The organism is Acaryochloris marina MBIC11017 (assembly GCF_000018105.1).
GTDB classification, from domain to species: domain Bacteria; phylum Cyanobacteriota; class Cyanobacteriia; order Thermosynechococcales; family Thermosynechococcaceae; genus Acaryochloris; species Acaryochloris marina.
In genome coordinates, this window is record NC_009925.1 from 3,286,852 (window position 1) to 3,517,537 (window position 230,686).

197 protein-coding genes and 3 pseudogenes (1 of these 200 cut by a window edge) are annotated in these 230,686 nt (G+C 47.9%); 93 read left to right on the forward strand and 107 right to left on the reverse strand.

What is annotated here, in order from left to right:
- Positions 1–186, forward strand: the 3' portion of a protein-coding gene (locus tag AM1_RS14780) for a tetratricopeptide repeat protein (RefSeq protein WP_012163658.1). 528 nt of this gene lie to the left of the window's left edge; only the last 186 of its 714 coding nucleotides appear in the window; the start codon falls outside the window, past its left edge; it ends in the stop codon at positions 184–186.
- 166 nt (positions 187–352) lie between these two features.
- On the opposite strand, the gene AM1_RS14785 is transcribed toward AM1_RS14780, so the two are convergent.
- The 3 genes from AM1_RS14785 to AM1_RS14795 form a co-directional block, all read right to left on the reverse strand.
- Positions 353–1,768 carry an ATP-binding protein gene (locus tag AM1_RS14785; protein WP_012163659.1) on the reverse strand — a complete coding sequence of 472 codons (1,416 nt, stop codon included), beginning with the start codon at positions 1,766–1,768 and terminating at the stop codon, positions 353–355.
- A gap of 29 nt (positions 1,769–1,797) precedes the next feature.
- The gene (locus AM1_RS14790) at positions 1,798–3,462 is read right to left on the reverse strand and encodes a response regulator (protein WP_012163660.1); all 1,665 of its coding nucleotides are present in this window, start codon (positions 3,460–3,462) and stop codon (positions 1,798–1,800) included.
- A gap of 398 nt (positions 3,463–3,860) precedes the next feature.
- A complete protein-coding gene (locus AM1_RS14795) occupies positions 3,861–4,328 on the reverse strand; it encodes an SDR family oxidoreductase (protein WP_012163661.1) in 468 nt (155 codons plus the stop codon).
- 560 nt (positions 4,329–4,888) lie between these two features.
- Here AM1_RS14795 and AM1_RS43970 point away from each other — a divergent pair.
- The gene (locus AM1_RS43970; protein WP_012163663.1) at positions 4,889–5,014 is read left to right on the forward strand and encodes a hypothetical protein; all 126 of its coding nucleotides are present in this window, start codon (positions 4,889–4,891) and stop codon (positions 5,012–5,014) included.
- 19 nt (positions 5,015–5,033) lie between these two features.
- Here AM1_RS43970 and AM1_RS14800 read toward each other — a convergent pair whose 3' ends face one another.
- Positions 5,034–8,600 carry a WD40 domain-containing protein gene (locus AM1_RS14800; RefSeq protein WP_012163664.1) on the reverse strand — a complete coding sequence of 1,189 codons (3,567 nt, stop codon included), beginning with the start codon at positions 8,598–8,600 and terminating at the stop codon, positions 5,034–5,036.
- A gap of 561 nt (positions 8,601–9,161) precedes the next feature.
- Here AM1_RS14800 and AM1_RS14805 point away from each other — a divergent pair.
- Complete coding sequence (locus AM1_RS14805; RefSeq protein WP_049783834.1) at positions 9,162–9,614, forward strand: DUF4347 domain-containing protein; 453 nt, start codon at positions 9,162–9,164, stop codon at positions 9,612–9,614.
- A 23-nt stretch (positions 9,615–9,637) separates the two neighbouring features.
- Here AM1_RS14805 and AM1_RS14810 read toward each other — a convergent pair whose 3' ends face one another.
- The 6 genes from AM1_RS14810 to AM1_RS14835 all read right to left on the reverse strand — a co-directional run bounded on the left by AM1_RS14810 (position 9,638) and on the right by AM1_RS14835 (position 20,025).
- The gene (locus AM1_RS14810; RefSeq protein WP_012163668.1) at positions 9,638–10,198 is read right to left on the reverse strand and encodes a YdeI/OmpD-associated family protein; all 561 of its coding nucleotides are present in this window, start codon (positions 10,196–10,198) and stop codon (positions 9,638–9,640) included.
- 219 nt (positions 10,199–10,417) lie between these two features.
- Positions 10,418–11,242: an FkbM family methyltransferase gene (locus tag AM1_RS14815; RefSeq protein ID WP_012163669.1), complete on the reverse strand. Its 825-nt coding sequence runs from the start codon at positions 11,240–11,242 to the stop codon at positions 10,418–10,420.
- A 124-nt stretch (positions 11,243–11,366) separates the two neighbouring features.
- Positions 11,367–11,921: a DUF4269 domain-containing protein gene (locus AM1_RS14820; RefSeq protein WP_012163670.1), complete on the reverse strand. Its 555-nt coding sequence runs from the start codon at positions 11,919–11,921 to the stop codon at positions 11,367–11,369.
- A 276-nt stretch (positions 11,922–12,197) separates the two neighbouring features.
- Positions 12,198–13,874 (reverse strand): ShlB/FhaC/HecB family hemolysin secretion/activation protein, encoded by a 1,677-nt coding sequence (locus AM1_RS14825; protein WP_012163671.1) that lies wholly within the window; start codon positions 13,872–13,874, stop codon positions 12,198–12,200.
- A gap of 190 nt (positions 13,875–14,064) precedes the next feature.
- Positions 14,065–17,910, reverse strand: a complete 3,846-nt coding sequence (locus AM1_RS14830; RefSeq protein ID WP_238548950.1) for a DUF4347 domain-containing protein — start codon at positions 17,908–17,910, stop codon at positions 14,065–14,067.
- Between the two features lie 765 nt (positions 17,911–18,675).
- Positions 18,676–20,025: a tetratricopeptide repeat-containing S1 family peptidase gene (locus AM1_RS14835; RefSeq protein WP_012163674.1), complete on the reverse strand. Its 1,350-nt coding sequence runs from the start codon at positions 20,023–20,025 to the stop codon at positions 18,676–18,678.
- 161 nt (positions 20,026–20,186) lie between these two features.
- Between AM1_RS14835 and AM1_RS14840 the strand changes: the two are divergent.
- The 3 genes and pseudogenes from AM1_RS14840 to AM1_RS14850 all read left to right on the forward strand — a co-directional run.
- Positions 20,187–20,918: pseudogene (locus tag AM1_RS14840) on the forward strand (IS256-like element ISAcma7 family transposase); the annotation flags it as partial.
- 59 nt (positions 20,919–20,977) lie between these two features.
- Positions 20,978–22,228, forward strand: coding sequence for an IS256-like element ISAcma7 family transposase (locus tag AM1_RS14845; RefSeq protein ID WP_012160773.1), 1,251 nt, complete (start codon positions 20,978–20,980; stop codon positions 22,226–22,228).
- Positions 22,229–22,265: 37 nt separating this feature from the next.
- A pseudogene (locus AM1_RS14850) lies at positions 22,266–22,790 on the forward strand (IS256-like element ISAcma7 family transposase); the annotation flags it as partial.
- Positions 22,791–22,825: 35 nt separating this feature from the next.
- Here AM1_RS14850 and AM1_RS38715 read toward each other — a convergent pair.
- The 7 genes from AM1_RS38715 to AM1_RS14885 form a co-directional block, all read right to left on the reverse strand.
- On the reverse strand, positions 22,826–22,888 hold the full coding sequence (locus AM1_RS38715) for a hypothetical protein (protein WP_238549290.1): 63 nt from the start codon (positions 22,886–22,888) through the stop codon (positions 22,826–22,828).
- Positions 22,885–23,220 carry a hypothetical protein gene (locus AM1_RS14855; protein ID WP_041659880.1) on the reverse strand — a complete coding sequence of 112 codons (336 nt, stop codon included), beginning with the start codon at positions 23,218–23,220 and terminating at the stop codon, positions 22,885–22,887. The genes AM1_RS38715 and AM1_RS14855 overlap by 4 nt, the downstream gene beginning before the upstream one ends.
- A 58-nt stretch (positions 23,221–23,278) precedes the next feature.
- Positions 23,279–24,043: an ankyrin repeat domain-containing protein gene (locus tag AM1_RS14860; RefSeq protein WP_083776717.1), complete on the reverse strand. Its 765-nt coding sequence runs from the start codon at positions 24,041–24,043 to the stop codon at positions 23,279–23,281.
- A 169-nt stretch (positions 24,044–24,212) separates the two neighbouring features.
- Positions 24,213–24,710: a hypothetical protein gene (locus tag AM1_RS14865; RefSeq protein WP_012163677.1), complete on the reverse strand. Its 498-nt coding sequence runs from the start codon at positions 24,708–24,710 to the stop codon at positions 24,213–24,215.
- A gap of 175 nt (positions 24,711–24,885) precedes the next feature.
- Entirely contained in the window at positions 24,886–25,338 is a 453-nt protein-coding gene (locus AM1_RS14870; protein ID WP_012163678.1) for a DUF6714 family protein, read from the reverse strand.
- 134 nt (positions 25,339–25,472) lie between these two features.
- Entirely contained in the window at positions 25,473–25,691 is a 219-nt protein-coding gene (locus AM1_RS14875; protein ID WP_012163679.1) for a hypothetical protein, read from the reverse strand.
- A 289-nt stretch (positions 25,692–25,980) separates the two neighbouring features.
- The gene (locus AM1_RS14885) at positions 25,981–26,280 is read right to left on the reverse strand and encodes a DUF6958 family protein (RefSeq protein WP_012163681.1); all 300 of its coding nucleotides are present in this window, start codon (positions 26,278–26,280) and stop codon (positions 25,981–25,983) included.
- A 430-nt stretch (positions 26,281–26,710) separates the two neighbouring features.
- Here AM1_RS14885 and AM1_RS14890 point away from each other — a divergent pair, with 430 nt between their 5' ends.
- From AM1_RS14890 to AM1_RS14915, 6 genes are all read left to right on the forward strand, one after another.
- Positions 26,711–27,037 carry a carbon dioxide-concentrating mechanism protein CcmK gene (locus AM1_RS14890; protein WP_012163682.1) on the forward strand — a complete coding sequence of 109 codons (327 nt, stop codon included), beginning with the start codon at positions 26,711–26,713 and terminating at the stop codon, positions 27,035–27,037.
- Positions 27,038–27,241: 204 nt separating this feature from the next.
- Entirely contained in the window at positions 27,242–27,529 is a 288-nt protein-coding gene (locus AM1_RS14895; protein ID WP_041659881.1) for a hypothetical protein, read from the forward strand.
- A 424-nt stretch (positions 27,530–27,953) separates the two neighbouring features.
- On the forward strand, positions 27,954–28,529 hold the full coding sequence (locus AM1_RS14900) for an FIST N-terminal domain-containing protein (protein ID WP_012163684.1): 576 nt from the start codon (positions 27,954–27,956) through the stop codon (positions 28,527–28,529).
- A gap of 30 nt (positions 28,530–28,559) precedes the next feature.
- Positions 28,560–29,489, forward strand: coding sequence for an IS5-like element ISAcma6 family transposase (locus AM1_RS14905; protein WP_012160769.1), 930 nt, complete (start codon positions 28,560–28,562; stop codon positions 29,487–29,489).
- 42 nt (positions 29,490–29,531) lie between these two features.
- Complete coding sequence (locus tag AM1_RS14910; RefSeq protein WP_012163685.1) at positions 29,532–30,191, forward strand: FIST signal transduction protein; 660 nt, start codon at positions 29,532–29,534, stop codon at positions 30,189–30,191.
- A gap of 9 nt (positions 30,192–30,200) precedes the next feature.
- On the forward strand, positions 30,201–31,886 hold the full coding sequence (locus AM1_RS14915; RefSeq protein ID WP_041659882.1) for a putative bifunctional diguanylate cyclase/phosphodiesterase: 1,686 nt from the start codon (positions 30,201–30,203) through the stop codon (positions 31,884–31,886).
- A 63-nt stretch (positions 31,887–31,949) separates the two neighbouring features.
- On the opposite strand, the gene AM1_RS14920 is transcribed toward AM1_RS14915, so the two are convergent.
- From AM1_RS14920 to AM1_RS14945, 6 genes are all read right to left on the reverse strand, one after another.
- Positions 31,950–32,345, reverse strand: a complete 396-nt coding sequence (locus AM1_RS14920; RefSeq protein WP_012163687.1) for a DOPA 4,5-dioxygenase family protein — start codon at positions 32,343–32,345, stop codon at positions 31,950–31,952.
- An 80-nt stretch (positions 32,346–32,425) separates the two neighbouring features.
- Positions 32,426–33,022, reverse strand: coding sequence for a DUF6151 family protein (locus tag AM1_RS14925; protein WP_012163688.1), 597 nt, complete (start codon positions 33,020–33,022; stop codon positions 32,426–32,428).
- A 99-nt stretch (positions 33,023–33,121) separates the two neighbouring features.
- A complete protein-coding gene (locus AM1_RS14930) occupies positions 33,122–33,496 on the reverse strand; it encodes a VOC family protein (RefSeq protein ID WP_012163689.1) in 375 nt (124 codons plus the stop codon).
- A gap of 103 nt (positions 33,497–33,599) precedes the next feature.
- The gene (locus AM1_RS14935) at positions 33,600–34,109 is read right to left on the reverse strand and encodes a DUF1993 domain-containing protein (RefSeq protein WP_012163690.1); all 510 of its coding nucleotides are present in this window, start codon (positions 34,107–34,109) and stop codon (positions 33,600–33,602) included.
- Positions 34,110–34,309: 200 nt separating this feature from the next.
- Complete coding sequence (locus AM1_RS14940; RefSeq protein WP_041659883.1) at positions 34,310–34,759, reverse strand: hypothetical protein; 450 nt, start codon at positions 34,757–34,759, stop codon at positions 34,310–34,312.
- A gap of 39 nt (positions 34,760–34,798) precedes the next feature.
- Positions 34,799–35,980, reverse strand: a complete 1,182-nt coding sequence (locus AM1_RS14945) for an aminotransferase class V-fold PLP-dependent enzyme (protein WP_012163692.1) — start codon at positions 35,978–35,980, stop codon at positions 34,799–34,801.
- A 782-nt stretch (positions 35,981–36,762) separates the two neighbouring features.
- On the opposite strand from AM1_RS14945, the gene AM1_RS14950 reads away from it, so the two are divergent.
- The 10 genes from AM1_RS14950 to AM1_RS14990 all read left to right on the forward strand — a co-directional run bounded on the left by AM1_RS14950 (position 36,763) and on the right by AM1_RS14990 (position 50,127).
- Positions 36,763–37,563: a hypothetical protein gene (locus tag AM1_RS14950; protein ID WP_049783738.1), complete on the forward strand. Its 801-nt coding sequence runs from the start codon at positions 36,763–36,765 to the stop codon at positions 37,561–37,563.
- A gap of 179 nt (positions 37,564–37,742) precedes the next feature.
- Positions 37,743–38,477, forward strand: a complete 735-nt coding sequence (locus AM1_RS14955; RefSeq protein WP_012163696.1) for a SpoIIAA family protein — start codon at positions 37,743–37,745, stop codon at positions 38,475–38,477.
- A 187-nt stretch (positions 38,478–38,664) separates the two neighbouring features.
- Positions 38,665–39,108: a DUF4952 domain-containing protein gene (locus AM1_RS14960; protein WP_238548968.1), complete on the forward strand. Its 444-nt coding sequence runs from the start codon at positions 38,665–38,667 to the stop codon at positions 39,106–39,108.
- A 42-nt stretch (positions 39,109–39,150) separates the two neighbouring features.
- Positions 39,151–39,564, forward strand: coding sequence for a hypothetical protein (locus AM1_RS42870; RefSeq protein ID WP_012163698.1), 414 nt, complete (start codon positions 39,151–39,153; stop codon positions 39,562–39,564).
- Positions 39,539–39,835, forward strand: coding sequence for a hypothetical protein (locus AM1_RS42875; RefSeq protein WP_012163699.1), 297 nt, complete (start codon positions 39,539–39,541; stop codon positions 39,833–39,835). The genes AM1_RS42870 and AM1_RS42875 overlap by 26 nt, the downstream gene beginning before the upstream one ends.
- A 94-nt stretch (positions 39,836–39,929) precedes the next feature.
- The gene (locus AM1_RS14970) at positions 39,930–40,319 is read left to right on the forward strand and encodes a RidA family protein (protein WP_012163700.1); all 390 of its coding nucleotides are present in this window, start codon (positions 39,930–39,932) and stop codon (positions 40,317–40,319) included.
- 70 nt (positions 40,320–40,389) lie between these two features.
- The gene (locus AM1_RS14975) at positions 40,390–42,063 is read left to right on the forward strand and encodes a hypothetical protein (RefSeq protein WP_012163701.1); all 1,674 of its coding nucleotides are present in this window, start codon (positions 40,390–40,392) and stop codon (positions 42,061–42,063) included.
- A gap of 640 nt (positions 42,064–42,703) precedes the next feature.
- The gene (locus tag AM1_RS14980; RefSeq protein ID WP_012163702.1) at positions 42,704–47,704 is read left to right on the forward strand and encodes an inverse autotransporter beta-barrel domain-containing protein; all 5,001 of its coding nucleotides are present in this window, start codon (positions 42,704–42,706) and stop codon (positions 47,702–47,704) included.
- A gap of 300 nt (positions 47,705–48,004) precedes the next feature.
- Positions 48,005–48,901, forward strand: coding sequence for a tRNA (5-methylaminomethyl-2-thiouridine)(34)-methyltransferase MnmD (locus tag AM1_RS14985; protein WP_012163703.1), 897 nt, complete (start codon positions 48,005–48,007; stop codon positions 48,899–48,901).
- 206 nt (positions 48,902–49,107) lie between these two features.
- Positions 49,108–50,127: a pentapeptide repeat-containing protein gene (locus AM1_RS14990; RefSeq protein WP_012163704.1), complete on the forward strand. Its 1,020-nt coding sequence runs from the start codon at positions 49,108–49,110 to the stop codon at positions 50,125–50,127.
- Between the two features lie 32 nt (positions 50,128–50,159).
- Here AM1_RS14990 and AM1_RS14995 read toward each other — a convergent pair whose 3' ends face one another.
- The gene (locus tag AM1_RS14995; RefSeq protein ID WP_041659885.1) at positions 50,160–50,906 is read right to left on the reverse strand and encodes a creatininase family protein; all 747 of its coding nucleotides are present in this window, start codon (positions 50,904–50,906) and stop codon (positions 50,160–50,162) included.
- Between the two features lie 45 nt (positions 50,907–50,951).
- Positions 50,952–52,151 (reverse strand): FAD-dependent oxidoreductase, encoded by a 1,200-nt coding sequence (locus tag AM1_RS15000; protein ID WP_012163706.1) that lies wholly within the window; start codon positions 52,149–52,151, stop codon positions 50,952–50,954.
- Between the two features lie 400 nt (positions 52,152–52,551).
- Between AM1_RS15000 and AM1_RS15005 the strand changes: the two genes are divergently transcribed.
- Positions 52,552–52,773: a hypothetical protein gene (locus AM1_RS15005; protein ID WP_012163707.1), complete on the forward strand. Its 222-nt coding sequence runs from the start codon at positions 52,552–52,554 to the stop codon at positions 52,771–52,773.
- A gap of 103 nt (positions 52,774–52,876) precedes the next feature.
- Here AM1_RS15005 and AM1_RS15010 read toward each other — a convergent pair whose 3' ends face one another.
- Positions 52,877–53,635 (reverse strand): flavodoxin family protein, encoded by a 759-nt coding sequence (locus tag AM1_RS15010; protein ID WP_012163708.1) that lies wholly within the window; start codon positions 53,633–53,635, stop codon positions 52,877–52,879.
- Positions 53,636–53,697: 62 nt separating this feature from the next.
- Complete coding sequence (locus AM1_RS15015) at positions 53,698–55,650, reverse strand: thiamine pyrophosphate-binding protein (RefSeq protein WP_012163709.1); 1,953 nt, start codon at positions 55,648–55,650, stop codon at positions 53,698–53,700.
- A gap of 297 nt (positions 55,651–55,947) precedes the next feature.
- Between AM1_RS15015 and AM1_RS41030 the strand changes: the two genes are divergently transcribed.
- On the forward strand, positions 55,948–56,106 hold the full coding sequence (locus AM1_RS41030) for a hypothetical protein (protein WP_187152885.1): 159 nt from the start codon (positions 55,948–55,950) through the stop codon (positions 56,104–56,106).
- Positions 56,107–56,141: 35 nt separating this feature from the next.
- On the opposite strand, the gene AM1_RS15020 is transcribed toward AM1_RS41030, so the two are convergent.
- From AM1_RS15020 to pyk, 5 genes are all read right to left on the reverse strand, one after another.
- Positions 56,142–56,846: a lysophospholipid acyltransferase family protein gene (locus tag AM1_RS15020; RefSeq protein WP_012163711.1), complete on the reverse strand. Its 705-nt coding sequence runs from the start codon at positions 56,844–56,846 to the stop codon at positions 56,142–56,144.
- The gene (locus AM1_RS15025; protein WP_012163712.1) at positions 56,843–58,015 is read right to left on the reverse strand and encodes a VWA domain-containing protein; all 1,173 of its coding nucleotides are present in this window, start codon (positions 58,013–58,015) and stop codon (positions 56,843–56,845) included. Before AM1_RS15025 ends, AM1_RS15020 begins: the two co-directional genes overlap by 4 nt.
- A 27-nt stretch (positions 58,016–58,042) precedes the next feature.
- Complete coding sequence (locus AM1_RS15030; RefSeq protein WP_012163713.1) at positions 58,043–59,011, reverse strand: TIGR04168 family protein; 969 nt, start codon at positions 59,009–59,011, stop codon at positions 58,043–58,045.
- A 9-nt stretch (positions 59,012–59,020) separates the two neighbouring features.
- On the reverse strand, positions 59,021–59,404 hold the full coding sequence (locus tag AM1_RS15035; RefSeq protein WP_010471269.1) for a DUF4346 domain-containing protein: 384 nt from the start codon (positions 59,402–59,404) through the stop codon (positions 59,021–59,023).
- Positions 59,405–59,485: 81 nt separating this feature from the next.
- Entirely contained in the window at positions 59,486–61,261 is a 1,776-nt protein-coding gene (gene pyk, locus AM1_RS15040; RefSeq protein WP_012163714.1) for a pyruvate kinase, read from the reverse strand.
- A gap of 140 nt (positions 61,262–61,401) precedes the next feature.
- Here pyk and AM1_RS15045 point away from each other — a divergent pair, with 140 nt between their 5' ends.
- Entirely contained in the window at positions 61,402–61,845 is a 444-nt protein-coding gene (locus AM1_RS15045) for an Rrf2 family transcriptional regulator (protein ID WP_012163715.1), read from the forward strand.
- 57 nt (positions 61,846–61,902) lie between these two features.
- On the opposite strand, the gene AM1_RS15050 is transcribed toward AM1_RS15045, so the two are convergent.
- From AM1_RS15050 to AM1_RS15065, 4 genes are all read right to left on the reverse strand, one after another.
- Positions 61,903–63,153, reverse strand: a complete 1,251-nt coding sequence (locus tag AM1_RS15050; RefSeq protein WP_012163716.1) for a PulJ/GspJ family protein — start codon at positions 63,151–63,153, stop codon at positions 61,903–61,905.
- Between the two features lie 249 nt (positions 63,154–63,402).
- Positions 63,403–63,936, reverse strand: coding sequence for a pilus assembly FimT family protein (locus tag AM1_RS15055; protein WP_012163717.1), 534 nt, complete (start codon positions 63,934–63,936; stop codon positions 63,403–63,405).
- Positions 63,937–63,971: 35 nt separating this feature from the next.
- Complete coding sequence (locus AM1_RS15060; protein WP_238548983.1) at positions 63,972–64,496, reverse strand: hypothetical protein; 525 nt, start codon at positions 64,494–64,496, stop codon at positions 63,972–63,974.
- Between the two features lie 93 nt (positions 64,497–64,589).
- A complete protein-coding gene (locus tag AM1_RS15065) occupies positions 64,590–65,930 on the reverse strand; it encodes a hypothetical protein (protein WP_012163719.1) in 1,341 nt (446 codons plus the stop codon).
- Positions 65,931–66,851: 921 nt separating this feature from the next.
- Here AM1_RS15065 and AM1_RS15070 point away from each other — a divergent pair.
- The 5 genes from AM1_RS15070 (at position 66,852) to cbiB (ending at position 72,794) form a co-directional block, all read left to right on the forward strand.
- Complete coding sequence (locus AM1_RS15070) at positions 66,852–67,430, forward strand: GspH/FimT family pseudopilin (RefSeq protein WP_012163720.1); 579 nt, start codon at positions 66,852–66,854, stop codon at positions 67,428–67,430.
- A 91-nt stretch (positions 67,431–67,521) separates the two neighbouring features.
- Complete coding sequence (locus AM1_RS41035) at positions 67,522–67,917, forward strand: type IV pilus modification PilV family protein (protein WP_187152886.1); 396 nt, start codon at positions 67,522–67,524, stop codon at positions 67,915–67,917.
- Positions 67,868–68,920, forward strand: coding sequence for a PilW family protein (locus AM1_RS15075; RefSeq protein WP_041659887.1), 1,053 nt, complete (start codon positions 67,868–67,870; stop codon positions 68,918–68,920). The genes AM1_RS41035 and AM1_RS15075 overlap by 50 nt, the downstream gene beginning before the upstream one ends.
- Positions 68,921–68,988: 68 nt before the next feature.
- Positions 68,989–71,493, forward strand: a complete 2,505-nt coding sequence (locus AM1_RS15080) for a hypothetical protein (protein WP_012163723.1) — start codon at positions 68,989–68,991, stop codon at positions 71,491–71,493.
- Positions 71,494–71,774: 281 nt separating this feature from the next.
- Positions 71,775–72,794 carry an adenosylcobinamide-phosphate synthase CbiB gene (gene cbiB, locus AM1_RS15085; RefSeq protein WP_012163725.1) on the forward strand — a complete coding sequence of 340 codons (1,020 nt, stop codon included), beginning with the start codon at positions 71,775–71,777 and terminating at the stop codon, positions 72,792–72,794.
- Positions 72,795–72,799: 5 nt separating this feature from the next.
- Here the strand turns inward: cbiB and mltA are convergent, their stop codons facing one another.
- Positions 72,800–73,978, reverse strand: a complete 1,179-nt coding sequence (mltA, locus tag AM1_RS15090) for a murein transglycosylase A (protein WP_012163726.1) — start codon at positions 73,976–73,978, stop codon at positions 72,800–72,802.
- Positions 73,979–73,997: 19 nt separating this feature from the next.
- Entirely contained in the window at positions 73,998–74,249 is a 252-nt protein-coding gene (locus AM1_RS15095; RefSeq protein WP_010471234.1) for a hypothetical protein, read from the reverse strand.
- A 629-nt stretch (positions 74,250–74,878) separates the two neighbouring features.
- Between AM1_RS15095 and AM1_RS15100 the strand changes: the two genes are divergently transcribed.
- Entirely contained in the window at positions 74,879–77,689 is a 2,811-nt protein-coding gene (locus AM1_RS15100) for an EAL domain-containing protein (RefSeq protein ID WP_238548984.1), read from the forward strand.
- Here the strand turns inward: AM1_RS15100 and AM1_RS15105 are convergent.
- Both AM1_RS15105 and AM1_RS15110 read right to left on the reverse strand, forming a co-directional pair.
- A complete protein-coding gene (locus AM1_RS15105; protein WP_012163728.1) occupies positions 77,682–78,449 on the reverse strand; it encodes an HAD family hydrolase in 768 nt (255 codons plus the stop codon). The two genes, AM1_RS15100 and AM1_RS15105, sit on opposite strands and share 8 nt — an antisense overlap.
- Before the next feature lie 91 nt (positions 78,450–78,540).
- Positions 78,541–79,164, reverse strand: a complete 624-nt coding sequence (locus AM1_RS15110) for a CAP domain-containing protein (RefSeq protein WP_012163729.1) — start codon at positions 79,162–79,164, stop codon at positions 78,541–78,543.
- Between the two features lie 623 nt (positions 79,165–79,787).
- On the opposite strand from AM1_RS15110, the gene gatC reads away from it, so the two are divergent.
- The 4 genes from gatC to AM1_RS15130 all read left to right on the forward strand — a co-directional run bounded on the left by gatC (position 79,788) and on the right by AM1_RS15130 (position 83,759).
- Positions 79,788–80,078, forward strand: a complete 291-nt coding sequence (gatC, locus tag AM1_RS15115; protein WP_012163730.1) for an Asp-tRNA(Asn)/Glu-tRNA(Gln) amidotransferase subunit GatC — start codon at positions 79,788–79,790, stop codon at positions 80,076–80,078.
- Positions 80,079–80,271: 193 nt separating this feature from the next.
- Positions 80,272–81,456 (forward strand): NAD(P)H-quinone oxidoreductase subunit H, encoded by a 1,185-nt coding sequence (locus AM1_RS15120; protein ID WP_010472570.1) that lies wholly within the window; start codon positions 80,272–80,274, stop codon positions 81,454–81,456.
- A 57-nt stretch (positions 81,457–81,513) separates the two neighbouring features.
- A complete protein-coding gene (locus AM1_RS15125) occupies positions 81,514–82,182 on the forward strand; it encodes a class I SAM-dependent methyltransferase (protein ID WP_012163731.1) in 669 nt (222 codons plus the stop codon).
- 749 nt (positions 82,183–82,931) lie between these two features.
- Positions 82,932–83,759 (forward strand): sulfotransferase domain-containing protein, encoded by an 828-nt coding sequence (locus AM1_RS15130; protein WP_012163733.1) that lies wholly within the window; start codon positions 82,932–82,934, stop codon positions 83,757–83,759.
- Between the two features lie 158 nt (positions 83,760–83,917).
- Here the strand turns inward: AM1_RS15130 and AM1_RS39840 are convergent, their stop codons facing one another.
- The 8 genes from AM1_RS39840 to AM1_RS15170 all read right to left on the reverse strand — a co-directional run bounded on the left by AM1_RS39840 (position 83,918) and on the right by AM1_RS15170 (position 92,533).
- Complete coding sequence (locus tag AM1_RS39840) at positions 83,918–85,537, reverse strand: protein kinase domain-containing protein (protein ID WP_012163734.1); 1,620 nt, start codon at positions 85,535–85,537, stop codon at positions 83,918–83,920.
- A gap of 4 nt (positions 85,538–85,541) precedes the next feature.
- The gene (locus tag AM1_RS15140) at positions 85,542–86,462 is read right to left on the reverse strand and encodes a cobalamin-binding protein (RefSeq protein ID WP_012163735.1); all 921 of its coding nucleotides are present in this window, start codon (positions 86,460–86,462) and stop codon (positions 85,542–85,544) included.
- Positions 86,463–86,472: 10 nt separating this feature from the next.
- Positions 86,473–86,691: a hypothetical protein gene (locus AM1_RS15145; protein ID WP_012163736.1), complete on the reverse strand. Its 219-nt coding sequence runs from the start codon at positions 86,689–86,691 to the stop codon at positions 86,473–86,475.
- 79 nt (positions 86,692–86,770) lie between these two features.
- A complete protein-coding gene (locus AM1_RS41040; protein WP_012163737.1) occupies positions 86,771–87,127 on the reverse strand; it encodes a hypothetical protein in 357 nt (118 codons plus the stop codon).
- Between the two features lie 321 nt (positions 87,128–87,448).
- Entirely contained in the window at positions 87,449–88,891 is a 1,443-nt protein-coding gene (locus tag AM1_RS15155) for an MFS transporter (RefSeq protein ID WP_012163738.1), read from the reverse strand.
- A 122-nt stretch (positions 88,892–89,013) separates the two neighbouring features.
- Positions 89,014–89,268 carry an exodeoxyribonuclease VII small subunit gene (xseB, locus tag AM1_RS15160; RefSeq protein ID WP_012163739.1) on the reverse strand — a complete coding sequence of 85 codons (255 nt, stop codon included), beginning with the start codon at positions 89,266–89,268 and terminating at the stop codon, positions 89,014–89,016.
- The gene (xseA, locus tag AM1_RS15165; protein ID WP_012163740.1) at positions 89,258–90,514 is read right to left on the reverse strand and encodes an exodeoxyribonuclease VII large subunit; all 1,257 of its coding nucleotides are present in this window, start codon (positions 90,512–90,514) and stop codon (positions 89,258–89,260) included. Before xseA ends, xseB begins: the two co-directional genes overlap by 11 nt.
- 84 nt (positions 90,515–90,598) lie before the next feature.
- Positions 90,599–92,533, reverse strand: a complete 1,935-nt coding sequence (locus tag AM1_RS15170) for a transglycosylase domain-containing protein (protein WP_012163741.1) — start codon at positions 92,531–92,533, stop codon at positions 90,599–90,601.
- A 372-nt stretch (positions 92,534–92,905) separates the two neighbouring features.
- Here AM1_RS15170 and tyrS point away from each other — a divergent pair, with 372 nt between their 5' ends.
- Positions 92,906–94,120 (forward strand): tyrosine--tRNA ligase, encoded by a 1,215-nt coding sequence (tyrS, locus tag AM1_RS15175; RefSeq protein WP_012163743.1) that lies wholly within the window; start codon positions 92,906–92,908, stop codon positions 94,118–94,120.
- 128 nt (positions 94,121–94,248) lie between these two features.
- Here tyrS and AM1_RS15180 read toward each other — a convergent pair whose 3' ends face one another.
- Genes AM1_RS15180 through AM1_RS15190 form a run of 3 tightly spaced genes read right to left on the reverse strand, consistent with a single transcriptional unit; the run spans position 94,249 to position 97,144 of the window.
- Positions 94,249–95,082: an ABC transporter ATP-binding protein gene (locus tag AM1_RS15180; protein ID WP_012163744.1), complete on the reverse strand. Its 834-nt coding sequence runs from the start codon at positions 95,080–95,082 to the stop codon at positions 94,249–94,251.
- Positions 95,079–96,122, reverse strand: coding sequence for a FecCD family ABC transporter permease (locus tag AM1_RS15185; protein WP_012163745.1), 1,044 nt, complete (start codon positions 96,120–96,122; stop codon positions 95,079–95,081). The genes AM1_RS15180 and AM1_RS15185 overlap by 4 nt, the downstream gene beginning before the upstream one ends.
- The gene (locus AM1_RS15190; RefSeq protein WP_012163746.1) at positions 96,119–97,144 is read right to left on the reverse strand and encodes a FecCD family ABC transporter permease; all 1,026 of its coding nucleotides are present in this window, start codon (positions 97,142–97,144) and stop codon (positions 96,119–96,121) included. Before AM1_RS15190 ends, AM1_RS15185 begins: the two co-directional genes overlap by 4 nt.
- Positions 97,145–97,462: 318 nt before the next feature.
- On the opposite strand from AM1_RS15190, the gene AM1_RS15195 reads away from it, so the two are divergent.
- Positions 97,463–98,785 carry an MFS transporter gene (locus tag AM1_RS15195; RefSeq protein WP_012163747.1) on the forward strand — a complete coding sequence of 441 codons (1,323 nt, stop codon included), beginning with the start codon at positions 97,463–97,465 and terminating at the stop codon, positions 98,783–98,785.
- 694 nt (positions 98,786–99,479) lie between these two features.
- Here AM1_RS15195 and AM1_RS15200 read toward each other — a convergent pair.
- Positions 99,480–100,436 (reverse strand): NAD(P)/FAD-dependent oxidoreductase, encoded by a 957-nt coding sequence (locus AM1_RS15200; RefSeq protein ID WP_012163748.1) that lies wholly within the window; start codon positions 100,434–100,436, stop codon positions 99,480–99,482.
- A gap of 5 nt (positions 100,437–100,441) precedes the next feature.
- Positions 100,442–101,233, reverse strand: coding sequence for an alpha/beta fold hydrolase (locus AM1_RS15205; RefSeq protein WP_012163749.1), 792 nt, complete (start codon positions 101,231–101,233; stop codon positions 100,442–100,444).
- Positions 101,234–102,386: 1,153 nt separating this feature from the next.
- On the opposite strand from AM1_RS15205, the gene AM1_RS15210 reads away from it, so the two are divergent.
- Positions 102,387–103,091, forward strand: coding sequence for a hypothetical protein (locus tag AM1_RS15210; RefSeq protein ID WP_041659890.1), 705 nt, complete (start codon positions 102,387–102,389; stop codon positions 103,089–103,091).
- Between the two features lie 20 nt (positions 103,092–103,111).
- On the opposite strand, the gene AM1_RS15215 is transcribed toward AM1_RS15210, so the two are convergent.
- From AM1_RS15215 to AM1_RS15230, 4 genes are all read right to left on the reverse strand, one after another.
- A complete protein-coding gene (locus AM1_RS15215; RefSeq protein ID WP_012163753.1) occupies positions 103,112–104,146 on the reverse strand; it encodes an ABC transporter substrate-binding protein in 1,035 nt (344 codons plus the stop codon).
- A gap of 58 nt (positions 104,147–104,204) precedes the next feature.
- Positions 104,205–106,898, reverse strand: coding sequence for a TonB-dependent receptor domain-containing protein (locus AM1_RS15220; protein ID WP_012163754.1), 2,694 nt, complete (start codon positions 106,896–106,898; stop codon positions 104,205–104,207).
- A gap of 245 nt (positions 106,899–107,143) precedes the next feature.
- Positions 107,144–108,127 (reverse strand): helix-turn-helix transcriptional regulator, encoded by a 984-nt coding sequence (locus tag AM1_RS15225; protein WP_012163756.1) that lies wholly within the window; start codon positions 108,125–108,127, stop codon positions 107,144–107,146.
- Positions 108,128–108,235: 108 nt separating this feature from the next.
- Complete coding sequence (locus AM1_RS15230; protein ID WP_012163757.1) at positions 108,236–109,327, reverse strand: sucrase ferredoxin; 1,092 nt, start codon at positions 109,325–109,327, stop codon at positions 108,236–108,238.
- A 463-nt stretch (positions 109,328–109,790) separates the two neighbouring features.
- Here AM1_RS15230 and AM1_RS15235 point away from each other — a divergent pair, with 463 nt between their 5' ends.
- The 3 genes from AM1_RS15235 (at position 109,791) to AM1_RS15245 (ending at position 113,625) form a co-directional block, all read left to right on the forward strand.
- Positions 109,791–110,837, forward strand: coding sequence for a chlorophyll a/b binding light-harvesting protein (locus tag AM1_RS15235; protein WP_012163758.1), 1,047 nt, complete (start codon positions 109,791–109,793; stop codon positions 110,835–110,837).
- A 267-nt stretch (positions 110,838–111,104) separates the two neighbouring features.
- Entirely contained in the window at positions 111,105–112,166 is a 1,062-nt protein-coding gene (locus AM1_RS15240; protein ID WP_049783739.1) for a high light inducible protein, read from the forward strand.
- Positions 112,167–112,401: 235 nt separating this feature from the next.
- Positions 112,402–113,625, forward strand: a complete 1,224-nt coding sequence (locus tag AM1_RS15245; RefSeq protein WP_012163761.1) for a chlorophyll a/b binding light-harvesting protein — start codon at positions 112,402–112,404, stop codon at positions 113,623–113,625.
- A 168-nt stretch (positions 113,626–113,793) separates the two neighbouring features.
- Here the strand turns inward: AM1_RS15245 and AM1_RS15250 are convergent, their stop codons facing one another.
- The 4 genes from AM1_RS15250 to AM1_RS15265 all read right to left on the reverse strand — a co-directional run bounded on the left by AM1_RS15250 (position 113,794) and on the right by AM1_RS15265 (position 115,946).
- Complete coding sequence (locus tag AM1_RS15250; RefSeq protein WP_012163763.1) at positions 113,794–114,405, reverse strand: hypothetical protein; 612 nt, start codon at positions 114,403–114,405, stop codon at positions 113,794–113,796.
- A 394-nt stretch (positions 114,406–114,799) separates the two neighbouring features.
- The gene (gene petE / locus AM1_RS15255) at positions 114,800–115,201 is read right to left on the reverse strand and encodes a plastocyanin (RefSeq protein WP_012163765.1); all 402 of its coding nucleotides are present in this window, start codon (positions 115,199–115,201) and stop codon (positions 114,800–114,802) included.
- Positions 115,202–115,295: 94 nt separating this feature from the next.
- Entirely contained in the window at positions 115,296–115,484 is a 189-nt protein-coding gene (locus AM1_RS15260; RefSeq protein ID WP_012163766.1) for a hypothetical protein, read from the reverse strand.
- Positions 115,485–115,499: 15 nt separating this feature from the next.
- The gene (locus tag AM1_RS15265; RefSeq protein ID WP_012163767.1) at positions 115,500–115,946 is read right to left on the reverse strand and encodes a hypothetical protein; all 447 of its coding nucleotides are present in this window, start codon (positions 115,944–115,946) and stop codon (positions 115,500–115,502) included.
- 278 nt (positions 115,947–116,224) lie between these two features.
- Here AM1_RS15265 and AM1_RS15270 point away from each other — a divergent pair, with 278 nt between their 5' ends.
- The 3 genes from AM1_RS15270 (at position 116,225) to AM1_RS15280 (ending at position 119,119) form a co-directional block, all read left to right on the forward strand.
- Entirely contained in the window at positions 116,225–117,265 is a 1,041-nt protein-coding gene (locus AM1_RS15270) for a class I fructose-bisphosphate aldolase (protein ID WP_012163768.1), read from the forward strand.
- Between the two features lie 144 nt (positions 117,266–117,409).
- Positions 117,410–117,883: a hypothetical protein gene (locus AM1_RS15275; RefSeq protein WP_012163769.1), complete on the forward strand. Its 474-nt coding sequence runs from the start codon at positions 117,410–117,412 to the stop codon at positions 117,881–117,883.
- A gap of 369 nt (positions 117,884–118,252) precedes the next feature.
- The gene (locus AM1_RS15280) at positions 118,253–119,119 is read left to right on the forward strand and encodes a class I SAM-dependent methyltransferase (RefSeq protein ID WP_012163770.1); all 867 of its coding nucleotides are present in this window, start codon (positions 118,253–118,255) and stop codon (positions 119,117–119,119) included.
- A gap of 86 nt (positions 119,120–119,205) precedes the next feature.
- On the opposite strand, the gene AM1_RS39850 is transcribed toward AM1_RS15280, so the two are convergent.
- Positions 119,206–120,203 (reverse strand): IS630-like element ISAcma34 family transposase gene (locus AM1_RS39850; RefSeq protein ID WP_148215715.1). Its coding sequence is split into 2 segments (ribosomal slippage): positions 119,206–119,750 and positions 119,750–120,203, totalling 999 coding nucleotides; the frame shifts between segments, so codons are not numbered across the junction.
- A gap of 121 nt (positions 120,204–120,324) precedes the next feature.
- On the opposite strand from AM1_RS39850, the gene AM1_RS15295 reads away from it, so the two are divergent.
- The 3 genes from AM1_RS15295 (at position 120,325) to AM1_RS15305 (ending at position 122,627) form a co-directional block, all read left to right on the forward strand.
- The gene (locus AM1_RS15295; RefSeq protein WP_041659892.1) at positions 120,325–121,086 is read left to right on the forward strand and encodes a class I SAM-dependent methyltransferase; all 762 of its coding nucleotides are present in this window, start codon (positions 120,325–120,327) and stop codon (positions 121,084–121,086) included.
- Between the two features lie 142 nt (positions 121,087–121,228).
- Complete coding sequence (locus AM1_RS15300) at positions 121,229–121,687, forward strand: GNAT family N-acetyltransferase (protein ID WP_041659893.1); 459 nt, start codon at positions 121,229–121,231, stop codon at positions 121,685–121,687.
- A 196-nt stretch (positions 121,688–121,883) separates the two neighbouring features.
- Positions 121,884–122,627, forward strand: a complete 744-nt coding sequence (locus tag AM1_RS15305; RefSeq protein ID WP_012163774.1) for a histidine phosphatase family protein — start codon at positions 121,884–121,886, stop codon at positions 122,625–122,627.
- Here the strand turns inward: AM1_RS15305 and AM1_RS15310 are convergent.
- On the reverse strand, positions 122,624–122,803 hold the full coding sequence (locus AM1_RS15310; RefSeq protein ID WP_012163775.1) for a hypothetical protein: 180 nt from the start codon (positions 122,801–122,803) through the stop codon (positions 122,624–122,626). The two genes, AM1_RS15305 and AM1_RS15310, sit on opposite strands and share 4 nt — an antisense overlap.
- A 68-nt stretch (positions 122,804–122,871) precedes the next feature.
- Between AM1_RS15310 and AM1_RS15315 the strand changes: the two genes are divergently transcribed.
- The 5 genes from AM1_RS15315 to AM1_RS15340 all read left to right on the forward strand — a co-directional run bounded on the left by AM1_RS15315 (position 122,872) and on the right by AM1_RS15340 (position 129,778).
- Entirely contained in the window at positions 122,872–123,897 is a 1,026-nt protein-coding gene (locus tag AM1_RS15315) for a helix-turn-helix transcriptional regulator (RefSeq protein ID WP_012163776.1), read from the forward strand.
- Between the two features lie 122 nt (positions 123,898–124,019).
- Positions 124,020–126,569: a TonB-dependent receptor domain-containing protein gene (locus AM1_RS15320; protein WP_012163777.1), complete on the forward strand. Its 2,550-nt coding sequence runs from the start codon at positions 124,020–124,022 to the stop codon at positions 126,567–126,569.
- A 145-nt stretch (positions 126,570–126,714) separates the two neighbouring features.
- The gene (locus AM1_RS15325; protein ID WP_012163778.1) at positions 126,715–127,269 is read left to right on the forward strand and encodes a PepSY domain-containing protein; all 555 of its coding nucleotides are present in this window, start codon (positions 126,715–126,717) and stop codon (positions 127,267–127,269) included.
- Positions 127,270–127,366: 97 nt separating this feature from the next.
- Positions 127,367–128,053, forward strand: coding sequence for an O-methyltransferase (locus AM1_RS15330; RefSeq protein ID WP_012163779.1), 687 nt, complete (start codon positions 127,367–127,369; stop codon positions 128,051–128,053).
- Positions 128,054–128,386: 333 nt separating this feature from the next.
- The gene (locus tag AM1_RS15340; RefSeq protein WP_012163781.1) at positions 128,387–129,778 is read left to right on the forward strand and encodes an FAD-dependent oxidoreductase; all 1,392 of its coding nucleotides are present in this window, start codon (positions 128,387–128,389) and stop codon (positions 129,776–129,778) included.
- 122 nt (positions 129,779–129,900) lie between these two features.
- Here AM1_RS15340 and AM1_RS43975 read toward each other — a convergent pair whose 3' ends face one another.
- The 6 genes from AM1_RS43975 to AM1_RS15365 form a co-directional block, all read right to left on the reverse strand.
- Positions 129,901–130,023, reverse strand: a complete 123-nt coding sequence (locus AM1_RS43975; RefSeq protein ID WP_010472634.1) for a hypothetical protein — start codon at positions 130,021–130,023, stop codon at positions 129,901–129,903.
- A 120-nt stretch (positions 130,024–130,143) separates the two neighbouring features.
- A complete protein-coding gene (locus AM1_RS15345) occupies positions 130,144–130,632 on the reverse strand; it encodes a hypothetical protein (RefSeq protein ID WP_012163782.1) in 489 nt (162 codons plus the stop codon).
- A 381-nt stretch (positions 130,633–131,013) separates the two neighbouring features.
- Positions 131,014–132,288 (reverse strand): MFS transporter, encoded by a 1,275-nt coding sequence (locus AM1_RS15350; RefSeq protein ID WP_012163783.1) that lies wholly within the window; start codon positions 132,286–132,288, stop codon positions 131,014–131,016.
- A 190-nt stretch (positions 132,289–132,478) separates the two neighbouring features.
- On the reverse strand, positions 132,479–133,153 hold the full coding sequence (locus AM1_RS15355; protein ID WP_012163784.1) for an O-methyltransferase: 675 nt from the start codon (positions 133,151–133,153) through the stop codon (positions 132,479–132,481).
- Complete coding sequence (locus AM1_RS15360) at positions 133,131–134,189, reverse strand: ABC transporter substrate-binding protein (protein WP_012163785.1); 1,059 nt, start codon at positions 134,187–134,189, stop codon at positions 133,131–133,133. The genes AM1_RS15355 and AM1_RS15360 overlap by 23 nt, the downstream gene beginning before the upstream one ends.
- Positions 134,189–136,732: a TonB-dependent siderophore receptor gene (locus tag AM1_RS15365; RefSeq protein ID WP_012163786.1), complete on the reverse strand. Its 2,544-nt coding sequence runs from the start codon at positions 136,730–136,732 to the stop codon at positions 134,189–134,191. Before AM1_RS15365 ends, AM1_RS15360 begins: the two co-directional genes overlap by 1 nt.
- Before the next feature lie 185 nt (positions 136,733–136,917).
- Here AM1_RS15365 and AM1_RS15370 point away from each other — a divergent pair, with 185 nt between their 5' ends.
- Positions 136,918–137,526: a class I SAM-dependent methyltransferase gene (locus AM1_RS15370; RefSeq protein WP_012163788.1), complete on the forward strand. Its 609-nt coding sequence runs from the start codon at positions 136,918–136,920 to the stop codon at positions 137,524–137,526.
- A gap of 72 nt (positions 137,527–137,598) precedes the next feature.
- On the opposite strand, the gene AM1_RS15375 is transcribed toward AM1_RS15370, so the two are convergent.
- From AM1_RS15375 to AM1_RS15410, 8 genes are all read right to left on the reverse strand, one after another.
- Positions 137,599–138,606 carry a helix-turn-helix transcriptional regulator gene (locus AM1_RS15375; protein WP_012163789.1) on the reverse strand — a complete coding sequence of 336 codons (1,008 nt, stop codon included), beginning with the start codon at positions 138,604–138,606 and terminating at the stop codon, positions 137,599–137,601.
- A 139-nt stretch (positions 138,607–138,745) separates the two neighbouring features.
- The gene (locus tag AM1_RS15380; RefSeq protein ID WP_202947622.1) at positions 138,746–139,876 is read right to left on the reverse strand and encodes an ABC transporter substrate-binding protein; all 1,131 of its coding nucleotides are present in this window, start codon (positions 139,874–139,876) and stop codon (positions 138,746–138,748) included.
- A complete protein-coding gene (locus AM1_RS15385; RefSeq protein WP_012163791.1) occupies positions 139,818–142,331 on the reverse strand; it encodes a TonB-dependent siderophore receptor in 2,514 nt (837 codons plus the stop codon). The genes AM1_RS15380 and AM1_RS15385 overlap by 59 nt, the downstream gene beginning before the upstream one ends.
- Positions 142,332–142,467: 136 nt before the next feature.
- Positions 142,468–143,562, reverse strand: coding sequence for a helix-turn-helix transcriptional regulator (locus AM1_RS37630; protein WP_049783740.1), 1,095 nt, complete (start codon positions 143,560–143,562; stop codon positions 142,468–142,470).
- A gap of 252 nt (positions 143,563–143,814) precedes the next feature.
- The gene (locus AM1_RS15395) at positions 143,815–145,080 is read right to left on the reverse strand and encodes an MFS transporter (protein ID WP_012163793.1); all 1,266 of its coding nucleotides are present in this window, start codon (positions 145,078–145,080) and stop codon (positions 143,815–143,817) included.
- A gap of 230 nt (positions 145,081–145,310) precedes the next feature.
- Positions 145,311–146,372, reverse strand: coding sequence for an ABC transporter substrate-binding protein (locus AM1_RS15400; protein ID WP_012163794.1), 1,062 nt, complete (start codon positions 146,370–146,372; stop codon positions 145,311–145,313).
- Between the two features lie 28 nt (positions 146,373–146,400).
- A complete protein-coding gene (locus AM1_RS15405; RefSeq protein ID WP_012163795.1) occupies positions 146,401–147,441 on the reverse strand; it encodes an ABC transporter substrate-binding protein in 1,041 nt (346 codons plus the stop codon).
- Positions 147,441–150,035 carry a TonB-dependent siderophore receptor gene (locus AM1_RS15410; RefSeq protein WP_012163796.1) on the reverse strand — a complete coding sequence of 865 codons (2,595 nt, stop codon included), beginning with the start codon at positions 150,033–150,035 and terminating at the stop codon, positions 147,441–147,443. Before AM1_RS15410 ends, AM1_RS15405 begins: the two co-directional genes overlap by 1 nt.
- A gap of 243 nt (positions 150,036–150,278) precedes the next feature.
- Here AM1_RS15410 and AM1_RS15415 point away from each other — a divergent pair, with 243 nt between their 5' ends.
- Both AM1_RS15415 and AM1_RS15420 read left to right on the forward strand, forming a co-directional pair.
- Positions 150,279–150,512, forward strand: coding sequence for a hypothetical protein (locus AM1_RS15415; RefSeq protein ID WP_012163797.1), 234 nt, complete (start codon positions 150,279–150,281; stop codon positions 150,510–150,512).
- The gene (locus AM1_RS15420; protein WP_012163798.1) at positions 150,509–150,931 is read left to right on the forward strand and encodes a type II toxin-antitoxin system VapC family toxin; all 423 of its coding nucleotides are present in this window, start codon (positions 150,509–150,511) and stop codon (positions 150,929–150,931) included. The genes AM1_RS15415 and AM1_RS15420 overlap by 4 nt, the downstream gene beginning before the upstream one ends.
- Positions 150,932–150,985: 54 nt before the next feature.
- Here the strand turns inward: AM1_RS15420 and AM1_RS15425 are convergent, their stop codons facing one another.
- Complete coding sequence (locus AM1_RS15425; protein WP_012163799.1) at positions 150,986–151,984, reverse strand: helix-turn-helix transcriptional regulator; 999 nt, start codon at positions 151,982–151,984, stop codon at positions 150,986–150,988.
- A gap of 4 nt (positions 151,985–151,988) precedes the next feature.
- Positions 151,989–154,550, reverse strand: a complete 2,562-nt coding sequence (locus AM1_RS15430; RefSeq protein ID WP_063710526.1) for a TonB-dependent hemoglobin/transferrin/lactoferrin family receptor — start codon at positions 154,548–154,550, stop codon at positions 151,989–151,991.
- Between the two features lie 160 nt (positions 154,551–154,710).
- Between AM1_RS15430 and AM1_RS15435 the strand changes: the two genes are divergently transcribed.
- On the forward strand, positions 154,711–155,238 hold the full coding sequence (locus AM1_RS15435; protein WP_012163802.1) for a DNA starvation/stress protection protein DpsA: 528 nt from the start codon (positions 154,711–154,713) through the stop codon (positions 155,236–155,238).
- Between the two features lie 11 nt (positions 155,239–155,249).
- Here the strand turns inward: AM1_RS15435 and AM1_RS15440 are convergent, their stop codons facing one another.
- Positions 155,250–155,654, reverse strand: coding sequence for an ExbD/TolR family protein (locus AM1_RS15440; protein WP_012163803.1), 405 nt, complete (start codon positions 155,652–155,654; stop codon positions 155,250–155,252).
- The gene (locus AM1_RS15445; RefSeq protein ID WP_012163804.1) at positions 155,638–156,291 is read right to left on the reverse strand and encodes a MotA/TolQ/ExbB proton channel family protein; all 654 of its coding nucleotides are present in this window, start codon (positions 156,289–156,291) and stop codon (positions 155,638–155,640) included. Before AM1_RS15445 ends, AM1_RS15440 begins: the two co-directional genes overlap by 17 nt.
- 408 nt (positions 156,292–156,699) lie before the next feature.
- On the opposite strand from AM1_RS15445, the gene AM1_RS15450 reads away from it, so the two are divergent.
- From AM1_RS15450 to AM1_RS15485, 8 genes are all read left to right on the forward strand, one after another.
- Positions 156,700–158,325 carry a hypothetical protein gene (locus tag AM1_RS15450; protein WP_012163806.1) on the forward strand — a complete coding sequence of 542 codons (1,626 nt, stop codon included), beginning with the start codon at positions 156,700–156,702 and terminating at the stop codon, positions 158,323–158,325.
- Positions 158,326–158,404: 79 nt separating this feature from the next.
- On the forward strand, positions 158,405–159,367 hold the full coding sequence (locus tag AM1_RS15455) for a FecCD family ABC transporter permease (RefSeq protein WP_041659895.1): 963 nt from the start codon (positions 158,405–158,407) through the stop codon (positions 159,365–159,367).
- 2 nt (positions 159,368–159,369) lie between these two features.
- Positions 159,370–160,182: an ABC transporter ATP-binding protein gene (locus AM1_RS15460; RefSeq protein ID WP_012163808.1), complete on the forward strand. Its 813-nt coding sequence runs from the start codon at positions 159,370–159,372 to the stop codon at positions 160,180–160,182.
- Entirely contained in the window at positions 160,175–161,053 is an 879-nt protein-coding gene (locus AM1_RS15465; RefSeq protein WP_012163809.1) for an ABC transporter substrate-binding protein, read from the forward strand. Before AM1_RS15460 ends, AM1_RS15465 begins: the two co-directional genes overlap by 8 nt.
- Before the next feature lie 338 nt (positions 161,054–161,391).
- The gene (locus AM1_RS15470; RefSeq protein WP_012163810.1) at positions 161,392–162,609 is read left to right on the forward strand and encodes an imelysin family protein; all 1,218 of its coding nucleotides are present in this window, start codon (positions 161,392–161,394) and stop codon (positions 162,607–162,609) included.
- Positions 162,606–164,024, forward strand: a complete 1,419-nt coding sequence (locus AM1_RS15475) for a di-heme oxidoreductase family protein (RefSeq protein ID WP_012163811.1) — start codon at positions 162,606–162,608, stop codon at positions 164,022–164,024. Before AM1_RS15470 ends, AM1_RS15475 begins: the two co-directional genes overlap by 4 nt.
- Positions 164,025–164,349: 325 nt before the next feature.
- Positions 164,350–164,934: a Crp/Fnr family transcriptional regulator gene (locus AM1_RS15480; RefSeq protein WP_012163812.1), complete on the forward strand. Its 585-nt coding sequence runs from the start codon at positions 164,350–164,352 to the stop codon at positions 164,932–164,934.
- A gap of 113 nt (positions 164,935–165,047) precedes the next feature.
- Positions 165,048–165,320, forward strand: coding sequence for a hypothetical protein (locus AM1_RS15485; RefSeq protein ID WP_012163813.1), 273 nt, complete (start codon positions 165,048–165,050; stop codon positions 165,318–165,320).
- A 36-nt stretch (positions 165,321–165,356) separates the two neighbouring features.
- Here AM1_RS15485 and AM1_RS15490 read toward each other — a convergent pair whose 3' ends face one another.
- Positions 165,357–166,190, reverse strand: a complete 834-nt coding sequence (locus AM1_RS15490; RefSeq protein WP_049783741.1) for a S1 family peptidase — start codon at positions 166,188–166,190, stop codon at positions 165,357–165,359.
- A gap of 298 nt (positions 166,191–166,488) precedes the next feature.
- Positions 166,489–167,094 (reverse strand): COP23 domain-containing protein, encoded by a 606-nt coding sequence (locus AM1_RS15495; RefSeq protein ID WP_041659896.1) that lies wholly within the window; start codon positions 167,092–167,094, stop codon positions 166,489–166,491.
- A gap of 293 nt (positions 167,095–167,387) precedes the next feature.
- Between AM1_RS15495 and AM1_RS15500 the strand changes: the two genes are divergently transcribed.
- Positions 167,388–168,350: an MDR/zinc-dependent alcohol dehydrogenase-like family protein gene (locus AM1_RS15500; RefSeq protein WP_012163817.1), complete on the forward strand. Its 963-nt coding sequence runs from the start codon at positions 167,388–167,390 to the stop codon at positions 168,348–168,350.
- A gap of 52 nt (positions 168,351–168,402) precedes the next feature.
- On the opposite strand, the gene AM1_RS15505 is transcribed toward AM1_RS15500, so the two are convergent.
- The 4 genes from AM1_RS15505 to rpsB all read right to left on the reverse strand — a co-directional run bounded on the left by AM1_RS15505 (position 168,403) and on the right by rpsB (position 172,413).
- Complete coding sequence (locus AM1_RS15505; RefSeq protein ID WP_238548986.1) at positions 168,403–169,569, reverse strand: SH3 domain-containing protein; 1,167 nt, start codon at positions 169,567–169,569, stop codon at positions 168,403–168,405.
- A gap of 129 nt (positions 169,570–169,698) precedes the next feature.
- Positions 169,699–170,514, reverse strand: a complete 816-nt coding sequence (locus tag AM1_RS15510) for a hypothetical protein (RefSeq protein ID WP_012163819.1) — start codon at positions 170,512–170,514, stop codon at positions 169,699–169,701.
- Positions 170,515–170,693: 179 nt separating this feature from the next.
- On the reverse strand, positions 170,694–171,413 hold the full coding sequence (gene tsf / locus AM1_RS15515; RefSeq protein WP_012163820.1) for a translation elongation factor Ts: 720 nt from the start codon (positions 171,411–171,413) through the stop codon (positions 170,694–170,696).
- Between the two features lie 103 nt (positions 171,414–171,516).
- On the reverse strand, positions 171,517–172,413 hold the full coding sequence (gene rpsB / locus AM1_RS15520; RefSeq protein WP_012163821.1) for a 30S ribosomal protein S2: 897 nt from the start codon (positions 172,411–172,413) through the stop codon (positions 171,517–171,519).
- A gap of 371 nt (positions 172,414–172,784) precedes the next feature.
- Here rpsB and AM1_RS15525 point away from each other — a divergent pair, with 371 nt between their 5' ends.
- Genes AM1_RS15525 through AM1_RS15535 form a run of 3 tightly spaced genes read left to right on the forward strand, consistent with a single transcriptional unit; the run spans position 172,785 to position 175,272 of the window.
- Entirely contained in the window at positions 172,785–173,576 is a 792-nt protein-coding gene (locus tag AM1_RS15525; protein ID WP_012163822.1) for a 16S rRNA (uracil(1498)-N(3))-methyltransferase, read from the forward strand.
- Complete coding sequence (locus tag AM1_RS15530; protein ID WP_012163823.1) at positions 173,555–174,619, forward strand: hypothetical protein; 1,065 nt, start codon at positions 173,555–173,557, stop codon at positions 174,617–174,619. The genes AM1_RS15525 and AM1_RS15530 overlap by 22 nt, the downstream gene beginning before the upstream one ends.
- Positions 174,620–174,660: 41 nt before the next feature.
- Positions 174,661–175,272 (forward strand): DNA topoisomerase IV subunit B family protein, encoded by a 612-nt coding sequence (locus tag AM1_RS15535; protein WP_041659898.1) that lies wholly within the window; start codon positions 174,661–174,663, stop codon positions 175,270–175,272.
- Positions 175,273–175,334: 62 nt separating this feature from the next.
- On the opposite strand, the gene AM1_RS41050 is transcribed toward AM1_RS15535, so the two are convergent.
- The gene (locus AM1_RS41050; protein ID WP_148215752.1) at positions 175,335–175,655 is read right to left on the reverse strand and encodes a hypothetical protein; all 321 of its coding nucleotides are present in this window, start codon (positions 175,653–175,655) and stop codon (positions 175,335–175,337) included.
- 399 nt (positions 175,656–176,054) lie between these two features.
- Here AM1_RS41050 and AM1_RS15545 point away from each other — a divergent pair, with 399 nt between their 5' ends.
- Entirely contained in the window at positions 176,055–176,561 is a 507-nt protein-coding gene (locus AM1_RS15545) for a CGLD27 family protein (protein WP_012163827.1), read from the forward strand.
- A 61-nt stretch (positions 176,562–176,622) separates the two neighbouring features.
- Positions 176,623–177,576, forward strand: a complete 954-nt coding sequence (locus AM1_RS15550) for an asparaginase (protein WP_012163828.1) — start codon at positions 176,623–176,625, stop codon at positions 177,574–177,576.
- On the opposite strand, the gene glmM is transcribed toward AM1_RS15550, so the two are convergent.
- Complete coding sequence (gene glmM / locus AM1_RS15555) at positions 177,573–179,024, reverse strand: phosphoglucosamine mutase (protein WP_041659899.1); 1,452 nt, start codon at positions 179,022–179,024, stop codon at positions 177,573–177,575. The genes AM1_RS15550 and glmM overlap by 4 nt on opposite strands.
- Before the next feature lie 276 nt (positions 179,025–179,300).
- Here glmM and mrdA point away from each other — a divergent pair, with 276 nt between their 5' ends.
- The 4 genes from mrdA (at position 179,301) to AM1_RS15570 (ending at position 183,428) form a co-directional block, all read left to right on the forward strand.
- Complete coding sequence (mrdA, locus tag AM1_RS15560) at positions 179,301–181,070, forward strand: penicillin-binding protein 2 (RefSeq protein WP_012163830.1); 1,770 nt, start codon at positions 179,301–179,303, stop codon at positions 181,068–181,070.
- 81 nt (positions 181,071–181,151) lie between these two features.
- Positions 181,152–182,867, forward strand: a complete 1,716-nt coding sequence (gene hflX / locus AM1_RS15565; protein WP_012163831.1) for a GTPase HflX — start codon at positions 181,152–181,154, stop codon at positions 182,865–182,867.
- A 129-nt stretch (positions 182,868–182,996) separates the two neighbouring features.
- On the forward strand, positions 182,997–183,161 hold the full coding sequence (locus AM1_RS42190; RefSeq protein ID WP_012163832.1) for a hypothetical protein: 165 nt from the start codon (positions 182,997–182,999) through the stop codon (positions 183,159–183,161).
- Positions 183,162–183,236: 75 nt separating this feature from the next.
- Positions 183,237–183,428 (forward strand): heavy-metal-associated domain-containing protein, encoded by a 192-nt coding sequence (locus AM1_RS15570; protein WP_012163833.1) that lies wholly within the window; start codon positions 183,237–183,239, stop codon positions 183,426–183,428.
- On the opposite strand, the gene AM1_RS15575 is transcribed toward AM1_RS15570, so the two are convergent.
- Positions 183,425–184,117, reverse strand: a complete 693-nt coding sequence (locus tag AM1_RS15575) for a DUF938 domain-containing protein (RefSeq protein WP_012163834.1) — start codon at positions 184,115–184,117, stop codon at positions 183,425–183,427. The genes AM1_RS15570 and AM1_RS15575 overlap by 4 nt on opposite strands.
- A 226-nt stretch (positions 184,118–184,343) precedes the next feature.
- Between AM1_RS15575 and AM1_RS15580 the strand changes: the two genes are divergently transcribed.
- Positions 184,344–184,913, forward strand: coding sequence for a DUF2808 domain-containing protein (locus AM1_RS15580; protein ID WP_012163835.1), 570 nt, complete (start codon positions 184,344–184,346; stop codon positions 184,911–184,913).
- Between the two features lie 251 nt (positions 184,914–185,164).
- Entirely contained in the window at positions 185,165–185,878 is a 714-nt protein-coding gene (locus tag AM1_RS15585; protein ID WP_012163836.1) for a lysophospholipid acyltransferase family protein, read from the forward strand.
- Between the two features lie 57 nt (positions 185,879–185,935).
- Here the strand turns inward: AM1_RS15585 and AM1_RS15590 are convergent, their stop codons facing one another.
- From AM1_RS15590 to AM1_RS15600, 3 genes are all read right to left on the reverse strand, one after another.
- Positions 185,936–187,684: a ribonuclease J gene (locus AM1_RS15590; protein ID WP_012163837.1), complete on the reverse strand. Its 1,749-nt coding sequence runs from the start codon at positions 187,682–187,684 to the stop codon at positions 185,936–185,938.
- Between the two features lie 119 nt (positions 187,685–187,803).
- Positions 187,804–188,688 carry a 4-hydroxy-tetrahydrodipicolinate synthase gene (dapA, locus tag AM1_RS15595; protein ID WP_012163839.1) on the reverse strand — a complete coding sequence of 295 codons (885 nt, stop codon included), beginning with the start codon at positions 188,686–188,688 and terminating at the stop codon, positions 187,804–187,806.
- A gap of 226 nt (positions 188,689–188,914) precedes the next feature.
- Entirely contained in the window at positions 188,915–189,955 is a 1,041-nt protein-coding gene (locus tag AM1_RS15600) for an aspartate-semialdehyde dehydrogenase (RefSeq protein ID WP_012163840.1), read from the reverse strand.
- 534 nt (positions 189,956–190,489) lie between these two features.
- Between AM1_RS15600 and tig the strand changes: the two genes are divergently transcribed.
- The 6 genes from tig (at position 190,490) to AM1_RS15630 (ending at position 198,350) form a co-directional block, all read left to right on the forward strand.
- Positions 190,490–192,136: a trigger factor gene (gene tig / locus AM1_RS15605; RefSeq protein WP_012163841.1), complete on the forward strand. Its 1,647-nt coding sequence runs from the start codon at positions 190,490–190,492 to the stop codon at positions 192,134–192,136.
- A gap of 153 nt (positions 192,137–192,289) precedes the next feature.
- A complete protein-coding gene (gene clpP / locus AM1_RS15610; RefSeq protein ID WP_010476616.1) occupies positions 192,290–193,006 on the forward strand; it encodes an ATP-dependent Clp endopeptidase proteolytic subunit ClpP in 717 nt (238 codons plus the stop codon).
- A 9-nt stretch (positions 193,007–193,015) separates the two neighbouring features.
- Positions 193,016–194,359, forward strand: coding sequence for an ATP-dependent protease ATP-binding subunit ClpX (gene clpX, locus AM1_RS15615; RefSeq protein ID WP_012163842.1), 1,344 nt, complete (start codon positions 193,016–193,018; stop codon positions 194,357–194,359).
- A 24-nt stretch (positions 194,360–194,383) separates the two neighbouring features.
- Positions 194,384–195,241, forward strand: a complete 858-nt coding sequence (locus AM1_RS15620; protein ID WP_012163843.1) for an alpha/beta fold hydrolase — start codon at positions 194,384–194,386, stop codon at positions 195,239–195,241.
- A gap of 1 nt (position 195,242) precedes the next feature.
- Complete coding sequence (gene mutL / locus AM1_RS15625; RefSeq protein ID WP_012163844.1) at positions 195,243–196,964, forward strand: DNA mismatch repair endonuclease MutL; 1,722 nt, start codon at positions 195,243–195,245, stop codon at positions 196,962–196,964.
- Positions 196,965–196,970: 6 nt separating this feature from the next.
- On the forward strand, positions 196,971–198,350 hold the full coding sequence (locus AM1_RS15630) for an NYN domain-containing protein (protein ID WP_012163845.1): 1,380 nt from the start codon (positions 196,971–196,973) through the stop codon (positions 198,348–198,350).
- Between the two features lie 28 nt (positions 198,351–198,378).
- On the opposite strand, the gene AM1_RS15635 is transcribed toward AM1_RS15630, so the two are convergent.
- From AM1_RS15635 to AM1_RS15665, 7 genes and pseudogenes are all read right to left on the reverse strand, one after another.
- Positions 198,379–202,596, reverse strand: coding sequence for a PAS domain S-box protein (locus AM1_RS15635; RefSeq protein WP_012163846.1), 4,218 nt, complete (start codon positions 202,594–202,596; stop codon positions 198,379–198,381).
- 172 nt (positions 202,597–202,768) lie between these two features.
- Positions 202,769–205,153 (reverse strand): endonuclease MutS2, encoded by a 2,385-nt coding sequence (locus AM1_RS15640; RefSeq protein ID WP_012163847.1) that lies wholly within the window; start codon positions 205,151–205,153, stop codon positions 202,769–202,771.
- A 143-nt stretch (positions 205,154–205,296) separates the two neighbouring features.
- A complete protein-coding gene (locus AM1_RS15645) occupies positions 205,297–206,061 on the reverse strand; it encodes a hypothetical protein (protein ID WP_012163849.1) in 765 nt (254 codons plus the stop codon).
- An 84-nt stretch (positions 206,062–206,145) separates the two neighbouring features.
- Positions 206,146–207,684 carry a hypothetical protein gene (locus AM1_RS15650; RefSeq protein ID WP_012163850.1) on the reverse strand — a complete coding sequence of 513 codons (1,539 nt, stop codon included), beginning with the start codon at positions 207,682–207,684 and terminating at the stop codon, positions 206,146–206,148.
- Between the two features lie 161 nt (positions 207,685–207,845).
- A pseudogene (rppB, locus tag AM1_RS15655) lies at positions 207,846–209,185 on the reverse strand (two-component system sensor histidine kinase RppB).
- Positions 209,178–209,873: a two-component system response regulator RppA gene (gene rppA / locus AM1_RS15660; RefSeq protein ID WP_012163851.1), complete on the reverse strand. Its 696-nt coding sequence runs from the start codon at positions 209,871–209,873 to the stop codon at positions 209,178–209,180. Before rppA ends, rppB begins: the two are co-directional and overlap by 8 nt.
- Positions 209,874–209,878: 5 nt before the next feature.
- Entirely contained in the window at positions 209,879–210,295 is a 417-nt protein-coding gene (locus tag AM1_RS15665) for a heavy metal-responsive transcriptional regulator (protein WP_012163852.1), read from the reverse strand.
- Positions 210,296–210,450: 155 nt separating this feature from the next.
- Between AM1_RS15665 and AM1_RS15670 the strand changes: the two genes are divergently transcribed.
- Together AM1_RS15670 and AM1_RS15675 are read left to right on the forward strand one after the other, a co-directional pair.
- Positions 210,451–211,248, forward strand: a complete 798-nt coding sequence (locus tag AM1_RS15670) for a glutaredoxin (protein WP_012163853.1) — start codon at positions 210,451–210,453, stop codon at positions 211,246–211,248.
- A gap of 169 nt (positions 211,249–211,417) precedes the next feature.
- A complete protein-coding gene (locus AM1_RS15675; protein ID WP_012163854.1) occupies positions 211,418–212,380 on the forward strand; it encodes a metallophosphoesterase in 963 nt (320 codons plus the stop codon).
- 24 nt (positions 212,381–212,404) lie between these two features.
- On the opposite strand, the gene AM1_RS15680 is transcribed toward AM1_RS15675, so the two are convergent.
- The 6 genes from AM1_RS15680 to AM1_RS15705 form a co-directional block, all read right to left on the reverse strand.
- Positions 212,405–213,640 (reverse strand): sensor histidine kinase, encoded by a 1,236-nt coding sequence (locus tag AM1_RS15680; protein ID WP_041659901.1) that lies wholly within the window; start codon positions 213,638–213,640, stop codon positions 212,405–212,407.
- Positions 213,641–213,650: 10 nt separating this feature from the next.
- Positions 213,651–214,334 (reverse strand): response regulator transcription factor, encoded by a 684-nt coding sequence (locus AM1_RS15685; protein WP_012163856.1) that lies wholly within the window; start codon positions 214,332–214,334, stop codon positions 213,651–213,653.
- A 34-nt stretch (positions 214,335–214,368) separates the two neighbouring features.
- Entirely contained in the window at positions 214,369–215,274 is a 906-nt protein-coding gene (locus tag AM1_RS15690) for a class I SAM-dependent methyltransferase (protein WP_012163857.1), read from the reverse strand.
- 102 nt (positions 215,275–215,376) lie between these two features.
- A complete protein-coding gene (locus AM1_RS15695) occupies positions 215,377–217,323 on the reverse strand; it encodes an amylosucrase (protein WP_012163858.1) in 1,947 nt (648 codons plus the stop codon).
- A gap of 353 nt (positions 217,324–217,676) precedes the next feature.
- Positions 217,677–218,111, reverse strand: coding sequence for a ferritin-like domain-containing protein (locus tag AM1_RS15700; protein WP_010476640.1), 435 nt, complete (start codon positions 218,109–218,111; stop codon positions 217,677–217,679).
- A 202-nt stretch (positions 218,112–218,313) separates the two neighbouring features.
- Positions 218,314–219,282, reverse strand: a complete 969-nt coding sequence (locus AM1_RS15705; protein WP_012163859.1) for a carbonic anhydrase — start codon at positions 219,280–219,282, stop codon at positions 218,314–218,316.
- Positions 219,283–219,497: 215 nt separating this feature from the next.
- Between AM1_RS15705 and AM1_RS15710 the strand changes: the two genes are divergently transcribed.
- The 4 genes from AM1_RS15710 (at position 219,498) to AM1_RS15725 (ending at position 223,604) form a co-directional block, all read left to right on the forward strand.
- Positions 219,498–220,373, forward strand: a complete 876-nt coding sequence (locus tag AM1_RS15710) for an aminoglycoside phosphotransferase family protein (RefSeq protein WP_063710549.1) — start codon at positions 219,498–219,500, stop codon at positions 220,371–220,373.
- Between the two features lie 494 nt (positions 220,374–220,867).
- Entirely contained in the window at positions 220,868–222,343 is a 1,476-nt protein-coding gene (locus tag AM1_RS15715) for a sodium:solute symporter family transporter (RefSeq protein WP_012163861.1), read from the forward strand.
- A 230-nt stretch (positions 222,344–222,573) separates the two neighbouring features.
- Positions 222,574–223,116 carry a CARDB domain-containing protein gene (locus tag AM1_RS15720; protein ID WP_012163862.1) on the forward strand — a complete coding sequence of 181 codons (543 nt, stop codon included), beginning with the start codon at positions 222,574–222,576 and terminating at the stop codon, positions 223,114–223,116.
- Between the two features lie 275 nt (positions 223,117–223,391).
- Entirely contained in the window at positions 223,392–223,604 is a 213-nt protein-coding gene (locus AM1_RS15725; protein WP_012163863.1) for a hypothetical protein, read from the forward strand.
- A gap of 9 nt (positions 223,605–223,613) precedes the next feature.
- Here the strand turns inward: AM1_RS15725 and AM1_RS15730 are convergent, their stop codons facing one another.
- Positions 223,614–224,303 (reverse strand): IS1-like element ISAcma4 family transposase, encoded by a 690-nt coding sequence (locus tag AM1_RS15730; RefSeq protein WP_012163864.1) that lies wholly within the window; start codon positions 224,301–224,303, stop codon positions 223,614–223,616.
- A 132-nt stretch (positions 224,304–224,435) separates the two neighbouring features.
- On the opposite strand from AM1_RS15730, the gene AM1_RS15735 reads away from it, so the two are divergent.
- The 5 genes from AM1_RS15735 (at position 224,436) to AM1_RS15755 (ending at position 230,650) form a co-directional block, all read left to right on the forward strand.
- On the forward strand, positions 224,436–224,645 hold the full coding sequence (locus tag AM1_RS15735) for a hypothetical protein (RefSeq protein WP_012163865.1): 210 nt from the start codon (positions 224,436–224,438) through the stop codon (positions 224,643–224,645).
- A 143-nt stretch (positions 224,646–224,788) separates the two neighbouring features.
- Positions 224,789–225,235: a hypothetical protein gene (locus AM1_RS15740; protein WP_012163866.1), complete on the forward strand. Its 447-nt coding sequence runs from the start codon at positions 224,789–224,791 to the stop codon at positions 225,233–225,235.
- Positions 225,232–227,646, forward strand: coding sequence for a response regulator (locus tag AM1_RS15745; RefSeq protein WP_049783742.1), 2,415 nt, complete (start codon positions 225,232–225,234; stop codon positions 227,644–227,646). Before AM1_RS15740 ends, AM1_RS15745 begins: the two co-directional genes overlap by 4 nt.
- Positions 227,639–230,254, forward strand: coding sequence for a PAS domain S-box protein (locus AM1_RS37635; RefSeq protein WP_049783743.1), 2,616 nt, complete (start codon positions 227,639–227,641; stop codon positions 230,252–230,254). Before AM1_RS15745 ends, AM1_RS37635 begins: the two co-directional genes overlap by 8 nt.
- A 15-nt stretch (positions 230,255–230,269) precedes the next feature.
- Complete coding sequence (locus tag AM1_RS15755) at positions 230,270–230,650, forward strand: response regulator (protein WP_010476652.1); 381 nt, start codon at positions 230,270–230,272, stop codon at positions 230,648–230,650.
- Positions 230,651–230,686: the final 36 nt, after the last annotated feature.

Genomic DNA, 230,686 nt, shown 5'->3' on the forward strand with positions numbered 1-230,686 from the left:
GGAGACATGCTACTCGATCTAGGCCAATATGAAGAAGCAATTACGAGCTTTGAGCATGCTCTAGATATAAAGCCAAAAGATTTTGAAATCTGGTTCCTCCGGGGAATTGCTTTACGGAAGTTAGGTCGTTATGTAAGAGCAATTATAAGTTGCAGTAGGGCGCTCTTCCTGAAAGTAAAAACCTAGAAAAACCAAATAGAGTAATGCTTCCAGGCTCCCAGATACTTGAGCCCCTAGAGCAAGATACGGAGTCGATGGCTAACAAGATTCGCGCAAGACCTTCGGTGTTATCCCCACAGACCGCCGAAAGTGCTTTATCAAATGACTCTGATCCGCAAAACCGCCTTTCACCTTATGATCGAGAAAGCGGCAGCGTGATCGCAAAGCACGTCTTTCCCGGTGCAGACTCTACCATTAGGCTGCCACCATGACGATTTTCAACGATCCGACGGACGACATCCAGTCCCAATCCTGATCCTTTGCCCATGGGTTTGGTGGTAAAAAACGGTTCCAAAATGCGAGTTGTAATCTCAGGCGGGATGCCCGGACCATTATCCTCCACTTCAACTCGGATACAGCTGTTCTTTTGACAAGTCCGAATCGTAATTTTAGGTGGTTCGGAAGTGGGAGGGCTTTCCCCTAAAGCGTCGATGGCGTTATCCAATAGATTGGTCCACACCTGGTTCAGCTCACTGCCAAAAGCCATCATTTTAGGGAGGTCTTGGTCATAGTGACGGTCAACCTTGATGCCATGCTTGAGCTTGAATGCAAACAAGCGCAGTGTATCTTCAATACCATCATGGATATCCACCTCTTGCTGCGCGGCCCGATCCATATAGGAATAGGACTTCATGGACTGCACTAGCGTCGAGATTCGCTCAGCCCCATCTAAACCTCTGAAGATCATCCCCATGACGTCAAAGGAGAGCGCCAACCACCTCAGGCCCATATCCCGTAGTTCAGTATCACTATTGCGCCAGCGGTCCATGAGTTGCTCGAGGGTTTCAGGCTCTACTTCCCCTGCAGCGAGTGGTTCAGCCAACTTCCAAGCTTCGTCAACCCCATAGTCCTCTAGCCAGTCAGTCAGGGCATCTTCTCGATCTCCCAAGACTAGGGGATCATTTTGGGGATGGGCAATGGCATTAAAACCGTGATCTCTTAGCGCCAACCATTGCTGAGTATGCTCATCATCTACTTGGTGTTGACCATACACCAAATTCATCCGCTGCAATTCCAGAATGGCGGGTTTCACGTCTTTGAGTACCCGTACTAAAGCGGCTGCCGGGTTGTTGAGCTCATGGGCCAATCCTGCTGAAAGTGTGCCTAACGCAGCCATTTTTTCCCGACTTTGAATAAAAAATTCTAGGCCGCGTAACCGCTTCTCCATGGTGCGAAAGATATTTTTTTCAAAGTCACGGCAGCTATGGAGCACCTCTAAAAAGTCGGGACAATTGAGTCGATAGAGGTCGGTATTCGTATCAGCCGTTAAGGTAACCGGAACTAAATCTTCCGTCAGGCATTGAATTTCTCCAAAGAAAGATGGACTCACATGGCGACCCACGGGCATATCTGCCCCATTGCTGCTGCGGCTGACAGTAATTTGACCGCTGACTTGAATAAAAAAGCCCAGTGGGGGCTCGCCTTCCCGGACGAGAATTTCACCTGGGGTTAAGTGGATATGTTGTGTGCGATCGCAGATCCAATCCAGGCGTTCTGGAGGCAGTGTGCGAAAGACTTCTATCTGGGTCAAAGCGTCTGGACAAAGCATGGATTAATTGCCTATAAATTGGGGATACGCTACAGGTTGGCTAAATGGCGATGAACAAACTGGACGCAAATAGAGCCTTCACCCACGCCAGAGGCCACCCGTTTGATCGAGTTATGGCGCACATCACCCACCGCAAAAATGCCAGGTACGTTGGTTTCCAACAAGAAGCGATCGCGCTCCAGGGGCCAGCCTAACGATGTATCCACATCTGGCCCCGTACAAATAAAGCCCCGTTGATCGCGATATACCTGGTCACCTAACCAATCCGTACTGGGGGTTGCTCCGATAAAGATAAACAGGGAATTGGTCTCAAACGTTTTCATCTCATCGGTCTGGGAATCCTTGACCAGAATCCGCTCCAGCTTCTCGCTCCCCTGAGCTTCCACCACACTATGAAACGGCAACACTTCAATGTTGTCTGTGCCATCGATTTGGTCAATCAGATATTGGGACATGCTTTTAGTGAGAGACTCGCCCCGCACCAATATGCGCACTGTCTTGGCAAACTTAGAAAAGTACATAGCTGCTTGGCCCGCTGAGTTGGCACCACCTACCACGTAGACCTCTTCGTTTGTGCAGGCGGCGGCTTCCGTTTGGGCTGCGCCGTAGTACACGCCTGCCCCCGTAAACTGTTCAATGCCAGGCATGTTTAGCCTACGCCAGGAGACCCCCAGGGCCAGGATTAAGGCATGACTGCTGATTTCGCTACCATCAGACAGCGTCAAAAAATGGTAATTGTTCTCGGTACGCAGGCTTTGGCCAGCTTGGGGCGTGAGAATTTCAACACCGAAGCGCTTGGCCTGGGTAACGGCGCGGCGGGCCAGGTCACTGCCGCTTAAACCAACCGGAAAGCCCAAATAGTTTTCAATGCGAGAGCTGGTGCCTGCTTGGCCGCCAGGCGCTTCGCGCTCAATCATCACCGTGCGCAGTCCCTCAGAGGCACCATAAACAGCAGCAGCCAACCCCGCTGGGCCACCCCCCACAATCACTAAATCGTAGAACGGCTTCGCCGCTTCGGTCGTTTGCCCCAGAGCTTGGGCCAGTTCTGTGACGCTGGGGCTCGTCAGTTTAGAGCCATCTGCTTGGATCACGAGGGGAAGGCAAGGATGATCGGCCTGGCTCACTTTTTCACCGGACAGACTGATCAACTGTTGGGCTTCAGGATCGCTTTCGATATCCAGCCAGCGGTAGGGAATTTGGTTGCGGGAGAGAAAATCGCGCAGGGCATGGGAGTCCGGGGACCAGCGATCGCTAATCACTTTCACTCCCTTAAACTCTGGTTTAAAGCTCGCTTTCCAGTCGGCGATTAAGTCATCCAGAACGGGATACAACTTCTCTTCTGGCGGATCCCAAGGTTTGAGCAAATAGTAGTCCAGGTTGGCATCATTGATGGCAGATATCGCCGCATCGGTATCGGCATAGGCCGTCAGCAGCGCTCGCTTCGCAGTGGGGAAAATAGGGCTGGCCTGTTCCAGAAATTCCACTCCGCTCATATTGGGCATCCGCTGATCTGCCAGGAAGAGGGCCACGGTATCGCCGCGCAGTTTGAGCTTCTGAGTCGCATCCAGGGCACTGGTCCCAGAGTCAGCCCGCATAATGCGGAAACGACCGCCATATTGCTTGCGCAGGTCACGGGCGATCGCTTGGAGCACGGCTGGATCATCGTCGATGGTTAGAATGACGGGCTTATCCATTGTGATTAACTCCTACTGAAGGGTGATAGTTCGTACCACTGTAAAGTCTTTGTCAAAGGCATAGTGCAAAACCTCAGTACAACCTGAAACTAATGAAGGGTTGAATGTGGACAAGCTGATAGTCCATTCGTTTGAGATTGGGCCTTAAGATCTAAAGTATCTGAAGTACCTCTAAATAACCTCCAAATGTTCTCTGAACACGCGCTTGGTTGGGTCGTAGTGCTGAGTTGTTTTGCGCTTTTCTAGGTCAGCAATCATCAGATTTTGGTTCATGGCCTTATGTCCAAATTTCCTGTAGCTCAAGAGAAAGTGGATTAGCTATGGATCAGCGCTTTGCTTCACGCAATAGAGATACGATTGCAGATGCGATGTCACTGGGCTGAGTTGTGAGTCGTATTTTAAAGGTAATCCGCAACGTCAAAAGCCTGACCGAATTCACTGATTTCTACGGCGTACTTATAAGCTTTAGCCGTATCTGTTGCTGAGATCCCGCTTGAACTATCCATACCCATTTTTTCCATAGTTTCTTTTACAAATCGAGGACTAACGGTGTTCACTCTTAGGCTTGAACCTAATTCGAACGCAGCTGCTTTCGCGAACGCATCTAGAGCGGCATTAACGAGGCTGATCGCTGCTCCCCCCTCCATTGGGTGTTGTGCCAAATAGCCTGATGATAAGGTAATGCTTCCTCCTTCGCGCACATATTTGTTGCCTACCTGAAATAGATTGACCTGCCCCAACAACTTACTGTCAACGGATGATTTGATCTGTTCAAAAGGGCCGGTCAAATCGGATCTCGATTGCCCCTCTTGTGCCAAAACCTCCCAGTTATCAGTATTGGGGAGATTCCTAATGGCTGCTGTCATTACAAATGACTTCGAAAATGCTCTTAAAACCGATGTACCATCGGCTGTTGGCCAGCCGCCTCAGTGCAAACTGTCCACCAAAACAGGGTTTCAATCAGGCTACACGCATTTTTTGCAACCATAGTGCAGGACGTTGCGGGACAGCATCATCCTTCGAGCTACCTCATTTCTTGCATTGCCATGTCAGTTGTGGGAAGAATGCCGAAAGTAGCCACCACTACACATGAATTATTGGTAAGACGGCAAGAGCAAATGGCAGTTTATTTTGAAACCGAACTGTAAAAAGGGATGTTGCCTTCTACGTTCAATGTTTCCGTTGCAGTGTCGCTCATCCAGGATCTAATGATCTCGATGGGGTTTCGGGGTCGAATGGGCACTTCTCTTGCGGAACTGGAAGAGCTTGCAGCTTGGAATGCCGAACTGGTCATACTAAGTGGTACTATAGGAGGTTAGTCTGAGGCGCTGCATTTGCGTTGTTAGGGGTACTGTGGCATCGAAACCTGTAAAAACGTTATGGCGACTACGATAGTGATTTAGGCAAAAAAACAGCGAATTTATGGGTGGGGCGAGTTTTAGCCCTAGGTGGCTATTCTAGTTGCGGTGGTGCGATCGCAAGTCGCAGCTTATCCTTCTTGCGAATGGCAAACCTCACATCAGGCATTATTGCTGAAGTGGTCATCCAATAAGGATCGTGAGTGGCAGAGGTCAGGCTTCATGAAGACTGTGATCCTCAATTGCCCCTAACGCTTTCAGCGTCGCTTTTTGAGCATGAGTGACACCTGTTATACCCGTGATATTTATACCTTCATAGGGGCCTGGTAAGTACACCGTTCTTAAGCATTCCCCTGTATGAATATTCCAGAATTTGATGGTTTCATCACTCCCTCCACTGACGACCATTTGACCGCAGGGACTAAAGACGACCGACCATACAGAGCTGGTATGCCCGCGACAGATTTGGAGACACTGACTGGTCTGAATGTCCCAAATTCGAATGGTCTGATCAAAGCTACAGCTTGCTAAGAGGGTTCCATCCTTAGAAAAGTCAATGGCACTGATCAAATTTAGATGTCCAGTTAACTTATGGCGGCACTGTAAATCACTCAACGGTTGGAGGATCACTACTGGCTCGCCAGCAGAAAAACTGGCTAGGAGATCACCCTGGGGTGAAAAGGCTAATTCGCCAACCCAGCCTGAATATTCAAAGACTTCACAACAGCTGCCATTCTCAACTTGCCAGAGTCGTAATGTTTGGTCCATGCCGCCACTGGCGAGTAAACAGCCATCGGGCGAGAATGCAACGGACCAAATCGCATTGCTGTGCCCTTGTAAACGTTGAGTACAGAGGCCAGCATTGACATCCCAGAGTTGTAAGTCACCCAGGTCACTGGTGCAGGCGAGCAGATTACCGTCAGGGCTAAAGGTGATCGCTCGCGTGACATCAAAAGAAACGGGCAAGTTGGAATGCAAGCGGTCGTTGTCTAAGTCCCATATTTTGAGCTTGTTGTCTTGAGCATATCCACCACTGGCCAGCAGATGTCCGTCTGGGCTAATAGCGACAGTCGACACAAAACCTTCTTGTTGATGGGCTTGTAGGCAATCGCCCCTCTGGGTGTCCCAAAAGCGAATCCATCCGTCTTGAGATCCACTAATGAGCCGATTCCCCTCTGGCGTAAAGACTAAAGACCAGACGGTATTGGTAAATCCCGAGAACGTCCTGAAACACTTACCCTTCGCAATATTCCAAAGACGAACGGATCGATCTTGACTGCCACTAGCCAATAGATTGCTGGAGTGAGCAAAAGAGACCGACCAGACCCAACTCGTATGATCTGTGAAGCAAGCGACACAATGACCGGAAGAGGTATCCCATAGTCGGATCGTGTTGTCTTGACTGCCACTCGCGAGGGTTTGTCCATCGGCTGAGAAATCAACAGAGACGATTGCATTGCTATGGCCGGATAAACACATCAAGCACTGGCCAGACTGGAGATCCCATAGACGCATGGTTTTATCGTTGCTGCCACTGGCGAGATAGGGGCTTGTAGGCGAAAAGGCAACCGACCACACCGTTTCGTTATGTCCTTGGAAAGTGTTGATGCACTCACCCGTCTCCAAATCCCAGAGCTTGACAGTGGAGTCCGCACTACTGCTGGCCAGATAAGAATTCTGAGGCGAAAAGGCAACCGAATGAACTGGCGCATCATGCCCCTGCAGAACATTGAGGCAGCGACCCTCAGCAAGATTCCATAAACGAATCGTTTGGTCTGAGCTGCAGCTGGCCAGAACATCACCCTCTCTGGAAAATGCAACGGACCAAATGGCATCCTGATGCCCTGCCAAGGTATTAAGGCACTGTCCTGTATCGATGTCCCAGATGCGAAGAGTGTGATCAAAACTACCACTTGCAAGGCGATCGCCATTGGGAGAGAAGGCGATGGAGGAAATCCAGGCCGTATGCCCTTTTAGGGCTAACAGTTGTTGACCATTCGAGATTTGCCATAGATAAATATTGCCGTTGGCATCGGCAGCAGCCACGAGAGATTGAGCAGGGTTTAACGCGACGGCAAAGACCGCACCGAAGGTATGGGTGAACAGTGATTGAGATAAATCTGACCCTGTGAAATTGACATGATGGAGCGAAATATCCTGTAGGTTGGCTTGCCAAATAGGGAGATGGGACAAATCATACCCACTGAGATCTGTGCCGATCTGGCGCAGTAAATTGATAATGTTGCCCGGTGTATAGCCTGCTTGCACGATGGGCTGATGTCGAAGGTGGTCTAGCAGTTTTGTGAGGTGATCGGCAATGGCTTGTGTATTGCCCAAGGTGATCAGCAGTTGGTCTAAGACGGGCTGCAAAATGAGACCGGTTTGGATATCTCGTAGATAATCTTTGGCTTGAGCTTTGACAATCGCGAGTTGACTGCATAAGGACACGTCTTGGCTGAGCAGCTCATAACTAATCTGCTGGGTGAGTTTGCGAATGACAAACTCCATCACCACAGGCTGTTGAGTATATTGACCCCGTCGCGATTCAATTAAACACCGGGATACGAGGGATTCTAGTGCCTCTAAGAGATGGGCGGTGGTTATGGTGGGTATGAGGTCTGTTTTTAGGTCTAGGGTGGTGGTCCATTCTCGGTTGATGGCGAGCCAGTACATTAAAAGTCTTTCTAATGGAGAAAGTCGCTCAAACTGTTGATTCAGTAAACGTCGGACTCCGCTGAAAATAATGGTTTCTTCGGCTAGGAACTGGGCAATATCACTGTCAAATAGGTCATGAATGGAGCTGGCAGTAATCTTCAAGGCTAAGGGACTACAGCCATAAGATTCACATAGGGTTTGTTTCTCCTCAGCCGTTCCCTTTAACTGCTGATTCTTGACTAACGCCAGGGCCATATCTAAAGCCCCACCAATGGTTAGGGACCGGACCGGTAGCTCGACGCCTTCGAACATTGCGATCTCAGCTGGCTTTTCTCGACTCGTGAGTAGCACACAACTTTGGTGCTGGGATTCACCCACAACCCGGAATAGCTCTGCGTAGTCTTCATAGCCGGGGCGATAGTACCCCGTTTGTTGCTCTGGCTGCAAAATGGTTTCGATATTGTCCAGAACGACTAAACAGCGAGCAGTTTGCAGACATTGCAACAGTAGTCTTATATCTGTTTCTAGGGGCTGCTGATGGGAGAGAAAAGGCACCAGTTCTCCCAGTAGGGAGGCTAAAGATGGGGCGTTACGCAGGGACCGCCAAATGATAAAGTCGAATTCTTGTTGCAGTTGCTGAGCTAATTTGACCGTTAGCGCTGTCTTGCCAATGCCGCCCATGCCCAGAATGCAAAGGAGCCGACAATGGTCTGTTCTAACCCACTGGCCCAAGGTGGCTAATTCTTCAACTCGGCCATGAAAGATGGAGACGTCCATGGCTTCCCCCCAATCTTGCTGAGGTCTTGAAATTTTTGTCGGGAGTGGTGTTTGATCCGCTGTTGGTTTAGGGGAGGGTGAAGTATAGTCTGATGATGTTAGATCAAGTCCAAAAGTATTGAAGTAAGCTTTCAGGGTTTTACGATCGACGGCATGTTTGCAGGCTCGAACTTTGCTGAGGGTGTTCGGGCTGAGCTGAGTCAGCTCTGTCAAATCTTCGATGGTGTAAGGTAATCCATTATTGTTGGCGGCTTCGAATTGGTTCTGGGCCTCTTGGAGTCGCTGCCAGCCCTGGGGAGAAAGAACCATACCTCGCTTACGTTGCGAACGGCTTTTGGCCCTAGACATCGGCGATATCTCCCTTGCTAGCCATGTGCCTTCCTATGAGTGGCCGCTGATAGCACCATTTTAGGTGAAATCTGTGTTTGAATTCCTAAAGTTCACAGCCGCTGAAAAGCTTTCGCTAATTCAATTTCACCAGCTTTTATTAAAGTTGAGGCTTAAGTTGGGGGCTTAACTTGTTATCTTGCATGGACGAGCGGTTGATTGTGCTGCACTGTATCAGTATTGGTGATATCAGGATTGGTTGGTATTTGCGACCGGAAGCCTCTTTCAAGAGATTGATGCAGACCGAAAGCAACTGACCCAAAAAATTTATTATCCAAGTGACTCCCTTGAATGAATGGTCTCTCCCCATTCATTTACCCAGTGAAGTGAATCACCTAAATTGAGGAAAAAAATATGGTTTTAGTTCTAGAAACCCTGAATTAGCGATCTCATAAATCAACGGTTTGGTTCGCGTTGATCGGGGTAAAAGCGGTTTGGGATTTACATATTGGCTCTATGTAGGACAGCGGTAGCCAAATATAGGTTTCTTTTTTGCATATTTTTTTAAGTCGGAGAATGATCATGCCACACACTGCATTGCCCCTTAATGTATTGCCTGGACTGACTGTTGCGTCTACGCAGTCTTCTGACCCGTCTTCGATCGTGATCATTGATGCCGCGGTAGATCAGTACCGTTATTTGTTGATGAGCCCGCTTGACGGTATGGCAGTACATATTCTTAATGGGCAGGAAGATGGTATTGCCCAAATTGTATCTCTGTTGAAGCAGCATCAACGGTTGTCGAGACTGTTCTTATTCTGTCAGGGAGCGTCTAGCCAGCTTATTTTGGGTAAGACTGCTTTAAGTGATACCAATCTGTGGATGTATGCAGATGCCATTAGAGAATGGCGCCACTATTTTGCTCAAGATGCTGAAATTTTAATTCATGGATGTAACCTGAATACGAATCGAATGGGTCAAGCTTTGATCTCGTGGTTAGGCTTGCTGGCAAGGGTCTGTGTACAGGTTGTCTAACGTCTGCTCGTTGATCGGGGGCTTCACCCTAATCGACCTCCATCATTCCATTGGCCAAAGCGCTTGCCTGCAGCGGTCTTGGAAATAAAATTTTTCAGGCGTTTATCAAAGTTTTCTGGCCGCTTTCGCATTTCTTCGATATATCCGATGCGTACTCTGATGTAAAGATCGGGGAAGGTCTTGAAGTGGGTCAATGCCTTGGGCTCTGCCTGGATGGCCGCGATGATGTCCTCGGCAATATCAAACGGTAATGAGAGATCAGGCAGCTTGTTTTGTCCGGCTGAGGTCATCAACCCCAATTTAATCAGCCGTCGAGCCCGTTCTTTGTTAAGTTCAGTCCAGTGGCTGCGGGGGCGACGGGGGGTAAATCGCTGGGCTTTTTCAACGCTAGAAATGCGTTTGGCAATACCGTCGATCCAGCCAAAACAAATAGCTTCTTCAACAGAGTCGAGGTAAGAAACCGTCGGGACTGCAGGTCGATCGTCCGAGAGCAACCAAATCTCAGATGCGGATTGATGATGTTGGGTGAGCCAATCTCGCCACTCTTTTCGGCTGGTGGCTTTGAAGGTTACCGTTACCTGCATAAATAAACGGCCAATGTTGTTACATTACGGTTCACCATGGAGCCAGCGGTTGATGACTGTTGCTAGAAGTGTATAGCCTGCAAACTACTATAGCGTTCTGTCTACCAGTGCTGAGATTCCAGCCTAAACTGATACTTGTCGCTTCAGTGTAATCCTGGCAAGATATGGATTCCTTGCAAGCGTCTAGGCAGGTTTCGTGATGTTCCTAGAACTAACAGGTTAGATGATGGATTCAACACTAATCCCTAAGACTCGACGGGCCTTATCCCTAATCTCTTGGCGGCGATCTTTATGTACTGCAAAATAGTTGGTTGTGCGGCGTGGATAGAGATGACTCTCAAGGAAGCCTGCTTCTGTTAGCCCATGGTCGTTGTGGGCCAGACGATTGGGCACCAAGATAGCGTAGTGGCGCTGATTGAAATACCCAAACAAGTCTTTCTTGGCGTCATTGAAATCTGATGGGATCGGCGCACTTTCAAACATGACTGTCGGACTGCTGCGTGAAAGAATGCCGATGGCTCCACGAAGCGCTCCCAGTTCGGCTCCCTCGATGTCCATCTTGATCACGTCAACTTCGGTGTTACTGGCGATTAAATTATCCAAGCGCTTGATCGGCACCTGAATTTCTCGGATCTGGTTACTGTTGGGGTGATGAATGGAACTGTAGCCGGTTTGCTTTAGGTCGATAAAAAACTCAATTTCGCCTTCTTTTTCTCCTACGGCACAGGCATGTACCACAACTTTTGGAAACTTGCGGCGTAGCTGTTCTGCTTTTTCAGGTATGGCTTCTACGGCAATGATATTCACCGTTGAATCGTATCGTTGAACGGCTGAGGTGATGCTGCCAATATGGGCACCAATATCGAGAAATGTTTTGTTGGGGTCGCAGATGGCGCAAACCAAGCGCCCGGCTAGCTGATCATTGGCAATGGTGCCTACTGCTTCTGACTGTGTAATTGCTGTCCGTAATAAATCAAGTTTCTCTCTGGAGAACATTGCGAGGTCGCCGAAACGGTTGCCAAGAAGTATCTGCTTCAAATTCATAGGGGTTTACCCATTGGGTTCGATTGCGACCTGCGGACAATTATAGGGATGGCGCGGATCCTACACACCAGGCCAGTTTGACACCTGGAATACTGCGTTATGATACCCAGACTGAAATCCCTTGTCATAAAGAATTAGGAAGATGGGTGCTGATGAGCTGTTGTAAGTTGAGATGGCAACAGGCCGGTTGGAAACCATCGCAAATCTGTTCCAGTTCCAATAAGGCAATATAAGGATCGCCTTCTAACCCAAGAATTTTGGCAAAAGCAGGTTCGGTTTTAATGCCCCTGTGCTTGAGCTGCTGTACTGCAATTCTAAGACTTGGCTCCAATTCAAGCAGGCGTTGCTCTATTCTGAAATGGCGAACCCCCCACTGTTGTTCGGTGGGGATGGTTTGACAGAATAATTCGATATCCCATCCCAACGCATGGAATTGAACCATCACTGCAGGTAAATTCTGAGCGGTAGAGTCATAACACTGATAGCCATTCAGCTTGCCAAAGTTTTGGTGGGAATAGTGGCGGAAGTGAGATAGATCTTCAGCCGAGCACGCGATATCGATATCACTCAGGTCAACGTCAAGATTCAGGGGCGGTGTCCCAATCACACAAGGCTTAAATGGGTGAAGAACTCTAAGCAAGCTGAGTTCGTCAACGACATGGTTAAAGTCTGGTTTCATGGATGCTGCCTTGATTTTAAGTATTGAGCAGAGCAGCTATCAGCGCCATTAGAAGGCTAAAGTAGTGAGTCAGTCAGTGACCTAGGATTAAAAAAGCTACACCGATGATCGGATGATACCAAAGCAGTCTTAAGGGTTGACTGGAGTCTCTGACTGAATTTGTATGACTCTATCAATGCTTATAAAAGGCAAGCCAGCATTACGTAAAGCGTTGATGAGTGAGTCTGAATGGTCAATTCTCCTCTTCAATAGGGCTACTCAAGACTGACAGATTCCCTAGTAGCTGTATCTAACACTAAAGTGAAAGCCTTCATCTTGAACATTGTTGCCTCGGTCACTCAAATCTACAAATGGCACAGCATAATCAAGACGAATATTGAGTCCAGAAACAGGCTCCAAAAGCAGACCTAAGCCTGAGCTAATCAAAAATTGCTCCCCAAAGATGAGATTAGGATTATTGTTGGAGTTAAAAACGTAACCCAGATCTAAGAAGGGGGCAATCTGAATGACTGGACTTTCTTTTTTATTGCGAACAAGGGTAATGCGATCTTCAATGGAAAACCGCAAGCCATTATCCCCAGAACGGACATTTTGACGGAAGCCTCTCACGGATTGCCCACCCCCGATGACGAACTGTTCTGAAGCCAACAAACTATCAGGACTAAACTGGGCACTTCCTTGCATAATCAACAAATTGTTCTTGCCTAAGCGCTGCACCCGCTGAGCCTGTCCTAACCAGCTAAAGAATTGGCCATCTGGAATAGCCCCAGTGTTATTCGTTGCATTGAACAACCCAGTACCTAAACTAAATTGTGACTGTAAAGCCCAAGCTCCAGTAGAATCGCGTTTAATATAGTCTTGACCAAATTTGAAGACGCTGGTGCGGCTGATGCCATTGGCATCAGGGCCAATACCGAAAGGGAAGGGAGAATTAAACAAAAAGGTCTGCCCATCTCGGTAGGCAAACGCAAGGGAGAGGGCAAATTCTTCTCTGGGATTACGAATCAGCGGTTGCCGGAAGCTAATTTCATAGAATTCAGAATTGCCATCAAAATCTAAGGTCGTTTGGGTTTGAGAACTATCGGTAATCAAAGCCCGAAGCTGTAAGGTGCCATCTTTAGCATTGAGGGGAATGCGGTAACCCACATCGTAAAGATTCGATCCACCCGTGGTAGATCGACTATAGCTGAGGCTGAGTTGATCACCCCAACCCGTCGCATTGCGATAGCTAACCCCAACACCCGTGCGGACTCCTCCCACACTTGGGGGTGAATAATTGTCAACAGAGACGTCAAAATTGAAAGGTTTGGATTCTTTAACAACCACAGAGAGAATGCTTTCCCCAGCATTTTCACCCGGGGCAAGAGTGCCATTAACGGTTTCAAATAGGGGATCGAGCTGCAACAGTCGGAGCTGGTCTTCAATGGCTCCTAGTTGAGCAGGGGTGCTAGTACCCAGAGCGAGTCGCTTTTTTAAGTAGCCTGTTTTGGTTTGTGTATTACCCTCAATGCGGATATCGCTAATAGTCCCTTCTATGACCTGGATTTGGACTGTGCCATCAGTAATCTCTTGTTCAGAAAGGACTGCACGAGAAGTGAGATAGCCTTGATCGAAATAAAGCTGAGTAATGGCTTCAGTCAGGGCTTGTAGCTCATTGATAGAAACGTCTCGGCCTTCGAGAGGCGTCACGAGAGGTTCAAAGTCAGTTGGAGTGAAAACAGTACTGCCAATGATGTCGATTTGGGTGACAGAAAGGGTTGTCTGACCGTCGGGGGTCTTCACTGCCGGAGGAGCCGGGGCAGGCGTAATCGGATCGTCAGTCTCTGCTGGCAAGGCATCTTCAGGATTGGGCAAAGGTTGAGGAATTCGGTCTTGGTTTGGATCGGGGCGTTGGGCCAAGGCAGGAGAGGCGAGGAAAAGGAGAAGAAGGGCCGTTGAGGAAAAAAGTTGCATAAGAAAATGCGTCAATAGGAACGAAGGATTGAATACGGGATTCGATTAAACCTGAAACCTGAAAACTAAAACCGACGTTGTATAGATAGGGAATGGTGTGGGCTCATGCCATTCCGAATTCAATATCTGTATGGATGAAGGGCAGCTGAGTCACTGACAAAACAACATGCACTCAAAGAATTCGGATTAATCAGGGACAGTCAGCCCCTAACGCTTCTTGACTTTCTTCTGGAGGAGGGGTTTGACCTTGAACATCAGGAATATCAATATCTACCTCCAAATTCACTGTAGGAACTGCTCCGCAGGCAACATCAGATGTCTTTGACAACTCCTGTAGATCAGTCCAAAATCCTAAGAATTCCGTTGCAGGGATATCAGGGGTGGTTGGCGCAATGGGTGAGTTTGTCAGGGTAAAATTACCTGCCGTAACGCCAACACCAGTAGCAGTAACTGTAAAGGTACCCGCCGTATCATTAGCTGTGGCGCTCACACTGGCTACCCCATTATTGTCGGTGGTGGCGGTGGTCGCGCTGAGGGTGCTAGAGGCTCCAGTGCTCGGTGCACTGTAGTTCAGGGTCGTGTTGGGGACCAGATTGCCAAACTGGTCAGTGACGGTAACATCTAACGTATTCGCAAAGGCGGTGTTGACGGTGGTTGATTGGTTGTTCCCCCCACTGATGGTTAACAAAGCCGGAACATCGGGAGTATTGGTGAGGTTGAAGCTGACTGGGGCAAGGGTGCCAGAGCTGCTAGAGATCACATAGCTGCCAGCCACGGTATTGCCAGTGGCACTCACTCTGGCTACCCCATTACTATCAGTGGTGGCGGTGGTCGCGCTGAGGGTGCTGGAGGCTCCGGTGCTCGGTGCGCTGTAGTTCAGGGTCGTGTTGGGGACTAGATTGCCAAACTGATCCGTGACGGTCACATCTAACGTATTCGCAAAGGCGGTGTTGACGGTGGTTGATTGGTCATTCCCCCCACTGATGGTTAACAAAGCCGGAACATCGGGGGTATTGGTGAGGTTGAAGCTGGCCGGGGTAAGGGTGCCAGAGCTGCTAGAGATTACATAGCTGCCAGCCACGGTATTGGCAGTCAAAGTGGGAGCTGTGGCCACCCCTGTGGCATTGGTGACTACAGTGGTGGTCGGGTTGCCATTGAAACTCCCCGTTGCCCCCGTGGGTGAAGGGGTAGCCGTAAAGGTAACATTGAGCCCCGATACTGGAAGGGGTGAATTAGCAAAGTTTTCTGTGACTTGAGCTTCTAGAGCTGTGGTGAAGGCCGTATTCACAGTCGTTGTTTGATTATTGCCCGCAGTCACCGCCAAGCTATACCCTTGGGACTCAACAGCCCCAATATCTACTGTGCCGTTGAAACGATTGGCTCCTCGTTGGTCCGTGGTCAGCGTGGCGGCCATGGCAAGGGCATCACTTCCTGCATTGAGAGCAGGGCTATCCAGGAAAAAGGCGTGAGTTTGGGTGGGGCCGCCATAGTCGCCGAGGGGGAGCAGCATCGGATCGAGAGGGGTAGCCACACTGCCGACCAGGGTACTGGTGGTGAAAATCCCCTGGTTATCAACGCCAATCAGGTTATTACCCGCGTCGATAATCGGGGAATTGGTGGCACTTGCTCGTCTTACATCTGGAAATACCGTAGCTGTATTCAGGGCAATGATACTGTTAGCCACGGTTACCCGCGCAGTATTAGCACCGCCCAAAAAATTAAGATTGAGAATGCCACCTGAGCTGCTCCCTGGATTGGTCACTTCATTCTGGACAATGGTGCTATTGGTGATGGTGATGGTCGCGCCCAAGAGGGAAGTTTGTCCCCGGTTGTAGATGCCACCGCCCCCGAAGACCACTGTATTCCCAGAAATGGTGCTGTTGTTGACGATCACCACTGCACTGTTGTTAGCATTTTGTCCCAATTGGGCAATGCCACCGCCCACATTGGCATTATTGCCAGTAATCGTGCTGTTGTTGACGGTCATCACCGTACTATTGGGGCCGGCCCCCGTAAAGGAAGTGTTGGACAGGGCACCGCCATTACCCATGGCCGTATTCCCAGAAATGGTGCTGTTGTTGATGGTCACCGTCACAGCATTGGCAGTAGTATTAAAGCTGGAAATAGCACCCCCATCATCTGCGGCTGTATTGCCAGTAATGATGCTGTTGTTGACCGTTAGCGTTCCTCTGTTGTGGATGGCCCCACCATCGTCTCCTTGACCACCAGAATTGGCTATCCCACCCGTCAGGGTGATATCGTTGACCTCTAACTCGGCACCTAGGGCTACATGTATCAACCGAAAGTCAGGGGCAGTAGTATCCCGCGCAAGGGTATTGCCCATGCCATTAATCGTCAACTTTTCGGGTGCCGTAATGGAGGGCAAACCATTCGCTCCGTTAGTCGCGTTATCTACCGCTGCCAGGGTGATATTATTCGCCAGATTAATCGTATCTGTCTCTGTATTGCCATTCGCCAGATTGATCGCGGCAATCAAGCTCGCGGCATCCGTTGCGGTAAAGACCTGTAATAGTCCCTTATAGTCTGCTAGGGTGGTGGCCTCAAAAGCGCTACCCGTTTCAATGCTGCCAATCGACTGCTCCAGTATCCAGTTACCGCCTCGGGCTGTATCTCCGGTTAGATCTGTACTACCTGCCACATCCGCATGGGTCAATTCGGCAATTTTATTCAGCAGCGCCAGCCCCTCGGGTCCACGGGCTGTCAAACAGGCATAGATTAAAATATCTGCTTCAGTACTGAGTAAGCCTCCCCATTGCTGAAAATGGGCTTTGTATTTGTCTAAGGTTTCATTGCTCACATAGGCATTGCCCAGCCAAAACTCGCCCTCATCTCCCTCTGAAACGATATGGACGGCATCAACAGCTCCCACCTGTTGTAAGACGCTGGTGACTCGTTCGATGCCATTTTCGCTCACGGGGATGGCGACCGTTGTCGTCCCGGCTTCAGTTCCAAACAACAGCCTTTGGTAGTCCGGTACTGTAGTGTCGAGAAAGACTAACTCGTTGGCGTTAGTGCCATCTGCATTAAATCGCGTCACGATTGGGGCACTATGTTGGCCATTGTGAGTGGTAATCAGCTTTTCACTATCCCCCATCACATTGACGTGATTCGCTGCCGCCAACTGCACCTGGTCACCTGAAACTTCTCCAGAAATAGCCACATCGCCAGTTGCCACAGGCGTATTCAACAACCAAGTACGACCTGCCGCATCAACTTCCACACCTGTCGCTACTGGGACGTCACCCCCTGTTAATAGTTCTGAAAGAGATACTGCCCTAAAGGGCTCTGTGGTATCAGGATCAAGCTGTTTTACTTCCAGACTGAGCAACATATCAGGATGATTGATACGTACCCGACGCTGACCGGGTACTGCAGCAAGGGTAACTTGCCCTCCCTCAGCGGAGAGAGAGCCTGTATTCACGACCGTGCCCCCAATCAGGCTCAAGTTCTGCCCTTTTGCCACGGCCAGGTTTCCGGCATTGACGATACTACCAGGCTGGTCCGTATTAAACAGCAAACTCTGGGGAGTCCCCCCTAAGGCAGCATAGTCATTGTCACCAATTGTGTTAAACCAACCCTTTTCAAAGCCAATGCCAGTGGCAGTGGTTGCGCGAAAATCTGCAGGGACATTGATCGTGGCATTGGGACCAAACACAATTCCTGCGGGGTTCATAAGGTACAGGTTGGCATTGCTTCCCTGGACTTGAATCAGACCATTAATAATCGAGGCATCTCCTCCGTTCACGCGCCCAAGAATATTCTGAATGCCGGGATTGCTGAGAAAGGTTGCAATTTCTCCTTGGCTAAGGCCAAATTTCTTAAAGCTATGAAATAGATTGGCCCCATCGCCTGAAAGACTGCCACCACTGATGTTAAACCGCTTACCATCAGCGGTGACAATGGTCTGAGTGCCGTTGGGTTCGGTGACAATCGATTGGGCGTGGGCTGGCTGCATCCATAAGTACACTCCCAAAAACGGTAGCAATAGAAGTCTGGGTATAGGCCAAAGTTTCATAACAACCCTTTGATTAAGATCAGTAAAACCGATGCTTCGCTCAAGTATGCCCATTGTGAAAATACATTTGAATACTCACATATCGGCATCCAGCACATTAAAGATGTTTCAAAAAGGGAAAATTCTTTGATGCAATTGAATGGCTAAATCCTCGAAATCCTAGACAGTTATATGCAATGAGTTTTTGCAGCAAGGATTAGAGCTAGCCCCCGCAGGACTTAGGCCGTTAGCTTAGATCTTTTATCAACTTAGGGGTATTCTACGTTAGTAGAATTTCTTGGCTACATCTCCTACAAGCGAGTGTGCAGCACTCGGTATTTGAGTAACAATTACCGGTGGTGTGGAATTGAAAATATCTCCAACTTATAAGTAGACTGAGTTACAACAGCTAAGTGCAGTAAGTGCAGAGGGATATCTGATTGACCATGAAGCACTGGCAACGATTAGTCTTTATCTGACTGAGCGGCTGAAGCGATTGAGAGATTTTGTATTGAATTTCGAGACCGTACCTGTACTTTTTGAACAAGCCATTCAACTGCCTGGTCAGGGATTGGCGTTCATGATGGCAATACCATGTGCCCGAATTGATGCACCGAAACTCAAAGCCGTTGGGTCGAGATAGTCGCAACCATCTGAAACAGCCCTGCACCCCTAATAATGTATCGTTGTCGTTTTCCCAGTAAGGAATCGTTGCTATCGAAGCCTAAGACGAGATCCCAGCATTCCCTCCCGCAGCGGAAATCGTTGCTAACCTCGCCTCATCAGTTAGCGATTACTGTTTGTACGATTAATTTGTTTCAAGACTTTGAGCACGCTCTGATAGCTAGCAATGTCTCCTTGGGCCTGATATAGTTCTGCAGCTTTTTGAAAATCGGCAATAGTCCCTGCCCGATTTCGTAACTGCCATTGAACCGTTGCCCGTTTTGCATAAGTTTTTGGAGTTTCTCGAATCTGGATAGCTTGGTTTAAATCATCAATCGCACCTTGATAATCTCCAGCTTGGGCACGCAGACTTGCTCGATTGTAATAGGTCACTAAGTTCACTGCTGCATTTGGATTCAGGCGAATCACTTGGTCGTAGTCGGCAAGTGCTTGTTGAGTATCCTTTAGCTGGCCATGAACAATGGCACGATGGAGATAACCCACATAACCTTTGGGATGAATCCGAATAGATTGATTAAAATCTGCCAAAGCTTGTGTCAGATTTCCGCGAGCATGGTTGACTCGACCTCGTGTTAAAAAGGCCTGGCTATATCCAGGATTGAGGCGAATTGCCTCATCGAGAGCGGCCATAGCACCTGGTAAATCACCTTGCACATTTTGTTTCATTACAGCTTGAAGAAAATAATCATCTGCTGTGGAGGGTTGCTTGGGGATTGAAACAGCAACAGATTGAAAACCGAGGTTTGGTGCCACTTTGGTAATCTTATTTAAGAAAATATGAGTCGGGATGGCTAAATTGGCACCAATTTTTAATTGAGTCTGTGGGTGAATGCCCCTACTTTCAGCTAAGGGGGTAAGACTTTGTCCATGAATGCCGATGAGTTGGCCGGTTTGATTTAGCACTGACCCGCCACTCATGCCTTGGAACGTGTTGTTGGAATATGCGATCGCATAACCATCGGTTAGTGGACTTGCTGCATGAGCTGCAATAACACCACTTGTGAAACGCAAATTAGCTTCACGATTGGCCTCTAAGTTGGCAGGAAAACCACTGACAAAAACAGCATTGCCATATTTGGCTTGTCTGGAGTCGCCGATGGTCGCCACCTGATAAGTGCGATTGCTCGTAAACTCTAAAATTGCTAGATCAACTTCGGGAAAATGACGCACAGTTGCGTAGTCGATGGCATAACGTCGATCGTCTGGTGTAATGATGTCGTATTCATCTTCTGTCGCCACGACATGGGCAGCAGTGAGAACCGTATAGGTATCACCACTCCGTTTAATCAAGATCCCTGAACCTGGGGTTTGACTATCAATGCGAACCGTAATGTTCTTAGCGATACGCTCAAGCTCAGATAGGGGAAGAGCAGAAGCAAGCTGCGGCTGAATAAGAGCTGTGGTTGCTGCTATTCCAAACACGATAGACAGAGATTTTGGAGCGAAATTCATCGAAAGGATTGAACAACAACGCTCATCATAACAGTTGCAAGATATTGTTATTGTTGCCAACGCGAGATGCCTATGTGCTTGTCCAGCATCCCATAGACGATGGGACTGTTCAGAGTTTTGTGTAAGCGGTCTAGGATCCAAACACATCAGGAGACCGTACGATGTCTAGAAAGAAAAAAGCTCCCAATCGAGTCGATGAACTGTTAGATGAACTCATCGGAGAGAACCCTCAACCGGAAGATATTCTGGGCGAATCAGGACTGCTTAAACGACTCAGCAAACGCCTAGTGGAACGAGCCCTTGCAGGTGAATTGACTCATCACCTGCAGCAATCCTCCAACGATCAGTCAGGTGATGAGAATTCTAATGGCCCCAGAAATAGTCGCAATGGTTACTCGAAAAAGACCGTCCAGTCTGAACAAGGAGAGATGGACCTATCGATTCCTCGTGACCGTTGCGGCGAGTTTGAGCCTGTCCTGGTGCCTAAAGGCCAGCGACGCATCGCAGGGCTCGATGAGAAAATCATCGCCTTATATGCTCGGGGCATGACCACCCGTGATATTCGAGCCCAATTGGTGGAGCTGTATGGGGCCAATATCTCTGAAGCTCTGATTAGTGACGTCACCAATAGCGTCATGGAAGAGGTCAAAGACTGGCGTTCAAGGCCGCTGGATGAGGTGTATCCGATTGTCTATCTTGATGCGCTGTATGTGAACATCAAAGTCAATGGTCAAGTCAGCAAGCGAGCTGTCTATGTCGCTTTGGCAGTGACTGTGGAGGGCAACAAGGAACTGTTGGGATTATGGATAGGAGCCGCTGAACGAGAGGGAGCAAAATTCTGGCTTTCGGTGCTCACAGACCTTAAAAATCGAGGAACTCAGGATATCTTGATGGGACTGTTCAGAGTTTTGTGTAAGCGGTCTAGGATCCAAACACATCAGGAGACCGTACGATGTCTAGAAAGAAAAAAGCTCCCAATCGAGTCGATGAACTGTTAGATGAACTCATCGGAGAGAACCCTCAACCGGAAGATATTCTGGGCGAATCAGGACTGCTTAAACGACTCAGCAAACGCCTAGTGGAACGAGCCCTTGCAGGTGAATTGACTCATCACCTGCAGCAATCCTCCAACGATCAGTCAGGTGATGAGAATTCTAATGGCCCCAGAAATAGTCGCAATGGTTACTCGAAAAAGACCGTCCAGTCTGAACAAGGAGAGATGGACCTATCGATTCCTCGTGACCGTTGCGGCGAGTTTGAGCCTGTCCTGGTGCCTAAAGGCCAGCGACGCATCGCAGGGCTCGATGAGAAAATCATCGCCTTATATGCTCGGGGCATGACCACCCGTGATATTCGAGCCCAATTGGTGGAGCTGTATGGGGCCAATATCTCTGAAGCTCTGATTAGTGACGTCACCAATAGCGTCATGGAAGAGGTCAAAGACTGGCGTTCAAGGCCGCTGGATGAGGTGTATCCGATTGTCTATCTTGATGCGCTGTATGTGAACATCAAAGTCAATGGTCAAGTCAGCAAGCGAGCTGTCTATGTCGCTTTGGCAGTGACTGTGGAGGGCAACAAGGAACTGTTGGGATTATGGATAGGAGCCGCTGAACGAGAGGGAGCAAAATTCTGGCTTTCGGTGCTCACAGACCTTAAAAATCGAGGAACTCAGGATATCTTGATTGCTTGCTGTGATGGACTCAAAGGTTTTCCTCAAGCGATTGAGTCGGTCTACCCTCAGACCCAGGTGCAGGTTTGTATTGTCCATCTTATTCGTAATAGCCTTCGCCATGTGCCGTGGAAGGAAAGTCGAGCCGTAGCTGCAGACCTCAAGCCCATTTACCAAGCGGCCACTTTGGAAGAGTCTGAGGCTGCGTTGGATGCATTTGCCCATAAATGGGACGAGACGTATCCTGGCATTAGCCAAATCTGGATACGACATTGGGATAATGTTGCCCCGTTGTTTCAATACCCAATGGCCATCCGTAAGGTTATCTACACCACCAATGCCATTGAGTCGCTCAACCGCTCACTGAGAAAGGTGATTAAGACCAAAGCGGTTTTCCCTAATGAAGAGTCTGTCTACAAATTGATGTTTCTAGCGATGAGGAATATTTCGAAGCGATGGACCAGACCAATTCTGAATTGGAAGGCGGCGCTGTCCCATTTTGCTATTCTGTTCCCAACACGATTCAACTATTGAATACACTGCTGCTTACACAAAAATCTAAACACTCTCCTTGATTGCTTGCTGTGATGGACTCAAAGGTTTTCCTCAAGCGATTGAGTCGGTCTACCCTCAGACCCAGGTGCAGGTTTGTATTGTCCATCTTATTCGTAATAGCCTTCGCCATGTGCCGTGGAAGGAAAGTCGAGCCGTAGCTGCAGACCTCAAGCCCATTTACCAAGCGGCCACTTTGGAAGAGTCTGAGGCTGCGTTGGATGCATTTGCCCATAAATGGGACGAGACGTATCCTGGCATTAGCCAAATCTGGATACGACATTGGGATAATGTTGCCCCGTTGTTTCAATACCCAATGGCCATCCGTAAGGTTATCTACACCACCAATGCCATTGAGTCGCTCAACCGCTCACTGAGAAAGGTGATTAAGACCAAAGCGGTTTTCCCTAATGAAGAGTCTGTCTACAAATTGATGTTTCTAGCGATGAGGAATATTTCGAAGCGATGGACCAGACCAATTCTGAATTGGAAGGCGGCGCTGTCCCATTTTGCTATTCTGTTCCCAACACGATTCAACTATTGAATACACTGCTGCTTACACAAAAATCTAAACACTCTCTAGACGATCCGATTCTCTCGGGACAAACGGCGAGACCCAATATCACTACTAATATGTTTCAAAGGTTCAGGCTTGCCAATACTTTATGATCAATTCTCATAGGCAGGACTAGTCTACCAATACGGCGCTCTTCAACGGTATTCACTTCAATCCATTGAATAGTTTGCCATAGCACTGGTTCTAGTAAACCTGTTTCTAGATAACCAGATGTTGGTATGAATAGTGAGTGCTCCCACGGTGTTGGTTCAGTATCACCAGACCATTGCACACGAGTTAGAAGATTGAATGCTTTGAGGACATCCACTACTCTTACCCAAATGATTGGCGTTTTAAAATCCACTTTATGCTTGGTTAATCTGTACAGATCTGGTTTTTTCAAGGCGATCTCTACCATTCTTAATCACCTGAGTGGATGACCTTTCGAGTCATACTGCCCTGAAATATTTTTACTTTTACTCTAGAGAGGAATCTTCGATGAGAGAGGGTTGTGGCCGACTTCTACGGTTTTGCCTTTTGATCCCTCTAGCTAATAAGTCTCGTGGGACAGATTCTCGATCTTCCTGTGAAACAAGTGGTGATAAGTAGTTGTAAACCTCTTCATGTCCGCCTTGAGCTGCTAAGGACACTGCGGATTCGCCCTGACTATAGGTATCTAGCTCTGCTTCGGCATCCACTAATGTCTTGACAATCTCTAAATTGCCGGTGTTGGCGGCAGTCATGACCGCACGCTCACCATCTTCCATATCGACATTGATATCACTGCCAGCACTGATTAATTGTTGAATCATGGCCAGGTTTTGCTGACAAATGGCTAGATTGAGAGGCGTATCATTACCATCACCATTATCGACAACAGCGCCTGCATCTAGCAGCATTTGGACAATGTGAGGATTACCAAATCCCACTGCTGTATAGAGAGTGGTACACGAAACATTCAACTCATCTAATTGCGCTTCAATTTCAGAATTTAACAGGGATTCAGGGCGGTCACTCAGATTATAAAAAGAGAGACAATCTGCACCTGCTTGAATTAAAACTTGAACAATGTCTGAATGGCCATACACGATAGCCATTATGAGCGGACTCCACTCACGCTCATAGGTGTAATATTCATGGCTAGGTGAATTGCAATCTACCCCTGACTCGAGTAGTGTCTTCACCATTGCTATATTGCCAGCGCAAATGGCTGCAAACAGCTGGCTTGTTGTGCTCGTCACGTGGTACAAATCTCCAAAACTCTGGTTGGATATATTTAACGGCTGACCTGGCTAGGTATTAGATGAAATGATCTAACTTAGCTCATTAGCAAGTGTTGTACAGCCCATGAAATTTTGCAGATTGAAACGGATTGCCAACAGACTTAGCAATGTAGATAAATGCTAAAAATCAACCGCTAACATAACCCATAAAAAAAATCTCTGAAGGCTGATCGTCTGCATAAACGACGAAATGGCATCCACCAGGTGTCCACACTAAATCTGCAAAATCATCCCATGCATCTAGAGGGTCTATATCGTCCTCATCAATCAGTTCTTCACGAATGATAATGCTTTCAACCATGTCACGGGTCGGTGTTTCGGTTCTAAAAAAGCGCAGTAAGAACTCTGTAGGTAATGGTGAAGATGTCATTTGCTCTGGCGTGGTAGATATTCTCTGAATATCCAAAATGGAACCTGTCCCTTCTGGGCCACCCGCCTTAAAGGCTTCTTCAACGGAAGAGTGTTGAGCCCCACAAGCCACTGATGCTGGATTGGGTGGGAAATCTAAATGAGTTGCCGCAGGGTAATATCGACCTTGTTCAAATTCATGCTGACGTAGTTGCTGTAATGCGATGTCTGCATCTTCTTGAAATTCACAAAAATAGTAATAAGGCTGAGATCCCATATACTGCTTTCCTATCAGCTTTCAATTAGAATTCCCAGATACCTCGCGAACAAATACTTGTGTTTGACTGGTTGGTTTACTAATAGCGGTTGATGAGGATATTGTCCGCTGAAGATTTTGTCACTCTGAGATTAGGATATTAAGGTTGGATAACTTTCAAGACAGAGTTTATAAGCTATTTTTCCCAATACTGACGCAGTGCCATACGAATTGCTGGGTGATCAAATTCATATTCCGCTTGATCTAGACACCATGTCAGATACATCACGATGGCTTGTCTTTGCACAGTATTGAGTGCCGTTAACTTAGATTTTGCGTAATCATTTAGCTGCGTTAAATGAAACAGCGGATCATCGACCTGATTTTCCAGACTTGCCACGATATAGGCGGGCAAATGAAATCTCATGCCCTCCGCATCAAAAAAAGAAAGGCTACTGTGACATCTCTGTAAATCCTCGCAGCTCAGTCGACTCCATTCTTCCTTCTCGTCCCTGCCGCGATTTCGCTTCTGCACCGCCTCAGTTTCATAATCATCGATGGCTTGGGCTTGCCATAAACCAATACCTTCACCCAGCGTTACTTCAGCAAACGCAGACTTGATATAGTTTGCGACAATTTCTTTATCCATGAAAATTTAGCGTTCAAAGCTCTACTTTTTCGATTGAGTTACATGCTGAATTTTGCTGTAACCCAAAACTTTCGGCAAAATTGAGTATTGCCATTTTTTAGCAGATCACCCGCACCTCACCAGTCTGAGCAAAGCTATGTTTGATGACCTGAGGGTTGGGCGATGCCGAGTGCTTGCTTCAGGGCTTCATCAGTCTTATCTTCCCAGTCTGGATCAGAGAGTTTGATAGTTACTTCAGGGGAACGAGATCTGAGTTCTTGATAAATTGCGTTAACAGCAGGAGTACCTTTAAGCTCCCAAAGCAGGGCAGTTAACTGCTGTTTATCAAGAGACGTGAGGTCTAAATGAGTCATAGCTCATAATCTCCGTTTGGAAGAATGCAAATAACAGAATTCTCTAAGGCTTCATAACGACCTGCATAAACGTAAAGGTTCTTATCTGGCGCTAATTCTACAAAAGCAATGAATGAAGATAACAGCACGACCCGTCGAACAATTCGATAAAACGCAAGCAGTTGTTCGTTAGTTGGATCCATTCAATTACCAGCTTACGATTTCATTTAGCCTAACCTTATTTGAGGCGAGCGGCCTAGCAGGTTCACATCAATACGTAGAATAGCCAACAATCAGCATTGCGTAAAAGCTATACCTTGTGCCAGCGCAGAGGTTTAGTCTTTTCGCGGACGACACTTCCTTTCGCCTCCAGATCCAACTGCACCGTTTTCGCCCACCATCCTGACGTTTGCCCTTGAGGAAACAGATCATCAGGGAGATGTGGTTTAACTTGCTGCTGAATCTCCTTTTGGGTCAGCCCCGGTGACTGATTGGGCAGGATGTTGAGAAACGCCACTTTCATTGCTGAATACTTGGCAGCATTGACCCGAGTCACCTGTCCAGGAACATTAATATTTTCGACTTCAAGTTTCTCGTTTTTGTTAGCCATTTCGTTTACCCGCAGCAACCAATAGTGGCTCAATAATTTTTCACTACTTATAGGTGAAGTCTACGACTGTTATAGCTCAGATAAAAGTAAGCCCAATCCTCTTGATGCATAACATTCTATTGATACTTTGCAGATGAGAGACAAGATGACTCTAAAATTTGCTTTCGATGACAGCAGATCGCTAGCCTCACTATTGCTGCATCTGACTTCAACGATGTTGTGATTGAATGTCAGTCAAGAACAGATAGGAACACTTCTTAGGTGATGCTTTATGCAGGTCATAACTTCATATTCCCTGGTCAAAATTTAAATTGATCGTTCTATCGGTTTGACCTTTGAGTATCCGTTTAGAGCCGTCTGATTTGGGGGGCAAGCGCTTTTGAAAAATTTGTTTCTAACCCTGTTACAGTAATGTTTTAGGACAAACATCATGCCACAGGCAGTTGGAGCATTAGAGACCAAAGGATTCCCCCCTGCTTTAGCTGCAGCCGATGCGATGGTGAAAGCTGGCCACGTGACCTTCGTCAGTCTTATTCAGTCATGTAGTGCACGCTTTACGGTGAATATACGAGGCGATGTTTCCGCGGTCAGGATGGCCATGGATGCTGGGATAGCAGCGGTCAATAAAACGTCTGGTGGTTTGCTCGAAACTTGGATCATCATTCCTCGTCCCCATGAAAATGTTGAAGCAGTTATGGATATTGAATATAACGATGAAGTGGAAGAGTTTCGCTGTGTAGTGGAAGAAGCCGTTTAAACTTTATGGTCAATTCCCGTCACTAAAACATTGCCAGCTCCCTATGATTGACGACTAACGAGCCAGGCTTTGAGTAGGGGCACATGACCCATATAAAATATGTATAAGGTCCGGTTAGGTCTTCTTTAAAATCTCACTTCACAAATTCCAAGACGTTTTAACCCCCATTCCCCTCATCGCCCACTCAAGGGTTTTCGATCTCTTATGAACAACAAACCCAGAGCCCTAACTCTCGCGGAGCGAAGCGAGCAGCATCAAATGACGAGTATTTTGCAGCGCTGCCTACAACAAGCCATCCATCTAGACGATCCTGTCCCCGCCCTGCACGACTCCTTACAGCTCATTGAAGACATGGATATCTTTCAAGACTTCGATTGGCAAATTATCGAAAACGCGCTAGAAGACGTTCTTCAAAATCGGCAAACTATTCAGGGTGCAGCATCCATAGCCGCATTGGAGATCACGGGACTCTCGATACAACACCGTCTCTAATGCATGAATATGAACTAGGCCAAAGCCTACAGACCTGATATACCCTGATCGCCTCAGAATTGATTTCGATACTCGACCCGTTCTAATCTGGCACAGGTAAAAGCGATGACTATGGAGGTCGCCTTAATCCTAGTAAGGATGCATGGTAGGGGTGAACAAACCTCCAAACTACTAGGTTTTTGGCACATCACACACTCTGGCAATGCCCATTATAAGGTATCTGCTCTAGCAACCAGCTGATCGATAAGATCCCTGCTGTTTGGATCGATCCGCTTTGGCTGAGGGGCTTCGACAAGCAGACAACGACAGTCTCTACTCTGATGGTTGTGCTGGTCTATGAAAATAGTGTGTCGGATGGATGAAGGGCCTTTGTCATTGGAGTAAGCTGGTTGATAGGATCGGTTAACGTCAGTAATGCTCAGTAATGAGAACCTTTTCGCCTTTAGATATCGAAGAACAGACGACCGAAGCCTTGAGTTACGATCGGAATAATGGCTGGTCGAAACCTTTTCCAGAATTTGATTCTGGAAATACCCTGGTTGTTGTATTTGCAGCTCATGAATACTGTGAATCACCAGAACCATTGCTAGAAATCCGCAAATATTTTCCAGAATCGAAGATTATCGGCTGTAGTTCGCCAGTTGTGATCTGTGATGGATCGTTACTTGAAGGTGCGATCGCAGTCGGTATCATCCGGTTTGAGACCACCCAAATCCGACTTGCCTCTGCAGCAGTCAATAATTTCGAAACCTCCCGAACCGCAGGTCAACAGTTGGGCGAACAATTGACGGATCCTGACCTTAAAGGGGTGCTGGTTTTTTCGGATGGTGTGACGACAGAAGCCACAGAGCTAGTGCGAGGCTTGCAGGAAAGGTTACCACCAGAAGTGACGATTGCTGGCGGTTTGGCAAGCGGTCACACCCTGGATGACACCTGGATGATTTGCGATGGCGAACGGCGTTGTTGCATGAATAGGTGCTGCGGATTAGGCGCGGGCTAGAGTTTATGTACCACCAAAAACCGCTAGCCCATGAGTTACCAAATCCGCAACTGGTCCGAGTATAACGCTGGTCTCAAACAGCGGGGAAGTGTGACCTTCTGGCTCGAACAATCAGCTATCGTTCATTGGCTAGAAACCACACCGAGACAAAAGCGGGGAGCCTCTCTGACCTATAGCGATACAGCAATCTCCACCTTCGAGACCGTCAAATGTATCTATGGTTTAGCAGGGCGTCAAACCGAAGGATTTCTAAATTCATTGTTTGAGTTGATGGGAATTGAGCTTCCCGTTTGTGACCACAGCACCGTCTCTCGGCGGAAAGGTCAGCTATCGATTTCATTGCCCGTTATACCTAAGCAAGGTGCCATTCACGTCGTTATCGATAGCACAGGGATCAAAGTCTATGGTGAAGGAGAGTGGAAAACCAGGCAACATGGTGTGAGCAAACGTCGGACGTGGCGTAAACTTCACTTGAGTGTTGATGAGTCCACTGGAGAAATTCTCACGGGTGTCGTGACAACCAATGACGTTCAGGATGGTGAAGTGTTTGAAGATCTCCTTGAAGGCATCGACGATGAGATTGAACAGGTCTCTGCTGACGGAGCCTATGACCAAAGTCATTGCTATGATGCCCTCATGGAGCGCAATGCCACAGCTGCAATTCCCCCAAGGAAGAATGCCAAAATTTGGCAACATGGAAACTGCAATGCTCCACCCCATCCACGAGATCAAAATCTCAGAGCCATCCGAAAACAGGGACGAAAGAGGTGGAAAAAACAAGCCCACTATCATCGGCGGTCTCTAGCTGAAACGACGATGTTTCGCTTCAAAACTATCTTTGGGGGTCAGGTACGTTCCCGTAACTTTGATAATCAAGCCACAGAGTTACTCCTGCAGTGTGCGGCACTCAATCGAATGATTCAGATCGCCAAACCCGAGACTGTTTGGGTTGAAGCTTAAGAATAACGAGGAGAGGCAATTCATCTAGCCTTTACGCGATTCATGCAACAAAGCCATGGCGAACTGCAACGCTTGCAGGCTTGTGCCGTTGGTTTTGTGGGGAATCGGGTAGAACTGACCCGAGCCACTGGAGGGGGATGGCGATTGATCGGAGCAGAATGTCAGGCGACGCGAACCGCCGGTCGAACGTTATACGAACTTGATGGCGAACCTGCCCATGATGTGTACCAGCGACAGGTGGGGAACGAAGTCGGATTTGGGTTGCACGAGTCCTCGACTCGCTACCCCCTGACGATTCGGCTACCGAGCCTAGAAATGCAAATTGTTCGCGACGTCAATCGCTTTGATGAAGCATCTGGGGCCATTGAATTGGCAGGGGATATTCCTGAAGGTGTGACGGTTCAAGTGATGACAACCACTGCAGACGAAATTCTGGATGGGGTGGACGAAGCGGTTGAGCGCATGCGGAGTAAAACCATTCTGCCCCAGAACAATGCCCTAGCCATTTGTGTGAGCTGTGCGGGTCGACGCACAGTCCTGCTCGAGAAGACGAGGGAAGAAGCTGCCCTTGCCTATGATGGCTTGGGGCATGGGATTCATCAAATTGGCATGTATGCCTTCGGCGAAATCTCAACCACCTCATCGGGGCCACCACAGGTGCACAACGAGACCATCACGATGGGGCTAATACGAGAGTATTAGGGATTGACCATGGCGATTCAACCTGTTCCCGACCATCGGTCTAGCGCACTCAGCCGCATGCTTAAACGGCTAATGCGTCGGCAAGGGGTCACGGCGGATGAAGTCCCTAATCTGTCCGGCTGGACCAACTTTGTCTTAGCGGTCAATCAAACCATCCAAGAGTTCACTGCCAACCGCGAACTGTTAGAACAGTCCGTCCAGTCAACATCGCTCAAACTCAAGCAGGCCTACGAAGATCTCAAGAGTGAATCTAGTTTACGGTTAGCCCAGGCAGACTTGCATCAGCGGGAACTAGAAAACCTAGTGCAAGAAAGAACTGCTGAGCTACAGGCCGCCCAGCTCCATCTCGAACAAATCAATAAGCGCTTGGAATATGACGCTACCCATGATGACTTAACGGGGTTGGCAAACCGTAACCAATTAATGCGGGAGTTAAATCGATGTGTGGCTCAGCTCGGCACGGATTTAGCTGTAGGACTGTGCTTTTTCTTTATCGACTTTGATCGCTTTAAGCAAATTAACGACCGGTTTGGTCACCTTATGGGTGACAAAGTGTTGATTCAGGTTGCCAATCGCCTGTCCACGTTGGCAGGTGATGCAACCTGCCTGGCCCGGTTGGGGGGAGACGAATTCGTGTTGCTAACGGGGCAACTGACGGTCGCTGAAGCCTACAAACTGGCCCAGCGAATCACGGCTGCCTTTGCTCAACCCCTGCGCATTCGCGAGACCGAAATTTCCATGTCGGCAAGTGTTGGCATCGTCTTAGGGGATGCATCCTATCAATCTGCTGATGACGTCGTTCGTGATGCTGATATTGCCATGTATCGCGCTAAAGCAACGGGAAATTGCTATCAATTCTTCGATGAAAGAATGCGGACAGAGTATTTAGAAGGCTTGGAACTAGAACGAGAATTAGAAACCGCTGTGCGGGAGAAACAGTTCCGCGTCAATTTTGAACCCATTGTTGATATCCATCAGTCCGACATCTACTCGATTGAGTCGCTAGTGCGCTGGATTCATCCCGACAAGGGCATAATCTCGCCCGGTCGCTTTATTTCCCTGGCAGAAGAATTAGGGCTCGTGATCGATATCGACCGAATTGTTTTCGAGCAAACCTGTAAACAGTTTCGTCAATGGCGGGCTAGCGGCATCACCCGTCCTCAGCAGAAGTTTAATGTCAATCTGTCCTGTGGCCAGCTGGAACGATCCGATATTATCCCCTTCCTCCTCAGCACCATTGATGTATCCGGTATTAGCCCCCACGACGTCGTACTGGAAATTACGGAGAGTTACTTGCTGGCAGACTCTGTACTGGTGATGAAGAATTTAAATGAAATGAACGAGCTGGGATTTAGCATTTTTGTGGATGACTTTGGGACGGGATACTCATCCCTGAGTTATCTCGCCAAGTATCCCATCCACGGCATTAAGATTGATCGGAGTTTTGTCAGAGATCTGACAGAAAGCCCAGAAAGCAAAGAGTTAATTCGCTCCATGATTGCCATGGCTGATGCATTGAATCTGCAAGTGGTGACTGAAGGGGTAGAAACCCTAGAGCAATTGCAGATTATGACGGAACTGGGCTGCCGCTATATTCAAGGCTTCTTATTTACGCGGCCGATGGATGCCATGCAGGCCGAAACGTTTTTAGTGGATCAGCCGTATCGAGAGGTAGGTGCGATCGCACCCATGTAACACGAACCTAAAGGCTTCACACAGGCCATGAGAGAGGTGTTTAAGACTTGTGCAGGCTAGGCCTTAAGAAGAGACTTTTTCCTCAGCAACGGCTCCTTCAATGCCGAAGACGGTCAAATTTAGGGGAACCGATTCACCTAGCCAAGATGCATGGGTCGTGTGATCTGCTAGATCATCTCCCGTTAAGGCATGGACAAAGACCGTTAAATCGTTACGATTCTCTTCCAGCCACGGAATCAGTCGATCAAACTGGTCTTTGCTAAAGGAAAGTTGACAGCTCCATCGAGGATGTGGCCCCACCAACTTTTGGTGAACTCGGCCTACCTGAATATCAAATAGCTCGCCTGCTTGGTGGCAAATGGACGAGGCTAACTCTACCGAGTCTGCATCGAAATAGACATGGGCATGATATTGGTCATAATCGTTAGTGGGCCGCTTGGGGAGTGGAGAAGAAGGCATGGCACTGTAGAACTTGCTAAATGGACTAGGACTCGTCAGTCTTGTGGATTGACCGTCACCATAACGGCTTGGATGGCCCCTTAAACCGTATTCATCAGCTCCTCATATTCTTGCGAACTCAGTATTTTAGGAGTGGTGATGGGCAAACCAGAGCCCACTTCGAAGAAGGGCGTCTGTTGGTAACTGCCATCGATACGTGCTTTCAGGATCATCAGCAGATTACGAATAATCGCTTTGACCTGCCCAGCGGGTTTGGGTTTAGGATCTCCTTTGGCACCGGCTGTATTGACGTGGGCGCTTTCGGAGGTGCAGAGTTCATCCAGGGTGATATCAGAGGATTCCAAGCAATTATGAACCACACCAACAAAAGACATCTTATGGCTCGGTAACGTATTGCCGATGGGAGTGTTGCAGCATGTGGTATACCAACGCAATAGCCCCGATTCTGTCAGGCGCATACAGGCCAAATATTCAGCCCCTTGATCAAACGAGATATGCTTCGGCAGCATCTGAACGATTTCTGTGCCCCCCTGAGGGTCGAGAATTTCAGCACTTCTGCCCAGGAAATTCGCAAATGCCTGACAGTCCCGACAATAACAGGTCACTCGGTTGATATTTTTAGGGTGATTAACACGCCCTTGAACACGTCCACATTGACATTGGATGGAATAAGCCATTCTTTACTTCTCCACAGAACTGAGCAACTGATTGAAAGATAGCTATGGCTAGGCACCGCAAACACAAAATAAGGAACTGACAAGTATTATTGGATGCAGCTAGACGGCCTTAGGCAGTACAGCACAAAGTTCCAGCGCATGACCATCGGGGTCTTCAAAATAAACTGACTTCGCTGGAATCCAATCATGGACGATGGGACCTTCCAAAGCAATGCCATGTTCCCGAAGCTGTTGTACCGATTGCTCTATTTCAGAGTCACGAACCGTGAACGCGAAGTGTTGTATAGGCCAGTTTCCCTGGTCCTCTTGCAACACGATCATGCCAGAAGAATCACCGGCTCGTAGAAACAGCCAGTTGCGTTGTTCATCTCGAAGACCCACTTTTAGGCCGAGGAGCTGACAGTAAAATGTCTCTGCCCTAGCAAGGTCGCGGACGCGGATCGCAACTTCGTAAACACCGCGGATGGGAATCATCAACTGCCTCCCTAGGGTACTGTTTTATCTTAACAAGATCGGCTAGTAGCCCTTTGGAGCAGTAGGGGCCATCAGTGAGACAGCCCGCACTTTAAGGTCGGCTTCAACCCTGTTTAACGAAAGGTACCAAGTGCATCATGTAATCTCGTTTGCCAATGGGTACACCCGCCATACGCAAGATGTCGTAGGCGGTGACCAGATGGAAGTAGAAATTAGGGATGAGGAATTCGTGGATATAGTCACCTCCCGACAGCTCAAGATAGAGATTATCGCCTAAGTCAATGCGCGTGATTTCAGCTAGTTTTTCATCTGCAACGCTAATGTCTATAAGCATGCTTTGAGTATTGGCGATGTGCTCATAGGCGTGGGCAAGGGAGGTGACCTCTGGATCAAGATTGTCGGCAGGTTTACCCTCACTCCACAAGGCGAAATTTCGGGGTTGATTGCAGGTAAACGCAATCTGTGTGCCGAAGGGCAGCATATCTGCCACTATTCGTTTTTGCAGAAAGGATTCATCACTGAAATGGGCTTGAGCAGTCTTTAAAAGATGCTCGAGAGTTGCTAACCGGCTTTGAAAGAGGGTTTGAATTGAAGCGATAGCTTGACTGGACATCATGTGCTCCTTCAAAACTGATTCTATGAAGTCTGTTGATTTAGCCTAACGATTTGTGGAGCATTAGGGGTTAAGTTTCTGTTTTTGAAGCCACACTTCGCGCTTGGTGTGATCTGAGAATCTTTTGGATTTCGAGGATGTTAACCCAGCTCTGTGTTGCCGATAGCCCAAGTTAGTCAATTCTGTGTTTGCCACACGTTCTACCAAAATCCCGGTGCTTCAGGGAGGGGTTGTTGTAAGGGATCAGCCAGCTGATGGAGCGTGCCGTCTTGGCCGGAGATATATGCTGAAACGACCAGTTGATCCAAGGCAGGTGTCCAAATAACGAGATCACGCAGCTGATCTTGATCGACATCTTGCCAGGAAAGATAGCCAGGTCGGATATCGAGCCAAAGATCGTTGTTAAATCGTGAACTAAGAGATGTTTCGGTGCCATTGGTAGAAATAATCAGCTGGGCAGGTCCATTATCTCCTTTGGTGAATGAGAAGGATTTGGTCTCGATGGTGACTGGGTGCTTCCCTACTTTGAAAGTATGAATTTGGTCATACTCCAGTGGTTGCATTGAATTAGCTGCTTGTTTCGTACAGCCGAAGCCAATAACCACTATCGCTGCAATTAGCCGGGCTAAACGAAGTGTTTGATGTTCCATACAGTATGTCCACCCGGTGCGTTAGCCCACGTCAGTCCGTCATGCCAATGCTTGCTCAATGGCCTGGACGAGCTGGTCTAATTCAGATTCCAAAGTCAGATAATGCACACAAGCTCTGACGCAATTAGGATCTGCGATCAGACGCACCATCATCTTTTGGCTTTCGAGCTGTTGTACAAAAGGACGATGATTGCTGAAGTCTTCAATTTGGAAAGCGACTAAACCAGACTCTGGTGCGGTAGTGCGTAAACAAGTGATTTTTGGAATCGTGCTGAGCAGCTCCCACAAAATTCGACTGAGATGGACAATGCGTTGATAGCGATCCGTCGGCGTTCCCCACTGCTCCTGTAGTTCAATGGCAGCGGTTAACCCCGGAAACAGCGGAAAGGCAGAAGTCGCGACCTCATACCGACGACCATCTGGCTTCCACCCCGTTGGTTTACCCTGGACATCCATATCAATCCCACGCCAGCCGATAAAGGTGGGTTTCAAACGATCTAAAGAGGCTGCTCGAACATACAGCCCGCCTAACCCATCAGGGCCGCAGAACCACTTATGACCGGTAAAAGCATAGAAATCGACATCCAATTCATCCACCTTGAGGGGCAATACCCCGACGGATTGGGCGGCATCCACTAAGATTGCCACGGTCGGTACGGCTTGCCGACAGGCGGCTGCCATAGCCTTGAGAGGTAAGACCTGGCCAGTGTTCCACAGGATGTGACTCACGATAGCCAATCGTGTGTTGGGACGTAAATGCTCCACCATGACCGCAATTGGATCACCCTCGTTCAGGGTTGCCATCAAGGGGAAGTTCGAGACTTCGACACCATAGCGGTGGCTAAGCTGTTGGGCAGTGGCAATAATTCCGGGATGTTCACAGTCGGATAAAAGAATGTGATCACCCGGTTGCCAGTTAAACCCCCACATGGCGATATTGCAGCCGCTGGATACGGATTCTGTCAGGGTGATGGTGCTGGGAGAGACGTTGAGTTGGGATGCGATCGCACGTCTAGTACCTTCAACTTTCTCCGTCATCCAAGCCAATGCCCCCCCGGTAAACGGGCCAAGCTCTTGCATTTGGATATAGGCAGACTGAATGGCAGTGAAAGCAGGCTGTGGCAGGGGGCCTTGGCCACCGTAGTTGAAGTACAGCTTATTCCCTAAAGCAGGAAATTGCTGTCGATGTACTTCTAAAGAATGCTGCTGTTCGGAGGTCATACCTATCCTTAGGGTTCAGGTCACAAGGCCAGCATACTAGCCTTTGCTATTCTGCCTGATTTTGTCATCCTGTTAGATCGGCAAGTTCCGGGTGTGATGTGCTTGATTAAAAATCTTGCTGGTTTTGATCGCTATCTGCAAACGCATCCGTCAGAATGCTATGCAAAAACAGGCCGAAATAGATCGATTGCCAGAGCAATATCCAGACAAGTGTATAGTCTTTCATCCTTTCCTCCAAAGTGTTTCCACGGTGTATGCTCGGGGACCCAGTAGGGAAGATCCCGATACTAGGTAACCTGTTGCGAATCAGACGATTCGCAATTGACTGATTGGGGTAAATTTGAGGGCCATGCTGCTAAGTTTGTTCAGAAACCTGTAACAACCTCAATACGCGAGTCAGCCCTATTGTTCTAGCCAGCTAAAACCTAGCAAAAGCTATCCAAGCAGCCGTTCAATATATGGGCTTTAGGCTGGATGCCAGAAGGTAGTAATTTTTGACTACCTCGAGTGCTGCAAACATCTTGATCTTACATAGATTTTAATATAGCTTCAACCGGTTTTTGATTGATTTTTATCTATATCAAAATTAGAGGCTTGATTTTAACTTGAGCTAACTTGAGGTAGGACTCCGCATAAAATCAGCAACACTGCCGATTCAAGCTAACCATCGACACTCTGGTTGAAGATATTGCCAGAGCTGAGATGATGTGACTCGATCATGATCAATCCGCAAGCCAATAAAGAACAGGTTCTAGAAGCGGTACGGTATCTTTTGTGCGATCGTGCATTCGCTCCAGCGCTATCGGAATATATCAGGGTCACCTTGGTTAGACTGCTGCAGTGGCAATGGATATCGGCGTGAACAAGCATTGCGCGCTCTCAATGAAGGGGCACCTAATGCATTTCTATGTGCATTGGTTCTGCGGCGGTTAAATGATTGGGTTCTGCAGGTACGAGCTGCGGCTCGCGAATATATTCCGACAATGGCAGCCCATACCCAACCAGAATATCTAGTGGAAGCCCTTTGGGCACTTTTGCTGTCTGTACACACCTGGGGACGCGTACAGACCGAAGACCTTGATGTGCTGATGAACCTGCTATCCATTGCTGATGTGCCTTCGCGGCTGGTCTCGAAGCTGATTCAATCGACGACTGGTCCGGCTGCTAGAATTCTGGGACAAGTAGGGCGCACGCCAGTTCTCGACCCATTCTTACCAATCCTCTGTGAGCAAGCAATTCAGCCAGCAGTCCGAGCAAAAGCGTATAGAAGCCAGTTAGAAGGGTGCATGGTGTGGTTCGAGGGCCGGAAATGGGTATGGACAGATCGACGTTGGTGCCAAGGACAATACGTACCCGTGCTGGGTGAGAGGAAGATCCGTGTCTATCGCCCATTTTTGGAGTTGTTAGCTAAAGCTGCTCAGGACGACTCGCCTATTGTGCAGCGGTTTGCTGGTGATGTACTTCTTGCAAAGCTAGATGATCTTGGCGGTGATGCTTGCCCCATTGCTACACGATTGTCGACCGATGCCTATCCCTCGGTGGCAGAAAGAGGGGTATTTGCAGTGAAACGAATTGAAGGTTGATGCTGAAGATGTTCCTGAATTGTGGCTGTGGACATATCAAGAACTGAAGTTATCCAATCATTGGGGACCACTTCAAACTTCTGACCAGTTCTTGTTAGAAACCGTCGTAAAAGAATGCCATTCCATGGCTCCCTACGATAGCCTGTAAGCAATGCCACTCAAATAAAGGAGATTCTTCCGTGATTGAGTATCGTAACAACCCCACGAGTAACGTTGTCGAACTGATTGTTGAAGGCAAAATTACCGAGACTGACTTGGATCAAGTCATTACTCAGATGAAGCTCGATATTTCCAGGCATGGGAAGCTTAAGCTATTGGAAGAAATCCGGAGCTTTGAAGGCATAGATCCCATTGCTCTGTGGAAAGATGCGCAGTTTGGACTCAGTCATGTCAACGACTTTTCCCATGTTGCCGTCGTGGCAGAAGCAGAATGGGTACGGACCATTGCTGCAGCATCTGATAATCTCCTATCTGCCCAGGTCAAAGCCTTTGCTCCCTCCCAACTGGAAGCTGCCCGGACTTGGTTGCTGACGGTTCCTGAACCCAGCCAAGTGTCCGGTATGACCTATCGCAGCAGCAGTGAGAGCAACATCGTTGAGGTCATTATTGAGGGCACCATTACCGCTGCCGACTTTGATCGGATTGTGCCGCAAATGAAAGCGGATTTGGCTAAGCATGGCAAGGTGAAAGTGCTGGAAGAGATTCGCAGCTTTGAGGGTATGGACCCCATGGCCCTGTGGAAAGATTTGCAGCAGGCCTATATGGTCAAAGACATTACCCATGTGGCTTTGGTGGCTGATGCTCAATGGATGCGAACCGTTGCCGAAGCGGTCAGCGCGATTTTCCCGGCTGAGATCAAAGCGTTTGAGCGATCGCAAATTGAGTTAGCCCGAGTGTGGCTAGCAGCGGCATAGCGTGTAAACCTTATCCACTTACGATTGCCTAAAATGCGAGTGCTAGGATGGCGGCGAAGAGATTCAGCTAATATGGGCTGGATCAATCGTTTGCTTCACTCAGAAAGATAAAACAGTGGCTATGCTTGGGTTGCAACCTCAAAGACTAAGTAAACAATATTGGCAGTCCAGCTTTCTCATACTTTCGATGTTGCTAGGTTTAGTCTCTGATCAGGTTCAGGCTCAGCAGCCTACTAGAGTGCGCTATTCGACTCAAGGTTGTGGTGATTTTCTAGCGAGGTGGGATAAAAAACCAGCGGCTTTGAAGTTTGCTGGCTGTGAAACAGGAGAAATGCAGCAGGTTGTTGTTCTTACTTCTCCCTATACTGTCCAGGGCACTGATGCCATCGAAATAGAGAAATTTTTGCAACGTGAATTTGGCATGGCTCCCCTTCGATTCCTCTGTTGTGGTTGGGAAGTTAGTCCTGCCAAAGGTACAGTAGCTCCTCAGTATGGACAATATATTGATTCGGAGGGAGCTAAGTTTGAAGTCTCTATGTTTTCTGGAGAAACCCTATCGAATGGCCGTGAGGCTTGGCATCAGATCCCTGAATTCCGTATTAAGGTAGAGACATATTTGGGAGAGTTTTGAGTCTGATTGTCGCGGCTTAATATTGCCTGATTCAGGAGAGCGATGGAATTTGAAAAAGAGCAAGAAATTGCGAATTTGCGGACTTTGAATTTGACGCCAAAGCAGATTGCCCGCAAGTTGAGATTGCGGGTATCTGAGGTCTCAGCCGTGATCCGGGTGCAGGCAGAAGAACATGCCCTTGCTCATGGCAAAACGGCTACCCTTGATCCGTTATTCGAGTGCTGGGCCAATGAAGGTGCAGTTGAACACTTCTTTGATAACCCAACGCCATCAACGGCAACCGTGGAAGATGAATCCCAGGGAATGGCGATTGTGACGGTTACCCGGAAAGCCGGCCACAACCGTTTTGTGATTTGTACTTATCTGCTGGACTATTGGTGCTTAGGGCTTAAAGATACGATAGGGCCACGAAAGTTCAGTACCCAAGATTATGGCTATTTTATTGACCAGGCGTGATGAACCGCCTCAAAAGATCTCCTTAGACCAAGCGCAAGCCATGGTTTATAGCATAATTGATTATGCTGAGGGGCTAGGGTTCAAACCTCATCGCGATTTCCAAAAATCTAAAGCTCATTTAGGAGAATGGAGTAGCCAAGGCAAACTAGACTGTGGCCGCAATGGCAAACCCTGCTATTTTTGTGGGCCTTACGATGATCCGAAGAAAATTTTGAAGACCCTCACCGAAAATGTGGGTGAAGGTAATTTTGACTATGTGATCGAAGGTTAGTCTGATCGGTAAATTGTGGTGGGTATCAGCCATCAGTTGACGACGATTCCACAACCAGGCAGGATCATCGCAAGTGTTTAGTTGGCTGTGTCCTATGTCCCATGATGTGATTCGTACCGATCATGCTCCTGCACCGGTCGGTCCCTATAACCAAGCCATTCGAGCCCAGGGCGCAATAGTGTTCGCATCCGGGCAAATTGCGTTAGATCCAGCTTCGGGTGCCTTAGTGGGTGGCGATGATGTGGCCCAGCAGACGGAGCAAGTGATGAAAAATTTGGAAGCTGTATTGACTTCAGCAGGCGTAGGCTGGTCCCAGGTGGTCAAAACGACGGTTTTCTTGGCAGATATGAATGATTTTGCCACGGTAAATGGTGTGTATGCCCGTTATTTTGATGAAGCCACTGCACCTGCCCGTGCCTGTGTGGAAGTGGCTCGGTTACCTAAGGATGTCTTAGTAGAAATCGACTGTATTGCGGTGGCCTAGGGCCATTGACCCGGAACCTAAACGGATCATCTGCAGTCGTAGGAAATTACGGCAACGCCAACCCGCATTGATGAATGAACCAGCGGTTTTGGGTTTTAAGTTGGCCAGTTCCCCTCAATCTGTCCTCTTTATTCCTAATATCAGCATGCGGTTTTTGAAGCGGAAACTCTATTGGGTGTTGGGTTTGTGTGCCTGTACCTTAACTCTTCTATTGGGCCACTTTTCTCCATTTAGCGCTGCCTATTCGCCCCAGCCGGTCCAACCTACCTTGCAACCTCTGATTGCTTGGGGCACGCAAACCTTTGGAGGAGATGGACGCAAAGGTCGAGATGGGGCCAATGGTCGCAATGGGACGTCCGGTCAGGAAACCCAAATCCGTCTAACGGGGTCACCGATGACGGTGGATGTGGCGGGTAGCTCTGGGACATCGGGACAAGATGGCCAGTTGGGTGAGAATGCTTATGGTTGTGATCACTCAGCTCAACCTACCCACAACCTCACAGGGGCTGACGGTGGACGAGGCGGTCGAGGCGGTAATGGTGGCCGTGGGGGAGATGGTGGCAAAGTTTGGATTTATTATGCGCAATCGGCACAACTGAAAGCCCTAACCCTAAATAATGCCGGAGGGCAAGGTGGACAAGCAGGACTCGGTGCCCCCGGAGGCTATGGGTGTGGCTGCGTCGATACCGCTTGGCAGGTGAACTATTGTGAGTGGCAGCGCTATCGCAAGCAGCGCGGCGTGGCCGATGCGCCCTGGATTAAAGATAAAACTAAGACTTATCCCTGTACAGGCAGCCAGAGAATTGATCACAAACGCCATCATCCGACCCTAGACAAGGGTAATTCCCAGTGGGCCTATCGCTGGGAGTATGGTGGTGTTTATAAGACTGAACATTTCCACTGTACGGGTGGAGCCGCGGGAAAGGATGGTCAGGATGGTCAAGCTGGTCGAGAGGGGCGATACGGTCAGGTGGTGATGGTTCCGCGTGAGGATATTCCCCAAGAAAAAGTGCAGTACTATGCCCCGCTGGAACAATTGATGGGTCAGCAGGTGGACTTGGTGAAAAATATTTGGACTGAGAAAAGTGGATTGCGATCGCAACTCCATCCCAATTCCAAAGTCCCTGATACCTATACCTATTTGGATTCCACCGCCCGTCTCAACTACCGTATCGATTGGAATGCACCTAAGTCTCCCACTGAATTAGAGGTGAGCGATACCAAAATAGGTGCAACCATTCAGGTGCAAAATAACCAAGGTCAACTGGATTTTGAGCTGCCGGGAACCCTGGAATATCAGTTGAAGCAACAGGACCCACTGACGGTCATGACCATTACGGGCGGGTTTTCACCTAATCGAGTCCAGTCCTTCCGCATTGATGAGGAGGCGAGCCAACGACAGGTGGGGCAGTTGGTATTGGTGGATGATGGGGATGTGCGATCGCTCCTCCAAAACACCAAACTGAAAGTCACCTGTCTCAGTAAACAATCTGCCAGTGGCCTGAAAACGGATACTTATCAAGTCCGCCATAGTGTAGAGCTGCGCGTGCCTCCGATAGGCCGATCTAGTGATGGCGTCGGGGTAGATAAGAATGTTTATACCTTGAATGTGCAACCCTTTTTCAGTGCATGGCTAAAACCGGGCTATGACATTCAATACCAAGTAAAGGTTGAGCAAACGACCAAAAGTAATGCGGTCTATACCCAAACCCAAACGGCTAATTTACCTGTTCCTTTGTCATAAATTGCGGTTTTATACTCGATGTTCTATGAGTAAGGGATGGGGATGATCACCGGGTTTGGATTTAGGAATTCATGAGGCCCGTATGTCCTACTCTGTATTGATGAAAGCAGTGGTCTAGGGTTTATTCAGCATAGATTTCAGCGTAATACTGAGAACCGAAACCTCAAATTTAGTAATCTATCTTCTATTGTAAAAATACTTTATAAACCAACTCTTAACGAGCTGAAAAGACGTTATTTGGTTTTGAGAGTATAGTTAATATTTCAAACTTTTACGGATGTAGAAATCTTTCTCTTTGCGGGCACCATATATTAGTAAGACTCCAAGAAAACATGTAAATGAGCAAAGTCAGTGCTATGAACCGGATTTAAGGCTTTTAATTTATCTATTTAATCCTGTAAATAGTAGAATTTGATGCCTAATTCATTAAAAGAGATAGAAGTCAGGCATATTCTACCGATTAATAGAAAATTGCAATTAAGAAATTTTTATTAATAGCGAGTACAGAGTCGCTGCCGAGATTCTCGTGCTCTTAGCTCATGCTGATTGCGAATGTTTCAATTCGCAGTCGAGTTTGTGGTGCCTTCCACGCCCCCACAAGTGGACTTGTTCTGAATTGGAATGTAAGTGAGATATCAAAATGGCTAGACGTCTGATCATCAACCCCCTGTTATTTCCTCATTGGGGGCAAGCCTTAACCCTCAGTGTGCTGATATCCGGTCTGTGCCCCCTTACCGCTAGTGCCACACAAAAAGCACTTATTACTCCTTTAGATCCGTTGCCTACTTCTTTTGAGGAAGAGGATGCGTCCTCTACACCAGCAATTGTCTCTGCTCACTTCACCCCAATGGCTGACTTAGACCTTGCACTCAAGCCAAAGGCTATCTCTGGTCAGACCGAATCTAACCTGAAACAAGACCTCACCCTCGCCAGTGTTAAGGCTCAAGGCCCTTCTCCAGACGGTAACACCTCGGTATTGCCCCATTCTCCTCGCACCCTAGCCGAAGCTGGATGGATACCAAAGACTCAAACCCTTACCGCAAAACCAAACTCTCCCATTCCAGCCAACGCGACCGCTCAAGCTGAACCCGCCTCCACAGAAGAGACTAATCTTCCTCCCCAAGCCCCTTCGGACGCTCCATCCCAGACTTTAGAAGAACCCGCACCTTCAGCCAGCCTCGACATCCCCTACTTCGTCGATGCTGAATTTCGAGGCAGCACCCGTCGCCAATTTGGCGTGCTCAACCTTCGACTCCCCTTCTTCCAAGACGAGAAATCCTTCGCTTTTGCCGACGTCCACTTTGAAGCAGGCAGCAACGAAACCTTCCTGGGGAACCTCGGTCTTGCCTATCGTCGCGTCCTCAATACCGCCGAAGAGAATCCCTGGATCCTGGGCACCCATGCCTTCTACGACACCACCCGCAGTGAAAATGGCTTTCAATATCACCAAGGCAGCCTCGGCGCAGAACTCATTAGCAAGAAATTCGAATTTCGAGTCAACGGCTACCTCCCCGGCAGTAACCCCAATACCGTTGGTCAACGCACCATCAATGATGTCCTCGGCATCCAGCCCAGAGCCAATGGCCTAGGCACTAACATCGTCCGACAAGACATTACCCTCACCGCCCAAGAACGCGCCCTCGCAGGCTTTGATTTTGAAGTCGGTCATCGTCATCACTTTAGTGACAAAGTCAGCCTCGGTCTCTTTGGTGGCTATTTCTTCTTCGATAGCAGCGAAACCCTCAGCATCGATGGCCCCATGGCCCGTGCCCAACTCGAAGTCCAAGACCCTTTAGGTATGAATGGGGGACTCCTCCAAGTCGGCAGCCGCTTCCGCTTCGATGAAACCCGTGGATCCGAACTCGAGGGCTTTGTCCGCCTCGGAATTCCCTTTGGTGGCCCCCAACGATCTGAACCTTTGAGCCTAACCCAGCGGTTAGCCCGCCGCCCCATTGAACGCCACTACGAAATCACCACCTTTGCTCAGGACATCAACCGCCCCATCTCCCTTACCGAACTTCAAGCAGCCGTAGTTGGTCAAAGCACCCTCTCGCCCCTAGGCCCACAGATTTCCGCTATCACATCTCAAGTTGCTCTCAACCCTGCCACCGGACAACCCCTCAATATCTTCTTTGTGGATGGCGATGGCACAGCAGGTGATGGTACCCAAACCAATCCCTTGACAGTTGCCCAGGCTACTAGCTCCATTACCCAAGCGAATGACGTTTTATTTTTCTTAGATGATGCAGGCTCCATTGATACCCAGACAGGTCTAGGAAATTCCCTTACTCTCAAAACAGGACAACAGGCCCTTGGCATTGGCACCACCCCCAACTTTGTTTTCACCGTCCCCAATCTGGGTTCAGTCACTGTCTTCGATGCCGGACAACCCCAACTGGTCAATGGGGCGAACAACAACGTCCTCACCCTTGCCAACAACAACACCATTGACGGTCTCGCCTTCAACGGGCAAAATACAGCTCCTCGGGGAATCGCCGCCGTTACAGGCGCCACCAACACCACCATCCGTAACAGCAACCTCAGCAATTTCACCGTCGCTGGCGTTCAGATCACCCCCTCCACCAACACCATCATTGATAATGTGGTCTTCAACAACAACGCCACAGACGTTATCGTCAATGCCGCCAACACGACCTTAACCAACGTTGTAAGCAACAACGCCACAGGTCCCGCCATTCAGATCCTCAATGCCACAGGCACCACCACCCTCACCAATGTCAATATCTCCAATTCAGGTGGAGACGGTCTCCAGTTTGCCAACCCATCAGGAACTATCACGGCCACTAATGTCGATATCACCAATGCTGACGATAACGGCCTAGAGATTACGAGCGGAGATGGCACCTTTATCTTTGATGCCACCAGCTCGATTACCGATACCACCAATGCGGCGCTCAATGTTGTAGGTGGCACCACCACGATTACTTATAACGGCACCATTACTCAAAACAATCCTGCGAGTGCGGTCAATATCACTGACAAGACAGGAAGCACTACGACCTTTAATGGTCTAGTCACGGCCAATACGAGTACGGCACCTGGAGTAAACCTGACAAATAATACAGGCAGTACCATTGCCTTTAATGGGGGCTTAGATATTGATACCACCACAGGGACTGGATTTAACGCCACCAATGGCGGTACCGTCAATGTCGCTGCCACAAGTGAAGATGAATCGGTCACCACAACCAGTGGTACTGCCCTGAATCTCAACAATATAGCGGCCAATATCACCTTTGATTCAGTGTCTTCGACTGGGGGAACGAATGGCATCAACCTGGATACAGTGATAGGTTCGGTGGGTGTATCTGGAACCACTACGATTGCCAACACCACTGGAGATGGGTTCTTAGCGACCAATAGTACTGGAACCTATACCTTTGGTCCCGTAACCATCACCAATGCTGGGCTAGATGGCTTAGATCTCTCGGGAATTAATGATGCCACTACAGTGTTTAACTTGGGGGCATTGACGATTAATGGCTTTACGGGAACAGGAATTAATCTAGCGGGAGCGAATGTTGGTGTCACAGCTCCCACGGTAGCGATTACGAATACGGGCAATGTGGGCACGGGGATTGACCTGACGAATACCACGGGCAATCGAGTGATTACCTTAGGTGATCCAACAAATACGGCTGGAGATACGCCCAGTTCGATTGCGGGGGTGAATGTTGGGGCGCAATTGAATAATGCCAATGCCAACTTTACCTTTGGCGATGGAGAGCAGACGACCGATACTCCCAGTACGATTGCAGCGACGACTCCCATTGATGCTAGTGCGGTGGGGGCAAATGGTACCTATAACTTCCTGGATATTGCCTTTGCAGATAGCCCTGGCCTTCGGTTCTCAGATGTGTTCTATGTGGATAATGTGCCCGGTGGTACAGGAACACGCACGAATCCAGCAGATGTGCCTTTAGGAGAGACGAATACTAATCCGAATGATGTGATTGTGTTGGTGGATAATTCAGGCACAGATGTCATTGATGCTGCTGGGAGTAATGGGAATAATACGTTCCAATTACAGGATGGTCAGACGTTGGTGAGTTTCTTGAATGGTTCTGTGACGGTTGGGGCGGGGGGACCTGCCAATGTGCTGGCGAATATTACCATCACGGATCCCACGGGGAATGGAGCACCGACTTTAACAACGACTGGAGCTAATACCAATACGGTGACACTAGCCAATAACAACACCATTGATGGTGTGCAGATCGCAACGAATGCTACGAGGGTTGATGCAATTGATGGAACTAATATTGCTAGCATGACGATTCGGAATAGTGCGATCAGTAGCTCTAGGAGTGGAATTGAACTCACTAATCCTACAGGCACTGTGACCATAGAGAACAATCAAATTACGGATGCCGGGTCTCGAGGTATCCATGTAAATGACTTTGCTGATACTGGGGAAGTTACGATTACTGTTGCCAATAATCAAGTCAATAATACGAATAATGATGCGATTCATTTTGACACGATTAATAACGATGCTAATGTCACGATCACAGTTAATAACAATCGCATTGATGGTGGCAGTCGGAGAACTGATGATGGCATTGAGTTTGATGATATTGAAGGGAATGCAGTCGCCAATATTACGATTACCAATAATCAAATCACTGATGTTGCTTTCGAAGGGATCGAATTCGGTTTTTTTGAGAATAATGCTCAATCGACCATTTTGATTGACAACAACCAAATCACCAATGCAGGGGACATTGGTATTCAATTTGATGATTTAGAAAATAGAACTACTACGAATATCATCATCTCAAATAATATTCTGACTGATATTGATGAAGAGGGTATTGAGTTTGATTTGATTGAAAACTCGGCCGTGGCGAATATAACAATTGATAATAATCAGATAACCAATACAAGCTTGGAAGGTATTGAGTTTGATGATATCGAAAATACTGCTACTGCCACTATCAGAATCTCAAATAATGTTCTCAATACTATTGGGCAAGAAGGTATTGAATTTGGCTTTATTGAAAACTCATCCATGGCCAATATTACAATCGATAACAATCAAATAACTAATATAGCTACTGAGGGTATTGAATTTGACGATATCCAAAATACTGCCACTGCTAATATTCAAATCGCCAATAATGTTTTTAACACTATTGGTCAAGAAGGGATTGAGTTTGACTTTATTGAAAACTCAGCTGTGGCCAATATTACGATTGCAAATAATCAGATGAATAATTTAGGTGCAGATGGTATTGAGTTTGACGATATTGAAAATACTACCACTGCCAATATCACGATTAGTGATAACACCATTAATGATGCTGGTGCTCATGGTGTTTTCTTTGACAGAATTGAACAGAATGCAAATGCAACAGTGACTCTGACTGGCAATACGATTGCGAATCCAGGGGGAGATGGCATACAAGCAAGACATACGGCAAATACTAACTTCTGTTTGACCTTAAGTACCAACACTGTCAATACTCCTGGTGGAGCTGGCTTTCATTTTATTAGTACTGGCGCAGGAGACTTTCAAATCGCAGATCGGGCCAATGTCCTGACTAATAACACAGGTGCCTTTAATCCGGCTGATGTAGAGACCAATGCTAATTTTGCGAGTGTGGCAACTTGCCCATAGATCAAGCTGCTGACAATGGTTTTAATCATCATGAGATGATCGTTAACATTGAGCTGGAATGATTTGTTGGTGTCTAATCTGCAATTTATGGGAGATGTATGGGAAATTTTTGCAGCCAGTCTAATTGCGTAAACCAGCTTCCTAGAGATACTTCCCTTAGATTATGAATTCCGATTAACCTCTTATGTTCTAGAGATCTCATAAATTCTGGGAGTAAGGATCAGATACCATCACTATCGCTTAATCTGGTTGAGGTTCGATGAGTAATGAGAAGGGGCTGTATGGCACCTGTTAGTGGCAATGGATAATGCAGAACAGCTTACCCCTCAACTCACAGGTGATGGCTCCTTTACTTTTTATTCCACTGAGTTTGGAGAAACTTTCCATAGCCATTATGGAGCGCATCAGGAAGCCATAGGAAAATTTGTCTATCCCACCTTGCTGCCAGAAAAAGCGAAGCAGGGACCGATCAAGATTCTAGATGTTTGCTATGGCTTGGGGTATAACACTGCTTTGGCTTTGGAGACAATTTGGCAGGTTAACCCGGATTGCCAGGTTCAGGTTTATGCTCTCGAACTGAATCCCGTGGTACCGAGAGCTGCGATAGCCGAAGGCCGGTCTTTGACCATCGCAAATGCCGGATTGCAATCGTGGTCACCCCGAGTGCAGACCTATTTAAACACTTTGGCTCACGATCTAGAGATTCAATCCCCCGATTGTCAGGCACAATTACTTGTAGGTGATGCTCGTCAAACCCTTCAGGTGGTTCTGAAACAGCCGTTTCTCGCAGATGCGATTTTTCTCGATCCGTTTTCTCCCCCGAACTGTCCGCAGCTTTGGACCGTAGAGTTTTTTCAGCTGTTAAGGCAATGCCTCCATCCCCAAGGACGCTTAGCGACGTATTCCTGTGCAGCGGCGGTGCGGACGGGATTAATGTCAGCAGGATTTGCGATCGCAGCCAGTCCCCCTGTGGGTCGGCGCACGACTGGAACCGTTGCCGGGTTCACCCTAACCGATTGCCTGGCCTTAACGCCTCAAGAGCAAGAGCATCTGCAAACGGTCGCCTCTATTCCTTATCACGATCCTCAGCTGATCGATCCTGCCTCTACCATTCTGAATCGACGCCAGCAAGCACAAAAACAGTCCTCTTTAGAACCCACCAAAGTTTGGAAAAAACGGTGGCAAAAGTCCTCCTAGGTAACAGTACATAAACAACTAAGACTTTCATGCCTCACCAAAGCCTGAAGTGATAGGCAAGAGAAGGCTCTAGGATTCAGTGATCCATCATGGCTGGGCTGATTAGGTTGTAATTGAGTGAAATAGCATAGAAACTTAGATTAAAGTGGGTTTAAAGTAAGGAATTAGCTTAGATATCGATTTATTTCTTCTGAAAAAAGGAATTTATGAGTCAGACTCAGATCGAAAGTGGTTTAAGCCATGCTGATTTACTGCAGCTTGTATTGCGTGGTTCTGATGTTTGGAATCAGTGGCGTACTGAAAACTCCCATGAGAGTATTAACCTGCCTCTGGCAGACCTCAGCGATGTCAGCCTTAGTAATGCCAATCTCAGCCATATCAACTTCAGCTTTGCCATCCTCGAAGGGACCGATTTAAGTGGTGCTGATCTTAGAGGTACCGATCTGAGTGAAGCGAATCTAAATAATGCCCACCTTGCCCGTGCCAATCTCAAAGGTGCCAAAATTTCGGATGAAACGCAGATTGATCCGAAATGGAGGTTAGTCCATGTATTAGTGACAGAGGGGGGAGAGACCAAAGATCTCTGCAACGTTGACCTGCGTGCCGCCAATTTGCGGGATGCCATCCTCAACAGTGCTGATCTGAGTGGGGTGAACCTTAGTTGGTCTGACCTTTGCGAGGCTAACCTCAGTGATGCCATCTTGAGGGATGCGAATCTGATTTTGGCGATGCTTGAGCGTGCCAATCTCAATGGTGCGAACCTCAGCAATGCCAATCTTCGCAGTGCGAACTTGAGTTATACCAACCTCAGCAGTGCAGACCTCTTCGGTGCTGATCTGTTTGTTGCCAACTTGAGCAGTGCCAACCTGCGGGGAGCTGACTTCAATGGTGCGAACCTCAGCAACGCTAATTTGGATAGTGCCGATCTCAGCAATGCGAATCTCAGCAATGCCAACCTGATCGGTGCTGATCTGAGTCATGTGAATCTCAGCAACGCCAGTCTCCGAGGCTCGAACTTTAGCAATGTGAATCTCAGCAATGCCAACCTAGACGGTGCCGACTTGAGCAATGCCAATTTCCGAGGGACGAACCTCAGTGGTGCGAATCTCAGCAATGCCAATCTGATCGACGCCGATCTTTTGGATGCCAACCTCTTCAATACCACTCTGGATGGTATTGACCTTTTTGAGACTACGCTCATGACATCAGCTGGGGCAAGGCGATGATACGAGCAAGGGTTAAAGGCTAATCCCAATCCTTACTGAGTGCCTAAAAACTTTTGGTAATCCTTGGCAATGGATTCCACCGCTGCTTCATAGAGACTCCGCCCATGTTCTGGTGTCGCTAAAGACGGATCAGACCCCATGCGTCCATCCGGATAATGTTGGCGGAAATTGGCGGCGCCATAAATCGGATGTCCAGAGGCCACTTCAGGATTCAGAGGTGCATCTTTAATGGCTTCAGGATAGACAAATTGGGTGACGGCCACTTCGCTGGGTGTTGCGTGGGAGCCTTCGCGATTGCCGTAGAGTTCTTTCGCCAACTGATAGACCTGGGAATTCATATACCAGTTATTGAGGCGGCATCGGGTTTGATCCGCTTCCGGCAGGTTTAAATCCGCAATTGTGGCGTAGGTTTCTGAAAAAGCTGCTTTCAGGGTAGCAACATTCCCTCCATGACCATTGATAAAGAAAAACTGACGAAATCCCGCCCGCGCCAGACTCACCAAATAGTCTCGAATAACCAACAGTAGAGTAGACGGACGCAGACTCATACTGCCAGGGAATTCGGTATGGTGGAGGGCCATGCCGACATTAATCGTCGGACCCACCAGGGCTTCGGTTGCTTCTCCGACCCCTTTAGCAATCACCTCGGCACAAATGGCATCCGTGCCAATCAACCCCGTAGGACCATGCTGTTCTGTGGAGCCAATCGGCATAATAATGCCTTGGGAACGTTGCAGATAAGTTTCAACTTCTAACCAGGTACAGAGATGAAGCTGCATAGGACTTCCTGTGGGGGACATGTCATTCTATTGTGCCAGGTCTATCTAAACCTGGAGGCGAACCTCAGTCACGCCCTGTCTGAGCTGCTGTTGCCGCCGCAGCCAAGAGGCTCGGATGATGGGGCCACTAAACGGTAAGGTCGCTTTGACGATCCCTCGTAATAGAGGGCTATGACGGAGGCGATCGCCTTGAGCGAGTTCTTCGTTTTGTAGGGTTTGCGCCTCAATAATTTCTGGTTCTCGCTCGGCTTGAATGGTGGGTAAAGCCTGAGCCAGCCTATCAAGGTCCACGGAGCCTTGCAGTATCGGCACCAGATGATTCGCTGCCACAATCACATCCCGGAGGGCCATATTAATCCCTTGGGCTCGAATTGGCGACATGGGATGGGCGGCATCTCCTAAGATGAGTAGCCCTGGCATTGACCAGTGAGGACAACGACCCACCACTACAGACAGCAAGAGTGGACGTTCAATCTCTTGAGCATGTTGGAGTAGGTGCTGTGCTAACCAAGGTGGGGAAGCAGCGGCAATCTTGGGAGGCCAATCTACCTGCTTCCAATCGGTCGGATCATCGTCATACAAAGCCCAGGCTAACTGTAAGCTGCCTTCCGCACTGCGAAATAAGCCCATCGTTTGGCAGCCATGCACGATGGCATAAAAGATATTCTCTGGGGGAAGGCAGGAGCTATCTGCTAGCTTGAACCACAGTAAATCAATGGCATGGGATAGGGTTTCCATCTCTAGGTTGGCCTGCTGACGGACGAGGGAATTACGGCCATCTGCCCCGATTACCAAATCCGCTTCTAAGGTGCGACCATCTCCTAGCTGGACGCCATTAATTCGATGCTCCTTGTGTAGTAATGCTTTGACAGCAGTGCCTGAAATCCACTCAAACTGGGGGTGCTGTTGGGCTTGTTTGACGAGTGCCTCTAGTAAATCGGGTTGTGATACTAAAGTGCAGGGCAGGGTATTGGCTTGGAACGGTTCGGAGGCTTGGAACATTCTGCGCCCTTCTAAGATATATTCCCAAGCCGTTAGGGCTTGGTGGGGTACTGTTTCAATCAGCCCCAATAATCCCATTTGTTCTAAAGCATCTAAGCCACTGGGCATCAGACCTTCACCCCGAAAAGTTCGTCGAAAGTTGCGGGCTGCTTCAACTAATGTGACGTCAATTCCTCGCTGAACGAGTATCAGTGCTAAAGCTGCCCCTGTGGGTCCAGCGCCGACAATGACAACCTTGGCCATAATGCGAAGTTTGATTGGGTCTCTTTCAACCTAACGGAATTGGCAGAAGGACAGAAAATTGTTGCGAAATTGATAGGGGTAGAGGCATGACCGTCGCATCATTTTGAAAGATGCTTAGTGCAGAGCGCTGAGAATTTAGGTCAGACTCATGGTCTTCTCAGACACATAAATTAAATTTAGGAAATAGTACTATTGAATTAAATTAAGAAATTCTTGATTGTTTGACCGCTTTCATGGGTTTTGCTCTATAAAACTACTAGTTTGCTCAATTAAGCTCTTCTAAGCAACAGGCTGTGATCTGTGTCATATCGCAAATTGCAATCGGTCACAGCTCCCCTTTGAATTAATGGTGACGATAGAAAAAAGAATCGCTCGTTTGCATTGATAAGGACGCCAGTTAATGGACACACTCAAAATTAATCCAAAAATTCTGGCTGCTGTCTTTGCAAGTGTCGTCATCATTGCTGATTTGGTGCCTGCCCCCAACCTTGGGCCGGGGCTGATCGTGTCGTCTTATAACTGGGCTGCTTCGCAGGTGCAGTCACCCCCGGATACTCAGCACGCCAATCAAAAGATACGAGCAAAGCGATCGCAATCCCGTAACCCTGCCTACAACCAATAATGGGCAGATAACGCTGCAGTTTTGATACTGCTGAATCTTTGTTCTCAAAATATTCGGTCGTCAAGCATAGCAATGGCTGTGTGCCTGACGACCGGCATTAGCTCTATCGTTTATGTTCTGGATTCTTAAAGTCTGTTTTGCACCCTGCATCCCAAGCATCCGGTAAATTGCCATGAGCTGGAATCCCCCCATTGTCTTTCAGGAGGCGGGCCATATGCATACAGTTCCAGGCTAAGAAAGTGGTATTACGGTTGGTGAAATCATTCTCGGGTCCACCTGATCCGGGATCGAGATAAGAGGGGCCGGGACCGACTTCCCCTAACCAGCCAGCATCCACCTGGGGGGGGATGGTATAGCCAATATGGGAGAGGGAAAACAGAATATTCATGGCGCAATGCTTCACCCCATCCTCATTGCCCGTAATGAGAGTTGCACCCACTTTTCCGTAATCTCGATATTGGCCTTTGTCGTTGAGGAGATGGGTATAGCCATATATGCGCTCTAAGACTCGGTTACAAACAGAGCTTTTCTCCCCCAGCCACACGGAGGTACATAGCACCAAAATATCCGTGGCATCCACCTCTTTTTGAAGTTGGGGCCAGTCATCTTTATCCCATTCATCGGTTTGGGACATATCTAAGCCCAAACCAGCCGGGATGTCATAATCCACGGGGCGAATAATCTTAGTTTGCACCCCATTAGCTTCAAAAATTGTTTGGGCAATTTTAATCACCCCTTCGGTATGGGATAAAACGGGGGTGCGATTCAGGGTGCAGTTGAGAAAGAGGGCTTTGAGATCGTCATATTTGGCCGGGGCATTTTGGCATTGGTGCTGAGTGATGTTCGTAAGCTGTTCAGACATAATTCCTCTGGGTAGATGTATAAACGTCTTATAGGTTCAAGGTGTAGGCCGCACCAGACAGCCTAAATCAATTCTGGGTCAGACATGATTTCTACGAGTGCAGGCCCCTGATAAGCCAGGGCCTGGGCCATAGCATCATCTAGTTCGTCCGGTTGGGTGACTCGGATTCCAAATCCACCGCAATTCTGAGCATATTGGGAAAAATCAGGATTGTGTAAGGAGGTTTGCCAGACATCCCATTCCCCCGCTCTCTGCTCCTTAGAAATTTTGCCCAACTGATCGTTATGGAGCAGGATATGGGTGATATTCATCTGGTACTTCACGGCGGTGGTAAATTCCGCCAAATATTGTCCAAACCCGCCATCACCTGATACAGACACAATGGGACGCTTATGGCCTGCGGCAGCCCAAGCGCCCATGGCAGCCGGGAAGGCAAACCCGATGGACCCGAGATATCCCGACATTAAAACGGACTGAGCCTGACACTCAAAATATCGACCAAAGGAATAGGTGTTGTTGCCTACATCCACCGCAATTACAGCATGAGCAGGCACCCATCGCGTCATGGCGGCAAAAATAGCGGCAGAGTTTAGCCCTTGTCCTCGGTCATCCAATTCTCGCCGGGCTTTTTCTGCCCGCCAGATGGCCCAACGTTCGGCGATTTCAGATTGCACATCCTCCGTATCCACCTGCATCGAGAGGGCGGTCTTGAGCTGCTCCACCACAATACTAATTTCCCCCCAAACGGGAACTTCGATGGGATGAAATTTACCTAGGGCCAGCGGATCAAAATCTACCTGAATAATCGGTTTGCCTGGATAGATGCCCGTGTGATTAGAAAAAGAAGCCCCCAATACCAACAGCACATCCGCCTCATTCATAAACCAGCTGGCAATGGGAGTACCACTGCGCCCCAATACTCCACATCCCAGAGGATGGTCATCGGCAATCTGCCCTTTACCTTTAAAGGTTGTTAGGACGGGCGCGCCCAAAAGTTCAGCTAGTTCTATCACCGCAGGCATATGAAACCGAGCGCCATGACCCACAATGATGACGGGGCGGCGTGACTGTTTCAGTTTGCCAATGGCCTGCTGTAAAGACTCCGGGGGTGGCGCGATTTGCAGCGGGGTGATGCGTCCAGTGGGCGTTGCCGCAGGGACATCAACAGCAGGCTGGACTTGAATCTCATCGGGAAAAATCAGGTGAGAGACATTGCGTTCTAAGAGAGCATGCTTGATCGCCAGAGTCATCAATTCGGCATGCTTGCTGTGACTAAGAACCGTTTGACTCCAAGCTGCCACCCCACTAAAGGCGGCAGATAAATCACATTCTTGAAAGTTACCAGTCCCCAAGACTTGAGAATTGACCTGTCCGGTTAAAGCCAAGATGGGGGCACAATCGACTTTGGCGTCCCACATTCCGGTCAGGAGGTTGGTTGCACCGGGGCCAGCAATGGTCAAACAAGCAGCGGGGGTACCCGTGAGTTTGGCATAGGCGGAGGCAGCAAAGGCTGCGGCTCCTTCATGGCGAATGCCAATATAGGTGAGCTTGCCCTGTTCTTCCTGACGGCGTAGGGTATCAGCCAGTCCTAAATTCGAATGGCCTACCATACCAAATACATGGGTAACGCCCCAATTCACCATGGTTTCAGCCATCACATCGCTAACGGTGCGGATGTGCGGTTTCTCCACGGGTAAACCCACATAGACACCGTCATCTCGCACCTCAACCGGAAAGGTTTCGAGGGCATCATCGACATCCAAGCCACCGGGCGGTTGCCCCGTCAGTGGGCAATAATCCCACCCATGCCAAGGACAGCGCAACAGGCCATTTTCAATAGAGCCTTCGCCGAGGGGGCCGCCTTGGTGAGGACAGCGATTATCAAGGGCACCATACTGGCCTTGGTGATGGGTTAAGGCCAGACTTTTATGACCTGCAACGACGGTTTTGACCCGACCTTCGGGTAGTTCGTCTAGGTCTAAGACCCGAAACCACTGAGGGGTTATCTCAGGCATAGGCTGTACTCCTTATGGGATGAGCGGCGATGGCTGGCTCAGCACTTTTTGTCAGGTTGATGCTGGTTTATAGGCTCCAGTCTGAGTATGCAGGTTGGGTGGCGTATTCAGATGATAATTTGCTGAAGTCCGGTGATGAAGTAGGCAAGGTTTGCCTAAAAATATGCTGAGTATGGCGATTCTCATCAGTGAAAATGCTCCCTTGTCTTGTACCGATCGGTAATGATATTTCCATAGCAAGAGGTTGGGTGAGTTGATGCAATGTAACGGTGGATGAGTCTCCGATTTCGCTTTACCATGAGTCAGAAATCTGGTTGGTGGCCGTTATCTAGCGTTTATTGCAAGATAGCGCTTCAGTATTGGGTTGTAATCGCAAAGTATGACCGTTCCACAAAAGCTGTGGAGATGCCCTTAGAGATGAATGGTCGATTTCAAACGTTTACTCTGGAAGTTTAAAATCGATCACCAGACTCAAACAGTGGTGCTGTCGTTCATACTCCAATCACATGGCGAGTTCCCCAATGCTGCTGTTGCAGAGTATCCATGGCCTGTCGGGTGGCGGTCATCAGTTCCCTGACTCCGCTGGTGGGAAAAATGGGTTTGTCCAACACCACTTTGACCGCTTGGTATTGAGGAATATGCTGAATTAGCGCCAAATCATGGGATTGGGCGATATGGTTTTGCAGTTTGGAGGGAATGCTGAGACGAGTTAGCTGTTCCTGTTGGGGGCAGATCATCATGGGCACGATCGGCACTTGGGCTTTCAGAGCGAGGACTGCAAAGCCCCGATGAAAGTCAGCTAGGGGAGCCGAAAAATCATTCTGAAAAATATAGCGTTCACCTTCGGGAAAAATCCCCAGCAAGGCTCCTCGGGATAGAACGGCTAGGGCTTGCTTAAAAGAACTGGGCTTGACCTGACCCTCCACCTCCATCAACACCATCCCCGTCCGCCGAATGAGCCAATGAGTAACGGGCAGATTCTGCATATAGGCTGCGGTCACCCAGGAGATATAGCGGGGAATCGCTACGCTGACAATCGACGGATCAATATTGGAGCGATGGTTGCACACCAGAAGGCCTGCTCCCGTTGGTAAATGCTCTAGGCCGATCACCTCTAGGTTAAGGCGATGGCGGAGCCAGGGGGCGACCAGCCAGCGACAGGCCTGATAAAACCGTTGTTGGGATACAGAGGTCATTGCGAAGCGGTGACAATCTCTTCTTTGGCGGCCCATTGGCCGATATCTTGGCGTTGGATGGCGGCAGCCATTAAGTCCGCAAACTTATCGGGCGTGCAGGCAAAGGCAGGAATGCCCAGGGTAGCAAACTTCGCAGCATTGCTATGGTCAAAGTAAGGGGCACCGTCATCACTCAGGGCTAATAGGGTCACCATCTGCACCCCTGAATTGACCAGGGAGGCAACCCGCTTGAGCATCGCTTCCCGATTGCCCCCTTCATACAAATCGCTAATGAGGACTAGGATCGTTTCCTCCGGTCTGCGAATTAAGCCTTGGCAATAGCCTAAGGCGCGGTTGATATCCGTTCCACCCCCCAGTTGAGTGCCAAACAATACATCCACTGGGTCTTGCAGCAGGTCCGTTAAATCAACAATGGCCGTATCGAAAACGACGAGTTGAGTCTTGACCGTAGGAAGAGACGCCAAGACTGCCGCAAAGATACTGGCATAGACCATAGAAGTGGCCATCGAGCCGCTTTGATCCACACAGAGGACAATATCGCGGAGGGCTGAGCGCTTGCGGCCAAAGCCAATCCGAGTTTCAGGAATAATCGTGCGATACTCTGGTTGATAATGACGCAGGTTAGCCCGAATGGTCCGGTGCCAGTCAATTTCATGATGGCGCGGGCGACGATTGCGAATCGATCGATTTAAACTGCCCTGGACGGCTTGTTGCATGGGGTTGGAGAGCTGGCGAAGTAAGTCCTCAACCACCCGCTGCACCACCAGTCGGGCTGTTTCTTTGGTTTTGCTGGGCATCACCTGACTCAGGGACAGTAGATTGGCCACTAGATGCACATCCGGTTCGACTGCCGCTAGCATTTCTGGCTCTAACAGCATCTGCTGTAAGTTCAGTCGTTCCAGGGCATCCTGCTGCATTACCCGGACAATGGAGCTAGGAAAGTAGCTGCGAATATCCCCCAGCCAGCGGGCGACTTTGGGAGATGAGCCCCCTAGTCCGCCAGAGCGTTTTCCCTGGGATTCGTACAGGGTTGCCAAGGTTTGATCCATCGCCGTATCTTGGGTATCGAGGGTTAACCCACCCTCTGCACCAATGCCATCTGCCTCACCTCCCCCAAGGATCAGCCGCCAGCGTCGATTGCGTTCGGAATGATTCTGAAACTCTGCCATAGCTTATTCAGAAGGAGACGACCCGGTTTATTCAGAGGGAGACGATACTAATGTCGGAATGACCTCAGTCGGAGGAGCAGCCTTGGAGTATAAGGTTTCTGAAGAAGCAATATGATGGCCGGCATCGACCCAGGCGAGCTGTACGTCCGTGACTTGATGGTCTTGCAGCGTTACTAGAGAGAAATTACGCTGCAATCCTTGCTCGGTTTTGATAATCCGTGGCACACAGGCAGCATTGAGATAGACCGTGCCTGCTTCATCTACACAGAGTCGCTTGCGCTGAACGGCTTTGGTATGGCGCAGGTTGTGGTGCATATGGCCAAAGGTGACGAGGGGAACGCGCTTGCCGGTGGTTCGGGTGGTTGCGATCGCATCTCGCAAATCCGGATCACCAAAATCTCCGCCTAGCTGTTTCCAGTCTTTTCCACAGGGATCTTCCGCCTGATCGCCTAACCCAGAGGGACCATTATGCCCGAGAAAAATAATGGTCTCGGACGGGGCTTGGGCCGCAGCTTTGGCAATTTGCGCGGTAGACTCTTCAAAATCCTTGACCCCAAAGCGATCGCGGTAAAATCCGGCACAGCGCCAGTCAGGTCCACCCCAGCTAAAGGGTCGCCCCCCCACGACGCTCAGATCGAGCCGGGGAAACGTACGCTGAGAATAGCCCACATGGGCATCGGCGAGCAGGTCTAACTGCTGCTGGACCCAGTCTTCCTTGCTGCGATCGTAGGGACAATTTTTGGTACCCCAAGGTGTGGCCGTGTACCAGGCATCATGGTTGCCAAAGGAAGCGGCATAGGGCAATTCTAGGTTGGAAACGGCCTCTACCACTTCCACCGCTTCATTCCCAAAATCGCCCACAAATAGCACTAAATCGACGCCGAGCTGCGCTAACGCTTTTGGATCCTCTTCATCCCAAGCGTCATGGATATCTCCAATCACAGCAATTTTGATGGATGGGGAATTAGCGGTAGGGGTAGAGAGTGGCTCAGTCATTCATATTAGTTAGTCTTGGATATATTCTTGGTCCTGGGCCAGGGCAATTTCAGCTCGGATAAACTCACGGCCCAAATAGGCCGCGTGATCGAGCTTAGTCACCAGGCAAGTTTGCGGCTCTTCAAAAATCGCAATACAGAGTTCCTTGGCTGTCTTAGCTCGGAACTTGGCATCGGGTTTTCGTTCCACCTTACCTCGACAGGATAAGGGTTCTCCCGTATCTGGGTCGACGGCTAAGCCTTTGTCATCAATGTCATTGGCATAGTGATCCGCACAAATGGCTGGGGCTTGCCGATCGAGATAAATCAAAAAGTAGCCACCGGGATCTAAAGCAATAAAGCGTTGAGATAACTGGTTATTGATGGCAGCTTGATCGCTAACAATGGTGTTCATGAACTCAAAGCATCGAGTGGGTAGGATGCGACTCCAAGATCCAGTCTAGTACGTGAACTCCAATTAGGTGTATTGGTGGGGTTAGCTTTGGGCTTGCGACGTCATGGTGCCCGAGTAGACCAACCCTTTTTTCATATCTAACGTAAGGTGGGTGCCATCCCGAATCATCCGAGTTGCATTTTCAACCCCGACGATGACTGGAATTCGCAACCGCAGCCCTAATACGGCAGCGTGACTGTCCATACCGCCGACTTCAGTAATGATGCCAGCGGCTTTGCGAATCGCATCGACATGGCTAGCGTCAGTTTCCTTCGCTACTAAAATATCGCCCCGATTAAAGCCTTTAACACCGTTGGATGCTGTAATGACGCGAGCTAAGCCGCTCACAGAGCCATTGCCAATGCCAGTGCCCTGACCCATAACAGCGGTGACAATCTCGACTTTGATAAAGTCTGTGGACCCCGCGACCCCCTGGAGAGTGCCTGCGGTCACCACTACTAAGTCGCCTTCTTCCACTAAGCCTTTCTCCTGGGCCACATTGAGTGAGGCTTGTAGGGTTTCATCAATGGAGGGCAAATTGAGAACCAGCAACGGCTGTACACCCCAAACCATTTGCAGTTGGCGAGCGACCTCTACATGGGGCGTCACAGCCAGAATGGGAATATTGGGCCGATATTTGGAAACGTTGCGTCCGGTCGATCCAGTTTTGGTAAAGGTGAGAATCGCTTTGGCTTTGAGCTGAGTGGCGATATGCCCAACCGCTTGGCTAATGGCACTGGGAATGGCAGTTTCTGAGGTGTCTAGGGCAGTACGATTTTGAATATTTTTTTCATAATCAATCCGCTCTGCGATTTTGGCCATGGTCGCCACCGCTTCCACAGGATAGTTGCCGACGGCGGCTTCATTGGACAGCATCACCGCATCAGTGCCGTCCAAAATGGCGTTGGCCACGTCAGAGACCTCTGCCCGCGTGGGTCTGGGGGAATTGACCATGCTATCCAGCATTTGCGTGGCCGTAATCACAGGAATGCCGAGACGGTTTGCCGTGGCAATCAACCGCTTTTGCAGAATCGGGACATCCTCTGCAGGCAGCTCAACCCCTAAGTCACCCCGAGCGATCATTACCCCATCACATAGGCTGAGAATCTCTTCCATTTGGGTAATGGCTTCATGTTTTTCGATCTTGGCAATGACGGGGATGGATTTGCCTGCGTTAGCAATGATTTCTTTAATCTCGATCACGTCTGCTGGATTGCGGACGAAGCTGAGGGCAACCCAATCGACACCATGGGTCAGACCGAATTGTAAATCTTCGCGATCTTTATCGGTGAGCGCTTTGACGGATAAATAGACTCCTGGAAAGTTCACACCTTTAGAGTCCGAGAGCTTGCCTCCCACAACGACGCGGCAATTCAAGGTCTTAGAAGATTGATCTACAGATTCAACGATCATCTCGACTCGGCCATCATCGAGAAGAATGGTGGCTCCTGCAGACACTTCGTCAGCCAGTTTGGAATAGGTGACCATGCTGCTGGTTTGCGTGCCGGGAATAGCCTGACTCGTCAAGGCAAAGGGATCACCGTTTTTGAGGGTGATGGGGCCGTCCGCGAATTTACCAAGGCGGATTTTAGGCCCTTGCAGGTCTTGCAGAATGGCAACGGGCTGGTTCATCTCATAAGAGAGTTGCCGAATCAGACGAATGGATCGCAGATGATCGTCATGGGTGCCGTGGGAGAAGTTGAGGCGGAGGGTGGTGGCCCCTGCTTCAATGACCGCCCGCAGCATATCTGGCTTGGAGATGGCTGGCCCTACGGTGGCCACAATTTTGGTACGACGGTCGGTCTCAGGCAAGGACATGTATGATTTCAAAAAAGTTTAGGCAGTAAGATGAACAATCAACAGGGTTGCCCATCAACTTAACAGTTTAGGCTGAGACGTTACCCCAAGCGAATTTTTGGCGGAATTCCTGTCGATAGATTGATAACACGGAGATCAGGGTGAAGTTAACGACACGGGGACACTATAGTGTAAAGGCGTTGCTGGATTTGAGTTTGCAGCCCAATTTTGGACCGGCATCGGTGAATGTGATCTCACAACGGCAGTCTCTCCCAGCCCCCTATTTGGAAAAGCTGCTGATAGAGTTGCGACAAGCGGGTTTGGTGCGGTCGGTTCGGGGCTCGAAAGGAGGCTATCAGTTGGCCCGTCCCCCGGTCCAAATTTCCTTAGGGCACATTTTGGAAGCGGTTGGAGAAACGGTTGAACCTTTTACGGAAAAGTCGGCTGCAACCCAGCAGGCTGAAGATTGGGTCACCCTGACCCTTTGGAAACGCCTACACCAAAAACTCAAGGAATCCCTCTACAGTATTTCCTTAGAAGATCTTTATTTTGATGCCCGCAGTTGGCAAGCGGCACAGGGGGCTGAGACGAGTTTTGTCGTCTAAAGATTGTCTGTTAAGTTATCTACTGTGTTCGTCAAATTGCGTATTGCAGAGATTTAATTAGCCTGAAGAATCTGGGGCGACTGTTGTTGAAGAATCTGGAGTGATGGTTGCAAGAATGACTATATCTTGAAAATCATAGGAATCATCACCGGGGCTACCACTGCCTAATTCAAATAGAAAAATAACTTGGTTGTCGGCAATGGTCACCCTTTGGTTGGTATCAATATAGCCTTGAGTAATTGTAGAAATAGGTAACTGATTACCGTAAGGTGTATAGTCCGGAATTGAATCCCCATTCTGTAGTGTTAAAACACGATTAGAATTATTGTCCGATGATACAGAAATGTTTGGAGAACATGATCCACCAGTGGTTGATGCACCATCAGTGGCTAATTCAGTTCCGGGCGCTACTGAGATATTCGTTTGCACACCTAAAGGAGCCACTGTTGAGAGCGCAGATTGGCTGATTTGCTGGCCATGAGTGAGTTCATAAGCTGCTGAAGTATTGATGGGGGGGCCGCCTACACCACAAGTTATTTCACTTCCTAAGACCCTAATATCCATCTTAGATTTTTCTAAGATCGTTACTGTGGAACCACCTGTTACGGTAACAATCCGCGAATTACGGGTTGCAACTGTTGTGTTAGCGGTATAGATATCAGAACCCTGCAATGGAGTATCGTACACTCCAGCATGAAACAGTTTAGCCATTTTGCCTGTGGAATCTACACAAGCTCCAAACCCCAAGTTGCCATTCGCAGTCCAGTTTGTGTCTGGGCAGCTAGGAGAAGTACTATTATCCTGAATGGAATCAATCAGTGGTTCATGACTCCAGTTAGCTAGGTCGGATGGATCTGCATAGGTGCCATCACCATTGTGTTTTGGTCCCCATCTATACACTACTTGGGGACCTAACCATAAGTTGTTAGGGGATGGAGCGGTGTAATAAACGACTGACTGCTGGACATCAGTAAAACCAGGCATTTTCAGCATAAGAACTGATTCCGCTCCACTGGGTAGAGCGGTATTAAAACCCGGAGGAGCTGGTTCGTTGTCTGCATCAAGAAGAATTCTGTCAGCGTGACGAACTTCGGTAGCCATGAAATCTAAAGATCGATTGAGTTCTACTCTTCTCTCATTTTGAGCATTGGCAACTTGGCTAGAGCGGAAGATAGAGACTAATCCAAATCCACCTATGGCTACAACGCCTAGGCTAATTACAGCCGCAACTAATAACTCAGGGAGTGTAAATCCTTGTGAGGTGCGTTTTTGATAAATGGCCTGTTTTATAGGGAATTTAGTTTTCACTTATATCAATTGCGAATAAAATCATGAATAGAACATTGTTTGTCAAAGTTCACGGTACTTGAATGGCTTTGAGAAAGCTGTTATTCAAATCACGAAATTGACATAGGCATTATTTTTATGCCGTTGGAAAAATAATTTTACCATTGTTATAGAAAGTTTGGCTTGCCCTGAAAGCACCTGACAAATCAACTGTGTGTTGATGCTAAGTACTCCTAAAAGAAGCTGATGATGGGTTCTTATGTAGTTCACTTATGATGAATGGCAATTACTTGCGTCTGCCTGGGCGGTAGTGGGTGGATGATTTCCTCTAAATTCACCCATTCTAATAATTCCAATTCCTGCAGTAATCGCTAGACAACGCATCCCTTGAGATTGATCGGGATGGAAAAACACTAAGACATTACCGGAAGAGGTCGATCCTTTCGGGGAAAACTGTATATCGTCGTTGGTTGCAGCGATCAAAGTGACAGCAGAAGGACTTGTGCCTCCACCCAGTTGTGTTAAATCCCGCGTTCCTGTTGGTAAGCAGCTTTGAGGATTGGCTATGATAGAAGAACTGCTAATGCTAAGGCTACATTGTTGACTGGTGCGAATGGCGGTTGCTTGGGCTTCTTTTAGGGCTCCCTCTACTTGTTTGGAAACATCTTCTATTCTTTTGTTGTTGATCCAGCCTAAAAAGCTAGGAGCTGCTAGGGCAGCAAATATGCCTGAAATCACTACGATCGCTAGGACTTCAGGCAATGAAAACCCAGAGCTTTTGTGCTGATATTGAGGCAATATCATGAAATTTTCTTGCGAGTTATCATTATCGAAATCAACTAAGGGCATTCAAGCGATTTATCAGGAATGACCTTAGTTTGAACGACAGCAATAGGGATATTATCAGCAGATACAACTTGATATTCCAGGCTCAGTACATTGAATGGAGCATCAGAGGGGAGATCTGGGGTACGTATAAGGGTATATGGCCGATTACCAATAGCGCTCAGTTTGTCAGTATCTACTGGTGCATTTGCATTAATTTCATCTTGCAAGAGAGCCGCATATCCTGATGTGTTATCAATAGCCTGACAGGCTGATAGGTTAACGTCTTCACCTAAACCGAATCGCTTGGATTCAAATCGAACCCTTTCTATATCTTCTTGGATCCAGGTTGTGGCTTCACTGAGTTCTTGCCCTTTCACTTTAAAGACTGTGGCTGTCACTAACGCTTGCATGGCAGTACTAATAAAGCCAACAATTACTAAGAGACCAACTAAGACTTCCACTAAGGTAAATCCAACATGTGGATGTTCATTTGACTTGAATTTTGTAATCATTGGACTTATAAATTCTGAGAACATGTCATCAGCCCTGTTTTTCTGTTAAAAATTTTTAATCATTTTAGTTGTCATAAAAGTTGATGATAAAAATGAACGATTTGGATCGATTTATCACTAATTTACAGAACGCTCGTTGGTGCCCCATGCTTGAATTGGATTGAGTTGTGGTGGATACAGTATGTTTATGGGTGCATTACTCCATTTACGCGAGCTTGTTGGGTTGATTTCTTGTACATTATCTAGAACTGGTGTGTGCACGTTCCCATTGTTGGACCAGCTATTCACCCAAAAAACGCTCGTATTAAAAATTTCACGGCCACTAGCATTTGTGCCACATATATTTGGGGTAGTCGGCAAACCACCCCCAGGATTGCTTTCAAAGTTAGAAGTATTATTGACATTATGGGATGGTGCGTGAATAAAGACATTACATAAAACGGTGCCTTTATTTAAGAGGATATTGCCGCTACCTTGGCCATATATTTTTACTTGAAATTCTTGGCAATTTTCTGGAGAACCTCCGCAACGAATTACAGTATTTTGTAGATCAATATTCCCGTCTACCCAAATTTCAACATTCTGATTGGCATTAACATCGATGAAATTGGTTGCACTATTATTGGGAGTTTCTAGGCCGATGGGATTAAAATATTCAGATATACTGCTATCCAACTGGATGGTGTTATTTGTTGGATCTCTTAAAGGTAAAGAAGGAGCGGGGAGAGTAGGAAGAGACGGTATGCCAGGAATTAATATACTCAGGTTCTTTGTAAAGTGGTTATTTTGAGGTAGTGCAGTGATAGAGCTACTACAAGATCCCACAATGTCTGTGTTTATAGACCCAACAGTAGCGTCATTGGCAACCCACAGACCTGCAAGGGGGAACTCTTCTACTGAAAAATCTACTTCTAATTCAGAAATTGATTCACTGGGTTGGTCTTCGTTAACCCGACCTTGAACTCGAAGTGTGGAGTTTTGATCATCATAGGTTAACAATCTATATTGGCCTTGACTAGGTTCACTAGGATTAATATTTTGCCATTCTCTGTTCGCTAAGCTCACGATCTCAGCTGTGCGATTAATCCCACATTCTGCCAAGATATTAGGAATATTGTTAGGTAACGCCCAGCTCTCAGTAGAGTTGCCGCTATCTGAACAAGTACCATCAGCATTTCTAGTGGGGGGTGTGTTCAGATCTGTTGTACAGGCTGGATAGTTAGCGATTGCACGATGCTGATTCATTAAAGCTCGGATTTCATTTACCCCGGTTTCTGCGGCGTTGAGGCTTTTGGCGGTATCTTTTTGTGCGATCGCACTTACCTGACTATCTTGCGATCGCAATAGCATCGTCAGCCCTACCAAAAGGATAATCAGCCCCATGCCAATGGCGACAGGCAGCGCAAAGCCTGCTTGGCTTTTGCGACATTTCAGAGAGTATAAAATCCAGTCTTTCATGGCTGAGAGTCTATGCAAACCTAGAGGTAAGGCATTCTATCCAATACAGATTTTGTAGAATGTTATACAAACTATACCGAATATCCCAATAAAAATTAAGTATTTTTCCCCACGACAATCAACGATTTTAGGTATAGCCATTCTAGCAGTTCGCTTCTATTCTGTTGGGCAATAATTTCATAAAACTAGACCTTTACTGTCCCTCGTTTCAGAATCATCAAGCATTTTGTCTGTGAATAAATAAAAACGCTGCTGTGTGATCTAGATCACCCAAGTTGGTGATTTCGATTCTTAGACTAGACTTTCAAGAAAAATAATTTGTACAGCTCTATATGCTTAGATCATAGAGGTTGTGCTCGGTTCTTTACCTAACTGATCCGGCAGACTTTTGTACTTCCGCATTGAGTTAGATTCATTCTTGTCATCTCAAACGGACTAATCATTTAAAAAAGCTTTGTAATGAAATAGAGCTCAAGATTTTTATTGTCACTTGATTTCACTTGCCAATAAAAAATTAGTCTTAATTTTATCTGGTTTTTTATCTTGCCTATATTTCCTCTAAGATCATTATTTTGCCGAGGAATTATATTTAAAAATTGTATATTTCAGTGTCTGAAATGTATGACTTATAAGATTTCCGAGATATCACTGAGGTGACTAAGGAAGATTTTATATACAGTTATTGTCAGGGATTGCAAACTCGTAAGGCAATATCTACCGGACTTAGTTCTGGCATTGGTGCGTGGGAGCTGCTGAGGCCAGCATAGGAGTTAATCAAGAGCTACTGATTAGTGAGATCTTGATGTGTTTTTGCATGGCGATTTTCTTGACATACAAAACATTATTCATCGTCCCTTATAGACCGTGATCAGTTTTGTTCACGTTGAGTCCATCCTAGGAATTAAGAATAGAGTTTATCTCATGGGTCAGTACAAGTTGTCTTTGGTACTTTACAACCGCTTAATTAAATATCAGCAGCAAATGGATTCTGATGAAGGATTCTCGCTTATTGAAGTCATAGTTGTGATTGCACTTACGGCATTTTTAGCTGCTTTTGCCGTGCCAGCTATCACTTTTGGTAACAATCCGCTTAGAGATTCATCCGACCGCATTGCCGCGAGTATGAAGTGGGCAAGAGCGCAGGCAATGGCTTCGACGTCTGCAGTTCGGATTCGCCCGATCTCAAATACAGAATTTGTGATGGAGCGAGCGAATAGATGCACCGAGGCGAATAATGCCAACTGGACCATTATTAGTGACCAAGTCGAAAGAGATGGGCAATTGGTCTATGAAGATTTAAGTCTAGATACACCAGCACAACTGACTACCGTTACTGAGGATGGAGTGGCTGCGACCCCTACAACCTGGGATATCTGTTTTAACACTCGCGGAATAGCGGATAAAACCCTGGTTTTAACAATGGAAGATACGGGGAATAGTGACCAACGAACCATGACTATTTTTCGAGGTGGCACGGTGGATCTTACTGCTATCAATTAACGGTAACTCTTTAGACATGCGAAATGTATCGTAGATCGAGAAATTTATGAAAGCTCATAGACCTCACTCCCTAAATCCATTTTGGTTCAGAATGTTGCGGACATCACGTACGGACAACAAAGGATTAACTCTGGTAGAAGCACTGGTTTCGTTGCTAATCTTTTTTGTCGCTGCAGCATCGATTGTGCCTGTTTTTTTGAACTACACAATTTCTACGATTAATAACGAAAGACGAACTGGAGGGATTGCTGTCGCCCAGCAAGTGCTAGATGGCTTGCGTCAGGTGGATCCAACCACTCTAGATGCTACTGGCACATTCACTCTGACGGATGTTTCTTACTTGGGTAAGACTTACACCCCTATCGTTACTTACTGCCAGAATCCTGCATTCTGCACTAACCCAGACTCACGGCACATCACACTTCAGGTATTCCACAATGGCAACGAAATTTACCAAGCTGAAACTGTTTTCACCAACCTCCAATAAGGGTTTTACGCTGGTTGAACTATTAGTCACCACTTTAATTGCTACCGTTGTTCTGGTTTCTTCTCTTGGGCTGATTAGCGACCAACGTAGGCGCTTTGTCTCCGATCAGGTGCGTGCAGAGTCTAATCAAACCTTACGTGTGGGTTTGGATCTCATCGGTGCTGATATTAAAAACACAGGAGACTTTTTAGAGACAGACATTAATTTGCCTGTGGTGACTGTGATTGATGGTGCTTCAGGAGCGCCAGATGAAATTATTCTGCAGCGCAAACTGATCTCTGACACATTGACTGTTTGTGAAGATGTGAACGCTGGCGCGACAACAACCATCACCGTTGCAGTGAGACCAGGTGCGGGTGACTGCCCCATCTATTCAGATGGTAATAATGATGATTTGAACGACCCACTCACCCTGGCTAGAAGAGAGCGCTGTGAACAAGACGATGTTGCTGGATGTGCGCGGAATGCGGCACTAGCCGCGAATACTTGCGATGACGAATGTGTAACAGCTTACATCTATGACCCAGTAAACCAAGAGGGTGAATTTTTTAGTTATATGTTTGAGGAGCCTGATGCGTCGCCTAATCCAACTTTAAATCGGATTTATTTAGGAGACAGCGCTACTTTTGCTAACACCTATCAATTGGCCAATAGACCCATTATCTATCTCCTTGAGCAGCGACATTATCGTCTGAATAACAATGTGTTACAGCTGAGTGTTAATCGAGGTAATTTCGTATCAATCGTTAACCAGGTTGCAGATTTCCAGGTGCAAGCCCAATTGACGACTAATCCCAATCCCCAAGACTCCTTTAACTCTAACCCTTCAGTCAGTGGCGATCCAGGAGTGTATCAGCAGACGACTCCGTGGCAAACCTTGCAATTCTTACAGGTAGATTTGCAGTCTGTCGATCCATCTGAGTCTGACTTAACTGAATTAGATGCCGATCAGCGTCAGATTGCTTCCAGATTCTATCCCCGTAACGCTCGGTCCCAAGATTAAGTATTTGTTGCCCCTTTGCCTTCCTATTCTAGATTCTTTGCCTTACTTTTTAGAGACTTATTACAGTTATGAAGTACAATTCCAGCCGCTTTCAACATTCCTTATTTCAACTGTTGGTTCGTCTTCAGCAGACTCGGAAAAATGAGGGAGGGTATAGCTTAGTCGTCACTGTGGCGATGCTGTTGATTTTATCTACCCTGCTCATTAGTGCTGCAGTAGTAAGCAAAGTGGATACAGCGAGCACCAATGCTTCTGCTAGAAGTAGTAATGGCTTTTATGCTGCAGAAGCTGGGCTGAATTTACGTGCTGCACAGATTCAAACCCAGTTCCGAGGATTTCAGCGTCCTACCGGAACTTCTCCCACAGACAGCGATAATGATGGTGAGATTTGGGATGATTGTGCCGCTGGCAGCAGTGTTGGCACTGGCGATTTTGACTGCCGCGATTTTTCATTCCAAGGTCAAGATGTATTTACTTTCATTGAAGAGGTTGGGCAAGATGACAACCTGGATGGTGTCCCTGATGATTTAGATGGTGATGGTGTGACTGATCCCATCTCCATTGTTGTGCCACCAGGAGAACGATTTGCAGGGCTCAGTGCTCAAGAATATCGGTATAACTTATGGTCGGTTGCTCAGCGTGACGATCTGCCCTCTGCAGTATTAGGCATGACTTTCAAGAGTCGAGTTATTCCTTTATTCCAGTTTGCAGTGTTCTATGAAAATGATGCGGATTTCACCATCCCACCGGATATGACTATTAATGGACGGGTTCATAGTAATGCTGATCTATATCTGAATTCGGCTAGTAATTCCTTTCGATTAACAATCAATGGTGATGTCACTACTGCAGGAAAGCTTTATAGAGGAGATAAAGCGAATGTAGGGGGGCAGCAATGTGCGGGTAATGTAACGATTCGCAGACAGGATGGTAATCCCCAAGATTTGCTTTGTGGTAGTGGCATTACTGAGTATTTAGATAGCACTACCACTCCTTCTAATATCAGTACGTGGGGGACTGCAATTGATACTCAAGTGCCAGTTTTAGAGGTACCACAACCTGAAGTTTATGACCCGACTCCAGGAAGTGCCTATTGGGATGCATCGGATCTTAGGATTGTATTAGAGGTCGATGCTAATGGTAATCCGACTGATAGAAACGGCAATGGTTATGTGATTGAAATTCGGAACCAAGATGGTACTTCTAATGACACTTTATCTGAACGTCTTCTAAATGATTGTCCGGTTGCTAGCACAACGTTAAGAAATGAAAATGGTTCGGGTAATCCCAGTTACGAAGTCAATGATACCCGAGTAAAGACTGATAATAGTACATCTCTCAATGACTTTACGACGGGTGACTTTATCACAATTGGTAATGATATTGATAGTAATGTAGTAACTTCTATCTCTAATGGTGGTAATAAGCGGTTGTTCATCAGAAGGCGCTTAGGACATGGGTATCAGTCTAATCCTGTTGCAACATCAGGTGAATCTGTTCGTAAAGCAGTTGTTTCTACTTCTGATACCTTCTATAACTATCGCGAAAAGCATAACGGTACTGATGGAAATGCGGGTAATTATATCCGTATGCTTAACGTAGATGTGCAGGCACTGCTTGACTGTGTCCATGACCAGCAACTGATGGGGACTACTCAGCTTGATGATCGTACTGAAGGGGGATTAGTCTGGTTCTTCACGGTTGATGATACAGATCCACTAGTTGATGATGATGGTGATTCTTCGACTGCTAATGATTGGATTGAAAAAACGCTCAATTTAACGGGCAGTACTTCTCCGGTGGGCAGTACTTATGGTGTGCGTCTCTATAATGGTGCCTCGCTAAATACCACTGCAGCAGTTTCTGGTGCACCTACTATTGAAGGCTTAACCATCATTTCCGATGAAGCTATTTATGTGCGAGGAGATTATAACTTGCATACTAATGCTGACCCGGCGCTCGATACGTGGCGACCGGCAGCCTTTATGGCTGACACCATCAATGTTTTATCCAATAGCGCACAATTGGATGATTCTGATCAGCGGGCGTATGGCAGCGATAATATTCCTAATGCTTCCTCTAGCGGAAAAATCAATTATTTTGATAATCGTCGTCGAGCTTCTACAACGACGATTAATGCAGCCTTTCTATCTGGATCTGAAATTACTGGTACTGAAAATGGGCCTACCTATCAAGCGGGTGGCACCGATTTTGTTGCCAATAGCGATAGCGGCGGTGTCAACAACTTTCCACGTTTCCACGAAAATTGGTCAGGCATTAGTCTGAACTATCTAGGTTCGCTGGTTAGCCTCAATGAACCACGTCGTGTAAATTCCAGCTTCTGCGGAAGTTTTAACTCTGGTACGTGTAATATTTATACGCCACCCGTCAGAAATTGGGATTTTGAACAGCGGTTTAATGATGCAGGTGATTTACCTCCCCTCACACCCCGAACCGTGTATTTGCGCCAAGAATTGTTCCAGCGTGATTTTGATCGAAACTCCAATCGCTCCACTCAGTTGTTTGCGTCTGCGCCTATTATTCCTTCCATTCAGCCTAAGTTTTCCCTATAGCCGATGTGAAGGATTGGAAATTTCATAATAGAGAAACCAGGAGCTATGCTTAGCCCCTGGTTTCTCTATATGCAGAGTGAACTGAACAAGTCTGATCACTGGCCCAGTAATAGGATTTGGTCTCCATCAAAGGGGTAGGATCAGGTAGTCTAGACTATGCCCCTATATTCCATACCGACTGCTTATCCCTTAAGACAGTCAGTCCTCAAGCCAAGTTGAAGATGATTTTTGCTCCCATCATTCATCGATTTATCTCAATATTTGTGTGTGCTTTGTAGCCGGTGATCAGCTCTGATACTGGAGTAGCTTTTGACCAGCCGTTAGCCATCATGGTGCTGATCAGTGCAGCAGTGCTTGATTTTGCCATTGGAGATCCCTGGTGGTGTCCTCATCCTGTGCAAATGATGGGATGGATCGTCCAGCGCTATACCAAGGGAGCATTGCGGTGGTGGAATGAACCGTGGCAACTGCGGATAGCGGGTATACATCTGACGATTGCCCTGGTCTGTAGTGTGAGCTTGGGCAGCTGGCTGCTGTTTTATGGGTTAGATCGATGGGCTTGGCCGGTTAGTTTGGGATTAGAAGTTGTTTTGCTCGCCAGTTGTTTTGCGGGACGTAGTTTACATGATGCAGCAGTTGATGTTCTCAAACCGTTAGAGAGAGCGGATTTGACCGTGGCGAGATCGCGGCTGCGTCGCTATGTCGGGAGAGACACAGATACCTTGGCAGAGCAAGATATCTTAAGGGCTTTACTGGAGACTGTTGCTGAGAATGCCACGGATGGTGTGATGGCTCCTTTGTTTTATGCTCTAGTCGGTCTTGCCATTCCTGGAGTGGGGCCTGTGCCTGTGGCGTTGTTCTACAAGGCAGTTAGTACATTAGATTCTATGATTGGGTATCGCACGGCTCCCTACACTGATCTGGGTTGGTTTAGTGCGCGCCTCGATGATGTTTTGACCTGGTTTCCTTGCCGATTGATGGTGCTGACGGTGGGGTTGTTATCGGGAAAACTCAAGTCTGTCTGGGTGATTGGTTGGCGAGATGCTCGTAAGGACCCTAGCCCTAACTCAGGTTGGAGTGAATGTGCCTATGCTGCCATTTTGGGTGTGCAGTTGGGGGGACAAAATTGGTACCGGGGTGTGGCTAAGTTGAAGCCCCTGCTGGGCAATCCCCTGCAACGGATTACTGAGAAGCATATCGAGGTGGCGATTCGCCTGACCCGCAATTGTTTTTTGCTGTGGTTGGGATTGGCAGTGGCCTTCACTTGGTTGACAATGCCAACCCCTATGTCCTGGGGCTAATGGTATCAGTTGTCTTTGAGTAGTAAATAATAGAGCTGCCCGGATCCCGTCATGACTCCTGCCCGTTCTTTTGCTTTTGCCCCAGTGCCCATAAAAATATCTACCCGGCCTGGACCCTTGATGGCGCTGCCTGTATCGTGATCCAGCACAAATCGGCTGACATCTTTGAATTCCAACGTCTGGCTGGCATTGTAGTAGGGCAAGTTGGTTTGAATCAGCGCTAGCGCGCCAGGGGGCATCAGCGATTTATCCGTAGCAATGGACCGCTCATCGGTGACGGGGACATTGAGATTGCCCATGGGAGGTGAGCCAAAGGTTTCCTGGAAGAAAACAAAGCTTTTGTTTTTGGGGATATAGAGATCTAAATCTTGAGGATTCTCTTCGAAGTACTGGAGGACGACGGGAAGACTCAATTCCTCTAGAGTGAATTTGCCATCGGCAATTAAAGCTTTACCGATACTGGTGTAGGGATGAGCGGTTTTTCCAGCATAACCGACAGTCATTTCTGTTCCATCTGTTAATCCGAGGCGGGCGGATCCTTGGACTTGCACGAGGAATGCCTGGATGCGATCGCGTAGCCATACCAACTCCAATCCCTTTAACGGACCTTGAGAGGCTTGCAAACCATCGGCCCCCTCTAACTCGGCGCGGGTGGGATGGGGCTTGGGCCATGCCTTTAAATCTGCTGGAGCCTGATATAGGGGATAGCGAAACTCGGTGGTGGGTTGGCGGCTCGCGGGATAGGTCGCCTCATAATATCCCGTAAAATCGACATTACCCTTTTGGTCATTACCGATGGATTGGTAAAACTGAAACTCCTTTTTGACTGCTGTTTCCAGCGCCTGTGGAGACTTCGCCTGCACCACTAGCTGACGAAACCGACGAAGGCTACGGGAAACGCGATCGCGGGTAATCCCTGGAACTTTGTAGTCTTGATAATCCTTCTGAGCTTTGTCAGTTCCTAAATACTCCAAGCTATGATCAATGGCCGTCAGTAACGCTTTATAGTCACCTTTCTGACCATTTACTTTGTTCCATAACTGTTGGTCCTTTGCTAGACCCTTGGGCAGTTGATCTGTAGAGACGACCTTTAAGGGTAGAGGGTCCACCGGGGGTGTTGCCGCCGTGAGCGGCGTGGTGGCAGCGGTACACCCCAAAAGCAAAGGCAGAGTCAGAAAAAACATGCAGTCAAACCATCAGAACTTAATAACGGTCGACGCTAGATAAGAAAACAGGTTCCACACGAATGGCCGTAATACTAGATGGCCGGATCACCATATACTCCCCCTGGATATTTTTGATGGGGACGTTAATGAATTCCTTGGAGTCAGACTTGGGAACTAGCTCGTTGCTGTACCACTGCTGAAATTCTTGAATGGTTGCAAACCGAACCTCTTCTTTGTGGCCCCCTTCGATAAACAGGTGGACCGCATATTCGTTGGCAGTTCTTGGCATTGTTGGGTGTTGTGATGTACTCCGAGCTAATTATGGACAAAAACTAGCACAAACATAACGAATTGCAAGAACTTATTGTCCAAACCGATTCCAACAACGGGTAGAAGCTAGGGTAAACCTCCTCCTAATAGGTCGTTGCAGATGTCTGAGTGATAGACAGATATGAACTTTTCATTTTACGGGAATAGTTTTAGAGGGCGGGATGGATCTAGCTCAAGGTTGACTCAGAGTGACCGCATGATCACTCTTATCTGAAATTTGGCACTGTTCATCGGTTGATAAAGTAGGGAATACTGGGGGGTTATGGAGGTAATATCTAATAAAAATCTCATTAATTTTTAATGTATTTGTGAATTGAAACTCAATGCAAAAGTTTTCTCGTTAAAGGTTAAGTATCTGCGAACATCCATGTACTGAGATGAATATCGAAATTAGCTCTAAGTATTGATTGAGCTCAGATGAGCGGATGTTATACCATTTACGAAAATACCAATTTATTCGTTAAAATAAAAAGTGTTCCCTGTGCTGATAATGTGTGTCAATCGATGGTAAAAACTGATCTAATCCTGAGAATATTAAGGATCTCAGCAGCCAGTTTCAACCGTTCTAATTCAGGTCAGCAAAGCAATATGGACTATAAAAAGTATGGCTGGCTGTGGAAGATCGCAATTGTGCCATCCCTTTCTGGTGGCTTTCTAGCGGCAATGCCGAATGCTATCGCAGAAGAGAATATTTTAGTTATCCATTCTTATCACCCAGAACTATCTTGGACGGATCAAGTTAAACAGGGGATTGACCAGTCTTTTCAAAAATATCGGCCAGATGCAAAAGTTTTCCATGAATATCTAGATAGCAAACGTCTGCCAGCGCTAGAACATTCTCAAAACTTTCTAGCGTTGATTCAAAAAAAATATCAAAATATACCCCTAGATGCCTTAATGGTGTCGGATGATCCGGGTCTCAAATTAATCCTACAATCTCGAGATCAGTATTTCCCCAAAATACCGATGGTGTTTTTAGGGATTAATCATGTGCAACCCGAACTCTACAAGATTCCTGGATTGACGGGCGTATTTGAAAAACATAGCCTCGCTGAAACAGTACAGGCAGCCAAGCAGCTGACAGGTGCCGATGGCTTAATTATCATTAATGATTCCACTGAAACGGGACAAGCCAACGTCAAACGCATTGATGCTCTGAAAAAACTCCCCAATATCCCTAAGGCGATCCAAATTATTAGCGATGTTACCCCTCAAGAATTACCCCAAAGGTTATCGGCTTATCCCCCTTCCTGGCCCGTGGTGCCCCTGGGGCAACTCCGTCTCAATAAAAAAGATGGAGAGTTGATTAACTTTGAGGCCGATACGCAAATTTTAAAGTCTAAAGTGCCTAATCCCATTTTCACAGAAACGTCTATGCGCGTGGGAGCAGGAGCGATTGGTGGCAAGGTCTTGGACGGAGGAGCCCATGCAGACCAGGCCGTACAATTGGTGGATCAAATTTTAGATGGAACCAATCCAGATAACTTAGAGCCGATCTCAGAATCAAAAAATTTATGGGTATTTGATGCGAGAGAACTAGAACGCTTTCAGATCAAGCCTCAGCGTTTACCGGCTGGCAGTACGATTCGATATCGCCAACCTTCATTTTATGAACAACATCAAAGTGTTGTCTGGATGCTGACAGGGGTTTTCTCCAGTGCTTTGGTGATTATTGCCTTGCTCATGGAGGTCTTGCGAAGAAGGGCACAGGTCGAGAAAACACTACGGGAGAATGAAAGACGCTATCGAGATCTAGCCGAAGTGGGTGCCAATATCTTTTGGGAACTGGATGAAAATCTAAATTTATCCTACGTTTCTGATCTTCAAGGCCATCAACCATCAGCCATATCCTCTCAGATCATTGGTTCGCCGTTAACAGACGTGTTTGCCGATGAAGAGATTTTTGAATTTAATACCAAGCGTCTAGAAACGATTCTGCACTGGCGTCGTCCGATTCGCGACTTTATCTTCTTTGCCAAAGAAGACAACCAAGAGATGCGAATCTTTAAGCTCAATGGCAAGCCCATTGTGGATGATGCTCAACTGTTTCAAGGGTATCGCGGTATTCAGCGGGATATTACAGAAGAGTATTTTTTAACCAAAAAGATTGCGTATCAAGCAGCCTATGACAGTTTAACCAACCTACTGAATCGGTCTGAGTTTGATAGCCGATTACAGGAATCGGTCAATCTTGCGAAAGAAGACGACACTCAGTATGTATTGTGTTACTTGGATCTGGACCAATTCAAGTTGGTGAACGATACCGCAGGGCACATCGTCGGTGATCAATTACTCACAGACTTGGCACACCTCCTCAAACAAAAGCTGCGACCAGATGATGTCCTGGGACGATTGGGTGGAGATGAATTTGGATTATTGATGCAAGATTGCACCTTGGAGGAAGCGCAAGCCTTCTGCGAGAAGTTGGTGACCCAAGTACAGAATTTCCGCTTTCAATGGCGAGATAGTCAATTTAGAGTAGGGGTCAGTGTGGGGATTGTCGCCTTTGCTGATGCGAGCTATTCAGCCGAGGAACTGTTAAGTCGTGCCGATTTAGCCTGTTACAAGGCCAAGGATTCAGGGCGCGGGCGAGTTTATGTTGCTAATCAAAACGATCGCGAGCTAGACCACTTCCAACTGCAAATGGCGCATATTGCGGATATTCCCCAAGCAATTGAGGAAGAGCGCTTATTCTTGGTTAAGCAGCCTATTCAGAGTATTCGCCAACCGACCTCTTTGCATCGCCATTATGAAATTCTGCTGCGCTTGAGAGATGGCAAAAACAATATTATTGGCCCTGGATTATTTATCCCTGCTGCAGAACGCTATGGGGTGATTGCCCTGATTGATCACTGGGTGTTAGAAAACACCCTCGACCAGTATTATCAATGCGGCTTAGAGGATGAGATGGTTTCGATCAATCTTTCAGGCGCTAGCATTAATGACGATCGGGCTACCGCCAAGGTGATTGCACTCATTACCCAATCCAGTGTCCCTCCCAGTAATATTTGCATCGAAATTACAGAAACAGCCACCATTGCTCAGCTCGATCAAGCATTGCGGTTTATTGAATCCTTAAAAGACATCGGGGTGAAGTTTGCCCTGGATGATTTTGGCAGTGGCGTGTCGTCCTTAAGCTATTTGAAGAGCCTACCGGTGGACTACCTCAAGATCGATGGCAGTTTGATCAAGAATATTGCTGTCGTAGAAAGCGATCGAGAAATTATCTATCTGATTAATGAGCTTGCCCATAAGCGGGGCATGAAGACGATTGCTGAATTTGTTGAGAATGAGCAGATTTTAGAACAATTGCGCATTATTGGCGTCGACTATGCCCAAGGCTATGGCATCGGCAAGCCTGAGCCATTAATGGCCCTAAATCAAGTGATGGCTAGCTGACCGATTTGTTCCATAGAGTGGTCAAGCCAGAAATGGTTAAATATTTAGCCCCTCCGCTGTCACCAGCCAGAGGCGTGAAGGGTTGATCTGGATTGCCGAGATGATTAATCACGAGTAATGCCCCAGCAAAGTCTTGATTTTGGGTATAGTCGTTGACGGTAATAATGGGACGGCATCCAGAAGCACAGGCGGCCTGACAACCGACTTGGGAATCTTCAAACACTAGACAATCAGCTGGCTCTAAGGCGAGCTGGTTGAGTGCATAGTTGTAAATGTCGGGAGCAGGCTTTTTGGCTGATACCATATCTCCTGCGGCAATGGTCTCGAACCAGCTCAGGCTATCTTTGCCCAAGGTCTGTTCTAGGAGAGTGATGACATTGGGGAGGTCGCTAGTGGTTGCGATCGCAAGCCGTATCCCCTCTGCTCTCGCGTCCCGCAGCAACCGTTCAACCCCAGGCCGCAGCGGAATTGTACTCTGGCTGAGCAAGGCTTGATAGTGCTGATTTTTGGCTGCATGCAGATCGGCAATAAAGCCCTGTAAGTCTTGGGGGGGCTGCCACTCGGCACAATATTGTTGGATGTAATGGCGAATCCGCTCTTTGCCCCCTGCCACTTTGAGAAGCTGCCCATATTGCTCCATGGACCAATGCCACCCTAAACCCGCCTCTGTGAAGGCTTGGTTAAAGGCGACGCGGTGACCATCTCGCTCTGTGTCTGCCAAGGTGCCGTCCACATCGAAAATGAGAGCTTGGAGAGACACAGGTGCGATCGCAAAACATCTTCTTCAACCTATCAAATAATAGGTAGGATATCGCCGAATAAATAGGTATAAAAAGAGTGACCGCTCGGCTCTATTTGGGCTCCATATAGATTTGCGTGACATAGTAAGTTTGACCCTTACGCCAAATTCCTACGCCCGTCTCCTGCATTTCCGGTAGCAAAATATTTTTACGATGGCCGGGACTTCTCATCCAGCTTTCGACAGATAAACCGACAGGATCTGAAGATCGAATACATTTCATCAGATTTTCACCAATGAGATATGCCCGCAATCCTAACGCCTCGACTCGACGGCGATGGTTGCGACCCTGGGGATCAATATGGCTGTAAAAGTTATATTGAGCCATTTGCTGGCTATGGGAACGGGCCACTAAGGACAATCTGGGATTGAGTTGTAAGGCCGGTAAACCCTGACGTTGACGTTTTTGATTGATCCGCTGTAAAACCTCAGTCTCCATCTGAGCGATGGTGCTAGATTGAGCAGGTAGAGTTGAGGCACTAGTGCCTAAAGATGGAGTATGTAGGGTTTGGGATAAGCTGGGTGCTGCGACTAAGCTGAGGCCCAGAGCTAATGGTAGAGCCCAAGCCCACCTCCTATGGATAGCCGAACGGGGAGCCTGAAGCTCCTGACGGATGTGCATGAATTGATTCCCCCCGGAATAGACAAAAACAGGCAACGATCGGGCTAGTTTCATGAGTATGACAAGTCCATGTTTGCGATCGCGTCTTTGTAAGCCAGACTTTTGGTCCAACTTGCGTATAACTTTGACACTAATAAGTGAAGAACTCGGTAATTCTGACTAGAAAAACCGATAGATGACCATAGGGAATAACCGACTGATTTTAGAAGTGATCAGTCTACAATTGCGATACTCAGAAATTAGTTGATAAGAGCCTGTCTTACCCTTAGGGTAGACATTTTGGTTTTCTATTCGAACATATAAAAATAATTTAATTTGCAGGACTAAAATAAATCAACTGACAACGGCTGAGGGGTATCCATCTCAACCTTAGTTATCAGGATAAAAATTTAAAATTGTATAAGAGATAACACTATTGGTTTGATGCTTTTCAAGTTTTTGAAATAACAAATTAGTTCCCTATTTATTGCTAAAAATAACCATAATGTGTGAGGTGTGGCTCTCTGAAGGCTTAAGACCGTAAGTGATCTCGTAAATACTGCAGATCTAGGCTGTATATCGACGAAGTGATTGATGTAGTCTATATTTGCGTCGCGCTAAGATTAAGTGAGTTAACTGCCAATCGCTGTGGGACACTCTATAGAAGTCACAGCTAGCATTACATAGGAGATGCCTTCATGCTGGAGCGTGCAGAAGTCGATAAAGTTGCCCATCTGGCCCGCCTATCCCTCACGGATGCTGAATCAGAACAGTTCACTACTCAGTTGGGGGATATACTCGACTATTTTGAGCAATTGAGCGAGCTAGATGTGGCGGAGGTAGAGCCAACCACCCGAGCCATTGACGTTAGCAATGTCACCCGTGTTGATCATCTGACTCCCTATGATGATCGAGAGTCTATTCTGGCCTGTGCTCCAGACCAAGAAGATGAGTATTTCAAAGTGCCCAAAATCATGGGTGAAAGTTGATTGGCCAGCGGGTTGACTTCCGAATCGTTGCCCTTTCTCACAAAAATATTTGAATTCCTGGATTAGAGATCTGTACCATAGGTAAGGACATACTTCTCCTAGACTGCCTCTAGTGAGTGATGTCGGTTACAAATCAGCAGGCTCCACCATTTTTGGGTTGTAGTCGTTTTCTCAGAAGGAACCGTTACGCAATATGCCAACCATTGAAACCCGCACCGAACCCATGGTCATTAACATGGGCCCTCAGCACCCTTCCATGCACGGGGTTCTGAGACTTATGGTGACCCTAGATGGTGAGAATGTCGTCGATTGCGAACCGGTGATTGGCTATTTGCACCGCGGCATGGAAAAAATTGCCGAGAGTCGCTCCAACATCATGTTCGTTCCCTATGTCAGCCGCTGGGATTATGCGGCAGGCATGTTTAACGAAGCCATCACGGTCAATGCGCCCGAACGCTTAGCCGATATCAAGGTGCCCAAACGTGCCAGCTACATCCGCGTGATTATGCTGGAATTGAATCGGATTGCCAATCACCTGCTTTGGCTGGGTCCCTTCCTCGCAGACGTGGGAGCCCAAACCCCCTTCTTTTACATTTTCCGGGAACGGGAAATGATTTACGACTTGTTTGAAGCCGTAAGTGGCATGCGCTTCATCAATAACAACTACTTCCGTATGGGCGGCGTTGCGGCTGACCTCACCTATGGTTGGGTCTCCAAATGCCTAGACTTTTGTGATTACTTTCTGCCCAAAGTTGATGAGTATGAGCGTCTGATTACGAACAACCCCATTTTTATCCGACGTCTCGATGGTGTGGGTACCATTAGCCGCGAAGATGCGATTAATTGGGGTTTGTCTGGCCCGATGCTGCGAGGATCAGGTGTTAAGTGGGATCTTCGTCGGGTTGATCATTACGAATGCTATGACGACTTTGATTGGGAAGTCCAGTGGGAAACCAAAGGAGATTGTCTAGCCCGCTATTATCTGCGGATTCGCGAAATGCGAGAATCCGTCAAAATTATTAAGCAAGCCCTAGAGCATCTACCCGGCGGCCCCTACGAAAACTTGGAAGCCAAGCGGATGATGGAAGGCCGCAAATCAGAGTGGAACTCTTTTGAATATCAGTTCTTGGGTAAGAAGCTTGCCCCCACCTTCAAAATTCCAGAGGGTGAACTCTATGCCAGAGTCGAAACGGGTAAAGGTGAACTTGGCATTTATCTGATTGGTGATGAGAATGTCTTCCCTTGGCGATGGAAGATTCGCGCCCCTGATTTCAACAATTTGCAGGTCTTGCCCCAGTTGCTCAAAGGCATGAAGGTTGCTGATATTGTGGCGATTCTGGGTAGTATTGACGTGATTATGGGATCCGTCGATCGCTAAGGACGGCTGCTTAACTTTCCATCGCAAGAGGCTTCTGGCTGAGTGGAGGGTGATCCGATGTCTAATGCATCTAAACTGATTCAAGAGATGCAGACGTATTATCACCATCGTGCTGCTGAGTATGATGTCTCTATGGGCTATGACCAGCCTGAAGTGGTGGCTCAATTAGCCGATGTCATTGAGCGCCTCAGGCAGTTGGTGGCGGGCAAACGAGTGCTAGAGATAGCCTGTGGCCCTGGTTTCTGGACGGAACAGATTTATGATTGTACCCACTCTGTTTTAGCCACGGATTACAACCCAAGTACTTTGGATCAGGCGGCCCTTAAGCAACTTCCCCCTGACAAAGTTCAGTATCAGCAGGCTGATGCTTATCAACTCGCCAATCTCCCTTGTGATTTTGAGGCTGTCCTCGCGGTAGATTGGTTGGCTCATGTGCCGATGTCAAGAATGCGAGATTTTTTGTGTGGCTTGCATCAGCATGTGCATGGCCAAGTGGTGTTTTGCGATCAGCTTCCGGGTACTCAATCTTGGACAGGCCAGTACGATGCTGAAGGCAATCATTTACAATCACGGTATTTGAAGGATGATGCCACCTATACCGTCATCAAGCATTTCTTCTCGGATGCAGACATCTCAGCTATATTTTCTGAATTCCAGGTGAATGTTGCGATAGATCGTTATCCTGATGCTCGGAGAATGGTGTTGTCGTATGCGTTAACCCACTAGGCCATTCAACGCGTACTGAGCAAGATAGTATTGCAGCTAGGATAAGCAATCACAGGGATAGAGCATCTCATCAGGAAGACCTGAGGTAGTGGCACAGGTATGGCCTGTGACTGTCTAGATCCCTTGCGATCGCATCACTGGGCTGATCTTTTAGAACGGAATATCCATGTGCGATCGCAAGTGGTTCCAGTATTTATATACCCAGGGCTATGGTTCTGGCGGGTGATGGGAATGTCATGCACTCATGATATTGATTTCGAGTCCTATACGGACATAATAAGACGCTAAATTTATTTCTACTGCAATAGAAAAACGAGACTTGAATTTATCCCATTAGAGGAAGCCTATTAAAGTAGATGGGTTGAGCCAATTTAATCAATTATCCAAATAAGTTTGAATATAAAAAGCGATTTTTATCAAGTTGATTAAATGATTTTATTTGTATTAATTGATACAAATAAACAGTGATTATAACTACAAATTATTTCAGCCCCTTGTCTTACTATATTAAAAATATAATTTCCATCTATCTGTTGATTCTATTTTGCTCCAGATATTGGTCTGTATGGATTATTTATAATCACATCTTAAATCAGGTTTAACCCATGTGTAAATTAGGCTTGAGCTAATTCCTTTGTTCTTTCTCTATTCAGGATAGCAATGGTTTTGTGTCCAGAATTTCAATGAGCATTGAAAAGAATAATCTTGCTTAAACAGCCAGTAAATACAATTTTCTCGTTGTAAGTGCTATGAAAATAACACGTATACTGAATAAAATTGATCGACGTTTTCATCCTTCTCATATCTATGCGCTTCAGCCAGATCATGATTTGCTGAGAGAGAATAGAACCTATAGAGAAGCGAAAGATATTGTTCTTTTGTCTTATCCCAGATCTGGCAATACATGGCTGAGACGATTGCTAGCTAACTCGATTTTGGAAGCTCAACAATACCCATCTTCCATTCAATCTGATATTCCTTTTGAAACAGTGGTCCCGTCGATTTATACGCAAAGTATCAAACCACCCTGTTTGCACCGTTATGATGAGGTCTGCCACCGCATTGTTAAAAGCCATGAGCATAGAGATGCACGAAAACATAAAACGGTCTATTTATTTCGGAACCCTGTGGATACGTTGGTCTCTTGGCATCACTTCGTTTCCAATTCTCCGAGCCTCTTACAGCAATTTCCTTGGGTGGTAGATCTTTCTATTGATGAGTTTTGCCTGAATGCCGTAGACGGCTGGGCCAAGCATATTCAACAGACGCGTCATTATAAAGACATCTTGTTGGTGGAATACGAACACTTATTTCAGTACCCCCATCAGATGCTGGCCAATATTTTGGATTTTTGTCGTATTCCCCGGAGCAATATTGATCTAGATCAGATTATTGACAACCAATCGATTCGCAAACTCAAGTCTGTGACCCATTCTCAAGAGCTGAGAAAAGGCGGAGTTGGACATGGCGAAGTTGAATTGCGACCCAGTACCGTCACTGAGCTACGGCAGTATCAGCAAATGCTCAATGTTGCCTGGAAACCTCAAGTGGAACGTAGTCTGATGACTGCAATGTAGATTCAGCATTAGGCTGAACTCATTTGTCATAGATGGCGAGGTGAGCCCAAGCTCGTGACCAGCTTGTTCTTGTTCCGGTTTTGAAAAGAACAGGATTTGCCTGGGCAACGCGACGATTCTGGGTGAATGGATCGGGCTGTGTCCCAAACTGCTAGCTTTTATGGAGGATCTTCGTTAGGTGCAGAACTAGGAGAGGTAGGGGTTGGTAGTGGCACAGGAATTACAACGGGAGATTGTATCGGCGATGGTTCGGGGCTAGGGCTGAGAGTGGGTTCTTCGGGTTGTGTGGGTTCGGGGCTGGGACTTGGCTCTAATATTGGTTCAGGGGGTTCCGTGGGAGTTGGGGTTGGGGTCGGAGTGGGTGTAGGGCGCTCTAAGTCAGTGATTTTACGCTTAGCAGCGAAGTAAATGGGATCTGCTCGCCTATCCCAATAAGGATTTTGGGGCAACTTAAACGCCAAGTCTCGGGCAACGTACCATCGTTGGGCATCAAAGGCCGTTTTGGCGCGATTGAATAGGTCTTGTTGTTGTTGCCATGCCGTTTGCCAGTTCTGGATTTGGGTTTGGGCTGCTTCGGCGCTGTCGCTGTTGCTGGGAATCTGGTTTGCGATCGCAATGGCTGCATCTAAATCTCCAGACTGTCGGGCTTCTTGTTGGGCCTGCTCTAAGAGCGTCGCACCATTATCGACATTGGCAACTTGGGGTTGAAGAAACGGGAATAGCTCATCCGTCACCCCCCAGTAGGTGAGGCCGACCATGCCTAGACCCATGACTAAGGCCATAGCGCCAAAGCCGAACACCCAGGGGGCACAGCCAGACGATTTCGCGACAGGTGGGGATGGGCGCTGTGGTGGACGGGCAGGCGTCGGTGAGGCAACCACTTGGGTGGGCTCTAGGGCCGATGTTGCTGACTCTAGGGGAGGCTTGAAGGGCTTAGGCGTGAGCTGTGCGGCTGTTTGATCAGTAGTCTGATGGAGGGCTTGTAACGCATCAGCAGCGGTTTGATAGCGCAACTTAAAATAGGGTCGCACCATTTGAGTGAGGACCTGGGCTAATGCATCACTCACCACCGCCTGATCTCGCCAAATTAGCTCACCATCGACATCTTCTTGAAATCGAGAGGGAGGCCTACCGGTCAGGGCTTGAATACCGATAATCCCTAGAGAATACAGGTCGCTGTTGGCACGGGGTTTTCCTTGACTTTGCTCACTGGCCATATATCCGGGAGTGCCCACAACCACGGTGATATTGGTTTGTGGATTGGTGACTAAGCCTTGGTTACGGACCTGTTTGACAGACCCAAAATCGACCAAGACCAGCTTCTGATCGGCTCGACGACGGATAATATTTTCGGGTTTGATATCGCGATGAATCACCCCTTGGCTGTGGATAAAGTCCAAGACTTCTAGAACTTCGGACAGCAGGGATTTGACCTGTGATTCGGGCCATTTTTCCCCTAGGATCAGCTCATCCGTGAGCGGGGCTCCCTCAATCAATTCTTGGACTAGGAAAAAGTCTTGATCTTGCTCAAAAAAGGCGAGTAGTCGGGGAACTTGATGGTGATGGCCCAACTGTTCTAAGGTTTCAGCTTCACTGCGAAATAGGCGGCGAGCCACTTCTAAAAACTCTGGGTCGCTGCTGGCAGGCTGTAGCAATTTAACGACACAAGAGGGATTGCCGGGGCGTCTTGTATCCTCAGCAATATAGGTTTGCCCAAATCCCCCTACCCCCAGAGACTGTACGATGCGATAGCGCCCATCTAACGTTTGCCCAATCATGTTTTTAGTGAAACTTTAGCCATCCATGCCCAGCATAACGGGGAGGAAAGATATGGGGATGAAATATCTCCGCTAAAAGTTCCATGGAATCCACGAGTCGAGGGCCGGGGCGATTGAAATATTGATTGCCATCTGTAAGATATACTTGCTGGTTTTGTACGGCTTGTAGCTGCTGCCATTGGGGCTGTTGGGCCAGCTCTTGAGTCGCCTGGGCTGTTTGCTCTAGATTAAAGCCACAGGGCATACAAACGATCATGTCTGGATTGGCCGCAAGCAGTTGTTCCCAGGTTAACCAGCTCGAATGTTGACCAATTGTTCCTAGACAGGGATCGCCTCCAGCCAGATTCACCAGTTCAGGGACCCAGTTTCCTGCAATCATCAGTGGGTCGGTCCATTCAATACAGGCAACGGTGGGGCGATGTTCAATGTTTTGGCGCTGCTGACAGGCTTTGATGCGTGCCTGGAGCTGCTGAAGGATCGATTGGCTATCGCATCCAAGGGCAATGGCAACTCGTTCCATATCCTGCCAAACATGGGCTAACAGACTGGGCTGGAGAGAAATCACTTGGGTGGTTTGGTCTGTAATCTGTGTGAGTGCCTGCTCGACTTCTGCTAAACTCACCGCACAGACTTCACATTGGGCTTGGGTGACAATATGGGTTGGCTTAAGCTGTTGGAGCTGCTCCAAATCTAAACGATAAATGCCGAGTGCCGACTGTAACAGCTCCATGACTTGATTATGGATGTCTCGGCTGGGCTGTTCGGCATTGAGATTGGCGGCCGTGCAAACCGGTAGAGTTCGCACCTGTTCTGGATAGTCACATTCATGGGAGCGGCCCACTAAATGGCTACCGCATCCCAAAGCCGCTACGATTTCTGTCCCACTCGGGATTAGAGAAACAATCCGCAGGTCTGACCGTGACATTCAGGTGTGCTTACTCAATCGTGATCGACTGAGGTCCTCCACTATTAGACTGAGGAGGGTTATCGGTAGGGTCAGAATCATCGTGAGGTCTCCTCTTTTGATCCAACCAACTTTTGACGGGATCGTCATTGAGGTCTAGACGGAAAAGACCTGAAGCGAACCCTCCCATAAAGGCAACGGGTTTACTCACAAATTCTTGAAACAGGGGCGTTAATTCGTCCAAAAACATCTCTGTGTCTCATTCAGATTACTACTGTAATGGTAACGCGACTCCCTGGATCAATTGCTGCTAATTTGTCGTCCTTGAGTTAAGCGGCCTGCTGCTGTTGGGCGCGATAAACCTGGGAGTAGGTATTAATTAAAGGCATTCCGTAGGCAGACACCACATGAAAAGCCTGATTGTGGGTATGGAGTTGGGACTGCACATAGGGACTTTGAGCAATCAGGGCACAGGCTCGTTCAGGAGGCTCACCTTGAATTAACGCTTCTGCCAATACGCCCCGATCTAGAGTTTCTCCCATGTCTGGATATAAAGAGACGATGGAATAATACTCGTCATAGGTTGACCCTAGACAAAGATACCCGAGATCATGATGGGCTGCATGGGCGAGTTCAACGTAGCGATTCCGTATGGTTGAGCAGGATGGTGTCTGGGTATCGAGCACGGAAGCCTCCTCGAAAGTGCAGGTTGTCATTGGGGCTGATGGATTTGAAGCAAAATTAGGGAAGGATAGTTATCCCCAGTGAAGAATAACTATCCCTGAGTGCAAGTGAGACTATCTCTGAGTGCAAGTGAGGTTTAATCACTTAAGATAGCCATGGGTCTAATGTCGCAGTTCCTACCTAGGCTTGGCATCGTAAAACTACTGAATTCTGCGGGTCAAAAATTGCGCTCAAAACGGCGTCTAGCTTCAGGAATCAGAGGCCTTCCGTAATCTCCGTATATATACGGTTGTTTGGATCAAATTTTGTCTTAAGAGTAAGAACTACTCTTCATCTAGTACATCCATTTGAGGGGGGGCGTGATGGGTAGTGTTCTCTAGCCCCAAACGTCGCTCTCGTAGTTTCAACAAGATTTCGGCATGGACTTCCCGAGAAATGGGATAGAAATAAGCGAGCAGTAGACCAACCAAGAGAATTAAGGTGGGGAGTGGTCCAATGGCAATTCGAATCGCCAGTAAGGCTGAATCCGGCTGGATCGGTGGGGCTTCACCGGGGGTGGATGAGATAAACCCTGTACTTTCTAAGGCCAGACCGACTAAAAAGAGGCCCAGAGCCAGTCCCATCTTTTGGAGGAACACCATAAAGGCATAGAAAATACCTTCTCGACGTTTACCAGTTTTCAGCTCATCTAACTCAATCACATCCGGCAGCATGGACCATGGAATCAAATAGGCGGTGGCGACCCCAACACCAGCCATCATACTCAGGACATATAGGCCGACAATTTGACCGGGCTGGAGAAAGAATAGGCCACTTTGGGCAATAATCCAGAGGGACATTCCCATGAAATACACCATGCGTTTGCCGATTCTTTCGCTAATACTGCTCCAGACAAACAACATAATGATGGCGACGACCTGGACCAGAAGAGCAACCTGAAAATAAGCATCCTGCTTCATCCAGCTGGTGACGTAATAGGGAATGATGGCAGCCGTCAGCTGAAAGGCTAGCCAGGAGCAGAGATAAATGCCAATGACGAATAAAAATGGACGGTTGGACAAAGCAATTTTTACCTGTTCCAGAATGGGAATCTGTTCTGCTGCTTCTGAGGTATAGCGTTCTTCAGTGCCCCAAACGCACCAATAAAGAGGTAAGACGGATAGAACTGCGCATCCGAGGCCAATGGCTAAATATTGCTGACTGGGATTTTCAAACCAGTTAGAGCTAAGACCACCAATCGCTAAAGCTAGAATACTCCCACTAATGGAGAAGGCAAATCGAAAACTATTCAGACTGGTCCGCTCGTTATAGTCTTGGGTTAATTCCGGTGTTAAGGCCGTATAGGGTAAATTCACGGCTGTGAAAGCGATGTTAAACAATACTGCAATCAGTGTGTAGTAAGCAAATAAGGCCCATTGATTGATCTCGGTATTGGCGGAAAAGTGAGGAACAACCCACTGGAGGGAAAAAAATAACCCGAAGGGAATGGATCCCCACAGCATCCAAGAATGACGGCGACCCCAGCGAGATTTAGTCCGATCGCTTAAGACACCAATGATAGGATCGTTGATAGCATCGCTAATTTTGCCGATCAAGAGAACGGCACCGGCTAGACCTGGCCTGAGACCAGCTACGTTGGTGAGAAAAATGAGTAGCGAAAATACCAAGAGGGTCGCCGTAATCCCTGGTCCCATATCTCCAGCACCATAGGCTAACTTGGTCTTGAAACTTAATTTTCCAGAATCGGGAGATATGGGGTCATTCATGGCGTTACAAGATCATCTATGACCTCCAATTGTGCCCTACTCCTTGTCAATTGCCATAACTTCTCATCAAAATCTCATGCGAACGGCTTTGGAGAGGGGCCTGCTATGAGCTGCTGGATGGCTTAAAATTCGGTCTCATCTCCCAGTTCTTCGATCAGAAGTTCCATTTGGCCTTGTCGATCTGCTAAGAAGGCTTCACATTGGCGCAGATAAGTAATCGCGGCTGCAAAGCGTTCAAAAACATCAGCTAAATCTAACTGCCCTGTCTCAATTTCCGTAATGATGGTTTCGACTTCGCGGATAGTCTCTTCATACCGCCAGTCTTGGGGAAGTTCAACTCCGCTGGGAGCCGTCGATGTATCGCTGTTACCTTTCATCATCCGCTTCCTGGGGTGAAGACTGCAATGCCGTGACGCGAGCAGTAAAGTGGCCTTCTGCTAACTCTACCTTGAGTTCTTGATCGACTTGTAACTGTTGTGTACTTCGAACAATTTGCTGGTCGGTGGTTTGGACGAGAGCATATCCCCGTTTAAGCACTTGGGTGGGGTCTAGAGAAGTGAGCTGTTGCTGTAAAAGCTGTTGATGTTGCTGAGCCTGCCCTAATCGATGTTTAATGGCGTGGAGAAGGTGGTTTTGCAGTCGCGATCGCAATACCTGTTCCCGTTCAAACTGACGATCTATCTGCAGCCGCCGTAGGCGCGTTTTTTGATACAGCAAATGCTCATGGGCAACATCGAGCTGGCGCGTGAGAATAATGTAGAGTCGGGCAATACAATTGCGATAGTCTGTTTGCCAGTCTGTTAGACGGGGAATGCACTCAGCGGCGGCTGTCGGGGTATGGGCACATACATCGGCCACCAGATCAGCTAGGGTCTCATCTCGTTGATGACCAATGCCAGAAATGACTGGAATGGGGCATTCTGCAATGGCCCGCACCACCCGCTCATCATTGAAACAAGCTAAGTCTTCGGTTGCGCCTCCGCCTCGGGCCACAATCAAGACCTCGGCTCTGCCGTCTTTAATCACCCGTTCAATGGCCAGCACGATCGCTTCTGGCGCTTGTTTACCCTGCACTTTGGTGGGAGAGAACAGCACCTTTAACCCAGGATGCTGAGCCTTCAGAGTGCGTTTAATATCGCCCCAAGCCGCAGCTTGATGAGATGTGACCACCCCAACCGTTTGGGGGTAGGTCGGGAGGGCTTGCTTTTGGAGAGGGTCGAATAGACCTTCACGGGTTAAGCGTTCTCGGAGCTGCTGGTAGCGCAGGGAGCGTAATCCTTCCCCGGCGGGAAATAATTGCCAGGCCATCAGCTGATACTGGCCCCGTTGAGGGTACACGCGAATACGGCCTAACGCCAGAATCTGCTCACCTACCTCTGGTTCGATGACGAGCTGGTCACAGTAGCTATTCCAAATCACACAGTGAATAGAGGCAGCTTCTTGCTGATCTTGGAGGGTAAAGAAGAAGCCACTGCGATGCCGGGCTGCACTGGAGACCTCGCCTTCGACCCAAACTTGAACTAAATATGAATCATCTTCTAGCAGTGTCTGAATATAGTCCGTTAACCCTTTAACGGACAAAACTTCCGGTGGAACTAATAAATTGGGTTGATAAGATGTCATCGCAGGTTTCGCGTTCCGTCGATAGAACTATAAAGCAGGCTATCTAGCCTTCTAGCCTGTTAGACCCATGACATCTGGCCTAAACTAACCGCCAGGCTTGGGAAACTTACTAGGTGACTTAAAGTATTCCACCCGTTGATCTGCCAGAGCTTTGCTCATAAAATCTCGCCAGACTGGTGCCGCATAGCTCCCCCCTGAAGCCCCTCTTCCCATGGGGGAATAGTTATCATTTCCGGCCCACACTGCCGTAGCTAATTGCGGCACATAGCCCACAAACCAAACATCCCGCTCAGAAGATGTGGTTCCCGTTTTACCTGCAGCCGGTCGGCCAATTTGAGCCGAGGTGCCTGTCCCGCCATTGATGACTGCCTGCAGGGATTGGGTTAAAGCTGCAGCTGCCCAGGGATCTAGCACTAACTTGGGCTGGGGAGTATTGTCTAGGATTAAGCGCCCGCTACTATCGGTGACTTGGGCAATGGCTGTGGTTTCAGATTGCCAGCCGTTATTAGCAAACGTTGCATAAGCTGAAGCCATTTCGAGAGGCGTTAAGTCTACAGAACCTAACGGTAGTGAAATCACGGGAGGAATGGGGCTTTTAATGCCAAGAACCCGACAAATATCAATCACTTTTTCAACCCCGACTTTCTGGCCTAGGACAACAGCCGGAATATTACGAGAGGTGGCCAAGGCTTGTCGCAAAGACATGGACCCCCCATAGGTTTTGTCATAGTTCAAGGGCGTATAGCCTCGTGCGGTCCCGTCATTAAAGGTGACCTTGGTGTCATTGATGACGCTGCTAGGCGTATATTTACCGGACGCATAGGCAGCATAGAAGACAAAGGGCTTAAATGCAGATCCCGGTTGGCGAATGGATTGAGTCGCCCGATTAAATTCACTTTTTTGACTATCGACGCCTCCAACAATTGCCTTGATAAAGTGGGTGCGCGGATCAACCGCCACCAACGCCATCTGATCCGCTGCATAGGAGATGCGCTGTTGTCCCCATTTCACCGAATCTTCGGCAATTTCCTGCATCTTGATGTCAATGGTGGTTTGAATTCGCATGCCCCCTTTACTGAGGGCATCGCGGCCAAACCGACGGGTCAGTTCCTTAATCACGGTATTGGTGATGTAGGGCGAGCGACTGAGTTGGAAGGAGGTGACCTTACCAAACTTTAAAGGAGTGTCTAAAGCAGCCTGCTCTTCTTCTTCGGTAATCCAGGTCAGCTTTTTCATCCGATTGAGAACCACCGCTTGCCTCCGTTTGGCAATCTCCAGGGTTTCATCGGTGACGGAGTCAAAATCAAAGGGGCTAAAGCTTTCAGGGGCTTGAATAATACCCGCCATCATGGCTGATTCTGCGAGGTTCAGATCCGATGATGATTTATTGAAATAGCTGCGGGCGGCGGTCTCAACGCCATAGGTGTTATGTCCCCAATACACTTGATTGAGGTACATTTCTAAAATTTCATCTTTCTTGAATAGCTTCTCCAGCCGCATGGCTAGGACCGCCTCTGCAACCTTCCGACCCAGTTCTCGCCTAGGGGTCAAAAACAGGTTTTTGACCAGCTGCATGGTTAAGGTAGAGGCACCCTGAACGGTTTCTCCAGCCTGTATATTCGTGACCGTGGCCCGGAGGATACCGTAGGGATTAATCCCATTATGTTTATAGAAGTTGCTGTCTTCAATGGCTAACACGGCCAACTTCAAATGGGGTGAAATATTGTCTAAAGGAACGACTTCACGGTTTTCTTCATCGTGAAGGCTGGCCAGAATTTTGCCGTTTATATCGTAAATATGGGTGGTCTCGTTGGGAATATAACCCTTTAAGGACCGAACGTCCGGTAAATTGCGAAAGCTAATGGCGACCCCCATTAAGCTACCGGCTGCAGCGGCGCTAGCCAGCATCGTCGTGATCAGAATTGTAGAACCCGCTGCTTTGCCAATCCCCCCAATAAAACTGGTGCCTTTGGACAAGCGATTGGGGTTTTTGGGGCTGGCAGTTTGTGATACAGACACAGGAGATTCACATCCTCTTTTGGAAAGTTTGAAACAATGATCACTCAGGGATCATACTAACAATTTTGGCCCAGACAACCAGGAGGTCGATAGAGATAGCAGATGCAACAGCAATAAAGCGGTGGTAGCAGAATGAACGCTTAAACTTAGGTTTGAGCATAGCTTACCATCCCTATTCAATGGCCTACTATAATTTCCTTTAGCGCAGAAAAATTAATGCTATTTTGCACTGTGCAGACCATGATGGTTTCTTGGCTATTTCTTAAGATGAGTTGCGCTGCAATGGCATACTAGAATTTGCTTTTCAGTCGCTGGAGCGATTGGCGGCGATATGGGCGATTGCCCTTTGTTCATCCTTACTATTTCTCACCTATGGCAGATGCAGTGTCTTCGTTGCTCCAGAGGGGCGTTAGCGATATTTTCCCCAATAATGCTGACTCACAGCAAGAGGATGACAATTTAGCCCATCGCTTGGAAAACGCGGATCAACCGTTGCGCATCAAGCTGGGCATTGACCCCACGGGAACGGATCTTCATTTAGGCCATAGTCTTCCTATTCGTAAACTACGGGCTTTTCAGGATTTAGGTCATAAAGCCGTTTTGATTATTGGCGATTTTACGGCGCGGGTAGGTGATCCAACGGGCAAGTCTGAGGTTCGCCGTCAGCTGACAGAAGCAGAGGTGCAGCATAATATTCAGACCTACCTAGATCAGATTAAGCCGATTTTAGATTTTGAGACCCCCGATCGGTTAGAGGTTCGCTATAACTCTGAATGGTTGTCCAAAATCGATTTGGCAAAGACCTTAGAACTTCTGACCACAATGACTGTGGGTCAGATGCTGGCAAAAGAAGGATTTGCAGAGCGCTACCAGCAGGGAACACCAGTCTATTTGCATGAATTTTTATATCCTCTACTGCAGGGTTATGACTCAGTGGCAGTCGAAGCGGATGTGGAGTTAGGAGGCACGGATCAGAAGTTTAATATTGCCATTGGTCGAGACTTGCAGCGACATTTTGGCCTGCGCCCCCAGTTTGGCCTGCTAACCCCAATTCTGTTAGGGACGGATGGCGTACAAAAAATGTCCAAGTCTTTGAATAACTATGTGGGCTTGGCTGAAGATGCAGTCAGCATGTACTCCAAGTTGGAGAAGACGCCGGATGCTCTGCTGCCAGAGTACTTTGAGCACCTAACCAATTTGTCCCTCAAAGATTTGCCGGAGAATCCTCGCGAACAGCAGAAGCTGTTGGCCCATACTGTGGTGAGCCAGTATCACAGTGTTGCGATCGCAAATGAAACCCAACAGTCCCTAGCGGCAATGGTGACCCAGGGAGATATGAGTCAAACCGATGTCATTCCTGAATATTCATTGGCAGAGGTGACCTTTCCAGCCAAGCTGTTCTATCTTCTGAGTGCCAGTGGTTTGTGTTCCAGCAGTAGTGATGCCCGTCGCCAAATTAAGGGTGGAGCTGTGAAATTAGATGGCACTAAAATCACCGTGGTCGATCAAACCTACGACCAGCCAGACGATCTGATCGGGGCTGTTTTACAAGTGGGTAAAAAGAAGTTTATTCGGTTTATCGCCTAAAACGGCATAGCTTTGGTCGTAGTTCGAGGGGGTATGGATGGGCTGAAGCGCTCGGGGGAGAGAATCATCAGGCTCAATGACCTGGGCAACTCACATGAGTTAAGGTAGGCTCCAGTCTGAGATGTTGGCTAGGATTGGTACCCTGCCCCGACTTTCCCAGACGATTTACGACTAATGGGAATACAGAGGGGAGTATTGGCTACTGGATCATTAATAATTCGACTTTCTAAACCAAAAACGTTTTGCACCATCGTTTCGGTCATAACCCGTTCTGGATGGCCCTGATCGTAAACAGCACCTCCCTTGATAGCTACTAAATAATCGCCGAAACGACAGGCTTGGTTGAGATCGTGCAACACCATCACAATTGTCTTGCCTTGTTGCTCGTTAAGATCATGCAATAAATCTAAGACTTCGATCTGGTGAGCTAGATCGAGATAGGTGGTGGGTTCATCCAATAGCAGAATGTCCGTATTTTGAGCCAAGGCCATAGCGATCCAGGCCCGCTGGCGCTGGCCACCTGATAAGTTATCCAGAGCGCAATGGGCAAACTCCTGCATTTGCGTCATCGATAAGGCCCAATCCACCTGCTTCTCATCTTCGTGGGACCATTGTTGCAACCATCCTTGATGCGGATAGCGACCTTGAGCCACCAGATCTCTAACGGTCAATCCTTCTGGGGCGCTGGGGCTTTGGGGCAGCAACCCTAATCGTTTGGCAATCGCTTTGGTGGAGAGTTTGGCAATGGACTCACTCTCCAGGTACACCACACCCTGTTTGGGCTTGAGTAATCGCCCCAATCCCTTCAACAACGTCGATTTACCACAGCCGTTGGGGCCGACCAAGATGGTGATTTTTCCGGTGGGAATCGCTAGATCAAGGGACTCAATCACCACTTTGCCTTCATAGGCGAGGGTGAGTTTCCGAGTCGTGAGAGCGTAGGTAGGGGTATTAGTGATCATGAGTTGCGATCGCGAATCAATACATACAGAAAATAAGGTGCTCCCACAATGGCCGTAATAATCCCACAGGGCAGTTCTATAGGAGAAAACAGCAAACGACCCAGTAAATCTGCCACCACTACGACAAAGCCCCCAGTTAAAGCCGCCACCGGAAGTAATCCTTCATGGGATGGGCCTACGAGCTGCCGTCCCAGATGAGGTGCCATTAATCCCACAAAGCCAATACTGCCCGCCGTGGCGACCGAAGATCCCGCCAGAGCTACGCTACTTAACAACAGTAGACCGCGCTGGAGTTCTAAACGACTGCCTAAACTACGAGCCACCTCATCGCCGAGTTGGAGGGCATTGAGTTCTCGACTCATCAATAGACTCAGCAACCCAAACCCCGTTAGCCAGGGCAGAAATACCGTTAGTTGCTCCCAACTGCGGCCATAGACACTACCGGCCAGCCATACTAAAGCTTGGCTAACGTTATAGATATTGCCAAAGGTCACCATCAGGTTTGTTAAAGATCCGGCAATCAGGCTGCATCCCACGCCGACTAAAATCAATCGAACGGGGGAACTACCGCCCTGCCAAGCCAGTAGGTAAATTAGCACTGCCACCGTCAGCGCTCCACCGAACGCAGCCCAGGGAATTAGTGCTATCGGTAAGTCAGGATAGAGCACAATTAAGGTGACGGCAGTTAAAGAGGCCCCAGCATTAACTCCAATAATGCCGGGCGATGCCAACGGATTGCGGGTGATACCTTGAGTGATCGTGCCTGCGATCGCAAGTCCCATACCTACCCCCCAGGCCACCAGAGTTCTCGGTAGACGCAAGGTCATCACAATAAAGTCAAAGTCTGGATTACTCGTTTCTACCCCTAAGACCGTTTTGATCACGTCTAAGGTTGGCACCGGATATTCCCCTTGCCCCACACTGAGAACCATGGCCACCAACGTCGCCAGGAGCAGGCCTACCATTATCCTGGGAACCCGTCGGTCTAGATGAAAGGAGATCGGAACCTGCGGGGGACGAACTACTAACCATTGCTTCATCGTCGCACCTGCCAGCGGGTGAGATAGATAAAGAAGGGGGCTCCCAACAAGGGCATGACTAACCCCACTGGCAGCTCTTGGGGCTGAATCACTAACCGTGCTCCAATATCAGCGATCAGCAATAGGATTGCTCCGACAATGGCGGCATAGGGCAGAATCCAGCGATAATCGACCCCCACCCAGAACCGAACGATATGGGGAACGATTAGGCCCACAAACCCGATCGGACCTGCGATCGCAACAGAGCCACCTGCCAGCAAAATAATGCTCACTGCCGCAATTCCTTTGACCCAGGCGGTCTTTTGACCTAAACCTTGAGCAATATCTTCCCCTAGGCTGAGAGTCGTGAGCTGTTTACCCATAACTAGGGCAATCACCATGCCTAATGCCAGATAGGGTAAAACCTGAACCACTAAGTCTAAATCCCGCCCTGCGACAGAACCCGCGAGCCAAAACCGGATCTCTTCCAAGGTTCGTTGACTGAGGATCAGAATCCCGGTCGTCAGGGAGGTCACCAAAGCCGAAAATGCAGCCCCTGCAATCGTCAAATTAAGCGGTGTCAGTCCACCTCGCCCTAAAGAACCGAGAGCATAGACGGTAATGGCAGCGATTGCAGCGCCCAGCAAAGCAAACCCTGCATAAACCCTAAGAGACGTTGTACCTAACCAAAATACTGACCCCACAACGGCCAAAGCTGCCCCGGAGTTAATCCCTAAAATACCGGGGTCAGCGAGAGGGTTGCGCGTGAGTCCTTGCATAATTGCCCCTGCCATCGCAACAGCGCTACCGACCAATAAGGCAGTAATGGAGCGTGGAATTCTAACGGTGCGAATAATCAGTTGATCTGTCGATCCATCAAAGTCTGTCAGGGCTTGATACACCGTTTTGAGGCTGATATCAGCAACTCCTAGCCCTACACTGGCCATAAAACAAACCAACAGTAGTCCTATCCCTAAGACCAATCCCAATCCCAGGAGAACAGGGGACTGGAGCAACTGACGCCGAGCAGGAACAGTAGACACTGGCCAATTTATTGATAATCCATCTTAGTAATACTACATGCATGCGCCTAATATTTCTATCTAGGAATCATGAGAAAAGCTTGTTTTACAAGCCTTTTAGGTTTACTTGTGGCTTCATATCCGTATATTACAAAAGCGATAATTGGAGGCTATCTTCAGCCTAGAATTAAGAAACTTCTCAATAACGAAGCCAAAACTGGGTTGTCCAATCCCTTCTAGCCGCGTTTTATATTGCTCCGCAAATGGTGTGGATGCAGACTCGACCTCTATCACTTTAGACAGATGTGACTGCACACCAATTAATCCGCTTTTTTTGTGATGACTAAACTGCCTCGATGGTTACAAGGATTAGAAAATCCGGTATTTGCCAGACTCTACTTGGCGCAGACTATCAACCTTATGGGAGATGCTCTCACCTGGTTGGGCTTGGCGCTCTTAGCCTTTGAGTTGGCTGGAGAACAGTCAGGCACCATTCTGGCTGGCGCATTAACGCTACGAGTAACGGCCTTTGTGCTGCTGTCTCCGATCGCTGGTGCGATCGCAGATCGTATGGATCGCAAACGGTTGATGGTTTTGAATCACCTGATGCGTATGGGCATTGTTTGTCTTTTGCCCTGGGTTACTCAGATTTGGCAAATTTACGCCATTGTCTTGGCCCTCAATATTTTTTATGCCATTTTTACCCCCACCTACACCGCCACTATTCCCCTGGTCACTACCGAACAGCAACGTCCTCAAGCCATTGCTCTGTCTAGTGCAACGAGTCAGTTATTAGGCGTCTTAGGGCCAGGTATTGCCGGAAGTATTGCCGCTTGGGTGGGGACGCGACAGGTCTTTTTCCTCGACAGCATTACCTTTCTTTTGGCAGCGATATTAATGATCACGCTGCCTGGGCGGATGATGGTCAATGCTCAATCATCGACGCAAACCCCCTCTAAAATCTGGCAGGATATGCAAACCGGACTCACCTGCCTATGGCTGGATCCATGGATTCGATATGCGCTAGCTCTGCAATTTATTGCTGCGATCGCAGGGGCGCAAATTTTGGTGAATACGGTCGGTTACGTTCAAAGCACCTTGCAGCTGGGTAAAACAGAATATGGATGGGCGATGGCTGCTTTGGGCATGGGGGCAACTCTAGCATCGATTGGTTTAGGGCATTTCAGGACTAAATATCATCCCATTAGCCTAATCACCCTGGGGACTCTGTTGCTTGTCTTAGCGCTCTTACCCGCTCACGAAGTTTTACTCGGTGGATTGTTGTTGCTTTGGGGAATTGCAGGTATCGGCCAAACCCTAGTCAATGTCACTACACAAACCGTTATTGCTGACCGAGTTGCAGTGGAGGTGCAAGGCCGTGTGTATGGGGCACATTTCGCATTAAGCCATCTGTGGTGGGCTTTTGCCTATCCAGTCGCAGGTTGGATGGGCAGCTCTCTTGCGTCCTATTTTTTCTACAGCAGTCTGTTTGGTTTAGGGTTGTTCGTGATGGTGTGCGCCATATTTCGCCCCCATCAATTAATGCAGCTTAAGAGAGGTTTATGGCATGAACATGACCACGACCATAGTGACCCATCCCATCACCATCATGCTTACTCAGCCACGCAGCACACCCACCTTCACTTCCATCCCGCGCCATAATTGAGTTATGGTTTGCTTCTCAACCCAATGATTTAAGCCTGATCAGCAATGGCCTAGATTTCAAAAGAGGTGCGCTATTGTGAATGTATCGGTCTATTGTGCTGGAGGCACCTAGATGTTATGCCCTTCCCTAACAGTCTTGAGTGCTTCGCTTCGCGACTAATGGTGAGCAGTCCGCTGGTGAGTTAGGTATCTGAGCTGCCTATTGTAAAATCTGCTGCATTAGGGATTGGTAAAAATCTACCCTGATCTGATTCTGTTCAGATCGGCGATCCCTTTGAAGGTCAATTTATCACCGTTTTTGATCGGTTCCGTATCGTTTTAGCGATCGCTTCTTAAATACCCATATGCGGATCGAAGTCCAAAGCCTGTGGACGCAAGAGTATGTCCGCTTATTGCTTACCGCCAAAGAACGTGACTGCTACGGTCATCACATTTTCTTCTCGTCTTCTCAATTACTGCGAGGTAATCAACACAAAAAAATCGTCAAATTGTTTGTCTAGCTTGATGAGCAAATTTATCAGATATCAGACCAGCACAAGACGTTTCCCGTCGACTTAGAGCTAACCAGTACCCTGAGCAGTGCTTCAAAACGAGAAATTCACATGCTCACAGAAAGTGGCGCATTGGTGGATCGAGCAACACATCACTATTTTGTGAGCCAACGGGAGTGACCTGGTCTCGGTCAGTTGAGTTAGGAATGATCCCAGTCTGGTTTAAATAGCTTGCGACTATTGAGAAAGCGATCAATCGCCATTGCGGCCACACACCCATCTCCCGCTGCAACCACCGCTTGCTTAAAAGGGGTATTGCGGATATCTCCAATAGCCCACACACCATCTACACTGGTTGCCATCAGTTCATCAACCTTGACTCCACCATCGGGATTGAAGTGAACTTGATCACCTACAAAATCAGTAATAGGTTTGGAGCCATTTTGATAGACAAATACCCCATCCACCTCTAAACCGATTGGTTCATCTTGATCTCTGACCTTAACTTGTACCCCTGAAACGCCCATGTCGCTACCCTGAATTGATAGCAGCCTAGATCGGCTCCAATGTTTCACATTGGGTAAACTTAGCAAATCCTGAGCATGGGTATCTTCCGCTGGCGGGGTCTTTACGGTTACCCAGTGAACCATAGACGAAAATTTAGTGAGGACTTGAGCTTCCTCAATGGCTTCACGGTTCAGCCCTACAACTGCAACAGGCCGATCTTTGTAAAAAGCGGCATCACAGGTGGCGCAGTAGCTGACTCCCCGACCTAAAAACTCAGCTTCTCCATCAAAAGAGGCCTTGCGACCCATTGCCCCTGTGGCTAATACAATCGCTCGGCCCACAAATGTCCCTTCAGGGGTGTAAACCTTTTTTTGGGCACCGGTAATATCTAGACCAAAGACTTGTGCTTGCTGATAGTGCGTGCCAAACTCCATGGCTTGCTCTCTCATGACAGTCAAGAGTTCTTCGCCACTGATATCACCGGCAACTCCAGGATAGTTGGCAATTTTATGAGTGATGGCCAAAGCACCTACAGCAGGGTTTTTGTCTAAAATAACCGTCTTGAAATTCGCTCGCGATGTGTAGAGGGCACAGGTACAGCCTGCAGGACCACCACCAATAATCACAACATCAAATTCATAGGTATCCAAGGTCTTTAGTCTCCAGGAAGTAGGGCAGAATTCTTCATTTCCTTGCATAACAGCGTCATCATGAGCTGTTCGTGGGTGGAGGATAGGCGAGGCATACTTGAGACCTGTTGCCAAAACTCTAAAATGATTTGGCTGGTCCGACGAGGATGATCATAATGGAAAAAATGCCGTCCTTGAGGGCAGCTCCATAACCGATCGCCTGCTTTTAGCCAGGTTTGCCACTGGGCATGAGCTTGTGGGTCAACCACAGCATCATGTTCTCCATGACATACTAACAAGGGAGATGCTACGCCTCCAGGCGCTAACTCATTGCGATGGGCTAAAGAGTGGGGAGCTAATTCAGTATCTAGGATCGTTGCCAAGAGTGACGCCAATTTCATGGCTCGATTGGTGTTCATCGCTCCAAACAGCATGGTTACCATTTGAAGTAAAATCGCCTCTCGACTACAGGGTAAAAGTTCTCTCATCTTGTAGTAATGGGCATGCCAACCCACAGATGGATTTGCCCCAACGGAGAGTAGCGTTAATGATTTAACTGCTTGGGGATGATAACGAGCATAAAGTAACCCCAATGTGCCGCTGAGACCATGCCCCAGCAGATGAATTGGCTTGGATTGGCGTTGAATATCTTGGTGGAGCAATGCTAAGGCAGTTTGTATAGAGCAAGGTTCATCCGCCGTTTGATGGTAGCTCCAAAATTTTACATTCGTACATCGCTTGAGCTGTTGGCATAAACTCCAGTCAAATCGTTTGAGACGGGGGTTAGCACATAACCAGAGTGCATCAAAAGTACTCACAAGCTAGGGGTCCATAGACTTAAATCAATAAAGGTATCTTGATGTCAGTAATAATGACTATCACTCCACCACCTATCTAAGATCTGGAATATGACCAGCGGCTATAAATATAGGTAGTCTAGAGCTGAGCCTCTATGCTGGCGCCAAGAAAATTGTTGATTAATATTCTCAACTACAGTACAACATTTTGGCTGCGAAAGATATGGTGCGTCAAGGTTCGGGTGGACGGAATAATGCGAGATTTGGATAAGCCATTGAGAGCTACCAATGGGCTCTTGCAGGGTTGTGACATCCCTAGTTGGTTATGCGCTGCATTCTATGGTGTCCCTTGTTGGATGGTCTCAACAAAATGGACACAATATCGAACAGATTATTGACCATCTAAAATATTGGCTCTTAAAAGTACCAAAATCCTTGAAGGCAGAGCATTTTCTTCGTGACTTAGCGAAGATTCTCAGAGCTTAAACTATCGTTTGGAGCTACACCGCAGGCTAAGTAGGCGCCCTATCGTTAATACTAAATCTCAGCTTAGTGGTATAGAAAGCTAGAGCAACTGACTCAATAGATACTTAAGCATATTATTGCAAATGAGTATTAATAACAATATAGAGCCGTGCTTAAGTTTTTTGCTAAATCATCTTGATAAAAGCCTACTCAAAAAGAATTTTAGGCTTTACGGTGTCTTCCTGTATGTATATTACAAAAGCAATAATAAGTATCTAAATTCAACGTAATATAGGAAAAATTGTAGTTAATGTAGCAGAAAAATGATTTCCTATACCTATTTCGTTTACTGACCACACTTATGTAAGTGTCAATGTTAAGGCTGACCCAGAAAGATTCAAACTTGACGGATGATGTTCCTGATGTGTGCAAATTTTCTTTTGAATGTTGCCACAAGCGATACAAATGGTTGAGCTATAAAGCGACCGTCTTGAATAATTTTAATGAAGAATATTAGAGTAAATTTATGAATGAATGAGCGAAGTCCATAAAATAATCTATTTATGGCTTTTTATTCTGATTTTGAAAGCTATATCTGAAAAAATGCTAAATACCTTTGATTTTATCTCCTCGGCGTTGGGGATTCGATGGCAGGGAATACCGATTTAGTAAATCACTAGCTAATGATTGGAAATAATGTAAAACAACGATGTCAAATATCTATCGTGGAATTGTCCTGCCTGGGGAGACGGGCTTTGCTAGGTGTAACAAACAATGGTGTTTTGAATCTTTGAAAACCTATTTCCGATGGGGACAACGAGAATTCGGACTACGGGTTTACTATCCCCATTGGCTACAAGGGCGGCAATACCAAATTGATGTTGTAGATTGGGTGAATCAGTTCTATCACGTCTATACCTACCTGTACTGTTGCCAAGACGGTAGCGCTCTCACCGACCCGAACCCATGGACAGGAGATTATCCTGATCTTGATGAAGATGAAAAACTTAAACTTGTTCAGCTGAGGACCTTTGCTAAAACCAAACATGGCTTTTATCTGGGAACTGTTCGAGATGCCTATGAACTGCTACAACAAGGCATTACCCACTGTGAACCCTATGATTATGATACGAGTCTATTCCCTCAGTCTCGACAGATGAGCAAGATCTGTTCCATTGGGTCTGATGGAGAACGGTGGGCTGCCTTCACGGATCATGGCTTTCAATGGGTCGATATTGGGCACGTCGTCCAAGCAGGTGATCCTGGAACAAACGTTCAAGAATTTCCTACCGTAATGCAGAAATTTACTGAGAAGAACTCTCTTTCCCTTCCTGTGGGATTTAAAGTTAGGAATGTTTTAGATTCAAAGCGAGTCGCGATCGTTATTGCTTGGAGTATGAGTGAATCAATCTGAAGATATTGTTCAATCACAGATCACGATGGGGAAATGCTGATAGAAAATATTTGAGCAATGTCATCTAGGATTTGATTGGCAGCCAGAATATTACGGCCTGCTGTCCACACTTCGCTATTAACTTCATAAATTTTCTTGTTCTGCACAGCACTCAATTTTGACCAAAGCGGATCAGACACAAAGCCGTCATAGTCAAAGCTGCCTGATATCTGAGGGCTATGGATTAAAAAGAGCAGATCGCCATTCAAGCTATCTAAATCTTCTCGGGCAATTTGAACAGCATATCCTTTGGCATTCTTTTGTTTCGAGGGCCGATCAAATCCTATATCTTCCAGCACTGAGCCTGAAAAGCTGTTCGACGTGTATAAGCCAATCTGGCCTTGACCTGTAGCAACCACTGAAACAACGGTTTGATCAACCTCTACTAACTGCTGCTGTAGCGCTTTGACCCGTTGTTGATAGTCTGTCAAGACCTGCCGTCCTGCCGACTCCTTATTTAAGGCTTTGGCAAATAAGCGAAAATTCTCGTGCCATTCTCCTTCTCTGCCACTTCCTTCAGTTAAAACCGTTGGTGCAATTCGGTCTAAATGTTTGTATATTTTGCCGGAGCTGATCTTACTGCCTAAGATTAAGTCGGGCTTCAGGCTAAGGATGGTTTCTAAATTCGGTTGAGTCCCTTCTCCTACGGATGCGATGCCTTCTGTTTGGTCTCCCAAATAGGCAGGGAATTGACTATAAACCACGGAACCAACAGGTTTGACACCTAATGCTAAAGCAGCATCTAATGCCGCTGTGTCTACTGTAATCACTCGTTGAGCTTGGATAGGAACTTGGCTGGTTCCCATCGCATGTTCTATGGATAAAAAAGTGCCTTTAGCGAGTGGGGAACGCTGTTGAGGAAGGTTTGGTAACGGATCCGATGCACAACTCATCAACAGACTCAGGAGCAGGCAGGCAGAAACGCTGAGCCAGAGAAACCGTCGGCCCCCACGTATACGTAGCCGCCGAATTCCGATTGCAAGGCTTATCGCTAGCACTAGCCATAGTAGCAACATGATGATGAACTCCCACCAAACTGAAAATCTAAGAAACTAGGTGCTGGTTGAACTGGACTTAAAACTCAAAACTATAGCGAATGCTATAAGTCCGGCCTTGACCGGGGAGACGGCGTAGCTCTTGAATACCCAAGCGTTCTTGGGAACTCACGGGTACATATTGGGTATCAAAGACATTTTGGATAGCGAGCTGCAGTTTCCCTGGCCCTAGGTTGACCGTACTGAAGACATCGAACACCGTGTAACCTTCAACTCGAAACTGATCGATCGCGTCATTAAAGGCACGATCTCGTCCCCCGACAAACAACGCTTGAATTCGGTTTCGCCAACCAGGTAGGGTCTCATTCTCAACATAGACCGTTGCGTGAATGGGCTGGACATCCAGGGAGCTAAGGGCTGTAAAGACACCATCATCGTCTGGATCCGATTCACCCTCATTCCAAGTAAAGACTGTCCCTAGTTTCCATGTATCGCTGGGTTGCCAATCCGCAGTGAATTCAATGCCATAGTTCCGTTGTGGAGCCCGCACAATAGAGGTCAGCCCCACGTTATCAACGACTAGAGAAGAACCAAGAGAGGAGGTACTCAAAAAGCCCGCTAGACTTAGCTGAACCGTATCAAAGTTGGCTTTTACCCCCAGCTCATAGTTATTGACTTTCTGAGGTTCTAAATTGAGGCTGTCAACCACGCTATTGCCAAATCGAGCTAGCCCTAGGGTTACCCCAACACCAGGAATCGAAAATCCTTGGGCAAAGTTGGTATAGATGCTAACTTCTTCAGTCGCTTTAAACACTGCACCCGCATTAAAAACCACGTCATCGGTTGTGATTACTCCGCCTTGGATTTGTGCCGGTGGCGCAATCCCAAAATTCGCAAAAGGGCTAGCAGCATAGTCATCGACGGACAAGCGAATATTTTCATATCGAATCCCTCCGGTGAGGGATAGCTGATCCACCACATCCCAGGTTAACTGGGAAAAAGCACCGATGCTGCGTACGGTATAAAACGGGGATTGAGTGGCCGTACCGATGATGCGGGCACGGCGGTTGAGATCAAAATCGACTGGATCTAGGGAATTGAAAAACTGCTCATTCTCTTCATAGGAAAGATCCGCACCCCACAGAATCTTGAAGCGATCTGTAATGGGAGTATCGAGCTGAAACCGTCCACCGACCTCTAAAGAATCTAAATTAGTTTGAGAAATGACAGGCAAAAATGGGGGTGTCCCCATGGGAAAGAGATTACGAATATCACCTGGAATTTGAGTTAGATCAGTTTTCCGAAAGTAAGCCTGAGTCCGTAATTCAGCACCTAATAAGTCTTGATGGCGATAGGTCAAATTGACATTATGGATAGCCTGGGATGGGCTGTCATCAAAGGTAAACGGTCCTACTCTCAAGGCTTCAGCATCTTGCTCCCCTGGGATACCTAAAACAATCGGATCGGAAATGAAATCGCTAGCAAAATCGTTTTGAAAGAAGTTGTAGGAGAGTTGTAGGCGCTGATCCTCAGTGATATCAACCCCCGCTTTTGTAAACAGGTTAAAGGTGTTGTTGTCTGTGGTTAAGCCATCGGGCGGAATTCGATCTCCTTCTCCATCAAAGATGGCACCATCTAGGTCCAAGGCTGCTCCAACTAGAAAATCGAATTTTCCTTGCTTGCCTGACAGACTGGCATCCACTTTGAAGCCAAAGCCATTCTCAGATAAATGTTCAAAATCGGGACGAAGGGTGAGTCCTAATTGCCCTTGAACCCCTTCTTCGACGGGGGCACGAGTCAGAATATTAATAACCCCACCAGTTGCACCATCTCCAAAGACTGCGCTAGGTCCTCTGACCACTTCAATCCGTTCAATAACCGATGGATCAATGGCGGACAACTCTGTGTCAAAGGAGGCATTACCAGTTTGGGGGATGCCATCGATCAAAATTTGCGCAGGGCGACCTCTCAAATCTTGAACACGGGTTCGACCATTCGCTGTTGGTGGTCCAAAGCCGGGCACAAATTTACCCAGGGTTGAAGTCAGGTCATTCCTTAACAGGGCTTCTTGCTCTATCTGTTCGCGAGTAATGATGGTGACAGCACGGGGGACATCTGCGAGGAGCTCTTCCGTCCGAGTGGCTGTGACGACAATTTCTAAATCATCTTCTTCACCCTCATCTGCAGGAGTATCCGCAGGTGGAGTCTCTGGGGGTTCTTCCGCCTCAGCTAACGTCTGGGTATTGATACTGAAAACGAGGGTCTGAGAATCGGGTTGAATTTGGTGACTTAATTCTGTCTGATCACCAATTACGGTCACCCGCACGCGATTGACATCAACAGGCATGACAGAGACTGAGCGTATACCTGGGCTTGGGTTGTCTGCTTCAAAGGTTTGCCCAGTGGGTAAATTGAGTAGGGCATTCTCAATATCAGCGATAAAGGTGGCCCCATCATCGGAAGGCGTCACCTGCAAGGTATCACCTTTAGCAACCGTCAGCACAATATTGACCCCGCCCTCTGTAGGCTCAAGGGTCACCTGCGTAATTTCGGCAATGGATAGAGGCTCTACTTGGGCAACACGATATTCGGACTTATGTGGATATAGAACGATAGATTCAACTTTACGGATCCTACGAGCCCTCTGGTCAGAGATAATCTGGAAAGGGTTTGACAGAGGCTGAGCTGCTTGGGCCGCACCCAGTGTTCCTAGGGATGTCCCCAGAGCACCCAAACAGATATAAATGATGTTTAAAGACGGTCCAGTATTCATTCCCTACACGGTTGCAGACGGCAAATGGCAAAGGCTCTTGAATATCCATGACCCACGTTCAACGGTGGGCTGGCTAGATAGTTATTAAGAATTCTTCTCAATATAAATTACTAGAGTGGGATGTCGTTTTTCACACACTGCTGTCTTGCAAACGGACTTTTTCTGTCTGAAAGCAGGACTATTTATTAGAAGTCAGAAAATCAAGGTATTGATAGTTGCCTTTTCAAAGTCAATGCGGGCCATCGTTAAGGACGATACGTATTAGGGCTCACCTTAAACTGCTTGGTAAAGGCGGCGACAAAGGCAGTTCGACTGGCATACCCCACGGCATGGGCAGTTTCGGTCACATTCCATTGCCCAGAAGTGAGCAGCTGACGGGCTTTGTCCATACGGTATTGGTACAAGTAGTTAAATACAGACGTGCCAAAGACATCGCGAAAGCCTTGCTTGAGTTTGCGATCGTTAATACCCACTTGACGGGCTAATTCCATTAAGGATGGAGGGTTTAAATAGTTCTGAATCAAGATGTAGCGGGCTTTGTGGATCTGTTCAACATCAGTGGGATGAAGGCAGGCTGGTAGCGAAGCCTGGGGCGTGATGATTGCTTCCAACTGCAAGCCCAGAAGTTCAAGAGCTTTACCCGCCAGATAAATATTTCTGGCAATCCCTTGCAAGGAGCAAGTCGCCAGTTGTTCAAGCACTAAGTGCATTCTAGGGGTCGTTGGATTCTCACAGTACAGCTTACGGGGAGTGTAGATGGGGGTGCTTAAATTTGATGACTGGGTCGCGAGTTGTTGGAGATTAAGCTGCGGAAAATGGTCTAAGTTAAAATACAGCTTTAAACAACAGATCCGCTGATTGGCGTGATATTCCTCAATTTCAGCAGTTTGAGGTAAATGGTACAAATAGTTATTCCCAGCTCGTTCAGTCTGGGGGGTAGGCAAGGCTTCATTGGTGACAACGGCCTGACCCGATAAGTAAAAACTAGCGGTCAAGGGCATCTGAGGGGAATGTAACTGAATGCGGTTGACATGGTTGTAGTTCAGCTCAACATCTGCAATATCTAAGATCAGCCCTGGCTGCAAGAGATGTCTTCGGATATATCCACTGCCAAACTGGGCTGGGAGGGCAATACATTGTTCATCTTGGTCGGTATTGAGAAGGGTAGAGGCGTCACTATTATTCTGTAGAAAAGCAATAATATCGGCATTGGTGAGGGTTTTAGGCATACCCATTGCAGAGGGATTTATCAGAGTGTCTACACTCCAGTCTAATGTAATAAGAATAATTCCTATTTATCAAAATAGATTTTGGGCCCGATGCTGCGAATTCAGGCGTTAAGTGTCGTACCGCACAACTTGTGTAACTTCATATTGCCATTGGTCCTGGAGGGTCAGGGTGTCGTCAGGTTTTGCGGCTGATTTCACTGCCGTTTTAACCCTGCCCTTGGTCGCTAGCCGGACCCGATAACAACTGATTTGTGTGGCTTCAGGCAAGACAAATTGGAGGTTCACTTCAACCCAATCGGCTTCTTGTGTCCATTGTTCCAACCACATCTGCATAAGGTTTAAGGGAATCAACTGCAGTAACGGATATAAAAACAGCTTGATCCCTTTCAGACCTTTCTTTGTGGTCCGTCCTGCTTTGGGATAGTCTAACCAAGCCCATCCTTCTCTCTGCCAGATTTCTCCTTCCGCCATCTGTTCAAATTTCTGTAAGCCAGACCAACCCCGATAATAGGGGCGCAGGCTGGACACCTCTCCTTGACGTTCTACGAGGGTGGGCAAGATGGCTGGCTCAAGATGTCCCCAGAATTGCCCTGTGGGCAAATCTAGCAAGGTCGGGGCAAACTGATGACCGCCAAAATGAGTTGCTTGCCAGACTCTGAGAGAACTAGGATTGTGGCCATAGTCTTGCCTAAGTTGGCGATAAATAGGGGTTCCATAACGACCACAGGCCAAATCCACTTGGGTATGGGTACAGATCAATAGCTCCCGAATCTCTCTGGTGTTTTGCTGATACTTTCGGTAATGCTCAAAATGATTGGGTTGCTTTAGTAAGGATTTCAACAAAGCCATGGTGAAGTTGAGCCCTTCGGCTTCGGGGATAAGAAATTCCTGTTTGGCATACTGGGCAAACTGAAGACTGGGGCGATAGTAGTAGAGCAACCGTGTCCAGCCTGTTTGGGAATAGTCGCGATCGGTTGCGATCGCAATCGGTCTGATCAAGATTCCTCTGCGAAAAATCAATTTCTTGAATAAGGGAATCAAGGGTTGAACTTGAGGATGCTCAGTTAATGAATGGGACCAGGGCTGTTTCATCTCAGTAATCAGCCAGTGGTCAGCTTTTGCCGCTGTACCGAGGGGATCGACACCATTCGCTTTAGCAATATCTGCACAATAGCGGCAGTTCATTGACTGTTGATCCATAGCGGTATTGTCTGACACGGCAAACCTATATCTATTCTCAATAATTGAACTGAAAATCGATAGATATTTTCTATATTGAGAATCTTAGTAGAAAAATGGGTCTGGGTTTTTCAAGCATGATATTGAACTGAGACCCTGTAGACCCTCATATCCTAATTCCTGTGATCAAATGGAGTTGACTGGCTCTACGGGAAAAATTAGGTCGTAAAGCTGATCAGCACATTAGCTGAAATGTTTGAATTTAAAGCACTTTAAGGATTTCTTGATCTCGTCATGCTTCGATGAGTTGGTGAAACTGATCTATTCAGCCCGGTATTTATTTTTTATGGAAACATAAATAAATATTGAGATTTAACAGTTTTTCTTTGACTTTTACTCTTCAGATTTTCATGAAACGCAAGTCCTGATAAATTGAGAATTAGTCTCAATAGAATATGCAAGATTAGTCTGGAGAATAATCTTTATGCAAACCTATGGACAGCCCAAAGTTAACTATCCTTGGTATGCGGGCAATGCTCGTTATACAGGGTTTAGTGCCCAATTCCTGGCTGCACATATCGGCCAAATTGCGTCGATGTGTTTCTTCGCTGGGACCTTTACTATCTTTGAACTCACTCGCTACGATCCCGATTTGCCGTTATACAGTCAAAACTTTGTTTGCCTACCACAATTAGCGCGCGAAGGGTTTGGAGTTGGGTCTGGCGGAGTCATTGTAGACACCTACGTCTACTTTGCGATTGGCATGATTCACCTGTTTGCAGCGGCTGTGTTTGCGTCGGGGGCCTTGTACCATATTGTGACTGGACCTAAGAACTTTGCGGATAGCGAGTTCCCTGGTGTAAAGCGATTTCATTTTGAATGGGATGATTTTGCAACCCAGGGCAGGATTTTGGGGCACCATCTTCTTTTTTTAGGAGCAGGTGCATTTTTATTTACTTTCTGGGGAGCCACTCATGGCTTTTACGATCCAAGTATTGGAGAAGTTAGAGCAGTTATTCCACAATTTAATATAGTCAGATTATTTAAATATGGATGGGCTATTCCCGGATTCAATCCGTTCTTTGTCGATAATCTTGAAGATGTGCAGATGGGCCATCTCTTTGTAGCTTTTCTATTTACGATCGGTGGCGTTTTTCACATATTGATCAAACCGTGGCCTTATACTGACAGGCTGTACAAAAAAAATGCAGATGCAATCCTGGGGTATGCCTTAGGTGGACTCGCTTTTTTAGGGTTCAATGCTTGCTATTTTGCCGCTGTCAACGAAATTACATTTCCACCTGAATTCTTTGGTCCTGCTTTAGAGCTAAAGTTTGGAGTTGCACCTTACTTTGCCGATACGCTTGATATGGCCAAGGGGTCGCATTCGTCTCGCTTCTGGATTTGTAATTTTCACTATTTTTGGGGATTTTACTGTCTCCAAGGTCATCTATTTCATGCTTTGAGAGGTATGGGATTTGATTTTCGTAATGTCCCCAAATATTTCGAGCAATTCGCTCCTGAAGTGTAGGTGTGGGTGGAGGATATGCTCTAACGTCTGACTAGCACGCACAGTTTTAAGAGTCCGTCTTTACGGTTCCAATCGTTAACTCAGCGTTAGCCAGGCGTTAGAGCTTGTATTGCATACGGTGGATAACTCTCTTGTTTGATAAGAGTCTTTGGCCATCCCTTATTTGCGCCACTGGGTGATGTTGGCTGAAACGATGAGGACGAAGTGTTTGGAATACACCCAATGTTTGATTTTTAGTAACGATTTACCCTATCGAGGATTTAATTTATGACAGCATCTTTAACCAGACGCGACCCGATGGACAGGTCCGAGATGACTGCGGGTACAGCGAGCTTGAGCGGTTATGAAGCGGAATGGTGGGCAGGCAATGTCCGCAACACCGATCTTTCTGGCACGCTTCTGGGTGCCCACTTATGCCATGCAGCTCTGATGAGCTGTGTTCCCGGCGCTTTTATTATTCAAGAAGCTGCTCGTTTTCAACCCGGCATACCACTATCTGAACAAGGGATGGTCTTTATGCCCCACCTGGCAGGCTTAGGGATTGCCGTGGGTTCAGGCGGAGAGATATTGAGTACGTATCCTTATTTTGTGATTGGCGTTTTGCACTTCTTTGTGGCGGCATTCTGTTGTGCGGGTGGACTATTCCACACCATTGCTGGAGAAGCGAAGCTAGGAGATTACCCTGAAGGTAGCTGGGCGGCTCAATTTGATTATGATTGGGACGACTTTGAGTCTCTCTCTTCTATTTTGGGCCATCACCTGCTTTGTTTAGGGGTTGCTTGCCTTCTATTCGCATGCAATGCAGCCTTCGGTAATGGCTTATATGATCCATTAGTGGGTGAAGTGCGACAGATTACCCCCAACCTGAATCCGATTACTCTAGTGGGTTACTTATTCGGATTTGCCAATGGTGGATGGACACCTTTGGGAATGGCCGCAGTCGACAATATGGAAGACCTGGTTGGGGGACATTTCCTCGTCGCCATTGTTGATATTGCAGGGGCAGCCTTTCATATCATCAACAAGAAGCCGACAGCCTTTTTCAACAATCGGCTGATCTTTTCTTTCCCCAATGGTGGGGTGACGCGTGCTGGCATTTGCAATAGCGAAGCGATCCTGTCTTATAGTGTGGCTTCCGTGGGTTTTATTGCCATTAGTTCTGCCATTTTTACCCAGTATTGCGATATCGCCTTTGCCCCTGAGTTCTACGGTATTGATCGGTCTGGGGCTGCTTCTATCCAGCTGATTCTGGGATTGAACTGGATGGTCTTTGGTGGCCTATGGCACAGTATTCGTGGCGAAAGGCTCCATGCCCTTAAGAATAAATAGTTCTATGGGCCAGCATTGAGATGTGACGTTGTTCGAGTTCAGGATAGCTCTATCTAATGCTGGTCTATGGTTTTTGTCAGTCACTCATGTTTCTTATCGCCTGACTCATAAGCTGAAGACATGAGAGTAGAAATATAGATTTTCACATTCATTTGTCGCAAGGAATGCCGTAAAGCAGTCGTTCTTGCTACATAGCTCTTTTTGAGCCGTTATTAATTATTTTTTGAATAGAACCATGCAACTCAATATCAATCAATCTGAGTTTCCTTGGTATCAGGGCAATAGTCGTCTGATTGATCCCTCGGTACAAGGCAAATGGCTGGCTGCACATATTTTGCAGATGGCTATCATCATGTTTTGGGTCGGCATCAACACTTTGTCCGAGAATCAAGTGTTTGATCCAGGCTTGCCCATGTATGACCAAGGCTTAGTCCTAATTCCGCATTTGGCCGCTGAAGGCTTTGGTGTCGGTGCTGGTGGAGTGGTGACTAACCCAGGAGTGTATGTCCAAGTTGCCCTGGTGCATATGGTGGCAAGTGTGGTGCTGTTTTTTGGTGCCTACTACCATGCCCAAATTGGACCTGCTGATCTGTCCCAAGGTGGACGGGGAAACACGGCCAAATTTTCCTTTGAATGGGATGATCCAAAACGGTTGGGATATATCCTGGGCAACCATTTAATCTTTATTGGTTTTGCCTCCTTGATCTTTGTCGGCTGGATAAAATATCACGGTCTGTATGACCCCACCCTAGGCGAAGTCTGTGCTGTTACTCCCTCAATGGAGAACTTTACCAATATCTATAAATATGGGTGGTCAACCCCTGGGTATAATCCGTTTTTTGTTGATAACTTAGGTGATTTGGCAGCAGGTCATTTTCTAGTGGGCCTACTGGATATTGCCGGTGGTATCTGGCATATTCTGGTTCCCCCATTTAAGTGGGAACAACGCTTGGGGGCTCGACAAGATAATTACAGCGCTGATGGCTTAATTGGCCTTTCCCTGGGTGGCGTTGCCATTATGGGTTTTATCTCGGCTTATTTCTGTGCGGTCAATACCTTTGTTTATCCAGTGGAGTTCTATGGCCCCGCTTTAGAGGTGAAGTTCAACCTTACTCCTTACTTTAAGGACACGGCGGATTTTGCTGATGGTGTGTTCAGTTCTCGGGCCTGGTTGGCCAATATCACTTACTATTTGGGCTTCTACTGTCTGCAAGGGCATTTATTCCATAGTCTAAAAGCCATGGGTGTGAAGTTTGAAGAGATCCCCAATGCCCTCTCACAAACTTTTGTCCAAGAGCCATCGATTATTACAGGGGCGGCTCCAACGACTGATGCTGCTCCAGAGACAAAGGAAGCGCCAGTAGATGAGACAACTCCCATGGAATCTACCGAGTCAGTGCCAGCTGCTGAGGCTTCTCAGGCTAACGAATCGGACAGTACAGAATCACCTCAAACTTAAACAACAAGAGTTGATTTTGTAGCCTGTGGAGACGAGGTTTTTGAGAAAGGAGTGGTCAAAGTACAAGATGCCTAGATTGGACTGTACTGATTCAAACATCTCGTCTCCACTAGCATTTATTCTTGTGACTTATCCAAGAGGTGCTTGAAGAAGATGGGGGTGCCTAGATTACACAGGGATGTTTTTGCGCCACCACAGGATGCCATTGAAAATTGCTCCAGCGATAAAGAGCATAAAGGCCGGAATATTGTAGAAAGGGATGTGCTGTGCTGCAGTCCCAAAGCCAAATGCCAAGGTAAAAACGAGCCAAATATACCAGAGACCCAGCGTATATAAAATGCTCAGTCTTTTCGGAACATGGGCTTGATATAGATAATCAAAAATTGTGGGTTTTACCACTTCTGTGACTGAGAACAGCACCATAATGATCCAGAGTGGAGCGGTCACTAGCCATGTTGTCCAAGAGCATGTTTCCCCTAGTTGATAGTACAGAACAATTTGGTAGAGATGGATGAGGTGGGATATGGTCAAGGCCAGCCACAGATAGCTGCGATTGCTTTTGAGCCATAGCCCCAGTTTATTCGTTGTGGCGGTGAGAGGCTTGGTTACAAACACTAGCAAAAATGGAATAGCGGTGGTTAATGAACTCAACCTTAGAGCAGTGAGAATATTGTCGCTGGTGATCTTGGGATAAAGGACCAAACCTGATGCAAGCAGCATAAATACTGTCGCGATAAAGACACCAGTCCAGCCCAAGAATGACTGTTTTTGGGTTCTCATAGCCTAGACTTTAGATAAAATCGACCGATAGTTTTATTTAAGGGATAATTTTGGCTTTTGAAAGCTCTATCGTACCGCTTTTCTCTTGTTATAGCGAAAAATCTGCTGATTAAGGTCTAGTAAATCGGTTGAGAGTATGGGAGACCTGTGGTGGGTTGCGATGGTCTCCGACCGGCCTTTGGCCATCGCACAATTGATACCCTCCCTCTCTCGTTGCTATTGTTCTGCAGCAGTAGCAACTTTAGCTATAAATCATCCACCTCAAATTCGCGCTTGATAAAGAATACCCGCAGAGTCTTCCATTCAGTAGGATTCTGCGGGTAAAAGCTTATGAATTGAGAAAGGAATTTGAAAACGTTGAAATGATTAAAAAATCACTTGTGCTGATGTGGATTTAGCCCTGAACCGTAATGGTACCAGTCATTCCTGCACCTCTATGAGGTTCACAGTAGTAGGCATAGGTTCCTGGAGCAGCATCAGCAGGGAAAGTCACATCAAATCCACCTGACATGGCAAAGGCTTGGTGAGATAAGCTCGCAACATCACCTGCAGAATTACCCGGATCAAACACCACATTATGGGGAGGGACACCCGCCACTTCATAATGTACGGTATCTCCTGGCGCAATCGTCACTTCGGCCGGTTCAAACACTAGCATGCCCGTAGAAGACCCCATTTGAACGGTAGTCGTTGCAGCCAGAGCCATTGAAGAGCCAGGCCAAAAGCCACCGATGACCAGTAGCACTGCCATTACGGTGGTTGTGAGCCCCAACAGTAAGGGTTTAATGTAGCGCATTGGTTTTCTCCAAAGCTGAAATGAATACGTATGACAGCTTGTCATACTTAAACAGTAGCATCTCTTTTACTAATTGAGAATCAATCTTAATTATTTAAATGTCAAAAGTAGAAAAAAGTGGTTCGATCTCTGACTGATTCAGGTGTAAAGGGTTGGCCTGGGTGCTGCTGAGGCTGTCCGCACTGCCAGAAAAGTCCAACTCGAATTGGCATAGAGAAGACGGGTGAACATTCTCAGTAAAGCCAACATTCGCATGTTGGGTAATGTAGCTATCAGCGGGCATTACTCAAACCAAGGATTAGAGGGACTTCTCAGAATTATCTGAGTATCCAAACAAAGCATAAACATCCTGAAAAAATTGCTCTAACTTTTTTCTAGCCAGTAATGTTGGGGGCGATATACCATCAAAGTCCCAATCATCTGTTGTGGAGCGGCATCGCCAATAGGGTTCGGTATGGGTATAGCCCATGGATTCAATATCAATAATACGAGCATCAGCCGATTTAGGATTCTCTGAAAAGCGAATTTGAGTTAGAACACAATGACTATGGCACGTGGGATGCCACCCTGGAAAATGGAAGCAGAGATCAATCGAGTGAGGATCGATCAAGTATCGGAGGGCAGGATCATAGATCCAGGGACTTAGATCAGGATGGGCATCCAGAAACTGCTCTTTAAATAGGGACACAATTCGAGAGATCTTACTGAGCATTTCATAGGTCTCAGTATGGTCGGTCGCATTCACAGCTCATCACTCCTGCCAGTAATTTATGAGATTTATTCTCAAGAAATAAAGTCTATCTTTATTTCTTGAGAATAAATGATTCAGTCTAAATTTCATGCAAAAGTTCCGTTATTTTTAGCGTATTTAGAGATTTTTTGATGGCAAGCCTAGGATAAATACTCTCTCTTGATCCATCTATAGCTGGATGAAATGACTTGACAATCCCATTTATTATTGACATTATATATCAATAAGCAAGAGATTTTAATTCCATCTCTGCTCAAATTAGGAGGTTCGATATGAGTACCTATGCCCAAGAGTTAAAGGCCACCGCTAAAGCCTTGGTGGCAGCAGGGAAGGGCATCTTGGCAATTGATGAGAGTAATGGCACTTGTAATAAGCGATTCGCTCAGCTCAGCATTCCTACAACGGAAGAGAATCGCAGAGCTTATCGAGAGTTAATCTTAACAACACCCCAGCTTTCTACTTACATCAGTGGCCCCATCTTGTTTGATGAGACTATTCGACAGTCCACTAGGAACGGCAAATCCTTTGTACAAGTGATTACTGAAGTGGGTATGCTTCCGGGGATTAAGGTGGACACGGGAGCTAAAGACTTGGCTGCCCATCGGGATGAAAAGGTAACGGAAGGTCTAGATGGCTTGCGCGAGCGCATTGCTGAGTACTACAGCATGGGCGCTCGGTTTGCGAAATGGCGGGCTGTGATTACCATTGGAGACGGTATTCCGAGCCAGGCTTGCATCAGTGTGAATGCCCAAGCTTTGGCCCGCTATGCGGCCCTGTGCCAAGAGGGAGGTCTCGTTCCCATCGTCGAACCCGAAGTTTTAATTGACGGTGACCATACCCTAGAACGGTGCTACCAGGTGACGGATCGCACCCTTCATGCTGTGTTTGGTCAACTCTATGCTCAGGGAGTGGCTTTTGACCAAATGATTCTTAAACCCAGCATGGTTGTTGCGGGTAAAGAGTGCCCACAGCAGCCGAGTGTGGATGAGGTTGCTGAAGCAACCATCAATTGTCTACGCAAAAACGTGCCTGCTCCGGTTGCGGGAGTGGCCTTTTTGTCGGGTGGTCAAAGTGCTGAGCGATCCGCTGCCCACCTGAATATCATGAACGCTCGCTATGCCGGTATCTGTCCCTGGCCTGTTACCTTTTCCTATGCCCGAGCCATTCAGCAGCCAGCATTGGAGCATTGGCGGGGTGAGAGCCAGCGGGTATCTGAAGCTCAACAGCGCCTGTTGCATCGCGCCAAATGCAATAGTGCCGCCAGTCTGGGTGAATATAGCCCCGAGGTTGAGCGAGAACTAGCCCTCGTCTAAATCATTCTCTTCTTACGCAGATCACACTGATCCTTAACACAGTCTACGTTCCCTGAGGAGTAACCGCATTTCTCAGGGATTTTCTTCTATCATCACCCGTTAACACTAATCATTGCTGTTTCAGTCTTTATCCGAGGAATGATTATGGCCGACTCTATCAATACTCTATTTGGATTCTTGGGCGGTACTATCCTGGCGGTGGAAGGCGGCTATAAAGTGTTGCCGCAAACGCCTTCAGAAAGAATCTTTAATCGCCTGTCAGATGCGAAATGGTTTTTGGCGCTGCGGTGGTGTGAGCAATGGTCAACACCAGCGGGGATTTTGACCAATGTCAGCCAAATTCCCTTCCATAATGAACGGGCTTTAACCCTGGGAGCAGATGTGTTTATCCCACTAGAATATCGACCCGCTATCTTTAAACTCTGTTTGCCGCTAGCTCCTTTAGAGACGGCTCAGTACAGTATTCCCGTTGAGCATAGTATTGCCTGTCGCACCCTCGAAATTCAAGGGATTGAGATTGATCCTCGCTATGGCAAGGTTGCGCTAGTCCGAGAATGTAGTGTGAATGGTTTTGCAGTTGCGATGGCCGATGGCCGGTCGGAGACCATCGCAGTCTAGCTATCCCCAACGGTGGCACATCTTCAAAACTTAGATCGTCGCTCACCACAGCTTAGGGCATGGGCCGGAAAAAGACGGCTTCTGAATATACATCTCATGTGAAGAGTGCGGGCCTTCGGCCATCACAACCGCACTTTGAAGCATTACATCTTCCATCCTGGTAAAGCATTGACACACTAGATCGTGCTAGTCCCCATAAATTCTGAATGTCGTTTCAGATGATTGCTCCTCTCCCTGGGCAATGGTCCTCAGCGTGAGAGAAGCCAACTATTTCTAACCCAGTATGTAACGCAGTGTCTATCTGTGTATCATCAATCGTTTTTAGTTCATTTCTTCTGTGGACGAGAGGCACCCAAACTGGAGGTTTATATGCCATCTACCCAATCTGTAAGCGCAACACAATTCCGAGGTGTTCCTGAAACATTGATGATCACCCTCTATGCTCGCGCTATGGAACACCAGCGGGTTAACCCTATCCTTCGCGATGCCAAAGCAGCAGACATTATTCAACAGCTCGATTACGATTTTTCTAAGTTCGAGCAAGGCTGGTCATCGCAATTAGGCTGTGTGATTCGAGCAAGACAGATAGATCAGATTGTCCAAAACTTTATCAAAACCCATCCTTATGCTGTGATTGTCAATTTAGGGGCAGGTTTGTGTACACGATTCTCACGATTACAAACGGCTCATATCCATTGGTATGACGTTGATTTTCCTGATGTTATTGATCTACGCAAACAGGTATTTGCCGCCTGTGGGGGCCAAGACGGAAGCGATCACAATCATTTAGTTGCCAAATCTATCTTGGACTTTACCTGGATGGATGAGATTGACCGTGAGCTAAAGCAACCGATGATGGTGATTTATGAAGGGGTGTCTATGTATCTTACAGAAGCGGATAATAAAGCTCTCTTACAGCAGATTCAAGCTAGATTTGGCCCTATTGAAGTGTTATTTGATGTGATTAGTCAACGAACTGCCAGAAGTACTGCAAAACATGACACGGTTTCAAAGACTAGTGCTGAGTTTAAGTGGGGCATCAATCAGTCCCTAGATCTAGAACATTGGGGGTTAGGCTTTATCCTCAAGCGGGAGGAGTTTTATCTACAGCATTTTTTGGATGATTTACAGCGATTACCAGCCGTTTGGCGTTTGATCAGTCGAGTTTTTCCGGCTTTACCCATGATGTTATTCAAAAATTCAGGACGGATTGTGGGACTCCAAGTTGGGCTGTAGTAACTACATTGGACGAGTGGTGACGATGGCGTTACTTTGGTTTTATTTATGAAGACTCTCATGCTCCCATAACCAAAGTTAAGCACCTAGCTAAAATTAATTACATAATCATCGCCGTAGGCTTTCAAAACTCTTTCCACATATTCGACCAAAGATGACCACCCCCAGTAGGCACTCATTTCAATCCACTGATATTTCATGAATTGCCACAGACGCTCAATCAAATTTAGATGGGGAGAATAGCTTGGCAACTCAAACAAGGTAATTCCCCGTTCGGCCCACTCTGCTTTCATCTCATAGATTGATTGGCTCGTATGGATAGGGGCTTGATCCACCACAATGACGGTGGGCAACTCCACGTCAGCAAAAAAGGTATCAATGCAATGACTGACAACCTCACTGGTGATGGTCTGTTCTGATGTATAAGCATGTAGCCCTTGTCGTCGACTCAAAAACCCCAGAACATTCAAGCGTTTACTTGAACGAGTCGGTATTTCCAGATACGTCCCTATGGGTTGCCATCCATAGGGAATACAGGGGACTAACGAAAAACCACTCTCATCCATAAAGAATAGATGGATGTCTCCCTTCTCTTCCTGTTCCTTGAGATGTTCTAACTGCTGTTTTTTTCGAGGTAGTGGGCATATAAAGGCTGGCCTGATGTCCCTTGGCGAAAGCGATGCCAGCTCATGTCCATCTGCTTCAAGACGCGTTTAACTGTGGCCTTTGACACGCGTACTGACCACTGTTGTTCAATCTGAGCTAACACCTGATTGAGTTGGATGGGAGATGCCTGAGTCCACTCATAAATCTGCTGTTGTTGGTCGGGATTAAACATCGGTTTTCGACCTCGACCTGGGTGATTATAGAGTCCTGCAAATCCTCGGTTGTTCCAAGCCTTAAGCCAGTTGTAAACCGTTTTAGGACTCACACTAAAAAGGGAGGCTAAGGTGTAGGGGGGCCAACCCTGGGCGAACAAAATGAGGCAATGGGCGCGTTGTCTGACCTGATGATGGCGACTACTGTGATAAATCCGATGCAATAAGCGTAAGCTTTCGGTGGAGATAGGACGGACTAATAACATCAAATCAATGGATGTAAACAGAGGACTCAGGTAGTTTACAACCAGGAAATTCTATGTAATTAATTTTGTTCATCTGCTTATAAGCTGCTAACCGTTTAAGTAATCGTTCTACGGTAAATATATGGATCAGTATTCTGACGAAACACGATTGTTGTGGAATCGCGTCGCGGATGACTGGGATAGACAAGTTGGTGATGATGGGGATAGCAATCGTATCCTCAATTCCGACCCCGTTCTCTGGCAGTTTGTAGGGGACGTGGCTGGTATCACTATTCTCGATGCAGGTTGCGGCACGGGGTATCTCTCCCGCAAGCTGCACGACAGGGGGGCTCACGTTCTTGGTATTGACTTTTCTGAGGAGATGATCCGGATCGCCCGCTCGAAAGCAGCTCATATTGACTTCCGCATTGACTCCATTTCGGAATTGCACACAGTGACGGATGGATCGATTGATATTGTCATTTCGAACTACGTCCTGATGGATACCCCGGACCTTACTGAAACTGTGCAAGCCTTCTTTCGAGTACTGAAACCTGGAGGGTATGGGGTAGTCGTTTTCTCCCATCCTTGCTTCCCTCAGGAGTACGCCACAGGGACAGATAGTGACGTTGCCGTTACCTACCAGTGGAATTTTCCGTATTTCCAACAACAGAAATGTGTTGGACCGCCTTGGGGGCACTTTACATCAGAATTTATCTGGTTTCACCGCCCCCTGTCCGATTACTGGAAAGCATTCCGTAAATCAGGGTTTGAGGTCGTTGATTTCGAAGAGCCCAGGTTATCAGAGGAGCGATACCATCTCGCGAAGAATGAGCGGCAACTGAATAACGGCAAGAACCGGCCTTATTCGGTAGCGTTCAAGCTGAAGAAAAGAGAGCAGTAGAACTTGTTGCTGCAGAGGACACCTAGACGTGTTGGTCACTGAGTCCGAGCGTACTTACGAACCAGTGAATGTAATCGGGAAGTTGCCCTACTCTGTTCTACCTCCCATATCGGTTTACAAGACGTAGTCCAGACCTATCCAGATGATTTTCGATCTACCGAGTCCTTTTCAAATGCGTCCTGCGGTGGGAGGTGATGTAGAAGCATTGTTTTCGATTCACCGGTCCGCCATGCATGAGTATGTTGACCGAATTTGGGGATGGGATGATGATTGGCAGCAAAACCAATTCTTCAAAGACTTTAATCTGCTGAATCATTGTCTTGCTATTTGCAAAGTGGATGAGCCTGTTGGATTCGTGTGTTTTCAATCTGGTCCTGATGCAATATTGATTAGGACGATTGAACTCGCTAAAGATTATCAGGGGCGTGGAATTGCCAATGCATTATTTGAACAACTGATTGACGTTTCTGAGGACAGTGGTAAGTCAATTCAACTACAAGTATTTAAAATAAACGACCGAGCACGTTGCCTCTACGAGCGTCTGGGGTTTGTTGTCATAGGACAAACTGAATATCATTATCAAATGGAGTTTAGGGCTTAAACACATTGACTGAAATCTCAGCTGTCAATGTATTCAATATTTTGGTGAACCAAAATAGGACAATGCCCTATCAGCTTCTGAAGTTAACCATTCTAGGAATACGTACATATCAACCTTCAGGGATAAATCGCTATATTTAAATGATAATATCTCTCAATAAGATGAGATAACAGTTTTCATAAAGACCTCACGAACTATGACACAACCAAACCAAGCCATCAAGCTAGTGATGGCCCTTGGACTCACCGCTACGTTGGCAGCCTGTGGCGGAGAAACTGCAACAAATGGAGATCAAAGTCCTACCGCTGAAAGTTCACCGACGACCGAATCCCCGGAAGGAGGGGAAGAGGGCAAAGAGTATAGTGAAGGCGAAAAAGCGAATGCAGAGTTTAAGGATAAATTGAGCGGTCCTGAACTCTTGAGTGCGTTGCAAAAGGGTGGACATGTGATTTACTTCCGCCATGCCCAAACTGAAAAAGACTATGCTGACCAAGCAGATCCAAAGATGAAGCTGGATGACTGTGAGACTCAACGGAAGCTCAATGACTTGGGAATTCAACAGTCCAAAGATATTGGAGCTGCGTTTACTGAGAAAAAGATTCCAGTGGATAAAGTGATTACGAGTGAGTACTGCCGAGCTTGGAAAACAGCAGATCTAGCGTTTGGACGACATGAGAAGAATCCTAAACTGAACTTCTTGCCCTTTGAAGACTATACGGATGAGCAAGTTGAAGAAATGAAGGCCAATGTGACGCCTTTGCTGACTGCTGCGCCAGAGGATGGCAAAAATACTGTGATTGTCGGCCATGATGATCTCTTTGAGGCTGCGACGGGTATTTATCCTGATCCTCAAGGAATTGCTTATGTACTGACACCAGATGGGAGTGGTGGTTTTACACTACAGGCCAATGTGTTACCTGATGAGTGGGCAAAACTCTAAATAACGATGGAGACCACCGTCATTGCTAACAACGGTGGTTCTCTATGTACTGGAATTGCGATCGCACACATGTCTCCCTGTCCATAAATCTTAGTCTTGGACGCCCTCGGCTTTACAAGCCAGTCATTCTTCGAATAGAGAATCACATCCAGTTTGGTGGCGCATAAAGCAGACATAATAGTTTAGATAACTGAGAATAATTTCAAATACTATAGGTTCATTCCTGAAACCAATCACTGACGCTATGCGAACCACCATCAGGGAAACAGAGCTACAAACTCTATTTGCAGAAGCTCAACAGAACGGTGAATCCATCTTTCAACACAAAGGTTCCGATCTGCTGATCTGCCCGCCGAGTCAGGTCGGTAGTGGGCAGCATCATCTCATTACCCTACGAGATGGAATCGTATTAAAAATTGCAGATGGGCGTTTTCACCAAACCACAACCATCGAAAGCCACAGAGGCCCTGACGAACCCCTAGTCTCTAAATTTTGTTTATCCAGTCGCTTTCAGGTACAGACGCCTCGTGTCAGTGGTATTCCAGAAGACTATACAGAATCAGCAGGGCATCACTACTTGTTTTCCTTGTCTGATGTAGTCGAATTTGAAACCTTCCAGGGTGAAGAGCGATTTCAGGTTGTGGCGTTTGAGTGGAGCCAGGACTACGTAAGGTCTTTTATCTCTGCTGCCGATGGCCTACCCCAGCCGTTGCAGAAGCTGTCTGACCATCAGACCCTGAAGCGATTCCACCAGCCTCTGGGAAAAATGACTCCTGCAATGGCCCAGATTATTCAGCAGGTTTTGGGCTGTCCTTACCAAGGGATGGTCAAGAAGATGTATTTAGAAAGTAAGGCACTAGAACTTCTGACATTGCAGTTAACAGCTTGGAGTGAAAACCAGCACCAAACTAAGATCAGCCAGCTGCTACCCGATGATCTAGAGCGAATTCAGCAAGCCTCTCATGTGCTCAATCAGAACCTCAATGCACCCCCTTCCCTGATGGGCTTGGCACGGCAAGTGGGGCTTAATGACTACAAACTCAAACTGGGGTTTCGGCAAATGTTTGGCACCACTGTGTTTGGCTATTCACAAGCTAAACGGCTGCAGTATGCTCGGCAGTTGCTGGCAGCTCAGGATCTGAGCATTCCGGGAGTCGCTCAATCTGTGGGATATGCCAGCCCTACGTCTTTCACAGCAGCCTTCAAACGACGATTTGGCCTGAGTCCCAAAGCCTATCAAATGGCCTGCCGGGGAAAAAATCCTGTTTGAAGAGAAAACAATCCTGTTTGAAGAGAAAAAGCTGATGCTTCCCTCCTATCATGCCTTCAGAATAATTTATTGAGATTCATTCTTGATAAATTCTGGCGGAAATGATGGTGTGAGGGTGTTCAATGCATAGCATTAGATATCAAGCCGTTCTGATTAGCAGCAGTGTGGCTGTACTGTTGATCGGGCCATCTGCTGGGGCTAAGCCTCCATCAGAACTAGCAGAAAGGATAGACAGGGAAGGGGCAGTTTCTACTTTGCACCCCCAACTCAGGACCACCGTTAAAGACTGGTTGGCTCAGGCCCTTGCTCAAATTACCGATATCCAGATTAACCCGACTGAATCAGGTATAGAGCTTTTTTTAGAAGCGACCAATGCAGAATTAGCCCAGGTTTCAACCCAGCGGACTGAAAACGCACTGATTCTAGAAATTCAAAATGCTCAGCTCGTGACGGGACAAGACATCAGACGAGAGAATCCTGCGGAGGGCATCGAAAGTATCTCTCTTCAAGCCCTCACTCAAGATAGCGTCCAACTGGTTATTGTCACTACTGCGGAATCAGCCCAGATTTCCACCAGTCCCAATCGCTTGACTGTGGCTGTCAATACCATGGCCCAAACAGCTTCACCAGAGCCAACTTTAAAACAAGAGGCAGATACCGAGACTGATGAGGCAGAAATTGCGGAAGACGATGAACTAGAAATTGTGGTCACTGCAGAGAAAACCCCTGAGAATGCCCAGGATGTGCCCTTGAGCCTCACCGTATTGACAGAGCAAAATATTGAAGACGCAGATATTACGACCCTAGATGGTGTAGCCGATCGAACGCCGAACTTTACCTTTTTTCCTGCCGGTTCAAATCGAACCAGTGCGTTTTATAGTGTGCGGGGCGTCACCAACTTCAATGCGTTTAGTCGTGATGCCGTCGGATTCTTTATTGATGATGTGCCCTATGATTTCGCCGGATTTATCGATCAAGATTTGATTGATTTAGAGCGAGTCGAAGTTCTACGGGGTCCGCAAAATACCTTGTACGGCAGAAGTTCTGCTGGCGGTGTAGTGAATATCATTAGCCGTAGACCGACCAATGATTTTGAATTTAAAGGTGCAGCTAGCTATGGTAACTTTGACGCCTTCAAAACTCAGGTTAGCGTTAGCGGTCCGATCGTAGAAAATCGGCTGCTCTTCCGCTTATCAGGGAGCTTTAGTACCCAAGATGGATTTGTCACCAATACTTTACTCAATGATGATGTGGATGGTGGGACCTACTGGACGGGGCGAGGGCAACTTTTATGGACCCCCACGGATGAGTGGGAAATTTTACTGAATGCCTCCGTCGCTGACTATCGCGAAGGGGCCGATCCATTTGTACTCGTCAAGGCGGACGATCCGTTTAATACTCAACTGAGCTTTAACGGCTTTAACGATTTGGTCACTAATGCCCAATCCCTCCGAATTGCCTACAATACCTCAGATATTCGCGTCACATCCATCACCGCCCATCGCTTCTCAAGTCAGAAGGCAGCCTTTGACCAGGACGGCAGCGTTGCTAATATTCTGATTAATGCCCCCGATTTTTCGTCGCGAGTCATTTCCCAAGAAATTCGGGTCCAGTCCCCAGAAGAAAGCGACCGTTTCCAGTGGATTTTAGGGGGCTACTTCGAACGGTCTACCTTTGATAATCAGCGTGATTTTATCTCTGGTACTGATGTGCCTCCAGCAAACCAGGGTACCCTGCGCTCAGACGGAGATAGTGTCAGCAGAAGTTTAGCGGCATTTGGGCAGGCGAGCTATAACGTCTCAGACAAGCTGACCCTGACCGCTGGCCTGCGCTATGAAGACACCCTAGCGTCCATCGATTACACTCAAACCTTTATCTCGCCGGATGGCGCATTTGTTTTACCCGTTCTGCAACTGAACAATATTGAGATTAGTGGATCTGAACTGTTGCCCCGGTTTGCGGTTGATTATCGTTTTACGCCGAATCTAACGGCTTATGGCAGTATCACCCGAGGCTATCGTCCGCCAGGTGCAAGTTTTGAACCCAATGATGAATCGACTGCAGTATTTGAAGCGGAAACATCCTGGAACTATGAAGTCGGTCTGAAAACATCCTGGTTAGAAAATCGGTTAATTCTAAATGTCAGCGGATTTTATAACGATACATCTAACTTTCAGTTTCCCAGCATTCAAAATGGAGTGGCGCTAGTTGACAATGCCGATATTCGCTCCATTGGCGGGGAACTGGAGTTAATTGCTCGACCCATAGAAGGTTTAGAACTGAGTGCTGGCTTAGGACTACTCAACTCAGAGTTTCGCAATGGAGCGGATGCATTTACAGGAACGGCTTTACAAGGCAATCGCACTCCCCTGACACCGAATCTGACTTATAATATCGCTGCTCAATACCGTAGCGAAATTGGCATTCTCAGCCGATTAGAGCTGATTGGGGTCGGCAGCACCTTTTTTGATGAACTGAATAGTATTGAGCAAGAACCCTTTGTTTTAGTGAATGTTCGCCTTGGCTATGAGTCTGATAACTATGGAATTTATCTATTTGCAAATAACCTCTTTGACACCCAATACCTGACTCAATCCTTTGACTTTGGCAATAGGATTGGTATCTTTGGTGCTCCCAGAACAATAGGGGTACAAGTCAGAGCTAATTTTTAGAGCCTATTGTGTCAGGAAGACTCTAGAGACGAAGCCGATAGTTCGTCAGTTTCCCTCTAACGCACTCTCAGTCCTGCTTAGACAATAGAGAAAGCCAGGCTATCAATTGATTGCAGCCCCAGTTAATTCGTTGGAGACACAGTTTATGAAGCTCAAACAATGGTTCGCTACATGGTCTCGCAAAATCCATCGCTGGATTGGTCTATATTTCGCCGTGATTGTTGTTCTTTACCTGGTTGAATCTTTGACATTGCCAGCCATTTATGGAGAAGGCTTACCAACGGTTGATGGCACCCCTCCGACTAATGCCGTGACTAGTACGGAACCGCTCCTCTCGCAACAACAAGCGATTCAGCGATTACTAGAGCAACAGCCTCAAGGCATTCATGCTTTAGAAGATATCAACGAAATCACCTACCTACCGAAGGAAGATCTCTATCGATTGGCCAATAGCGATCGCTTTTTTGAGTGGTATATCGATAGTCATACGGGAGAATTGCTCAAGCATGGTTTTAAAATCGCTCCCTATCTGGAAGAGCAAACCCTACTCGGTTGGTGGAGTCCTTGGGCTCATGCCATTTTGGAAGTGCCAGGGCTGTTGTTGATGATCGTGTTAGCGGTGAGTGGCGTGTATATGTTTATTCTCCCTTTTTTGCCTAAAACGGAACCGGATTCGAGTCCCTGGGTATTACCAAAGTAGCGGTATCAGACAGGGAGAGCTACAGGAAATTTACAAGAAGAGCCTCCATACCTGGGTATTCGGGTTTTCAACTGCAATCTCCATTGATCAACATCTTATGAGACATCAGAACAACGTTCTGAGGGACCCAAAAGTTGAAGCGGTCCTAGAACGCCTGCACCATACTGCTGATCGACAAGCCTTGAAGCTTTTTCTGCATTATCTGCCTCAGCTTCCCAGACTATTCTTGGGCCAAGGCATTCACTGGAATCCTGATCGGACCCATTTTTATCGCGATAAATACATTCCGATAGAGCGGGAGCAAGGCCAGTTACTCTATTTATTAGCTCGGGCTATCAATGCCCAAACCATTGTGGAATTTGGTAGTTCCTATGGGGTTTCAACCCTCTATTTAGCCACAGCCATTCGGGATAATGGTCAGGGTAAAGTGATTGGCACCGAAATCGTTCCAGAAAAAGTGATTCAAGCCCGACAACATATTGTCGAGGCTGGTCTAACGGAGTTTGTGGATTTGCGGGAAGGGGATGCCTTGAAAACCTTACAGGATATCGACGGCTCCATAGATTTGGTGTTGATGGATGGGTATCCACATTTGGCCTTGGATATTTTAAGGTTGCTGCACCCTCAGATTCGTCAGGGTGGCCTGGTTATTTCAGACAATGTAGGTACGTTCAAAACAGCTTTAAATTCCTACGTCGAGTTTTTACGGACTCCTAGTCATGGCTATCGTTCGGCAACATTGCCGTTAAAGGGAGGGACTGAGTTGTCGATCAAGGCTGGCTAGATATATCTGAAAAAGCGCTATTTTGCTGGAGATAGGTTGTGGTCAGCTTTACTGACTCATGATTTGGAATCTTATGACCCTAGAGGAAACAAGCAAGTTCAAGTCGAGGCTTGCCTTGGATATATCACGGCATATGAAATCTGCCAAAACAGCCTTTTCTAGCATTATGAGGTTTAGTCATTTTTCTGTTTTGATAAATCTTAATTATTTAGCTTTACTGAATGAGAAAAAGAAGGTTTGGTATTTTAAGAATAAATCTTTTGCCATAAACTATTGATAGTTTGACTAAATAATATGCTGTAAAGCTAAAAGAGCGAGAATTGAGATAAAAGTATGGTAAATTCTCCATCTGAAAAGCCTCTATCCTCTGAAAAGAACAGGACAGCAGTAGTGGTGGGAGGTGGGCCGACCGGAACGCTGATAGCTTTGTATCTAGCCCAGGCAGGATGGCATGTATCTGTCTATGAGCAGAGAAGTGCAGATGCTAAAGCGTCTAGTAATCGTCGTTCATTCAATATTGTGCTTAACAGGCGTGGACTTAAAGCTTTGGAAGACGCTGGTGTTCAGCTGCCGCCAGATAAGCAAGTATGTATCACAGGTAATATTCGGCATACCGAGAAAGATTCAATTTTGAGAAAAGGATTTAGAACTTCGGTTTCAGTTGATAGGCATACCCTGGCTCAGTCATTAATTGCGGAAGGGAAAAATCGCTTTCCTGACAACATTCAATATTATTTTGAGCAAACTTTATTGCAGCTCAATCTTCACGATAAGACTGCGTTGTTCCAGGAAGCATCAGGGCAACATGAACAGACATTTGATTTATTGATAGGAGCAGATGGGATCTCTAGTACTGTCAGGTATTCCATGAGTTCTCAACTCGAAGGATTTACAGTCCGACAGCATGCTGACGATATGATGTACAAAATCTGTAACTTAGGATTAGCTGAGCATTTGCCTGGTGCAACGGCAGAATGGGCAGATGCTTTTCACGTATGGCCTGGTGCTGAACCTGTGACGATGGCTGCCCCACCGAGTGCTGATGGCGTCATCAGAGCCGTATTGATTTTGCCACAAGAAGGAGAGATTACTTTCGACACAATCCGAACCGAAGCAGATGTATCTGCTTTGTTTAAAGCAAAGCTTCCGGTTGTGTTTCCTAATTTAGATCAAACGGGTTTCCCCTCTCACTTCGTCCAGGATTTGCTATCACAGAAAGCCGCACATGGAGGGTTTACTACTATGTGTAATCGGTTTGAAGATGGGGATTGCGTTGTGCTGTTGGGAGATGCAGCCCACTCAATTTGGCCATCTTTGGGGCAAGGGTGTAACGTAGCTCTTGAGAGTTGTCGCATTTTTGCTGAGGTGCTGGCACATGCACAAGGAGACTTATCTTTGGCTTTACCCGCTTACACGGCAGCTCGTAAACCAGATACAGATGCAGTGGCGAGGCTCTCTGAAATTGGTTTTGGCGGCAATAAACGAGCATCGAATCCCCTATTTAAGGCTAAAGTCTCGACACTCATACTGATGCATAAGCTATTGCCAAAGTGGTTTAAGGGATATGCGCTGTTACAGATTGGGAATGCTGATGTCCCTTATGCCAACATTTGGCAGCAAGCTCAGTCCCAAGAAAAACAATTACTGGGTTTATTCGCCATTGTTGTGGGTATTGTTCCTATGCTCTGGATAACGTTTCAGATTATCCACAAGGTCTGGCTTTGACGCCCGACTACTAGGTTGCTAAAGATTCGCAAAGCTCATTGATCTAGTCAGCAGCTATGGATGCAGGCTACTTGTCTGCAAGCACAAATCAGGATCCTAGACCTGATTTGTGCTTGCACCGATTACTGATCAAATTGCCGATCAAAATACTCTAATAAGAACAATGTGGAATAGGTGGCTAATGCCAAGGGCGCTAAAACGATTGAAAAACGGGGATCTAATAGTAAGTCAACAAAAATATGCATGGGATTTACTCCTGTGTATTGAGTTAACCCACTTGAGCCTTTTTTGAAAAAGAGAAATAAAATCTTAGTTAGTCATATAAACGCCATAAAACAGTGAAAAACCATCAGAGGATTAAACCTTTAAGCACTCAATGATTTAGGTTGCAACTGACTGAAAAACTGTTGGGCCTGTTCCGTGGCTTGTTGAACAACAGCCTGAGCTTTGTCAGATTGTCCTAACTGTTGATAAAACTCATAGGCTTTTAGACTGACCATCTTTAAAGCTTTCGCCGCCTCAAAACGCAGACACTGCGAGTATTGGGTAGAACACATTAAGTCAATCGCTTGATCCAGTGCTTGCTGCATGGTCGTCTCTGCCGCCGGGACCTCATCAGATTTCAGCAAATTGTCAGCTAAATTATGACAAGCAATAACATAGGCATGAATCGCCTCAGGGTGACGACGTTCTTGTTTCGCCGTCATCAACATTAGTTCTGCCAGGGACATCGCTTTCCGATAAGCTTGCTGAGCGTCTGCATACATGCCTGCCTGAAAACTTTGATTTCCTGCTTTGCTATGTAACTGCCAGCCCAGTTCATAGGATGAATAGGTCTGAGGGTTGTAGGTCATTGTTTCAAAGAATGGTCTTGAGCTGTAATCAGTTAGTTGTCCATTATTTATCAGAAATAATTATCAGTTGAGTATTCACTCGGTAGATTCTGAAGCCAACTGTGATTGGTGATGTCCGTCTACAAGTCAGCGGTGGAGTAGCATCTTTCGATTTATAGATAATAGAAGAACCTAGCCTGATTGTTTTGTATGAAGTGTTTGATATTGAACACGATTGATTTTTTGATGTACTTGAAGTCCACTCAAGTTGTATTGTTGCATAGTTGAAAAGTATTCTCAATAATTTTGTGATGGCACTTACGAAATCTCTGTCAGCATTTTCAAGATCATGTTGATTGAGATCGGATCGACAGGCTGTTTGAGAGGTCTAGGTTCGTAGGTTTAGTCCTTTGAAGACAGCTCTACCGATCTCAAGGGGCGACTCCCATAGCCACCGATGGCAATGAGCATTCCGCAGAGAGCAAAGATGGAAACCTGTAATGCCATCCCTGCTCCTAATCCTGTGCCAAAAATAGGTTCAAAGAAACCTGCTAATGCCCCACGGGGCTGCATGGCTGGTTCAAAGAAACGATCAGCTAACGGACCTGCGATCGCATATCCGATCGGACTACTCAACTGAGTTAAAAAAAAGCGAGTGGCAAACACACGCCCTTGCACCTCGGGTTCCACCTTTGACATCCAAATGGTTTGATTTGCACTGATAGGAAATGGAGAGCAGAATCCAGAAAACAGCGCCGTGCTAATTTTAGTGACGGTTTGTTGAGCCAGGGCTAGGACAATAATGCCAACCTTCCAGAGGGCACTGGCCATCAGAACACTGTGAATCCGGCGCTGAGGACCGCCCCAAATGCTCAGGGTCAGTCCACCTAGGAGACCACCCAAACCAAAGAAAGCGAATAAGGTCCCCCACACGAGTGAATCATTGCCACTTCGAGCCAACACCATTGCAGGAAGAATTGCGAATGTTGCACTATCAACAAAGTTATTGATCACCCAAAAACTTAGCAAAGCCATCAGGCTAGGTCGACCCCAAAGATACTGAAAGCCAAAAGTCAGCGTTTGCCAAGGCGGCAGCTCATTGGATGGTGATGATTCTGGAGTCTGGGAAATATGAACTATTCCCAGACTAGCGATAGCAACAAAAAAGGTGGTGATATCAATGGCGAGAATGCCGGTGAACCCAATGCTGGCATAAAGAGCACCCGCTAAAATGGGTGCCAGGATAAAGGTGCTCGACGTCTTTACAGAACCCAAGGCCGTGACCCGGCTATAGTGCTGTTTAGGAACAATCAATGTTAAGGAAGCTGTATAGGCTAAGCCCTGAATATAGCCAAATAAGCCATTAATCGCGCCAGTGATATAGAGATGCCAAACCTGTAAATGATCGGAAAGAAAGAGAGCTAATAATGCCAGGGTGGAACATCCTGCGACACAGTCACCGAGTAACATTAAATATTTGCGAGAATAGCGATCGACCCAAATCCCAGCAAAGGGCGCTATTAGTAGTTTAGGTATTTGGGTGAAAAGCATAATGAGGGAAAGTGGCGTAGCTCGTCCAGTGGTTTCCCAGGCCCAAAGCGTGGTAGCAAAGTTGGTCAGTTCTGAGCCTAGAAGAGAGGCAAATTGCCCTAGCCAGATGATAAGAAAGGTATGCAAAGGGGAAGCTCCTGATCACAGGCTCCGATTGTTACTCAATGACGATGGCAAGCTGAACTAGCTTAGAAGGGGGTAGGGTTTACTCACTAGAGATTTTGAGCCGGAAACACAGTCTTTTTGCGCCCCAAACGCATTTTGTGTGGAGTTGCCTTAGTGAAGTGCCTGGAATTCAGACCAGCGTTAGTTATATCTACCGCTTACGAGCCAAAGTTATACCGTCTGCAATACCTAAGGTGCTGACATCGACCCGCTTATCTTGATGCAGGCACTCATTGAGCGCTCGAATGGCCCTAGTATTGTGGTCTTGCATCATGGGTTGAGCGACTTTGCCTCCCCAAAGCACATTGTCAATGATGATCAGCCCTCCAGATCTCAGAAGTTGTAAACATTGCTCATAATAAGTTGGGTAATTTGGCTTATCCGCATCAATAAACGCAAAATCAAAGGTGCCGTTCTGGCCCGATGCGATTAACTGCTGAAGGGTTTCGGTCGCGGGAGCAATTCTCAGATCAATTTTGTCGGCTAGACCAGCCTGCTGCCAGTATCGACGTGCAACTGCTGTTGTCTTTTCGTTCACATCGCAGGTAATGATCCGACCATCGATTGGCAATGCTAGAGCCAACCACAGGGTGCTATAGCCGGTAAAGGTGCCAATCTCAATTCCGTTCTTGGCCCCCATGAGTTGGATTAGCAGCGCCATTAACTGCCCTTGGTCGGGAGCAATTTGCATCATTCCGTCACGACGTTTGGCGGTTTCCTGTCGCAGTTGGTTAAGCAGCTGGGATTCTCGTAAGGAGATGGATAGCAGATAGTGGTAAAGAGTATCGCTGAGGCCAATGTTTTTATGATTTCTGCGCTTCCACATGCTTTCTAGTTTGGGGTGTGAGTAACTGCTGCTTGAGTTCGTTTAGATACAGCTCAGTCCCGATGGGGCCGGGTAAACCTAAACACAGATAGGCAGGGACAAAGTAGACTCGTCCGGATTTACTGGCCTTTAGAGATTGTGCGATCGCATTTTGCTGCCATGCCTGTTTGATGGGTTGAAGCTGCTGGTTGCTGAACTCAGTGCCGCTATCTTTGGGGTTGAAATCATAACCGAACAAAATGATGGAGTTAGCAGCGTTGAGCTGGGGTAGCGTTTCGATAGAAAGAGTCGGATGCTGAGAAGCCTCTAAATCTTGTGGTTTTAATCCTTTTGGATAGACCAATTGAAAGCCCAAATCTTTGAGGAACGAACCACAAAAGCTGTTGGTATGACTGATCAGCGTGAAGGACTGGGCATCAGCAGAGCTGAGCGCCAGCACCTTTGGATGGTCAGCAACCACAGGTTGAAAGGTGGTCTGAGCAGCCTGAAGTTGCTGTTTATTCTGAGCAACGAGCTGCTGGGCGCGATCTCGACGATCAAGAGCCTGGGCGATCGCCTGTAAATTGGTCTTACCGCCCTCAATTTTAAAGCTTAGGGTTGGGGCAATTTGGGTTAACGCCTGGTACTGATTGGTGGCTAGATCAGGAGCCAAAATTAGATCGGGTTGGGCCTTGAGAATCGCCTCTACTGAAGGCTGATAGGCTAAACCCACATTAACAGGCTGCGTTTTGACGCGGTTGCCCAAGTAAGGAATTTGCTCACTAGGTTTCTTATAGTCTCCTTGATGCAGCGTCAAGTGGTCGGCGTATCCAACTGGCTGGGCGCCCAAAGCTAGAACCTGTTCGAGTAAATAGGGACCCAGGACAACAATCCGTTGCGGCTGTCTACAAATCTCGGTCTTGCCCTGTTCATGAGTAATGGTGCGACAGCTTCCAAATTCTGCGGATGAAGGAGAATTTTTGGACGGCTCGGTCCGCTGGCAGGCGAGTAGACTCCCTGACAGCATGACTAGAAGTAGTAATTTAAAAAGTGACATCAAAAGCTCACTGACACTGAACCTAAAATTGTGAACGGAGCACCAGGCGCATTCCCAAAGTCGCGAGAGTTGTTGGTGCTGGAAATGTATTCAACATTGAAAATGTTGGTAAAATTGAGGCCAAATCGCCAGTTATCTCGCTTGTAGAACAGTGCTGCATTGGCCAGGCAATAGTCGCCAACTTGAAAGGTGTTGGCGTTGTCACCAAAGCGATCACCAACGTAATTAAATCCCAACCCAAAGCCCAGCCCTTCTAAATCACCCTGCTGAATTTCATAGGTTGTCCACAGCCCAGCGCTATGGAGAGGAGCGTTAAAGAGGCGATTGCCCACCGGGATGTCATTGTCTTCAGTGACCCTAGCATCAGTGTAGGCATAGTTAGCAATGACGTTCCAGCCCGGTAAAATCTCTCCAGCAATATCCAGCTCAACGCCTTGGCTGCGCTGTTCTCCAGTGGCGATCGAAAAAAATGGATTATTGGGGTCAGTGGTGGCTACGTTGCGCTTGGTGATATCGAAGTAAGCGAGGGTGGCAAACATATTGCCGTCTAAGAATTCACCTTTTACTCCCACCTCAAATCCAGAGGCTGTTTCTGGTCCCACAGTACCGCCGCCAACAAGCTGACCAAAGCTAGGGGTAAAGGATTCAGAGTAGTTGGCGTAAAGAGAGATGGTTTCGATGGGCTTAAAGATGAGACCAATTCTGGGACTCAGAGCTTGGTCGGATCGATTTTCACTGGTGTTTGTTAAGTTGCGAAAATCAACGCTGTCGTACCGTAAACTTCCCACCAAAATAAATTTATCGAGGAAGCTAATTTGATCCTGAATAAAGACGCCAATGCGGTCGGTTTCATTTTCAAAGCCAGGGAAAAACGGGGCAGTACTGAGGTCTGGCCTGGGCACAGCGCCATAAACCGGATTAAAGATATTGAGAATAGTGGGTGTATTAAAGTCCAAGCGGGTAAAGGCTTCATCAAACCGATTAAAGTTGAGGTCAAACCCAACTAGAAGCTTGTGCTGAAGAGGACCAGTTTTAAAGTTGCCTTCTACATTGGTTTGGATCGTATAGTCATCAGACTGCCATTGGCGATCTGCAAAGAAACGCGTAATATCGCCTGTGGTTTCATCCACAAAGAACGGTAACGTGGCTAGGTTGAAATAGTCTTGAGTAACGAAGCGGAAGCCATGATTGAGCTTCCAGTCATCACTAAATTGATGGACAAAGTCGTACCCTAGCGTTAACGAGCTTTGTTCGAGAAAGTCATCTGGTTCATTAATAATGCGATCTCGGGGTACATCGAAAACGCCAGTTCCTAAAGCTGGGATGCCGAGATCAAAAGGATTGGTTTCATCAATGTACTCTAACCGCAGGGTTAGATGAGTGCGATCGCTAATATCCCATCGCAGCTTGGGAGCTATAAAAAAGCGTTCGGTGTCCCTCTCAACATCCCGGAAGCCGTCTTGATGAAAATATGACAGATTCAATCGATAGCTAAGGGATTGATCTGCTGTGAGTGGTCCAGTGATATCTAGCCGCGGTCGCCAGGTTCCCAGGTTCCCCGCCTGAAATTCAAACTCGTAAAAAGGCTCTGGCAAAGGTTCTTTGGTAACTAAGTTCACTAGCCCACCTGGATCGGTTTGCCCATAAAGTACCGATGATGGCCCTTTAATCACCTCAATCCGTTCGATATTGGCGGTTTCCTGGCTGCCTAGATTGTCAGTAACACGAAAACCGTCGCGCAAAATTGCACCTCCGGTTATCTGATCGGTGGTGAACCCTCGAATCGTCAGATTTGTACTACCGAAAGCATCTAGACGCCCCACAATACCACTTACATTCTGGAGTGCATCATCTACCCTCAAGATTTGCTGATCTCGCAATACATCTTGAGGCACAACCTGTACTGATTGAGGCGTATCCAAAATCGACGCATCGGTCCGCGTGGCAGTACTGGCGTCTGGAACGCTATATCCCTCCTGGATTTCCTCTGCGGTCACTGTAATTTCTAGGTCTTCCTCTTCTGAGGCTGCAAGCTTTGCTGCCTCTACTGCCAAGACCAACCCTGTGGCTTTATTCTGGATCGTGACCGTTGGGGGTCCGTCTGTCCCCACAATCTCAATCTGCACCTGATCCGCTGTCAAAGGGGTCACACTAACTTCTGCAATACCCGTAGCAGGATTCATCTGCCGATAGTCTGGGCCATCTGGTAACGCTAAGACCGCATTAGGAATCACTGCAAACAGCCGATTTCCGTCTGTCTTAGTTGTAGGAATACTCAGCGCATCTGAGCCAGTTTCCAGCACGATCTCTACTCTCTGCTCAGCAGGATTGACCTGTATCTCTGTTATCTGAACTAACGTTTCTTCAATCTGGGCCAGCCATTCCGTTACGCTTGTAGCTGGCTGTGGATATTGAGGTTCTCCAGACTTATCACCCAGTCCGGGAACCTCAGGCTCTTCAGTAGCCCAGACTGGGTTTACGGCTATCACATTCGTCAGCGCAACAGCCCACAACAAAAAAAACTGGATCGATTTTCGTGTCATTATGCCTTACCCACAACAGCCAGGCCACAGCCTTGCTAATGAAAATTAGTTTTATTAGTTAGGTGAGGGTATCGTAGCGGTAATTAGCGATCACAACCTTTGTGAAACCGACTTTTTTCTTCGCGAAACTGACAAATTGGGTATTGGGTGATTTGGCGTCCTTGAAAGCAGGCAGAATAGTTACGATGAGTAGGGTTGAAGGCACCAAAGGTTACAAGCAGGTTGTAGAAAGATTTGTGGCAGCGACTGAATCAATAAACTTCAACAAGTTGCACCAGCCCTACTTAACCCATATTCCCAAAGCACCCAGCCATATATTGGATATCGGAGCAGGGATTGGCAGAGATGCTGCCGTTCTAGCCTCACTCGGCCACCAATTAGTGGCGGTGGAGCCACTTTATGAGTTCCGCAAGGTCGGATTAGAACGCTACGTTTCACCCAGAATCCGCTGGGTACAAGACTTCCTACCCAGACTAGAAACCCTTGGTATGTCTCAGTTTGACTTCGTCCTTGCATCTGGGGTTTGGCACCACATTAGTCCAGATGAACGTGAAATTGCCATGCAACGTATCGCTCATCTGATGCGACCGAATGCCATATTTGCCGTTTCTCTTCGGCATGGGCCTGCTGGAGGGGGCACTCACATATTTCCAACTGATCATAAACAAACCATCTACACTGCAGCCATGCATGGTCTTGAATTGGTCGTTTGCGAGAAGAAGCTACCTAGCTTAATGCCAGGCAAGGATGATGTTTTTTGGGATAAGTTGGCTTTCAAGCTTCGTGCCGCCTAGGATGACACCTCTCATCCAGGCAACACAGGCAACCAAAAGTGTGCGGCTCCCAGGTCTGGTGCTGTACCAAAATTAAGCTCGACGACCCAGTTGATAGGCTTTGGGGCTTACCGCAAATTGACGCCGGAATGCAGTACTAAACGCTTCTGGGCTGCGATAACCAACTGTTGCTGCTACCTTGGCAACAGACAACTCGCGATCTTGCAACAGTAGTTGTGCTTGCTCCATGCGATATTGCTGTAAATAGCCAAACACCGTTGTACCAAATAGATGCCGAAAACCCTGATTGAGTTTGCGATCATTAAGACCCACCCGTCGTGCTAGCTCTATCAGAGAGGGCGGTTGTTGAGCGTGCTGGACTAAAATATCCTTGGCCCAATGGAGTTGCTCTATATCTTGGGCGTTCAGAATTATTGTTTGATGTTGGGTTTCCTGCCAAGCGATGAATTGAGCAGTTAGTAGTTCTAGCACTTTACCTTCTAGATAAAGCTGTTGCATCAGCCCTGTATAAGGGCAGTTCAGAATTTGCTGGATCTTTTGTCGTATGGAATTAGTTATGGGTCCAAGCGATTGATGAAATCGTTGCGTTCTGTCTCCTGCTAGGAGATGTTGAAGGGGCTTCGGTAAAGCCGTACGTTCGAGATTAAAGCCATTAAAGTAATCAGGATTGACGGAAATCATGATCACCTGTAGCTCCTGATCAGCAGGCCACTCTTCAACTTCAATGTGATTGGGGAGATGATAGAGGTAATGGTAGCCAGTAATTTCCCGATAGTCGCAATTGATGTCTGTGGCATTGAGGGTCTGCACCCGCGAGGTTCCCGATAGATAAAATTTAGCCACCAGTGGGAAGTTGGACTCATGCTCTAGAACAAAACGCATGGGTTGTCTGAGACGACTATTGCGGATATAGACATCCAGTCCTGGGCGCAGATGCAGAATGTGATCACCGCCCTGCCCCCACTGTTGCGGCAAATTGTAATGCATCCCATTTTCGATAGGTTGACAGATCAATTCACCTTTCTGCTCTGCTTCATCAACCAGGTCCGTAATATCAGCATCGGTTAGCGTGATTACCATTGTTGCTTAAAGCCTTGATACTAAGTGAGATTTATTCTCATTTAAGTACAGCTTAACAGAGACCTTCTGCTACTCTCGTGGCCAAGCAATCAAAATACTCGTGCTTAGTTGTAATTCGGTTGAAAGTTTCTGTTTGCCTTCAAGCATCTTTTAACAAAAACTGCCGGAGCTGCTCCAGGATGAGCTTAGCTCCTGTAGGACCATTAAGGCCATTCCATTTGTAGTAAGTGGCAAAGTAAACTCGGTCTTCTTTGCTAGCAGTTAGAGATTGTGCGATCGCATTTTCTTCCCAACTTTTGCGAATCGATTGTGATTGGTGCGACTCAATGGCTTTATCAATACTCCCTTGCTTGAGGTTAGGCCGCTCTTTGGCATCCAGGTTATATCCCAAGACGATAATTATGTCTGCCTCATTTAACTGAGGCAGCGCCTCAATGGAAATAGGCACATTGACAAACGGTCCCTTGGTATCAGGCAAAGTCATCACTTGAAAGCCCAGTTGTTCAAACAAGTCACCTAAATAGCTATCGGGTGGAATAATGTTCATATTGCTGTTTAAATCATTGCTTCCCAAAATCAAAACTTTTGGATACTGAGCAGCAATTGGTGCCAATTGTTTCTTCGTTTGATCAATCTCTTGGTTATAGGCTGCAATCACTGGTTGGATTTTTTCCTCTTTTCCCAACGCTTTGGCTAAACCTTTGAGGGTTGTTTGCCATTTCCTCTTAGCCGTTCGATCCTTCCATAACAAGGTGGGGGCTATTTTGGAGAACAGTTGATAACTATCTGCATTTCTGCCCGCTTCAGCCAGAATCAAATCAGGCTTCAATGCCGTTATCTTTTCCATTGAAGGGGCTTGCCCACTGCCCAGATTGACGGGCTGAGTGGTGACTTGTGCGCCCAAATACGGAATTTGTTGAGCAGGGTTTTGAAATACATCCTCCTTTACCAGTCCTATGGGTCCAGCTAAGGCATCCGGTTGCTCCCCTAAGGCCAGAAGGAGATCCAGCATATGGCTACTGAGGACCACGATAGTTTTGGGTTGACCGCAGACTTCAACTTGGTCTAAGTCGTGTTTAACGATCCGACATGGTGAGTTATCTACATCGGGGCTATTACGATTGAGGTCTGAGTTACCACAGGCCATCAGGCCCAAAAGACTCGTCCACAACAGACCATATTTGAGCAATCGACTGCCATGTCTCCTCATGCTACAGCTCCACCGAGACGGAGCCGATAACCGTAAATCCGTCACCTGGATATATTTCATTGGTTCTACTACCTTCACCACCTTGGATGTAGTCCACATCAAAGATATTCCTAAAATTGATCGCAGCTTTCCAGCCGTCTCGCTTAAAAGAGATGGCTGCATTGGTTAAGAAATAGTCTTCTAAAATAAAGCTATTGGCGTTATCACCAAACCGGTCGCTGACGAAGTTAAAGCCGATGCCAAAGCCAAGTCCTCGTAGCGAACCAGTTTGAATTTCATAGTTAGTCCATAAATTGAAATTATGTTCAGGGACATTAAAAATGCGATTGCCTTGAGTGGGGTCATTGGCTGCCGTAATTTCTGAGTCAATATAGGCGTAGTTGGCAATTAGATTCCAACCCGGCAGTAGTTCTCCCGCGATATCAAATTCTAGACCGCGATTACGCTGTGACCCCGAATTCACTGAAAACAAAGGATTGTTAGGATCGCTCGTTGCAACGTTCGTTTTGGAAATGGTGAACAAGGCCAAGCTAGTCACTAGCCGACCATCTAAGAGTTCTCCCCGAGCACCGATTTCAAATTGCTCACCTCGCTCTGGATCGAGGATGCCACCAGCCACCGTTGTTGCTGAATTAGGGTTAAAGGAACGACTAAAGCTGCCATATAGAGATATTTCTTCAATAGGCTGATAAATGAGCCCCAATCGAGGTGTGAAGGCATCATCCGTTTGCTCTGTGGTTGAGCTAGTAGGATTAAAGAATGAGGGACGATTGGTTGATGTTTGCCTAACTGTGTCATAACGAATACCAGCCAGAAGCTTCAGGTTATCCAATAAGGTGATTTGATCTTGCAAGAACACCCCCAAGCGCTCTGCCCGAGTATCACCATCAAAGAAGATAGGATCATTCTCGGGATTCGGGCGGGGAATCACGCCATAAACTGGATTAAAAATATTGAAGGGAGCGGCTGCTCCAAAATCTCCTCGACCGATATTGCCAACCGCATCACGTCGATTGAGATCGAGACCAATCAAAAGCTTATGCCCAATGGGACCCGTCTCGAACTCTCCCGTTAAGGTTGTTTGCATTTCATAGGTTGTACTGGGTTGATCTAAGTCAATAAACGCTCTAAATAGCGTGCCACTGGCTTCGTCAAACCCTAGCCTGAAAAAGGACGCAAATCTCGAATCATAGGTTTTATAGTTAAAGGCATTTCTGATTTTCCATTGGTCACTGAATCGATGTTCAAATTGGTAACCAGCCCGAATAGATTCCGCTTCTAGCCGATCATCCAGCTCCCCTAAGTTCGTTTCAAAGGGAATATCGGCCACCCGATTCCCAATGGCAACTAAACCAAAGTCGCCCGGTCGAGTATCGTCTATATATTCCAGCTCGACAGTGAAGTCAGTGCGCTCACCCAGTTTAAATTGCAGAACGGGAGCAACAAAAAAACGTTCGATGGGCGTATCAAAGTTGCGATCGCTATCCTCTCGTCGATAGGATGCATTCAAGCGATAGAGAATGCTGCCATCCTCCGTCAGGGGACCGGACAGGTCAATGCTCGGTGAAATTAAGTTGCGATTACCAGCTTTCACCTCAAGATCAACAAACGGTTCACTAAGGGGTTTCTTGGTAACGAGATTAATCACCCCACCCGGTTCACTGACCCCGAACAGGATCGCGGCTGGTCCTTTGAGGACTTCAATTTGTTCGACATTAGTCAGATCTTGAAAGGCACTGTTTCCAGTGAAGCCAAAGGTTTGCGGAAATCCATTGCGGATGACGGATGCACTATCAAACCCTCGTATTTGAAATCGCTGCCCCCTTGGGTCTGCACTATTTTGAACCACACCACTCACATTTCGTAGTGCATCATCTAGGCGGATGACCTGCTGATCTTCAATCACCTCTTTTGGGACAACCTGAATCGACTGGGGGATATCTCGCAAAGGTGTATCCGTCCGAGTTGCCGTTGTTGCATTCGGTACAGTGTATCCTTCTTGAGTTCTACTAGCCGTAACGATTACCTCAGTCTCCGCTTCAGCTAAAACAGGTGTTATGGCAAGCGTGAATCCCTGCGACTGGGTTGCCAGTGCAACCTCTGGGGCCGCTTCAATGCCTGTAATAGTTATGGTGACTTGGGTGGCAGTCGTTTGGGTGATCGTAATTTTGGCTAGATCTGGTGCAGGAGTTTCTTGAGTCAAACTCTGGCCATTAGCCAAGACAGCATTAGGAATCTCAGCAATCCAGTCATTTCCCGCTGTTCTAATACTGGGCGAATCTAATGGCCCTTCTGATGTTTGCAAAGTAACGGTTAGCCCGGTCGCTGTTTCAGCAACATCCACCTGCGTAATCTCTGCTAAAGACGTATCGAGTTGTGCCCTCCACTCTTTTACAGAGGTTGCTGGAGCCTCAGCAGCATCAGCCGGGGGCTGGGCAACTGCAATATCTTGTAGAAGTACTCCATTGCCGATGACCAAAGCAAAGAACAGGTTGCGCCATATCTGGTCTCTCATTTCCCTCACACCACATTTAAAATCCAACTGAAAGCTAAGCTGATGTCTCATGACCCAAATTCAGCTTGCTTGAAGATAAATATTTTCAGTTAGATTACTGGGGCACAACAGAATTTTTGCGCCCCAAACGCATTATTTAGCTGGCGCGTTGCCAGGCATGAACCTGGAAGGTTTTAGGGTTAATGCCAAACTGCTTACGAAAAGCGGTAGCAAACCGACTGCGACTGGTATAGCCGACCCGACCAGCCACGCCCTCAATCGACAGATTGCCGGTTAAGAGTAAATGCTGGGCTAGATTCATGCGACAGCTGCGTAAGTACCCGAATGGGGTGGTACCGTAAACCTGAGCAAATCCTTGGTTGAGTTTCAGGCGATTTAAACCGACCCATCGTGCCAAGGTTTCAATGGAGGGAGGCAGATCCAAATTCAAACGTAGAATTTCTTCTGCTTGGTAAATGGCGGCCAAATCTTCAGCATCCATATAGTCCTTAGGATCAATCATTACAGCTAATCGCTGAGCCACTAATTCCATCGCCTTGGCTTCCAAATAGGAGCGTCGATGAGCCCCTCGATAGGGACAACTCAGGATCTGCTCAATCAGACGATACATCTCACTATTAATGGGGCTACTTCTAGCAAAATCGATGCTGGTCAGGCTGGTGCATAGACCGCTAGGAACGATATGTTCAAAACGTTTTTGTAAACGCGGTTTGCGTGCTGTAGTCATCAATAGTTTGAGGGCTTGCTCTGTGGAGCCGCCAAAGCGGCCTGTGAAATTGCGACAGCAAGTATGAATGACTTCTGCAGACAGTTGTTGCAGCGGTGTTTGCAAGCGCTCCATAAAAGCTAAGAAATAGGGAGTAAAGCTGTCCGATTTGAAAAGGACTTCGACCTTAAAGAACCGGGTATGATGGGCCTTAAATCCCAAATCCTGAAACCCAAAATAAGGGAAAAAGATACTTTTCCCGGCCTGGGGGCCTTCTAACTGAAATTCAAATTCGGCAATGTTCGAGTCTCCAGCTCCATCCAAGAGCAGCGGGCGATCCAGAGTATAGTCCAGAATCATTAAGGACAGATCGTCCCGCAAAAAAATCTCTTGCATATAGCCTTGACCTAAATGTGGCGCGATCACTTGGACATCGTCGCTGGTGTCAGCATGATGTAAGCGTGTATCGTTCGTATGACCTGGGAGACGCCAGTCTGACATCCGATTCAAAACTAAAGGTTTCATTATGCAGGACCTTAGATGTCAAGCTGGTTATTAATTGAGAATAATTTTCATTTTTACATGACTGACCTATTTTGTAACTTCTAATAACGGTGCCCTTTATAACCACGTAGGGTAGGTATTTATATCGCTGTATCTTCTTCGCTCTCCAATCACATACTCTTCCAGTTGGTGCCAATTGAATTTAGTGATCTAATGCATCTGTGATTCGCCTGGATATATATGGATTTCTGGGGTTCAAGACGGCCCTAATGTTCATGTCACCGCTTCTATCGATCGCAGTTGCCGAACACTATATCCACCAACGGCAAGCAACATCCCGCAGAGGGAAAAGATAGAAATTTGTAATGCCATACCCGCTCCTAATCCTGTGCCAAAAATAGGCCCAAAGAAGCCTGCTAATACCCCACTGGGCTGCATGGCTGGTTCAAAGAAATGATCGGCTAACGGACCTGCGATCGCATATCCGATCGGACTACTCAACTGGGTCAGCAAAAATTGCGTTGCAAACACTCGCCCTTGCACTTCCGGCTCCACCTTCGACATCCAAATTGCTTGGCTCGCACTCTCTGGAAATGGCGAACAGAATCCACACATTAGCGCTGTGCCAATCTTAGTCACCGTTTGCTGTGCGAGAGCCAACACAATAATGCCGAACTTCCACAGGGCACTGGCAATTAAAACACCGTGAATGCGGCGCTTTGGCCCGCCGCTAACACTAATGGTGAGTCCGCCCAGTAAACCGCCCATGCCAAAGAAAGCCAGAAGCGTTCCCCAAATTAGCGGATTATTATTGCTCCGAGCTAAAACCATTGCGGGCAGAATGGCGAATATCGTACTGCCAATCAGGCTATTGACGATCCAAAAACCCAGTAGAGCCATCAGGCTAGGCCGAACCCAGAGATACTGTAGACCAAAGGCTAAGGAAGACCAAGACGTTTTGGGTTTAGTCGGCTGTTCTGGTGGCTGAGGAAGTTTGACCAAGGCGAGACTGGTAATCGCCATGCCAAAGGTGACAATATCGATACTGAGAACCCCCGTTAACCCGGTAGCAGCATAGAGGGCACCCGCTAAAGCCGGAGCCAAAATATAACTCCCTGACATTTGGACAGAGCCCAGGGCGGTGGCGCGAGCATAATGTTTTTCGGTCACGATTAAGGACAGAGAAGCCGAATAGGCTAGCCCTTGAATATAGCCAAATAAGCCGTTTATGGCCCCAGAAATATAGAGATGCCACATTTGCAATTGATCTATGAGAAACAGCATCAGCAGGGAGAGGGTAGACAGTCCGGCGATGAGATCGCCTAGCAGCATTAAGGACTTACGAGAGTAGCGATCTACCCAGATCCCGGCAAAAGGGGAAACCAAGAGTTTGGGAATCTGAGTGAACACCATAATCAAAGACAAAGGGGTCGCTTGTCCGGTGATTTCCCAGGCCCATAAAGTGATGGCAAAGTTGGTTAGTTCTGAACCCAGGAGTGATGCAAACTGTCCAAGCCAGATGATCAGAAAGGTGCGCATAGGTCCTGGTATTCATAAATAGGAACGACGAATAGCTTCAGAATTTCAATCGGATTAACCTGCAGGGAGGTGAAAGATATATCGAGGTAAACCGATCAGCCAGTCGCCCTCAGGTGGAGTCAGGATTGAGGTTACAGATCTCGAAAACACTCCAGAAGTATTGGTAGTCGTTGTTCAAGCATGGAAGACTGTCGAATATTCAATATTCATTGATGTCACGCAGATCAACGTCAATACTTGAATCGAGTGGGCATACGGCTGGTTTTAATTTTTGAGAGTGACAGCTGCTGGTAGAGGTCACTGAGGAAAATTTCAGTGCCAATAGGCCCTAAGAGGGCATGGCATAGGTATACAGGGGTGAAATAGACCTTACCTTCTTTGCTCGGTGGTAGTGATTGTGCGATCGCATTCTCGCTCCACTCGGTTTTAATAGCTTTGATCTGCTGTTCCTCCGGGTTGGACGTTTTATCAAGGTTTTGGCTGGAGAAGCCTTCGATCAAAATCCAGTCCATATCCAGATTGGTCAACGATTCTAAAGAAATCACATGACTCGGTTCTTGGGATTGGCTCAAAGCAGCCGGGACCATTACCTGAAACCCAACGTCTTCAAGCAAGGCCCCACAGGCACTGTTTGCGGTTTCTAGGCGCACGCCCTGGCTCAGTTGCTCAGACAATAGCAGCAAGACTTTAGGATCCTTAGCCACGATGGGCTGCAAATCTTGCTTTAATTTGGCAACTTGCCGTTGAGACTCCGCCGTCACTGCGGTGGCTTTTTCAGTTTTCTGGAGGGCTTGGCCAAGCGCTTTCAAATCGGGTTGCCAGGCAGAACCTGCACCGCTGTAGTCAAACAGTAAGGTGGGCGCAATTTTAGACAGCAATTTATACTCATCTTTATTCTTGATGCTGTCTGCCAGGATCAGATCCGGTTTCAACTTTGCGATCGCTTCTAAAGAAGGGCTCTCAGCAGTCCCCACATTGTCTGGCTGTCCTGTCAGATACTTTCCCAAATAGGGAATTTGCTGATCGGGCTGATCAAATTGGCGAGTAGGGAAGGGAAAATACTCGGCATGGGCAATCGGCTGTACCTCAAGAGCTAGTAAGAGTTCCAATAAATTGGGACCAATGGTGACCACCTTTTGCGGTTGACCACAGACCTCTGTTTCACCCAGATCATGGGTAATGGTCCGACAGTCCGTTCCTGTTGAGGTGGATGGAGTGGGACGGGTACAGGCTATGCCCACTATCGCCAAGGCCATCAGGAGGCCCATCGTTTTCAATCTCAGTCGTGCCATACGCTCGCTTTCCTAAAAGGGCTGGGGCTTATTGAGTGGGAGAATTTACTGCCTGCAGTAAATCAGCTTGCAATTGTTTGAGTAACAGCTCGGTGCCAATGGGACCCGGTAGGGCGCGACAGACATAGGCACTGTGGAAGTACACTTGGTTCGATTTGCTGGCGGGTAACGATTGTGCGATCGCATTCTTCTGCCACTGCTGTTTCACCGCTGAGATCTGCTGCCCTTCCAGATCCGATCCCGCATCGCTAAAATCACTATTCCAGGCTAGGAAAAAGATCCAGTCAGATTTTAACTCTGGCAATAACTCAAGGGAAATATTGTTAACCCCGCGTGTCCCTGTATCAATATTTTTAGGCGTTAGTACCCTAAACCCTAGATTTTCAAGGAGTCCACCACAGCGACTGTCGCTATTCTCAATCGCCAGCTCTTGGTCCAGTTGCTCAGATGCCAACAACAAGACTTGCGGATATTTTTGGACAGCAAGCTGTAGTTGTTTGCGAGTCTCAGCCACCAATTGGTTGTGAGTAACAATCACCTGCTCTGCCTTTTCAGTACGGCCCAATACCTCAGCTAACCTGCGAAGCTGGGCCTTCCATTCCTCTTTGACCCCATAGGAAAACAGCAGTGTGGGAGCAGCTTGAGATAACAGTGAGTACTGCCCCTGATGCGCTAGAGTACTCCCGACAATTAGGTCCGGCTTGAGTTTCAAAATGGCTTCCAAGGAAGGACTGTTCCAAGTGCCCACTTTTTTGACCTGGCCCTTTAGCCGTTCCCCCAAATAAGGAATTTGGGATTGCGGTTGGTCAAAGTCTGTAAACGGCAGGGCATAGTAATCTGCATAGCCTACAGGCTGTATATCCAAAGCCAATAGCAACTCTAAAACGCTGGGGCCAATAGCAACAATGGTTTGGGGTTGCCCACAAATCTCAGTTTCACCTCCATCATGCTTAATGCGTTCACAATCGCTTGGAGTAAATGCTTCGGGTCGGTTATCCGCCTTGCCACAGGCTACGGTTAAAGCACCGATGAGTAGTGCAAGGCATAGAGACTGGAAAACGATGCTCATTACAACTCTACAGAGATAGATCCTCGAATAGTGAATGGCTCCCCTGGGTAGATGCCTCTAGCTCTCCCCCCATTCACTGAGCGGATAAAATTAACATCGAATAGGTTGTCAATGTTGATTCTAAAATCCCACTTGTCACGCCGATAGAAAATTGCAGCATTCGTCAAGAAATAGCTATCGGCCCTAAAGCTGTCCTCCAGATCGCCAGCCCGATCACCCACAAAATTAAAGCCCACCCCAAATCCTAGTCCCTGGGCATCCCCAGATTGGACTTCGTAAGTCGTCCAGAGGCTAGCACTATGTTCAGGGACACCGATCAAGTCATTGCCGATGGGGAAGGTATTGTCTTGGGTGATTTTGGCATCAATATAAGCATAGGAGGCAATCACATTCCAGCCCGGCAAAATTTCACCTGAGATATCAAAATCAATCCCCCGGCTATTTTGTTCCCCTGTAGTGATGACAGCAAAAGGGACAACAGGATCGGCGGTGGCGACATTTGATTTAGTGATATCAAAAAAGGCAAGGGTGGCTGACAATCGGTCTTTGATCAACTCCGCCTTAATACCAACTTCAAACCCTTCTCCCCGCTCTGCATCTAAAAGTTCTCCCAAATCATCCGTTTCAAAGGTGGGGTTAAAGGATTTGGAGTAGTTGGCATACAGGGCCAGATAATCCGTCGGTTGAAAGACCAGGCCAACCCGAGGGCTAAACGCTTCGTCCACCTGAGTGTCTTCGACCCCCGTCACAATGCTGATATTAGAGCGGTCGACGATATCGTAGCGAATACCTCCCACTAAGATTAGGTTATCTAGCAGGTAGATTTGATCTTGCAGGTAAACTCCCAACCGATTGACCGAATTGTCATTACCAAAGGCAATCGGCACCGTATCAAATGCAGGTTTGGGGTCGTATACAGGATTAAAAATATCGAGAAAACTGAAAAATTCAGGGGTGGGAGAAAATCTCGTTGCTCCATTGTTGTCTGCACGGGATAGATCAATCCCGGCGACGATATTGTGCCTAATCGAGCCTGTCTCAAATTCCCCCTGAAGACTGGTATTCAGATTGAAAAAGTTGTTCTCATTAAACTGAGCCGCAAAAACTCGTGTTAATGTTCCTGTCGGTTCATCTAGGGCAAAGGGCAAAGCGAGTATACCGTAATCATTTTTGTCATAGATATAGCTAAACTCATTGCGAAGTTTCCACTTGCCATTAAAGCGGTGTTCTAGGCCATAACCCACTTTCAAGTAGGTTTTATCTATCGTATCTTCAGGGTTATTGGTGACCCGTGAGGGTGGGATATTAGCAATGCCATTGCCAAAAGCCAGGGTTCCAAAGTCGGCGGGATTATCCTCCTTGATGTATTCCAGGCTAAAGGTCACATCCGTTTGATCACTGATGTTCCATGTTAAAGAAGGCCCTACGAAAAAACGATCAAAACTAGTCGTATAGTCCCGAAAACTATCTTCGCGGCGATAAAGGGCGTTGAGGCGGTACAGCAAATTACCGTCTTTATCCAAGGGACCGGATAGATCGACACTGGGACTGACAAACCCTCGGTTACCGCCTTGGATTTGTAGCTTATAGAAAGGTTCCGATAAGGGTTTCTTGCGGACCAAATTAATCAGTCCACCGGGTTCTGACTGCCCAAACAAAACTGAGGCCGGCCCTTTTAGAACTTCTACTCGCTCTAAGTTCGCAATTTCAGGTTCAACGGAATTATCGCCAAACAGCCGAAATCCATTTTGCAAGACAGGAACGTTATCAAAGCCACGAATGGAAAAATTCAGTCCGCGACCATCGTTATTCCCTAAAAAGGTGACGCCACCCACATTCTCCACTACCTCTTCGACGCCAATTGCCTGCTGATCTTCAATGATCTGCTTGGGAATGACTTGAATAGATTGGGGAACATCTCGAATGGGCGAATCGGTCCGTGTCCCTATGCTGGCATTAGGTGGAGCATAACCTTCTTCAGGATTAGCCGTCACGGTAATTTCCACATCTTCATCTTCTGCCAAGGTATCGGGTGCCGATTCTGAGGCAATAGAAAAGGTGAGTCCTGAGTCTGCATTGCTAACCGTCGCTGTGGGAGCTGAATTGGCTCCTGTAATCACGACTTGCACCTGATCATCGGCCTGGTTCGTGATGCTAATTTGCGTAATCTCAGGCGTTGGATTAGCTTGCTCAAAGCTGGGGTCTTCTGGCAAGGCCAGTACGGCATTGGGAATCACAGCACTCAGACGATTTCCCTCGGTGGTGGGGGTGGGAATACTAAGCTGTCCTGTCTCAGATTCCAAAATAATATTGAGACCCTCAGGACTGGGTTCTACTCGCACAGCCGTAATCTCAACAATGGATGCCTCAATCTGGGCCTGCCATTCCTTAACACTAGTAGCAGGTTGGGCAGAAGGGGGCGTAGAGAGTTTCGCGAGGTCGATATCTGGAGTCTCAGGTACTCCAGCAGCCTGTTCAGCCCGAACGGGAAGCGGAGCTAAAAGGCCCAAGGTAGCAATCACAGAAGAGAGGCCGTAGGCTAGCAATTCAGGCAACATCGCCTGCTGAGCCAATTTTTTATACCGCTTAGACATGATTGCTTCGCCCACAGAGTCGTTATTAACTAGGAATCATAGGGGAGCAATTTTCTCACCATCTTTGCGATCCGGACTTTTTTCTTTGCGATCCGGACTTTATTAAAATCCAAACTGTTTCGGTGATGAATGACACGATTGCTTGGCTAGCAAAGATCAGGTCTTTGGTGTGCCTTGTCGGTAGGAACTCATACGTAGGCATAGACTAAAATTGTGATTTAAACTTCTTGCCTTGCAATTGCCATGACATTACAAGAAATACAGCAAGCTATTGACCAATTGTCGGCTGAAGAACAATTGGTATTGCTAGACAGGTTGATGCGCACTCTAAAAACAAAACAAAAACCCCCCATTGACCGCCATGCATTAGTGAGTCAGCTACAAGGTTGTCTCCATCGTCCTGGGCAGTCGGTACCTTCAGATACTGACCTTGAGTCAATGCGAGACGAACGATTGGTGGAGAAATATCTTGCGTGAGGGTGCTACTGGATACAAACATCATTCTCGACTTTTTTCTGGAACGAAAGCCATTTTTTGAGGATGTATGCAAGCTATTTGATGCGATCGCCGATGAGCAAGTCGCAGGTTTTGTGACAGCATCAAGCATTACCGACATCTTTTATATCTGTAGACGACAAACTCAGAGTCTAGAGGAAGCCAAGCAACTCCTCATCACAACCCTTTCGCTATTAGAGATTTGTCCAGTTGATTATTCAATCCTTGAAATAGCTCTCAAATCTGGTCTTGCCGATTTTGAAGATGCTGTACAAATTGCCTGTGCCGAAGCACAGAATTTAGACGCAATCATTACTCGTAATCCTAAAGACTTTCGAACAACCCGCATTGCTGTACTCTCTACTCACCAAATCGTAGAACAGTTGAAAGATGACATTTAGAGAGTAAGCAGACACGTTTTGTGTCACTAGGAAATATGGCCTAACAATAATGTTCTAGCTTCTAACACTCAGCTGATACGCTTTAGGACTCACAGAAAATTTACGGCGAAAGGCCGTGCTAAAAGCTTCAGGATTGCGGTAGCCCACGGACAAGGCCACGGAAGCAATGGACAAGTTGGCATCTGCCAAAAGTTGCTTTGCTTGTCTCATCCGATAGTCCTGTAAATACCCAAAAACAGTCGTGCCGAACAGTTGGCGAAAACCTTGTTTTAACTTGCGATCGTTCAATCCCACTTGATGGGCTAAATCAATTAAGAGAGGAGGATTATCCGATTGTTGAATCAACAGATCCCGCGCCTGGTGCAAACGTTCGATATCATCTTTTCGTAAGGTAGGTACATTTAGATACTGCTGCTTCCAAGTTTCTAACTGCAGCGTGAGCAACTCTAATGCTTTACTTTCAACATATAAGGCTTGGGTTGCACCTGTGTAAGGACAGTCCACCACCTGTTGAAGCAACTGCTCCATTTTGGGAGAGATTGGGCCTAAGGACTGGTGGAAGCGATGCTGCGCCTGTCGGCCATGAAAAATATTGCGTAAGGGGGTGGGAAGTGTCTGATCATCCTGTAGAAAGTGAAAGTAATCGGTATTGGCATAAATCATGACTAGGTGAATGGCTTCTCCCCCATGCCACTCCTCAATTTCTTCTAAGTCTGGCAGGTGATATAGATAGTTAAACCCTTTTCGCTCCCAATAATCTGGCTGAATGCCTTGAATGCCAGGTGTCTCCACCCTGGCCGATCCAGCCAGAAAAAATTTAGAGGTTAACGGAAATTCGGGCTCATGGATTTGCTCAATTCGGAGAGTTTCTTGTAAGACCCCCTCCCGAATTTCAATGGTTAAGCCACCGCGCAGGTGCAACTGGCGATAGGTACCTTGGCCTAAGCTTCTGGGCAGCAGAGTTGAGCGATCTAATCCGGTGCTAGACGAAGACTCTATTTGACCCTGCTGACAAAGCTGGGTGAACTCTGCTGCCTTCAGAAAAAGTGCCATATGCCTAGAATTCAAACGTCAGGCCAACCCCGAAATTAATGCCAGGTTGGGTAATGCGAGCCCGCCGCTGACCAAACGTCGGATCGGTGGTGGTATTGTTCGTTTCATTATTGAGTCTGCGGGCATCCGCATAGCGCACATATTCCGCATCGAATATATTGTAGATTCCGCCTCGGAGACTGAGGTTCGGGGTAACTTTGACAAAACCCGTCAAGTCAACCACTGCAAACCCTCCCGGAATAAAATCTTCTGGTTCGGAATCTACACGAGCAGTACCCACAAAGGTACCAATCAACTCTGCCCCCCATTGATCTTCTGGCGCTCGATACCCTAATCCCACAACCGCTTCAAAGGGATTCACAGTTTCCAAAGGCTGATTATTTTGATCATCATCGCCAATAATCCAGGCTAGCCCCCCAAAGATTCGGAATCCATGGGGCTCGGAGCTGAAACGATATTCCCCTTGAGCTTCAATTCCATAAATACGGACCTGCTCCAGATTTTGAGATTGAAATACCTGCACACATCCTGGCGTAAAGGGTGGGAAACATCCTGCAGGTTCTGTGCCTGCGGTGCTACCTTCCGCAGCCCCAAAGATAAAATTGTCATAGATGCTGTAGAACCCGGTCACGCCAAAGGTACCCCGTGGAAAGGCTCCTTTAACCCCTAGTTCAAAGGTATGACTGGTTTCTGGCTCTAGATTAGGGTTAGAAATGGTGCGATATCCGCTTTCTGGGTTAGAAAAACCGCTATTGATTTCAATGTAGTTGGGTCCCCGAAACCCCCGAGCATATCGACCGACTAAGGCAATTTCTGGAGTGACCTTGTAGACCAAGCCTAAGCTGGGAGACAGGGCCGAATCATTTAAGTCAGTCGCCTCAGCACCAGGATTATTGAAGAAGAGAGCATCCGGTTGGGTTGTCAGACTGTAGTAGTCAAAGCGCAGTCCTGGAATAACCGTAAATCGGCCTTCGCCAAATTCAATTTCATCTTGTAGATAAACTCCGATACGCAGGGTGTCGGAATCAGGAAAGTCTTTGATTGGAAACGCATCCGGTCCAACTCGGTTGGAGACGGCACCCGTATCTAAGTTAATGCGCTGTCCATCTCGAATCCGTTGGTTAAAGGTGCTAGAAATATCTAATCCATAGGTGAGTTTATGAGCGACGCTGCCCGTGCGAAAATCACTCCGCAACTGGATATCGCCACCAATAATGTCTTCAACGAACAGGTTATTTAACTCTCGAAACCGTCGGGCTGGGGGCGGAGTAAAGGGTGGTGGCACAAAGGGATTGGCAAAAATATCATTTCTAGTGCGGGTTTCTTGGTAATCCGATTCCTGATAGTAGAACTGGACTCGACCAAATTGTAAGAAACTTTCACTTTCAGGATTGTCAAATTTGTAAGCGATACTAAAGCGCGATCGCGTCGTTTCCGTATCGGTATCATCGCTCAGAATCGTTATGCCAGGAAAGGCTAAGGGGAGGTTAAGATTATCGACTGCTGTATCGAAGTCACCCGCTTCATTGAAATATTCACCTGTAAGCAGGACGGTATTATAGTCATTGATCTTAAATTCCAGCTTGCCCAATACATTATTGGTCACCCCGAAAAACGGATCTTCAAATCGATCCTCGGCATTATTATCCCGCTCGGTGTTTTCGCGATGGGTAAAGCGCACTAATCCAGACAGATTGTCCGTGGCCCGAAAGGCAACGGTGCCCGTACCCGAAAACCCGGAATTTGAACTTCGAAACTGGGTAGACCCGCTAATGTAGTAATCGCGATCTGTTAATGCCAATAGGTCACTGGGGTCTGGGGTTAGGTAGCTGACCACCCCTCCTAAGGCATCACTCCCATAGAGCGCAGAGGCGGGGCCTCGAATAATTTCCGTCGTCTGTACTGAACCCACATCGACAAAATCGCGCCCTAAAATCGAACTGCCAAATTCAAAAAAGGTGGGGAGTCGAATCCCATCCACCTGCAGCAAAATTCGATTGCGTTCTAAACCGCGAATGTTGTAATCCGTTGCGCCATAGGTCTCATCTTCATTCACGCTTACCCCTGGCTCATAGCGGATTAAATCCCGAATATCTTGGCCTAACTGACGCTGTAGCTCCTCCGCTTTGATGACAGTGACATTGGCTGGAGAGAGTTGAATGGCCCGTGGCGTCCGCGTGCCAGTCACTGTAATTTCCAGCTCTACTTCTTCATCCACGGTGTCAGTCGGCGCTGCCTCCTCTTCTGCAGCAGGGAGATCGGCTTCATCAGGACTCTCTTGAGATAAGAGTTGGGCATCTGATATGGGCAACTCTATTTCTGTAATGTCAGGAATACCCTCAGCCGTAATAACCGTTGGGACGGTTGGTTCTACTCCAGTCGTGACATCAGCAGTGACATCCAGGGGACAGTCATCTGAGGTTAACAAACAGCGTGTTTGGTTTGACTGTTTTGTTATGTCTAACGGTTTATCTTCAACTTGGGACAAGACTGGCTGAGCATTAAGCATACCAGCACCTGTAAGGAGTAAGGCTAGAGAGAAAGCTGAGGCATGAAATCGAGTCATAGTCATCCAAGGAGGTTAAGAGATAGCAGATTTAAACCTTTTGAGAGGGGAAAACGTTACCTTTAAAGGCAAAGCTTGAAGCCAAACGCCCACAGGCATCTCAATTCCAGAGAAAAAGAGATGTCTGCCTGCACGTGCCATTTTCTGAGAGAGGAATATTATGTCTACTGCTGTAGTTCAACCTTTCGGCCAGATAGCTGACAATCCAGTCTTGCTGGATCGGTCTGCTACTGAACCGATTTGCGAGGGTATGAATACTGCCCTGGCTAGTTTTCAGGCGTTGTATTTGCAATATCAAAAGCATCATTTTGTTGTCGAAGGGGCTGAGTTTTACCAGCTCCACAACTTTTTCCAAGAGTGTGGGGATGCCACCAAAAGCCATGTTCATGATCTTGGCGAACGTCTAAATGGTTTAGGAGGGGTACCCGCCGCTAGTTTTAGCAAGCTAGCGGAGCTATGTTGTTTTGAACCCGAAGCAGATGGTGTGTATAACTGTCGAACCATGGTGGAGCATGACCTAGCTGCTGAACAGGCTGTGATCAAACTGCTTCGTAGCCAAGCGTCCCAGGCAGAAAGTCTCGGAGATCGCGGCACTCGCTATCTATATGAGCAGATGCTGCTTGAGACAGAAGAGCGAGCCTATCATCTGGCCCATTTTTTGGCCTCTGACACGCTGGTTGTGGCGTGATCCGGTAGTCGTCATGGTTTCTTTGTGGCGGCAATGGCCAGCTTTGCGCCTTCAATTTCGCGAATGCGATCCATCACCGTCACAACGCGGCCATGCCCCACTTGCTCATCCGCATGGATGATCACTACGACCTTTTCGGTTGTTTCCGTTAAGTCTTGAACTTCTGTTACTAGAGCATCCAGCTGGATCGGTTCTCGGTTGAGTGCTAAATCCCCCGTCTCACCAATGGTGACCGTCACCTTCGTCGATAGCTGTGGTTTTACTGTTTTTGCCTGGGGCAAATTAACAGGTAAGGCATCACTGCGGTTGAGGAATAACGTGGCAATGATAAAAAAGGACAGAATGGCAAAAATAACATCAATCATCGGCACAATATTGATTTGAGCCGATGGACTTGGATCATCGGGTAAGCGCATGATTCACCCTGCCTCGTTCATAGCGGTGACGATACAGCAACTCCAGCTGTCCCCCATGCTCTTGAATAAAAGCCAACTGGCGCTGGTATAAACTGCGAAATGCATTGGCGAAAATAAGTGTTGAAATCGCCACAATCAACCCTGCAGCTGTTGAGATTAAGGCTGTACTAATTCCCCCCGTTACTCCTGCTGTTTCACTCCCCCCGATATTGCCCATATCCAGTGAAGAGAAGGAGTTGATCAGACCCAATACCGTTCCCAAGAGTCCCAGTAAAGGGGCAATACTAATAATGGTGTCAAACACCGTGGTAAACCGCTTTAGCGTGGGTAGCTCAGCTTGGGCTTCACTCTCCAACGCCAAACGGAATTCATCCGGTGTGGGCTCCTCTAACGATAGAGCTGCTAAGAAAATGCGCGCTATGGGATACTTTGCCTGCTCCTGCACATACCCCAACGCATCATAAACATTATCAAGCCGATAGAGCTGCAGCGTCCGCTTAACGATTCGCAGTTGATTGCGATTAAGCCTGGTCCAAAAGATCAATCGCTCAATCACCAGAGCCGTAGCAATTAGTGAAAATACCATGAGAGGGAGCATTACAATTCCCCCCGCCGTAATGATTTGGCCAAATTGCATGTATGTATACCACTCCATACTGCGATAGGGAAGACCGATTGATGTGACCGAAACCGGCACTGGCTCTAAGACGCGCTAATCCTGTGAAGACTCACAACTGAGACCCTGATACAGCAATCACCCTTGCTGAACCTAAGCCATCTAGTTCATTAGAGATATCGGCACAATCGGCCATAGATGAGACCGTATCTTTAATGATATAGATTGTCAAGTAAGTAAAAGGATGTCAAGTCATAAATAGAAATTCCTTATTGATGGGATAAAGAAGTAAATTGCCCAAATTTTCCTGAAAAACTCTATTTTTAGTAGATCTTGAGAATTTTATTTACCTTGATAAAGTTCATAGATAACTTTCATTTACTAAGAATATTGTGTATCGTTTAAACCGATATATTCTCAGTTATCCACATGAGTCTCAATCCGTTCTCTAGCACTAATAAAGAGAATGAAGAGCGCTTTGTCCGCACCGTTCTGGCATGTACTTTGCCAGGGTCCCTAGTGTTGCACTCTTTGTTTTTCGGAATTAGTGTCGGTTTACCCTCCTCTGAAGAGATTGATCTAGCTGAGGAAGATGCCATTGAAATTGCCGTCGTAGACGCACCAGAAGAAGAAATTGAAGAAGAAGATCCGATTCTAGAAGAGTTCGAAGAACCAGAGCCGGTAGCTCCCGACGCCGCCGAGTTTGTCGCAGATCTACCAGAACCTGTGGCATTGAATTCAGTGCCAGAGCCATCGATTCCAGAGCCTGAAGAACTCCCAGAACCTCTGGAAGAACCCGAATCTCCAGAAGCAACTGAGCCATCTGAAACGCCAACAGAAGAACCCGAGACCAGTGAAGCCCCAGAGGAATACCCTTCCACAGCCGAAACATCTGAGCAGTCTGAACCCACGTCCTCCACATCAGAAGGAGATGCTCCATCTCAGACACCAGTAAAAACTGGAGCAGATAAACCTGCTGGCTCATCAACAGAGAAAACAGCAGCCAAATCGACCACCAAAACATCAGGGACCTCGAAAAGCAAGACATCCAAAGGCAAACCGTCTCGGTCCAAGCCCAGGCGAGGAAAAGCCAGACCGTCCGAGGGACCGAAGAAAACAGCAGTAAACACTCAACCGAAAGCCCCCCTCAAGCCCAAAAAAGCTAAGCAAAAAGGACGCTCAAAGAAACTGGGTATCGGGTATAAAAAAGACGCGAAATCGAAAACGACCGCAGGATTAGCAGAGCGGTTTATTCCGGTTTATAAAAATGGCAAGCTGGTTGACTTGCAGCTAGAGCGGTCGACAGGCGATCCAGCCCTGGATAAGGCGATAGAGAAAGATAAAAAGAAATTCTTCAAGCAGGTTAAGAAGCAGCTGAAATCTGTGCCAGAGGGCAGACGAAGTAAGCCCATCAAAATACGGTTTGAATCGAATGATTTGACAGCCAAAGAGCGGGAACAAGCTCGTAAGAATCGAGCATTATCCCAGCAGCGGGCTCAAGAGCGAGCCGCCGCTAAAGCTCGTCGAGCGAGGCAGCAGGCTCCAGCTCCAGCACCAGCAGCAGCCCCCGCTCCAACAGCAGCCCCCGTTAGACCAGCAGATACGCCAGTGAGTGTTCCGAGAACTCCCTCTCCGGCATCAGCTCCAGCTCCTATATCGACTCCGGCCCCCGCTCCAGTTGCTGCTCCGGCTCCAGCTGCTGCGCCAGCCTCTGCTCCAGTACCGGCTCCGACTCCAGCCTCCGCACCAGCAGCAGCCCCCGCTCCAGTGCCAGCTCCGGCTCCGGCTCCAGTTGCTGCACCTGCTCCGGCTCCAGTATCCGCTCCGGTTCCGGCCCCTGCCCCACCTCCAGTCCCGGCCTATGTACCGCCCGCTCCGGCACCAGCCCCAGTTCCGGCTTATGTGCCACCTGCTCCAGCTCCAGCTTATGTACCACCTGCTCCAGTTTCTGCCCCAGTCCCGGCCTACGTACCGCCCGCTCCGGCTCCAGCTTATGTACCACCGCCTGCTCCAGTTTCTGCCCCAGCTCCAGCTGCTCCGCCTCCTTTAGAGTAAAGAGATAAGAGCTTACCTTATGTTCAATTTACCCTCAACGTTTTAGGCGGACTCAAAAGCTGTGCAACGTGCTTCATTGATGGGCATCTTAGGTGCCGGACTCGTCATTACAATTTTGCTGTCCTTAGGCCAAGGCTCCGTGGATATGGGCCTGCAAGAAGTCTGGCAAGCCCTGTGGCACCAAGGACCTGAACTGAATCAAACCATCTTATGGGACCTGAGATTGCCTCGGATTGCTGCTGCGCTGTTGGTGGGATCTGCCTTGGGAATGTCGGGTGCCTTATTGCAAGGAATGCTACGAAACGGTCTGGCCGATCCGTTTATCCTAGGGATTTCGGCAGGGGCTGGTTTGGTTGCGATCGCACTTCTCACCCTCAATATCTTCTTAAGCTGGTTGCCCGTCGCTGCCTGGGTTGGCGCTGTTTTGACCTCGGCGTTAGTCTATCGTTTAGGCCACACTGCCAACGGGATTGCGGTGGAACGTTTGGTCTTAGGTGGGGTTGCGGTTAGCTCTTTATTAGGTGCAGTACAAACCACCCTACTCTTGTTGTCTGATGATGGTCGGATTCAAGCCGCTCTTAATTGGCTGATTGGCAGTTTAAATGGACGAGGCTGGACAGAAGTGGTGAATGCTGGTCCCTATATTGGCGGTGCGCTGATTGCAGGCTGTTTGCTGTCCCGCAATATCAATATCCTCAATTTGGGAGATGAGCTAGCGGTGGGTTTGGGGGTATCGTTGACGCGATCGCGCCTCTTAATCGGTGGGATCGCTACCCTATTAGCCGCCAGTGCTGTGAGCATGGCTGGATTAATTGGCTTTGTTGGTTTAGTCGTCCCCCATGGTGTCCGCCTCTTAGTGGGCACGGACTATCGCTGGGTCGTTCCTTTGTCTGCTCTTGGCGGGGCCTGGGTGTTGATTTTAGCCGATCTGCTGGCTCGGTTAGGAGCCGTTGAACTGCCTGTAGGTGCAGTCACTGCTCTTTTAGGTTCTCCTCTGTTTATCTGGCTGCTGTATCGTCGTATATCTCCGTTAGGAGTGTGACCATGCTCCTAGACCTTCAAAAAATTAGCGGTGGATATGACCAAACCAGCATTGTTAAAGATGTTGCGTTTACCCTGCAGGAGGGCGAGTGGCTGAGTTTATTGGGGGCGAATGGCTCCGGGAAATCGACCTTATTAAAACTGATCAGCCGCATGTTGCCCCTGCAAGCAGGCACGATTCTTCTAGATGGCAAAGCGATTCAACAGCAATCCACCCAGGCCGTCGCCCAACAGATGGCCGTCTTGCCCCAGCACCAAACGCTACCTGCAGGGCTAACCGTTCACCAACTGGTCTGTTTAGGCCGGACCCCTTATCAATCCTGGTGGCAATGGTCCCTAACACCCACAGATCATGAGCACATTAAACGAGCCTTGGCTCAAACTGGGATGTTGTCATTTCGCAACCGCCCCCTGGAAAACTTATCAGGTGGCGAACGCCAGCGAGCTTTTTTAGCCTTGGCTTTAGCTCAAAATCCCAAAGTCTTGCTGCTGGATGAGCCTACGACTTTTTTAGATTTACACCATCAGCTCGAATTACTGGAGCTTCTGAAATCCCTCAATCAAGACCGAGGACTGACGATTCTGACCGTTCTCCATGATGTCAATCTCGCGGTCCGCTATAGTGCCCGCCTAGCGCTACTGAAACAAGGACAACTCTTTGATTTGGGTGTTCCCCAACAAGTGCTCACCCCCCATAATCTCGCTCAAGTTTTTGGCATCACCGCTGCCCTAATGGATAGCCCCGTGGGCTTACAAATCTGTGCCATCCGCGCAGCCGATACACCTGTTCCTTCAACCGTTCCTTCCCATGACTAACCGTTCTAAGCTGCTCCTAGCCGCACTACTCCTCAGTAGCCAACTGTTCGCTTGTTCAAACCCACAGCCCTCTGCCAATAGCGATCAGCCCCTGACGGCAGATGCCACAACCAACGAATCAGTAAAGGTCGTGGCCTTGACTTCCCTCACAGCCGATATTATTCATCACCTGGATGACACCAAGCTGGTGGGCATTCCGGGTAGTCGATTAATTGGAACCGACCAGCGGTTTCAAGATCTCCCCCAAGTCAGTCAAGGACGAACCGCCCCTGATTTAGAAAAAATTGTTGCCCTCAAGCCGACGCTGGTGATTGGTGCGAGAGGGTTTCATGATCAGCCCCTTAGCAAAGTGGAGGATTTGGGCATTGCTACATTGACGACGGAAGTCAAAGGCTGGCAGGATTTAATCACGTTAACGGAAGAGATAGCAGACCAAATTGGAGCCGACCCTGCCTCTTTATTAGCTCGCTATCAAAAATGTCTCAACAAGCTGCCTTCAGAATCAGCCTCAACCTTGGTGCTAGTCAGTCGACAACCGATCTTGGCCCCCAACAAAAATAGCTGGGCTGGAGATCTGCTCCAGCAATTTAAGGCCAAAAACCTAGCAGCAGATCTACAAGGCCAAAGCCCGGTGGAAGGCTATGTCACCCTTTCGGCGGAAAAGGTACTGGAGGCAGATCCCGATATTGTCCTGGTGGTGGACCCAGAGCAAGATCCCGTGGCGGCCTTTGAGGCTGAACCGTTTTGGAGCAAGCTGAAGGCGACGCAGAATAAGCGGGTGCATGCCTTCGATTATTACGGCCTGGTTAATCCCGGCAGTATTAGCAAGATTGAAGCGGCCTGCACCCAACTGCAAGAGATTTTGCAGTGAGAACACCGTACTGAACGCTGCGATCGCAACCCTAATCCGGCAAGAGACAACCTGCTATGCCAGTAATGATGTTCGCTTTGCCAAAATTCTATAGACACTTATTGCAATCAATTGATTTTATTTCTCAATAAGTGATATGGTATCGATTGAAATTTACGACCACCTGAGGTCCTTTACGATCAAAAGCTGTGGGGGATACAACAGCTCTATTTGATTTTTTTTCTTCTTGGCTATCTTAAATAAATTTCACTTACATATACTGAACTGTTGCAAGTATATGGAGTGTTTTTGCACCTTGTCTGCAATTCATTTGCAGTGTCGTACTGATTACAGAGCCCATGATGATTTCTCCAAGACTTTCTCAAACCCTGAGTTGTTTGCTTTGCTGTTCCGTCACCTTGTCGACCGTTGGTGTCGTCAACGCCCATCACCACGACAAGACGGGTCGTCAGCAGACCATCGCTGCGAAAAATGTTGATCTCACACCCTATGTAGAGAACTATGCAGAGGTCGTCTTTCGTAATTATCAGGATGCTCGTACCCAAGCGGCCATGATGCAGGTGGCAATCACAGCCTTTTTGGATAATCCGAATGAAACGTCTCATAAGGCTGCTCAAGACGCCTGGGTACAAGCGAGACAGAGCTATCTCCAAACAGAAGCCTTTCGTTTCTATGAAGGCCCCATTGACTTTGTGGATGCCAAAACTGGAGAAGAAGGCCCTGAAGGTCGAATCAATGCTTGGCCGATGAATGAAGCCTTTATTGACTACGTCAAAGAAAAGCCTGACAGCGGTCTAATCAACAATCCCAAATTTGAGATTTCCATCGCTGCCATTATGGAAAATGACCAAGTCACGGATGAAGCGGATGTGACTACAGGCTGGCATGCGATTGAATTCTTACTATGGGGCCAAGACTTCAATAATGAAGGTCCGGGACAGCGTAGCTTCGAAGACTTTATTCCTAACCAAAACAACAATGATCGTCGTCGCCAATACTTAACCCTAGTGACTGAACAGCTGGTGAGTGATTTAACCTTCCTAGAAACAGAATGGAAGCCCAATGCTGAGAATTATCGGGCTAAGTTTCTGAAGGGCGATCCCAAAGCCACTGTAGGCAAAATTTTCACAGCACTGGCCACCTTAAGCGCTTTTGAAATGGCGTCGGAGCGGATGACGGTTGCCTTAGATAGTGGGAATCAAGAAGACGAGCACTCTTGTTTTAGTGACACCACCTACCAAGACTTTGTCTTTAATGCCAAAGGTATTAGTAATGTCTATTTTGGTGACTATGCAGGATATCAAGGCAAAGGCTTTGATGAGCTGCTGGCGCAAATGAATCCTGATCTGAACCAGAAAATAACGGCAGCCCTCACTACAACCGAAGAATCAGCTTCTCAAATCGATCAACCCTTTGATCAAGTTCTCGCTTCTGCTCAGGGCAGTCCTCAGCGAGCTGAAGTTGAAGCAGTGGTCACTGCTTTAGAGAACCAGGGAGAGGCTTTTAAAGAACTAGGCCCAGTACTCGGTACCTCTGTAGAAATCTTGGCAGAATGAAGTTTAAACGCCTATTCCTGATCGTCTGGGCTGTTTTCACAGCCCTGATGATTTTGGTGGTTCAGGGTGGAGTAACTTCTCAAGAAGCCTTCTCCCCTGACAATCGCACCGAACTGTCTGGTGGTGCTGCCGCAACGGTGAGTAAAGCCACCAAAACGGCCTTTGCCCAACCGATTAAAAACCTGGATCGGAAGCGAAGGCGGGTTTTTGTCTTTGGCGATCACCTGTTCAATACCCAATGGGTGCAGGCTCCTAGTTCAGTAGCAACCCTGGATGGATTAGGGCCGCTCTTTAATCGGAATTCTTGTGCCGGGTGTCATGTACGGGATGGCAGAGGTCGTCCACCTTTGCCCCATGAAGACCGCATGTTATCCAAACTGATTCGGCTTAGTATTCCGGGTCAAACGGAAGAAGGAGGGCCTCTCCCTCATCCCTTGTATGGTGGACAGCTCCAAGAGCAAGGAATACTAGGAGTCCCTTCTGAAGGCCGCACTCAAATCACCTGGAAAGAGGAACCCGGCACTTTTGCGGATGGTAAACCGTTTAGTGTGCGACAGCCTAGCTATCAGTTCACAGATTTGGCCTATGGACCCCTAGGGGATGAAGTCTTATTCTCGCCCCGCGTCGCGCCAGCTGTGTTTGGCCTGGGTTTGTTAGAGACGGTTCCCAAAGCAGAGATTTTAAAACAAGCGGATCCGGAAGATCAAGATGGCGATGGTATTTCAGGTCGCCCCAATTATGTTTGGGATTTTGCCAAGCAAGAAAAACAATTAGGAATTTTGGGCTGGAAAGCCAATCAACCTAATTTAAAACAGCAAATTGCAGGGGCCTTTAATGGGGATATTGGTCTCACCACCTCCCTGTTCCCTAAACCCAGCTGTAATGAAGGCCAAGCGGATTGTCTAAAAGAGCTCAAATTTGGTGAACAGCCGGAAGTCAGCGACGTATTTTTGGATAAAATTACCACCTATATGCGTTTGCTGGCGGTGCCTGCCAGACGCAATCTTGAAGGTGTCTCAGAACAACGGGGTGAAAAGCTGTTTTACCAAGCGCAATGTGCCAGTTGCCACACACCCAAGCTAGTGACGGGCCAGACCTCGGAGCATCCAGAATTCAACAATCAGGTGATTTATCCTTATACGGACTTGCTGCTCCATGATATGGGGTCAGGGTTAACCGATAATCGTCCCGACTTCGAAGCCGAAGGGCAAGAATGGCGCACACCACCCTTGTGGGGAATTGGCTTAGTTAAAAACGTCAATAAGCATACGTTTTTCCTCCATGATGGTCGGGCGCGGGACTTGATGGAGGCGGTTCTCTGGCATGGAGGAGAAGCCCAAGCGTCGAAGGAGGCGGTTCTTCAGTTGTCTGAACCGGAGCGGACTGACCTGATGGCCTTTTTGCAATCTCTCTAGTCCTCTTCCATCCATTTCTAGCCCACAAGCGTTACTAACGCTTGTGGGCTGCCGCTTTTTTGGCCAGCAGTGCTTTGCCGAAAAAAGATAGGGGGATGTAAAAATCTGGTGTTTGCAATAGCGCCATTTGAGGCTAGAAAGTTCTATTTTTTTCTACTTACTCTGAGCCAAATTTCTACTTAAGTTGACCTAGTTTTAGACTGACATGCTTGCCATCATATTGAACACTAACTTTGGGGGAAATGCAGGTCTCATTTGCCGAAATATGACTACTAGAGCCCCAAAAGGCTTGCTTATCTCAAGTTAGTTTATTGGATATAAGCCTATGACTGCTGTGCACGCTACTTCGTTCAGCCCCACGCAGGATTGTTTACAACTCAAGCCCAAACAAGTGATTCCCGATGAGTCTGCAGGATATCTGTGGTGTATTGAGCAAGGTGTTGTTCGTACGGTCACTTGGGATGATGAAGGGGATTTAGTCACTTTAGGACTATGGGGGGTTGGAGATTGTATTGGGCAACGCTTTACCAGCATGGCCCCCTTTCAAATGGAAAGTGTCAGTGATGTTCAAGTGCGAGCGGTTCCAGTCTCCAGTCAAGAGCTGGGATTAGTACTGCGATCGCATATTCGTTTCATGGAGGATCTCTTCCTCATTAATAGCTATAAACTCGCTCCCCAGCGCCTGCTTCATTTCTTAACCTGGTTGAGCCATCGATTTGGTCAGCCGGTGGAGCAAGGGCAACTCCTGGATATTGGCCTGACCCATCAACTGATTGCTGAGCTTACCGGGATTAATCGAATTACGGCCACGCGCTTACTGAATGAATTGGAACGAGAGGGACAGTTGATCCGACTTCCTAAGCAACGAATTATTTTATCGTCTACAGGTTTGGGCAGAGCCCTGGGCTGAATTAAAAGTTTGATAAGGATTGAGCCTCGCAACTAATCTGGCCACTGGTTTGCTGATCTCAGTCTTTGAATCATTCCAGAATTTATGCTTTGACGTCCAACTGTTCATTTTGTATGCCAATTTTCAAGTTGTTTCAATGCCCCTATAAAATTCATCGCTATACCGTATGTGACAGTCCCCCCAACTTTGTGATTAATGTGATGGAGAATCGAACGAACTACTACTCCATGACTGCTCAAGGGTCCCATATTCGCCCCGGTGACTATAATGAGATTATGCAACCTGATCAATGGGTGACCTACCAGGTCGATACCATTGAGTATTACAGTGCCCCGTCTGATATGTGGATTGCCGTCTTACATCGGTTGTCTAATGCCTTATTCTAGGGGCGAGTTCTAGGGGCGAGCCCTGTCCTCTAACCTCTATCGCTTAACTTTGTGGGCAGTGGGGATATACTGCAGAAATCGTTCTGCAGGAATGGCCCAACTGGACTGCTGCATCACTTGATATTCAGCAGGCTTGGGTTTTGAACCATCTATAAAAATGTAAGGGTCACCCCAGAGGGGGTAGGCATGCATTCCATTGATCGCAATCACCTGCCCCCAACGATTTAAGACAGGGCCACCACTCATTCCTTTCTGGATGGGATTGGTATAGCCAATCTGATAACCACCCTGCAATACCCGATCAGAGATCAGAGAGACCTGTCCTGAGGTGAAGCGAAATTGAGGTTGGTTGGCTGAGGCTTGAGCAATGGGAAATCCGGCTGCAAAAACAGGAACTCCGGGGACTAGTGACAAAGAGGGAGCGAACCGAGCGACGGGATAAGCAACGTTAGGACTCTGAAATTCTAGTACCGCCAGATCGTTCTTTTCCTGGTTTGGGGATGGCCTTAGATCGGCGCCATAACGCTGCCCATCTGCCAGCACCACTTGATAGCGTTTGCCAACGGCGACGACATGCTGATTCGTGATCACCGTGTAGGTCTGACCTTGGCGATGGACTAAAATCCCAGAACTCCATCGATCATCTACCCACACCGTTACGGTGATGGTTCGCGCATAACGGCGTAACCGTTCAACCGAGACGGGGTGCGGTTCAGTCTTCGCAGGAGCTGCGAGCAACGGCACCCCAGGGACTTGAGCACAAAGTTCAGCACTAGGGGGTATGCCCGGTAGCCATAGCGCTATGGTGCATAAGGAGTACAGACTTAACGTGGGGACCATGCTATCTAATTGCTTTACGTCCTGATTCATGATCCATATTGATAGCAATCATACGCTAGTGGTCATCGTCGGTGGGTTGATGGTCTAAGGCTATGCTGTATGACCTGCTGTATCCAGCGTGAATCTCAGAACATTTGCTAGTAACAACCTGATTGCTCTTGCCCATAACTGCCTTCACCAGCGCTGCGTGTTAGGGGTACGACACCTGAATAAGAGAAAATTCAGGCTAATGCTGGCTTGAGAAGCTCTCTTGCTCAGGTTAGCCTGAATTTATAGTTGTTATCTAAATCATTCGTTCCCAACCGGCATGGACCAAAGATTTAGAGGTTTACCACAATCCCAAAGGCTTAGTCGCGGCAGGGGTGGTTGTAGAGCTTGGAGTCGTGGATTCAATTTTGGGTTGAGGGGTGCTTTGGGTTGCCCCTGCTTCTTTCTCAACCGGTGCCTTACTCAAGAAATCTTCCATGTCAATATAAACGCGGGCCGTAGACTCATTCAGAGGCCCTGATGCACCGACTCGAACGCTAAGGAGCTGTTGCAAGGTTCGCCCAGGATTGCTGCCTGGCTTGAGGGTAAACAATAAACCACTGCAAGGACCCCCGTTATAGTTCGCGACACAAACGACAGACTGGCGATTCATCCGACCGGTGGTCAGGAAATTCAGGGTGTCCTTTTGATAATAGGAGTTGAAGCGATCCGTAACCTCGGCACAGCGAGCTTCTGGGGACCAACCGGAAGCGCCAAAATATTCAGAGGTCCAGCGAATGACGGGTACATAACCTCGCTTGGTTTTTGCCATGGTAGTAGGGGTGCCACTGCCTAGGGCACAACTAAATCGTGCTTCACCGGCTTGTGCAGGTTGAGCTCCCATAACCAAGGTTGCACCAGCCACGACGGACAACGCAATCATAGATGTGATCTGGTGGCGCTTCATAATGCCTTCAAAGCCTCATTGAACGTAAGAGTTACAATTCAGGTATATCACTCCTGTCCTTAGTATTGCAAAACCCAGATCACAGCTTACTTCCCTCTGAGATCACACCGTTTTGGTTCAAGGCTTATGCCAACCGCTCTCTGCCCTTTAATTTTCTACGTCAAACCTTTAAATAAGTTACAGAAATATCAAATTTATACCCAATTAGTTAAAACAATGCCTGATGGATGGCTTGAGCAATCATCAGAAAGAACGGTTTGCCATTGCTGGATTAGATGACTGTGGAGGAGATTATGCAAGGGCTTTGGTTAGAAAACAATCAGCTTCGGCATCGCACGGATTTGCCGTTGCCTCAACCTCATGTGGATGAAGCCTTGGTCCGAGTGCGACAAGCAGGCATTTGTAATACCGATCTGGAGTTAATCAAGGGCTATTACCCCTATACCGGTATTCTGGGCCATGAATTTGTTGGTCAGGTCGAACAGGGACCTGCTCATTTGCAAGGCAAGCGAGTGGTCGGTGAAATCAATGCAGCCTGTGGCAACTGCGACTATTGTCGTCGTCATTTATCGACCCACTGTGAACAACGGTCTGTTTTAGGTATCGTCAATCGTCATGGGGCTTTTGCCGAATATTTAACGTTACCCGTTGAGAATCTCCATCCCGTTCCCGATCATCTTCCCGATCAAGTGGTTACGTTTACGGAACCTCTCGCAGCAGCCTTAGAGATTCAGGAACAAATCGCCATCACTCCTTCCCACCAGGTGCTGGTTGTCGGTGATGGCAAGCTGGGGCAGCTGGTTGCCCAAACCTTAGCGCTGACGGGATGTCAACTCTTTGTCGTGGGGCGTCATGCCGAGAAATTAGCGAATCTCTCAGCCCGAAAGATTGCAACTGGCTTTGAACCTGATCTCCAGGCACAGCTGCGGTCTTTTGATATTGCCGTTGAATGTACAGGTAATCCTCAAGGGTTTGACCTGGCGCGTAAAGCTCTGCGTCCCCGAGGAACGTTAGTACTCAAAAGTACCTATGCCGAGCATTTAACCATTGATGCGGCTGCTATCGTCGTCGATGAGCTGACCGTGTTGGGATCTCGCTGTGGCCCTTTTGCCAAGGCTTTAGATCTATTGGACCAGTCAGCAGTAGATGTCACCTCTCTGATCCAAACCACCTTTCCCTTGTCTCAGGGCATTCAAGCGTTTGAAGTGGCGCAACAGCGCGGTACCCAAAAGGTTTTGTTATCGATGAACGACTAGAGGCGAATGGCTTGTCCCATCGTCGCTTTTTAGGTCGCCACGATTACGGTATTTATAGCTGTAAGCGGACATTCTCGCCTTTGACCCAGCCTTGAGCCGTTGGCTTATCTTGCACTTTGACTGAATACCAAGCATAGCCATTGTTGCCCTTGGTCTGTTTCAAAACCTCTACGGTTTGACCTGAGATGCCGCGAAGGGGCAACGCTGTTTCCTCAGCGGGCTGGGCATAAAAAGAAATGATCTGGCCTGGGGAAGCGCTCAACTTAGCCGCTTTGGGTTGAGTATAGCTCACCAGCCATCTCACCTGATCGCCTCGAACCCACCCTTTGGCCTCGGCATTATCGAGAAACTGAACGTTGTACCAAGCCAATCCATCTTCGCCTTTGACCATTTTGAGGAGTTCAACGTTCTGGCCAGAACTAGCCCGATACTGAGTGGCGGTTTGCTGAGCTGGGGTCGTTTTGAGAGCGACAAATACACCAGGGGGGGACGTGATAGCACCTGGATTTTTAGGCGGAGCGGCTGTGCTTTGAGGCTGAGATTGTTGAGTGCGGACTTTGACAAAGTCACCGCGCATCCACCCTTCTGCTCCCAATCGAGTGAATTTCAGTTTGTACCAAGTATAGGAATCTTTGCCCAAGGTTTGCTTTAAAACCTCAGCAGGCTCCCCTGACTTAACGGCTAGCAAAGATTTTGAGTCAGTAGTGGGTTCCTCGCGGACATTAATGGCAACGTCTGCGTCCTTGGCAATCACCTCTGCCGTTCGTGGGGTTTTAACAACCGGAGCAGCTAGAGGTTTTCCTTTAGGTGCTGAGGGTGTTGCTGGCGTTGAGGGCTTAGAGGGTTTTGAAGGGGACTCAGGGGTCGGTGAAGGCGACGAGGTAGGTGGAGTCGGGGACTGGGCTGCGGCAGGGGGTGGACCCTCTATCACCCGTAATGAAGCTTCAGGAATCCAATGGTCGCCTACTTTTAACCAAATTTGCCCTTCATTGCTAAAAACGCGCAGGGTTGGATTGAGAATGACCCCAGCTTTATATTCTCCAATCACTTCCCCAGAGTTTCTGGGCTGGGCAAAAATGCTGGCCCCCCCTGGCTTCACTTGCACCGTTTTGGGATAGGTCAGGGTTTCGGCTTGGCTATGTCTAATGGGAAGCACACCCGCGAGAACCATGACTGTTCCGCTTAGTAGTGCTGTGGATACCGATTTGAAACGCATCATCAGAGCCGCTCCTTACTCTTGCAAACCTGACACAAAAGTCAGTCTGTCAAACTTTTAGAAAAGTTCCTAAAGAAGCACTAGAACTATTTATCTTTCTGATCGATTTTGCTGAAACGGACCTGGTCGCGTTTATTCGCTGACTTCTGCGGGAAACCAACTGGCTCGCCAAGCTGCTGTGGCTTCAGCAACGGTCTTTTCTCGTTGCTTTTTGGTAAACGCTTCCTGTAAGGTTTTTAGCTCTTGCCACAGCTGACGGAGTTGATGTCGTTCATTCATGACTTCCGCGTCGTTAAATTCTAAATCTGATAATTGCAGGAAAATCGCCACTACTGGTTCTGAGCTGTCTTCAGGGGAGTCGTTCTGATCGTCCATGAGCGCTTTGATTAAATGGGGAGCGCTGGTGATCGGTCGCCCCTGTTCAGCTGCTTTTCTGGCAATATCAAACAGCAAATCCATGGAGTTGATGTTAACAATGTCATATTCTTGTAAGCATTCATTGGCCTGCTGGGAAATTTGGCGCAAAGCGTCTAGAATCGCCTGTTCCATATCTTGCAAGAGATGCGATAAATGCTCAGGATCCACACTCTCATGCTGAGTGACATCGGTTAAGGGTTGAGTAACGGCTTTTAGCGTTTCCTGTAATTTGGTGCCCAGCCGCTGCACCTCTTGTTGCAGGGTTTGTTGCTGATTCAAAGACAGTTTTAAAAAGCTAGCTGGATTTACCTGGGTACAGAGATGATAGCTAGCCTGAATGAGCTTCTGGGAGACGGCAGGGCCAAGCAGGGTTAAATACTGCCCATACTGCTCATGCACTTTGTGAGTTAATTCAACGGTTTTTTTATCCAGTTGATCAAGGCTTTGCTGAATTTGCGTAATTTCTGGGACCATCATTACCAATCGGCGCGTAGCCACTAAGATAACGAGAATCGCAGGTTGCGATCGCATCGTTATGCAATTGTACCCAGCTTCAATTAAGACCAAATATCAATCGCTGGATTATTTCACGTTGAGGAGCTAGATATCACTTTTTTACGATGGTAGCAGCCTCAAAAATGGAACGGCGGGCAGCACGCTATAATCGCTTAAACTAAAAAGGTAGACCTTGGTCTACCTTTTTAGTTTGTTTACTTCTTCTTACCTTTTTTCTTCTTAGAAGTAGCCTTTTTGGCCGCAGGTTTCTCTTCTGCTTTAGGCTTAGTTTGGGCTGCCACTTCTTCGGCTAAGTTAGACTCAACTTTATCAATGCCTTCGCCTAGGACAAAGCGAGTAAAGCGACGAACCTTCATGTTCTCGCCCAGCTTAGAAATAGCCTGCTGCAGCAGTTCTTGGACTGTGATGCTTTGGTCTTTGATATAGGGTTGATGCAAGAGACATAGTTCTTTTAAGGTCTTATCTAACTTGCCTTGGACAATTTTTTCTTTAATATTGTCGGGCTTACCCTTAAGGGCGTCAGAGCCCATGGCCACTGCCTTCTCTTTTTCCACAAAATCCTGAGGGATTTCATCGGTATCAACATACTGGACATTGGGGCAAGCGGCGATTTGCTTGGCAATGTCTTGTACCAGCTCTTTAAAGGCTTCGTTGCGGGCTACAAAATCTGTTTCACAGTTGACTTCGACCAACACACCAATTTGACCACCGAAGTGGATGTAGCTATCAACGAGTCCTTCAGCGGTGACGCGACCGGACTTTTTACCCGCCTGGGAGAGGCCTTTTTTGCGCAGATAGGCAATGGCTTTTTCTTGATCGCCATCATTTTCTTGCAAGGCTTTCTTGCAGTCCATCATCCCTGCGCCAGTTTTATCACGCAGTTCTTTAACATCTTTTGCTGATATTGCTGCCATGGTCTTTTCTCGGTGTATCTATGATGGTGTTTATCTTGAAGCTAAAACGTTAAGGGACATCTAAGAGCGAACAGTAGGCGTCCCTTAGATGTCCAGCAGGGTTCTATTCAGCTGCAGGCTCTTCTGCCTCAGCCGTAGGAGCAGCGTCTTCAGCAGGAGCTTCTTCAGGGGCTGCTTCAGCTGTAGGAGCTGCTTCAGCAACAGGCTCGGCTGCTGCAACTTCAGCGTCTGCTACTTCCGCGACGGGTTCCGGCGTCTCATCCTCAAAGTCAATGGCAGAGGGAATGTCGTCGCCTTCGAAGGTTTCAGCACTGACTTGTCCATGCCGTCCTTCATAAATGGCGTCAGCGAGCTTGCCGATGATCAGTTTGATGGAGCGAATCGCATCATCATTGGCAGGAATGGGAATATCAACCCAATCCGGGTCGCAGTTGGTGTCTAACAAGGACACGATGGGTAGTCCCAATTTCTGACACTCTTGCACCGCGTTGTATTCCCGGCGGATATCAATAATCACGACCACATCGGGGATCTTATGCATTTGCTTCAGACCACCGAGGTATTTCTGCAATTTATCCAGCTCCCGGCGCAACATTGACGCTTCTTGCTTGGGCAAGAGGTCAAAAATACCGCTCTCGTAGCGTCTTTCTAAATCTTTGAGACGCTCAATTCTGGTTTTAATGGTGGTCCAGTTGGTGAGCATGCCTCCCAACCAGCGCTGGTTGACATAGTAGCCACCGCATCGAGCGGCTTCTTGAGCAATAATGCCAGCGGCTTGTCGCTTCGTGCCTACGAATAAGAATTTCTTGCCAGATTCTGAGGCAGACCGGACGTAGTGGTAAGCTTCATCCATCAACTGGGCGGTTTGCACCAAATCAATGATGTGAACCCCGTTACGCTCTGTAAAGATATAAGGGTCCATTTTGGGGTTCCAACGGCGAGCTTGGTGGCCGAAGTGAACTCCTGACTCAAGCATTTGAGCCAAACTAATAACGGGCATATTTTTCTCCTATTCGGGTTTCAACCTCCATCTGAGTGCATTTCTTATGACCAATAATTGGTGAGAAACACCCGAATTCTCAGATGTGTGAAGTGTTAACAGCCTTTACAAAATAGCACAACTCCTGAGGTCCCACATGGCTTTTTGGCGGGACTTTGTTTAATGCATCAGCGACCCCTGCTTTTTGCCTTCTTCAGGGGGTTGGTACCCGTGCGCGAGCCCAGAAATTTATCGGTTTAGGTTGACTAGAATGACAGGGTTGGGATAAAGCAAGATCGCTACTTCCCTTTTTTTGGGTTTAATAGTTTTTATATACCTGTAGCGATAGTTGCCATCGCAAAATTTCCAATACCTTAGGTAAACCTAAACTTGTGGACCATAGTGCGGCCCAACTGCAGCGGTTAGCAATAGCCCCTGAGCAACTCCAAGATCATCAGATTCATTTGACGAGTGATCAACAACATTATCTTTGTGATGTGTTGCGGCTGGGGCATGGCGATCGCTTTATTGCCATGAATGGGCAGGGACAACTCTGGGTAGCGGAGTTGCAACCTGATGCTAGGTTCGCCAGGCGGTTGAAAGCTTTAGGTGAGCAGACTGAGCTGGCGATGCCGATGATGTTACTGGCTGCCCCTCCGAAAGGGAATCATTTTGACCAAGTGGTTCGGAGTGTAACGGAATTAGGGGTCAGTTATATTGTGCCGCTCATTAGCCAGCGAACGCTGCTGAAACCGAGTTCTAATCGTATTCAACGATGGCAGCGGATTGCCACAGAAGCAGCTGAGCAGTCCCACCGGCAGATTATTCCTAAAGTGTTGGATCCGGCCTCCTTTGAAAAAACAGTGATGCAGGATGATCAGGGCGACTGGCAACGATATATTTGTACTGTAGAGCCGTCAGCACCGAATTTCTTGCACTGTCTCAGCCAAGCTTTAGATCAAGAGAGCCAATCAGGTGTTGCTGTTATGGTAGGACCCGAGGGTGGATGGACCGAGACTGAGACCCAGCAGGCCCAAACAGCCGGATACCAAGCAGTATCTCTAGGCCAAAGAACCTTAAGAGCGGTCACCGCAAATTACATGGCAGTATCTATTGCGATCGCACAAATAGAACTACACACTGCGTACCCAGGGGGAAAAGTATGCACCAAGAAATCGCCATAGCATTGGATCGTCAAGACTATCAGATGGCGTCTCAATTGATTCAAGCCATCCCCATGAGCGATCCATGGGGCAAGCTCTATTTGGGGAAATTGCAAGCGGCTCAATCTGACCATGAACAGGCTGAGCAGACCTTCCGTGCTTTACTCCAAGAAGATTACGGTCCCAAAATTGCCCAAGCGGCTCGCGAAGGTCTCAAACAACTTCAAGATCATGCTCAGGCGGTACGACAAGCCAAACTGAGTCAAGCGACTGCGAATCCCGAGCAGACGCAAATAGGGGCACTGATTTTAGAACCCTTACCGACAGATGCCAAAACCGAGGCAGCCCTTAAATTTGCCAAAATCATGCAGGTTGAACCCTATACAGCCCGTATGTTAATCCCCAGCCGCGGGTGGCGCCTCTATCGGATTGGCCCGATTGGAGAGCTAGAGATGTATGGCCAAGACTTGCAAGCAGCAGGAATTCCTAACTTTGCGGTCACCATGACCCAGGTTCAAACGCTTAAGGTTCATCAGGTCTGCTATATTCAATCCTCACAGCCCTCACCGGAAGTCTTGGTGTCTGATCATCACTCGCAACAAACAAATTCATTCCGATTCCAGTGGTCTGATGTAACTCAACGGGTTGAAGGTCTAGTTCCTATTTTTGAAAAGGTTGTAGATCGCGATCCGCGTGGTAAGCTGCAGCGCAAAGAAAAGACGCAGGATCATGCTCAATTCTGCGATCTGCACTTGCCCCAAAAAGGCTGTATTTTGCGATTCTATGATGCAGCCTATCAATTCAACCAAGGCATCAAGCTCACGGAAGTGGATCAGGAAACCTCTTGGGCGAATTGGCGTGGCTTAACCACCTTGCTGACCCAAAACTTGCCCCATGCAACTACGTGGGCAGATTTTACCTCTTTTGCCGATACTGCGGTTGAGCAGCTTGAGCTATTGGGTGCATTTGAGTCTTATATCAATTTGTTACGGCGAGAAGATAGCCAATGGGATCAGGCCTTCCACTTGTACAGCAGTTTAGCCATGCTTAAACAACAGGTCTAAAGGAATAAGCTTAGCGTCTTGGGCAATCTAGGTAATCTGGTATGGACAAACATGACCTGCAAGACATAGAAGTTCTACCATGGCCGGAGCCAATTCGACGTCGGTCACATCTGTATGTTGGTGATCTGTTGGATCCTGAGGTGTCAACTATGTTTCTGCTCCAATCGCTTTGCCATGCTATCGATGAAGCGATTGATGGACATTGCAGCACCGTAAAAATTTTAGTTAAAGATTTTGGTGCTGTGATTGAATATGATGCTGGTCTTCCCTTGCATCCTGTCCGAAATGGACAGGTTCCTGCTGTAGTTATATTGATGAGTGGACCGAGAGGATGCAGCAATATGAAGAAGCATATTGAAGTCGGTTCTGAATATTGTGAATTGGGGATAGCCTTACTCAATGCTTTGTGCTGCAACTTCTCCGTGGTGACCTATGCAAATGGGCAGCAAGCTACGTTGAGTTTTAAGGCAGGGAAACTCCAGCATCCGGTGAACTTACAGAAATCTGAACATGCTGACTTCACCCGCATGGCCTTCCAGCTAGATGACACAATCTTGCCAAGATTTACTTTTAATGAAGCGACTATCCACCAGCACGCCCAAGAAATTGGCATCAAATATGGCATTAGCGTTGACGTTTCTAAGAAAAGTTAAGGTTTAACCTGGCCAAAATTGCTCCAAACCGTTTTACGTGACCTAACATCGTAATCGCGGGTCTACACAGTGCAAGTAATGCTCCCTTGGTGGCATTTAGGACAAATGCAATTGCTGGCAAAGTTTAACTTTATCGTGCCCATGTGGTTGCAAATTGGACAATAGATCTGAGTGAGATCTAGCTGTATCATCCCTTCTTCTTCCATCACAGAGATCGCGGTTCCAGAGATTACTTCAGAAAGCATCAAATTCCAAATTTCAGCATTTTTCACTTGAATTAGAGCTAGCTTGAGCTTTTTCTTGAATGGTTTTTTTGCGCGTTTAATGCGGCGTTGCCAAGCCTTTTGTTTTGCTTTGTCAAAAACTGGATGTTTAGAGGGCAAAGATTGAGAATGCAAAAAACATAGCTTTCCTAATTTTGGATAGTTTAAATCCTCACTGTATATCGGCAATAGAGAGAAACAGCCGATACAGACCGATCTCGTCTCAATAACCCGATGGGTTGAGAGACCGACCACTCCATGACCCCCTAGAAATTGAAAATCGCACTGGTTGCATTTATAGGCCACATGCAAGCTCATAGTGCCGTAGGTTCAACGATGAATGAATAGAGATTAACGCTCTCTCCGTTGCTTATCCATTCTGGTAGCTTATTCGCGCGCCCTTGTGAGTTTCTCTAGCAAGTTGATCTAGGATAAATAGGTGACTTGAAGGATGGATCCTTAGCGAAATATAGAGTTTAGTGGTCTCAGGTTCACACTTCCCCCTCTTGAGTTGAGTGAATGATGAACGCTCCCGTTTCTAATTGCCCTGTGCCCCTTGAGCAACAGCCTCTGAATGAGTACCAAAGTCTGCAAGAATCCTGTTTTTTTCGATGGGCCACTTTAGAAGACGCAGCATATCTCAATAGAGGTTTTCAGTTAGGTAGTATTGCCAGTGTGATTGCTGCTCCCTTTGCTGCCAGTAGCTTTTCCTTAGCTGAATCCCTGGGCCAATTTGTTTTGACGCTCTCGGTTGTTGCCACAGGCTTGCTGGTATTGCTGGTTTTGCGGCTGTATCTGGGATGGTCTTACGTTTGCGATCGCCTATTGCGCGAAAAAATCTTTTATGAAGAAACCGGTTGGTATGACGGTCAATATTGGACCAAGCCTACCGATGTGCTGGATCGAGAACGGTTAATTGGGACCTATGAAGTTCAGCCGATTCTAGAGCGTTTGCGGCGAAGCCTTTTCGGTCTAGGCCTGACTTTGGTAGGAGAATTTAGCCTTTGGTGGTTGATCACTGCTTAAGCTTAACTCCCCAGTTAAAAATATATTTACCCAATCAGCATCTGATGCTAGAGTCTTACGCATGACCATGGGAAAACGCAATCATAGCCCTGCACTTGAGATCCATCTACTGCGGGAAGGGATTATTGAATCCAAGCATCAAGCTGAAGCCGTTGTCTGTGATACCAAGGGCAGAATGCTCTCTATTGCTGGGCAAACAGATACCTCTTGCTTTATTCGCTCCGCCTTAAAACCGGTTCAGGCTCTAGCGGTGGTGACAAGCGGCGCCATGGAGCATTTTGATCTCAACGACCGGGATCTCGCGGTGATGTGTGGGTCCCACCATCATACGGTCGAGCAAGTTCGGCAAGTCTTTAACATCCTTTGGCACTGCGATATCGATCCGACGGCCTTGCAATGCCCAACTCCCCAAGGTTTAGATAGTCCCCTAGAACATAATTGCTCGGGTAAACATGCAGGGATGTTGGCGGTTTGCCAACAATGTCAGTGGCCCTTAAATACCTATATGGAGGCCCGGCATCAGGTTCAGCAGTTGATTCTCAACCAGATGGCGGAATTGCTGAAAATGCCAGCGGCAGAATTTATGCGCACCCACGATGACTGCGGTGTACCGACCTACTATATGCAGTTAGAGCAAATCGCGACCCTCTATGCCCATCTCAGTGCGGGTAATAATTTAAATATTGAGCGGGTGATGCGGGCGATGATTCACCACCCCACGTTGGTGGCAGGGCAAGGCCAATTTGATACGGATTTAATGACCTTATCTGCTGGAGAATTAGTCAGTAAGTCGGGAGCCGAAGGCGTGCAATGTGTGGGTCGCATTGGTGAAGGCTTAGGCTTAGCGATTAAAGTTAAGGATGGTGCAAAGCGGGCGAAATATGCCGTCGCCATTCACTTGCTGCGAGAGTTAGGCTGGCTAGAACCCAGCCATGCCGATACCCTAGCCGATCGCTATTTATGCCTGAGCAACTATAAACGCCTAGAAGTGAATGGCGAGCTAGTGATGCTTTAGGCTAGATGGGTTTCAACCGCACGGACTAATTGGTCTGTCCAATGGTTGACCATTCTCATATCGCGGGCTTCTACCATGACGCGAATGAGAGGTTCTGTGCCGGAAGCCCGCACTAGAATTCGACCTTGATCCCCCATATCGTCCGTAGCTTGATCAATCAGGGTTTGGAGGGGTTGGCACTCTTGCCAATTGCGTCTGCGATCGCGATCTTCGACGCGCACATTCTTGAGAAGTTGGGGATAAGTCTGAAAGCTGTCATCCACTAAACAGGAAAGGCGGGTCTTGTTTTGACAAATAATGGTTGCCAAATGCAATGCCGTTAACAACCCATCGCCACTGACACCATAGTGTGGACATAGGATATGGCCAGATTGCTCGCCCCCTAGCATGGAGCCGTGATTGAGCATCTCAGCATGAACATTTTGATCACCCACTGCTGCTCGTAAGAGGGTGCCGCCTTGCTGCTGCCAAGCCAATTCGAATCCTAAATTGGACATGACCGTGGCTACAATCAGGTCTTTGGGCAACTGATTTTGCTGCTGTAAAGCTTTGCCCCACAGATAGAGAATATAGTCGCCATCCACGGTGCGGCCTTGACAGTCAATCGCGAGCACGCGATCGGCGTCGCCATCAAAGGCAAAGCCGACATCAGCCTCATGTAAGTTAACGGCTGCTTTCAAGGGGGCTAAATGTGTAGAGCCGCAATTGACGTTAATACGATCACCATCCGGCTGATCGTGTAAACAAATGACCTCAGCCCCCATGGCTTTAAAGACAGCAGGCGCTAACTGAGTGGCTGCGCCCCAAGCGAGATCCAGAACGACTTTCAACCCTTGGAAATCGACTTGAGCGTGTAAAGGGGTTTGAATTGCATCAGTATAAGATTTTGTCAGTTCAGGCCGATGGAAATGATGTCCCCAAGTGCCTGAGGGCTGTTGTTGGCTATAGGCTCGAATCCGTTGTTCAATTTTCCCTTGAGTGGTGGGAGGGAGCTTAGTACCGTTGGCTTGAAAAAATTTAATGCCATTATCTGCCGGCGGGTTATGACTGGCAGAGACCATCACGCCACCTACTGCTTCGGTGTGATGGGTTAAGTAGGCAACGGTGGGGGTTGGACATAATCCGATATGCCAAACATCTAGCCCAGCGGCGGTCAGACCTGCCGATAGCGCCATCGCTAACATATCACTAGAGTTGCGAGAGTCTTGGCCTAAGATAAAGGGCTGATGAGGAGATGCATCTTGTCCCAACTCAAGTCCTGCACAAAAGCCCACTTGGAGCGCTAATTGAGGGGTGAGATGTTGACCGACATGGCCTCGAATTCCATCCGTTCCGAATAAGTTCACATCTTTTGCGGCTGCCACGACTTTGCGCGCTAGTTTGGCAGGTTGAACGGTGCGATCGCTTTTGGTAACACTTTTCTGCTTAGATTGAGAAGTAACAGACATTGGACAATACACTCCACACCATGGCTGTACGATCCCCAAAGACGGAATACCTTATCTACGGGTGAGTAGATATACACAATGGATCCCTGCTTGGGTGTTCGTAAGCTTAACACTTAGGATAGAAAATAGCATGTTCACGGAAAGAGCTGCTGTACGCTTCTGGGATGTAATGGGCTAGAATATCGCGGTAGCCTTAGCTAGAGCTTTTTTCGAAGATTAGGCGCTTCCTACCGATGTCATGCGGATTATGCGAGTGTGCCCTATCCAACAGGATCAATGTCCCTTTCTAATCAATCATTTTCTCTACCACGACGTCAGCGTTCTCAGCGCAGTGTCGGATCTGGCCCTCGGAAGTTTGTTTTTGGTGGCTTTATCAGCCTTTTATTGTTTGGAGCGATTGTTCCGCGCCTCAGTTTTTTGCAGATTACTGAAGGGGCACTGAATCTTCAGAGAGCCGAAGAAAATCGAGTTCGTTTAATTCCAAAACGGCCTGAACGGGGCAAAATCCTAGATCGTAAAGGCCGGATTCTGGCGAACAGCACCTATACCTATTCCGTTTTTGTTTGGCCCATTGCTCAAAAAGACGAAAAGTGGTCCCAAACGGTGGATGTCCTGTCTTCAATTCTTAAAATTCCTGAAGCGGAAATTCAGGAGCGCGTAGAGGTAGAAGGCCATAACTCAACTTCCTTAGTCCGCGTGGCTCAAGGCTTGACCTTTCCCCAAGTGGTGGCGCTGTCGGAACGGATGAGCGACATTGTAGGGGTTGAAATTGATAAGGAAGCCATTCGCTATTACCCCCATGGCGAACTGGCCTCTCAGGTAATTGGCTATATCGGCGAGATTAATGAAGAAGAGTTAGCTCGCCAACAAAAGAAGCCCTATCGCCTAGGGGATGTGGTTGGCCAATTAGGGATTGAAGCCTCCTACGAACAAAAGCTACGGGGCACTTGGGGGGGCAACCAAATTGAGGTGGATGGTGCAGGCCGGATTGTGCAAATCTTGGGCCAAAAATTACCCATCGCTGGCGAGGATGTCAAACTCACCCTTGATTTAGACGTGCAAAAGGCAGCCGAAAAGGCCTTAGGCAAACGGCAAGGGGCGGTGGTCGCCATCAATCCTAAGAATGGCGCTATTATTGCTATGGCCAGCTATCCAGGATTTAACCCCAACTGGTTTGCCAAGCGCGTTACAGAAAAGCAATGGCAAGAGTTACAAAACCGCAAATTCCCCTTTGTCAATCGGGCCATGCAGGCCTTTCCCCCTGCGAGTACTTTCAAGATCGCCACTGCGATCGCAGGAATTGAATCCGGTAAATATTCCCCCAATGCTCTGGTAGCCACCTCAGCCTCAGTGCATGGTGTGGGAGATTGGAATGGGGCAGGCTTTGGCGTGATTGGTTTTCAAACGGCCTTGCAGTGGAGTAGCAATACCTTTTTTGGGCGTGTGGGCGTGGGGACCAGTCCCAAAATTCTAATTGAGTGGGCTAAGCGTTTAGGGGTTGGAGAGAGAACGGGCATTGATATCCCAGGAGAGTCTTCTGGGTTTATTCCTGATCCAGCTTGGAAAAAAGAGGTGTTTAAAGACGCCTGGTATCCCGCTGACACCGTTATGGTTTCTATCGGGCAGGGGGCAGTACAACTCAGTCCCCTCCAAGTCTCCCTCATTTTTGCTGCCATTGCCAATGGGGGGTATAAAGTCACCCCTCACCTATTCCAGTCCGATCAGCCCGATGACCAAGGGCGGACCTCCCTGAATTTAAAACCCAAGACCTTAAATACGATTCGTTCGGGTTTACGAGCGGTGGTCACCAGCGGTACAGGTCAGGCGTTAAATGTGCCTAGTATTCCCCCGGCAGCGGGTAAAAGTGGGACGGCTGAAGACCCCCCTCGCTCTTCCCACACTTGGTTTGGGGCCTATGCTCCCTTTAATAACCCGGAAATTGTAGTGGTGGCCTTTGGTGAAAATACAGGTGGGGGTGGGGGATCTACGGCAGGTCCTATTGCCTTAAAAGTCTTGGAAGCCTACTTTAAGGCTCAGAAGAAATAGCCCTCATTAAGGATCGTTGACGACCATTGCCAGTTTTTTTTGGGCAACTCTACAATTGAGGGGCAATGATGTCGTCTTGCTTTGGCAAGGCAAGGAAGACTTATCGAAACGATTTACGGTAATCTCAAAGGCTTAAAATCTAATCAAATCAAGCAGCTGCGGCGACTCTACCATCAGCGACTTCCGAGTGATCGCATCACGACGTCTGACTTTGCCCAGCGATTAGCTGCCATCAGTACGGATATTCATCAGCCCATCAGCACCTATCTCAACCGTCGTGGCCAGGTGATTCGGGTGGGTGTGGGGTCTCCCCGGCAAACCCAAATCCCCCCGTTAGAATTGCCTCGATATGGTGCAGATCGCTTGAGCGGCATTCGCTGTGTTGCCACCACCCTTAAACAAGAGGTCCCCAAGGAGTCTGCATTAACGGCGATGGCCTTACAGCGCTTAGATGCTTTGGCCGTCCTTACCATGACGGGCTCTGGTTTTGAGCGGCGCGGTGGTGGAGCCACGGGATATGTTCGGTCGACCTACCTGGCTCATCTCGTGCCTGATCCAACCACCCCTTGGACCATTTCTTCCCCGTTGAGTCTCGAACAGTTGGCTCAACAGAATTTGATGGATTTGGTGGAAGCCTTAGAGTCTGAATTTGGACGCTCTCTGAACCCTCGCTTGTCAGAGACAGCTGAAACTGAGCAGGTGTTAATGGTTGGGGTGATTCCTCAAGCCGTCTCTAAAGCAGAGATGAAGGCTAATTTAGCAGAGGTGGCGCTCTTAGTGGAGAGTGCTGGCGGAGTCGTGGTAGAGACGATTCACCAGAAGCGGTCTCATCCCCATCCCCAAACGGTTGTGGGAGCCGGTAAAGTCAAGGAAATTGCCCTAAGGGCCCAAACCTTAGGGGTGACGCTAATTGTTTTTAATCTAGATCTTTCCCCGTCTCAGGTGCGTAATTTAGAGACCCAAATTGGCATTCGTATTGTCGATCGCACGGAAGTGATTTTAGATATCTTTGCCCAGCGAGCCCAATCCCAGGCGGGCAAATTACAGGTGGAACTCGCGCAATTGGAATACATGCTGCCGCGATTGGCAGGGCGAGGCCAAGCCATGTCTCGCCTTGGGGGTGGTATTGGTACTCGAGGACCGGGAGAAACGAAGCTGGAAACAGAACGACGAGCCATTCAACGCCGAATCAATACCTTGCAACAGGCGGTCAACCAGCTCCAGGCTCACCGTTCCCGTCTGCGTCAACGTCGTCAGCATCAGCGAGTTCCGTCCGTTGCTGTGGTGGGCTATACCAATGCCGGCAAGTCGACCCTGCTGAATGTGTTGACCAACGCCGAAGCTTATACGGCCGATCAGCTCTTTGCCACCCTCGACCCTACGACCCGTCGCCTTAGTATTCCCGATCCTGAAACCCATCAGATGCGGACTTTAGTACTAACGGATACGGTGGGATTTATTCATAATCTCCCTCCCCCGTTGATGGATGCTTTTCGAGCAACTTTGGAAGAGGTGACGGATGCTGACGTTTTGCTGCATGTTGTGGATTTGTCTCATCCCGATTGGGAAAATCATTTGCGATCGGTGATGGATTTGCTAGGAACTATGCCGATTACACCGGGGCCAGGATTGATTGCCTTTAACAAGATGGATCAAGTTAGCAGTGAAGCCTTGGCGATTGCCCAAGACCAGTTTCCCCAAGCTGTCTTTATTTCAGCGCAAGAACGCTTGGGATTGAACACTCTGCGACAAAAACTATTGGAATTAATCGATTATGCGGCCATGCCTACGGTTTAGTGCTGCCCTGTTGGTTAAAGCTGCTTATTGCGTGATCGGTATCACGTTGGTCATCATCCAAGATCACTGAGTTATGGCTGAATTGGGGGGAAACTCAATTCAGTAATCACAACAGTCAGGGAGCAGACTATGTGGATTCGACGTAGCCATTGGCAGGAAGAACAGCCTCAACTTCAAGTTCAAGCAGAGTGGACCCTCGTTGATGGACAGCTGCAGTGTCAGTGGCAGCCCGCAACAGTTCTTGCAGAAGTGGAACAGCCTCTTGCCATGCTTAGGCGACCCAAAGCTGCCTAACTCTCGTAGGATTTGTAATGATGGGAAGTGCTATGGCCCTGCTCATCGTTCCGTCCTAAGTGGGAGTCTAGAAAGATGATTCAGCTGACCATTTCTGATATGGCCTGTTCGGCTTGTGTAGAGAGAATCGAGGCTGCGATCGTAGCATTGGATTCACAAGCGATCATTGAAACTTATCTGGATCAAAAGCAAGTCCAAGTCACCTCTCAGCGATCAGAAGCAGATATTTGCGAGGCGATTTTGGCGGCCGGCTACACGCCCACCTAATTTTTGTCTTGACTAACGCTGTGTTCAGATACAGATTTTGAGGCAGATTGTTGCCATATCACCGATAAATTATTGGCGGGCATCGCTACAGTTTGTTGCAGGTGCAGGCCATGTTGGGCCGCAAGATGACTGACCTCTGCCAACGGTCGAATTCCCCATTCAGGATTACGATGTCTTAGAGACTGATCGAAGGCCAGATTACTTGGAGCGGTCGGCTGGTTTGCTTGGATAAACGGCCCATAGAGATATAAAAGTCCTTGGGGAGAAAGGAGGCGGGCAGATCCTGCTATTAATCCTTCTGTGGCTTGCCAAGGCGCAATATGAATCATATTGATATTAATGATAGCCACTATTTTAGAGTGCGTTAACCCATAGCGATCTAAGGTCTGAATGACAATCTCAGGCCAATTGGGTTTGCAAACATCTAGGGCAATCGGTTCATTAAGATTGGCCGCGCGAGCTTGGTGTCGCCAAGCCGTGATACTAGTGAGAGATGCAGAAGACTGATCGCTGGGTAACCAGTCCAAATGGGGTAACTGTTGGGCCAAAAAAGCAACATGCTCCCCTGTGCCACTCGCAATTTCTAAGACAATTCCTTGCTGGGGTAATACTTGTTTGAGAATAGTGAAGATGGGCTGATGGTTGCGCTGGAAAGCAGGAGCGTATTGCCGTTGATCACCATTGGGCATAGGTTTGTTTTGCCTCGGGCACTTTGATCCAGTGTGTACGTCTTCAGTGGGTAGGTCAAAACGAAGTTGTGTAACGGCACTACCTTAACCCAGCTCTTAAATTGTCACAATTTCGACCAATCTACAGAAGGTTGGCTGTTACGATATGCTAAAAAGAAAAGATTTTATTAAGTAATATTTACTCCCCCTCTCTTTGTTCACCCTCAAGTCTTGGTTTAAATTACCCATGTCAACCCTTAAACGCTCCGTTAGACGTTTCGCCAGCATTGCTCTTTGTGCAGGTTCTCTGGCCGTTGGAGTGCCTTTAATTAGTGAGGCACAAACCAACCCCGGATTCAGTTTTGTCTGGGGTGATGGTCCTTCCCAAAAACAGCAGTTGGGCTATGTTCTAAGTTATGGAACCCCAAGACATTTGAGCGATCGCTGGCGGCTTAAAATCAAGCGTCAGAGCGTGGCCATTGATCGCATCAACATTACCTATCCAGACTACTTTGATGGCAAATTCAAGGCAAAAAAGATTGAACTTCGCCATGCCCCCAAGAGTCGATTGTTTAATCTCAAGAAGGGCAAAAATATTCCTGTTGATTCTGTCACCATCGATCCAGATGGTGGTGTCATTGAAATCATTCCCACCGAGGTGATTCCAGCCGACACCCCTATAGAAGTCGTTGCTTCAAATGTCAGGAACCCTAAATCTGGTGGAACCTACTTTTTCAACTGTCGAATTTCTTCTCCTGGAGATGTCGGCTTAATGCGATATGTGGGGGCCTGGATTGTTTCCATTTATCGTAATTAGTTTCAAGCATTAGCTAAATTAGCTACATGCTCTCTCCCCCTTTCCATTGCAAGAGTTACCTTGCAATAGAAAGGGGTTATTAATGCTTGCAAAATTTGTGACGATTCTTTAACTGTCCTTGCCTATCGTCACAGGCTTACAATCTCTATATACAGTTATAAAATACTAAGAAAAATCCATTTTGTAGTCGAATGAGTTTTCTTACTAAGTATTTAGCGTTTTTTAGTTAAATTCTGGCCTGAGATACTGCTGTGTCACCATCAGCAAATATTACATCCATAACATCTTCTATTTCATATCCCTTTACTTCATTTATTTATTTCTTTGGGCGTTCAATTGTTATACCTGCCTATTTCAGCAGTATCAAAGTTTCGGGTTTAGAAAAGTTTCCTCAAGAAGGGCCTGTTGTCATTGCACCTACGCATCGTTCTCGCTGGGATGGCATCATGGTTGGCTATACCTTTGGCCGACCTGTCATTGGTCGAGACCCCCGCTTCATGGTCACGGTTAATGAAATGAACGGGTTTCAAGGATGGTTTATTCGTCAGTTTGGTGGATTCCCGATTGATCCGGATCAACCTTCGATTGCAGCACTGCGGCATGGGCTTGATTTATTACAAGCCCATGAAGTATTAGTTATTTTTCCTGAGGGAGACGTCATGCGCGATCGCTATGTCCAATACCTCAAACCTGGTTTTGCTCGCCTGGCCATTCAAGCTCAGAAAAAACTAAAAACTGGCCCGGCGATTAAAGTTGTGCCTGTAGCCCTTGACTACGGATGTGCAGTGCCAAAGCAAGGCTGCGAAATTCATGTCAAAATTGGTTGCCCCCTCAACGCCACTGACTATCCAGGGGCGACTAAAAAAGCGGCAGCAAACCTGAGCAGCGACCTCAAAGTTGCCCTCAATGGCTTACTGGAACATGCCACTCTCAATCCGGAAGTGACAACATCCGTATCGTCGTAAATAACTGCCTAGGCTGAGTCATAAGATGGACTCGGCCTAAGCCAGGTCCTCCAAAACTTAACGTGCAGCTGTTGCTTTACTTCTCTCCGTATACTTTGCTTTCAAGCCGATAGGCTGTTGTGGATGTTGTAAAAGCAGTAGCAAGGTGGCATTAGTTTGTAGTTCCCGCCTTAATAAGCCTTGGAGCTCTCGCTCAATATAGCTTTTAAGACCATCCCAGTCTATGGAATGGTCCGTTGATTGACTAAACTGGTCCCAGCGGTTTCTCAAGGCCAATTCAACCGCGCTTTGTACCCACGCTTGCCACTTATCACTTGTAATTGTGGTGACGACTCCTCGCAAATGAACTTCAGGCGCTGTCAATAGTTGACCATCCAGTCCGATGGTGGCAGCGACCGTTACGAGCCCATCTTCGGCGAGGCGTTGGCGTTCTTCCAAAACATGCGCTTTTAAAATACCGGCTCGATCCATGAGCTCAATCCCAGAAGGGACCTTACCATCAATCTGAATGGAGTCAGGTGTCAAAGCCACCATATCTCCATTATTAATGATCACCATGTTTTCTTCCGGAATCCCCATACTCTGAGCAGTTTGAGCATGTTTGATTAACATGCGATGCTCACCATGCACTGGCAAGAAGAATTTGGGGCGAGTTAAGTTCAACATCAGCTTTTGATCCTCTTGGCAGCCATGGCCTGAGACATGAATGCCATGATGGCGACCATAGATAACGTTGGCCCCCTGCATCATCAACTGATCAATGGTGTTGACGACCGCAATGGTATTGCCGGGGATGGGGTTTGCCGAAAAGACCACGGTGTCGCCTTGGCGAATTTGAATTTGACGGTGCTCCTTACGAGCAATCCGAGATAAGGCCGCCATGGATTCCCCTTGAGATCCTGTGGTTAAGATTAAAATCTTATGATCGGGAAGATTCCGAATTGCTTTTAAGGGCTCAAACAAACTATCGGGACATTTGATGTAACCCAGATTTCGAGCATGGGCAATCACATTCAACATGGATCGGCCAACGACAGACACTGTTCTCCCCTGTTTTTGAGCAATGTCTAAAATCATGTTGATGCGGTGTACGGACGACGCAAACGTCGTCACCAACAAACGTCCTTTCGCTTGAGAAAACACCCGCTCCAAATTAGGATAAACCGAGCGTTCAGAAGGCGTAAAACCAGGTACTTCCGAATTGGTTGAATCGCTAATCAGGCATAATACGCCCTGCTCTCCATGTTCAGCCAACTTTTGTAAGTCGAAGTTTTCGCCATCTACGGGAGTGTGATCGATTTTGAAATCCCCTGTGAAAATCACCACACCAATAGGTGTATGAATGGCGACGGTAAAGCTATCAGCCATGGAATGAGTATTTCGAATAAACTCCACAAAGAAGTGAGAGCCTAAGCGCACAATATCTCGGGGAGCAACCGTTTTAAGCTCTGTTTTACCCGCAACCCCTGCTTCTTCCAGCTTTCGCTGCAATAAAGCCATCGCGAGGCGAGGGCCATGAATGACCGGAATATCGATTTGCTTTAAGTGAAACGCAATGCCTCCAATATGATCTTCATGACCATGGGTTACAATCATGCCCTTAATTTTGTGGCGGTTCTCACGCAAATAGGTCATGTCTGGCAGCACAATATTGACACCGTGCATACCATCTGTGGGAAATGCGAGCCCAGCATCTACTAAGATAATTTCATCTTCAAATTCAAAGACACAGGTATTTTTGCCAATTTCATGAAGGCCACCCAGAGGAATAATCTTGAGGGCTTGTTTCGTGTCAGTTTCCGTCATATGTTTCCTTAGCTATAAAGTCTTGTGCTAGATAGTGGGCAGACTGTGCAATGGACTGTCTGCATTGAAGTGCGATGGATTTTGTTGTGGAGCGTTGGGTTAGTAGAGGTGCTCCATGCCTATAGCAATGCCAAATCTGTTAGAGTATTTTTCAATTTTTGAATGATGGGGTCAGGCGCTTCAGGAAGCGGTAAACGGGTAGAACCCACTTGCCATCCTTGTAATTGAAGTGCAGCTTTGACTGGGATAGGATTAGTGGTTGCGAACAATGCTTTACATAAAGGGAGCAATTTAAGGTGAATCTCTGTTGCGACTTGTGGTTCCCCTGACGCAAACGCAGTCACCATTTTTTGAAGCAACTCTCCCACCAAATGACTGGCTACACTGACTACGCCTGCAGCACCAACGGATAGATAAGGTAAGGTCAGAGAGTCATCTCCAGAGTAAATGGAAAACTCAGGTGGTGTTAAGCGACGAATTTGACTGACTTGATCAAGGTTGCCACTCGCTTCTTTAATGGCCACGATATTGCCAATTTCTGCCAGCCGAGCGACTGTGTCAGCTTCCAAATTCTGCCCCGTGCGACCCGGTATGTTGTATAACATCAACGGGAAATCAGGAACAGACTCCGCAATGGCCCGAAAATGTTCGTATAAACCTTCTTGGGGTGGCTTGTTATAGTATGGCACAACCAACAAGGCACCATCTAGTCCTAACTTTGCAGCTTGTTGCGTGGCTTCAATGGCTTCTCGGGTGGAATTAGATCCAGTTCCCGCCATCACTTTAGCTTTGCTGGCAACCGCTTTACGAACCACTTGAAATAGCTCATATTCTTCTTGCCAGGTTAAGGTTGGAGACTCACCTGTCGTACCGCACAATAAAAGCGTATCTGTGCCATGATCGGCAAGATGAATGGCTAGAGCTTCGGCCACAGAAAAATTCATGTCCCCAGTGTCAGTAAAGGGGGTAACCATGGCTGTCAGAATCTGTCCGAAGAAGGTCACGCGCTGTCCGCTCCGATATTAAGGTTCAATAGGCTCATGTGAGAAATGGCACACTCCAGTATTCATAGTTAAGGCAGCGTAAAAAGCTGCGTGGATGCTTTTAGAAGGTTGGGCGAGGTGACTATCACTCTTACCGCTTTCATAGGGGTGATGCGTAGTTGAATTGAGACTTTATTCTAGTTTTTGGCTATGAATTAGCGCGGTCCTATGAAAGCAGGGTAAACGGTTAGGCAGATGCTACAGCAGCGGGTTTTAAGAGTTGTCGTTCTACCAGTAATTCTGCAATTTGGACAGCATTTAAAGCTGCTCCTTTGCGAATTTGGTCGCCGCTTAACCACAACTCTAGGCCGTTGGCATGGGAAATATCTTGACGGATGCGGCCCACTAAAACGTCGTCTTGCCCGCTTGCATCGATGGGCATCGGAAAATAATTGGCTTGCCAGTCTTCAACTAACTTAACCCCTGGAGAATCCTGTAGAATTGTCCGGGCCTTCTCAATTGGAAAAGGTTGGGAAAACTCAAGATTAATAGCTTCTGAATGTGCTCTAAGGACTGGGACGCGGACACAGGTAACAGATACTCTTAAGTCAGGTGCGTTAAAAATCTTGCGAGTTTCTTGCACCATTTTCATCTCTTCTGTGCAATAACCATTCGCATTCAGATCAGAATTGTGCGGAAATAGGTTGAATGCGAGGGGATAAGGAAAGATTTCGGTGGGAGGGGGATCATCGTTCAAGATTGCTTGGGCTTGGACTTTAACTTCTTCCATAGCCCGCGCGCCAGCGCCACTGGCAGACTGGTAGGTGGCAGCCAGAATTCGTTGTACAGGTTGCAATTGGTGTAAAGGCCAAACCACAACATTCATCAGAATAGTAGTGCAATTAGGATTGGCAATAATCCCTTGATGTTGAGTCACCGCATCGGGATTGACTTCAGGCACGATTAAAGGAACCTGAGGATCCATACGATAGGCGCTGGAATTATCAACAACGACTGCTCCAGCCTTCACTGCCTTGGGTGCCCAAGCTTTAGAAACGCTTCCACCGGCTGAAGCTAGGACTATATCAATACCCTGAAAAGCCGCTTCGCTAACCTCTTCAACCTGAATGGTTTCTCCCTTAAATGTAAGGGTTTGCCCAGCTGAGCGAGGAGATGCTAAGAGTTTGAGGGTGGATAGCGGGAAATTCCGTTCTTCTAGTAGGGTGATGAGCTCTGCACCCACTGCTCCCGTGGCCCCTAATATGGCTACTCTGTATGCTTGACCCAAATTCGATTCCTCCAACGTCTGTAATTAAAGGGCTAAATAAATAATTGGATGTGTAAGTTCAAGATAGTGATCTAAGAAAGTTGATTTTAGAAAGGTTTGGTTTTTAAGAACGCGAGTTGGGCCGGCCGCTCTGAAGGAATGGATTAAGTCTATTGGAATACTGAAGGGTTACGGTGATGTTGCGCCTTGCTTGAAGTAACCTTATCACTCCAGTTTAAGGCATCAACCTCCGGTCTTCGAAATTTTTGATGTAATTTATGGCTTGAGGTCAGTCTCTTTAGTCAGAGTCGCTGGAAGATCGTTGGGGAAAAAGGTGAAGGGCTTCTACTGCACTAGGGTACCCAATTAGCGCTCATTATATCGTTTGCGAGGGAAGGGTTAAGAACATGAACTGGGGCAAAATTCGCTAATCTAGGTTTAGCTGCATTCACAACTTGAATTAGAATAGCTCTACTAATATCAATCAACCCTGCTTGATTAGTTGCATATTATTACTCACACATTATTTTTGGTCCGCTGGGAGAGGGAATCGATTTGTCTAAAACTAAAGAGCTACTAAAGGTAACACAGGAAAAGCTCCCTGGCAGTCAAATCAGTCTGGAAATAGAAATTTCTCCTGAGCAATCGCGTCAAGCGTATGAGCAAGTAATTATTAAGTTCATGCGATCGGCTAATATTCCTGGTTTTCGTAAAGGTAAAGTCCCCAAACAGGTTATCCTCCAACGGTTTGGCACAGATCAGTTAAAAGCCTCTGCGTTGGAAGATTTGGTTCAAAAGAATTTTGAAGCTGCGGTTAAGCAAGAAGAGATTGAAGCCTTAGGTAACGTTCAATTCCGCTCATCTTTTGATGAACTCGCTGCTGAGTTTGAACCCGGTAAGGCGATTGTATTTGCCGTTAGTGTCGATGTCCCCCCAGAAGTCACCCTTAAGAAGTATCAAGACTTTAAAGTTACGGCTGAAAAGATAGAGTATGAAGCAGCTAAGGTCGATGAAGTTCTAGAAGAACATCGATCTTCGAATGCAACCTTGGTCCCTGTCGAGGATCGAGCTGCAGCAGCGAATGATGTTACCCTCGTCGATTTTGAAAGCCGATTCTTACCCAGTGAGTCAGATGCTGATGAAGAAGGTGAGACGCCAGAGGGAGAGTCCGTTCAAGACTTCCAACTGGAACTCGTGAAAGGGAAGTTTATTGACGATTTGATCGATGGCATCATCGGTATGCAAATTGGGGAAACCAAGAATATTGCAGTGACACTGCCTCAAGAATATTTCCAAGATGAGTTGGCTGGCCGCTCTGCTGAATTTACCGTCAGTCTCAAGGATATTAAAGCGAAAGAGCTGCCACCTCTAGATGATGATTTTGCCCAAGATGTTAGCGAATTTTCGACCTTGGCAGAATTGCGCCAGTTCTTAGAAGAGCAATATCAGCAAGAAGCCCAAGATAGTACGGATGCCAATGTGGAAGCAGCTCTTCTAGAGGCATTGATTGAAGAGCTAGACGTTGATCTACCTGAAAGCATGATCGACGATGAGCTGAATGTCATGATTCGAGAAACTCTCAGTCGCTTGCAGTCTAATGGTTTAGACATTAATAAGCTGGTGACCAAAGAGATGCTCGGGGAGATGAAAGAACGCATGCGATCAGATGCAATTCCTCGTTTGAAGCGAACTCTTGCCTTGGCCGAAGTGGCGAAAGCGGAATCGATCACAGTTGAGGCGGATGCTATTGCAGATCGATGCCAAGAAATTCTAAAGGATCTGCAAGGACAAGATATTGATCGGGATCGCCTAGAAGCTGTTGTTGAAGATGAGTTGTTACATAAGCAGGTGGTAGCTTGGCTAACCGAACACTCTGAGGTGGAATTGGTTGAGCCAAAACCTGAAGAGGATGCTGCAGAAGCGGAGGCTAAAGCAGAGGAAGAGGCTACTGCTAAAGAAGTAAAGCCATCTGAAGCTAAGAAATCGGCTAAATCAACCGCGAAAAAAGCATCTACAAAAAAAGCGAAGTCGGCTAAAGTAGCTGAGGAAGTGGCTGATGAGACTAAGGAAGAATCAGCTGCCAAGAAAACACCTGCTAAAGCTAAACGGTCAACGGCAAAAACCACTAAGAAAACATCTACTAAGACGAAAAAAACATCTGCTAAGCCCAAAGCAGATGATTCAGCCACTGATTCTGAATAATAGGTTGCTAGTCCGTTTAAGAACGGGAGCAGCTTTTTCCAAAGGAGTTAAGGCATAATATAACTGGTTGACAAGGTGAAAGGGTAATCGCCTTAGATCCCTACACCTAGATATCGCTAATACTACCCATTGATACGATTAACGTTGAGGTCCATGATCTTGTCTCATTCTTCTGATCACTTCTATCCTGGTCTGTCTGGTGAGTCCAGTCCTACCTATATGCCGCCTCGCAATATCGTACCGATGGTTGTTGAACAGTCTGGTCGAGGCGAGCGGGCGTTTGATATATACTCTCGCTTACTCCGTGAGCGAATTGTCTTCTTAGGTGGAGGTGGCTCTGCCAATGGGGGCGGCATTGATGATGCTGTTGCGGATGCAATTGTGGCTCAGCTCCTGTTTCTAGAATCAGAAAACCCCGAACAGGATATTTACCTTTACATTAATTCACCTGGCGGTTCGATCACGGCAGGAATGGCTATTTACGACACCATTCAGCATATTCGCCCCGATGTTTGTACCATTTGTTTTGGTTTAGCAGCTAGTATGGGTGCGTTCCTTTTATGTGCAGGTACTGCAGGCAAACGAATGGCATTGCCAAATGCGCGAATTATGATCCATCAGCCTTTGGGCGGTGCTCAAGGTCAAGCGGTAGATATTGAAATTCGAGCTAAAGAAATTTTGTACCTCAAAAACAATCTTAATCATCTTATGGCAGGCCATACAGGGCAGCCGTTTGAGCGGATTGAAGCAGACACCGAGAGAGATTTCTTTATGTCTGCAGAAGAGGCACAAAAATATGGTTTGATTGATCAAGTCCTCACTAGACAAAATCTTCCTAACCACTCTGAAGCCGTCAGTGAAGTCCACTAAGAGAAAGCCATGTCTAAATATGACTCCCATCTCAAATGTTCATTTTGTGGTAAATCTCAAGAACAGGTCCGCAAATTAATTGCTGGGCCGGGGGTCTATATCTGCGATGAATGCGTAGATTTGTGCAATGAAATTCTGGACGAAGAGCTATTCGATACGGCTAGTAGTATGCCTGCTGCCAGTAGAGCCCCGGTGGCAGAGCGTAAACGGTCTCAATCTGCTCCCTTGTCTCTCAATCAGATTCCTAAACCACGGGATATCAAGTCATATTTAGATGAACATGTCATCGGACAAGACGAAGCGAAAAAAGTCTTGTCCGTTGCCGTATATAACCATTACAAGCGTTTGAGTATTAGCCAAGCTTCGGCAGATTCTGTTGCTGAGTTGGATGATGCCATCGAATTACAAAAATCCAACATTTTGCTGATCGGTCCTACAGGATGTGGCAAAACGTTGCTGGCTCAGACATTGGCTCAAATGCTCGATGTTCCGTTTGCGGTGGCAGATGCCACAACCTTGACAGAGGCTGGCTATGTAGGGGAAGACGTCGAAAATATTCTATTGCGACTCCTCCAGGTTGCCGATTTGGATGTAGAGGAAGCCCAAAGAGGGATCATCTACATCGATGAAATTGATAAGGTGGCTCGTAAGAGTGAGAATCCTTCGATTACGCGAGATGTGTCTGGCGAAGGGGTGCAGCAGGCTCTGTTAAAAATGCTGGAAGGGACAGTGGCTAATGTTCCTCCCCAAGGTGGGCGCAAGCACCCTTACCAAGACTGTATTCAAATCGATACCACTAACATTCTATTTATCTGTGGTGGGGCGTTTGTCGGTCTCGATAAAATTATTGAGCAGCGGACGGGCAAAAAAGCCATGGGATTCATCCAAGATGGTGAACTCCGAGCAAAAGAGCAGCGCACTGCCGATATGCTGAGAGATTTGGAAGCTGAAGATTTAGTCAAATTTGGGATGATTCCTGAATTTACTGGTCGGATTCCGGTGATGTCTGTGATTGATGCTCTGGATGAAGATGTACTCTGTCAGATTCTGACGGAGCCACGCAATGCTTTGGTGAAGCAATATCAAAAGCTATTGCGGATGGATCGGGTAGAGCTGGAGTTTCAGCCTGATGCGATTCGCGCCATTGCTCAGGAAGCCTATCGACGCAGGACGGGAGCCAGGGCTCTGCGGGCTATTGTCGAAGAGATTATGCTGGATGTGATGTATGAGCTACCGTCCCAATCTCGTAAAGAGCTGACCCAATGCCTGATTACTCGCTCGATGGTGGAACAGCGGTCGACGGCTGAGTTGTTGGTGCATCCTTCCGCCATCTCGACCCCAGAATCTGCATAAGTTCGTTTCGGTCACATTTATTTCATGCCTCAGGCTCTCATTCGCGGTCATGATCACTACTATGAATGGGTGACGCAAGACCCTCGTCAGTTGAGATCTGGAAAGCCTGTGATGGTCTTTCTCCATGGTTGGGGAGGTTCGAGTCGCTATTGGCGACCTATCGCCCAAGCGCTGGCTGCCGATTTTGATTGTTTACTGTACGATCTCCGTGGGTTTGGGCAATCCCAAGATTCACTGCGGGCGTCTAGAGATGTCGAGACATATACGATTCAATCCTATGTGGAAGATTTAGAGGTTTTATTGGATGCTTTGGAGATTTCGCAAGTGTTTCTCCAAGCCCATTCCATGGGATCGACGATTGGTGCTTTGTTCCTCAATCAATATCCTCAGCGAGTTCAGCAAGCGATTCTTGCCTGTAGTGGGTTGTTTGAATATGATGAGGAAGAATTCCGTCAGTTTCATCAGGTGGGTGAGTGGGTGGTGCGATTACGGCCTCGTTGGCTGGCCCAGGTGCCCCTCTTAGATCGGCTGTTTATGGCCCGCTTTCTCCATCGGCCCATTGCCGCTGACCAACGCCGAGGGTTTGTGTCGGACTATGTGGGGGCAGATGCAGTCGCTGCGTTGGGAACCTTATTGTCTGCTGTGAGTGAGTCGGTGGCAACGGCCATGTCTGCAGAATTTGCCCAGCTCCAAACGCCCACGTTAATTGTGTCGGGGGATAAGGATCAGATTGTTCCAGCGGACTCGGGGGAGGAAGCTGCTGCTTTGAATCCCAATATTGACTATGTGAGGATGGCCCAAACGGGGCATTTCCCCATGTTGGAAGATACCTCCACCTATCTACAGCATATTCACCACTTTTTAACGCCGGTGACCTGTTGAGATGGTAGAGTGCGCCCCCGATCTTCAGATTCAGCCTCTGGGAACTGATTTGGTTCATCGAATTGCGGCAGGAGAGGTGATTGATTCCCTCGGGGCTGTCGTGCGGGAACTCCTGGATAATGCCTTAGATGCTGGAGCGGATCGCATCAGTGTCTCCCTCTGGCCCCAAGATTGGCGAATTCAAGTCGTTGATAATGGCCAAGGTCTCACTGCTGCCAATCTAGCTCAAGCGGCTACGCCCCATACCACCAGCAAACTACAGCGGGAAGAAGATTTATGGGATATCCAGACCCTGGGGTTTCGAGGCGAGGCCCTCCATAGTTTGGCTCAAATGGGACGATTAGAGATTTGCAGCCGACCTGTGGGATCGGCTCAGGGGTGCCGAGTTCGATACGATCACCAAGGCCATGTGGTGGCCCAAGAGACGGTTGCGATCGCACCCGGTACCGTTGCCACCGTGGCAGATTTATTCCAAGACTGGCCGACCCGCAAACAGGCTCTCCCCGATCCAGCACGGCAAATGCGAGGGGTGCAAACCATCATCCATGACTATGCCCTGTGCCACCCCCAGGTCACCTGGCAAGTACAGCAAAATAATCGCTTGTGGTTTAGTATTGCCCCAGCCAAAGCGGCTCAAGATATTCTTCCCCAGCTCTTGGCGACCCTGCAGCCTGGAGATTTATGCCATCATCGCTGTCAGATTCCCGATCTACCAGGAAATAATGTAGTGGAAGTAGTGTTGGGCTTACCCGATCGCTGCCATCGCCATCGTCCTGACTGGGTAAAGGTAGCGGTCAATGGTCGCTGTGTTCAAGTCAGCGGTGAAGATGCAGGCCAGTCTCACCCCTTGGAGCAAACCATCCTAGGGGCGTTTCGACAAACCCTACCCCGCCATCGTCATCCTCTATGCTTTATTCATCTCCATGCTGACCCTCAGCATGTAGACTGGCACCGGCACCCTGCTAAAACCGAGATTTATCTGCGGCATTTGGACCAGTGGCGACCTGCCGTAACCACGACGATTCAGGAAGCGCTGCAAATTCCTGCTGAAATTCAGGACTCAGGTCATACTCAGAAAATTCGCCAATTGATGAAAGTGGCGGAGGCTAAAGGGGTTTATCACTTACAGCAGCCATCCCTGTTATCTTCCCAGCCTGAGCAAGCAGCGGGGGAGTCCGGCTTTAATGTCCTGAAGGCCATTGCCCAGTTGCACCGGACCTATATTGTGGCAGAGCATCCTTCGGGAGTCTGGCTGGTGGAGCAGCATATTGCCCATGAGCGGGTTCTCTACGAGCAGTTGGGGCAAGACTGGCATTTAGTGCCCTTAACCCCACCGATGATGCTACGAGATTTAACCGAGAGACAGGTGGAGCAGCTCACGGATATTGGTATTGATATTACGGAATTTGGCCATCAGCTGTGGGCCATTCGCTCGGCCCCACAACGGCTAGCGGAACGCCCGGATTGCGAAGCGGCCCTGATTGAACTCAGTCAATGTGAGAGTATTGAAGCAGCCTTAGCCGCCACTGCTTGCCGGAGTGCCATTCGCAATGGCATGGCCCTCAACCTGTTGGAGATGCAAAACTTGTTGGATCAATGGCAGCAAACCCGTCATCCGCGCACCTGCCCCCATGGACGACCGATTTATTTATCAATGGAAGAAGCAGACTTATCTCGGTTTTTCCGTCGGCATTGGGTGATTGGTAAAAGTCATGGAATCTAAATATCAATGGTGCAACTCAGTAAACAAGGATTGATTCTAGGATTAGGTCCGTTAGCCTTTGCCATCGCCTTTGGGGTGACCTACTTCTCCGACCGTGATGCCCGGCGAGCTTCCGTGACAGGTTTGGCAGCCCTCTCTGCGACCTATGCCACAGGGTTAATTGCGACTGAGGATCGTCGCCGCCCTGCCACCCTGGCAAATGCTGGCACGCTGCAGATGCAGATTCCTCCTAAGACGAATCCATCCCCTGTATCCGCGACGCCTGCGCCTAAATCAGCTCCAGGCGAGGTTGCTGTTTTTTGGGATTATGAAAATGTCAAAATTGCGGCCCAAGGTATCCAGGCCCCCCTGGCTGAATCTTTGGTGGAGTATTCCCAATCCCAAGGTCATACGCGCCTGAAAATCGTCTACTCCAATTGGCGACGAGAAAAAGAATCTTTAGTGCAGGCCCTATATAGTTTAGGGTTTGAGCCTATTCATGTTTCCACGGGTAAAGAAAATGCGGTTGATGTTAAGTTGACCGTTGACTGTTTAAATACAGCGTATCAATATCCTGATGTCGGCCACTTTATTATTGTCACGGGCGATCGGGATTTTGTGCCCCTGGTGAATGCCTTAAAAACTCTGGAAAAGCAGGTGACCTTAATTGGCCGGGCTGAAGTGGCCAGCAATCAGCTATTACTGAGTGCGGATGAATTTATTGACTTAGAAAAGCTAGATACTGAGAAGTTAGATACCGAAGACACCGAAGAGGCTGCCCCCACCCAACGGCTCACCCAAACCATTAGCTATGAAGATGCGGTTGCCTGCTTACTAGCGGCTATTAACCTAGCACGGGATCAAGGCAAAAGCACCCGTTTTGGTGCGGTTGATCGCCTGATGCGGGCCAATGTCAAATATACCTATGCGGGGGTGGCTTCGATTACACGGCCAGATGCTGCTTCTTTTACGAACTTCAGTGCTTTTGTTGATGCAGCTGCTCAGGCTGGACAAGTTCAAATTAAAACCCTATCTGGATTTAAAGAACTGTTTTTGCCAGATGAAGATCCAGAAGCCGAGTCAGAATTTAGCTCTCAAGATTCGGGTCCCCTCACCCGAGAACAGTGGAAAATTATTCTGGATCAGGTACACAGTGCTTTTAAAGAAACGGATCCAGAGCATAATTCCTATGGTCGGTTTATGTCTTTGTTCTTTTATGTCCGGTTGGCGAAGAAAGATGGTCGTTTGCCCCACAGCAATGAGCGTCTGAAGCAATCCCTGAGCCGCTTGGTTGATCAAGGGATTCTAATGGAACAGGCTAATCGCAGTTTTCGGGTGGCGGAAAATTGGGAGAACAAAGCTGAGATTTGGCTCGACCAATTGATGCAACCGGAAGAGACCTCCTAAAAAATGGGGCTTGGATCGGTTTGAGGGATTAAGCATAGGTCAGAGAACAGGGTAAGGCAATCCCATATCCCTGGACATAGTCTATTCCCATACTCTGGAGCTGCTTCCGGGTAGAGAGATCGCCGACGGACTCGGCAATGGTTTGTAAACCCATTACATGGCCAATGTGGTTGATCGATTCCACAATCGCTTGAGTGGCTGGGTCGTTGGCCATATCCTCAATAAAGTGACCGTCGATTTTCAAATAATCGACGGGTAAGGTCTTCAAATAGGCAAAAGACGATAACCCACTGCCGAAATCATCCAGGGCAAATTTGCAGCCTAATTGCTTGAGTTCATTAATAAACGTGATGGCCTGATTGAGATTAGAAATCGCTGCCGTTTCCGTAATCTCGAAACAAATCTGGGGAGCAGCATGGGGATAACGCTGGAACTGCTCTTGTAGGAACTGCAAAAACTGCTCATCGCCAATACTGGCCCCGGAGAGGTTGATCATATAGGGGAAAGGCTGATCTCCCCCAGTTTTCGGCATTTGGGGAGGGTTAAAGTGATCCACTAAAAACTGACTGATCACCCAACGATCAATTTCTGGCATCAGATTGTAGCGCTCAGCTGCAGGAATAAAGGTGGCGGCACTGACCACCTGATCTTGCTCATCCACCATGCGGAGAAGCACCTCACAGCATTGGTGGATCTCCGACTGTTCTGGGTCGGCGGGGACAATGGCTTGCCCATAGAGGCGAAACCGATTTTCTTCTAATGCCTGCTTAATGCGACGGCTCCAGCGCTGGGTTCCCCGCTGTTGGACCAATTCTAGATCATCGAGCTGATAGACATGGATGCGATTGCGGCCGCGAGCTTTAGCAGCATAACAAGCGGCATCGGCTGCACTAATCAGGCTAGACAGATTGTGGCTATCGTAATTAATGGCCACTAGGCCAATGCTGAGACCAATGCTAAAGGCCTGTTGATTCCAATTAAATCGGAAGGTTTGTAAGCGCTGCCGGAGTTGTTCGGCAATGACTTGGGCTCGCTCTATGGAACATTGGTGCAGGAGTAACCCAAATTCATCTCCTCCTAAGCGAGCGATAATATCGGTGCTTCGAATGGTGTGTTTGAAGAGTTCTGCTACCTGCTGGAGCAGTTCATCCCCGGCGGCATGACCACAGGTATCATTGACAATCTTGAACTGGTCGAGATCGAGATAGCACAGAACATGCTGGAGCTGATCTCGATGGGCAGACTGTAAGGCTTTCTGGAGCAGCTGCTCAAATTGATAGCGATTGACTAAGCCGGTGAGAGAGTCATGGCTGGCGTGCCAGGTCATTTGTTGGGAGAGTTGACGAGATTGGCTGACATCTCGAAAGACCACAACGATACCGAGGATCGTGGTGTTGCGATCGCGAATCGGTGCTGCTGAATGATCAATGGCATATTCTTGGCCATCCTGGGCAATTAAGAGGGCTTGATGTTCGGAGATGGCAATCTCGCCGGTCATTAAAACGGAATCAATCAGCTGAATATCTGGACGGCGCGTTGTTTCATCCACCACCTGAAACACTTCATGAATGGGATGTCCTTGGGCTTCAAAACAGGACCATCCTGTCAGCTGTTCAGCCACTGCGTTGAGATGCCGAATTTGGCCTTGGGCATCCGTCGTAATCACCGCATCACCAATGGATTGCAGGGTGACCTGGGCCAGTTCTTTTTCTTGGAACAGTTCTTGTTCCATATACTTGCGATCTGTGATGTTATGGGCCACCCAAATAGCAGATGTTGGCGATAGGGGCGTAATACTGGCGACATACCAAGCTGGTATCGATGTCGAAGGCAATTGATACTCAAAGGTAACGGTTTCTTGGCTGTTGATCGCTTGCTGGATATGCTCGTGAAAGGCTTGAGCTTGCTCATTTTCGAGGAGCAATACTTCAGCTGTTTGATTGATTGTCTCCACCATATCGGGTGAAACGATAGAAGGCGGAATGGCATTGATTTGTTGAGTTTCGGTATCGAAAACAAAGACAATATCCGTCATACCATTAAATACCGCTCGAATTTGGGCTTCGCTGGAGCGAACCTTATCTTCTAAAGTCTTGCGGTCGGTGATGTCTACACAGGAGCCGATATAGCCGATAAACTCTCCATTGGGTAAAAAGCGGGGGGTACCCATATCAATGAGCCATCGATAGGCACCATCATGGCGTCGGAGACGATATTCCATACAAAAGGGTTCACGGGCATCAAAGGCAGTCTTACAAATGTCTAGAGAGGTTTGACGATCCTCAGGATGTATTCCTTCAGCCCAACCCTTGCCCAGCTCGTGGGCCATAGTCTGTCCCGTAAATTCCAGCCATTGTTGATTAAAAAATGTGCATTGTTTATCCACCCCTGACATCCATAGCAGTACGGGGGCACAATCTGCCATTTGCTGAAACCGTTGCTCACTCTCTCGCAAGGCAGTGTCGGCTTGCACCTGATCGCTAATGTCTCGTTGAACCATCAAGATATAGGGCTCTTGACTGGCTGGATCTGTCACCACGTTGCAGGAGCAATCGATAACTAAAGGGGTCCCGTTTTTGTGGATGAATTCCAGGGTTTGGTGATAGCTCCCCTGGTCCACTAACTGGGCTACATAAGTCTCACAGGCGGCTTGACTGGCTTCACTCAAGTAGGTCTTGAGCACACTACCCAAGAGTTCTGAGGCTTTATATCCAGATTGTTGAATTGCTGCCTGATTCACTCGGCGAATCACACCCTGGAAATCAACGACAAATAACGCATCGGGAGCAGCATTAAACAACATGCGAAAGCGTTTCTCACTCGCTCGAAAGGCGGATATTCCCAAGGAAACTCGGGTTTCTAGCTCTCGATTGAGTTTTTGACGTTCTAACTCTGCCTGTTTGCGATCGCTAATATCTTGCACCATCACAATAAAGTAATCGGGCGCCCCGGTTGAGGTTGTAGCTAGGGAGATGGTCAAATCTAACCAGGCTGAATGGCCCTGAGGATGACGATAGTGATGCTCTATCTGAATCGAATCTTGGGTTTGAGCGTGCAGCGTCTCTTGCCAGTTCCCTCCGACCTGGGGCATCTGCAGGACATCATTCATGGGGGTGTGGGTGACTTGGGCGGGCGTTCTCTGTAATAGGTCACAAAACCGTTGATTGGCCAGCATGACTTGCCCCTGCAGATCGACATGGGCAATGCCGATCACGGCTTGTTCAAACATGACGCGAAAGCGCTCTTGGCAGAAATATAAGGTGGCTGCATCCGCCTCGACTTTTTTCTCGAGATTGAGGTTTTGATGCTGGAGAGATAAGATGCGGTCGTCGCGTATCTGTTCGACCTGATGATGCAGAACCTCGGCGGTATGATGGGCTTCCGGCACATTGAGAGCATCCAGAATACTCGCTTGGGTCAAAATACCGGCTAAATCACCCTGCTGCCCCATGACCACGAGGCGGCGAACCTGCATGTCTTGCATGGTTTGATGGGCATCCCAAAGTTTGTCATCTAGGTTGAGACAGACCAACGGCTGACTCATCACGGTTTCAGCCAAAGTGGTTTGGAGATCGAGACTAAGCGCCTGAAATTTGACGATATCTCGCTCGGTGATGATGCCTAGAGGTTGAACCCCACTGGTTTGAGACTGCTGCTGGGCAATCACTACACAACTCATCTGGTGCATGGCCATCCGCTGGGCCAATTGCTGAATGGTGTCTGAGGGAGGAGCCGTGACGACCGTTGGGGTCATAACTTCACTGACATGCCGCAACTTCAGCAACATGGTTGGTTCTAGAACTTTACGCAGGCTCTCAGTGGTAATGACACCGATCAGTCCACCCGTGTCGTTCAGAACCGGTAAATGGCGGATATGGTGTGTTTGGAGGAGGGTAAGCGGGGTGAGGATATCCTGCAGTTCAGTCTCTAGCAGGGTATAGAGTTCCGTACTCATGACCTCACTGGCGCTGACCTGACTAAAGTCTGTTGTGGTTGTACTGAGCTTAACGATGTCTCGCTCTGTCAGAATGCCCACTAACTTCTGCTGGTGTTGGACAAGGACATAACTAGAGCGTTGGGGGCGAGCGGCGTTCGCTTTGCCTTCCCGCCCTAGGCTCATCAACAAGACCACCTCTTTTAAGCTGGCTTGGGGGGTGACAACTAGGGGATGACGCTCCAAACTGGCTTGTACAGCCGCAAGGTTTAACCATGGTTGTTTCACCTGGGTGCTTGGTTGGCTCGTCATAAATCGCAATCCTCAGCAGGAGCAGTCAAGTCTGGGAATTAGGTTAGACGCTTAATTTTCACACAAAATACCCAGAAAATGCCCTTTTAGATTGCCCTAAATCCTTGCGAGGCCTAACATCCGATTACAAAACATAAAGGCTTTCTGTTTGAGTGGTTAAAAGGCTACAGTCTCAAACGCCACAATAAGCAATGGTTACGCCTTTCCCACCATCAGCCTGTTCGGCAAATTCATAGCGAGAGACAAGGGGATGTTGCGATAAATAGGCTTGGACGCCTTGACGAAGTTTACCGGTACCATGACCGTGAATAATCCACAGGGGCCCCTGGGCCTTTGCGATCGCATCTTCAATCACCACTTCGGCATCGGCGACTCTAGACCCCCGGATATCCAAGGTGTTCTTGGAGGTGCGAACCATGGGAGCCGAATTTTTAGGTGTATTGTCTCCTTTTTTAGGTGCACTATCCGTTTTCTTGGGGGGAGGTGCGACCTTCTCGCCCGTTAAGGACTCTATCTCCGTGGGCTTGACGGTCATTTTCATCATCCCAAACTTAACCACCAGCTCGTTGGTGGGCGTAATCTTAATCACGTCTGCCTTCTGGCCAATGCTGGGAATGCGAACCCGATCTCCGACTTGAGGTTGAAACCCCTTGGGAGGCGGCGCTTTGGGCTTGGTGCGCGAGGGAAGTCGCTGGTTGGCAATTTTTTCTAGACGTTCGGTGGCAACCTGGGCGGCAGGGGCGGACTTGGGCTGTTGTTGGAGGTCGCGAATCACTTGTGCGATCGCTTGTTTGGCTCGGCGAATTTCTTCTTGAATGGCTTTCTCTTGCTGCTGCCGCAGTTTTTGCTCTCGAACTTTCAGATCCGAAGCTTTCTTGGCCACTTGCTCATGGAGCTGTTCTGTACTTTGCAGCAGTTGGGCGGCGGCTTGAGCCTTAGTTTCCTGCTGACGACGTTCAGTTTCTAACCCGGCAATCACCTGATTAACATCATCGGTTTCGCCATCCATCTGGGCCTGGGCTTGGGCGATTACCTGCTCATTTAGCCCCAATCGCTGGGCAATAATCAAGGCATTGGAGCGACCCGGAATCCCCCAGAGCAAACGATAGGTGGGCTGCAAGGTGGCATCATCAAATTCCACCGAGGCATTTTCAAATCGATTGTCTGTGTATTTCAGAGCTTTGAGTTCGCCAAAGTGGGTGGTGGCAATGGTGAGCTGAGCCTGATCGGCTAAGTATCGCAATAAGGCAATGGCTAGAGCACTTCCTTCTAAGGGGTCAGTACCTGCACCGACTTCGTCCAGCAGCACTAAAGATTGGTCAGTTAGTGCGGCAATAATCTCTTGAATTCGGCGAATATGACCGGAGAAGGTGGACAAACTTTGCTGCAATGATTGTTCATCGCCAATATCGGCCAGCACCTGATCAAACCAAGGTAGCTCCACCGGTTCTTGGGCAGGGACAAATAGTCCTACCTTTGCCATCAGAGTCGCTAAACCTAAGGTCTTTAGGGTAACGGTTTTACCGCCAGTATTCGGACCCGTAATCGCCACCACGCGGATTTGAGGTTGAATGGTCACGTCAATGGCCACCACTTCGGGGCCTTGCTCATGCTGCTGTTGCCAGACTAGTAAAGGGTGGCGCAAACGTCGCAGGGTCAGGGTGTCTGCTGCGCGGTTGACAAAGCGGGGGCGATTGGCCTCTAACCAATAGCTATATCGGGCGCGGGCGGTGGCAAGGTCCACTAACGTCACGATTTGTAGCAGGGCGTCTAAGTCTTCATGGACCTCTGCCACTTTTTCCGTGAGGGCTTGGCGGATGGCTTCGGCTTCTGCTTGTTCTTGGCGGGTGAGTTGCCGCAGCCGATTATTCAGCTCTACCGTGGCCTTTGGTTCAATATAGAGGGTGGCTCCACTGGTGGAAGCATCATGAACAATGCCGGGAACCGCATCTTTTTGGGGGGCTTTAACGGGCACCACAAACCGATTGCTGCGCTGGGTAATCAGTCGCTCTTGTAATGCCGCTCCCTTTCTCTGCAAAATTCGCTGCAAGATGGTTTGGACGTCATTGCGGACCTGCCGCTGACGTTCACGAATCCCCATCAATTTTTCGCTGGCCCGGTCGGCAACTTCCCCTTGCTCATCAATACAGTGGCGGATTTCTTGCTCTAATTCAGGGTAGGTACGCAGGTCGGCCACCAACTGATTAAGACTGGTTAATTCGGGATAACGATTGATGAGGCGACGTAGGTTGCGGCTGCCTAACAGGGTTGTGGCAACCTGCAGTAGCTCTTCGCCTCTGAGAATGCCTTGACGTTGCGATCGCACCAATGCTGCTCGAATATCATGAATCCCCTCAAAGGTCAGTGCAGTCAAAAGCTGAGTTTCTAGGTCATAAACCTCTTGGGTTTGCTGCAATAGGGTTTCACTGGCTTCAACCGTATCAGGAATCGGCAGCTCAATTGCTGCGGCCACCCCTAACTTAGTTGCCGCAAAGGTTGACAGATGCTGGCATAATCGCTCCCACTCCAGCAGTTCTAAGGTTTTTTCAACAATCACAATGTCTTAATGCAAACCGATTCTCCACTTCTGTCATCGTAACAAGCAACCTCTGAGGTGAGGGGCACTGGAGATGAAATGGCTAAGGTTAAACGTAAGCAGTTTCTCGTTTTGAAGGCTGACAACCTACCCTTTGATCTCAATTAAAGAGAACGCTGGATTCCCAATGTGACACGTACATCAGGAGAATCACTGGTGAGTCCCGCACCTGCGCCAATAGAAAATACAGTCAAAGGATCCAGTTGATGTCTTATGCCTAATTCCAGTAAATAAGCATCTGTATCAGCTTCTTTTTCCTGCTCAAATACAAAGTCTGACACCAGCATAGTATCGGAATTAATACGGCGGCTATAGCCCAAAATGGCAGAAAACTGATCTCGGCGCTCCCCAGCTTGAGGCGCAAAGTTATGGCTATAGCCGAGGTTTAAATGCAGCCGATCCATATTGGCATTGCCAATTGTCTTAGTGGCAAGTAGCCGAACGGTTGGATCAACACTGGCACTCTCTGGTCCCGTCGGTAAATCTGCGCTCACAGAAATGGCAAAAGCTGGGACGGAAACTGATTCTGTATTGAAGTTATAGAACAGTTCTACACCTACATCTTCAATATTGTCTTCGCCCCCATCCCCAAATGAAAACGGGACTGAGATACGGGCTTGGGTATTTGGTGCAATCCCATATTCCAACCTAGGTTCGATCAGCAGCCGATCTTCATTACCGTTGCGTTCATAGCGGAGTAGGCTTTGTACTTCTAAGCCTTTGTAGGGGATTGGATAGGCATCTTCAACTTCCGTGGGTAAACCTTCTTCCAGATTTAAGTGGTCGGCAGCCTGGGCTGGACTCATGCCCCAGATGGATAAGGTCAAGCTAAAGGTACAGCTCACTAGTAAAGACGGCGAAATACGCAAAATAACTACACTCCTTGTGTTAAAAAACATGCAAGCTTGAAGCCCAGATGCGGCTCTGGACCTAACTGGTTGAAACTAGGTTGCTTACTGAGCTAATGCAATGCCTGAAGGTTCATCGCTCATGGGCATGGGTTCAACATCGGGCAGATTGCCATACTTCTGTTGCCATCCCTTGATCATCGCTTCTACCATTACCGGGTTGATTGATCCAGGTTTCATGCCCTCATGGTGCATCTGCATTTGGGGCATCAGTGCCATCATGGCGTCCATAAATGATCCAGGAAGTTCGCCGTCTTGGATGCCTGGGGTGAGCTTCAGTTTGAGCTGGGCTTTCAACTGCTGATGCATTTGATGCATTTCTGGCGACATCCCATGCTGAGCCATGTTGTCGCTCTGGGACGTCATGCCCTCCTGCTGCATACTGCCATGCATCTCACTGTGGGAATGTTCGGTTCCTTGGTGTTTCATGATTGATGACATAGGATGCTGAGATCTGCTGCCTTGATGGTGAGCCATGCCCTGATGCTGCATTTCACTGGAGGGGGAAGATCTGTGCTGCATCATGACGGGCATCATTTCATCCAGCATCTCGGTCATCATCCGGGTCATTTCACCATCAACCTCCTGAACCCACTCGTTGTAGTCCAGTGGGTTTACCTCTGGTTTCGTCAGTTCAAATTTACGAACTAGGTTTTCATCTCCTGGCTTATAGGCCATGGCACCCAAAACGCGGTAAAGCTCTGTGCGTTTCTGCTCAACGGTCCAGCCATCATAGGCAAAAATATCGTAGGTAATGCCGTGAAGCATATGAAGATTATCAAAGACGTTGGCGGTCTCGGGGGATAAGCGGCTGTAGCGTGGTGATAATTCCCAACTCAACAGCATCCGCCCTGGTGGGGCAGGAACGACTTGTTCACCAAACAGATCTTCCATCTGATTCATAAATTTATCTTGGGCATCGCCATTGCCGCTCATCATCATGGTCTCGTAAAGGGCAGGATGCCACCAGTGAGCAGCATAGAAGAAATTATTGTTCTTGGGGTAATAGTTGCGGGTCAACGCGAAGTAAGGCTTCATCATCACTGCTGCGCGCCGCATGGTCATATCTAAGGGCGCAGGACTTAAGGCAATATCCTTGTAGGTCTTGCGATAGTAGTCGTAAGTCTCCAGTAACTTTTCTTCTTTCTCATGCCAAGCAATATCTTTGTCAGACATCACATCTTCGGTCATCTCGTGTAAGAGATGGACGGAATCTATGGTACGAAACAATCGCCAAGTGGCACGGGCTGCAAAGGGTGCAAACAACTCCATCGGTGGTTCAATCCGAGGAGGGCTTTCGTCGTAATCCAACACTTCTTGGTAGAGTTTGGCATCTTCTTGGGTGTGTTGTTTGAAAGGCGTCAGTAAGAGCACGTCATGCAATTTACTATGGGCAAAATGCAGCGCACTAGCGACCCGATAGCTACGGCGATGACGATTGTAGAAGGACAGTTGATAGGACGTGCGGGGATGGGCGACAAGATTCCGTTGCTCAGCTGCTGCTGGGTTTGGAATTTGGCCAATGATTAAGGCTGCAGCAAAGGCTAAGGCCGCCAGTCGTTTGAAGGATTGTTGAGAGGGCATATCGTTATTCAGGTGCTATGAGTCGTCTTGGGGCGTAATGGATCGATCCCTTCTAAAATCCTGGCAAAACAATATGAAATCAGAATGAGATGAAGAAATGCAGGAATCTTATTGGAGAAATGGCTGTACTTTAAACCTTGGATTCAACAGGTAAGTTTCGCTCAGGTAGGGAGAATCGGTAGATGGATCGTAAAAAGGCTGCCTTTACTAGGCTGGCTCTGCACCGTTATCTGTCCCTGATGTTTTTGGGCAATTGCCCAAGCGATTGCCAGTCCTAAGCCTGAGCCGCCCGTTTGTCGGTTGCGATCGCAATCTACCCGATAAAACCGATCAAAGATTTTTTCCTGCTCCTCTTCAGCGATACCAACGCCTGTATCCTTCACCTGGAGAACAGCCTGCTGATCATTGTCAGCGAGTGAAAGGATAACCTGCCCCCCTCGGGTGTGTATTGAATGGCATTAATCACCAAGTTAAACACTAAGCGATACAGCTGGGCCTCATCCCCAGTCATTTGCAAGCGCTGCTCAGCCTGAATCTCAGTGATGAGCTGAACCTGTCTATTCAATGCTAAAGCTGCTAATTCCTCGGCAATGTCATGGACTAAATCCTGTACACAGCAGGAGCCAGTTGGATGAGTTTGAACTTGACGGTCCAAGCGGGTGAGCAACAGTAAGTCCTGAATTAATTGAGACAAACGCTGCTGCTGTCGATCCAAAACCTGCAACGTTTCGCGCGTCTCGACTTCTGAAAGGGGAGATGTATCCAAAACAGATTCCACCGTCGCTTGAGCGGCAGCAATTGGCGTCCGTAACTCATGGGCTGCATCTGCTGTGAACTGCTGCATTTGCTGGTAGGACTGACGAATCGGTTGCATCGCTCGTCCAGCAAGCCACCAGCCTGCTAGGCCAACAAAGATCAAGGCTAGGGGTAAGCCCATAAACAGAATCAGTCTGACGGAGGCTAGATATTGATCAGACTCCTTCAATGAACTTCCCACCTGCAGGTATCCCCAAAGGGGCGCATCAGGATTTTGCAAAGGGATAGTGATTTGGCGGTAGCGAATGTTGTCCTCGTCCTGAAGATATTGCCACGCTGTCGTAGACGAAGAGGATGCTAGACCGTTGGGTTTCAGCCCAGCTTTGGCAAGTAGTTTTTGGGAGCTATCTAAAATCCGAATGTAATAGCTGCCCTGAAACATCTCCCCCGGTGAATGTTCTGCAGCGCTAGCAGACGTTATGCAGGGTTTTGAGCTAACGCATGAATCCGGCAAAAAGCGCTGGGCACTGGTGGGAAGTTCGCCAGGTTGAATGAGCATTCGCTCTAAATTGTCGTGTAACCGACCTGCGATCGCTTGCAATTCTCGATCTGCAGCCGTTCGATGGGCATGATCAATCGCCTCATAGACACCAAAGCCACTGAGGGTCAAAATAATACCCATCACCCCGGCATACCAGCTTGCCAACCGCCATCGGGTCTGACGAAATAACGTCCGCTCATTCATGGGTTAGATGGAGACGATAACCCACCCCATAGACGGTCTCAATGGCATCGTCACAGCCCAGTTCAGCTAGCTTACGTCGCAGTTGACGCATAAGGGCAGCTACCACATTACTGATGGTGTCGGCTTCCGCGCCCCAAAGCTGGTTAAGGATCTGATCGCGACTCACAATTTGTCGGGGATGCTGCATAAAATACTCTAAAAGCTGAAACTCTTTATGGGTCAACAAGACGCTCTGACCTTGTTCCTGATTCAGGATAGAGACATTGTGGGTGCCATAGTCTAACGTGAGCGGCCCCACCTGAAGTTGTTGAGGCTGAAAATGGGGCGATCGTCGCTGCAGTGCCCGCAAACGGGCCAGTAATTCAATTTTGCGAAAGGGTTTAACCAGATAATCATCCGCTCCCGCATCCAGCCCTGTTGCGGTATCTTCCGGTTGATCCTTGGCGGTCAACATCAGGACGGGCAAAGGACTCTGCTGAGCCCGAAGTCGCTGGCACAGATCTATCCCGGACAATCCCGGCAATAACCAGTCGAAGATCGCCAGGGTGTACTGGGTCCACTGGCTTTCTAGATAGCCCCAAGCTTCCCTGCCATCTTTCGCCCAATCCACAATATAAGCTTCCTGGGTGAGAGTGCGCTGAATGGCAGCGCCCAGATCCGGTTCATCTTCGACCAGTAATACTCGCATAAGCGTTACAAGGAAACGGTTGAAATCAAAGGACAGATATCACCGGGTTGAGGTCGGGGCTGGTTGGTGGCCCAGCGATCTCGATAGTGTTCCAATTCAGATTTAAAAGACATTATCTGCTGGATTTGATGGTCAAGCTGTTCAATCTTGCCTTGCAGCATCGACTGCACCCGTTCACAAGGGATGTCCCCTTGTTGGTGAATATTGAGGATTTCTCGAATTTCCTCTAAGGAGAACCCCAAGGTTTGTGCCTTCTTGATAAACTGCACCTGCTGCACGGTCTCTTGGGGATAATAGCGGTAGCCATTGTCTCCTCGATCCGAGTGAATTAACTCTAAGCTTTCGTAGTATCGTAACGCCCCAACAGCAACCCCAGTTTGCTGTCGAACCTCACCAATTTTCAGGCGTGTGGCTCTTGTCATCTTTTCGTTGAGTAGAAAACTACCTTTACTTTAAACCCTACAGTCAACTGTAGGGTCAAGCCCATCACCCAGGTGCGCGATATTTGCCCCTTGACTCTCTAGTCAACTGTAGGGTTTAGCCTATGAATGACTCCAATCGTACAGGGAGGTGAGTGATGACGACCTTAAACACAACCCAGACACCCGTTAAGCTCTATCGAATGTCAACCCCAGACCATGACTGTCCTTGGGGCCTGAAGGCCATCCATTTGCTCAAGGAGCAAGGCATTGAGTATGAAGACCACCCATTACGCTCAAAGGAAGAGGTGGAGGCATTTAAAGCAAAACATGACGTGCCCACCACACCACAAATTTTCATGGGAGAGGAATGCATCGGGGGCTATACCGATCTAGCACAACACTTCGGTGTGGAAGTTGAGGCTGCTGACTACTCCTACACCCCTGTGGTTGCCCTCTTTTCCACGGCTGGCCTGATTACTCTTGCAACCTCGTTAGGAATGACTGGTTTTATGGGGGTGTCACTTTCAATGCTGGCATCCTTGAAGCTAATGGACCTGGATGCCTTTGCTGAAGGATTTCAGAGGTATGACCTGATTACCAAAACATTCAAGCCCTATGCCAAGTCTTACCCCTTTGCTGAATTGCTGATTGGCCTGGGTTTCTTGTCTGGAGTGGCACCACTGTTAACCGGAATTAGTTCACTGTTGATTGGAACCAGTGGGGCTATCTCTGTGTTCAAGGCAGTCTATATCGATAAACTGGCGTTGAACTGTGCCTGCGTAGGCGGGAATACGAAGACGCCATTAGGTATTGTCAGCTTTGCCGAAAACGCGATTATGGCTGGTATGGGGGCTTTTCTAATATTTACGTCAGTGGGTGACAGAACCCTGGAAGCGGTGCAGACGCCAGATTCGTTATCTTCTGCTGTTGTTCAGCTTAGGGATGATGTGTAGAACATTGACCTGCACTGCTCAACTCATGCAGATGGAGTAAGAATCTTGTCGAGTTTTTAACCTTCTCCGTTCAAAGTATCTGCGAAAGCAGTTTTCTCTACCGCTGGCCCACGCTCATGCGGGTGAGCTGGTCTCTTGTAGAGAACTCGATGCAGATTTCTGGGTAGGTATGTCTTTTAATCGGCGAAAGTTTCTCTCTCTAGTCAGCCTGTCTGGCTTGGGAGTTGGCGTTCTGCATCATCAGGCTCAATCCCAGGAGCCAATCCAAGAACGGTTGGATAGCAGAACTCAGATACCGGATTCAGCTCTATCTCACCTACGATTCGTCGCAGTGGGGGATGTGGGCACAGGAAAACGGCCTCAGTTTAAGGTTGCTCAAGCCATGATGGCGTACTGCAAGCAATATCCCTTTTCTCTGGTTTGGCTTGTGGGGGATAACATCTACAACTCAGGAGATATTCACCGAGTCAAGAACGTATTTGAAAAGCCCTATAACGATTTACTGCAGAATGGTGTGACGTTTCATGCCGTTTTAGGTAATCATGATATTCGGTCTAACGAAGGTAAGGATCAGCTTCGTTATCCGGGGTACAACATGCTGGGGCGATACTACACCTTTGGGGATGAACTGGCTCAATTTTTTGCGCTAGATACTAATCCCGGCAATCATTGGACTGCCCAACTCGAATGGTTAGAACAAGCATTATCTCGATCACAAGCGACCTGGAAAATTGTGTTGGGACACCACAATATCTATTCTTCAGGTTGGCATGGTGCATTTCAGCATTTGGTTGAATCATGGGGACCATTGATGGGCCATGTTCCTAGCCATTCAATGCTTTTAAAGCAGCTTCCTCCGTTGTTTAACAAATATGGTGTACAGCTTTATATCAATGGCCATGAACACCATTACGAGCGGACTCAACCGATTCGTGGCACCACCTATCTAACCTGCGGCATTGGTGGGGCAAAGTTACGGCCTTGCCATTCATCTGCTTGGACCGCGTTTGCAACCTCACAATTTGGGTTTGCGGCTCTTGAGGTCTTCAAAGACAAGCTGAGTATTCAAGGTATTGGCGTTGATGGTAACTGCTTTGATCAAGGCATAGTGCGCCAAGCCAGTGAAGTTTAGCGACCCAATGCTGCTTGAAGTGCATCATCGCTCAGGAGAAGAGTCATACAGAGGGAGTTTTATAGAAAAACAACTTCCTTGTGTCCATTCACTTTCCACAGCAATGTTCCCTTTATGAAGTTGAACAATACGACGAGCAATGGCTAGCCCTAGACCACATCCTTCTGTCTGATACGACCGGGACGTGTCCGCTTGCCAAAATCGGTCAAAGATTTTCTCCCGGTGCTCCGCTTTTATTCCCATGCCCGTATCTTGAACTTGAATCAGGATGGATGATCCGACTCTGGTACTGCTTACTTGTACTGCTCCTCCAGTTGGGGTATATCGCAAGGCATTCTCCAGCAGGTTGACCAACACTTGTCGAAGCTGATCTTCATGGCCTAAGACCCAAGTGGGTTCTGCCAATTGAGTGGTCAGGGTAATGCCTTTAGATTGAGCTTGGCGTTGGTAATGCTGACTCAGTTCCTCTAAGGTGTGCAAAAGATTAATGGGATCTTGATGCTGTTCTGAAGACTGGTCAAGTCGGGCCAATTGCAGTAAGGATTCTGTGAGTGCAGTCATCTGATTTACTGCACTGAGGATGGCTTGAAATTTCTCAGCATCGGTCTGTCGCATCCCTTCGGGATATTTTTGGGCCACGGTTGCATTGGTTTTAATCGCCGTGAGAGGACTGCGCAGTTCATGGGAGGCATCGGCTGTAAATTGCTGGAGTTGGCGCATGCTCTGCTCAATGGGATGCATGGCTCGGGCGGTTAACCAGGTTCCTCCTATTCCACTGAGAACAATCGCTAGAATAGCGCCACCGCCTAAGCCCCAATCGAGCTGTTGAAGGGTTTGGTTGACGGCCTCTAACGATTCATTGGCGCGGACAAAGCCAATCAACTGCCCAGTATTGAGGTCTTGAACTGGCACCGTCATGGATTTGAGGTTGGCGTGAGTCTGAAGTCGAACAAGTTGTTGGGGGTCTAAAGGCAGATTGGAGGCGGGCTGGCCTTGGGTTCCTACCAACTGACCTGTAGGGTCGTACCATTGCAGAGATTGAAGGTCACGCACTAGATCTTCTTGATCGAGTTCAAGGCGACCGTCTTCAATTTCGAGTTCAAGACTTCCCGCTTTCACTAAATTTTGCAATCGTTGGCTGACCTGATGGTGCAGGGTATAGGCGAAGGTGGTACGGATTGCGATCGCAAACACAACCATAATCCCCGCCAAAACCATCAGATAGGATCCTAAGAGCTGCAATCGAACTTTCCGAAACAATGCATAACCTCTAGGAATGAAGAAGCGGATTCAGACGATAGCCCACACCATAAAGCGTTTCAATTAGCTGGTCAGACCCTCCGGCTGCTTTTAATTTACAGCGCAGGTTACTAATATGCGTTTTGACCGTGCCCTCACTTGAGGCGCGATCCAGCTCCCATAAACGATCTAGCAACATAGCGCGGGTAAAGACTTGCCCCGGATGTTGAAGTAAATGTTCTAGCAGAATATATTCTTTGGGCGTTAAATCTAGCAAGGTCTCACCATAGTGAGCATGATGGTGAATCGGATCAAGTTGTAAAGCACCCTGTTTCAGAATGGAAGGCTGTATCTGAGGGGGACGACGACATAACGCGCGGATGCGAGCAGCCAATTCATCTAACTCAAACGGTTTGACCACATAGTCATCGGCACCCGCGTCTAAGCCCATCACTTTATCGGTCAAGGTATCCTTGGCGGTGAGCATCAACACAAACCCGCTATATCCTGAGCGACGCAATTGTTGACAGAGACTAATCCCATCCAAACGCGGCAGCATAAGATCCAATAGAATCAGCTCATAGTCAGCCGTTTGGGTATAGTGCCAGCCGCTTTCACCATCTGCTGCTACATCGACGACGTAATGTTGATGACGCAAATCTTCGGCTAGGGGCTTGGCAATCCGATCATCATCCTCAACTAGCAGAATTCTCATGTGGTGGTTCTCTCTAGATGATGATGCATCGTGTTTATTGCCCAGATGGTAGCCATGAATTGTTCCTTTTTGCTCTGGATCCTGTTGGGTGAGTCAGCAGAACAACTTGGCTAGGTATGGCCTGTGGGATGTGGAGTTTTCCGAGTACTCGTTTCATGACTGCTCTGAGGTGAACCAAGGGGGTTGCTCGTTGTAGATGACTCAATTTGTCCAGGACATCATATTGATGAGCAACCTGCCAACCCCAAGTTTGAAAAAATTCCGGTCCTTGCTGGGGTGCAAATTTAAAAGCAGGTTCCCCATTCCCAATGTATTGATCATAAAGGGTCTGGCTGTATTGCATATGCCAACCCCTTAATACGGTCGGTGCAGCTAATTCTAATATCCACCAGCCGATACGGTCCTGTTGACTTAAATGGGCAGCGAGTTTAGAAACCTGATGTTCAGTCCAATACCCTGAGAGACCTTCAGTGATCACAAGAGCGGGTTTTGAGAGTTGATGGATAACAGAGAAAAGGGAGCGTCTGAAAGTTGAATCTACTAAATTCCCCTTAATTCGCTTGAGGATGCATCGAGGTTTTACCCCCAGGAGTGTTTGGTGCTTATACTCCAATATGTCTGGCAGGTCGATGTCTAACCAGATCAAAGATGATGGAAGGTTCAGCCGATAAGGCCGAGTATCCAGACCTGCTCCTAAGTTCATCACAAGACCAATGTTGCCATGAGCAATTCGCTCTTGGACCAGCTTGTCAATCAAATGAGTCCGAATCGCGATCACATCTGCATACTGTTGAACATCTCCTAATAGGGCCTGACAAAGTTGTCCTTGCCCACCCGCCAACTGTCGTGCCCAAGGATCCTGAAAGAGTGCGTCACTACGCTCTGATTCCAAGGCTCGATACAAGGCTACTAGGTAGGCAGATTCTGAAAGTTTGCTCATTGCAAACGTGGCATAAAGCCAAAAGAAACAGCCTTTACCGTAGGCAGTGAATGTCAAGAACTCGACAAGATATATTTTTACGGTGTCAGGGGTAGGTAGCTATTATCGAACGCCAATCAGAATCATAAATTGATAAGGATCTAGCATCAGCTTTTGGGTCGCGGTGATCGTGGTTCCTGACACAATATCTGTAAAAGTTTTGCGCATGCCGAGTAACCGTAACCGTCTCCCCACAATGGCCTGCTCACTTTCCGTAAAGTTGCCGAGCACCAACACACTTTGATCATCATGGTGGCGGAAATAGCCAAACACATGATCATTGCCAGGATCCATCACGACTGTTTCTGAACCCGTAAAAGCCCGGTTTTGCTGACGAATATGAATCAGCCTCAACAGCCCCAAATAGATTTTCCCCCAGACTTCTTCTGAATTTCGGCGCGAGTCAGCCCGTTCCCAATCGAACGTAAGTCGATGCGTCCATCGACTATCCCCATCCTTCTCGGGAGATTGACCATAGTCATAGTCGTTGAGGATACCTAGCTCATCTCCTAAATAAAGAAGGGGAATGCCTCCAATGGTTAATAAAATGCCGTGTAGCAGCAAGATTCGCCGGATGGCCAGCTCCACTTGGGCTGAATCCTGTTCATAGAGCCCTTTCTCAAGACCACATAGAGAAGCGGTGGTTCCAGAAATACGAGCAAGTTGGGTTTCTAGGTTTTCTTGGAAAGGCAGGCCGCGGGCAAAACTATTTTCAAATCGATTGGTATAAAAGGCTGTCAAGAACTGCCGATGGTGCAACGGATTGATATTGAGTTCCCAAGCATCATTATCCGAAAAGGTCCAGCCAATATCGTCATGGCATCGAATATAGTTGACCCAAGCACAACCTTCTGGCAGGTCAAATCGCTTCTGCATGGCATGGCGCAACACTTGAGTATTCCGGGTTGCTAGCGCTTCCCATAGCAGGGCCATCAACTGTGGATTGTAAGACAGCGGACATTCCTCTTCACTGATATAGCGTCTGACTTCATCGGGGTGGACGATCGCTTCTGATTTGAAAACCATTGCTGGAGCCGCGATTTGCAACACCACATTGAAGGCTTGAATCAGTAAATGGGCTTCTGGAAGATTCTCACACGTACTTCCTAAGCGCTTCCATAAAAATGCCACGGCATCTAGCCGTAACACTTCGACCCCCACATTGGCCAGGAATAGCATTTCCTCAGCCATATGGCTAAAAACCGTGGGATTTTCGTAATTGAGATCCCATTGGTAATTACAAAACGTCGTCCAAATCCATTTGCGAATCTTGGTGCGGTAGGTAAAACAACCCGGATGCTCATCGGGAAAAACTGAATTAACCGTTTGTTCAAACTGATCGGGTAGCTCGCGATCTCGATACATCCGGTAGTACTCTTGATGCTCCCGATCGCCTGCCATAGCTTGCTTGGCCCATTGATGCTCATCGGACGTATGGTTAAACACGAAGTCCAGGACCAGACTAATGCCATGTTGCCGTAGTTCAGTGGCGAGATCAGCCAGTTCCTCCATGGTGCCGAGGGAGGGATCGACCTCGCGATAGCTACTGACGGCATAGCCCCCATCATTGTCGCCTTCTAGGGTTTTGAATAAAGGCATCAGATGGAGGTAGGTGATCCCTAGCTCCGTGAGATACGGGATGCGATCGCGAATCCCACTCAAATCACCGGCAAAGAGATCGACGTAACACATGGCCCCCACCATCCGATGGGACTGATACCAGTGGGGATCTGCTTCTCGCATCACATCCAAGGCCTTCAGTTCATCGGGCCGCTTCATCCACATATGGGTGGTTGAATCTAAAATCTGTTCTAGATGATAGAAAAAGTCATACTGATGGCCATACAGCTGGTACAGCAAGCCAAATAAACGGGGGAAGTGGGTTTTAATGCGCTGAACATAGCTTTGCCACGTCCCTTGATCAATTTGGTCCGCATAGCGAACTTCTAAACGGGGCATTAACCGGGATAGAGACTTGATACTGTGTCGCTTGAGAGCTACAGCATCCATGGCTTCTTGCATCGGCATGGTAATGGAGTGATATGGCAATAGTGTATCGGTATCCACGATGTCTGAAAGAGGATGGATCGCCTATGAGTCCAGCTGACCCCTTTCACATAGTGCCCAAAGATGAACCATGACAGAGTAATCTCGCGATTTTCTGGGTTATGTTTCTGCATATTTACCCAAACTTCAGCCTGAATGTTCCATAGCAAGGGAAAGGACATCTCTTTCCCTTCATCCATAGGCTGCTCCCCTCAAAATCCTAAGCAGCTCCAGTCTGCTCAGATTGGCAGAGAAATTTGGGCCTGGAACGCTGTAAAAAATATTTTTTCGGTGGGAATTAAACGCTTAAGCGGCCATCAGCTAAAGTCACGGAGCATCTTTTTGATTTCCAGATTATGCATTTCTTCCTGGCCAATTTTGGTGCGGGCATATTCTTCTAGGTAAATGCTGGCATTTTCTACAACATCTAAGAGCTGTTTGTAGAGATTCAAGGCCAACTGCTCATGGTTCAAGCTTTCTTGTAGCAAGTTTCTGACTGCGTGCTGATTGGTTTCTTCAATGGGAGCAATCTTTTGGCTTGGATGCCCTTCCAATCCAGTGATGATTTCTCCCGCTTCCTGGGCATGAGTGAGGGATTCACTCGCTTGGGACTTAAAGAAGTCCACAATGGGTAATCGATTTGGCCCCGTTACCATCAACCCATAGTGGGTATAGCGAACAACCCCTGCCAATTCAAATTCCATAATGCGATTAAGAAGGGCAATGGTTGCTGCGGTATCGAGGTCTCTCATAGGTAGAAAAAGTTGAACTGAATAAGGTCTCTGCATCCCCCTGAATGCCTGTCTGCAGGGACATTGAGGTGACATAGAAGAAATCCAAGTGTAACACTTGTTTTTAGCAGGACTAGGCTTATCAGCGAAAAAGCTTTACAGGCAAAATATTGAGATGACCAGCAGGGTGTATTGTCGCCATGTATAGGTGCCCCCCCAAAGGCTATCCCATTTGCCGCAGCCACCTGGGAATCTGTTCTGAGAATTGATGATGATAATTCTGGGCTTCGCTAGCGCTCATGCCTTCATGGCGGGCATCTTCAAGCAGCTTGCTCATGGATCGCATACGGTCTTCTACGTCCACCCAGGAATCCGGCGACGCTTTCAAGAGAGCATTGAGCTGAGAGCGGATACGATCTGCTGCAGGCGTACCATTGACGGGAGAAGCCGCTGGACTTGAAGACGCTGACTGAAGTCGAGGGGTTGGCACTTCACAAGCGACCGGCGGCGCATGGGTGCTAATTAAATATTGCTCTAAGCGAGACGGCAAGCTGGGAGGAGGGTCTAACAGCTGGCTTTGAGGAGGGATGTAGGTATGGGTCTGGTCATCATAGGCCAAGACTTCCCCAGTCTCGATGTGATAAATCCAGCCATAAATTTGCAGTTTGCCCTGCAGCAGCCGCGATCGCACAATGGGATATGTCTTCAGATTATCAATCTGTACCAAGACATTTTCGGCCACTAAAATTTCAACCCGCTCTTCCCCTTGGGATTCGGGATAGTTCTCTGCCACCAATCGTCGGGTGGTTTCGGCATGTTGTAACCAGTCATAGACCAAGGGCATATCTGCTTGCAGCTTATTCAGCTTCATCAGCCCTTTCATCGCCCCACAGTGGGAATGGCCGCAGATCACCACTTGATCGATCTCTAGAGCAGCAATGGCATATTCAATGGTGCCACCTTCGCCGCCATTGGCCGCTCCATAGGGGGGCACAATATTACCGGCATTACGGATGACAAATAATTCTCCTACATCCGTCTGGGTAATCAGATTGGGGTCAACCCGCGAATCAGAGCAGGAGATAAATAGGACACGGGGCTTTTGACCGTGAGAGAGTTCTTCTAAGAGTTCTTGATTTTGGGCAACATAGCTTTGCTTAAACTCTTGTAGACCACGAACTAGCTTTTTCACGACTCAACTTCCTTGACACGACTTGGCGCGAACCATGTCATCCGGCTTAGTCCACGCAAGTTCTGGGATTGTAATCTTCTCAAGACTTCAGTTTAAACTATATTCAAGCAGTCAAAAGATATAAAAAATTTATCGTTGCCATCATGTCGTGATCCGTTGGCGATTCGGCTCGGTAATCTTCTCATGACCGGATGCTTGGGGCCCTAGAAGCAGCTATGCAAGATAGACGCCACCCTTATCAAGCCTTTGATCCAACCTTAATCCGCTCATTTATTGAGTCGGTGGGCCCGCATCTGGTCCTCCATTCCGTAGAGCTGTGCACAGCGGGAAAAAGCAATACCAACTTCAAGTTAACCCTGAGCGATGGCAGTTTATATATCCTGAGGCTGTACGCCAACAGCAAACCTGAGCAAGACGCCTATATTTTTAAACTCGTGCAAGATATTGTCCCTGTACCTGAGCTACTGGCTCAAGGACCCCAGTGGGCCATCTTGTCGTTTTTACCTGGGCAGCTGTTGACTGAGACACCAGACCATGTGGAGCAGGCCGCCACTGCTCTTGCCCGTCTCGCTGACCTCAAATTCAATACACCGGGTCAGCTACAGACAGATGGATCGATCACCCCCTTCGACTTTGGCGGACTCTCGGACTATATGGCGCAACAGCTCCATCATCCAGAGGTTCAGTTTTGGCTCGGACTAGACGGGCTGAAACGTCTGCAACGCCTCCTAGCTCAAGAGGTGAATCGTCTCAAGGAACTCGACACCTCAACCTGTCTCGTTCATGGGGACTTCAATCCCACCAATATTCTGATTCAGGATGGTCAGGTGAGTGGTGTGCTCGATTGGGACTATTGCCATTCGGGAACGCCCTACATGGATATTGGCAATCTGCTCCGGCATACCCCCATCAACCAGCACCCACAAATTAAGGCAGGACTGGAACGGGGAGGAATGAAGTTGCCGCCGGATTGGCAGCGACGGGCTGAGTTGGTTGATTTGACCAGTCAGCTAGAATTCTTGACCTCTAGTCGTTCTGACACCTTTAAACAGCAATGTGTGGACAGAGTGAATCTGTTTCTTCGGATGTAACGTGAGAAAAGCAGCGCTTCGCCATGCTGCAAGAGTTTATTTGTATAGCTGAGAGTTATGGGAGCCGGGTCTAGGCATTGGCGGTATCTTGCTCTGGTTCCGATGCAGTAATCTCACAGCGATACAACCCATCACCATCATGGCTGCACCGATACCCAATATCCAATTGGAATGTAGTAAAGGTCCACAGAGTATTGCAATGAAGCCCAGCAATATAAGTCGGACTGCCCAGATCTTGTAAAGCTTTCTTCTGTTAAGAAGAGAGGGCAGTCTCCAAGCGTTTGGAGTACTGAAACTATTCTTTGTCCCTGGACGTCCCTGACTCATGGCTATTGTTCTCAATAGTCGCTAATGCCCGTCATCCTACCAGTAATGTTATTTAAGGAAATTATTTCTTAGATGCGATTTCATGAAACATAAATTTCCTTGTATCGGGACATTCTAGAGAACTGAGGATGATAGGCTATGAAAATTGTTTTTGCAGATAATGATTTATGAGTCCAATTGATTGGGTTATCGTTGTCGCTTACGCCGTAATCGTTCTTGGGATTGGACTCTCAGCTAGTCGTAAACAAAAGAATACAGATGAGTATTTTCGAGGTTCCAAACAATTGCCTTGGTGGGCGATTGGTATCTCAATTATTGCGACTTCCTTCTCGGCTGCATCACTGCTGGGTGGTCCGGGAGAAGGTTACACCCATGGATTTCTCTACCTTCAGCTTCAGATTGGAGACCTGTTGGGATTTAGTTTAGTTATTCTGCTCTTTTTGCCATTTTTCATCCGATTGAACCTAACAACGGCTTATGAATATCTAGAACGTCGTTTTGATGCCAAAACTCGGTCTTTGGGCTCCCTGTGCTTTATCTTATTTGTTGTTGCTCGTCTTGGAGCCTTGCTATATGGTGCTTCCATTGTCGTTGCAACAGTTACTGCGATGCCTCTGTCCCTCGCAATTATTGTGGTGGGTTTGGCTTCAGTGATTTATACCGTCACTGGCGGAATAACAGCCGTTGTTTGGACTGATTTTCTTCAGTTTGTGATGATTTTTGTGGGTCTAATTGCAGGCTTATGGGCTGCTTCAATTAGTGTCCCTGGTGGTCTAGGTGCTTTGTGGATGGCGGCGGGAGAGGGAGGTAAGCTGCAGGTGATAGATTTATCTTGGGATCCTGCCTCAGTTCGCGCTCTACCGACTGCCCTCTTTGCTTATGGTATTCTTGCCTTTGCGGTAGCTGGCACCAATCAACAATCCGTACAGAGATACGTCTCTTGCTCAGATGTTCCGTCCGGCAGAAAAGCAATCCTACTGGGTTGGTTTACTGGGTTTATCGGTGTTGGTGTCACATTGCTTTTGGGGGTCTTCCTCTATGGCTTCTATTCTCTTAATGTGGGTGCACTTCCAGAAGGGGTAGTAGGTGATCAGATTCTACCTCACTTTATTGTGAATCAAGTGCCTCCAGTGGCTGCTGGTCTTTTGGTCGCAGCTATTTTTGCAGCAGCCATGTCGTCGATTGATTCTGCGCTTCATTCGTTAGCAACATGCATTGTTGTGGATTTTTATCAGCGATATTCCAAGGTGAATCGAACGGATGCCCATTACTTAAAAGCGGCAAAAGCGTGGATTATTGTGTGTGGAATTCTAGGGATTCTTTCTGCTTTTTATGTGGCTTCCACGAAAGAATCATTATTAGAATTTTTAGTTGAATATACAGCCTTATTCTTGGGGCCCTTATTAGGTCTATTTTTAATGGGAATTCTGATTCCTCGGATTAATGCAACCGGAGCATTTTTTGGCGTTCTTTTAGCCGCTGCTTTGCTAGCTATTGACAGTCAGCTACAATTCCTGAAATTTCCAGGTATTTGGCGTTCCGCCATCTCAGCTCCTTTGGCTGTGATCCTCGGCTATGGTATTTCCCTCTTGGGTAAACCTCCATTGCCGTCTTCAATCAAGGAGCTAACCTTCTGGCAATAACATCTGTGCAGTGACAGCCTCGCCAAGGTTCGTAAATTGTGATGGTTGAAGTTTCAATGGTGGTGAAGACGCATAAACCATATACTGTGCTGAATGATGACTTCCGCTGGCTTCAGTGTTCTCTGTCGTCTAAAAAATTTCCACTCTGCATAATCTCTAGAAAACTACCCTACTGAGTGAATGAAGAGCTTTGCTTCTCTTTCAAACATTCCACAGTAAGGTACAACACTATGCAACGCATTACTCTATCTCAACTGACTCAGACCGCAACTCAACGCCTGTTGACGTTAGGAGCTTTAGTCACCCTCTCTGCTAGCAGTGTGATAGCAGCGCCGCAGCAGGCCCAATGCCCGGACGGTTGGGAACCCTCTCCTAGCCCCGCTACTAAATGTCAACCCGGCAGTTTCACGCATCAGACTCCTCAACCGCTGCGTTTTCGCAGAGCAGATCTAAAGGTTCGGCAGTATCGATTTAGTCGCAGGAGTACCAAACGAATCAAGATTCAGGTGGCGAATGCCGGACTTAGAGCAGCACGGCCTACGGTGCTACGCCTGACAGTTCGGCGTATTGATGGTACACCGGTCGGGCGGATGATGAAGATCAAAGTGCCCATTATTAACGGTCGGCAAACCCAATGGGTGAGCTTGAATGCCGCTCAGATTTTGCCCAAAACAGTGGCCCTCAAAGACACCACCTTTCGCATTGATGTGGATTCAACGAATTTCGTGAAAGAATCCAACGAAAAAAACAATACCACTTGGCACAACCTTTAGGGGATGTGGATCGGGAGAGAGTGTTGTGTCTAGGGCTCTCTTCCTGCGGCTTTTTGCCTGAGAATACACCGTCCACATGTGATGGTTATCACTTCTCCAGACTTGAACTATCACAGCTGCTATAGACCGGTATCACGGCTATCAGCATGATGAATGGCTAATAATTTTGTCATTCCAGTCTAACTCTGTGGCTGCCCGACTCAATTCGCCACGGGGCACAAGAGGAGATTTTGATAGTAACGCTTGTTTATTCTGTTGTTGCTGAGCAATAGGTTATGACTCATCCCCAAGATTTTGAGCAGAGTTCCCAATTCGATCGCTACGGTGCTGGATCTACCCCGAACCTCACGGTTGAAATTTCTAGTCGTCCACTCTATCGTCAAGTTCGGAGACAGAGATCTGGGATGACGCCTATGGACTCTATCGAGTTTGAAGGTACGGCATTGGATCAGTTATCCCATGGCAAGGTTGCTGGCGTTGCTCAATGACGGGATGACTCACGCAGGAATAGGTACTTCCCCAAACTTGAGATAGTGGATCAATAGTCGAATTGAATGCTTGAGCATGTCCACCGACTTTGAATAACATAAAGTCTTGCGATGGAGCCGTGCCAAGTAATGTCGTAAACGAGTATTTTCTCCCTCTACTCGTGTCATGTAGGTCTTGCTAACAATCTGGTCACCCTCTGGGATAAAGCCTGGATAGACGGGATTGCCATCACTGACCCAGAAAAAACATTGCCAACAGACGATTGCTTGCCATAACGGTCGAAAGGTCTCAGCACTATGGTCACCCACAACCCAGCCTAGAATGCCGGGGTGAAAATGATCCACCACAGTCCAAATCCAGACCTTATTGCGTTTTTTGCCCACAAAGGTTTCGAGTTCATCTAATTCTCCGACCTGTGGGATATCGTCGGGGTCATAAGCATTGGGTAATAGAACTCCAACTTGTTGAACCCAATGAATCACAGTGGTATGAGCAACGCCTATGACTCGTTCGATACCCTTCAACCCCATTCCATTGACATACATTCTCAGGCAGAGTCGTTTCGTCCAATCACTGTAGCCACGCTTTGAGTAAGTTGAAAGAAACTGTCGTCCACAGGTCACACAGATATGATTTTGTTTACCTCGACGATGCCCATTCTTATGGATATGTTGACCACCACACTCAGGACACTTCATACAGATTCCTCATGATGTTTGAAATAGTCATGAGGTTATCCTGACGCAATCCAATTAATTCATCCCGTCATTGAGCAACGCCAGGTTGCTTGGTGGGTTGAGATCGCAAGTTGGTTTGTCTATGGCATACCCATGGGAATCTTAGCGTTTCCGATTCTGGGAGAGCAGGTCAAGGTAATGGGAGACCATCTCATAAAACTCTTCCATTCCCCGTTGTCTGGCACGCTGTGGTTTCAATTTTTGATGATCTTGTTTGCCACTGCATTTCTAGTCATGGTGTGTCTTTGTACGCTGATGATTCTGGTGAAAGGGACGATCCGGAAACTCCAACAGCACCGTTAAAATCTCTGGACCCATGATTAAGCTGAGCTTAAAGAGATTGAACTGGTCATACCTATCCCCACTTTTCTTTCTCTAGAGACTCACAAGTTCCTCAACTTTCATCCATAAGCTGAAAAAAGAGGCTATGGAACAGGAGTCTGAGCATGAGAACACATCATCATCGGGGGGATGATCGCCAAAAAATTATTGCCTTATGGACGGCCTTTCTATTGGGCATGCTCTTTCATACCCAACTGGCTTTAATGCCGTTGTTTCATGGGCTGAGTGTGGCCCACTCCCATATCAATGATCTACCCCTCACTACTCTTTTTTGGCTGGTGTTGGGCGTTTTTGGCATGGCGATGGCTGCCATTATTGCCACCGCTTTTGTGAAAGGACAACGATACAAAACGCTACATTTTGGCTTGACGTTGCTTTATACCGTCATCAATATTAGCCACCTAACCCTGGACCTCATCGTCGGGGTCCCCAGCTATCAGCTTTGTCTGATGGGGTATCTGCTGTTGATTGGTCTCCTGCTAAACCTTGTCGCGTTTCAATGGTTTCACTCAGAGTTGGATAAACAACCGGTCTTGAGGTCAGCCCGTTGACTATTAAGACCGGTTTTCCTGACCGTTTGACCGATGTCTCCCTGGTGCGATCGCAAAAATACGCTCATAATTGGAGTAGCGATGCCCTAAGCGATGCAATCGGACCTAACGTCGGGAGGCCGATGATGCGAATACTCGTTGTTGAGGATGATCAGCCCACCGCTGAAACCTTAACCACTCTCCTAAACCAGTGCAGCTACGCAGTGGAAACTGTGGCGGATGGCGAAACTGCTGCAGATCTGGTGAATGCATTTGAATATGACTTGCTCCTGCTGGATGTGATGCTGCCTAAAGTAGATGGCATTACCCTTTGTCGCCAACTGCGAAATCAAGGCCATACCATGCCGATTTTGCTGCTGACGGGAAAGGGGGACAGTCATGACAAAGCGGTGGGGCTCGATGCCGGGGCGGATGATTACGTCGTCAAACCCTTTGACCTAGAAGAATTAGAGGCTCGTATTCGGGCCTTACTACGTCGGGGACATCTCCATACCTCGCCGATTTTGGAATGGGGTCGCTTGCAGTTGGATCCCAGCTCCACCCAGGTGAGCTATCACCGGCAGCTCCTAGCGTTGACGCCCAAAGAGTATGCGCTACTGGAGTTGCTGATGCGTAATCCTCGGCGGGTATTTAGCTGTGGCATGTTGCTAGAGCATCTATGGACCTATGAAGATATGCCTGGCGAAGAGGCTGTTAGAACCCATATCAAAGGTCTGCGCCATAAGCTCCGGGATGCCGATGCACCGGCCGAGATGATCGAAACTGTGTATGGCATTGGCTATCGCCTCAAGCCTTTAGCAGAATTAGAGGCAGAAACACCGTCCTTTCAGCAGGAAAATCAAGCGGCCATTGCCAATATTTGGCAGCGGTATCAGGCTCGGATTAGTCAGCAGGTTCAGGCGTTAGAACGGGCCAGCGTTGCCTTTCAAAATCATCAAGGCCACCTCAGCGCGGATCAACAGCAGCAGGCAGAGCAAGAGGCCCATACCTTAGCGGGGGCCTTGGGCATGTTTGGCATTCATGCGGGGACTCAATTAGCGCGCCAGATTGAGCAACTCCTGCACCAGCCCCAACCCTTAGGTACAGAGGATATTGGAGAATTTCAGCATCAGGTAGAGACCCTCCGACAGACGATTGAGGCCCATGGCCCGGTCTCACCTGCCGACACTCTGGATTCCCTAGGCACCCTGCCGTCTTTGCTGGTGATCGATGCCGATCAAGATTGGATAGCTGACTTAACGGACCAAGCTCGATATTGGGACTGGACCGTCCAGACGGTGAAAGATCTAGACGTCGCCCATCGGTCCCTGACTCAGGATGTGCCTCAGGTGATTCTGATGGATCCATCTGTGGCGGACCATAAGGATCAAACCCTGGCTTTCCTAGAGCAGGTGACCCATCATACGCCCCCGATTCCTGTCTTGTTCTATGGCTTGCCGGAAGGACTGCATTCGCGGCTAGAAGTGGCTCGTCTGGGGGGAAAAGCCTTTTTAGAGAAACCGATCGCTCCCCTGCAGGTGCTCCAAGAGGTGGAGCGGGTGCTGCATCAGTCTCAATCCATCACTGCCAAAGTCATGATTGTGGATGATGATCCGAGTTTGCTGCAGTTGCTGCCTCCTTTATTGGAGCCTTGGGGGTTTAAGGTGAGTACCCTTGCCGATTCCAGACTGTTTTGGCAAACCTTGGTGGCGGTCGCCCCGGATCTCCTGATTCTCGATATCGAAATGCCCCATGTGGGGGGAATGGACCTTTGCCAGATCGTCCGCAACGATGCCTACTGGTATAACCTACCGATTATCTTTTTGACAGCCCATACCGAAGCTGAGACGGTCAATCAGATTTTCGCCCTGGGGGCGGATGATTTTGTCAGTAAACCTGTCGTTGGCCCCGAACTGGTGGTGCGTCTTGTCAATCGTCTGGAGCGAATGCAGCTTTCCCAACAGCTTTGGCAGGTTGATACCCTCACCAAAGCCTATAAGCGGCAACCCGCCATTGCTCGTTTGGAACAGATGATGAAGCGGGCGCAAGATCTACAGCAACCCTTGAGTCTGGCCTTAGTTAAAGTGACCAATCTGCGGCTGATTAATGCTGAATTTGATTTGGAAACCGGAGACTCGATTTTGCGTCAGGTGGGATATACCCTAGGTCAAGGCTGTGGGAAAGATGATGTGGTGGCTCGCTGGAGTAGCAATGAGTTCTTGATGGGGCTGCAGGATGTCCAGGAGATGGAAGCAGAGGATCATGTCCAACATCTATGCCAGGACTGTTTGCAAGCCCACGCCCTGGCCCATGAGGCGGTGCCCATGCACCTCGACTTAGGGGTGGTGCAATATCCTGAGGCGGGGACGACCTTATCGGCCCTGTATAAAGCTGCCGATCACCACCGGATGGGGAGGCAGGCTGATGCTTGAGCAAGTTCATCTTCTGCCTGATCAACAGAGCTGGATGACATCCCTGCTGAATACGGTGCCTGCCCTAGTGGTCATTCTGGATGCCCAGGGTCGGATTGTGGGCTTTAATCAAGCCTGTGAACAGGTGTCTGAGTATACCTTTGCGGAGGTGAAAGAGCGATTTCTTTGGCAGGATTTGCTGTTGTCAGAAGAACAGGCCGGTGTACAAGCCGTTGTTGAGCAGCTGCTTTCTCATCAAGGCCCCAGTCAACATCAAAATCACTGGCGGACAAAGACCGGAGAACGTCGCCTGATCGCCTGGTCAAATTCTGTGATTCAGCAGGGGCACGCAGTCCAGTTTGTGATTTGCATGGGCGTTGATATTACAGAACAACAGCAGTCGGCGTTGGTTTTGCAGCAACAGATTGAGCATGAACGACTGTTGAGTGGTATTGCTGCCCGCATCCGCCAATCCTTAGATCTGCGGACCATCCTTAACACGACTGTGGATGAAGTTCGGCAGCTGTTAGAGACGGATCGGGTGCTGATCTTTCGGATCGAAGAAAATTGGGACGGTATCGTGCTGGTGGAATCCGTCGATACGGACCAATGGCCTTCGATCCTGGGGGTTAAAATTCACGATCCGTGCTTTCCTGATATTTATGGGGGGCCGCCAGAGCAAATCCATGCTAGTGCGGTTGATAATATCTACACTGCCAATCTGTCTCCCTGTCATCAAGAGTTACTCCAACAGTTCCAGATTCAAGCCAATTTAGTGGTGCCCATTATCTTGGAGAATCGAGTCTGGGGTTTACTGATGGCCCACCATTGTCGGGAGCCGCGCCATTGGAAGTCTCTAGAGATTAAGTTACTGAGTCGATTGGCGATTCAACTTGCGATCGCAATTCAGCAGTCCGAACTGTATTGCCAACTGCAGGCAGAATTGACCGAGCGTGAACAAGTCGAAGTGGTTTTGCAAGAAGCCAAACATAATCTAGAGCAGCGGGTTGTGGAGCGCACCGCAGCCCTCCGCCAGGCCAACCAACAATTACGATCTGAACTGCAAACCCGTCAACAGGCAGAAGCGGCCTTACAGCATTCGCAGAAGCGTATCTCTGGCATTTTGGAAATTGCCGATGATGCCATTATTTCCGTGGATGGCTCTTTTACCATCACCCTGTTCAACCAGGGGGCGGAAAAGATGTTTGGATATCGCCGTCAAGATATCCTCGGCCAGCCCCTGCATAAGCTCTTGCCCGATGATTTGGTCCTGTCTCATCAATCGCAGATGCAGCGGTTTGGTGACGCTTCCAAGGACGCATCCATGACCACCCAAATGGGGGCTCGGCGTCGCCCGATCACCGCTCAGCGTCGAGATGGTACCTACTTTACGGCGGAGGCCTCCATTTCTAAACTGCAGATGGGTGAAGAACAGGTCTTTACGGCCATTCTGCGAGACATTACTGAGCGTCTAGAAGCTCAAGCGTCCCTGACCAAGCTCACCCGCCAAAATGAATTGATTCTTAATTCCATGGGGGAAGGGCTTTGTGGGGTCGATTTACAGGGGCACATCACCTTTGTGAATCCCGCTGCGGCTGATATGCTGGGCTACGCGATTTCTGATTTGATTGACCAGCCAATGGCAACAATTTTGGGGCCTGATCCGCAACCGCTGAATGGCGATCTGAATGCCCTTTATCCCTTTGAGGATTCTTTACGGTCGGGGACCACCCATCGGTTTATTACCGATGAATTTCAGCGGCGCGACGGCACCCTGTTCCCAGCGGAATATGTGAGTACTCCGATTCGTGAACAGGAAAAGATTACGGGAGCGGTAATCACTTTTAAAGATGTGAGTGATCGTCAAGTGGTGGAACGGATGAAGGATGAATTTATTTCCGTGGTCAGCCATGAACTGCGCACGCCCCTGACCTCGATTCATGGATCTCTGCGGATGCTCACTAGTGGCTTGTTGACTGCTCACCCCGATAAAAGCCAACGCCTGCTTAAAATTGCTGTTGATAGTACCGATCGGTTGGTGCGGCTCATTAACGACATTTTAGATGTAGAACGGATTGAATCCGGGCAGGTCAGCATGACCAAAGACCCGTATAATATTGCCGATTTGATGGTTCAAGCCGCCAATACCATGCAGGGCATGGCGAGTCAGATGCAGGTGCAATTAGCAGTAACACCGTTAGCCGTGCTGACGGATGTGGATGGAGATCGAATTGTCCAAACCCTGACTAATCTTTTGAGCAATGCGATTAAATTTTCCCATTCGGGGGGCACTGTAGAAATGAGTGCCCATGTAATGCCGCAACAGCCGCCAAGCTGTGCCTTAAGTGCCCCTGCCGCCCCCTCCCTGACCCCCGGCGATGCGCCTCAAGTCTGTATTTGGGTGCGCGATCAGGGGCGAGGGATTCCCCCTGACAAAATCAACACCATCTTTGAACGGTTTCAACAAGCCGATTCTTCCGATGCCCGAGACCATGAGGGCACAGGGTTAGGACTGGCCATTTGCCAGAGTATTGTGCATCAACATGGCGGCCAAATTTGGGTAGAAAGTCAGCTCGGAAAAGGGAGTACCTTTTCCTTCACCTTACCCATTCAGCGAAACGACACGTAAAGGTATACCGGATACATGACAGCAAAGTGCATCCTCGTAGTGGATAACGAGCTTTACATTCAAGAAGTGGTTCAGATTGCGTTAGAAACGATCAACAATTGGCGCGTCGTCACGGCCAGTTCTGGTGCTGAAGGGCTGCTGAAGGCGGAGAAAGAACGCCCCGATGCTATTCTCTTGGATATGATGATGCCGGATATGGATGGGGCCACTACTTTTCAGAAGCTGCAGGCTAATCCAGTTACGCAAACCATTCCAGTGCTGTTACTGACCGCTAAAATTCAAACGGCGGATCAAAAGCGTTATCAAGCCATGGGCGTCCATTCGACGATTGCCAAGCCCTTTGATCCGTTGCAGCTCCCCACCCAGATTGCAGATGTATTAGGCTGGCAGTTATAGCCGCCCGATCAAGGGCTTGATCCTTACTCTCCCCCA

Bases quoted from the DNA above. Each gene is read 5' to 3' on its own strand.
- AM1_RS14785 (WP_012163659.1), bottom strand. From the start codon at position 1,768: ATGCTTTGTCCAGACGCTTTGACCCAGATAGAAGTCTTTCGCACACTG.
- AM1_RS14790 (WP_012163660.1), bottom strand. From the start codon at position 3,462: ATGGATAAGCCCGTCATTCTAACCATCGACGATGATCCAGCCGTGCTC.
- AM1_RS14795 (WP_012163661.1), bottom strand. From the start codon at position 4,328: ATGACAGCAGCCATTAGGAATCTCCCCAATACTGATAACTGGGAGGTT.
- AM1_RS14800 (WP_012163664.1), bottom strand. From the start codon at position 8,600: ATGTCTAGGGCCAAAAGCCGTTCGCAACGTAAGCGAGGTATGGTTCTT.
- AM1_RS14805 (WP_049783834.1), top strand. From the start codon at position 9,162: ATGCCACACACTGCATTGCCCCTTAATGTATTGCCTGGACTGACTGTT.
- AM1_RS14810 (WP_012163668.1), bottom strand. From the start codon at position 10,198: ATGCAGGTAACGGTAACCTTCAAAGCCACCAGCCGAAAAGAGTGGCGA.
- AM1_RS14815 (WP_012163669.1), bottom strand. From the start codon at position 11,242: ATGAATTTGAAGCAGATACTTCTTGGCAACCGTTTCGGCGACCTCGCA.
- AM1_RS14820 (WP_012163670.1), bottom strand. From the start codon at position 11,921: ATGAAACCAGACTTTAACCATGTCGTTGACGAACTCAGCTTGCTTAGA.
- AM1_RS14825 (WP_012163671.1), bottom strand. From the start codon at position 13,874: ATGCAACTTTTTTCCTCAACGGCCCTTCTTCTCCTTTTCCTCGCCTCT.
- AM1_RS14830 (WP_238548950.1), bottom strand. From the start codon at position 17,910: ATGAAACTTTGGCCTATACCCAGACTTCTATTGCTACCGTTTTTGGGA.
- AM1_RS14835 (WP_012163674.1), bottom strand. From the start codon at position 20,025: ATGAATTTCGCTCCAAAATCTCTGTCTATCGTGTTTGGAATAGCAGCA.
- AM1_RS14845 (WP_012160773.1), top strand. From the start codon at position 20,978: ATGTCTAGAAAGAAAAAAGCTCCCAATCGAGTCGATGAACTGTTAGAT.
- AM1_RS14855 (WP_041659880.1), bottom strand. From the start codon at position 23,220: ATGGTAGAGATCGCCTTGAAAAAACCAGATCTGTACAGATTAACCAAG.
- AM1_RS14865 (WP_012163677.1), bottom strand. From the start codon at position 24,710: ATGGGATCTCAGCCTTATTACTATTTTTGTGAATTTCAAGAAGATGCA.
- AM1_RS14870 (WP_012163678.1), bottom strand. From the start codon at position 25,338: ATGGATAAAGAAATTGTCGCAAACTATATCAAGTCTGCGTTTGCTGAA.
- AM1_RS14875 (WP_012163679.1), bottom strand. From the start codon at position 25,691: ATGACTCATTTAGACCTCACGTCTCTTGATAAACAGCAGTTAACTGCC.
- AM1_RS14885 (WP_012163681.1), bottom strand. From the start codon at position 26,280: ATGGCTAACAAAAACGAGAAACTTGAAGTCGAAAATATTAATGTTCCT.
- AM1_RS14890 (WP_012163682.1), top strand. From the start codon at position 26,711: ATGCCACAGGCAGTTGGAGCATTAGAGACCAAAGGATTCCCCCCTGCT.
- AM1_RS14895 (WP_041659881.1), top strand. From the start codon at position 27,242: ATGAACAACAAACCCAGAGCCCTAACTCTCGCGGAGCGAAGCGAGCAG.
- AM1_RS14900 (WP_012163684.1), top strand. From the start codon at position 27,954: ATGAGAACCTTTTCGCCTTTAGATATCGAAGAACAGACGACCGAAGCC.
- AM1_RS14905 (WP_012160769.1), top strand. From the start codon at position 28,560: ATGAGTTACCAAATCCGCAACTGGTCCGAGTATAACGCTGGTCTCAAA.
- AM1_RS14910 (WP_012163685.1), top strand. From the start codon at position 29,532: ATGCAACAAAGCCATGGCGAACTGCAACGCTTGCAGGCTTGTGCCGTT.
- AM1_RS14915 (WP_041659882.1), top strand. From the start codon at position 30,201: ATGGCGATTCAACCTGTTCCCGACCATCGGTCTAGCGCACTCAGCCGC.
- AM1_RS14920 (WP_012163687.1), bottom strand. From the start codon at position 32,345: ATGCCTTCTTCTCCACTCCCCAAGCGGCCCACTAACGATTATGACCAA.
- AM1_RS14925 (WP_012163688.1), bottom strand. From the start codon at position 33,022: ATGGCTTATTCCATCCAATGTCAATGTGGACGTGTTCAAGGGCGTGTT.
- AM1_RS14930 (WP_012163689.1), bottom strand. From the start codon at position 33,496: ATGATTCCCATCCGCGGTGTTTACGAAGTTGCGATCCGCGTCCGCGAC.
- AM1_RS14935 (WP_012163690.1), bottom strand. From the start codon at position 34,109: ATGTCCAGTCAAGCTATCGCTTCAATTCAAACCCTCTTTCAAAGCCGG.
- AM1_RS14940 (WP_041659883.1), bottom strand. From the start codon at position 34,759: ATGGAACATCAAACACTTCGTTTAGCCCGGCTAATTGCAGCGATAGTG.
- AM1_RS14945 (WP_012163692.1), bottom strand. From the start codon at position 35,980: ATGACCTCCGAACAGCAGCATTCTTTAGAAGTACATCGACAGCAATTT.
- AM1_RS14960 (WP_238548968.1), top strand. From the start codon at position 38,665: ATGTTGCTAGGTTTAGTCTCTGATCAGGTTCAGGCTCAGCAGCCTACT.
- AM1_RS42870 (WP_012163698.1), top strand. From the start codon at position 39,151: ATGGAATTTGAAAAAGAGCAAGAAATTGCGAATTTGCGGACTTTGAAT.
- AM1_RS42875 (WP_012163699.1), top strand. From the start codon at position 39,539: ATGGCTATTTTATTGACCAGGCGTGATGAACCGCCTCAAAAGATCTCC.
- AM1_RS14970 (WP_012163700.1), top strand. From the start codon at position 39,930: ATGTCCCATGATGTGATTCGTACCGATCATGCTCCTGCACCGGTCGGT.
- AM1_RS14975 (WP_012163701.1), top strand. From the start codon at position 40,390: ATGAATGAACCAGCGGTTTTGGGTTTTAAGTTGGCCAGTTCCCCTCAA.
- AM1_RS14980 (WP_012163702.1), top strand. From the start codon at position 42,704: ATGGCTAGACGTCTGATCATCAACCCCCTGTTATTTCCTCATTGGGGG.
- AM1_RS14985 (WP_012163703.1), top strand. From the start codon at position 48,005: ATGGATAATGCAGAACAGCTTACCCCTCAACTCACAGGTGATGGCTCC.
- AM1_RS14990 (WP_012163704.1), top strand. From the start codon at position 49,108: ATGAGTCAGACTCAGATCGAAAGTGGTTTAAGCCATGCTGATTTACTG.
- AM1_RS14995 (WP_041659885.1), bottom strand. From the start codon at position 50,906: ATGCAGCTTCATCTCTGTACCTGGTTAGAAGTTGAAACTTATCTGCAA.
- AM1_RS15000 (WP_012163706.1), bottom strand. From the start codon at position 52,151: ATGGCCAAGGTTGTCATTGTCGGCGCTGGACCCACAGGGGCAGCTTTA.
- AM1_RS15005 (WP_012163707.1), top strand. From the start codon at position 52,552: ATGGACACACTCAAAATTAATCCAAAAATTCTGGCTGCTGTCTTTGCA.
- AM1_RS15010 (WP_012163708.1), bottom strand. From the start codon at position 53,635: ATGTCTGAACAGCTTACGAACATCACTCAGCACCAATGCCAAAATGCC.
- AM1_RS15015 (WP_012163709.1), bottom strand. From the start codon at position 55,650: ATGCCTGAGATAACCCCTCAGTGGTTTCGGGTCTTAGACCTAGACGAA.
- AM1_RS41030 (WP_187152885.1), top strand. From the start codon at position 55,948: ATGAGTCAGAAATCTGGTTGGTGGCCGTTATCTAGCGTTTATTGCAAG.
- AM1_RS15020 (WP_012163711.1), bottom strand. From the start codon at position 56,846: ATGACCTCTGTATCCCAACAACGGTTTTATCAGGCCTGTCGCTGGCTG.
- AM1_RS15025 (WP_012163712.1), bottom strand. From the start codon at position 58,015: ATGGCAGAGTTTCAGAATCATTCCGAACGCAATCGACGCTGGCGGCTG.
- AM1_RS15030 (WP_012163713.1), bottom strand. From the start codon at position 59,011: ATGACTGAGCCACTCTCTACCCCTACCGCTAATTCCCCATCCATCAAA.
- AM1_RS15035 (WP_010471269.1), bottom strand. From the start codon at position 59,404: ATGAACACCATTGTTAGCGATCAAGCTGCCATCAATAACCAGTTATCT.
- pyk (WP_012163714.1), bottom strand. From the start codon at position 61,261: ATGTCCTTGCCTGAGACCGACCGTCGTACCAAAATTGTGGCCACCGTA.
- AM1_RS15055 (WP_012163717.1), bottom strand. From the start codon at position 63,936: ATGATATTGCCTCAATATCAGCACAAAAGCTCTGGGTTTTCATTGCCT.
- AM1_RS15060 (WP_238548983.1), bottom strand. From the start codon at position 64,496: ATGTTCTCAGAATTTATAAGTCCAATGATTACAAAATTCAAGTCAAAT.
- AM1_RS15065 (WP_012163719.1), bottom strand. From the start codon at position 65,930: ATGAAAGACTGGATTTTATACTCTCTGAAATGTCGCAAAAGCCAAGCA.
- AM1_RS15070 (WP_012163720.1), top strand. From the start codon at position 66,852: ATGGGTCAGTACAAGTTGTCTTTGGTACTTTACAACCGCTTAATTAAA.
- AM1_RS41035 (WP_187152886.1), top strand. From the start codon at position 67,522: ATGTTGCGGACATCACGTACGGACAACAAAGGATTAACTCTGGTAGAA.
- AM1_RS15075 (WP_041659887.1), top strand. From the start codon at position 67,868: ATGGCAACGAAATTTACCAAGCTGAAACTGTTTTCACCAACCTCCAAT.
- AM1_RS15080 (WP_012163723.1), top strand. From the start codon at position 68,989: ATGAAGTACAATTCCAGCCGCTTTCAACATTCCTTATTTCAACTGTTG.
- mltA (WP_012163726.1), bottom strand. From the start codon at position 73,978: ATGTTTTTTCTGACTCTGCCTTTGCTTTTGGGGTGTACCGCTGCCACC.
- AM1_RS15095 (WP_010471234.1), bottom strand. From the start codon at position 74,249: ATGCCAAGAACTGCCAACGAATATGCGGTCCACCTGTTTATCGAAGGG.
- AM1_RS15100 (WP_238548984.1), top strand. From the start codon at position 74,879: ATGGACTATAAAAAGTATGGCTGGCTGTGGAAGATCGCAATTGTGCCA.
- AM1_RS15110 (WP_012163729.1), bottom strand. From the start codon at position 79,164: ATGAAACTAGCCCGATCGTTGCCTGTTTTTGTCTATTCCGGGGGGAAT.
- gatC (WP_012163730.1), top strand. From the start codon at position 79,788: ATGCTGGAGCGTGCAGAAGTCGATAAAGTTGCCCATCTGGCCCGCCTA.
- AM1_RS15120 (WP_010472570.1), top strand. From the start codon at position 80,272: ATGCCAACCATTGAAACCCGCACCGAACCCATGGTCATTAACATGGGC.
- AM1_RS15125 (WP_012163731.1), top strand. From the start codon at position 81,514: ATGTCTAATGCATCTAAACTGATTCAAGAGATGCAGACGTATTATCAC.
- AM1_RS15130 (WP_012163733.1), top strand. From the start codon at position 82,932: ATGAAAATAACACGTATACTGAATAAAATTGATCGACGTTTTCATCCT.
- AM1_RS39840 (WP_012163734.1), bottom strand. From the start codon at position 85,537: ATGATTGGGCAAACGTTAGATGGGCGCTATCGCATCGTACAGTCTCTG.
- AM1_RS15140 (WP_012163735.1), bottom strand. From the start codon at position 86,462: ATGTCACGGTCAGACCTGCGGATTGTTTCTCTAATCCCGAGTGGGACA.
- AM1_RS15145 (WP_012163736.1), bottom strand. From the start codon at position 86,691: ATGTTTTTGGACGAATTAACGCCCCTGTTTCAAGAATTTGTGAGTAAA.
- AM1_RS15155 (WP_012163738.1), bottom strand. From the start codon at position 88,891: ATGAATGACCCCATATCTCCCGATTCTGGAAAATTAAGTTTCAAGACC.
- xseB (WP_012163739.1), bottom strand. From the start codon at position 89,268: ATGAAAGGTAACAGCGATACATCGACGGCTCCCAGCGGAGTTGAACTT.
- xseA (WP_012163740.1), bottom strand. From the start codon at position 90,514: ATGACATCTTATCAACCCAATTTATTAGTTCCACCGGAAGTTTTGTCC.
- tyrS (WP_012163743.1), top strand. From the start codon at position 92,906: ATGGCAGATGCAGTGTCTTCGTTGCTCCAGAGGGGCGTTAGCGATATT.
- AM1_RS15180 (WP_012163744.1), bottom strand. From the start codon at position 95,082: ATGATCACTAATACCCCTACCTACGCTCTCACGACTCGGAAACTCACC.
- AM1_RS15185 (WP_012163745.1), bottom strand. From the start codon at position 96,122: ATGAAGCAATGGTTAGTAGTTCGTCCCCCGCAGGTTCCGATCTCCTTT.
- AM1_RS15195 (WP_012163747.1), top strand. From the start codon at position 97,463: ATGACTAAACTGCCTCGATGGTTACAAGGATTAGAAAATCCGGTATTT.
- AM1_RS15210 (WP_041659890.1), top strand. From the start codon at position 102,387: ATGTCAAATATCTATCGTGGAATTGTCCTGCCTGGGGAGACGGGCTTT.
- AM1_RS15215 (WP_012163753.1), bottom strand. From the start codon at position 104,146: ATGTTGCTACTATGGCTAGTGCTAGCGATAAGCCTTGCAATCGGAATT.
- AM1_RS15220 (WP_012163754.1), bottom strand. From the start codon at position 106,898: ATGAATACTGGACCGTCTTTAAACATCATTTATATCTGTTTGGGTGCT.
- AM1_RS15225 (WP_012163756.1), bottom strand. From the start codon at position 108,127: ATGCCTAAAACCCTCACCAATGCCGATATTATTGCTTTTCTACAGAAT.
- AM1_RS15230 (WP_012163757.1), bottom strand. From the start codon at position 109,327: ATGGATCAACAGTCAATGAACTGCCGCTATTGTGCAGATATTGCTAAA.
- AM1_RS15235 (WP_012163758.1), top strand. From the start codon at position 109,791: ATGCAAACCTATGGACAGCCCAAAGTTAACTATCCTTGGTATGCGGGC.
- AM1_RS15240 (WP_049783739.1), top strand. From the start codon at position 111,105: ATGACAGCATCTTTAACCAGACGCGACCCGATGGACAGGTCCGAGATG.
- AM1_RS15245 (WP_012163761.1), top strand. From the start codon at position 112,402: ATGCAACTCAATATCAATCAATCTGAGTTTCCTTGGTATCAGGGCAAT.
- AM1_RS15250 (WP_012163763.1), bottom strand. From the start codon at position 114,405: ATGAGAACCCAAAAACAGTCATTCTTGGGCTGGACTGGTGTCTTTATC.
- petE (WP_012163765.1), bottom strand. From the start codon at position 115,201: ATGCGCTACATTAAACCCTTACTGTTGGGGCTCACAACCACCGTAATG.
- AM1_RS15260 (WP_012163766.1), bottom strand. From the start codon at position 115,484: ATGCCCGCTGATAGCTACATTACCCAACATGCGAATGTTGGCTTTACT.
- AM1_RS15270 (WP_012163768.1), top strand. From the start codon at position 116,225: ATGAGTACCTATGCCCAAGAGTTAAAGGCCACCGCTAAAGCCTTGGTG.
- AM1_RS15275 (WP_012163769.1), top strand. From the start codon at position 117,410: ATGGCCGACTCTATCAATACTCTATTTGGATTCTTGGGCGGTACTATC.
- AM1_RS15280 (WP_012163770.1), top strand. From the start codon at position 118,253: ATGCCATCTACCCAATCTGTAAGCGCAACACAATTCCGAGGTGTTCCT.
- AM1_RS15295 (WP_041659892.1), top strand. From the start codon at position 120,325: ATGGATCAGTATTCTGACGAAACACGATTGTTGTGGAATCGCGTCGCG.
- AM1_RS15300 (WP_041659893.1), top strand. From the start codon at position 121,229: ATGATTTTCGATCTACCGAGTCCTTTTCAAATGCGTCCTGCGGTGGGA.
- AM1_RS15305 (WP_012163774.1), top strand. From the start codon at position 121,884: ATGACACAACCAAACCAAGCCATCAAGCTAGTGATGGCCCTTGGACTC.
- AM1_RS15310 (WP_012163775.1), bottom strand. From the start codon at position 122,803: ATGTCTGCTTTATGCGCCACCAAACTGGATGTGATTCTCTATTCGAAG.
- AM1_RS15315 (WP_012163776.1), top strand. From the start codon at position 122,872: ATGCGAACCACCATCAGGGAAACAGAGCTACAAACTCTATTTGCAGAA.
- AM1_RS15320 (WP_012163777.1), top strand. From the start codon at position 124,020: ATGCATAGCATTAGATATCAAGCCGTTCTGATTAGCAGCAGTGTGGCT.
- AM1_RS15325 (WP_012163778.1), top strand. From the start codon at position 126,715: ATGAAGCTCAAACAATGGTTCGCTACATGGTCTCGCAAAATCCATCGC.
- AM1_RS15330 (WP_012163779.1), top strand. From the start codon at position 127,367: ATGAGACATCAGAACAACGTTCTGAGGGACCCAAAAGTTGAAGCGGTC.
- AM1_RS15340 (WP_012163781.1), top strand. From the start codon at position 128,387: ATGGTAAATTCTCCATCTGAAAAGCCTCTATCCTCTGAAAAGAACAGG.
- AM1_RS43975 (WP_010472634.1), bottom strand. From the start codon at position 130,023: ATGCATATTTTTGTTGACTTACTATTAGATCCCCGTTTTTCAATCGTT.
- AM1_RS15345 (WP_012163782.1), bottom strand. From the start codon at position 130,632: ATGACCTACAACCCTCAGACCTATTCATCCTATGAACTGGGCTGGCAG.
- AM1_RS15355 (WP_012163784.1), bottom strand. From the start codon at position 133,153: ATGTGGAAGCGCAGAAATCATAAAAACATTGGCCTCAGCGATACTCTT.
- AM1_RS15360 (WP_012163785.1), bottom strand. From the start codon at position 134,189: ATGTCACTTTTTAAATTACTACTTCTAGTCATGCTGTCAGGGAGTCTA.
- AM1_RS15365 (WP_012163786.1), bottom strand. From the start codon at position 136,732: ATGACACGAAAATCGATCCAGTTTTTTTTGTTGTGGGCTGTTGCGCTG.
- AM1_RS15370 (WP_012163788.1), top strand. From the start codon at position 136,918: ATGAGTAGGGTTGAAGGCACCAAAGGTTACAAGCAGGTTGTAGAAAGA.
- AM1_RS15375 (WP_012163789.1), bottom strand. From the start codon at position 138,606: ATGGTAATCACGCTAACCGATGCTGATATTACGGACCTGGTTGATGAA.
- AM1_RS15380 (WP_202947622.1), bottom strand. From the start codon at position 139,876: ATGAAATATATCCAGGTGACGGATTTACGGTTATCGGCTCCGTCTCGG.
- AM1_RS15385 (WP_012163791.1), bottom strand. From the start codon at position 142,331: ATGAGAGACCAGATATGGCGCAACCTGTTCTTTGCTTTGGTCATCGGC.
- AM1_RS37630 (WP_049783740.1), bottom strand. From the start codon at position 143,562: ATGAAACCTTTAGTTTTGAATCGGATGTCAGACTGGCGTCTCCCAGGT.
- AM1_RS15395 (WP_012163793.1), bottom strand. From the start codon at position 145,080: ATGCGCACCTTTCTGATCATCTGGCTTGGACAGTTTGCATCACTCCTG.
- AM1_RS15400 (WP_012163794.1), bottom strand. From the start codon at position 146,372: ATGGCACGACTGAGATTGAAAACGATGGGCCTCCTGATGGCCTTGGCG.
- AM1_RS15405 (WP_012163795.1), bottom strand. From the start codon at position 147,441: ATGAGCATCGTTTTCCAGTCTCTATGCCTTGCACTACTCATCGGTGCT.
- AM1_RS15410 (WP_012163796.1), bottom strand. From the start codon at position 150,035: ATGTCTAAGCGGTATAAAAAATTGGCTCAGCAGGCGATGTTGCCTGAA.
- AM1_RS15415 (WP_012163797.1), top strand. From the start codon at position 150,279: ATGACATTACAAGAAATACAGCAAGCTATTGACCAATTGTCGGCTGAA.
- AM1_RS15425 (WP_012163799.1), bottom strand. From the start codon at position 151,984: ATGGCACTTTTTCTGAAGGCAGCAGAGTTCACCCAGCTTTGTCAGCAG.
- AM1_RS15430 (WP_063710526.1), bottom strand. From the start codon at position 154,550: ATGACTCGATTTCATGCCTCAGCTTTCTCTCTAGCCTTACTCCTTACA.
- AM1_RS15435 (WP_012163802.1), top strand. From the start codon at position 154,711: ATGTCTACTGCTGTAGTTCAACCTTTCGGCCAGATAGCTGACAATCCA.
- AM1_RS15440 (WP_012163803.1), bottom strand. From the start codon at position 155,654: ATGCGCTTACCCGATGATCCAAGTCCATCGGCTCAAATCAATATTGTG.
- AM1_RS15445 (WP_012163804.1), bottom strand. From the start codon at position 156,291: ATGCAATTTGGCCAAATCATTACGGCGGGGGGAATTGTAATGCTCCCT.
- AM1_RS15450 (WP_012163806.1), top strand. From the start codon at position 156,700: ATGAGTCTCAATCCGTTCTCTAGCACTAATAAAGAGAATGAAGAGCGC.
- AM1_RS15455 (WP_041659895.1), top strand. From the start codon at position 158,405: ATGGGCATCTTAGGTGCCGGACTCGTCATTACAATTTTGCTGTCCTTA.
- AM1_RS15460 (WP_012163808.1), top strand. From the start codon at position 159,370: ATGCTCCTAGACCTTCAAAAAATTAGCGGTGGATATGACCAAACCAGC.
- AM1_RS15465 (WP_012163809.1), top strand. From the start codon at position 160,175: ATGACTAACCGTTCTAAGCTGCTCCTAGCCGCACTACTCCTCAGTAGC.
- AM1_RS15470 (WP_012163810.1), top strand. From the start codon at position 161,392: ATGATGATTTCTCCAAGACTTTCTCAAACCCTGAGTTGTTTGCTTTGC.
- AM1_RS15475 (WP_012163811.1), top strand. From the start codon at position 162,606: ATGAAGTTTAAACGCCTATTCCTGATCGTCTGGGCTGTTTTCACAGCC.
- AM1_RS15480 (WP_012163812.1), top strand. From the start codon at position 164,350: ATGACTGCTGTGCACGCTACTTCGTTCAGCCCCACGCAGGATTGTTTA.
- AM1_RS15485 (WP_012163813.1), top strand. From the start codon at position 165,048: ATGCCAATTTTCAAGTTGTTTCAATGCCCCTATAAAATTCATCGCTAT.
- AM1_RS15490 (WP_049783741.1), bottom strand. From the start codon at position 166,190: ATGAATCAGGACGTAAAGCAATTAGATAGCATGGTCCCCACGTTAAGT.
- AM1_RS15495 (WP_041659896.1), bottom strand. From the start codon at position 167,094: ATGAAGCGCCACCAGATCACATCTATGATTGCGTTGTCCGTCGTGGCT.
- AM1_RS15500 (WP_012163817.1), top strand. From the start codon at position 167,388: ATGCAAGGGCTTTGGTTAGAAAACAATCAGCTTCGGCATCGCACGGAT.
- AM1_RS15505 (WP_238548986.1), bottom strand. From the start codon at position 169,569: ATGATGCGTTTCAAATCGGTATCCACAGCACTACTAAGCGGAACAGTC.
- AM1_RS15510 (WP_012163819.1), bottom strand. From the start codon at position 170,514: ATGCGATCGCAACCTGCGATTCTCGTTATCTTAGTGGCTACGCGCCGA.
- tsf (WP_012163820.1), bottom strand. From the start codon at position 171,413: ATGGCAGCAATATCAGCAAAAGATGTTAAAGAACTGCGTGATAAAACT.
- rpsB (WP_012163821.1), bottom strand. From the start codon at position 172,413: ATGCCCGTTATTAGTTTGGCTCAAATGCTTGAGTCAGGAGTTCACTTC.
- AM1_RS15530 (WP_012163823.1), top strand. From the start codon at position 173,555: ATGCACCAAGAAATCGCCATAGCATTGGATCGTCAAGACTATCAGATG.
- AM1_RS15535 (WP_041659898.1), top strand. From the start codon at position 174,661: ATGGACAAACATGACCTGCAAGACATAGAAGTTCTACCATGGCCGGAG.
- AM1_RS15545 (WP_012163827.1), top strand. From the start codon at position 176,055: ATGATGAACGCTCCCGTTTCTAATTGCCCTGTGCCCCTTGAGCAACAG.
- AM1_RS15550 (WP_012163828.1), top strand. From the start codon at position 176,623: ATGACCATGGGAAAACGCAATCATAGCCCTGCACTTGAGATCCATCTA.
- glmM (WP_041659899.1), bottom strand. From the start codon at position 179,024: ATGTCTGTTACTTCTCAATCTAAGCAGAAAAGTGTTACCAAAAGCGAT.
- mrdA (WP_012163830.1), top strand. From the start codon at position 179,301: ATGTCCCTTTCTAATCAATCATTTTCTCTACCACGACGTCAGCGTTCT.
- AM1_RS42190 (WP_012163832.1), top strand. From the start codon at position 182,997: ATGTGGATTCGACGTAGCCATTGGCAGGAAGAACAGCCTCAACTTCAA.
- AM1_RS15570 (WP_012163833.1), top strand. From the start codon at position 183,237: ATGATTCAGCTGACCATTTCTGATATGGCCTGTTCGGCTTGTGTAGAG.
- AM1_RS15575 (WP_012163834.1), bottom strand. From the start codon at position 184,117: ATGCCCAATGGTGATCAACGGCAATACGCTCCTGCTTTCCAGCGCAAC.
- AM1_RS15580 (WP_012163835.1), top strand. From the start codon at position 184,344: ATGTCAACCCTTAAACGCTCCGTTAGACGTTTCGCCAGCATTGCTCTT.
- AM1_RS15590 (WP_012163837.1), bottom strand. From the start codon at position 187,684: ATGACGGAAACTGACACGAAACAAGCCCTCAAGATTATTCCTCTGGGT.
- clpP (WP_010476616.1), top strand. From the start codon at position 192,290: ATGATCTTGTCTCATTCTTCTGATCACTTCTATCCTGGTCTGTCTGGT.
- clpX (WP_012163842.1), top strand. From the start codon at position 193,016: ATGTCTAAATATGACTCCCATCTCAAATGTTCATTTTGTGGTAAATCT.
- AM1_RS15620 (WP_012163843.1), top strand. From the start codon at position 194,384: ATGCCTCAGGCTCTCATTCGCGGTCATGATCACTACTATGAATGGGTG.
- mutL (WP_012163844.1), top strand. From the start codon at position 195,243: ATGGTAGAGTGCGCCCCCGATCTTCAGATTCAGCCTCTGGGAACTGAT.
- AM1_RS15630 (WP_012163845.1), top strand. From the start codon at position 196,971: ATGGTGCAACTCAGTAAACAAGGATTGATTCTAGGATTAGGTCCGTTA.
- AM1_RS15635 (WP_012163846.1), bottom strand. From the start codon at position 202,596: ATGACGAGCCAACCAAGCACCCAGGTGAAACAACCATGGTTAAACCTT.
- AM1_RS15650 (WP_012163850.1), bottom strand. From the start codon at position 207,684: ATGCCCTCTCAACAATCCTTCAAACGACTGGCGGCCTTAGCCTTTGCT.
- rppA (WP_012163851.1), bottom strand. From the start codon at position 209,873: ATGCGAGTATTACTGGTCGAAGATGAACCGGATCTGGGCGCTGCCATT.
- AM1_RS15665 (WP_012163852.1), bottom strand. From the start codon at position 210,295: ATGACAAGAGCCACACGCCTGAAAATTGGTGAGGTTCGACAGCAAACT.
- AM1_RS15670 (WP_012163853.1), top strand. From the start codon at position 210,451: ATGACGACCTTAAACACAACCCAGACACCCGTTAAGCTCTATCGAATG.
- AM1_RS15675 (WP_012163854.1), top strand. From the start codon at position 211,418: ATGTCTTTTAATCGGCGAAAGTTTCTCTCTCTAGTCAGCCTGTCTGGC.
- AM1_RS15685 (WP_012163856.1), bottom strand. From the start codon at position 214,334: ATGAGAATTCTGCTAGTTGAGGATGATGATCGGATTGCCAAGCCCCTA.
- AM1_RS15690 (WP_012163857.1), bottom strand. From the start codon at position 215,274: ATGAGCAAACTTTCAGAATCTGCCTACCTAGTAGCCTTGTATCGAGCC.
- AM1_RS15695 (WP_012163858.1), bottom strand. From the start codon at position 217,323: ATGGATGCTGTAGCTCTCAAGCGACACAGTATCAAGTCTCTATCCCGG.
- AM1_RS15700 (WP_010476640.1), bottom strand. From the start codon at position 218,111: ATGAGAGACCTCGATACCGCAGCAACCATTGCCCTTCTTAATCGCATT.
- AM1_RS15710 (WP_063710549.1), top strand. From the start codon at position 219,498: ATGCAAGATAGACGCCACCCTTATCAAGCCTTTGATCCAACCTTAATC.
- AM1_RS15715 (WP_012163861.1), top strand. From the start codon at position 220,868: ATGAGTCCAATTGATTGGGTTATCGTTGTCGCTTACGCCGTAATCGTT.
- AM1_RS15720 (WP_012163862.1), top strand. From the start codon at position 222,574: ATGCAACGCATTACTCTATCTCAACTGACTCAGACCGCAACTCAACGC.
- AM1_RS15725 (WP_012163863.1), top strand. From the start codon at position 223,392: ATGACTCATCCCCAAGATTTTGAGCAGAGTTCCCAATTCGATCGCTAC.
- AM1_RS15730 (WP_012163864.1), bottom strand. From the start codon at position 224,303: ATGAAGTGTCCTGAGTGTGGTGGTCAACATATCCATAAGAATGGGCAT.
- AM1_RS15735 (WP_012163865.1), top strand. From the start codon at position 224,436: ATGGGAATCTTAGCGTTTCCGATTCTGGGAGAGCAGGTCAAGGTAATG.
- AM1_RS15740 (WP_012163866.1), top strand. From the start codon at position 224,789: ATGAGAACACATCATCATCGGGGGGATGATCGCCAAAAAATTATTGCC.
- AM1_RS37635 (WP_049783743.1), top strand. From the start codon at position 227,639: ATGCTTGAGCAAGTTCATCTTCTGCCTGATCAACAGAGCTGGATGACA.
- AM1_RS15755 (WP_010476652.1), top strand. From the start codon at position 230,270: ATGACAGCAAAGTGCATCCTCGTAGTGGATAACGAGCTTTACATTCAA.